This is a genomic window from Halorubrum sp. BV1, from assembly GCF_000746205.1.
In the GTDB taxonomy this organism is placed as follows: domain Archaea; phylum Halobacteriota; class Halobacteria; order Halobacteriales; family Haloferacaceae; genus Halorubrum.
Window position 1 is genome coordinate 50,814 of record NZ_JQKV01000001.1, and the last position, 223,643, is coordinate 274,456.

Annotated in this window: 232 protein-coding genes, 7 tRNA genes and 3 pseudogenes (1 of these 242 only partly in view); 138 read left to right on the plus strand and 104 right to left on the minus strand. The window is 64.7% G+C overall.

What is annotated here, in order from left to right:
* Window positions 1–153 precede the first annotated feature (153 nt).
* Together EP28_RS00210 and EP28_RS00215 are read right to left on the minus strand one after the other, a co-directional pair.
* Entirely contained in the window at window positions 154–1,299 is a 1,146-nt protein-coding gene (locus EP28_RS00210) for a tyrosine-type recombinase/integrase (protein ID WP_049982016.1), read from the minus strand.
* A complete protein-coding gene (locus tag EP28_RS00215; RefSeq protein ID WP_049982017.1) occupies window positions 1,296–1,616 on the minus strand; it encodes a hypothetical protein in 321 nt (106 codons plus the stop codon). Before EP28_RS00215 ends, EP28_RS00210 begins: the two co-directional genes overlap by 4 nt.
* Window positions 1,617–1,672: 56 nt before the next feature.
* Between EP28_RS00215 and EP28_RS00220 the strand changes: the two genes are divergently transcribed.
* The gene (locus tag EP28_RS00220) at window positions 1,673–1,981 is read left to right on the plus strand and encodes a hypothetical protein (RefSeq protein WP_049982018.1); all 309 of its coding nucleotides are present in this window, start codon (window positions 1,673–1,675) and stop codon (window positions 1,979–1,981) included.
* A 1-nt stretch (window position 1,982) separates the two neighbouring features.
* Here the strand turns inward: EP28_RS00220 and EP28_RS00225 are convergent, their stop codons facing one another.
* The 4 genes from EP28_RS00225 to EP28_RS00240 are packed head-to-tail and all read right to left on the minus strand — an operon-like array spanning window position 1,983 to window position 3,464.
* Window positions 1,983–2,477, minus strand: a complete 495-nt coding sequence (locus EP28_RS00225; protein WP_049982019.1) for a hypothetical protein — start codon at window positions 2,475–2,477, stop codon at window positions 1,983–1,985.
* Window positions 2,477–2,893, minus strand: a complete 417-nt coding sequence (locus tag EP28_RS00230) for a hypothetical protein (RefSeq protein ID WP_049982020.1) — start codon at window positions 2,891–2,893, stop codon at window positions 2,477–2,479. Before EP28_RS00230 ends, EP28_RS00225 begins: the two co-directional genes overlap by 1 nt.
* Entirely contained in the window at window positions 2,893–3,234 is a 342-nt protein-coding gene (locus EP28_RS00235) for a helix-turn-helix transcriptional regulator (protein WP_049982021.1), read from the minus strand. Before EP28_RS00235 ends, EP28_RS00230 begins: the two co-directional genes overlap by 1 nt.
* Window positions 3,231–3,464, minus strand: a complete 234-nt coding sequence (locus EP28_RS00240; protein WP_049982022.1) for a hypothetical protein — start codon at window positions 3,462–3,464, stop codon at window positions 3,231–3,233. Before EP28_RS00240 ends, EP28_RS00235 begins: the two co-directional genes overlap by 4 nt.
* A 241-nt stretch (window positions 3,465–3,705) precedes the next feature.
* On the opposite strand from EP28_RS00240, the gene EP28_RS00245 reads away from it, so the two are divergent.
* From EP28_RS00245 to EP28_RS00255, 3 genes are read left to right on the plus strand one after another with little or no spacing between them, the layout of a single operon-like run.
* Window positions 3,706–3,948, plus strand: coding sequence for a winged helix-turn-helix domain-containing protein (locus EP28_RS00245; RefSeq protein ID WP_049982782.1), 243 nt, complete (start codon window positions 3,706–3,708; stop codon window positions 3,946–3,948).
* A gap of 40 nt (window positions 3,949–3,988) precedes the next feature.
* Window positions 3,989–4,258, plus strand: coding sequence for a type II toxin-antitoxin system HicB family antitoxin (locus EP28_RS00250; RefSeq protein ID WP_049982023.1), 270 nt, complete (start codon window positions 3,989–3,991; stop codon window positions 4,256–4,258).
* A 2-nt stretch (window positions 4,259–4,260) separates the two neighbouring features.
* The gene (locus EP28_RS00255) at window positions 4,261–4,506 is read left to right on the plus strand and encodes a type II toxin-antitoxin system HicA family toxin (protein ID WP_049982024.1); all 246 of its coding nucleotides are present in this window, start codon (window positions 4,261–4,263) and stop codon (window positions 4,504–4,506) included.
* 5 nt (window positions 4,507–4,511) lie between these two features.
* Here EP28_RS00255 and EP28_RS00260 read toward each other — a convergent pair whose 3' ends face one another.
* On the minus strand, window positions 4,512–4,781 hold the full coding sequence (locus tag EP28_RS00260) for a hypothetical protein (RefSeq protein WP_049982025.1): 270 nt from the start codon (window positions 4,779–4,781) through the stop codon (window positions 4,512–4,514).
* 496 nt (window positions 4,782–5,277) lie between these two features.
* On the opposite strand from EP28_RS00260, the gene EP28_RS13560 reads away from it, so the two are divergent.
* Window positions 5,278–8,367 carry an HD domain-containing protein gene (locus tag EP28_RS13560; protein WP_080506053.1) on the plus strand — a complete coding sequence of 1,030 codons (3,090 nt, stop codon included), beginning with the start codon at window positions 5,278–5,280 and terminating at the stop codon, window positions 8,365–8,367.
* A 204-nt stretch (window positions 8,368–8,571) separates the two neighbouring features.
* Here EP28_RS13560 and EP28_RS00270 read toward each other — a convergent pair whose 3' ends face one another.
* The gene (locus EP28_RS00270) at window positions 8,572–9,636 is read right to left on the minus strand and encodes a Cdc6/Cdc18 family protein (RefSeq protein ID WP_230455238.1); all 1,065 of its coding nucleotides are present in this window, start codon (window positions 9,634–9,636) and stop codon (window positions 8,572–8,574) included.
* 144 nt (window positions 9,637–9,780) lie between these two features.
* Window positions 9,781–10,446, minus strand: coding sequence for a hypothetical protein (locus tag EP28_RS13895; RefSeq protein ID WP_155118379.1), 666 nt, complete (start codon window positions 10,444–10,446; stop codon window positions 9,781–9,783).
* A 69-nt stretch (window positions 10,447–10,515) separates the two neighbouring features.
* On the opposite strand from EP28_RS13895, the gene EP28_RS13900 reads away from it, so the two are divergent.
* The 3 genes from EP28_RS13900 to EP28_RS00280 all read left to right on the plus strand — a co-directional run bounded on the left by EP28_RS13900 (window position 10,516) and on the right by EP28_RS00280 (window position 12,127).
* On the plus strand, window positions 10,516–10,968 hold the full coding sequence (locus EP28_RS13900; protein WP_155118380.1) for a hypothetical protein: 453 nt from the start codon (window positions 10,516–10,518) through the stop codon (window positions 10,966–10,968).
* Window positions 10,965–11,675 carry a hypothetical protein gene (locus tag EP28_RS13905; RefSeq protein ID WP_155118381.1) on the plus strand — a complete coding sequence of 237 codons (711 nt, stop codon included), beginning with the start codon at window positions 10,965–10,967 and terminating at the stop codon, window positions 11,673–11,675. The genes EP28_RS13900 and EP28_RS13905 overlap by 4 nt, the downstream gene beginning before the upstream one ends.
* Window positions 11,676–11,776: 101 nt before the next feature.
* The gene (locus EP28_RS00280; protein WP_049982028.1) at window positions 11,777–12,127 is read left to right on the plus strand and encodes a hypothetical protein; all 351 of its coding nucleotides are present in this window, start codon (window positions 11,777–11,779) and stop codon (window positions 12,125–12,127) included.
* A gap of 53 nt (window positions 12,128–12,180) precedes the next feature.
* Here EP28_RS00280 and EP28_RS13910 read toward each other — a convergent pair whose 3' ends face one another.
* Window positions 12,181–12,606, minus strand: a complete 426-nt coding sequence (locus EP28_RS13910; RefSeq protein WP_155118383.1) for a hypothetical protein — start codon at window positions 12,604–12,606, stop codon at window positions 12,181–12,183.
* A gap of 368 nt (window positions 12,607–12,974) precedes the next feature.
* On the opposite strand from EP28_RS13910, the gene EP28_RS13565 reads away from it, so the two are divergent.
* From EP28_RS13565 to EP28_RS00295, 4 genes are all read left to right on the plus strand, one after another.
* Entirely contained in the window at window positions 12,975–13,661 is a 687-nt protein-coding gene (locus EP28_RS13565) for a CAP domain-containing protein (RefSeq protein ID WP_230455252.1), read from the plus strand.
* Window positions 13,662–13,794: 133 nt separating this feature from the next.
* The gene (locus tag EP28_RS00285; protein ID WP_049982029.1) at window positions 13,795–14,811 is read left to right on the plus strand and encodes a hypothetical protein; all 1,017 of its coding nucleotides are present in this window, start codon (window positions 13,795–13,797) and stop codon (window positions 14,809–14,811) included.
* A gap of 143 nt (window positions 14,812–14,954) precedes the next feature.
* Window positions 14,955–15,542, plus strand: a complete 588-nt coding sequence (locus tag EP28_RS00290) for a site-specific integrase (protein ID WP_049982030.1) — start codon at window positions 14,955–14,957, stop codon at window positions 15,540–15,542.
* Between the two features lie 65 nt (window positions 15,543–15,607).
* Window positions 15,608–15,946 (plus strand): hypothetical protein, encoded by a 339-nt coding sequence (locus EP28_RS00295; RefSeq protein WP_049982031.1) that lies wholly within the window; start codon window positions 15,608–15,610, stop codon window positions 15,944–15,946.
* Window positions 15,947–16,321: 375 nt separating this feature from the next.
* Here EP28_RS00295 and EP28_RS00300 read toward each other — a convergent pair whose 3' ends face one another.
* The 3 genes from EP28_RS00300 to EP28_RS00310 form a co-directional block, all read right to left on the minus strand.
* Window positions 16,322–17,059, minus strand: a complete 738-nt coding sequence (locus tag EP28_RS00300; RefSeq protein ID WP_049982032.1) for a hypothetical protein — start codon at window positions 17,057–17,059, stop codon at window positions 16,322–16,324.
* 139 nt (window positions 17,060–17,198) lie between these two features.
* Window positions 17,199–17,339 (minus strand): hypothetical protein, encoded by a 141-nt coding sequence (locus EP28_RS13915; protein ID WP_155118385.1) that lies wholly within the window; start codon window positions 17,337–17,339, stop codon window positions 17,199–17,201.
* Between the two features lie 282 nt (window positions 17,340–17,621).
* Window positions 17,622–17,888: a DUF8053 family protein gene (locus EP28_RS00310; RefSeq protein WP_049982034.1), complete on the minus strand. Its 267-nt coding sequence runs from the start codon at window positions 17,886–17,888 to the stop codon at window positions 17,622–17,624.
* Window positions 17,889–18,065: 177 nt separating this feature from the next.
* Between EP28_RS00310 and EP28_RS13920 the strand changes: the two genes are divergently transcribed.
* The 17 genes from EP28_RS13920 (at window position 18,066) to EP28_RS00390 (ending at window position 30,438) form a co-directional block, all read left to right on the plus strand.
* Complete coding sequence (locus tag EP28_RS13920) at window positions 18,066–18,251, plus strand: hypothetical protein (RefSeq protein WP_155118387.1); 186 nt, start codon at window positions 18,066–18,068, stop codon at window positions 18,249–18,251.
* Entirely contained in the window at window positions 18,248–19,747 is a 1,500-nt protein-coding gene (locus EP28_RS00315) for a hypothetical protein (RefSeq protein WP_049982035.1), read from the plus strand. Before EP28_RS13920 ends, EP28_RS00315 begins: the two co-directional genes overlap by 4 nt.
* 40 nt (window positions 19,748–19,787) lie before the next feature.
* The gene (locus EP28_RS00320; protein WP_155118388.1) at window positions 19,788–20,177 is read left to right on the plus strand and encodes a hypothetical protein; all 390 of its coding nucleotides are present in this window, start codon (window positions 19,788–19,790) and stop codon (window positions 20,175–20,177) included.
* A gap of 3 nt (window positions 20,178–20,180) precedes the next feature.
* Window positions 20,181–20,543, plus strand: a complete 363-nt coding sequence (locus tag EP28_RS00325; RefSeq protein WP_049982037.1) for a hypothetical protein — start codon at window positions 20,181–20,183, stop codon at window positions 20,541–20,543.
* Window positions 20,536–21,018: a hypothetical protein gene (locus tag EP28_RS00330; protein WP_049982038.1), complete on the plus strand. Its 483-nt coding sequence runs from the start codon at window positions 20,536–20,538 to the stop codon at window positions 21,016–21,018. The genes EP28_RS00325 and EP28_RS00330 overlap by 8 nt, the downstream gene beginning before the upstream one ends.
* A 6-nt stretch (window positions 21,019–21,024) precedes the next feature.
* Window positions 21,025–21,324: a hypothetical protein gene (locus tag EP28_RS00335; RefSeq protein WP_049982039.1), complete on the plus strand. Its 300-nt coding sequence runs from the start codon at window positions 21,025–21,027 to the stop codon at window positions 21,322–21,324.
* A gap of 36 nt (window positions 21,325–21,360) precedes the next feature.
* Window positions 21,361–21,753 (plus strand): hypothetical protein, encoded by a 393-nt coding sequence (locus EP28_RS00340; protein ID WP_049982040.1) that lies wholly within the window; start codon window positions 21,361–21,363, stop codon window positions 21,751–21,753.
* Window positions 21,754–22,086: a hypothetical protein gene (locus tag EP28_RS00345; RefSeq protein ID WP_049982041.1), complete on the plus strand. Its 333-nt coding sequence runs from the start codon at window positions 21,754–21,756 to the stop codon at window positions 22,084–22,086.
* Window positions 22,083–22,310, plus strand: a complete 228-nt coding sequence (locus tag EP28_RS00350) for a hypothetical protein (protein ID WP_049982042.1) — start codon at window positions 22,083–22,085, stop codon at window positions 22,308–22,310. Before EP28_RS00345 ends, EP28_RS00350 begins: the two co-directional genes overlap by 4 nt.
* Complete coding sequence (locus EP28_RS00355) at window positions 22,307–22,669, plus strand: hypothetical protein (RefSeq protein WP_049982043.1); 363 nt, start codon at window positions 22,307–22,309, stop codon at window positions 22,667–22,669. The genes EP28_RS00350 and EP28_RS00355 overlap by 4 nt, the downstream gene beginning before the upstream one ends.
* Window positions 22,669–22,815: a hypothetical protein gene (locus EP28_RS13925; protein ID WP_155118389.1), complete on the plus strand. Its 147-nt coding sequence runs from the start codon at window positions 22,669–22,671 to the stop codon at window positions 22,813–22,815. Before EP28_RS00355 ends, EP28_RS13925 begins: the two co-directional genes overlap by 1 nt.
* On the plus strand, window positions 22,812–23,171 hold the full coding sequence (locus EP28_RS00360) for a hypothetical protein (protein WP_049982044.1): 360 nt from the start codon (window positions 22,812–22,814) through the stop codon (window positions 23,169–23,171). The genes EP28_RS13925 and EP28_RS00360 overlap by 4 nt, the downstream gene beginning before the upstream one ends.
* Window positions 23,172–24,854, plus strand: coding sequence for a hypothetical protein (locus tag EP28_RS00365; RefSeq protein ID WP_049982045.1), 1,683 nt, complete (start codon window positions 23,172–23,174; stop codon window positions 24,852–24,854).
* On the plus strand, window positions 24,844–25,635 hold the full coding sequence (locus EP28_RS00370; RefSeq protein WP_049982046.1) for a hypothetical protein: 792 nt from the start codon (window positions 24,844–24,846) through the stop codon (window positions 25,633–25,635). Before EP28_RS00365 ends, EP28_RS00370 begins: the two co-directional genes overlap by 11 nt.
* Window positions 25,636–25,637: 2 nt before the next feature.
* Window positions 25,638–26,897, plus strand: a complete 1,260-nt coding sequence (locus EP28_RS00375) for a hypothetical protein (RefSeq protein WP_049982047.1) — start codon at window positions 25,638–25,640, stop codon at window positions 26,895–26,897.
* 220 nt (window positions 26,898–27,117) lie between these two features.
* Window positions 27,118–30,165: a hypothetical protein gene (locus tag EP28_RS13930; RefSeq protein WP_155118390.1), complete on the plus strand. Its 3,048-nt coding sequence runs from the start codon at window positions 27,118–27,120 to the stop codon at window positions 30,163–30,165.
* Between the two features lie 3 nt (window positions 30,166–30,168).
* Window positions 30,169–30,438, plus strand: a complete 270-nt coding sequence (locus EP28_RS00390; protein ID WP_049982050.1) for a hypothetical protein — start codon at window positions 30,169–30,171, stop codon at window positions 30,436–30,438.
* 399 nt (window positions 30,439–30,837) lie between these two features.
* Here the strand turns inward: EP28_RS00390 and EP28_RS00395 are convergent, their stop codons facing one another.
* From EP28_RS00395 to EP28_RS00440, 11 genes and pseudogenes are all read right to left on the minus strand, one after another.
* Window positions 30,838–32,448, minus strand: a complete 1,611-nt coding sequence (locus tag EP28_RS00395; RefSeq protein WP_049982051.1) for a DUF7845 domain-containing protein — start codon at window positions 32,446–32,448, stop codon at window positions 30,838–30,840.
* A complete protein-coding gene (locus EP28_RS00400; protein ID WP_049982052.1) occupies window positions 32,448–32,822 on the minus strand; it encodes a hypothetical protein in 375 nt (124 codons plus the stop codon). The genes EP28_RS00395 and EP28_RS00400 overlap by 1 nt, the downstream gene beginning before the upstream one ends.
* On the minus strand, window positions 32,822–33,298 hold the full coding sequence (locus tag EP28_RS00405) for a PD-(D/E)XK family putative nuclease (protein ID WP_049982053.1): 477 nt from the start codon (window positions 33,296–33,298) through the stop codon (window positions 32,822–32,824). Before EP28_RS00405 ends, EP28_RS00400 begins: the two co-directional genes overlap by 1 nt.
* Complete coding sequence (locus tag EP28_RS13935) at window positions 33,295–33,465, minus strand: hypothetical protein (protein ID WP_155118391.1); 171 nt, start codon at window positions 33,463–33,465, stop codon at window positions 33,295–33,297. The genes EP28_RS00405 and EP28_RS13935 overlap by 4 nt, the downstream gene beginning before the upstream one ends.
* A 350-nt stretch (window positions 33,466–33,815) precedes the next feature.
* Window positions 33,816–34,385, minus strand: a complete 570-nt coding sequence (locus EP28_RS00410; protein WP_049982054.1) for a hypothetical protein — start codon at window positions 34,383–34,385, stop codon at window positions 33,816–33,818.
* Entirely contained in the window at window positions 34,375–34,644 is a 270-nt protein-coding gene (locus tag EP28_RS00415; RefSeq protein ID WP_049982055.1) for a DUF7563 family protein, read from the minus strand. Before EP28_RS00415 ends, EP28_RS00410 begins: the two co-directional genes overlap by 11 nt.
* 77 nt (window positions 34,645–34,721) lie before the next feature.
* Window positions 34,722–34,792, minus strand: a tRNA-Pro gene (locus tag EP28_RS00420).
* Window positions 34,793–34,882: 90 nt separating this feature from the next.
* Complete coding sequence (locus tag EP28_RS00425) at window positions 34,883–35,863, minus strand: RNA-guided pseudouridylation complex pseudouridine synthase subunit Cbf5 (protein ID WP_049982056.1); 981 nt, start codon at window positions 35,861–35,863, stop codon at window positions 34,883–34,885.
* A gap of 24 nt (window positions 35,864–35,887) precedes the next feature.
* Window positions 35,888–36,466, minus strand: coding sequence for a (d)CMP kinase (gene cmk / locus EP28_RS00430; RefSeq protein WP_049982057.1), 579 nt, complete (start codon window positions 36,464–36,466; stop codon window positions 35,888–35,890).
* 83 nt (window positions 36,467–36,549) lie between these two features.
* Window positions 36,550–36,771, minus strand: a pseudogene (locus EP28_RS00435) (hypothetical protein); the annotation flags it as partial.
* Window positions 36,772–36,793: 22 nt separating this feature from the next.
* Entirely contained in the window at window positions 36,794–37,834 is a 1,041-nt protein-coding gene (locus EP28_RS00440; protein ID WP_049982058.1) for a zinc-binding dehydrogenase, read from the minus strand.
* 236 nt (window positions 37,835–38,070) lie between these two features.
* Between EP28_RS00440 and EP28_RS00445 the strand changes: the two genes are divergently transcribed.
* From EP28_RS00445 to rpsB, 13 genes are all read left to right on the plus strand, one after another.
* Window positions 38,071–38,156 (plus strand) — tRNA-Ser (locus EP28_RS00445).
* A 57-nt stretch (window positions 38,157–38,213) separates the two neighbouring features.
* Complete coding sequence (locus tag EP28_RS00450; RefSeq protein ID WP_049982784.1) at window positions 38,214–38,735, plus strand: 30S ribosomal protein S13; 522 nt, start codon at window positions 38,214–38,216, stop codon at window positions 38,733–38,735.
* Window positions 38,732–39,259 (plus strand): 30S ribosomal protein S4, encoded by a 528-nt coding sequence (locus EP28_RS00455; protein ID WP_049982059.1) that lies wholly within the window; start codon window positions 38,732–38,734, stop codon window positions 39,257–39,259. Before EP28_RS00450 ends, EP28_RS00455 begins: the two co-directional genes overlap by 4 nt.
* A 6-nt stretch (window positions 39,260–39,265) precedes the next feature.
* Window positions 39,266–39,655 (plus strand): 30S ribosomal protein S11, encoded by a 390-nt coding sequence (locus EP28_RS00460; RefSeq protein WP_004046448.1) that lies wholly within the window; start codon window positions 39,266–39,268, stop codon window positions 39,653–39,655.
* 1 nt (window position 39,656) lies between these two features.
* The gene (locus EP28_RS00465; protein ID WP_049982060.1) at window positions 39,657–40,409 is read left to right on the plus strand and encodes a DNA-directed RNA polymerase subunit D; all 753 of its coding nucleotides are present in this window, start codon (window positions 39,657–39,659) and stop codon (window positions 40,407–40,409) included.
* A 149-nt stretch (window positions 40,410–40,558) separates the two neighbouring features.
* Window positions 40,559–40,643: transfer RNA gene (locus EP28_RS00470), tRNA-Leu, on the plus strand.
* A 35-nt stretch (window positions 40,644–40,678) separates the two neighbouring features.
* Window positions 40,679–41,032 carry a 50S ribosomal protein L18e gene (locus tag EP28_RS00475; RefSeq protein ID WP_049982061.1) on the plus strand — a complete coding sequence of 118 codons (354 nt, stop codon included), beginning with the start codon at window positions 40,679–40,681 and terminating at the stop codon, window positions 41,030–41,032.
* Entirely contained in the window at window positions 41,029–41,478 is a 450-nt protein-coding gene (locus EP28_RS00480) for a 50S ribosomal protein L13 (RefSeq protein WP_049982062.1), read from the plus strand. Before EP28_RS00475 ends, EP28_RS00480 begins: the two co-directional genes overlap by 4 nt.
* Window positions 41,472–41,870: a 30S ribosomal protein S9 gene (locus EP28_RS00485; RefSeq protein ID WP_049982063.1), complete on the plus strand. Its 399-nt coding sequence runs from the start codon at window positions 41,472–41,474 to the stop codon at window positions 41,868–41,870. Before EP28_RS00480 ends, EP28_RS00485 begins: the two co-directional genes overlap by 7 nt.
* A gap of 12 nt (window positions 41,871–41,882) precedes the next feature.
* On the plus strand, window positions 41,883–42,077 hold the full coding sequence (locus EP28_RS00490) for a DNA-directed RNA polymerase subunit N (RefSeq protein WP_049982064.1): 195 nt from the start codon (window positions 41,883–41,885) through the stop codon (window positions 42,075–42,077).
* Between the two features lies 1 nt (window position 42,078).
* Window positions 42,079–42,261 (plus strand): DNA-directed RNA polymerase subunit K, encoded by a 183-nt coding sequence (locus EP28_RS00495; protein WP_049982065.1) that lies wholly within the window; start codon window positions 42,079–42,081, stop codon window positions 42,259–42,261.
* A complete protein-coding gene (eno, locus tag EP28_RS00500) occupies window positions 42,258–43,460 on the plus strand; it encodes a phosphopyruvate hydratase (RefSeq protein WP_049982066.1) in 1,203 nt (400 codons plus the stop codon). The genes EP28_RS00495 and eno overlap by 4 nt, the downstream gene beginning before the upstream one ends.
* Window positions 43,461–43,475: 15 nt before the next feature.
* Window positions 43,476–44,297, plus strand: coding sequence for a 30S ribosomal protein S2 (rpsB, locus tag EP28_RS00505; protein ID WP_049982067.1), 822 nt, complete (start codon window positions 43,476–43,478; stop codon window positions 44,295–44,297).
* Window positions 44,298–44,394: 97 nt separating this feature from the next.
* On the opposite strand, the gene EP28_RS00510 is transcribed toward rpsB, so the two are convergent.
* Together EP28_RS00510 and EP28_RS00515 are read right to left on the minus strand one after the other, a co-directional pair.
* Complete coding sequence (locus EP28_RS00510; RefSeq protein WP_049982068.1) at window positions 44,395–44,739, minus strand: DUF4870 domain-containing protein; 345 nt, start codon at window positions 44,737–44,739, stop codon at window positions 44,395–44,397.
* A 25-nt stretch (window positions 44,740–44,764) separates the two neighbouring features.
* Window positions 44,765–45,355: a mechanosensitive ion channel domain-containing protein gene (locus tag EP28_RS00515; RefSeq protein WP_049982069.1), complete on the minus strand. Its 591-nt coding sequence runs from the start codon at window positions 45,353–45,355 to the stop codon at window positions 44,765–44,767.
* Between the two features lie 103 nt (window positions 45,356–45,458).
* Between EP28_RS00515 and mvk the strand changes: the two genes are divergently transcribed.
* The 6 genes from mvk to EP28_RS00545 all read left to right on the plus strand — a co-directional run bounded on the left by mvk (window position 45,459) and on the right by EP28_RS00545 (window position 50,822).
* Window positions 45,459–46,475, plus strand: a complete 1,017-nt coding sequence (gene mvk / locus EP28_RS00520; RefSeq protein WP_049982070.1) for a mevalonate kinase — start codon at window positions 45,459–45,461, stop codon at window positions 46,473–46,475.
* A 20-nt stretch (window positions 46,476–46,495) separates the two neighbouring features.
* Window positions 46,496–47,317: an isopentenyl phosphate kinase gene (locus tag EP28_RS00525; protein ID WP_049982785.1), complete on the plus strand. Its 822-nt coding sequence runs from the start codon at window positions 46,496–46,498 to the stop codon at window positions 47,315–47,317.
* Between the two features lie 98 nt (window positions 47,318–47,415).
* Window positions 47,416–48,111, plus strand: a complete 696-nt coding sequence (locus EP28_RS00530; protein ID WP_049982071.1) for an archaellin/type IV pilin N-terminal domain-containing protein — start codon at window positions 47,416–47,418, stop codon at window positions 48,109–48,111.
* 358 nt (window positions 48,112–48,469) lie between these two features.
* A complete protein-coding gene (locus EP28_RS00535) occupies window positions 48,470–49,513 on the plus strand; it encodes an Mrp/NBP35 family ATP-binding protein (RefSeq protein ID WP_049982072.1) in 1,044 nt (347 codons plus the stop codon).
* The gene (locus EP28_RS00540) at window positions 49,510–49,839 is read left to right on the plus strand and encodes a DUF7976 family protein (protein WP_049982073.1); all 330 of its coding nucleotides are present in this window, start codon (window positions 49,510–49,512) and stop codon (window positions 49,837–49,839) included. The genes EP28_RS00535 and EP28_RS00540 overlap by 4 nt, the downstream gene beginning before the upstream one ends.
* A gap of 479 nt (window positions 49,840–50,318) precedes the next feature.
* Window positions 50,319–50,822, plus strand: coding sequence for a DUF8162 family protein (locus EP28_RS00545; protein WP_049982074.1), 504 nt, complete (start codon window positions 50,319–50,321; stop codon window positions 50,820–50,822).
* Window positions 50,823–51,090: 268 nt separating this feature from the next.
* Here EP28_RS00545 and EP28_RS00550 read toward each other — a convergent pair.
* The 3 genes from EP28_RS00550 to nth form a co-directional block, all read right to left on the minus strand.
* Window positions 51,091–51,175, minus strand: a tRNA-Leu gene (locus EP28_RS00550).
* A 61-nt stretch (window positions 51,176–51,236) separates the two neighbouring features.
* Window positions 51,237–51,797, minus strand: coding sequence for a phosphatase PAP2 family protein (locus EP28_RS00555; RefSeq protein WP_230455239.1), 561 nt, complete (start codon window positions 51,795–51,797; stop codon window positions 51,237–51,239).
* Window positions 51,794–52,495, minus strand: a complete 702-nt coding sequence (gene nth, locus EP28_RS00560) for an endonuclease III domain-containing protein (RefSeq protein ID WP_049982076.1) — start codon at window positions 52,493–52,495, stop codon at window positions 51,794–51,796. The genes EP28_RS00555 and nth overlap by 4 nt, the downstream gene beginning before the upstream one ends.
* Before the next feature lie 78 nt (window positions 52,496–52,573).
* Between nth and EP28_RS00565 the strand changes: the two genes are divergently transcribed.
* Window positions 52,574–52,882, plus strand: a complete 309-nt coding sequence (locus tag EP28_RS00565) for a cyclin family protein (protein ID WP_049982077.1) — start codon at window positions 52,574–52,576, stop codon at window positions 52,880–52,882.
* Between the two features lies 1 nt (window position 52,883).
* Here the strand turns inward: EP28_RS00565 and EP28_RS00570 are convergent, their stop codons facing one another.
* From EP28_RS00570 to EP28_RS00605, 8 genes are all read right to left on the minus strand, one after another.
* Window positions 52,884–53,522 (minus strand): fibrillarin-like rRNA/tRNA 2'-O-methyltransferase, encoded by a 639-nt coding sequence (locus tag EP28_RS00570; RefSeq protein ID WP_049982078.1) that lies wholly within the window; start codon window positions 53,520–53,522, stop codon window positions 52,884–52,886.
* Complete coding sequence (locus EP28_RS00575) at window positions 53,519–54,424, minus strand: NOP5/NOP56 family protein (protein WP_049982079.1); 906 nt, start codon at window positions 54,422–54,424, stop codon at window positions 53,519–53,521. Before EP28_RS00575 ends, EP28_RS00570 begins: the two co-directional genes overlap by 4 nt.
* A 139-nt stretch (window positions 54,425–54,563) precedes the next feature.
* Window positions 54,564–55,157, minus strand: a complete 594-nt coding sequence (gene trpG, locus EP28_RS00580) for an anthranilate synthase component II (protein WP_049982080.1) — start codon at window positions 55,155–55,157, stop codon at window positions 54,564–54,566.
* Window positions 55,154–56,842, minus strand: a complete 1,689-nt coding sequence (gene trpE, locus EP28_RS00585; protein ID WP_049982081.1) for an anthranilate synthase component I — start codon at window positions 56,840–56,842, stop codon at window positions 55,154–55,156. The genes trpG and trpE overlap by 4 nt, the downstream gene beginning before the upstream one ends.
* Window positions 56,839–57,483 carry a phosphoribosylanthranilate isomerase gene (locus EP28_RS00590; protein ID WP_049982082.1) on the minus strand — a complete coding sequence of 215 codons (645 nt, stop codon included), beginning with the start codon at window positions 57,481–57,483 and terminating at the stop codon, window positions 56,839–56,841. Before EP28_RS00590 ends, trpE begins: the two co-directional genes overlap by 4 nt.
* On the minus strand, window positions 57,483–58,541 hold the full coding sequence (gene trpD, locus EP28_RS00595; RefSeq protein WP_049982786.1) for an anthranilate phosphoribosyltransferase: 1,059 nt from the start codon (window positions 58,539–58,541) through the stop codon (window positions 57,483–57,485). Before trpD ends, EP28_RS00590 begins: the two co-directional genes overlap by 1 nt.
* A 117-nt stretch (window positions 58,542–58,658) precedes the next feature.
* Window positions 58,659–59,372, minus strand: coding sequence for a universal stress protein (locus EP28_RS00600; RefSeq protein WP_049982083.1), 714 nt, complete (start codon window positions 59,370–59,372; stop codon window positions 58,659–58,661).
* A gap of 47 nt (window positions 59,373–59,419) precedes the next feature.
* Window positions 59,420–60,703 carry a tRNA pseudouridine(54/55) synthase Pus10 gene (locus tag EP28_RS00605; protein WP_049982084.1) on the minus strand — a complete coding sequence of 428 codons (1,284 nt, stop codon included), beginning with the start codon at window positions 60,701–60,703 and terminating at the stop codon, window positions 59,420–59,422.
* Between the two features lie 148 nt (window positions 60,704–60,851).
* On the opposite strand from EP28_RS00605, the gene EP28_RS00610 reads away from it, so the two are divergent.
* Window positions 60,852–61,244, plus strand: coding sequence for a DUF5830 family protein (locus EP28_RS00610; RefSeq protein WP_049982085.1), 393 nt, complete (start codon window positions 60,852–60,854; stop codon window positions 61,242–61,244).
* Between the two features lie 67 nt (window positions 61,245–61,311).
* Here EP28_RS00610 and EP28_RS00615 read toward each other — a convergent pair whose 3' ends face one another.
* From EP28_RS00615 to EP28_RS00630, 4 genes are all read right to left on the minus strand, one after another.
* Window positions 61,312–62,217 carry a DUF106 domain-containing protein gene (locus tag EP28_RS00615; protein ID WP_049982086.1) on the minus strand — a complete coding sequence of 302 codons (906 nt, stop codon included), beginning with the start codon at window positions 62,215–62,217 and terminating at the stop codon, window positions 61,312–61,314.
* Window positions 62,218–62,311: 94 nt separating this feature from the next.
* Window positions 62,312–62,935 carry an adenylate kinase gene (locus EP28_RS00620; protein ID WP_049982087.1) on the minus strand — a complete coding sequence of 208 codons (624 nt, stop codon included), beginning with the start codon at window positions 62,933–62,935 and terminating at the stop codon, window positions 62,312–62,314.
* 69 nt (window positions 62,936–63,004) lie between these two features.
* A complete protein-coding gene (locus tag EP28_RS00625) occupies window positions 63,005–63,547 on the minus strand; it encodes a GNAT family N-acetyltransferase (RefSeq protein WP_049982088.1) in 543 nt (180 codons plus the stop codon).
* Window positions 63,544–63,912 carry a universal stress protein gene (locus EP28_RS00630; protein WP_049982089.1) on the minus strand — a complete coding sequence of 123 codons (369 nt, stop codon included), beginning with the start codon at window positions 63,910–63,912 and terminating at the stop codon, window positions 63,544–63,546. Before EP28_RS00630 ends, EP28_RS00625 begins: the two co-directional genes overlap by 4 nt.
* 151 nt (window positions 63,913–64,063) lie before the next feature.
* On the opposite strand from EP28_RS00630, the gene EP28_RS00635 reads away from it, so the two are divergent.
* Window positions 64,064–64,828 carry a DUF5806 family protein gene (locus EP28_RS00635; RefSeq protein WP_049982090.1) on the plus strand — a complete coding sequence of 255 codons (765 nt, stop codon included), beginning with the start codon at window positions 64,064–64,066 and terminating at the stop codon, window positions 64,826–64,828.
* Window positions 64,829–64,830: 2 nt separating this feature from the next.
* Window positions 64,831–66,375: a PAS domain-containing sensor histidine kinase gene (locus EP28_RS00640; RefSeq protein ID WP_196219578.1), complete on the plus strand. Its 1,545-nt coding sequence runs from the start codon at window positions 64,831–64,833 to the stop codon at window positions 66,373–66,375.
* 85 nt (window positions 66,376–66,460) lie between these two features.
* Here the strand turns inward: EP28_RS00640 and EP28_RS00645 are convergent, their stop codons facing one another.
* The 7 genes from EP28_RS00645 to fen all read right to left on the minus strand — a co-directional run bounded on the left by EP28_RS00645 (window position 66,461) and on the right by fen (window position 74,400).
* Window positions 66,461–68,185, minus strand: a complete 1,725-nt coding sequence (locus EP28_RS00645) for an aldehyde ferredoxin oxidoreductase family protein (protein WP_049982092.1) — start codon at window positions 68,183–68,185, stop codon at window positions 66,461–66,463.
* 70 nt (window positions 68,186–68,255) lie between these two features.
* Window positions 68,256–68,768, minus strand: a complete 513-nt coding sequence (locus EP28_RS00650) for a metallophosphoesterase (protein ID WP_049982093.1) — start codon at window positions 68,766–68,768, stop codon at window positions 68,256–68,258.
* Between the two features lie 95 nt (window positions 68,769–68,863).
* Complete coding sequence (locus EP28_RS00655) at window positions 68,864–69,784, minus strand: NADP-dependent phosphogluconate dehydrogenase (RefSeq protein WP_049982094.1); 921 nt, start codon at window positions 69,782–69,784, stop codon at window positions 68,864–68,866.
* Between the two features lie 125 nt (window positions 69,785–69,909).
* Window positions 69,910–71,340, minus strand: coding sequence for an aminomethyl-transferring glycine dehydrogenase subunit GcvPB (gcvPB, locus tag EP28_RS00660; protein ID WP_049982095.1), 1,431 nt, complete (start codon window positions 71,338–71,340; stop codon window positions 69,910–69,912).
* A 1-nt stretch (window position 71,341) separates the two neighbouring features.
* Window positions 71,342–72,670 carry an aminomethyl-transferring glycine dehydrogenase subunit GcvPA gene (gene gcvPA, locus EP28_RS00665; protein WP_049982096.1) on the minus strand — a complete coding sequence of 443 codons (1,329 nt, stop codon included), beginning with the start codon at window positions 72,668–72,670 and terminating at the stop codon, window positions 71,342–71,344.
* A 117-nt stretch (window positions 72,671–72,787) separates the two neighbouring features.
* Window positions 72,788–73,165, minus strand: a complete 378-nt coding sequence (gcvH, locus tag EP28_RS00670) for a glycine cleavage system protein GcvH (RefSeq protein ID WP_049982097.1) — start codon at window positions 73,163–73,165, stop codon at window positions 72,788–72,790.
* Window positions 73,166–73,422: 257 nt separating this feature from the next.
* The gene (fen, locus tag EP28_RS00675; RefSeq protein ID WP_049982098.1) at window positions 73,423–74,400 is read right to left on the minus strand and encodes a flap endonuclease-1; all 978 of its coding nucleotides are present in this window, start codon (window positions 74,398–74,400) and stop codon (window positions 73,423–73,425) included.
* A 93-nt stretch (window positions 74,401–74,493) separates the two neighbouring features.
* Here fen and fer point away from each other — a divergent pair, with 93 nt between their 5' ends.
* Window positions 74,494–75,159 (plus strand): ferredoxin Fer, encoded by a 666-nt coding sequence (fer, locus tag EP28_RS00680; RefSeq protein ID WP_049982099.1) that lies wholly within the window; start codon window positions 74,494–74,496, stop codon window positions 75,157–75,159.
* A 51-nt stretch (window positions 75,160–75,210) separates the two neighbouring features.
* Here the strand turns inward: fer and EP28_RS00685 are convergent, their stop codons facing one another.
* Window positions 75,211–77,364: a DHH family phosphoesterase gene (locus EP28_RS00685; protein ID WP_049982100.1), complete on the minus strand. Its 2,154-nt coding sequence runs from the start codon at window positions 77,362–77,364 to the stop codon at window positions 75,211–75,213.
* A gap of 134 nt (window positions 77,365–77,498) precedes the next feature.
* Complete coding sequence (locus EP28_RS00690) at window positions 77,499–78,113, minus strand: YIP1 family protein (RefSeq protein WP_049982101.1); 615 nt, start codon at window positions 78,111–78,113, stop codon at window positions 77,499–77,501.
* 106 nt (window positions 78,114–78,219) lie between these two features.
* Here EP28_RS00690 and EP28_RS00695 point away from each other — a divergent pair, with 106 nt between their 5' ends.
* A complete protein-coding gene (locus tag EP28_RS00695) occupies window positions 78,220–78,687 on the plus strand; it encodes a type IV pilin domain-containing protein (RefSeq protein WP_049982102.1) in 468 nt (155 codons plus the stop codon).
* 41 nt (window positions 78,688–78,728) lie between these two features.
* Here the strand turns inward: EP28_RS00695 and EP28_RS00700 are convergent, their stop codons facing one another.
* Window positions 78,729–79,862, minus strand: coding sequence for a Gfo/Idh/MocA family protein (locus EP28_RS00700; protein WP_049982103.1), 1,134 nt, complete (start codon window positions 79,860–79,862; stop codon window positions 78,729–78,731).
* A 315-nt stretch (window positions 79,863–80,177) separates the two neighbouring features.
* On the opposite strand from EP28_RS00700, the gene EP28_RS00705 reads away from it, so the two are divergent.
* Entirely contained in the window at window positions 80,178–81,065 is an 888-nt protein-coding gene (locus tag EP28_RS00705) for a PspA/IM30 family protein (protein WP_049982104.1), read from the plus strand.
* A 21-nt stretch (window positions 81,066–81,086) separates the two neighbouring features.
* On the opposite strand, the gene EP28_RS00710 is transcribed toward EP28_RS00705, so the two are convergent.
* Together EP28_RS00710 and EP28_RS00715 are read right to left on the minus strand one after the other, a co-directional pair.
* On the minus strand, window positions 81,087–82,136 hold the full coding sequence (locus tag EP28_RS00710; protein WP_049982105.1) for a dipeptide epimerase: 1,050 nt from the start codon (window positions 82,134–82,136) through the stop codon (window positions 81,087–81,089).
* A complete protein-coding gene (locus EP28_RS00715; RefSeq protein ID WP_049982106.1) occupies window positions 82,133–83,191 on the minus strand; it encodes an N-acetyltransferase DgcN family protein in 1,059 nt (352 codons plus the stop codon). The genes EP28_RS00710 and EP28_RS00715 overlap by 4 nt, the downstream gene beginning before the upstream one ends.
* 168 nt (window positions 83,192–83,359) lie before the next feature.
* On the opposite strand from EP28_RS00715, the gene EP28_RS00720 reads away from it, so the two are divergent.
* Window positions 83,360–84,685 (plus strand): divalent metal cation transporter, encoded by a 1,326-nt coding sequence (locus tag EP28_RS00720; protein ID WP_049982107.1) that lies wholly within the window; start codon window positions 83,360–83,362, stop codon window positions 84,683–84,685.
* 48 nt (window positions 84,686–84,733) lie between these two features.
* Here EP28_RS00720 and EP28_RS00725 read toward each other — a convergent pair whose 3' ends face one another.
* Together EP28_RS00725 and EP28_RS00730 are read right to left on the minus strand one after the other, a co-directional pair.
* On the minus strand, window positions 84,734–85,051 hold the full coding sequence (locus EP28_RS00725; RefSeq protein WP_049982108.1) for a DUF5785 family protein: 318 nt from the start codon (window positions 85,049–85,051) through the stop codon (window positions 84,734–84,736).
* A gap of 133 nt (window positions 85,052–85,184) precedes the next feature.
* Window positions 85,185–85,259, minus strand: a tRNA-Val gene (locus tag EP28_RS00730).
* Window positions 85,260–85,432: 173 nt separating this feature from the next.
* On the opposite strand from EP28_RS00730, the gene EP28_RS00735 reads away from it, so the two are divergent.
* Window positions 85,433–86,533, plus strand: a complete 1,101-nt coding sequence (locus tag EP28_RS00735; RefSeq protein WP_049982109.1) for a M24 family metallopeptidase — start codon at window positions 85,433–85,435, stop codon at window positions 86,531–86,533.
* A 46-nt stretch (window positions 86,534–86,579) separates the two neighbouring features.
* Here the strand turns inward: EP28_RS00735 and EP28_RS00740 are convergent, their stop codons facing one another.
* The gene (locus EP28_RS00740; protein ID WP_049982110.1) at window positions 86,580–87,977 is read right to left on the minus strand and encodes an NAD(P)/FAD-dependent oxidoreductase; all 1,398 of its coding nucleotides are present in this window, start codon (window positions 87,975–87,977) and stop codon (window positions 86,580–86,582) included.
* A 135-nt stretch (window positions 87,978–88,112) separates the two neighbouring features.
* Between EP28_RS00740 and EP28_RS00745 the strand changes: the two genes are divergently transcribed.
* Window positions 88,113–89,468: a sodium-dependent transporter gene (locus EP28_RS00745; protein ID WP_049982111.1), complete on the plus strand. Its 1,356-nt coding sequence runs from the start codon at window positions 88,113–88,115 to the stop codon at window positions 89,466–89,468.
* Between the two features lie 48 nt (window positions 89,469–89,516).
* On the opposite strand, the gene EP28_RS00750 is transcribed toward EP28_RS00745, so the two are convergent.
* The 6 genes from EP28_RS00750 to EP28_RS00770 all read right to left on the minus strand — a co-directional run bounded on the left by EP28_RS00750 (window position 89,517) and on the right by EP28_RS00770 (window position 93,339).
* Window positions 89,517–90,386: a glycerophosphodiester phosphodiesterase gene (locus tag EP28_RS00750; RefSeq protein WP_049982112.1), complete on the minus strand. Its 870-nt coding sequence runs from the start codon at window positions 90,384–90,386 to the stop codon at window positions 89,517–89,519.
* Window positions 90,383–90,538 (minus strand): hypothetical protein, encoded by a 156-nt coding sequence (locus EP28_RS13940; RefSeq protein WP_155118392.1) that lies wholly within the window; start codon window positions 90,536–90,538, stop codon window positions 90,383–90,385. The genes EP28_RS00750 and EP28_RS13940 overlap by 4 nt, the downstream gene beginning before the upstream one ends.
* Before the next feature lie 12 nt (window positions 90,539–90,550).
* On the minus strand, window positions 90,551–91,207 hold the full coding sequence (locus EP28_RS00755) for an AIM24 family protein (protein WP_049982113.1): 657 nt from the start codon (window positions 91,205–91,207) through the stop codon (window positions 90,551–90,553).
* A 152-nt stretch (window positions 91,208–91,359) separates the two neighbouring features.
* Window positions 91,360–92,025, minus strand: a complete 666-nt coding sequence (locus EP28_RS00760; protein WP_049982114.1) for a cytochrome c biogenesis protein CcdA — start codon at window positions 92,023–92,025, stop codon at window positions 91,360–91,362.
* A 16-nt stretch (window positions 92,026–92,041) separates the two neighbouring features.
* Window positions 92,042–92,650, minus strand: a complete 609-nt coding sequence (locus EP28_RS00765) for a TlpA family protein disulfide reductase (RefSeq protein ID WP_049982115.1) — start codon at window positions 92,648–92,650, stop codon at window positions 92,042–92,044.
* Entirely contained in the window at window positions 92,647–93,339 is a 693-nt protein-coding gene (locus EP28_RS00770; protein WP_049982116.1) for an SCO family protein, read from the minus strand. The genes EP28_RS00765 and EP28_RS00770 overlap by 4 nt, the downstream gene beginning before the upstream one ends.
* 198 nt (window positions 93,340–93,537) lie before the next feature.
* Between EP28_RS00770 and EP28_RS00775 the strand changes: the two genes are divergently transcribed.
* From EP28_RS00775 to EP28_RS00785, 3 genes are all read left to right on the plus strand, one after another.
* The gene (locus tag EP28_RS00775) at window positions 93,538–93,744 is read left to right on the plus strand and encodes a cold-shock protein (RefSeq protein ID WP_004595330.1); all 207 of its coding nucleotides are present in this window, start codon (window positions 93,538–93,540) and stop codon (window positions 93,742–93,744) included.
* A 207-nt stretch (window positions 93,745–93,951) separates the two neighbouring features.
* Window positions 93,952–94,659 (plus strand): DNA repair and recombination protein RadB, encoded by a 708-nt coding sequence (gene radB, locus EP28_RS00780; protein WP_049982117.1) that lies wholly within the window; start codon window positions 93,952–93,954, stop codon window positions 94,657–94,659.
* An 84-nt stretch (window positions 94,660–94,743) separates the two neighbouring features.
* Window positions 94,744–98,373: a S8 family serine peptidase gene (locus EP28_RS00785; protein ID WP_049982118.1), complete on the plus strand. Its 3,630-nt coding sequence runs from the start codon at window positions 94,744–94,746 to the stop codon at window positions 98,371–98,373.
* A gap of 56 nt (window positions 98,374–98,429) precedes the next feature.
* On the opposite strand, the gene EP28_RS00790 is transcribed toward EP28_RS00785, so the two are convergent.
* The gene (locus EP28_RS00790; RefSeq protein ID WP_049982119.1) at window positions 98,430–99,569 is read right to left on the minus strand and encodes a CBS domain-containing protein; all 1,140 of its coding nucleotides are present in this window, start codon (window positions 99,567–99,569) and stop codon (window positions 98,430–98,432) included.
* Between the two features lie 162 nt (window positions 99,570–99,731).
* On the opposite strand from EP28_RS00790, the gene EP28_RS00795 reads away from it, so the two are divergent.
* Both EP28_RS00795 and EP28_RS00800 read left to right on the plus strand, forming a co-directional pair.
* The gene (locus EP28_RS00795; protein ID WP_049982120.1) at window positions 99,732–100,415 is read left to right on the plus strand and encodes an HAD family hydrolase; all 684 of its coding nucleotides are present in this window, start codon (window positions 99,732–99,734) and stop codon (window positions 100,413–100,415) included.
* Window positions 100,416–100,583: 168 nt separating this feature from the next.
* A complete protein-coding gene (locus EP28_RS00800) occupies window positions 100,584–101,348 on the plus strand; it encodes an SDR family NAD(P)-dependent oxidoreductase (protein WP_155118393.1) in 765 nt (254 codons plus the stop codon).
* A gap of 547 nt (window positions 101,349–101,895) precedes the next feature.
* Here the strand turns inward: EP28_RS00800 and EP28_RS14725 are convergent.
* The 8 genes and pseudogenes from EP28_RS14725 to EP28_RS00840 form a co-directional block, all read right to left on the minus strand.
* Entirely contained in the window at window positions 101,896–102,258 is a 363-nt protein-coding gene (locus EP28_RS14725) for a HalX domain-containing protein (protein WP_049982122.1), read from the minus strand.
* Window positions 102,179–102,454, minus strand: a pseudogene (locus tag EP28_RS13570) (response regulator transcription factor); the annotation flags it as partial. The gene EP28_RS14725 and the pseudogene EP28_RS13570, both read right to left, overlap by 80 nt.
* 94 nt (window positions 102,455–102,548) lie before the next feature.
* Window positions 102,549–106,019 (minus strand): PAS domain S-box protein, encoded by a 3,471-nt coding sequence (locus tag EP28_RS00810; RefSeq protein ID WP_080506011.1) that lies wholly within the window; start codon window positions 106,017–106,019, stop codon window positions 102,549–102,551.
* Between the two features lie 27 nt (window positions 106,020–106,046).
* Window positions 106,047–107,807 carry a sensor histidine kinase gene (locus EP28_RS00820; protein ID WP_049982125.1) on the minus strand — a complete coding sequence of 587 codons (1,761 nt, stop codon included), beginning with the start codon at window positions 107,805–107,807 and terminating at the stop codon, window positions 106,047–106,049.
* Entirely contained in the window at window positions 107,800–108,837 is a 1,038-nt protein-coding gene (locus tag EP28_RS00825) for an ATP-binding protein (protein ID WP_049982126.1), read from the minus strand. Before EP28_RS00825 ends, EP28_RS00820 begins: the two co-directional genes overlap by 8 nt.
* A 19-nt stretch (window positions 108,838–108,856) precedes the next feature.
* On the minus strand, window positions 108,857–109,261 hold the full coding sequence (locus EP28_RS00830) for an anti-sigma regulatory factor (RefSeq protein WP_049982127.1): 405 nt from the start codon (window positions 109,259–109,261) through the stop codon (window positions 108,857–108,859).
* Complete coding sequence (locus EP28_RS00835) at window positions 109,258–109,626, minus strand: STAS domain-containing protein (protein ID WP_049982128.1); 369 nt, start codon at window positions 109,624–109,626, stop codon at window positions 109,258–109,260. Before EP28_RS00835 ends, EP28_RS00830 begins: the two co-directional genes overlap by 4 nt.
* The gene (locus tag EP28_RS00840; RefSeq protein WP_049982129.1) at window positions 109,626–110,405 is read right to left on the minus strand and encodes an STAS domain-containing protein; all 780 of its coding nucleotides are present in this window, start codon (window positions 110,403–110,405) and stop codon (window positions 109,626–109,628) included. Before EP28_RS00840 ends, EP28_RS00835 begins: the two co-directional genes overlap by 1 nt.
* 103 nt (window positions 110,406–110,508) lie before the next feature.
* Here EP28_RS00840 and EP28_RS13575 point away from each other — a divergent pair, with 103 nt between their 5' ends.
* Both EP28_RS13575 and EP28_RS00855 read left to right on the plus strand, forming a co-directional pair.
* Entirely contained in the window at window positions 110,509–112,146 is a 1,638-nt protein-coding gene (locus EP28_RS13575) for a bacterio-opsin activator domain-containing protein (protein ID WP_080506014.1), read from the plus strand.
* 176 nt (window positions 112,147–112,322) lie between these two features.
* The gene (locus EP28_RS00855) at window positions 112,323–113,942 is read left to right on the plus strand and encodes a transposase (protein WP_155118394.1); all 1,620 of its coding nucleotides are present in this window, start codon (window positions 112,323–112,325) and stop codon (window positions 113,940–113,942) included.
* 306 nt (window positions 113,943–114,248) lie between these two features.
* On the opposite strand, the gene EP28_RS00860 is transcribed toward EP28_RS00855, so the two are convergent.
* From EP28_RS00860 to EP28_RS00870, 3 genes and pseudogenes are all read right to left on the minus strand, one after another.
* Complete coding sequence (locus EP28_RS00860) at window positions 114,249–115,283, minus strand: tyrosine-type recombinase/integrase (RefSeq protein ID WP_049982132.1); 1,035 nt, start codon at window positions 115,281–115,283, stop codon at window positions 114,249–114,251.
* Window positions 115,276–115,653: a DUF5805 domain-containing protein gene (locus EP28_RS00865; protein WP_049982133.1), complete on the minus strand. Its 378-nt coding sequence runs from the start codon at window positions 115,651–115,653 to the stop codon at window positions 115,276–115,278. The genes EP28_RS00860 and EP28_RS00865 overlap by 8 nt, the downstream gene beginning before the upstream one ends.
* A gap of 1,018 nt (window positions 115,654–116,671) precedes the next feature.
* A pseudogene (locus EP28_RS00870) lies at window positions 116,672–116,878 on the minus strand (hypothetical protein); the annotation flags it as partial.
* A gap of 68 nt (window positions 116,879–116,946) precedes the next feature.
* Between EP28_RS00870 and EP28_RS00875 the strand changes: the two are divergent.
* Entirely contained in the window at window positions 116,947–117,993 is a 1,047-nt protein-coding gene (locus EP28_RS00875; RefSeq protein ID WP_049982134.1) for a sensor histidine kinase, read from the plus strand.
* A 34-nt stretch (window positions 117,994–118,027) separates the two neighbouring features.
* On the opposite strand, the gene EP28_RS00880 is transcribed toward EP28_RS00875, so the two are convergent.
* A complete protein-coding gene (locus tag EP28_RS00880) occupies window positions 118,028–118,441 on the minus strand; it encodes a CopG family ribbon-helix-helix protein (protein ID WP_049982135.1) in 414 nt (137 codons plus the stop codon).
* Between the two features lie 176 nt (window positions 118,442–118,617).
* On the opposite strand from EP28_RS00880, the gene EP28_RS00885 reads away from it, so the two are divergent.
* From EP28_RS00885 to EP28_RS00900, 4 genes are read left to right on the plus strand one after another with little or no spacing between them, the layout of a single operon-like run.
* A complete protein-coding gene (locus tag EP28_RS00885) occupies window positions 118,618–119,274 on the plus strand; it encodes an energy-coupling factor ABC transporter permease (RefSeq protein WP_049982136.1) in 657 nt (218 codons plus the stop codon).
* Entirely contained in the window at window positions 119,271–119,567 is a 297-nt protein-coding gene (locus EP28_RS00890) for a PDGLE domain-containing protein (RefSeq protein WP_049982137.1), read from the plus strand. Before EP28_RS00885 ends, EP28_RS00890 begins: the two co-directional genes overlap by 4 nt.
* Window positions 119,564–120,373 (plus strand): cobalt ECF transporter T component CbiQ, encoded by an 810-nt coding sequence (cbiQ, locus tag EP28_RS00895; RefSeq protein WP_049982138.1) that lies wholly within the window; start codon window positions 119,564–119,566, stop codon window positions 120,371–120,373. The genes EP28_RS00890 and cbiQ overlap by 4 nt, the downstream gene beginning before the upstream one ends.
* Window positions 120,361–121,161 carry an energy-coupling factor ABC transporter ATP-binding protein gene (locus tag EP28_RS00900; RefSeq protein WP_049982139.1) on the plus strand — a complete coding sequence of 267 codons (801 nt, stop codon included), beginning with the start codon at window positions 120,361–120,363 and terminating at the stop codon, window positions 121,159–121,161. The genes cbiQ and EP28_RS00900 overlap by 13 nt, the downstream gene beginning before the upstream one ends.
* Window positions 121,162–121,199: 38 nt before the next feature.
* Here the strand turns inward: EP28_RS00900 and EP28_RS00905 are convergent, their stop codons facing one another.
* The 3 genes from EP28_RS00905 to EP28_RS00915 form a co-directional block, all read right to left on the minus strand.
* Entirely contained in the window at window positions 121,200–122,105 is a 906-nt protein-coding gene (locus EP28_RS00905) for a phosphoribosyltransferase HisG-related protein (protein WP_049982140.1), read from the minus strand.
* Window positions 122,106–122,207: 102 nt separating this feature from the next.
* Window positions 122,208–123,899: a hypothetical protein gene (locus EP28_RS00910; RefSeq protein ID WP_049982141.1), complete on the minus strand. Its 1,692-nt coding sequence runs from the start codon at window positions 123,897–123,899 to the stop codon at window positions 122,208–122,210.
* A 104-nt stretch (window positions 123,900–124,003) separates the two neighbouring features.
* Entirely contained in the window at window positions 124,004–124,837 is an 834-nt protein-coding gene (locus tag EP28_RS00915) for an MBL fold metallo-hydrolase (RefSeq protein ID WP_049982142.1), read from the minus strand.
* Between the two features lie 212 nt (window positions 124,838–125,049).
* Here EP28_RS00915 and rqcH point away from each other — a divergent pair, with 212 nt between their 5' ends.
* The 4 genes from rqcH to EP28_RS00935 all read left to right on the plus strand — a co-directional run bounded on the left by rqcH (window position 125,050) and on the right by EP28_RS00935 (window position 130,236).
* Entirely contained in the window at window positions 125,050–127,221 is a 2,172-nt protein-coding gene (gene rqcH / locus EP28_RS00920; protein ID WP_049982143.1) for a ribosome rescue protein RqcH, read from the plus strand.
* A 66-nt stretch (window positions 127,222–127,287) separates the two neighbouring features.
* On the plus strand, window positions 127,288–127,671 hold the full coding sequence (locus EP28_RS00925; protein ID WP_049982144.1) for a DUF5820 family protein: 384 nt from the start codon (window positions 127,288–127,290) through the stop codon (window positions 127,669–127,671).
* Between the two features lie 204 nt (window positions 127,672–127,875).
* Window positions 127,876–129,375: an amidophosphoribosyltransferase gene (gene purF / locus EP28_RS00930; RefSeq protein ID WP_049982145.1), complete on the plus strand. Its 1,500-nt coding sequence runs from the start codon at window positions 127,876–127,878 to the stop codon at window positions 129,373–129,375.
* A 171-nt stretch (window positions 129,376–129,546) separates the two neighbouring features.
* On the plus strand, window positions 129,547–130,236 hold the full coding sequence (locus tag EP28_RS00935; protein WP_049982146.1) for a halocyanin domain-containing protein: 690 nt from the start codon (window positions 129,547–129,549) through the stop codon (window positions 130,234–130,236).
* 134 nt (window positions 130,237–130,370) lie between these two features.
* Here EP28_RS00935 and EP28_RS00940 read toward each other — a convergent pair whose 3' ends face one another.
* Entirely contained in the window at window positions 130,371–130,931 is a 561-nt protein-coding gene (locus tag EP28_RS00940) for a DUF420 domain-containing protein (protein WP_049982147.1), read from the minus strand.
* A gap of 161 nt (window positions 130,932–131,092) precedes the next feature.
* On the opposite strand from EP28_RS00940, the gene EP28_RS00945 reads away from it, so the two are divergent.
* A tRNA-Leu gene (locus tag EP28_RS00945) sits at window positions 131,093–131,177 on the plus strand.
* Between the two features lie 172 nt (window positions 131,178–131,349).
* Window positions 131,350–133,233, plus strand: coding sequence for a Glu-tRNA(Gln) amidotransferase subunit GatE (gene gatE / locus EP28_RS00950; protein ID WP_049982148.1), 1,884 nt, complete (start codon window positions 131,350–131,352; stop codon window positions 133,231–133,233).
* Between the two features lie 37 nt (window positions 133,234–133,270).
* Here the strand turns inward: gatE and EP28_RS00955 are convergent, their stop codons facing one another.
* Both EP28_RS00955 and EP28_RS00960 read right to left on the minus strand, forming a co-directional pair.
* Entirely contained in the window at window positions 133,271–134,923 is a 1,653-nt protein-coding gene (locus EP28_RS00955; RefSeq protein WP_049982149.1) for a DUF2070 family protein, read from the minus strand.
* Window positions 134,924–135,952, minus strand: coding sequence for a glycosyltransferase (locus tag EP28_RS00960; protein WP_049982150.1), 1,029 nt, complete (start codon window positions 135,950–135,952; stop codon window positions 134,924–134,926).
* 300 nt (window positions 135,953–136,252) lie between these two features.
* On the opposite strand from EP28_RS00960, the gene EP28_RS00965 reads away from it, so the two are divergent.
* From EP28_RS00965 to EP28_RS01020, 12 genes are all read left to right on the plus strand, one after another.
* Window positions 136,253–137,746, plus strand: coding sequence for a bifunctional ADP-dependent NAD(P)H-hydrate dehydratase/NAD(P)H-hydrate epimerase (locus EP28_RS00965; RefSeq protein ID WP_049982151.1), 1,494 nt, complete (start codon window positions 136,253–136,255; stop codon window positions 137,744–137,746).
* Entirely contained in the window at window positions 137,739–138,272 is a 534-nt protein-coding gene (gene moaC, locus EP28_RS00970) for a cyclic pyranopterin monophosphate synthase MoaC (protein ID WP_049982152.1), read from the plus strand. The genes EP28_RS00965 and moaC overlap by 8 nt, the downstream gene beginning before the upstream one ends.
* A 220-nt stretch (window positions 138,273–138,492) precedes the next feature.
* Entirely contained in the window at window positions 138,493–138,849 is a 357-nt protein-coding gene (locus EP28_RS00975) for a DUF2209 family protein (protein WP_080506015.1), read from the plus strand.
* The gene (gene hflX, locus EP28_RS00980; protein WP_049982153.1) at window positions 138,846–140,207 is read left to right on the plus strand and encodes a GTPase HflX; all 1,362 of its coding nucleotides are present in this window, start codon (window positions 138,846–138,848) and stop codon (window positions 140,205–140,207) included. Before EP28_RS00975 ends, hflX begins: the two co-directional genes overlap by 4 nt.
* Before the next feature lie 99 nt (window positions 140,208–140,306).
* On the plus strand, window positions 140,307–142,277 hold the full coding sequence (acs, locus tag EP28_RS00985; protein ID WP_049982154.1) for an acetate--CoA ligase: 1,971 nt from the start codon (window positions 140,307–140,309) through the stop codon (window positions 142,275–142,277).
* 257 nt (window positions 142,278–142,534) lie between these two features.
* The gene (locus EP28_RS00990) at window positions 142,535–144,331 is read left to right on the plus strand and encodes a bacterio-opsin activator domain-containing protein (protein WP_049982155.1); all 1,797 of its coding nucleotides are present in this window, start codon (window positions 142,535–142,537) and stop codon (window positions 144,329–144,331) included.
* Between the two features lie 96 nt (window positions 144,332–144,427).
* A complete protein-coding gene (acs, locus tag EP28_RS00995) occupies window positions 144,428–146,419 on the plus strand; it encodes an acetate--CoA ligase (protein WP_049982156.1) in 1,992 nt (663 codons plus the stop codon).
* Window positions 146,420–146,529: 110 nt separating this feature from the next.
* Window positions 146,530–146,991: a DUF4212 domain-containing protein gene (locus tag EP28_RS01000; protein WP_049982157.1), complete on the plus strand. Its 462-nt coding sequence runs from the start codon at window positions 146,530–146,532 to the stop codon at window positions 146,989–146,991.
* Window positions 146,988–148,769, plus strand: coding sequence for a sodium:solute symporter family transporter (locus EP28_RS01005; protein WP_049982158.1), 1,782 nt, complete (start codon window positions 146,988–146,990; stop codon window positions 148,767–148,769). Before EP28_RS01000 ends, EP28_RS01005 begins: the two co-directional genes overlap by 4 nt.
* A gap of 3 nt (window positions 148,770–148,772) precedes the next feature.
* A complete protein-coding gene (locus tag EP28_RS01010; RefSeq protein WP_049982159.1) occupies window positions 148,773–149,234 on the plus strand; it encodes a universal stress protein in 462 nt (153 codons plus the stop codon).
* Window positions 149,235–149,338: 104 nt separating this feature from the next.
* Complete coding sequence (locus tag EP28_RS01015; protein ID WP_049982160.1) at window positions 149,339–149,599, plus strand: DUF8119 family protein; 261 nt, start codon at window positions 149,339–149,341, stop codon at window positions 149,597–149,599.
* A 78-nt stretch (window positions 149,600–149,677) separates the two neighbouring features.
* Window positions 149,678–149,872: a cold-shock protein gene (locus EP28_RS01020; RefSeq protein ID WP_049982161.1), complete on the plus strand. Its 195-nt coding sequence runs from the start codon at window positions 149,678–149,680 to the stop codon at window positions 149,870–149,872.
* A 244-nt stretch (window positions 149,873–150,116) separates the two neighbouring features.
* Here EP28_RS01020 and EP28_RS01025 read toward each other — a convergent pair whose 3' ends face one another.
* The 3 genes from EP28_RS01025 to EP28_RS01035 all read right to left on the minus strand — a co-directional run bounded on the left by EP28_RS01025 (window position 150,117) and on the right by EP28_RS01035 (window position 153,197).
* On the minus strand, window positions 150,117–151,115 hold the full coding sequence (locus EP28_RS01025; RefSeq protein WP_049982162.1) for an SDR family NAD(P)-dependent oxidoreductase: 999 nt from the start codon (window positions 151,113–151,115) through the stop codon (window positions 150,117–150,119).
* A 96-nt stretch (window positions 151,116–151,211) separates the two neighbouring features.
* Window positions 151,212–151,955 carry a fumarylacetoacetate hydrolase family protein gene (locus EP28_RS01030; RefSeq protein WP_049982163.1) on the minus strand — a complete coding sequence of 248 codons (744 nt, stop codon included), beginning with the start codon at window positions 151,953–151,955 and terminating at the stop codon, window positions 151,212–151,214.
* A 60-nt stretch (window positions 151,956–152,015) separates the two neighbouring features.
* Window positions 152,016–153,197: a sensor histidine kinase gene (locus EP28_RS01035; protein ID WP_080506016.1), complete on the minus strand. Its 1,182-nt coding sequence runs from the start codon at window positions 153,195–153,197 to the stop codon at window positions 152,016–152,018.
* 216 nt (window positions 153,198–153,413) lie between these two features.
* Between EP28_RS01035 and EP28_RS01040 the strand changes: the two genes are divergently transcribed.
* Window positions 153,414–154,136, plus strand: coding sequence for a metal-dependent hydrolase (locus EP28_RS01040; protein WP_049982164.1), 723 nt, complete (start codon window positions 153,414–153,416; stop codon window positions 154,134–154,136).
* A gap of 33 nt (window positions 154,137–154,169) precedes the next feature.
* On the opposite strand, the gene EP28_RS01045 is transcribed toward EP28_RS01040, so the two are convergent.
* Window positions 154,170–154,826, minus strand: coding sequence for a DUF1405 domain-containing protein (locus tag EP28_RS01045; RefSeq protein ID WP_230455256.1), 657 nt, complete (start codon window positions 154,824–154,826; stop codon window positions 154,170–154,172).
* A gap of 228 nt (window positions 154,827–155,054) precedes the next feature.
* Here EP28_RS01045 and EP28_RS01050 point away from each other — a divergent pair, with 228 nt between their 5' ends.
* The 23 genes from EP28_RS01050 to EP28_RS01160 all read left to right on the plus strand — a co-directional run bounded on the left by EP28_RS01050 (window position 155,055) and on the right by EP28_RS01160 (window position 179,255).
* Window positions 155,055–157,988, plus strand: coding sequence for an ATPase, T2SS/T4P/T4SS family (locus EP28_RS01050; RefSeq protein ID WP_230455240.1), 2,934 nt, complete (start codon window positions 155,055–155,057; stop codon window positions 157,986–157,988).
* A 27-nt stretch (window positions 157,989–158,015) separates the two neighbouring features.
* On the plus strand, window positions 158,016–160,046 hold the full coding sequence (locus EP28_RS01055; protein ID WP_049982165.1) for a type II secretion system F family protein: 2,031 nt from the start codon (window positions 158,016–158,018) through the stop codon (window positions 160,044–160,046).
* Window positions 160,036–160,569 carry a DUF7287 family protein gene (locus EP28_RS01060; protein WP_049982166.1) on the plus strand — a complete coding sequence of 178 codons (534 nt, stop codon included), beginning with the start codon at window positions 160,036–160,038 and terminating at the stop codon, window positions 160,567–160,569. The genes EP28_RS01055 and EP28_RS01060 overlap by 11 nt, the downstream gene beginning before the upstream one ends.
* Before the next feature lie 2 nt (window positions 160,570–160,571).
* Complete coding sequence (locus EP28_RS01065) at window positions 160,572–161,216, plus strand: DUF7288 family protein (RefSeq protein WP_049982167.1); 645 nt, start codon at window positions 160,572–160,574, stop codon at window positions 161,214–161,216.
* On the plus strand, window positions 161,204–162,223 hold the full coding sequence (locus EP28_RS01070) for a DUF7261 family protein (protein ID WP_196219580.1): 1,020 nt from the start codon (window positions 161,204–161,206) through the stop codon (window positions 162,221–162,223). The genes EP28_RS01065 and EP28_RS01070 overlap by 13 nt, the downstream gene beginning before the upstream one ends.
* Window positions 162,216–162,764: a DUF7266 family protein gene (locus tag EP28_RS01075; protein ID WP_230455241.1), complete on the plus strand. Its 549-nt coding sequence runs from the start codon at window positions 162,216–162,218 to the stop codon at window positions 162,762–162,764. Before EP28_RS01070 ends, EP28_RS01075 begins: the two co-directional genes overlap by 8 nt.
* On the plus strand, window positions 162,761–163,591 hold the full coding sequence (locus EP28_RS01080) for a DUF7289 family protein (RefSeq protein ID WP_049982168.1): 831 nt from the start codon (window positions 162,761–162,763) through the stop codon (window positions 163,589–163,591). Before EP28_RS01075 ends, EP28_RS01080 begins: the two co-directional genes overlap by 4 nt.
* 86 nt (window positions 163,592–163,677) lie before the next feature.
* Window positions 163,678–163,998, plus strand: a complete 321-nt coding sequence (locus tag EP28_RS01085) for a transcription factor S (protein ID WP_049982169.1) — start codon at window positions 163,678–163,680, stop codon at window positions 163,996–163,998.
* Window positions 163,999–164,104: 106 nt separating this feature from the next.
* Window positions 164,105–164,680: a DUF6517 family protein gene (locus EP28_RS01090; RefSeq protein ID WP_049982170.1), complete on the plus strand. Its 576-nt coding sequence runs from the start codon at window positions 164,105–164,107 to the stop codon at window positions 164,678–164,680.
* Between the two features lie 62 nt (window positions 164,681–164,742).
* Complete coding sequence (locus EP28_RS01095) at window positions 164,743–165,894, plus strand: DUF63 family protein (RefSeq protein ID WP_049982791.1); 1,152 nt, start codon at window positions 164,743–164,745, stop codon at window positions 165,892–165,894.
* Between the two features lie 222 nt (window positions 165,895–166,116).
* A complete protein-coding gene (locus tag EP28_RS01100; RefSeq protein WP_049982792.1) occupies window positions 166,117–166,713 on the plus strand; it encodes a beta-class carbonic anhydrase in 597 nt (198 codons plus the stop codon).
* A gap of 52 nt (window positions 166,714–166,765) precedes the next feature.
* Complete coding sequence (locus EP28_RS01105) at window positions 166,766–167,302, plus strand: hypothetical protein (protein WP_196219581.1); 537 nt, start codon at window positions 166,766–166,768, stop codon at window positions 167,300–167,302.
* A 115-nt stretch (window positions 167,303–167,417) separates the two neighbouring features.
* The gene (coaBC, locus tag EP28_RS01110) at window positions 167,418–168,587 is read left to right on the plus strand and encodes a bifunctional phosphopantothenoylcysteine decarboxylase/phosphopantothenate--cysteine ligase CoaBC (RefSeq protein ID WP_049982793.1); all 1,170 of its coding nucleotides are present in this window, start codon (window positions 167,418–167,420) and stop codon (window positions 168,585–168,587) included.
* A 254-nt stretch (window positions 168,588–168,841) separates the two neighbouring features.
* A complete protein-coding gene (locus tag EP28_RS01115) occupies window positions 168,842–170,155 on the plus strand; it encodes a monovalent cation/H+ antiporter subunit E (protein WP_155118395.1) in 1,314 nt (437 codons plus the stop codon).
* The gene (locus EP28_RS01120) at window positions 170,152–170,457 is read left to right on the plus strand and encodes a cation:proton antiporter (protein ID WP_049982172.1); all 306 of its coding nucleotides are present in this window, start codon (window positions 170,152–170,154) and stop codon (window positions 170,455–170,457) included. The genes EP28_RS01115 and EP28_RS01120 overlap by 4 nt, the downstream gene beginning before the upstream one ends.
* Entirely contained in the window at window positions 170,457–170,783 is a 327-nt protein-coding gene (gene mnhG, locus EP28_RS01125) for a monovalent cation/H(+) antiporter subunit G (protein WP_049982794.1), read from the plus strand. The genes EP28_RS01120 and mnhG overlap by 1 nt, the downstream gene beginning before the upstream one ends.
* The gene (locus EP28_RS01130) at window positions 170,780–171,358 is read left to right on the plus strand and encodes a DUF4040 domain-containing protein (protein ID WP_049982173.1); all 579 of its coding nucleotides are present in this window, start codon (window positions 170,780–170,782) and stop codon (window positions 171,356–171,358) included. The genes mnhG and EP28_RS01130 overlap by 4 nt, the downstream gene beginning before the upstream one ends.
* A complete protein-coding gene (locus EP28_RS01135) occupies window positions 171,355–172,074 on the plus strand; it encodes an MnhB domain-containing protein (protein WP_049982174.1) in 720 nt (239 codons plus the stop codon). Before EP28_RS01130 ends, EP28_RS01135 begins: the two co-directional genes overlap by 4 nt.
* The gene (locus EP28_RS01140) at window positions 172,071–172,571 is read left to right on the plus strand and encodes a cation:proton antiporter subunit C (RefSeq protein WP_049982175.1); all 501 of its coding nucleotides are present in this window, start codon (window positions 172,071–172,073) and stop codon (window positions 172,569–172,571) included. The genes EP28_RS01135 and EP28_RS01140 overlap by 4 nt, the downstream gene beginning before the upstream one ends.
* The gene (locus EP28_RS01145) at window positions 172,564–174,177 is read left to right on the plus strand and encodes a proton-conducting transporter transmembrane domain-containing protein (protein WP_049982176.1); all 1,614 of its coding nucleotides are present in this window, start codon (window positions 172,564–172,566) and stop codon (window positions 174,175–174,177) included. Before EP28_RS01140 ends, EP28_RS01145 begins: the two co-directional genes overlap by 8 nt.
* On the plus strand, window positions 174,174–176,393 hold the full coding sequence (locus EP28_RS01150; protein ID WP_049982177.1) for a cation:proton antiporter: 2,220 nt from the start codon (window positions 174,174–174,176) through the stop codon (window positions 176,391–176,393). Before EP28_RS01145 ends, EP28_RS01150 begins: the two co-directional genes overlap by 4 nt.
* Complete coding sequence (locus EP28_RS01155) at window positions 176,390–178,165, plus strand: Na(+)/H(+) antiporter subunit D (RefSeq protein WP_049982178.1); 1,776 nt, start codon at window positions 176,390–176,392, stop codon at window positions 178,163–178,165. Before EP28_RS01150 ends, EP28_RS01155 begins: the two co-directional genes overlap by 4 nt.
* Window positions 178,166–178,370: 205 nt before the next feature.
* Entirely contained in the window at window positions 178,371–179,255 is an 885-nt protein-coding gene (locus EP28_RS01160) for a tyrosine-type recombinase/integrase (protein WP_321163578.1), read from the plus strand.
* Window positions 179,256–180,138: 883 nt separating this feature from the next.
* Here EP28_RS01160 and EP28_RS13945 read toward each other — a convergent pair.
* The 3 genes from EP28_RS13945 to EP28_RS13580 form a co-directional block, all read right to left on the minus strand.
* Window positions 180,139–180,714 carry a hypothetical protein gene (locus EP28_RS13945; protein ID WP_155118396.1) on the minus strand — a complete coding sequence of 192 codons (576 nt, stop codon included), beginning with the start codon at window positions 180,712–180,714 and terminating at the stop codon, window positions 180,139–180,141.
* 168 nt (window positions 180,715–180,882) lie between these two features.
* On the minus strand, window positions 180,883–181,260 hold the full coding sequence (locus EP28_RS13950; protein WP_155118397.1) for a hypothetical protein: 378 nt from the start codon (window positions 181,258–181,260) through the stop codon (window positions 180,883–180,885).
* An 884-nt stretch (window positions 181,261–182,144) separates the two neighbouring features.
* On the minus strand, window positions 182,145–182,933 hold the full coding sequence (locus EP28_RS13580) for an FkbM family methyltransferase (RefSeq protein WP_196219582.1): 789 nt from the start codon (window positions 182,931–182,933) through the stop codon (window positions 182,145–182,147).
* A gap of 580 nt (window positions 182,934–183,513) precedes the next feature.
* Here EP28_RS13580 and EP28_RS01165 point away from each other — a divergent pair.
* The 5 genes from EP28_RS01165 to EP28_RS01185 all read left to right on the plus strand — a co-directional run bounded on the left by EP28_RS01165 (window position 183,514) and on the right by EP28_RS01185 (window position 187,874).
* Window positions 183,514–184,536, plus strand: coding sequence for an HFX_2341 family transcriptional regulator (locus tag EP28_RS01165; RefSeq protein WP_049982179.1), 1,023 nt, complete (start codon window positions 183,514–183,516; stop codon window positions 184,534–184,536).
* A 126-nt stretch (window positions 184,537–184,662) separates the two neighbouring features.
* The gene (gene cofH, locus EP28_RS01170; RefSeq protein ID WP_049982180.1) at window positions 184,663–186,105 is read left to right on the plus strand and encodes a 7,8-didemethyl-8-hydroxy-5-deazariboflavin synthase subunit CofH; all 1,443 of its coding nucleotides are present in this window, start codon (window positions 184,663–184,665) and stop codon (window positions 186,103–186,105) included.
* A gap of 117 nt (window positions 186,106–186,222) precedes the next feature.
* On the plus strand, window positions 186,223–186,792 hold the full coding sequence (gene hpt / locus EP28_RS01175; protein WP_049982181.1) for a hypoxanthine/guanine phosphoribosyltransferase: 570 nt from the start codon (window positions 186,223–186,225) through the stop codon (window positions 186,790–186,792).
* A gap of 154 nt (window positions 186,793–186,946) precedes the next feature.
* Window positions 186,947–187,354: a DUF7475 family protein gene (locus EP28_RS01180; protein WP_049982182.1), complete on the plus strand. Its 408-nt coding sequence runs from the start codon at window positions 186,947–186,949 to the stop codon at window positions 187,352–187,354.
* Window positions 187,355–187,493: 139 nt separating this feature from the next.
* Window positions 187,494–187,874: a truncated hemoglobin gene (locus tag EP28_RS01185; protein WP_049982183.1), complete on the plus strand. Its 381-nt coding sequence runs from the start codon at window positions 187,494–187,496 to the stop codon at window positions 187,872–187,874.
* Window positions 187,875–187,937: 63 nt separating this feature from the next.
* Here the strand turns inward: EP28_RS01185 and EP28_RS01190 are convergent, their stop codons facing one another.
* Complete coding sequence (locus tag EP28_RS01190; RefSeq protein WP_049982184.1) at window positions 187,938–188,978, minus strand: AI-2E family transporter; 1,041 nt, start codon at window positions 188,976–188,978, stop codon at window positions 187,938–187,940.
* A 61-nt stretch (window positions 188,979–189,039) separates the two neighbouring features.
* The gene (locus tag EP28_RS01195) at window positions 189,040–189,636 is read right to left on the minus strand and encodes a DUF6149 family protein (RefSeq protein WP_049982185.1); all 597 of its coding nucleotides are present in this window, start codon (window positions 189,634–189,636) and stop codon (window positions 189,040–189,042) included.
* Window positions 189,637–189,774: 138 nt separating this feature from the next.
* On the opposite strand from EP28_RS01195, the gene EP28_RS01200 reads away from it, so the two are divergent.
* From EP28_RS01200 to EP28_RS01225, 6 genes are all read left to right on the plus strand, one after another.
* The gene (locus tag EP28_RS01200) at window positions 189,775–190,371 is read left to right on the plus strand and encodes a DUF1684 domain-containing protein (protein WP_049982186.1); all 597 of its coding nucleotides are present in this window, start codon (window positions 189,775–189,777) and stop codon (window positions 190,369–190,371) included.
* A gap of 96 nt (window positions 190,372–190,467) precedes the next feature.
* Window positions 190,468–191,706 carry an NAD(P)/FAD-dependent oxidoreductase gene (locus EP28_RS01205; protein ID WP_049982187.1) on the plus strand — a complete coding sequence of 413 codons (1,239 nt, stop codon included), beginning with the start codon at window positions 190,468–190,470 and terminating at the stop codon, window positions 191,704–191,706.
* Between the two features lie 54 nt (window positions 191,707–191,760).
* Window positions 191,761–193,935 (plus strand): PAS domain S-box protein, encoded by a 2,175-nt coding sequence (locus EP28_RS01210; RefSeq protein WP_049982188.1) that lies wholly within the window; start codon window positions 191,761–191,763, stop codon window positions 193,933–193,935.
* Window positions 193,936–194,002: 67 nt separating this feature from the next.
* Window positions 194,003–194,212: a DUF7979 domain-containing protein gene (locus EP28_RS01215; protein WP_230455242.1), complete on the plus strand. Its 210-nt coding sequence runs from the start codon at window positions 194,003–194,005 to the stop codon at window positions 194,210–194,212.
* A gap of 45 nt (window positions 194,213–194,257) precedes the next feature.
* Entirely contained in the window at window positions 194,258–194,674 is a 417-nt protein-coding gene (locus tag EP28_RS01220; protein WP_049982189.1) for a DUF7124 domain-containing protein, read from the plus strand.
* Window positions 194,675–194,747: 73 nt separating this feature from the next.
* Complete coding sequence (locus EP28_RS01225; RefSeq protein WP_049982190.1) at window positions 194,748–195,428, plus strand: MogA/MoaB family molybdenum cofactor biosynthesis protein; 681 nt, start codon at window positions 194,748–194,750, stop codon at window positions 195,426–195,428.
* Window positions 195,429–195,531: 103 nt separating this feature from the next.
* Here EP28_RS01225 and EP28_RS01230 read toward each other — a convergent pair whose 3' ends face one another.
* The 3 genes from EP28_RS01230 to lonB all read right to left on the minus strand — a co-directional run bounded on the left by EP28_RS01230 (window position 195,532) and on the right by lonB (window position 198,963).
* On the minus strand, window positions 195,532–195,777 hold the full coding sequence (locus tag EP28_RS01230) for a hypothetical protein (protein ID WP_049982191.1): 246 nt from the start codon (window positions 195,775–195,777) through the stop codon (window positions 195,532–195,534).
* A gap of 94 nt (window positions 195,778–195,871) precedes the next feature.
* Complete coding sequence (locus EP28_RS01235) at window positions 195,872–196,654, minus strand: CBS domain-containing protein (protein WP_049982192.1); 783 nt, start codon at window positions 196,652–196,654, stop codon at window positions 195,872–195,874.
* A 53-nt stretch (window positions 196,655–196,707) separates the two neighbouring features.
* Complete coding sequence (gene lonB / locus EP28_RS01240; protein ID WP_049982193.1) at window positions 196,708–198,963, minus strand: ATP-dependent protease LonB; 2,256 nt, start codon at window positions 198,961–198,963, stop codon at window positions 196,708–196,710.
* Between the two features lie 170 nt (window positions 198,964–199,133).
* Here lonB and EP28_RS01245 point away from each other — a divergent pair, with 170 nt between their 5' ends.
* Entirely contained in the window at window positions 199,134–199,664 is a 531-nt protein-coding gene (locus EP28_RS01245; protein WP_049982194.1) for a nicotinamide-nucleotide adenylyltransferase, read from the plus strand.
* A gap of 159 nt (window positions 199,665–199,823) precedes the next feature.
* The gene (locus EP28_RS01250; protein WP_049982195.1) at window positions 199,824–200,663 is read left to right on the plus strand and encodes an SAM hydrolase/SAM-dependent halogenase family protein; all 840 of its coding nucleotides are present in this window, start codon (window positions 199,824–199,826) and stop codon (window positions 200,661–200,663) included.
* 32 nt (window positions 200,664–200,695) lie between these two features.
* On the opposite strand, the gene EP28_RS01255 is transcribed toward EP28_RS01250, so the two are convergent.
* Window positions 200,696–201,151: a DUF5793 family protein gene (locus EP28_RS01255; RefSeq protein WP_049982196.1), complete on the minus strand. Its 456-nt coding sequence runs from the start codon at window positions 201,149–201,151 to the stop codon at window positions 200,696–200,698.
* 137 nt (window positions 201,152–201,288) lie between these two features.
* Between EP28_RS01255 and EP28_RS01260 the strand changes: the two genes are divergently transcribed.
* The 4 genes from EP28_RS01260 to EP28_RS01275 all read left to right on the plus strand — a co-directional run bounded on the left by EP28_RS01260 (window position 201,289) and on the right by EP28_RS01275 (window position 208,375).
* On the plus strand, window positions 201,289–202,980 hold the full coding sequence (locus EP28_RS01260) for a type II/IV secretion system ATPase subunit (protein WP_049982197.1): 1,692 nt from the start codon (window positions 201,289–201,291) through the stop codon (window positions 202,978–202,980).
* Complete coding sequence (locus EP28_RS01265; protein ID WP_049982198.1) at window positions 202,977–205,139, plus strand: type II secretion system F family protein; 2,163 nt, start codon at window positions 202,977–202,979, stop codon at window positions 205,137–205,139. Before EP28_RS01260 ends, EP28_RS01265 begins: the two co-directional genes overlap by 4 nt.
* Before the next feature lie 95 nt (window positions 205,140–205,234).
* Window positions 205,235–205,867, plus strand: a complete 633-nt coding sequence (locus EP28_RS01270) for a class I SAM-dependent methyltransferase (RefSeq protein ID WP_049982199.1) — start codon at window positions 205,235–205,237, stop codon at window positions 205,865–205,867.
* Between the two features lie 60 nt (window positions 205,868–205,927).
* Window positions 205,928–208,375: a methyl-accepting chemotaxis protein gene (locus tag EP28_RS01275; protein ID WP_049982200.1), complete on the plus strand. Its 2,448-nt coding sequence runs from the start codon at window positions 205,928–205,930 to the stop codon at window positions 208,373–208,375.
* Between the two features lie 37 nt (window positions 208,376–208,412).
* Here the strand turns inward: EP28_RS01275 and EP28_RS01280 are convergent, their stop codons facing one another.
* Window positions 208,413–208,703, minus strand: coding sequence for a hypothetical protein (locus EP28_RS01280; protein ID WP_049982201.1), 291 nt, complete (start codon window positions 208,701–208,703; stop codon window positions 208,413–208,415).
* A 13-nt stretch (window positions 208,704–208,716) separates the two neighbouring features.
* The gene (locus tag EP28_RS01285) at window positions 208,717–209,241 is read right to left on the minus strand and encodes a DoxX family protein (RefSeq protein WP_049982796.1); all 525 of its coding nucleotides are present in this window, start codon (window positions 209,239–209,241) and stop codon (window positions 208,717–208,719) included.
* A gap of 200 nt (window positions 209,242–209,441) precedes the next feature.
* Here EP28_RS01285 and EP28_RS01290 point away from each other — a divergent pair.
* Window positions 209,442–209,512 (plus strand) — tRNA-Gly (locus tag EP28_RS01290).
* A 119-nt stretch (window positions 209,513–209,631) separates the two neighbouring features.
* On the opposite strand, the gene EP28_RS01295 is transcribed toward EP28_RS01290, so the two are convergent.
* Window positions 209,632–210,225 carry a GNAT family N-acetyltransferase gene (locus EP28_RS01295; protein ID WP_049982202.1) on the minus strand — a complete coding sequence of 198 codons (594 nt, stop codon included), beginning with the start codon at window positions 210,223–210,225 and terminating at the stop codon, window positions 209,632–209,634.
* Window positions 210,226–210,396: 171 nt separating this feature from the next.
* Between EP28_RS01295 and EP28_RS01300 the strand changes: the two genes are divergently transcribed.
* Window positions 210,397–210,978, plus strand: coding sequence for a class I SAM-dependent methyltransferase (locus EP28_RS01300; protein ID WP_049982203.1), 582 nt, complete (start codon window positions 210,397–210,399; stop codon window positions 210,976–210,978).
* A gap of 129 nt (window positions 210,979–211,107) precedes the next feature.
* Here EP28_RS01300 and EP28_RS01305 read toward each other — a convergent pair whose 3' ends face one another.
* A complete protein-coding gene (locus tag EP28_RS01305) occupies window positions 211,108–212,535 on the minus strand; it encodes an ATP-binding protein (protein WP_049982204.1) in 1,428 nt (475 codons plus the stop codon).
* Between the two features lie 125 nt (window positions 212,536–212,660).
* Here EP28_RS01305 and idi point away from each other — a divergent pair, with 125 nt between their 5' ends.
* From idi to EP28_RS01320, 3 genes are all read left to right on the plus strand, one after another.
* Entirely contained in the window at window positions 212,661–213,302 is a 642-nt protein-coding gene (idi, locus tag EP28_RS01310) for an isopentenyl-diphosphate Delta-isomerase (RefSeq protein ID WP_049982205.1), read from the plus strand.
* 113 nt (window positions 213,303–213,415) lie between these two features.
* Window positions 213,416–214,171, plus strand: coding sequence for a DUF2064 domain-containing protein (locus tag EP28_RS01315; RefSeq protein ID WP_049982206.1), 756 nt, complete (start codon window positions 213,416–213,418; stop codon window positions 214,169–214,171).
* Between the two features lie 125 nt (window positions 214,172–214,296).
* Window positions 214,297–216,093: a rhomboid family intramembrane serine protease gene (locus tag EP28_RS01320; RefSeq protein ID WP_049982207.1), complete on the plus strand. Its 1,797-nt coding sequence runs from the start codon at window positions 214,297–214,299 to the stop codon at window positions 216,091–216,093.
* A 32-nt stretch (window positions 216,094–216,125) separates the two neighbouring features.
* On the opposite strand, the gene EP28_RS01325 is transcribed toward EP28_RS01320, so the two are convergent.
* Both EP28_RS01325 and EP28_RS13955 read right to left on the minus strand, forming a co-directional pair.
* Entirely contained in the window at window positions 216,126–216,749 is a 624-nt protein-coding gene (locus tag EP28_RS01325; protein ID WP_049982208.1) for an METTL5 family protein, read from the minus strand.
* A complete protein-coding gene (locus tag EP28_RS13955) occupies window positions 216,746–216,886 on the minus strand; it encodes a hypothetical protein (protein ID WP_155118398.1) in 141 nt (46 codons plus the stop codon). Before EP28_RS13955 ends, EP28_RS01325 begins: the two co-directional genes overlap by 4 nt.
* A 352-nt stretch (window positions 216,887–217,238) precedes the next feature.
* On the opposite strand from EP28_RS13955, the gene EP28_RS01330 reads away from it, so the two are divergent.
* The 4 genes from EP28_RS01330 (at window position 217,239) to EP28_RS01345 (ending at window position 221,935) form a co-directional block, all read left to right on the plus strand.
* Window positions 217,239–218,192 carry a transcription initiation factor IIB gene (locus EP28_RS01330; protein ID WP_049982209.1) on the plus strand — a complete coding sequence of 318 codons (954 nt, stop codon included), beginning with the start codon at window positions 217,239–217,241 and terminating at the stop codon, window positions 218,190–218,192.
* A 158-nt stretch (window positions 218,193–218,350) separates the two neighbouring features.
* Window positions 218,351–218,785 carry a universal stress protein gene (locus EP28_RS01335; protein WP_049982210.1) on the plus strand — a complete coding sequence of 145 codons (435 nt, stop codon included), beginning with the start codon at window positions 218,351–218,353 and terminating at the stop codon, window positions 218,783–218,785.
* Between the two features lie 87 nt (window positions 218,786–218,872).
* Window positions 218,873–220,876 carry an AMP-binding protein gene (locus tag EP28_RS01340; protein ID WP_049982211.1) on the plus strand — a complete coding sequence of 668 codons (2,004 nt, stop codon included), beginning with the start codon at window positions 218,873–218,875 and terminating at the stop codon, window positions 220,874–220,876.
* A 147-nt stretch (window positions 220,877–221,023) separates the two neighbouring features.
* Window positions 221,024–221,935: a bifunctional methylenetetrahydrofolate dehydrogenase/methenyltetrahydrofolate cyclohydrolase gene (locus EP28_RS01345; RefSeq protein ID WP_049982212.1), complete on the plus strand. Its 912-nt coding sequence runs from the start codon at window positions 221,024–221,026 to the stop codon at window positions 221,933–221,935.
* 54 nt (window positions 221,936–221,989) lie between these two features.
* Here EP28_RS01345 and EP28_RS01350 read toward each other — a convergent pair whose 3' ends face one another.
* Entirely contained in the window at window positions 221,990–222,706 is a 717-nt protein-coding gene (locus EP28_RS01350; RefSeq protein WP_049982213.1) for a fumarylacetoacetate hydrolase family protein, read from the minus strand.
* A gap of 98 nt (window positions 222,707–222,804) precedes the next feature.
* A complete protein-coding gene (locus EP28_RS01355; RefSeq protein ID WP_394297585.1) occupies window positions 222,805–223,263 on the minus strand; it encodes a DUF8048 family protein in 459 nt (152 codons plus the stop codon).
* Window positions 223,263–223,643, minus strand: a complete 381-nt coding sequence (locus EP28_RS01360) for a MoaD-like domain-containing protein (protein ID WP_049982214.1) — start codon at window positions 223,641–223,643, stop codon at window positions 223,263–223,265. The genes EP28_RS01355 and EP28_RS01360 overlap by 1 nt, the downstream gene beginning before the upstream one ends.
* Window positions 223,640–223,643 carry the end of a ubiquitin-like small modifier protein 1 gene (locus EP28_RS01365; RefSeq protein WP_049982215.1) on the minus strand. It continues 278 nt past the right edge of the window, so only the last 4 of its 282 coding nucleotides appear in the window; the start codon falls outside the window, past its right edge; the stop codon is at window positions 223,640–223,642. Before EP28_RS01365 ends, EP28_RS01360 begins: the two co-directional genes overlap by 4 nt.

The following is a 223,643-nucleotide window of genomic DNA, read 5'->3' on the forward strand; positions in this document are numbered from 1 at the left end:
ATCATAGCGACCCCCCGGATGCGGTTTTGGGGCGCGAGAGGGTGCTCTCGCTGTTATTTATCGGATGCTTTACAAAACAGGATGGGACCGCTGAGGACACAAACTGAATCTGTGTTGCGACCCATCCGACGCTCGACGTGAGGTTGTGATGTATCATTTGTACAGAGTATCGAGATGCTGCCGGCGGTTCGACATCCGCTTCAGCTTCTCAGGTTGGTCGTAGACGCTGTTCACCAGCTCCACAGAGGTCGCCATCTTCACCGCGATCTCCTCCGACGGCCACCCTCGATCGCGATGCCACGTCACCGAACCCGTCCGCCACTTGTGCGGCGACCGGACCGACGGGCAGCGTGACTGATACCCGTGTTCACGGGCCTCACAATCAGCCGGATCGCGATCGTGAGGACACTCCTTCCCGACTTGGCACGGCTGAGTCAAGATGTAGGCACGGACGCGTAGCCCGGAGACAGTGATCCGGCCCGGCGCTTTCTCCGAGGTGAGCAGGGGCTCACGTTCGTGCTCGTCACTTCCGTCCTTCCGGCGGTGCCGAATATACGCGCGCAGGACCTCGCCGAGTTCGTCCGAGACGTTCACCGGACGCTCGCCGCTGTGTCCCTTCTTCAGGGGCGTGTCGGTCTCCGGCCGGTGTCGGAAGTAAACGAACGGAAGCTCGACGCCGCCGAGGATCTCTTCCAGGACGGACTCGCCGACGTCGAGGTCCTCCTGATACCGCAGCCGATCGAGATCGTCCTCCTCCAGGTAGACGTCCTCCAGATCGAGCGCGCGGAGCGACCCGGCGCGCGCACCCGTCTCCCACATCAAGAACGCGAGGACGTGGTCACGGCTCGCGTACTCGAAGCGGTCCAGGTACGCGAGGATATCCTTCGCGCGCTGTGTCGGAAGCTTCTCGCGGTTGATCCGCTCGTCCTTCGAGACGTGCGGGATATCGACCTGACTGGCGACCGCGGGCTCGACCGCGTTCGCCCTGATACCGAACTCCAGGAACTGCCGGATCGTCCCGAGTTGGTTGTTCAGCGTGTTCTTCTGGACATCGCCGCTGGAGCGGCGCATCGAGTCGAACCTGAGGAGGTGACGCCCGTTCAGGTTGTTCAGGTTCTCGATGCCCTCTTCGTTCTCAAGGAACTCGACGAACGGCTCAACACGGTAGTGGTAGCTCCGGACCGTGCTCTCCGCCTTGTCCATCTCTTGGCGTTCGAGCCAGATGTCGAGCGCCTCGCGCGGTGCCATCGGGACCAGTTCGTCGCTGGCCGCCGGCGCTTCGTACTCGTCGTCTCTCACTGTTGACCTCCGAGTGCGCGAATCGCGTCCTTCAGCATCTCCTCGTCCGCACCGTTCGCGAGTTCGACGAGCCGCTTCACCAGCAGGTCAGCCTCACTCGGTGTCGGCGAGTCCGGCCACGGCGTCCCGCGGACCTCCGTCCAGAGGAGGTACATCGCCTCCTCGTCGAACTCGACTTCGAGCGGGCCCTCCGCCGTGATCAGCGTGAGGACGTAGCCGTCGGCGTCGACCGCAGGCCCGTACGTTACCCCCGTAAGTGGGCGCTCCGCGTCGACGACACGGCGCTCGATGCCAGCGGGCCAGTCGAGTCCGCTCACGCCGCGACACCCCCCGAAGACTGATGATTCTGACAAGAGACATCGGAAGCAGAACGATGGCGGACGCTATCCCTGACGACTGCGCGTACTGCGGCGAGTCTCTCAACGGCGAGTGGACAACATTCGGTCTCCCCGCGAAGTGGAGGTTGTACCTCCAGAGAGAGCGGGACATGAAAGCCTTCGAGATGGCTCCACATGTCGTCTGTTGCGCCGAGTGTCGGATGGAACTCGGTACGCTGAAGGACGCCGAATCGAAGCTGAGTGCCTCCGGTTCCGAGTCCGGCAGCGAGGAGTTCCAGGCGGAGTTGAGAGGCGAGCTCGATAAGATCGACCTCGACGGCATCGTCGACGAGCAGCACATCTAGATCAAGCAGCAAAGCGACTCACCTCCGGGCAGACGATCTGGAGTCTAAGCCCATCGCGAGGGCTGAGGTACGAGTGCGAGATGATGAGGTCGTGGTCGCGGAGCACGGGACTCACATCCAGGGAACTCGGACGGGAACCTCCGATTTCAACGAACAGCGAGGCAACAGCCCCCGTTTTCGGGTTCGACAGAGACGGTTCGACCTCGACGACAGCCTCTTTCTCACGAAGATCTTCGAGGATGGCGTCGAGGTCACGGTGAACTCGCAGGTCCGGCCAGTGGGGTTCAGGATCGTCCGAGATGTCATCTGGCCGGTCTGACTCTCCCGTCTCACAGTCCAGGTAGTCGAGCGTGAGGATCGAGTTCGTGTGAACCCCACAGTCGACGCACTCGTACTTCGCGAGGACCGAGGTTCCCGTGTCCACTGCGACCTGACGGCACGTGTGCCCGGCGACTTCGACCGTTCTCTCCGCATCGCGTTGAACGACCTCCGGCATCACGCATCACCTCTCTCGTCGTCGTCCCGCGGGATCATCGCCCACTGCGCGCGCTGGTCCATCGCGATCGCGACGCCGCCGAGCCTGTCCACGTCCGGGTAGAAGTCCGCGCTCGCGACCTGCGGCGCGTCCTCCGGCTCACGACACCACTCCGGCGTCAGGTTCTCCTCCGCGTTCTGGAGCAGGACCTCCGGGAAGCGGTTGAACAGCCGGCGCTCGATCTCCTCCATGTCGATCTCGGGCGAGACCTCCTCGACCGTCTCCTCGCCGAGCGCCTCCTCATCGATCCACGCGTGCAGACCCTGCTTGTTCCGGTGCAGCGTGATCGGCACCTCGACGACCCGCGGCTCGTCGCCGTCGGCCGCCGCCTTCGCGAGCTGGTGCGCGACCGCCCCGGCGTGCGTGTTGTCCGCCATCACGCACCTCCGTCGACGGCGACATCCAGGTGATCACGGCGCTCCGCGAGCAGCCGGAACCCTGTCTCGGTGACGCGGTAGGAGTTCGTTCGCTTGTCGATCGTCCCCTTCTCGATGAGCCCGCTCTCCGCGAGATCGTCGAGGTTCGGGTAGAGCCGACCGTGGTTGACCGCCTCGCCGTGGAGGTCTTCGAGGTTGTCCTTGATCGCCAGCCCCTTCACGTCCGTGAGCGAGGCTTCGAGCCGCGCGGTCACGGTCAGGAGGTCGATCTGGAACGTGGTCAGGTCCGTGTGGTGTGGCGTGCTGTGCGTCTCGGTCGTGCCGCTAGTCGTGGAACTCATTGGATTAGGTACTGCGAGGTGGTTCGGCCGAGCGCGTCGACGATGTCGCCCGCGGGGACACCGCTGACGTCGAGGCCGCACGGGGACAGCATGGCGCGGCGACCGCCGTCGAGCGCGTGGCTCGCGAGCGGTCGACCGCAGCCCGGACAAGCGTCGCTGTCGCCGTTGAGAACGATACCGCCAACCGCCGTGCCGGGAGTTTGATATGGTCCCGACGGGTTTGCTGACATGGCTTTCGTGCCCTAGACACGGAAGCCCACGCGGACCCGCTGTACCAGCAGCGGGGTCCGCAACTTTCTGAGGGGACCCACCGACAAGCGACAGGTCCGCGAGAGTGCTTCCGTAGCTACACGTTGAGAAGGGCGGGTATTTAGTTTCTTTGTATGAACCAATCCAGTATTCTGAATTAGTCCATATATTTGAACTATTTTTCCCATGAAAATATAATGTAGGGTGAGAGTGGACACCAGTATGGCCGGTAGAAAGGAGACAGTGAGCGATGAAGAGATCCTGCGGATCCTGCTCAGATCCTCCGACCCATTCCTTTCTACCACTGAGGTCGCTGAAGAACTCGGATTTAGTAATAGTGGAGTGCTGAAGCGGCTGAAACCACTCGCAGATGATGGATATCTCAATTCTAAGTCTGTCGGTCGAGGGGACGCATGGTGGCTGACAGACGATGGCCGCGATTTTCTCTCTGACGAGGACGAATAGCGACAGAACGCTTATTTCGCGGTCACTACTACCACCAGCCATGAGCACAGGCCGCGAGATCCGCCTGATCGAGGAGGACGACGGCGGCTGGTCGGCGATCGACGAGGATCTCGGTGTCGCCTCGTGCGGCGATACTCGGCAGGAGGCGCTGGAGATGCTTGACGAGGCGGTCGCTCTCCACACTGGGGAAGCCGGCGAGCCCGTCACCGACGAGGACCTGGAGGATCTCGGCCTCGACCCGGACGAGGTGTCGGATGAGGTTGGCGTGCCCGACGCGCCTTGGTTCGACAGCGCTGACGAGACGGCATAACCGTGGTCCGACAGCGATTCACCGGTCGGGAAATCGTCTCGGTACTGACGAGCATGAACTACACACCCGTCGACCGAACCGGGAGTCATCTCAAACTGCGATACGTTCACCCGAAGACGGGTGAGACACGGAACGTTACGGTCCCGATCGGACACGAGATCAGCGGTGACACCCTCCGAAACATCGCTGATCAGTGCGGTGCCGACGATTTCCACGCGTGGTGTGAGTGGATCGACGAGCATCGCTGACGCGCTCACGCGTCCACCTGTCCGGTTCGAACTGCCCGAATCCCGATCCGCGAGAGGGTGGGTTCGATCCACTCGGGTAGCTCCCCGATCTCCCACCGGGAGTACGCGATCTCGTCGTTGATCGCGAACTCCCACGTGTCGTCGTTGCCGTCGACGACGATGCGGCTGTCTGGGTCGTCGAAGATGATCACGCTGACCGCATCGACATCGTCGTCCTCGGGGTCGATCCGGATCTGATCACTCGCCTCGCTCGACTTCAGTGGTGCTCGACTCATACAGCGAAGTCGACACGAGATTCGGTAAAAGCGGAACCGGGGAGCATATCGGAAGACGACTCCAAACGTCGATTTTCAGCGTGTAGACACCCGAGGGCGCTCTCAACGGCGAAATATCGAATATATCGAAAGCGACGCAGTCTAGCGATAGTGGAAATATCGAAAGGCACGCCCTGTTGAAATTCTCAACGAGTTATTGGTTTCAGTGGCCATCCTGCACACCGGGACGCACTTACCGCTTGCTTAGCTCGCGGTTCGTGCGTTTTGAAAAAGTTTAGCTACTGTCGATTGCACTCTGCTCCGCACGAGTGGTTGGAGGGTCAAAAGAAACGGGAAGGATATTATGAGACCAACTCCCGGATATCTCGGAATCACAATTCAACTAATTAATAATGAACGTAGTGCAGGAAATTCTCGCACTCGATTCAGCACTGCTATTAGAAATCTGTATCGATAGAATACGTCAAAAAATCTCTACCAAGATCGCTAATTCGACATGGGATTTATTACATTTGATGACAGCCACACAACAATGCCGGTGGAGCTAAACACGACGGCTGAACAGAGGGCAAAAGAGGCAGAAGATATTGATGAATTCAGTTCCCTAAATCTCAAAGGACTAAAATTAGAAGTCGAGAAGTTGCTTGATCTCATTGGTTCTAATGGAGTATTTGACGAATATACTAAACATGATATAGACCATATTAATGGAATGTTAGAGAACCTAGAGTGGATCATTCCAGAAGAAACTCAAGAGAAAATGACTGCAACTGATTGGCTTATGACTGTTTTATCAATATACTTTCATGACCTCGGCTTACTAGTTACTAGAGAAGAATTTGAAGACCGAGGAGAGTCAAATTTTGAATCGTTCAAAGAGAAAACGCTGTATGAAGGAGATGAGGGTGAGGATTACAGAAAACGCATAGAAGGAATCGGTTCGGACCAGCAGGAGCGGTTCCTCTATCAAGAGTTTGTACGATCCAACCATGCTCAACGAATCCGTGATTGGATAAATGGTGAGATTGATGATGATATGGGTGGATCTGAGCAAGTTGTTGAAGAAATTGAACAACTTTTGTATGATCTCCCCAAACCATTTCGGAGAGACTTGGCTAAAGTTTGTGAAAGCCATCATCTGAATGACTTGGACGATTTGGAAAAGTACCAAGTATCTTGCCCTTACGGTCAGTCCGATGAAGCTGCTGCTAATTTACAATACTGTGCAATCCTTCTCAGGTCATCTGATCTATTACATATAACGTCAGATAGAGCGCCTTCAATCATGTTCAGGGTGATCAATCCAGATGATCCGAAAGGTCAGGAAGAATGGGCAAAACAAGAGGCAGTAACAAGCATACGGCCGAAACCTCAGTCATTAATAGATGAAGATTCCAATGACGAAGACCACCCATCTGTTATCGAAGTCCGTGCGTACTTCGAAAATGAACGGGGGTTTTTTGCTCTCGTCGATTATCTCGATTATGCTGAAGAACAGCTCAAGCAGTGTAACGAATGGGTTCAAGAGGCAAAGAGTAGATACCCCAGAGAGTTTGATTTCTATTGGAAGAGTATTGACGATACCAATATTGAAACTGAAGGGTTTGAGAGAGAAACATTCGAATTTGATATTGATCAGCGAAATATCCTAAACCTTCTAACAGGACATACATTATATAATGATACAGATGTAGCTATACGAGAAATTGTACAAAACAGTATTGACGCTATAAGGGTTAAAAAAGAAAAGTCAGGAACTGACTACGATGGAAAAGTGGAAATCCACTGGAATCAAAACGACGGAAGACTGAGAATTGAGGATAATGGTACTGGGATGACTCAGGAGATTATTGAGGAGCACCTTTTAACAGTCGGCTCATCCCGCTATCAAACACAACGCTTCAAGGATGATTTTCCTGATTTTCATCCAATCAGTGAATTCGGCATCGGCATCCTATCGGCGTTCATGATTGCAAATGAAGTGAACATATACACTGGTCATGAGGCAGATGAACCTCCGCGACAAATATCATTCCGCTCTGTACACGGCCGATACCTAATTAGACACCTGAGTGAAGATGACCCGGAATACGAGAGTGTCACTCCGCATGGAACTATTGTTGATCTTAGGATGAGACCTTCCGCAGATGTCCAAGATATAAAAGAGATTTGTGATAAGTGGTTCCTCTGTCCACCCTGTTCGATTAAATTATATAATAATGATGATGAATGGAAGATAGGATATGATTCTCTAAAACAAGCTATGCAAAACTACATCGACGATAATATGGAAGCATTACCGCTTACGTCCAAATCTGATGAAATAAAAGTAAAAGAAATCAATTACAATGACATGACTGTTTGCTACGCTGTTAAAAAATCAGACCATTTTCGAGATTGGAAATTTGTTAAGGGACCAGATGCAGGGGGGATCAGACGAAGAACGCGGAGTGGAAGTAATGAAGATCTTGATATAGACCCACTTGGAACCGCCATCGAAGGAATTCGAGTTACTGCCGAGACACCTGGATATCAAGGTAAACCATTTCTATCGATGGCTAATCTAACCGGCTCGCACCGACCACGAACCAACGTAGCGAGGACAGATTTAGAATCTGGGGAAAATTATGAAGAAACACTATCTGACATCTATCAGTCCTACCTTGATCATGTTGAGGAGGAGGTGGAAGCTCTTTATAAAGAACGTTCTTTCTCAATAGCTTGGGCAGTAGAGGCTGCTCAATTTATAATCCGTCCTCTTCGAAAAAGAACAATAAATAATTCAGAAATATTAGATAAAGAGATGAAGAATGTCCCGATAATACTAGTCGAAAGAGAAAACGAACGAATCCCAATGACTCTCTCAGATTTAGAATCTTCTGGTAAATTTTGGACTGTTGATTCACCACTACTCCGTCGAGCTGATCGGTTATTTAGAGATATGCCAACTAGCAAATCTTATCAGGATTTGGTGGACAGACTGGAACTTCCTCTTACAGACATTCCTGACGGGATGGTTGTTTGTAATATAAATTCTCCGAGATTCCCGGATCAGGTCTGGGAGGGTAGAGAGCCAGAATCGATAGAGGTAATTAAAGAAGAGAAAAGGATCGACATCAATTGGTGCAAGATTGATAAAAATCCAAGCTGGATTAAGTTTCCCAAATCCTCACAACGTCCGTCTCAAGCTGGCACTAACGTTAGATTGCTTGTTCAACGCGACGAAATTGAAGTTGACGGCTTAGATGACGAGGCTGGATTGATTACAGCGGATAAGTTACTCGTTTTCAGCTATTCTGATCTCTGTGGCGTATTGGTTGACATTCACAGAAAAGCAGACACAGAGAAGGACAGTCATGTTAAATTATTACGTATTATTGACCATATAGTGAAACAAACTCTTACAAATGAAAGTGAAATTGTGGATACTGCTGATCTAAGGAGACGTATTGAAGAGGATCTATCATATGAAGAGCAAAAGCTGATAGATATGATTGACTTGGATGTTCTGAGTCGAACCCTACAATCAAGTCAAGCAGCTTTCGATCCTAGTGTTTGGTTCAGTCATTTTGAGGAAGAGAACTAATTCAGGTACAATGGGACTTGTTTAGGCACTCAACAACGTGAGTTAGTGGCTGTGTCGGCTGAGCAGAATTAGTCTATGAGTGACTCTCTGTCCAATTTTGTTCCTAGCTCATATTTTGTCCGACCTATGTCGTGTCCCAGCAAGGCCCACTGCCCGTATTCAGCAAATATTTCTTATCAGTTTCTATTTAAATAGAGCCGCGATTCAAGGTTCGCTGTATCGATACCGCCGATCACGAGTCGAGCCGACCGCCTCGATCAGCTCGTAGTGCTCCAGCGACTGGAGGTACTTCCGCCGCGTGCTCTTTGCGCGGGGGTCGGCGACCCGCTGTTCGTACCGCCGGTGAAGCTCCGAGGCGCGTATCTCTCCCGCCTCCTTGATGATCTGGTAGAGGTGTCGCTGGTGCGTCCCGAGCGTGTCGACGTGGCGCTCGTGGATCTCCTCGCGAGCCTCCTCGCGGACCGGCTGCACGTTCTCGACGGTGAGCGTCTCGTCGCCGTGCTTGACGGCGTCGCGGACCGACCGCCGGAGCAGCGTGATCGCGTGGCGGGCGTCGCCGGCGGCGATGTCCGCGATCGTCTCGACGGCCTCCTCCTCGACGACGCCCGTCGCGAGGGCGGCGTCGATCCGACTCCAGAGGATGTCCACGAGTTCGTCGTGGTGGTATCGCTCTAGGACGACTTTCGTCGCGCCCCGAATTCGAGAGGCGACGCGCGAGTCTAGGTCGGCGAAGAAGTCGTCCTCGTCGACGCAGATGAGAACGAGGGTCACGTTCGGGATCTCCCAGAGCGCCTGAATGGTCTGTTCGTCGTCGAGGACGTCGACCTCGTCGACGATCCCGACGAAGTGCTCGTCCAAGTCGCGGAGTCGGTCGAACATCGTCGAGGTCGGCGTACCCTTCTTCCGGAGGTCGTTCGCGCGGCCGGCGTCGCGAACGAGCGAGTATATCATCGCGGACATCGACGTTTCGGAGATGCAGTTGACATAGCCCCAGCGAATACCGAGGACCTCCTGGTCCAGTTGGCGGACGATGTAGTTCGCGATTGTTGTCTTTCCGGTGCCACTGGAGCCGGTGATCATCACGGTCTCCGCGCCGAGGCCGTGCGCGAGGGGCTTCAACTGAGCAGAGAGATGCTGGAGGTGTCCCTCTCGGTGGTGGAGTTCCTGCGGGACCCAATCTTCCTTAAGAACACGGGCGTTTTGGATCACGACTCGGCGTTCTCGATTCGGTGACTTGTAAGCGAGCCGTCCGGGGTGAAAGTAGTACATATTTAATAAATAAACCGACAAAAAGTCTGAATGCTTACCCTCGAAGAGAATCGGTGATATAATTGAAGAACTTCGAGAGTTGCCAGTGACGACGAACAAGATCGCTAAATATGGGTACGGTATCCCTGACAACTCACAAGGAAATCATCTATTTTCCATTTGTTCTTGATAATATCTATCTACGAGTTCGTCTCTCATTTCATTCATGACCCAATTCGTACTCCGCTGCCTGACTTCATCTACTGCTGACTCAATATCCTCAATAGGAATTACTTCGAAATCTACCCCCGTCGCTTGGGTTAGACCGGTAACCACAGAACCCATTTCTTCATAGATCTCTTCCTCAAATAGTAGTAGCGTTCTCTCGTTATCTAGATCTTCGTGAGTGAGCCAATAAACCAACTCGCCAACGACGGAAGAATTGATCTCCTTAGGGTCATCATCACCACTATCATAGGCCTGTTCTCGTGCACGTGATGGAAGCGACTCTCTCTCAAAAATATAGTCGAGAAATACAAAGACAGACACATCAGACTCTTCAAGAAATTCTTCGCTCTCTTCATACCAGAATTCCCTCTTTTCTTCTTTTGTTGCATCTGACGGTGGTTTATTACCTCTGTCATCGCAGATAGCCGTTTTAAAAAATCCGCGCTCCTGCATTTGAACTTTCAATTCGGTTAGATACGCATAACAATCATCTTGGTAGGGTCCAAAGATATGGAGTTTGAGGTAGGGATATAGGGCCTTCTCCGATTGCTGATGGGCATCACGAACAAGATCTTCAAAATTGCGTTGTATGTCCCGCTCCATGTCTCGTGTTCAAGACTAGACCTCTCGCCAAAGCGTTTAATACTCCGGGTCAGAAACTCTTGACCCGAAATGACTACCACCGCTATTCAACGCTATTCAGAGAAATTCCCTGAAGAAATCAGCAAAGCGATTGATGGTCTGGGTGGGGATACAGAGCGAGCTGTGGTTATCGTACTGTTTAACCAAGGTGACTTGGCGTTTACCGAATTACGCGAAGAACTCGGAGATGATGAGCCACTCCACCCAGAGACATTATCAAATGCTCTGTCTAACTTGAAATCTGGTGGATTAATTAGAAAGCGAGCCTTGGAAAATGGCGAAGAGGATCCATTCAGTTCATACTACACACTAAGCGAATACGGTGAGCGCTTTATTTATTCACTCTTTGACTCACTTGGATCTCTTCAGGGACCAGCTGGCAGACGCCAAGCTGGCGTCTCTGCTCCGCTGTTAGAAGACAGTCTTCTTGAATCTGGAGAGGACCTTGCTCGCAATTTACAGAAACAGTTGGTGCAAAGATGACCGATGGTGAGACATCCTCCGGAATTGAAAACATCAAAAAGTACGTTGTAGACATCGGTGACGAAGTAGTCTCTGAAGAAACTATTGAGGCTGATAATGGTCAAGTACCAATACTGATCTGCGGTCACGGAGATACCCCTTATACAATTCTAGATGTCCATGACAAGCCGTTTTTTGTAATCAGGTATAGATACAGCCTAATAGAAAAGATTGCAACCAGTTTAAGCGATGAAATAATTGAGGAGAGAACCGGTATGTCGCCTGAAGATGGAGAATTCCGATCACTTGCCTCTGCTTCAGAAGAAGAACTGGGGGGAGACGCTGTTGATGCAACTGACGAACCTGAAAGTGAACTGGTTACTGCGCAAGAAGATGATGAATTTCCACCTGCAGTTATCGCAGCTATAGATATTCTTGAATCGATGGATGAGGAAGTGCTACAACGGTTTGGACTCAATCTATTTCAAGAACTGTCTCATCCAGAAGTTGCTACACAGCTAACGTACACACCTAATGATTATTTCCAAGGGTTTCAGATCAATCGAAAAATCTTCCCAGAAGATTCCGGATTCTCTCTCACAGATTTTAACAGGTCCGTTCAAGCAGTAATTAGTCTAGGTGCCTTCGGGAATAACTGGATCAGTCATTTACTCGAATCTGAATTGGATGATTTGGAAGATCTGGATATGAGCCAAGAAGAACAATAATCAGAGGAGGTCTATGAACTGTCCGCTTTCTGGTGGAAAGTCAGACGCGATCCGTAACGGTTGGTCATCCTTTTTTACCGATTCAATGTGATCGGCCAATTATGGTCGATGACGAGAGACAACCCGTTTTTCGGGAAAAGCACGATTCATTCGAGAGCGCCTTCCCAGACATTGAAGATGTTGAAATCGAGATCGAGGAAACAGATCTGGTAGAAACACAGAAAAAACGCAATTATACTATTGAAAATGTACCGGGTAGAGAGCCGTGTACTAACTCAAAATGTACGAACAGGGGTATTGAGATCGACCGTCTAGTCAGCACGATGAAGGCCAATGATGAGACACACAGGGAGTTCTCTGAACCGTGTACCGGTGAGGAGAAGGTCGGCCGAGGTGACTCCCGAACGTGCCCTCATAGATTCGACATTGAGATCGACATCACGTACAAATGAGATCCAAAGGGGGGCTAAAATCGGTATATCGAAAAGTACCATCTTTTAGCCGGCTATGCATTATCCGTTTTCGCAACGACAGCTATCGTATTCACAAGAACAACGATAGCGATACCCCACCAGACAATCCCTAAACCGACCAGTACGATATCTTGTTCAGTAAAATGTCGATACAACCCTAGTACAGCGTAAATTGTGGCACTAGCATAAATCAAAGAAAGAACAACCAGCGGCATTAATCTTAGATATGAATAATTCTCTTCAAACCAGTTCCTAGGTGATTTCAGGCCTTGCTTAGAGCTGAAGTCAAAATTAATAAAAAGCCTGAACCACTGAGCACCGCCGATGGCAGCGACGGCGATTACAAATTGAGCCGTATTCCCTGTAATCGTAAAGAGGTACGCAAGAGTTACCGAGGGGAGCCATAATATGCGTTCATTATCTTCCTCGAACGTTGCGATTGCTGTATCAATCGCCATATTGGCTGTTGATTGTTTGATACCAAATATGTTAATGTGGGTTCAAGCCCGTAGCCAAACCGTGGCGAGAAGCAGGTCCATCCCGCCAGACTGGCGAATAGCCGCCTTTCTAAACTATCTAGAACTGGAACCGCCAGTAAGCCTAACTAATCGGCCATCTTTGTGACAGTATGAAGTGCGATGAGTGCGGTGAGGATATCTCTGGTCTTGCCCATTCCTGCAATGAATGTGGAAAGAAGCATTGCAGTACCCATCGATTACCTGAAGCACACAGTTGTAGTGGAATGAAACGATTTGAGATAGGAAGTAGTAAATCAAGTACCCAGCCACAGAAGTCGGGGGCGAATCAGAATCGCTCGACTCCGGTGATGTGGCTGTCTGATGGGTTTTGGTTTATCGTTTCAATTCCGATGTGGATACTTGCGAACATAATCGGCTTCCTGAAGTTCACATACCACTATCCCGCATCTGGGTTGTGGAAATTGACAAAAATTGGGTTCGTGGTTGTTTCGCTGACTGTCGTTGCGGGATTTGCTGGCATCGGCCCTATCGATTCGCCGAATGAGCAACTGGTCTCACCGGCGGAGAGTGCCGCATCTAATTTAACGGAGTCGAGTGAAATTGACGAGACGGAAACTGAGGAACTGGTTCGAAACGGAATCAACGATGCCCGAGCTGAACGGAATCTAGTAGCTCTCGCGACAAAGAGTTCCCTATCCAGACAGTCCAGTTCTCACAGCGAGCATATGGCCGAGCGTGGAGAACTCGCTCACGATCTCCCGGGATCGACATCTGGCGAGCGGCTGAATGATGCGGGGTGTGTTTCTGGTGGGGAGAATGTCGCACAAACCTGGGTGTATGAAAACATAGCCACGGAAGATGGGAGCAAATATTTGAACAGTGAGGAAGAGCTTGCAGATTCGTTAGTTGAACAGTGGATGAACTCACCGGGACATCGAGACAATATTCTCAGCAATGATTGGACAATCACGGGTGTTGGGATCGAGATAACAGAGGAGAACAAAGTATACGCAACGCAGATGTTCTGTGTATGAACCACCCGTTTCGTGATAAATACTCACTCGGCGTCCGGGAACTGGGAGAGAAGCGGAGAGTCAATGAATCACTGTTCCCAAAGAAATGTAACTAAGCCCTCAATTATATACACCTTCACGATAGCGAAGGTGTATGGCTAAAGGGAAACAGCGTCTGAACTTCGGTCGCCAAGATTTGAGAAAATCAACTAAATTTGTGGAGGGCGACTACTCCGGGATCAATCCGCGACAGTTTTACAGAAAGCTCAAGCGGAGCATCGAAGAAATTCAAGAAGAATCCGATTTTAAGTACACGACACACGGCTCCCAAGACACGGATTTGGAAATTCAGAGCGAAGAAGTCGGTAAAAAGACAGGAACTGTCGAAGGCCGATTACAAGCCGAGGCCGACTGGGCCAAGATCGGTGAATCCGAGCTCGAATACCGCCCATACGGACCTCATGGCGCACTCGGCATCGCCGTTGGTGGTCTGTTATTTATTCTTGGATTGGGTGGAGGGATCGAGATAGCATTGCTGGGTATGTTGCTACTGGGGGCAGGTGTATACGGATACTGGCAGACTGAGATGGGTACGTACCCCGTGATCAGAGAGGATATCATCCGAGTTCTCATCACTGGTGAAGTGAGTGAGCGGACTGTCAACGCCGATGGAACGACTAAGACCGATATGTTCGCCAATATGAGCGTGATCTTCTCCGGTGATGCGTTCGTCGCAGTTGGAACTGATGAGATCGATCGGCTTGATTGGCCGCTACGGCTTGAACTCGTGACTCAGGTGGCAAAGTGGCGAAATCAGTGTATCGACGATAGGTCGAATGAGGTGGAGGTTCCGGAAGGATTCATGTACATGTTGAAGGGCTGGACAAAGCGGAGTCCAAGTGAGATAAGAAGCGAAATCAATCGGATTCAGAAGCCGATGCTGGATGCGAACTTCGATCTTCGTGAAAGGTACGGAGATCTTCTGCGTGATCAACTTCACGGAGCACTGGAAACCGAACTCGATCAGCACGAAGCGGATCTCCGCAGCGAACTAGAATCTCTCGCACAGAACCTGAACATCTACGTCGAGCGCGAAGGGATGCAGCACACGGACAACGTGGAGAGAAATCAGACGGATGCGGCGGGCGAGCTTGAAACAGACGATATCTGAGTCTTAGCCTCAAGCCTGCCGTATTTTTCTGTCCGACTATACGGAGAGAGTCGGACGCGATCGTACTCGAACCCGCTCCGATCACGCCGGGAACCCACCTCGACCCGCACCTTTATGTCCGGTTGACGCGCCAGCCGGACGCGATGAACCTACGACCTCACGACGAGCAGGACGGGAAGAAGGTGTGGCTCTCCGAGAGCGAGGTCTCGAAACTCGAAGCCATCGCGAGCGACACCGAGCAGACGATCGCGTTCGGCCTCGGCGCGCGCTCCGGCTTGCGCTCGAAGGAGATCCTCGACGTCGCCCCGCAGGATGTCGTCGAGACGGACGCCGGCTGGGTGGTCCGGGTCTGGGAGGGGAAGGGCGACAAGTTCCGCGAGACGCCGATCCCGAGCGATCTCGCGATGCGGATCGAAACGATCGGCGACATGCGCGACGCCGCAGGTGACGAGCCGGTGCTCTCAATCGAGTCGACGCGCTCACTCCGTCGGTGGCTCCAGGACGCCCGCGAGCAGCTCGCCGACCAGGAGGACGAGCGCGGGTGGGAGTTCCTCAGTACGCACGACCTCCGGCGAACGTGGGCGAGTTCGCTCGCGGATGCGGAGGTGGACCCGCTGCTCGTCCTCGACTGGGGCGGTTGGGAAGACCTAGAGACGTTCCTCGATCACTACAACGGGACGTACTCGCCGGCGGCACAGCGCCGAGCGCGGCAGAAGGTGGAGTGGCTCTAGAAATTGCAGTTCACATACACTCCGGTCTACCAATCATTTTCCCAGTTACCGGCTAACAGCAGCATATGGACGAGGAAGCAGTAGAAATCAAGATCATAACTGATGACAAACGGGCGATGAGCGAGCTTATTGATGCCAGCACGTACCGATCTGGTGAAACAAGCAAACAGTTCGAAGACGGCTCAGAACTCGTCTACCAAGGCACAAAAATACAGAAAGATGTCACCACTCCAGAGGTCATCGAGTTTGGCCTGTATCTTGGTAAACTGGCTGCTGAGGGTATTGTTTCCACCTATATCGTTGACCGACTGAGAGATTTTGACGTTCGTGTTATCATAGATGGTGAGGAGATCGAACCAGATGAAGAGACGATCCAAGCGAAGCTGGAGGAGTTCAAAGAATAGATTTGAGAGACGGACTGTTCGTACTTGTGTAGAAATATGAAAATCGAATAGAAGGCAAACCGGCCTACTACTCAGAAAAGTCGGATTGTGGGTAGCAATCATATTCATGTTCGATAAAATAATGTGTCTCCTTTGAATGTCTGGAGATAATGAGTTCGGAAGGATCGCCTGACTTTATCAAATTGACCCAGGAGGGGGCGAAGGCGATCTTGATTGGAGTGACTGTAGCAACTCTGTCTTGTATAGTACTTGGTGTAATTGGCTGGCTACTACAACTGGATACAGCAACAATCTATCCAGTTCTCGTCCCTGCGTGGTTGACAATAACAGGAGCTATATCCGCGTTTTATTGGAAGCTCTATTTTCAGCCAAAACTCATCCAAGGCGACGCCGATTAAGTAGGCTCCCGAGTGTATCAAGAGTTGAGCGCTCTCTGTAGGGGTACTGGAGGATCGCAGTAAATGGTGCTACAACGATCTCCCAAGCTTTGAACATCGCATCCGGTGTTCTCCGGATACTATAGACAACTAGCGCTGTAAAGAAGATAGGGAAGATCAGCGGAAGTAGCGTCAGGTACGCTATCACGAACATCGGACCTTGCCTACCTGATTTTACAAGGGCAACTTCCACTGCTGGGACAAATACCACTGGCAATACAGCGAGCCCGGTTGGAATATTACCGGCCGATAGAATAGCAAAGGCAGCTCCGGAACCACAAGCTACCCCCTTATATAGGTCGTTCATGACCATGAACATGGCTCCGCGATAGATCTTCCCGAATTTTTTCGATGTGCCGAATTTCCCTATAATATCATTCAAGTCTTCTTGGTCATCTGATTGGGCACTATCCGACTCCTCTATTGTCTCGACCATAATCCGCCAGATAAACACGCTAATGAGTACAAAGTAGAAAAATTCGGGATTAGCAACTAGATCAACGAATAGAGCGCTGATCTCCACCCTGACAAATGACTCAACAAAATCTATACCCACGTATAGAAAGCACACTCCGAATAGGGCGTCGACGAACGTTTTGACCGTCCCTATTGCCAAGTCTCTGGAAAGACCGAGACTATGACGGATAGGGTGTTGTTCGATTTCGGAGTGGGACATCGATAATTGACAATTGGAACACTGACTGTCTAAGTTCTTTGGTCGGGCATCTACAGATACAAGCCAAATCGTTTAATAGTATACTGATGGTAATTGCAACTGCCTAGGGGTGGAGACGCCGGCTAAGTGGCGTACTCCACTACTTCAACATCTCAACGAGCTTCGCGGCTGTCCTGATCGCATCCAGCGTCAGCTTCAGCTCACGAATCCGATCGAGACGGCTTGGTTCGTTCTCGTCGCTGTCGGAATTTGCATCCGACTGGTCAGTGTCGTCACTCATCGAACGGGCTTGCATCGAAAAGCCGGCCAAACCCTGCCTAGGGGTGGAGATGCCGACTTTTCGCGTTTCGAACGTGGTTGGCATCTCCTAAAAAGGCAGCCAATCGGAGCGGCAATGCCTTAATACACCGTCTAAACCACAGTATTCCGAGTTCTGGATGCTGAATTCGTGTTTTTGATGAAATACTACCAATAGGTCGGATTTGAGGGTGTTGAGCAACTCGTCTAATTCGGCCTCTCCTCTGCGCGCTCGTATCAAAAGGTAATGTCGACACGTGAGAACTCAATCCGCCTGCGGCACGAACCGCCTCGCATCGAGATCGAGGGCGCGCTGCGCGGCCAGCCGCTCGACGAAGTCGCACTGGGTCAGCTCGGGAAGCGTGCCGTCATCTTCGGGGATACGGACCACGTAGGTCCGGCGACCCATCCGCTCGACATCGAGGTGCTGTTCGTCCGGGATGTCGCCGTCGTCGAGGACGTCGTCTTTCTGGAGTTCGTCGCGCGGGAGGGTGACCACACCCGATCCACCGTGGTCTTGGAGCTTCTGCATGGGCTGGCCGACCTGTCTGGGTCACTTAAAGCTATGCCTGACATGACTCCGAGATTACTCTGTTCCATTTCAGCGGTGGGTTAAACACGGGTGGACAGGTCGCGCGTCTATCGGCCGGAGCGGCCGATAGACAGAGATGATCGACCGAAACGAGAGAATCCGAGGTGGTCGGTAGCCGTGAGCGACGAGCCTCGCGGTCTGGCTGTTAGTGATCGGTTCGCCGAGTACCTCGAACGGTTTCGAGAGCGCCACCCGCTGGATGCGGATCTGGCGGAGAAGTACGGTCTGCCCACCGGAAACGGGCATTTTCGCAGACTGATGGCTCAAACACAGACGAGCGACGGCTACGGTGGTACAGCATGAGGTTCAAGACGATTTTCACGGCGCTGCTCGCGACGTTGCTGGTAACGTCGCTGGCCGCGCCGGCGGCGATGGCTGCACCAGACTTCAACGAGAACGCGAGCGCGGCGCAGAACCCGTACATCGAGGCGGACGTGACGGTCGAGAACTTCGACCGCGAGACGATGTCGCCGGGTCAGTACGAGGACGACTCCGGCGAGATCGCGACGCTCCCCGCGACCGTTAACCAGAGCCAAGACGTCGACGACATCGCCACTGGAACGGTCAACCCGTACGGCTTCGTTGCGACTGACGTTCACTTCGAGGACGGTGCTGCGTTCCCGCACGCTGACGAGAACGTCAGCGCGGTCCACAACGAGAGCCGATGGACCGTCGACGAATCGGGCACCGCGGGCTCGATGACGGTCGCCGACTCTTCGACCGCGCCGGGCGTCGAGGCGCTCGAAGTCTCGACGAGCTCACAGACGAGCGGCGACACGGCGACCGCGAGCTTCTCAGACGTGTCGATCACCTCGGATGCGCAGAAGCGGTACCTGCAGGCGATGCTCGACGTGAACACGCTCGACTCTGGTGCGACCGTCGAGATCCGCGCCGTCGACGCTGACGGCGATTACGTGACCACGATGGTTAACGCGAGCGCGTCGGCGAGCGACGACGACGTGATCGCGACCGGCACCGGCGAAGGCTACGTTATCCAAGAGCAGGTCGGGGCACTGACCACGCAGGGCAGCGGCGACGGCACGATGGCGGAGATCCAGTCGATCGATGTCGTCGTCACGGATGGAAACGCGACGGTGCAGCTGTCGGCGCTGAACGCGGACAAGACCTCGGAGTGGTCGCTCGGTGACAAGCGGGTCGACACCGACGATGACGACGACTTCGAGACCGAGACGATCCGCGACGTGAGCGAGCCGGGTGCGGTGCAGGTCTACGACATGGACACGCTCGGTTCGGCCTTCGCGAACGCGGAGATCGCAGGTCTCGAAATGCCGATGCACTTCCGCGCGTCGGACCTCGAAAGCGACGAGCAGGAAGTCAACGTGAGCTTCGCGGCCGCAGAGTCGTACCCGAGCTTCGAGCACCGGATGGAGGCGTACTACCGGCTCGAACTGCCGTCGGCCTACGACGTGAGTTACGCGAACGCAGCGCTCAAACAGGACGTGACCGTTCCGAACTCGCGGTACCAGACCGTCGAGGTCTCGGAGGGTGCATCTGACACCGAGTTCAGCGAGATCAGCGGTTGGACCAGCGTCCTCGGCTCGATAGCCTCGCAGGGCGATACGGTGACGCTCGACGATACGATCCAGCCGGGACAGGAAATCGGCTACCACGCGACCGTGCTCGTCACGGGCGACGAGAAGAGTGCTGTCGAGCAGCTCGGTGGCGTCGGACAGTTTGAGTCGTCTGGCGGCGGGATCTGGGACATGATCATCTCGCCGTTCGGAGCGGCCGCTGGTGTCGTCAGCGCACTACTGGCTCGCGTGAAGGGGCTGATCTAGGATGGCCCAAGGCACCGACTGGGTTGGACGGCTGAACGATGTGAGTCAAGTCGAGAATATCGACGGGGCGCTCACACGGCTGCTGTTCCTCCCGATAGCGGCGTTCTTCATCCAAGCCGCGAACGCGGTCGAGGCCATCAGCAACGTCTTCATCAGCCCACTCGGAGCGTTCGCCGACAACTTGGCGGCGATCGTCACGGCGCTTCTCGGTGACGGTGCCGCTGGAATAATCGAAGCCGGTGCCGAGGCGTCACAGGCCGACGTATCGGTCTTCGGGATCGGTGGTTTTCCAGTGGCGCTGGGGGTCGCCCTCTCCGGCGCGTTCATCCTCTCGTGGTACCTCTCGCGGCAGGACACGAGCGACACGATCCCGTTCAGCTTCACTGACATCCCGTTCATCGGCGTCGAAGAAGACCCAGAGGAGGGGTAACCGATGTCAGCCCGTGACGACTTCTGGGAAAGCGGGCTCCCGTTCATTAGTAACGCAGACGGCAGGCGGGTCGACTGGACCGACGTCGGGTTGTGGTCGTTCACCGTCGTGTTGACATCGTTCTTCAGCAAGGTGGCAGACACCGTCGCGACGCTGTGGAACGTGCTCGTAATCGACCGGGCACGAGACATCTCGGCGGCGTACACCGGCTTCGTCGACAGTGTCTTCTCGCAGGGACTCGCCGCGCAGTCGTTTAGCTCGGCGACAGGGCTTGCGTCTGACACGGGTCTCATCGGCGCGGTAGTGATCGTCGCGGCCGGCGGGTACCTGATCGCGTTGCTCGTCGGGGTGATCCGCGATGAGTGACGACGGCGGGCTCAGCCGCAGTGTCATCGAGGACATCGTGAGAGGCATCGTGACGAGCATCTTCGGCGGGCGGGCGCGTATCAACACGCTCGTTGCATTCGCGACCAGCCCGCTGCGGTTTCTCCGAGCCCGGGTGATTCCGGTGGTCCTCGGCGCGATCTTCGGGTTCGCGTTTGACCTCGCGAACATCATCGCGCGGCCGTTCGACTCGGTGATCGGCTCGCTTGGACTGTTGAGCGGGTCGCTGTCGACGGCGACACAGGCGATCACGAATCCACTCGGCGATGTGCTAGCGCTCGGATCCGGTCTGCTGTTGTCGGCGACGGCACCGCTCGGACCGCTGCAGCCGTTCGCAGTAGCGGTGCTGACGATCGCGATAGCGTACGGCGTGTTGATAGCCGGGAGTCGGGTCCTGCGAGCAATCGCCGACTCGGTCCCCGTGCTGTCGGGGGTCGAGACCTTCCTCTTCGGGTGATTACGAATGGAACTTAGAGACCTACTGACGCAACCGACGGCGGTCGCGACGGCGACCGGTGGAGCCTTACTGCAGTTGCTGGGGGTAACATGGCTCGACCCGGTCGCGAGCGTCGTGGTCGCGAACATCGGAACGGTGTTCACGGCACTATCGATCAGCGGCTTCACGATCGCGCCGGAAGTGGCGTGGCTCCCTGAAGAGATGCTGACGAAGCTGACGCTGCTCGCTGCGGCCGTCTACGTGGTGACGCTGCTGGATCGGCTTTCAGACCAACTCAAACAGAAACTCAACAATGACGACAGCTAACGCGGACAGACAGACGTATCGCACGGGAGGTGAACGATGAACCTCCTCGGCACGGTCACGCTGTGGGGATTCGGCGTCGTGGTCGGGGTCATCGGCGTGATGGCGCTGATCTACTGGGTCCTCGATGAGTGGCGCGACGCGGACGACATCAACGAGCTCGTCGAGGGCGTCGGTAACCGCTCGGGCTCGGCAATCGTCGTGACGATGGGCGTCCTGCTGACCATCGGTGACCAGATCATCCAGCTGGTCGCAGACCTCGTCGGGATGATCGATGCGCCGGTCGTAGTCGGTCACGTCGTCGGCGGGATCCTCGGATGGCTCGGTCTCCAAGGCCTGATCACGAACGGTCAGTTCTTGGCTCTCTTCGGGATCGTGACTGTGATCGCGCTCATCTGGCGGGCGTCGAAGACCCGCGGGAGGGGGATCTAGATGGCGCTCCCGATCGACGCGCTCCCGATCGCAGCCGCGCGCTCGATCGCTGGTGCGCTGGTGCTCATCGTCCTGCTCTACTGGACGTACGAGCGGCTGGTCGGCGAGGGTGCCGACCCGGTACTCCGCTCGTCGATGTCGAGCGACACGGGGTCGGCGTCGATCCTGCTGTCCGGGTCGAAGGCCGTGATGGCGCTAGCGCTCGTCTCCGGAGCGCTCCTGCTCGCGCCGATCGCCGGCGGGCCCGTCGTCGACGCGACGCGTCCCGTGCTGCTCGGCCTCGGTGGGCTCGTCGTCGCACACTGGATCGTGGAGAAGGAGGAACGCGAATGACTGGACCCTACCGGCTTCGCGACGCGTTCGGGGACAAAGAGGCGACATGGCAACTCGCCATGACAGTAGCATCGGCTATCGGGCTCGGATTGGCACCTGCAGTCGCGGCTGATCTGTCGTTCGGACCAGCCCTGACGGTTCTGTACTTCGCGTTCTGGACAGGTATGCTCCTCAAGGAGATGAACACGACCGACAGCCGACTCCGGGAGGTGAGTTCAGCGTGATCGGGACCGTGATAGACGCAATCATGGACAGAGTCGACCCGCTTCCATCGGAGCGGTCGTGGACAGACGTGGATACAAGCTCCACAGTATGCATGGAGTGCGGGAACGACTCGAATATCAGGTCCGAACGGCTGCTCACCCGCCACGTTACGTGCTCGAACCCTACTTGTGACAACACCGACGGCTACGTGTTCCGCCCGCTGAAGCTCCCAGTTGTGTCCGCGGTCATGGGCGTACTCGGTGCGGCAACAGCCTTTGTCGCCGGATATCCTGACCTCTGGATACTGGGTGTCGGCGGTGGGATGTTGCTCTCACTGTACCGCGGGACAGCGACACTCGCTCATTGGGGTGGTCTCTGATGGCGACATTCGTCCAAATCGACGAGAAGGCGGGGGCGCTCATCCTCGCAGCGGTGGTTCTCGGCGTGTGGTTCTACATCGCGCCGGACCACGCCGCGTCGACGTTCGTCGGGTTCAAGGAGGCCATCATGGGGGCACTACCATGATCGCGACGATCATCGGCTTCGGCGTGGTTTACATCGCGATCGTGGTCAGTGGTGCCTTTGTCGGCTCGTTCGCGGAGTACGTCTCCGTGGAGCGAAAAATGCCGACACTTCACGCTGGCGCGGTTTTCGTGTCAGCTGCCGCGGGGGCGGTTCTTGCTGTCCCGGGCCAGTGGATCATGATCCATCTTCTGGGCGGTGACGGTTCGACGACAGTAGTCAGTGTTGCGGTGTATGCTCTCGCCGCAGCCGCCGCCCAGCGGACGTGGTTCACAACCAGCTACGCGTACAGCCGTGAACTCAAGATGGAGTACGGCGACGGGTGGACAGACCACATCGGCGAGGAGGTGGCCCCGTAGATGCGCCGCCGGATACTCCTCGCCGCGCTCGCGGCGCTACTGCTCGTCGCGCCCGCCATGGCGGTCGCACCAGCCACGGCTCAAGACACGCCCGCACCGTCGAACACGACGGTCGAGCAGAGCAACGCGGACTACTCGCTCGAAGATCTCCGCGGCGGCGGGACCACCCAAGAGGGCGCGCCACCGTCGATGCGTTTCCTCGGTAGCTACGGGAGCGCGACGCTCCGTCACGAACCGGTCGGCTTCGGTTCGTCAGACTGGGAGTACGTCGCTCAGGACACCCGCGTGCAGCAGAACGCGGTGACGCTGCGGACGATCCGCCTCGGCGACCCGAACGAGCAGCTGACGATCAACGTCGTCGGTTGGCAGCGCGGGACGCGCACGCTCCAGACGCAGAACGGGACGACGTCGGAGCCGGTCGCGGAGAACGTGACGGCAACGACGGTCTCCACGCAGCTGGGGCGCGGCTACGACAACGCCGAGGTGCCACTGCCGTCGAGCTTCGGCGAAAACCAGCGGATCACCATGTGGGTCGAGGAGTATCCAGACGCGAGATGGACGTTCAACCACCGGACGATCGCGACGGCACGCAGCATCGACATCAACTCGTGGGGCGATTTCCTCTCGACGTTGTTCTGGGAGATCGGCGTGTTCGCGCTGCCGGCGATGCTGATCGGCGGCTCGCTCGGACGCCGGCACCACGAGAAGGCGATCGTCGGTCCGCAGTGGGGTCTCGTGAAGTGGGGCCTCGCTATCATGGTCCCAGTCGCACTGTTGGCGAGCTTCTTCGCCTTCCAGGGCGCGGTGCTCGCGACGCGGCTGCCCGCGGGGATGGCGCTCGTGTTCGGCGTGCTATCGTACGCTCTCGTGTTGGAGGGGTCTGGCCCGTCGAACCTGCAGAAGTTCCTGTTCAGACGCCAAGACCTCGAAAACGCGAAATCGCCGCGCGGCGAGGACACCCACGATTCGCGATACGTCGACCACGTCGTGAAGACGGGACTGCGGCGTGAGGCGGATCAGGAACTCGTGCTGATCCGGAAGGGGCTGCCAGCGTACATCGCCCGGCTGCGTGGTTCGCTGGCGACGCTCGACGTCTCGGACATCCAGACGCACAAGAAGGGCAAAGAGTCGCCGTACGAACTAGAGATCGAACTGGATCCTGAGTGGGACCTGCACGACGCGCTCGTGCACGCGCCGCCGAAACTTGTCCGGCTGCCGCTCTCGCGAGAGATCGACGTTCCGGGGATCGGGCTGACGACTCTCCCGAACCCGGGCGTCGTTCTGCCGCTTGGCGGCGGCGCGGCGGCTGGCTGGTTCATCTCAGATGCGATGCTCGGGATTCCGGGATTCGGCGCTGTCGTCGGCGCGATCGTCGGGCTACCGTTCATCTACAGAACCGAGAACGGCGGTGCAGAGAGCGAGCCCGCTCCGTACCACTTCACGCAGGCGGAGGCGTCGCTCGCGTTCGAGGCTGGTGAGTACGCGGACGCGAAGCTCCTCGACCAGTACCGCGACATCGCGTGGCGCGAGCGGATGAAGACGCCGCTCGACGCCCGCGACATCGAGCAGAAGTTCGACTCGTCCGTGACGCGTGAGCTGACGAACGCGGAGCTCGGTATCGACGACGACCTCGACGTCGATCCCGAGACGACCGAGCGCAAGGGGGTGGCCGATGACGACTAATCAGACGCGGCCGGCGCTCCCGACGCTGCAGCACGACCAGCGGGCGCTACTCGCACCGAAGCCCGACGACGATCTCGACCACGGCCTTCGAGACGGCTTCCCGGACCGGCGGACTGCTATCGAGTGGTACCAAGCGGCGATCGTGCGGACGCTTGGTCACATCACGGAGCGTTGGGACCCCGTCGGCCTCCTCCGCGATCGGACGCTGCTGACGGCGCTCGTGGTCGGTCCTGAACGCGAGCGGTTCGCGGATGACCCGCTTTCGCTGGAGACGGCGCGGCAGTATCGCCAGCGGCTCGAACGCGTGCTCGTGTTGCCCGCGTTCAACCTCGCGTACAACGCGCTCCGGAAGTCCGCCGGGGAGTATCCTGAGGACGTCCGCAACGACGAGCACGACCCGGAGGGGCAGGAATTCGTCGCGATGCGACCGGCCTTCCAGGTGGCAGACCGACAGCAGCGGGCAGCGATCCAGCGACTATGGGGCGGGTTCGGTTCTGTCGAGGAGCTGCAGTCGTGGCTCCACGACCTCTCCGAGCCGACGAACGGCTCGCTCGACGAGTCGCTCCCGTCGCGTGTCGGACGTGACCCGGTCGCTCGCGAGCACTTCCTCGGACGTGTTGACGCCGACACCGCGCTCGAAGCGGAGCGGCTGGCTCGGAAGTATCGCGAGCGGTTCGCGGTCGCGAAACTGCTCCCCGCGTTCGCAGCCGGTATCAAGCGGCTGGAAGCGGGCGAACTGGCGACACACACCTCTGACGGGCTGACGCCCGGGCAGGGATAATCATGAGTAAGACAGAATCTCAGACGACGAGCGGAGAGACGAAGACGACGAACAGCGACGCAGAGTGGACGCCAGAGCGGTGGGGCTACGGCTGGGGCGAAGGCACCCAGCAGGGTCGCAACGGTAGCGACGAGCCCGCACCGGAGTGGTGGACCGACGCCTACGAGATGCGGATGCGCTTCGGGATTCCGGAGTTCGACCCGGACGCGTTCGAGTACGATGTTTACCCGGATGTGCTGATCCACGAGAAGCCAGCCGAGCGAACATCGAGCGCGGGCGGCACGGACTGGCTCAAGGTCGGCGAGCGCGGGTGCGGGAAGTCGACGGACAACCTGCACTGGTCGTGCCGGCTGATGGACGAAAACGACGAGAAGGTCATCTGGCGCGGTTCACCGAACAGGTCGGAGTGGACACCGTTCGCGGACTGGGCGACCGTGTGGCTGCCGCGTCACTCAGGCGTCGACGCGCGCTGGGTGTTCGAGGACGACACGCGCGAGCCGGAGTCGATCGGCTCCCTCGACGACATCGCACGGTCGGTGCGCTACTACGACGACGTGCTCGATCTCGTCGACCAACTCGGCGACCACCCGGCGGGGACGTTCAACGTGGTCTACCCTGACGCGAGCTTTAGCGGCTGTTCGGAGATCTCGCGGAAGAGCAGCCGGGTGTCTGGAACGCTGCCGTTCACGCCCGAGTGGATTGCTGGAGAGGATGACGAACCGACGCCGCTGACCCACTGGTGGTTCGCGTTCATGCTGGCGCGGATCGAGTTCGCGAACTCGAACGGCTGGTGGTCGTGGATGTTCGACGAGGCGGCGGATCTCGTCCCGCCGAGCGTTGAGCAGGACGAACACAAGACGCACTCGAAGCTGATGCTGTTCCGGAACCTGATGCAGGACTCGCGACGGTCGCGCTTCAGCGTCTACCTGACGATCCACCGGGAGAGCCAGATCAACTGGCGCGTTCGCGAAGAGCACATGTGGCGCGTCGATATGCCGGACAGCACGCCGAACCCGCGCCGAAAGTCGAAGCGGTCGATTCCTCACGGGTTCTCAACCGTGCCGATGATCTCTGACATCATGTCCGACCGGCAGATCGGACAGGCGCTGATGTTCAACGAGCGGAACTTCTCGCTCTACCAGTGGAGCGACATCAAAGCGGACGACGACGGGGAGGGGGTGTTGAAGCTCGGACTCGGTGAGCCGACGTCCACTCCGAGCATCGACGAAGCACAGCGAGATCTCAGCGAGGTGAGCGAGTGATGCAGCTGACATCGAGAGACGGCACGGGTTCGAGGCTCGCGACCGCGATCGCGGCGGCGCGCCGCCGGCCGGCGCTCCTCATACGCGCGCGTATCCGGAATCCGATGCGTGCGTGCCCCCGGGGTATCCGCGATAACCCCACCGGCGTGGCCGCCCGCGCAAACTGCGCCGGCCTGCCCGTGCGTGGGGTTCGCGCGCAGTCGAGCGGAGGTGAGCGCACGTGAAACGCGCGCTTGTGGCGGCACTCGCGGTCATGCTCGTGCTCGCGCCTGTCGTTCCGTTCGCTGCGGTCGGACCAGCCGCAGCCGCGCCGGCAGGGATGGCAACGATCCCGGACGCGAACGTCGCCGAGGACGTTCCTGACGGCGAAACGCTCGCGCTCTCGGCGAGTGAACTCAAAGGCGGCGTGCTCGCGAGTGACCATGCCGACTCCCTAGAGGTCATCCTGACGACCGCGGACCACGCACCGACGGTGATGGACGGTGACACCGCCTCGGTCACAGGCGACGGGATGGCGGTCGTGCTTCGGGACGATACCGAATCGGCCGGTCGTGAAGTCGCTCTCGACGCCGGGAAGCTGCAGGAAGCACTCGGCTACCGGCCGCAGGCGATCCACGGGACGCACGAGGATGGCAGCGAGTGGACGGCGAGCGCGGAGTACGTTGACGGCTACCTCGTGTTCGACGTGCCGCACTTCTCGGACAACACGGTCACGTTCAGTGGTCGCGTCGACGTGTCGCTGGATTCGGCGACCTCGGGAACGACCGCGACGTGGGAGCTGTCGGACTACGATGCTGCCTCTAATGTGACGATCAATACGACGGGCGTCACTAACTCAGAGACGCAGTCGGTAACGGGGACAGGAGGGTCGTCTGGTCACTCGGATAGCTTGTCTGTGTCTGGGACGCAAGATCCAACAGGCCCTGATGGATCCGGGGCTCCGGTGATTAGTCTGGATGTCACAGGAGGAGGTCCGACAGTCGACACCGCATATGCCTCGGGGAGCAACTCTGCCCCGCTGTATGGAGCAAAAAACGGCAATCCAATTGAGTCGTCATTTTTGCACTCAAACCCACCAGATGCGATTAGTGGAGTCAGCGTGAGTGGCGGCCGGTTTAACGGCGTGCCAACCGGCACAATTGACATTTACGTTGATACTGGACCGATTGATGGCACGAAGACCGATGGGATACTCGTTGCGTCGGGTGTCGAGATGCAAGACTCACCAGCAACCTACAATTTCGATCAGGTTGTTGACGCGAGTAATGCTGATCAGGTCCACGTCTCGTTTGTCACAAAACAGGTCGATCAGTCAGATCACTATGTGTACGCTTTCGCGGATACTGGATCGGCCTCAGAGACAGCCTTCACAGCGACGACCGGGGACAGTTATAATGGCTACATCCAAGGGGGACTAGAGGCAGCGACGGCGGACAATGTAGTCGTCTCAACGGATGACGGTGCGAGTGCAGATTTCGGGACGATAACCGGATCTGGACACTCTCAGGCAATTGATTTCGGTTTAGACACCTCCTCGATCTCAGTCGAGTCGACAAACAATGCGACGATCGATTACCAAGTCAGCTACGACGTATTCGTTGACACACAGGATCCCGTCGTGGAATTGAACGGTAACTCGACGACGGTCCACTCGGGAACGCTGGCCGACGGCGAGACCGCCACGGCGACCATCCCGAAAGAGCAGCTGCAAGAGGGCACGAACACGCTGAACCTCTCGCTCGGTGACGGCTCGCTGTCGGCCGACGCACCGGAGATGCGCGCGAACCTCGAAGCGAGCCACGAGGCCTCGGACAAGATCTCGGTCGGCTACTCCGCGACGACGTTCGAGGAGAGCTACAACGTCAGCCACACGTACGCGGCCGAAACTTCGGACGCGCAGGTCACGATCCCGTTCGAATCCTCACGCGTGGTCGGTGTGAAAAACGTCGAGTACCAGATCGACGGCGGCGGCTGGCAGCGCGTCGGGGCGGATAACTACCGCTTCGACGGCACGACCGTCGACATCTACGTCAGCGATGCGGTCGGCGGCGCGGTGCCCGCCGGCTCCACCGTCGACGTGAGAGCGACCGGCCGGAAGATGTCGGTTGGGAACGGCGCGGTCACGATCACCGACCCGACAGCGCCACACGAGGAACTCGACACACAGCTGCGCATCGACGAGCGGAGCGAAGGCTTCCATGTGAACGTCGGCCCGACTGACGACGGCGACCGCGTGCACTACTCGTACTCGGATGTCTTCCCGACCGAGGACTACGTCGTCATCGACGCGACCGGCGCGCAGAAGATGTACCTCCCGAACTCGAAGACGGGAGATACCTTCCGCGTGAAGCACTTGGAGACGCGAGTCGTCGCCGAGCAGGGTGACGTGCGGATCGACGTGGTCGAGCCGGGAGAGAATCCCGAGCTCGACGTGTCACCCGGTCCGGGTGGCGATGGCGATCCGGTGACTGTCGAATACTACAACACCGAGTCCGGTGTGACGTACCTGCTGAATAGTCTCGCTCGGTCGATCGTCGTCGACAGCGACGTGGCGAACTCGCCGGCGATCTTCGAGGACGACGACTCGGAGGACACGTGGCAGATCCTCCGTGACTCCGGGACCAGCGACTCGGACTCTGGAGGCGTCGTCGGTCAGTTCCGAGAGCGAGCCGGTGCGACGGTCGGGAGCATCTCGACCCCGTCCGGAGTCGGCGGCGGCCAGCTACTCCTACTCGGCCTGCTCGGAATCGGCGGGATCGTCGCGTTCCGCCGCTTGGAGCCGTTCGGCGGCCGTGGCGTCGCTGCCGGGGAGCGTGCCGCACAGAGAGCAGGGAGTGGGACGCTCTCCGGGCTACAGGGACTGCTCGGCTACATGGGCAAAGTGGTGAGCGTCGTCGCCTCGAACCGTCGCGCATCGGTCGCGACCGGTGTCGTCGCGGCGATCGTGGCGGCACGCGTCGGGCTGTTCCAGCTCCCGGACGGCGTTGGTATCCTGATCGTCGTCTCGGGCGTCCCGATCGCGTCGTACCTCGTGCTGCGTCGGTCGGACGCGGTCAGCCAGCGCGTGTGGCTCGCGTCGACGATCGTCGCAGTCGTGCTCGGACTGGAGTTCGTCGCGCCGGGCACCATCCAGACCGCCATCGAGCAGCTGACGAGTGAGCAGGTCGCGCCGCTGCTGATACTCGTCGGCGCTGGCGGGCTCTACCTCTGGTACCGTGCCCGACAGTCTGACCGACCGGTCTTCAACGTCGTCACACGGAGGGACTGACTGATGCTTCCCGGACCCTTCGCAGGTGGCGTTGACGCGGTGATCAGTCTCGCGACCGGCAACGGGATTCAGGCCGGCATGTTCGCGACGGCGCTGCTGCTCATCTGGCGCGGCCATCGAGTGCTCGCGATTCTGCAGTCGGTGCTGGAGACAATTCGAATCGGCTTCATCGCGGCTGCCGGCGTCGCACTGCTAGTCTTGGTCGCGATCGGCGCGGGCTGGATCTCTGTGGCGTCCCTTCCGGCTGTACCGTCGCTGCCGCTTCCGCTGTGAGTACCGGCTAAGACTTGCGGGCTGTTTCTCGCGCCGTGCTGGCGCGCTGAGAGCGTTCGGGGAGGAACGAGGGGTAGACTACTAATTGACGACTGCAGATAGGTGGTCGATGATTTCCTGCTGGCTCATACCTATCCCGGACGCGAGGGCAACGTTTCGAGTGCGGTGTGGGGGGTGCTGTGCTGAAGGCTGTGGTCTTTTTTCTGGATGTCCCTTTTAGGGACACTCGCTAAGGGGATCTTCCGATCCAGTAAGAAGGAAGATCGCCGCCGGTGGCGGTTGCACGGTTGAGACCCACGAAACGAACGGACGACGGACTCCACCAGAAACAGGGGTTACGCGGACGGGTATTTAAAGAAACGACCTACGGAGTAGTGTTGCCACTCACGAGTCACCGCGCTACCAGCCGATGATCGACCCCACGCGACGACCCTTGATGTCGGTCCCACCGCGGACATCGGCCTCGACGCGGAACTCTTTGAACGTCAGCGCGTCCCGCCCGGTCGACGTCCACGCGCCGAGCCCGGCTTCGAGGACACGCTCGACGTACGGTTCCTGGAGCGAGCGCAACTCCGAGAGGACGGCGTCGAAGCGGAGCGTCTGCGCCTCGCGGCCCTCGTAAACGTTCACGAGCCGCGAGCCGTACTTCGCCATCCACTTCTCCAGCGCGCTGTCCGCACGCGACCGGAGGTCGATGTTCGCGAGTTCGGCGACGCGGTCTACGGTCGACTCCTTCAGCTCGTCGAGGCGCTCCACCATCCCGACGATCTCCTGGCGGATCTTCTCCGAGGTGAACTTCACCATCCCGCGGTCGCTCTTCACGACCTCGTTCATCTCGTCGAGGACGCGGTAGATGGTCGAGACAGAGCTGTCGGTGGCGTCGGCGAGATCTCGGTAGTGCTTCCGACCGCCGTCGGTCGCGACCTCTTCGAGGACGTCCTTCCCCGTCGGCGTGAGGTCGTCGAGGACGTGGAGCAGCATCGACTCCTGCTGAGCTTCGAGCGCCGGCGTCGGGTCGGACCGGCGCGCGACCTCGACGTCGGACGCGGCCACCGCAAAGTGCGAGTCGGAGACGTAGGTCATCGGCTCCGGCTCGGTGGGGACGTCGGCCCACTCCAGCGTGTTCACGAGGACATCTTCGAGCTGGCGGCGGAGCTCGTCACGCTCGCTCCACGGTCGGGATTCACCGTCGATCGACCGGTGGAACGCGACACCGTACTTCGGCGACGACAGCGGGTCGTCTTCAGTTTCCTCGCTGCGGACGTGCTTCGGGTGGTACGTCTTCAGCCGGCAGCCGGCGGAGAGGTCAGGTCCGAGCTTCGCGAGCGCCGACGGCGGGAGATCGAACGCGTGGCGGTAGCCGACGATCTCGGTGTTGTCGGCCTTGTAGATCCACTCGATCCCCTGCTCGTCGGCGAGCAGATGCATCAACCGGTACATGATCCCGTCCGAGCGAACGAGCTTCTGCGCGTACTGGCGCCGAAGGCGGACGTAGTACTCGACGGTCGTGATGTTGCTCGACGGGAGCGGCTGGCGGAGGTACGACGCGTTGATGTCGACACCAGCGGCGTCAGCCAACGAGTCGATCGCCTGCCGGAGCAGCCACGGAACGCGGTCGAGGGAGACGTTGCTGCTCTGTGCGAAGACATCGAGTCCCTCACCGCCGGGCCACGGGATCGACTTGCTGTCGCCGTCGGGGCCGCGCATGTCGTCGTACCGGGCGCGGATCTGGAAGTGTGCCTTCGCCTTGCCGGGTCCCTCCAAGTGGAGCTCCCAGTCGCGGAGGACGTCCCGCTGGATGGAGTCCGATGGACGCGGCGCGATCGCGGAGTCGGAGTAGCCGATCTCGACGTGCCACGGCTCGCCGTCGATCTCGGTCGTGACCTCACCGTGGCCGTCGAGTTCGTGGATGACGAGGTTCCGGAGCGTCCAGTAGGGCGAGAGGTCGTTCTCCCCGAAGTGGAGGTAGGCCTTCGACTCGTGGACGTGCGGGCGGATGTGCTCACGCATCAGAGCTCGACCTCCTTCCGGGGGACGACGACAGCGTCGCGCTCGCCGGCGGTGAAGACGGCGACGAGCGGTACCCACGGATCGGTGACCTCAAGCGTAGGATCACCCGGCTCGCGCTCCGATGGATCGAACACATCGACAGAGGCGTGTTCCGGCGCGATCGCGAGGACGTAGCGGCCGTCTTTCCAGCCACGAACCGGGATGGCATCGGACTGAACGTCGTTGATGTGCTTGCCGGCGATACGCCGACGCGGGATGAGTGCGGTCCCTAGCGGCTCACTGACGGCGTCCTTAGTGAATGGGTTCGCCGGGACACGATCGCCGTCAACCCACCGGATGATCGGCCGGCAGAGGCGGACCTGATCGAGACGCATCACTCCACCTCCGCGGGGTCGAAGACGTTGCTCCAGGTGAGCTGGGCCTTCTTACCTCTCCCGTCGAGTTCGTCACGCCAGCTCGCGTTCGCGTCGACGAGCCCGCCGGCGCTGCGAGCGGGAACGACCTTCATCGCGATGGGCGTCCGCTCCGGGTACGGCTCGCAGACAACGAAGAGGTAGACACCGCTCCTCTCGACCAGCGTTTCGTGCTGTTGATTCCGGAGCTTGAACCGGCCGCGGCGCTGGTCGGCGGTCTGCACGACCATCGTGCTCTTGATTTCGACGGGGAGGCCGGCCTCGACGACGCAGAGTCCGTGGAAGGGCAACTCGGCAGAGGGCCAGACGGCGGTCTCGGCGATCGCGTCCCAGTGCTCCTCGCCGGAGGTGGGTTCGAGGGCGTCGACAGCGTCGAGAACGTGGTGCTCGGCGTTGTGACCGGCACGCTTCGCGGCAGCGAGCGTCTCGCTGCTCATCCTTCTAACCTCCCGGGCATCCGAAGCTCCCAGGTGGTCGTCCAGACTTTGACGTTCACGTCACCACCAGCGTAGGCCCACACGGTCGCGCCGAGAAGATGCTCGCGACCGATCGCCTTCCGGCGTCGATCAGTGCCGTCTCCGTATTCCGCACCACCCTCAGTCATCGTTGAGGGCCTCCTGTAGGGCAGGGTACCAACGCTCCATCCGCTTCCGACAGGTGTCGCAAGTGATCTTTTGCTCAACGTCACCCGATACTGGGGGCTCCTGCGCCTGCTGCGTGACGTACGAGCCCGGATCGCAAAGATAGGTATCTGCGCCGCGGGATAACCGTCCGTCGCTAAACGGTTCTTTAACGTGGAGGTGGATTACCGTGTCTGCTGCGCGTCCATCGCCCCAACTCCCGCGCGAAAGGCCGGATCTACGTACTTTGATCGCAGTCCCAAACTCGAATGGGATTTCGTATTTTGACCAGAAATCCTTAGCTTCGCGCAGTTGTCGATCTCCGTCGGACTGATCAGACATCAGCCGAGTCACCCCCGTGTAGAGCGGACCGCGCGTCAGCGTCCAACTCGTGAACTCCCTCGTGTGACCGGTACCACGAGACGAACGCGCCGGCCGACGAGCGGTGTATCTCGATGGAGTCGCGAGGTTCGAGGTTGCGATCGACGGTCACGAAGCGGACCGTGCCGTCGTCGTCGTCGGGCTCCGCGCTGTCGAAGAGCGCATGCCCGTCGACACCGAGACCGACCCGGCACATCTTCTCGCCGTCGACGGCGATCTCCCCGGGGACCTCGTCGACAGTGAGGAATCGGTCGCCGACGACCGCGTACACGTCGGGGTCTTCGACGCCCTCCAGGTCGCGCACGCGCTCCCAGATGTCCGGGTTGAGCTTCCGGTACCGGGTGAGATGGTAGTCGCAGAGCGCCACGTCGCCGCCGATGTGGGGCCACGGGACGCGGTACTGCTGCTCGCGATCGCAGTGGTCCGACTGCTCACAGGTCTCGTCGGTGTCAACGACGCCGACATCGGGACGGAGGTTCGAGAGCGTCCGGCGCTCGAACGCTTCTCGTCCGTCAGTCGCCATCGAACTCACCTCCGTCTGTGCGGAGGGCTGCCCCGACGCGCTGGCCGCGGTTCCGGTTCGGTTGCTCGGCCGGATCTGGGAGGTCGACGCTGACGCCAGCGGCGCTCCCGCGGCTCACGCGGCGGAAGCAGTCACAGCCGAGACAGCGGTGGACAGTATCGTCCTGATCGCCGTGGACGCGGGCGAACGTATCGGTGACGTGACACCCGCAGAAGTGACATTCGCGTTCGTCGGTAGATCCGCGCTGTAGGCGGATCATAGCGACCCCCCGGATGCGGTTTTGGGGCGCGAGAGGGTGCTCTCGCTGTTATTTATCGGATGCTTTACAAAACAGGATGGGACCGCTGAGAGTCGAACTCAGGTCCTACGGACCCCATCCGCAGAGGATACCACTACCCCACGGTCCCGTTCTGCACTCGGAAAGATGGGTGTCCGGTAATTAAGAACTTCGTTTCACGCGTCCATTCCGGCCGCGGGCGTCCGTTGTCGTCCCGTGTTCAGACGAGCACGCGCTCTATCGAGACGACGGTCCCGGACTCGGCGTCGGGGTCGCCGACGATCCGGCCGAGACACACCGCGGCTCCGTCGGGCGTGAAGCAGGCGACGAGAGGGCTCTCGTCGGCGTGACCGTCCGTTTCTTGGCTTTCAACGACTGCTTTTTCCGCGGCGTCGTCGACGTCGATCACGCCCGGAGCGTAGACGGGGGCACCGGTCGCAACGTTTCGAGCCGCCGACGGCGCGATGGTGACCGCGGGGAGGTGAACCAGCGCGTCCTCGGCCGGCCGGACGACCTCGCGGAGGGGTGTCTCGTCGCCCCCTTCGGCCCACGCGAGCGCGTCGACGAGATCCTGCAGGGTGCAGAGATCGCGATCGTCGAACGGATCGGTCGCGGTCCGGCGGAGGTGACCCATGTGTGCGCCTACGCCCGTCGCGAGCCCGATGTCGTGACACAGCTTTCGGACGTACGTGCCGGACTCACACCGGATCCGGAGCAGCGCTTGTCGACCGTCGATCGCTAACACGTCGAGGTCGTCGATGGTCCGCGTCCGGAGGCGACGCGTCACCGCGCTCTTTCGCGGCGGCTTCTGATAGATTTCCGCTTCGAACTCGGCGACGGCGTCGCGGAAGCCGTCGGGCGCGGGGGCGTGCAGCTCCAGCACCGCGACGTACTCCTTTCGCCCTTCGAGAAAGACTTGCGCCGCCCGGGTCGCGGTGCCGGTGAGCGCGGGGAGGCATCCGGTGACCTTGGGATCGAGGGTACCCGCGTGTGCGACGCCGTCGATCGGCTCGCCCTCGGGATCGAGTGTGGACAGCGTGTCGTTGATCGCGTCTCGCATCCACGCGGAGACTTGGTGTGAGGAGGGTCCGGCGGGCTTGTCGAGATTGAGAACGCCGAACCGGAGCAGCTCCGGGATTCGTCGCTCCTCGGGCGGGGAGCGAAGCGGCGTGCGGTCCGTGTCGGCTGGGTCACTAGGCATGGTTCGATATTGGTTCGAGCGGTCTCAAAAATCGTAGTTGACACCGTCGATCGGTGCCTTCCCTTCGTCGTCGTCCGGGTCGTACGCGTCGACCGTCGCGACGAGTACGTCGATGAACCGGTCGGGCCCCCAACGGGCGGTGTTGTACGCGGCGTCGTAGATGGAGAGGTCGTCGATGTCGATGTCGTAGTACTCCGAGTACCGCTTCCGCTCGGAAGCCTCACGGCGCTCAGTCTCGGCTTTGGCCCGCTCGACCGGCTTGTCCTCCCGGTCGGCGATCCGCTCGGCGCGGACGGCGACGGGCGCGTCGAACCAGAAGCGGAAATCGGCCGCGTCGGCGGAGAGCCACCCGGCCAGCCGCGATTCGAGGACCACGTCGTCGCGGGTGGTGGCGATCTCGTGGAGCCGCCGATCGAGGTCGCGGTCTATCTGCGGATCCTCCTCGGCGAACTCGTTGAATTCCACAGGGGTCATCTCGCGTTCAGCCGCCATCTCGCGGAAGATGTCGCCGCCGGAGACGTGACCGAGGCCGAGTCGGTCGGCGAGCGCCGTGGCATTCGTGCTCTTCCCGCTTCCCGGCGGGCCGGAGACGGTGATCAACATATCGCTACTCCGCGGGTATCGTTCAAAACGGTTGTCGTTCGGCGCTCGCGACGAGCGCAGCCACCGGCACGAACACCCGCCGGCTACTGGTCTCGCGTCGCCGCCGTCATCGACCACACGGCGACGAACCCGAGGAGGACCGCGGGAACGAGCGGGAGCGCGAGGTACGTCGCAAAGAACGTGAATCCGAGCGCGCCGGCGGCGTACGGGTACACGTAGATGATCCCGGGGATGACGAGAACGCAGGTGAAAAGCACCGCTGTCAGCGCCCATCCCTTTCGTCCGAACCCGTCCGCGTCGGGCTCGCTGATGGCGTCGGCGTCGGGATCAGATCTCACTGTCGGGTTTTACCACCACTTTGCCAAAGCCCTCACGGTTCTCGATCAGTTCGTGCGCGCGGGCGGCCTCGCTCATCGGGAGCACCTCGCGCACGCGCGGCTCGAAGGTACCGTCCCAGACGAGTTCCAGGACGTCGTCGACCTCGCCCGGGGTCGCCATCGTCGACCCGATCACAGACAGCTGGTTCCAGAAGATCCGATTGAGCCCCGCGCCCGGGTTCGGGCCGGTCGTCGCGCCACACGTGACGAGTCGCCCTCCCTTCGCCATCGACTTCAGCGAGTCTGGGTACGTCGCCTCGCCGATGTGGTCGACCACGACGTCGACTCCGCGTTTCCCGGTCAGCTCGGCGATCTCCTCTGCGAAGTCGTTCGTCTCGTAGTCGATGACGTGGTCGGCCCCACAGTCTTCGGCGTGCGAGAGCTTCTCCTCCGTGGATGCGGTCGCGAACACCTCACAGCCCGCGTGGTCCGCGATCTGCACCGCGGCGTGGCCGACCCCGCCGGACGCGCCGAGCACGAGCACCTTCTCGCCCGCCTCGAGTTCGGCCCGCGTGTGGAGCATCCGCCACGCGGTCTGGAAGACGAGCGACGCGGACCCGGCGACCGCCCAGTCGACGCTCGACGGGACCGGAACGAGGTTCTCCGCCGGCACCGCCGCCATCTCGGCGTGCACGCCCCGCACATGCTCGCCGATGATGTGGAACGACGCGCAAAGAGACTCCTCGCCGCTCCGACAGAACTCGCACTCCCCGCAGGAGACGCCGGCGCTCACGGCCACATGGTCCCCCGGCTCGAAGCGCGTCACGCCGTCGCCGACGGCCTCGACGACGCCCGCCGCGTCGCTGCCGGGTATGTGTGGCATCTCTAAGTCGACGCCCGGGAGCCCGCGTCGCGTCCAGATATCGAGGTGGTTCAGCGCGCCGGCTTTGACGTCGACGAGGACCTCGCCGCGGTCGGGTTCCGGGTCCGGGAACTCGCCGTACTCGATCACGTCGCGGTCGCCGTGGGAGTCGAACTGAACTGCTTGCATACCGTCTCCCACCCGTGGCACCCACTAAACAGTACGCCAACCGGCTGTGATTTCGCCGCACGGCACACGTTATCTCACGGCACACGTTATCGCACGTCACACCGTCTCACCCGTGCGATCTGGGGACATTCACCCGCGGCTTTCGTGATGTTTAAGTACCGAAGGCGGGACCGTACGGATGCACGAACTGCAGGGGTGTCGGATCCCGAGTCCGAGAGGGCGATGATACGACGCGAGTTGCGGTAGCCAAGCCTGGCCCAAGGCGCAGGGTTGCTAACTCTGTGGCGTCACTGCCTCCGGGGTTCGAATCCCCGCCGCAACGCTCGAACGGACCGAGTACCGCCGGAATCGCGCCGGCAGGGCTCACCACAACCAACACATGAGCACGGAAGAATCACAGGACGACTCGCCGGAGGAGGAAGAAGACCTCCAGTACTTCGTCCGGATCGGGGGAGCGGACCTCGACGGGACGAAGACGGTCGAGCGAAGCCTGTCCGAACTCGACGGCATCGGCACGCGCACGGCGCGGCTGGTCGCCGAGAAGGCCGACGTGGACCGCAAGGCCACGTTCGGTCTCCTCGACGAGGGTGACATCGACGCGGTGGTCGACATCGCAGAGAACCTCGAAGACCACGTCCCGTCGTGGATGACGAACAGACAGAACGACTTCTACTCCGGGGAGACGACACACCTCGTTGGCACCGACGTCAGCGAGAAGCGTCGTCACGACATCAACCGGATGAAGCTCATCGAATCGTACAAAGGCGTTCGCCACAAGCGCGGCCAGAAGGTACGCGGTCAGCGCACGAAGTCCACGGGCCGCTCCGAGGGCACAATCGGCGTCAACGTCGAGGAGATCCGCGAGGAGATGGCGGAAGACGAAGCGGGTGACGAAGAATGAGCACCGGCAAGAACACCAAAGGCTACGAGACGCCGAACCATCCGTACCAGGGCGAGCGGATCGCCGAGGAGTCGGACCTCCTCTCTCGGTACGGCCTGAAGAACAAAGAGGAACTCTGGCGCGCTCAGTCCGAGCTGCGCAACATGCGTCGCGAGGCGCGACGACTGCTCGGCGACGCACAGGGCGACGTCGACGCTGCTCAGGACGCCGGCTCGGAGTTCGTCGCACGACTCCGCCGCATCGGAATTCTCGGCGACAACGACGATATCTCGACGGTCCTGTCGCTCGACGTGACCGACCTGCTCGAACGCCGCCTCCAGACGGTCGTTTACCGGCAGGGGCTCGCGTCCTCGACACAGCAGGCGCGACAGTTCCTCGTCCACGGGCACGTCACCGTCGACGGGGCCCGCGTGACGCGTCCCTCGGTGAAGGTCGACGTGGCCGACGAGGGAGCCATCGATTTCGACGAGAACAGCCCGCTCGCGGACGATCTTCACCCCGAGCGCGCGGAGTCACAGGAGTAACTAACCATGAGTGAATCCGAGGACGGAAAGTGGGGAATCGCCCACGTGTACGCATCGTTCAACAACACGCTCATCACGGTCACCGACGAGACGGGTGCCGAGACGATCGCCAAGTCGTCCGGCGGTACCGTGGTGAAACAGAACCGCGACGAGGCGTCGCCGTACGCCGCCATGCAGATGGCGGAAGTCGTCGCCGAGCGCGTCAAAGACGCCGGCTTGGAGGGCGTGCACGTCCGCGTGCGCGGCCCCGGCGGCAACCTCAACAAGTCCACCGGTCCCGGTGCGCAGGCGACGATCCGCGCGCTTTCGCGCGCCGGCGTCGAGATCGGCCGGATCGAGGACGTCACGCCCATCCCGCACGACGGGACGAAGGCACCGAAGAACAAGCGAGTCTGACATGAGTGACGCAGATTTCGACGTTGAGTACGTCGAACGGGACGAACGCAGCGCGCGGGTGTTGATCCGCGGGCTCACTCCGGCGTTCGCGAACGGCATCCGCCGCGCGATGATCGCCGACGTCCCGACGTTCTCGATCGACACCGTTCGGTTCGTCGAGAACTCCTCCGTCATGTTCGACGAGATGATCGGCCTGCGGCTGGGCCTCATCCCCCTCACGACCCCGCTCGACGACTTCGAGGTCGGCGACGAGGTCACGCTCGCACTCGACGTCGAGGGACCGGATACGGCGTATTCCGGCGATATCGAGAGTGCGGACCCGCTGGTCGAAGTCGCAGACGACAACGTCCCGATCATCGAGCTGAAGGAGGGACAGCGGCTGGAGTTCGAGGCCGACGCGGTGTTAGACACCGGAAAGGAGCACGCCAAACATCAGGGCGGCGTCTCTGTCGGCTACCGACACCTCCAGCGTGTCACCGTCGAGGGCGACCGCGGCGAGTTCGACGAGGACGAACCGCAGATCCTTCGCGGCGTCGTCGAGACGCCCGAGGGCGATATCGTGCTCACGGACGAGTTCGACAACGACCTCTCGAACCGGTACCCCGGCAAAGAGGTCACGATCGAGGACGTCCCCGGCGCGTTCGTCTTCCATATCGAGACGGACGGGTCGTTCAGCGTCGAAGAACTGCTGCTCCGCGCGATCGACTCCATCGAGGAGCGCGCGGACGAACTACAGACGAAAGTCACGGTCTAACGTAATGACGGACCTTCGAACCACCCGGTCGGCGTTCGCCCCTGTACGCAGTCGCGACGCCGACGCTCGCGCCGACGAACGGCCGCGTGGTCCCGGCGACACCGGGACCGAAAGTGGTTTGAAGGGAGCCGGATTACGCAGGAGTGCACGCAGGGATAGCCAAGTCAGGCCAACGGCGCAGCGTTCAGGGCGCTGTCCTGTAGAGGTCCGCAGGTTCAAATCCTGCTCCCTGCACTCCGTTTTTCAGAACCTCTCTTTAGGAGGGAGCTATGAGTAGCAAGACGAATCCGAAACTACAGAACCTCATCGCCGATCTGAAGTCGGTCTCGCGCGACTCCGGTGCCAACGTGTGGCAGGATATCGCGGACCGACTGGAGAAGCCACGGCGCACGCACGCTGAGGTCAACCTGGGCCGTATCGAACGATACGCGCAGGAAGACGAGACGGTCGTCGTCCCCGGCAAGGTGCTGGGCAGCGGTGTGCTCGAAAAGAACGTCACCGTCGCCGCCGTCGATTTCTCGGGAACCGCCCGCACGAAGATCGATCAGGCCGGCGAAGCGGTGTCGCTTGAACAGTTCGTCGAACAAAACCCAGAAGGCAGCAACGTCCGGGTGATTCGATGAGTCTCGCGAAGATCGATGCGGACGTCGTCGTCGACGCCCGAGACTGCATTCTCGGTCGCGTCTCCTCGGAGGTCGCCCAGCGCGCCCTCGCCGGGGAGTCCGTCGCCGTCGTCAACGCCGAACGCGCGGTCATCACCGGCAACGAAGAGGCGACGATGGAGACGTACCACAAGCGCGCCGAACTCGGGTCTGACAGCGGTCCGTACTACCCGAAACGGCCGGACCGGATCTTCAAGCGTGCCATCCGCGGCATGCTGCCCTACAAGACGGAAGACGGCCGCGAGGCCCTTTCGAACGTTCGCGTCTACGTGGGGAACCCCTACGAGCGCGACGAGGACGCCGAGAGCGTCGTCTTGGAGGGCACCTCGCTGGACCGACTCTCGAACATCAAATTCACCACGCTCGGTGACATCTCCGAGTCTCTGGGAGCCAACGTCACATGGTAACGAACACCTCAGGCAAGAAGAAGACGGCCGTCGCCCGCGCAACGGTGCGTGACGGCGAGGGTCGCGTTCGCATCAACTCCCAGCCCGTCGAGCTGGTCGAACCGGAACAGGCGCGGCTCAAGATGCTCGAGCCGTTCCGCATCGCCGGCGAGGAACTCCGTGACGACGTCGACATCGACGTCACCGTCGAAGGCGGCGGATTCAGCGGTCAGGCCGACGCCACTCGCACGGCCATCGCCCGCGGCATCGTTCAGCACCTCGGCGACGCCGAGCTGCGCGACGCCTACATGAACTTCGACCGGACGCTCCTGGTCAACGACGTCCGCCAGTCCGAACCCAAGAAGTGGGGCGGACCGGGCGCGCGCGCTCGCTACCAGAAGTCCTACCGCTGAGGTGATCCAGTCATGATGATCCCCGTTCGGTGTTTCACATGCGGTAACGTCGTGGGTGAACACTGGGAAGAATTCAAGGAGCGAGCCCGCGAGGGCGACGAGGACCCCGGCGCGGTCCTCGACGACCTCGGGGTCGACCGGCACTGCTGTCGTCGGATGATGGTCAGCCATCGGGACCTCGTCGACGTCGTCTCGCCGTACCAGTAACATGTCTGCACAACGATACAACCGATACGAGAAGGCACGCATCCTCGGCGCGCGAGCGCTGCAGGTATCGTACGGAGCGCCCGTGCTGATCGACTCGGACCAGACGGAGCCGATCCTCGTCGCCGCGGAGGAGTACGACGCGGGTGTGCTCCCCTTCACCGTCCGCCGGGAGGGTGAGAAATGACCCGAATCACGAGCGTCTCGCTGCGGCGCGTCCTCGACTCGCGCGGGAACCCGACCGTCGAGGCCGACGTGCTCACTGAATCCGGCGGCTTCGGCCGCGGGGCGGCCCCAAGCGGGGCCTCTACCGGTGAGTACGAGGCGATCGAACTGCCGGCGAGCGAGGCGATCGCGAAGGCCAGAGAGCACGCCGTTCCGCGGCTCGAAGGCCTCTACGCCGGTGACCAGCGGGCCGTCGACAATGCCTTGCGCGCTGCAGACGGCACCGACGACTTCTCCGCGATCGGCGCGAACAGCGCGGTCGCGATCTCGATGGCGGCAGCGAAGGCCGCCGCGGATGTGCTCGGTGCGCCGCTGTACCAGCACCTCGGCGGCGCGTTCCGCGGCGACAACTTCCCGATCCCGCTCGGAAACGTCGTCGGCGGCGGCGAACACGCCAAAGAGGCCACCCACATTCAGGAGTTCCTCGCTGCACCGGTCGGCGCGCCGAGCGTCTCGGAGGCCGTCTTCGCGAACGCCGCGGTCCACGCGGCGGTCGCGGACGTGCTCGACGAACGCGGCGTCCCGGCGGCGAAAGGCGACGAGGGCGCGTGGGCACCGCCGATTTCGGATGCAGAGGCGTTCGAGGTCGTCGAGGAGGCGGTCGACCGTGTTGAGAGCGAGGTGGGCTTCGAAGTCCGCTTCGGCCTCGACATGGCGGCCGCAGAGCTGTACGACGAGGAGGCTGAGGCGTACGTGTACGGTGACGAGACGAAGTCGACGGACGAGCAGGTCGAGTACGTCGCCGAACTCGTCGACGAGTACGACCTCGCGTACGTCGAGGATCCGCTCGACGAGAACGATTACGAGGCGTTCGCGGAGCTGACCGACCGGGTCGGCGACCGGACGCTGATCTGCGGTGACGACCTGTTCGTCACCAACGTCGAACGGCTCCAAGCGGGGATCGACGTCGGCGCGGCAAACAGCATCCTGATCAAGCCGAACCAGATCGGGACGCTGTCGGACGCGTTCGACGCGGTCGAACTCGCTGCCCGAAACGGATACGAGACGGTCATCTCACACCGCTCGGGCGAAACCGAAGACACGACCATCGCACACCTCGCCGTGGCGACCGACGCCGGATACATCAAGACCGGCACGGTCGGCGGCGAGCGCACCGCCAAGCTGAACGAACTGGTCCGCATCGCGGACGGCGCGGTATGACGGACACCCACACGCATGAGTGAAGACAACGACGCGGTCGAACTCGACGACGCGGAGACCGAGGCGGTCGACGCGGCGGTCGAGGAGGAGGCCGACACGACCGAGGAACCGACCGCCGACGCGGCCGCCGAGGGGGCGTCCGCCGACGCCGAAACTGAGGCCGCCGACGCCGAGAGCGAGGCCGCCGACGCGACGGCAGACGACGCCGAGGAAGAGGAGGTCTCCCCGTTCGACGACGACGTCATGCCCGACGACGACGTCGACCTGCTGATCCCCGTCGAGGACTACCTCTCCGCGGGTGTCCACATCGGGACCCAACAGAAGACCGCGGACATGGAGCGGTTCATCCACCGCGTCCGCGACGACGGGCTCTACGTGCTCGACGTGAGCACGACCGACCAGCGCATCCGCACCGCCGCGGACTTCCTCGCGAACTACAACCCCGAGCAGATCCTCGTCACGTCCTCGCGGCAGTACGGCCGGTTCCCGGCCGAGAAGTTCGCGGACGCCATCGGCGCTCGCGCCCGCACCGGACGGTTCATCCCGGGCACGCTGACGAACCCCGATTACGCCGGCTACATCGAGCCGGACGTCGTCGTGGTGACCGACCCGATCGGCGACGCGCAGGCCGTCAAGGAGGCCATCACCGTCGGCATCCCGGTCATCGCGATGTGTGACTCCAACAACCAGCTCTCGAACGTCGATCTGGTCATCCCGACCAACAACAAGGGTCGACGCGCGCTGTCGGTCGTCTACTGGCTGCTCGCCAACGAGACGCTCGACCGCCGCGGTGCCGACACCGTGTTCGCCCTCGACGACTTCGAGGACGAACTCTAAGTCGGTCGGTCAGCTTCGAGTTCGACTTTTCTGCGGGTAGAGCCACCGAACAGCCACGATTCACCGGAGAGCCGAAAGCGGATTCGAGCCTCCCGATCTACAACACGCCGATCGTGAGTGGGTAGCTCCACGCCTCCCCGTCAGAGGCTTTCACCGCAGCGATCACGATGAACACGGTGTCGACGATGCCGAGAACGGGCAGCGCCAGGAGTCCGATACCGACGAGCACCAACACGAGCGCGATGAGCGAGTAGACGGTGAACCAGATCTGCCAGTTGATGGCGTTTCGCGCGTTCTCCTTGACGAACGCGTCGTCGGTGACGACGTAGACCACGAGTGGTCCGACGAGCCATGTGAACAGGGCGAGGACGTGCGTCAGCGCTGCCATGGTGGTGTTGTCTCCGGTTCCGCCGGTATCGACGCCGGCCGCTGTTGATCCCATGGATGCGATGTCCGCGGCTTGGTATTTATGTGTTGGCGGTGTCCACCCCACTTTGATCTCCCGCTCCCTCGTCCGCCGGCGCGGACGTGTCGTACGTCCAGCGCGGTTCGATCTCGCGGTTCGCGACGACGACCCGGTCGCCGGCGTCCGTGTCGATCCGGGTCTTCCTGAGCTCGATGGCGGCGACGGTTCCGGTCACCCCCTTTGCCTCGACTCGATAGCCCGGATTGAAATCCGGGTCTCGAAGGAGGTACACGCCGGCGACCGTGTCTTCGATCATCTCTGAGAGCGCGTAGGAGACGCCGAGCGCGATGAACCCGATGGCGGTGCCGAGACTCGCCGCGATGTCGCCCATGCCGACGACTTTCAGGAAAGTGAGCGCGACGCCGAACCAGAGGAACACGGAGACGAGCGTGACGATGAGATCGCCGACCAGCTCGCGGTCGCCGACGTACACGCGCTCGATCGACGAGCGAACAACGGCGAGGGCGATCCGGACCGTCACGTACGCGAGCGACAGGAAGACCAGCCCCGAGAGCAGCCTCGGTATCGCGACTGTCAGGCCGTCGAGGAAGTCGCGAAACGCCCCCGCGAGAAGCGACGGTATCGGTGACATGGAACACGACACGGCGGCCGCGGTGAAAAGGTACGGGACTGATTTGTCCGGCGGCGCACACGCAAGCGCAACGCCTGTAAGCACGCGGAGAGAGGAGGTTCGTATGACCGTCTGTGACGCGCCGGGGAAGGTGTACCTCTTCGGCGAACACGCCGTGGTGTACGGCGAGCCGGCCGTCCCCGCGGCGATCGAGCGCCGGGCGACCGTGTCGGCCGAGCCCCGCGACGACGACCACGTTCGCGTCGAGGCCGAGGACATCTCTCTCGACGGGTTCACCGTGGAGTACGCCGGCGGGACCGACGACCGGCCGGACGTCGACGTACCGACCCCGCTCGTCGAGGCCGCGATGGGCTACGTCGACGCCGCGGTCCGACAGGCCCGCGACGCGGCGAACGCACCCGACGCCGGATTCGACATCACCGTGGAAAGCGACATCCCGCTCGGGGCCGGACTGGGTTCCTCCGCGGCCGTGGTCGTCGCCGGCATCGACGCGGCGACCCGCGCGCTCGGCGAGCCGCTCGAACCGCGGGAGCTGGCCGACAGAGCCTATCGCGCCGAACACGAGGTGCAAGACGGGCAGGCCTCCCGGGCCGACACGTTCTGCTCGACGATGGGCGGTGCGGTACGAGTGGAGGGCGACGACTGCGACCCGATAGACGCACCTAACCTCCCGTTCGTCGTCGGTTTCGACGGCGGGGCGGGCGACACGGGAGAGCTTGTGGCCGGCGTGGGCCAGCTCAGGGACGAGTACGCGTTCGCCGCCGACACGATCACGGCGATCGGCGACGTGGTCAGAGCCGGCGAAGACCTGCTCGCCGACGCCGATCCGGGTGACGCTCCCTCGGCAGCGTTGCTCTCCGAACTCGGCGAATTGATGGATTTTAACCACGGCCTGTTAGCCGCTCTCGGTGTCTCCGCGCGCTCGCTCGACACGATGGTGTGGGCCGCTCGGGACGCGGGCGCACACGGCGCGAAGCTCACCGGCGCTGGCGGCGGCGGCTGTATCGTCGCGCTCGACCCGAGCGACGAGACGGAGACCGCGCTCTCGTTCACGCAGGGCTGTGAGGAGACGTTTCGGGCAGCGCTTGCGACGGAAGGAGTCCGGGTGGTGGAGCCGTGACGGGTGCGAGAGACGTCTCGATCGGCGACGCCGTCGCGCCCGATGGCGGCGACGCGGCCGGCGCGTCGCCACCGCCCGTCGTGCTCAAGCTCGGCGGGAGTCTGATCACGGAAAAGGGCCGCCCGGAAACCCTCGATACGGCGGCGCTCGACGCGGCCTGCGACGCGATCGCCGCGGCCCGCGACGCCGGATCGGTATCTCGTCTCGTGGTCGTTCACGGCGGCGGGAGCTTCGGCCACCACCACGCGAGCGAGCACGGCGTCTCGACGACCGCCGGCACGAGCGACGTCACGGCGGTGATGGACGTCCACGGCGCGATGACGACGTTGAACCGACACGTCCTCTCTCGACTTCACGACCGGGACGTGCCGGCCGTTCCGGTCCACCCGCTTTCGGTCTCTGCCCGCCCGGACGGCGCGAGCGGGGATCTGGACCTGCCGATCGGCTCGACGGCGACACTGCTCGATGAGGGGTTCGTTCCCGTCCTTCACGGCGACGGCGTCGCGACCGCCGGCGCGGGCGTGACCGTCGTCTCAGGCGACGAGCTGGTCGTCGAACTGGCATCTGCGCTCGGGGCTGAGCGGGTCGGCGTCTGTTCGACGGTACCGGGGGTCCTCGACGCCGACGGCGACGTGATCGACGTGATCGACGCGTTCGATCCGGTCGCGGACGCGCTCGGCGCGAGCGACGAGACGGATGTCTCCGGCGGGATGGCGGCGAAAGTCCGAGAACTGCTTGCTCTCGACGCGCCGGCACAGGTGTTCGGTGCCGACGGACTCGCGGCGTTCCTGCGGGGCGACGACGCCGGCACGCGAATCGACGGCGGGACGGAGCGGCCGTAGCTCTCCCGGTATCGTGACTGATATCTGAGGGGAACAGTATATCTCACGCGACCGCGAACCGCCTGACAGCGTAGTGCGTGCTCTGCGTGACCGCCTCAATGACCGATCCCACGAACCGCGGACAGTCCTCGATCGTCGGGTCCATTCTGCTTCTCGGACTCGCAGTCGTTGGCACGACGCTCGTCGGTGGGTACGGGTTATACACGCTCACGCAGACCGATGACTCGTCCGAGCACTTCGTCGACTGCGAGATCGAGTACGTTGACGACGCGGTCGTGGTGACCCAGACCGGCGGCGACCCCGTCGACGAAGCGGGTCTCGACGTGGTGTTCCGGAACGCCTCGGGCGAATCGCGTATCGAGTTCGCGATCGACGATGGCGACGGCGATACCGCCTTCGAGACGGGCGAGTCCGCGAGACTCGGGTCGGTTGAGTCCCAGACCACGGTGCTGGTCGTCACCGAGCAGTCGGTGATCTGTCGCGCGACCCTGACACCGTCTGACGGCACGGACGGTGACGACGGTAGCGACGAACGTGACGACGAGAGCGACGACTGGGACGATGGTACCGGCGACAGCGACAACGACGAGGGCGACAACGACGAGGGCGACAACGACGAGGGCGATGATACTGATGATTCCGACGACGATTCGTGGTTGTGGGAATGGTTGACGGGTGGTGGCGACGACGGTGATAGCGGTGACAATTCTGACTTCGCGGAAGATGACGCCGGGGAAAATGACGGCGACGACGGAGACGGGGGGAGGGGCTGGTGGGGATGGTGGCCGTGGTAGCGTTACGTCGGCCACCGAGCGTCACGTCGACTACCGCCGCGACTCGGTGACCCTTTTGTATTTTGAGTGAGCCATACATGGCCGGTGGCGGCCGACAGCGTTTCGGATTCGATTGACAGGCACCTCGTACTGGTCCGTACCGACTCGTGGTCGAACCCCGGACCGAGGCGATCGAGATACGACGCGGTGAGGCCTGCGTACGCGGTGTCGTCTTCGACGTGGCGAACCCATATCGCTTCGTCAGATCTCACTCGCTTCAGCATGTATGAACCGGTACCGAACCGGGCAGTACACGCTCGTCCCGGAGTTCTGTCTCCCGTACCGAACCCTTATTCGACCCACTACCCTCCGTTCGGACATGAACGAAGCGGACGTGCGAGAGCAACTTGCGACCGTGCAGGACCCCGATCTCGGCGACGATATCGTCTCTCTCAGCCTGGTGAACGACATCGACGTCGACGCGGAGGCGGCCGTCGTCCGCGTGTCGCTGGCGCTCGGTGCGCCCTTCTCGCCACACGAATCCGAGATCGCCGGCGACGTGCGAGACGCGCTCGCCGACTCACCCTTCGAGGTCGAACTCTCCGCGTCCATTCCCGACGACCTCTCGGCGGACGAGCAGGTCCTCCCGGGCGTCCAGAACGTGATCGCGGTCGCCTCTGGAAAGGGCGGCGTCGGGAAGTCGACGATGGCGGTCAACATCGCTGCGGGGCTCTCGGAACTCGGCGCGCGCGTCGGACTCTTCGACGCCGACGTGTACGGACCGAACGTCCCGCGGATGGTCTCGGCGGAGGAGCGCCCGCAGACGGACGGTGAGACGATCGTCCCGCCCGAGAAGTTCGGCGTGAAACTAATGAGCATGGACTTTCTCACCGGCGAGGACGACCCCGTTATCTGGCGCGGTCCGATGGTCCACAAGATCATCACGCAACTCGTCGAAGACGTCGAGTGGGGCGAACTGGACTACCTCGTCATGGACTTGCCTCCGGGCACCGGCGACACGCAACTCACCATCCTCCAGACGCTCCCGCTGACGGGTGCCGTGATCGTCACGACGCCGCAGGAGGTCGCGCTCGACGACGCGGTGAAGGGACTTCGGATGTTCGGCAAACACGACACGAACGTGCTCGGCGTCGCCGAGAACATGGCCGGGTTCAGGTGTCCCGACTGCGGCGGCTTCCACGAGATATTCGGCTCCGGCGGCGGGAAGGCGCTCGCGACCGAACACGACCTCCCGTTCCTCGGCGGCGTCCCCCTTGATCCCGCGGTCCGCACCGGCGGCGACGACGGCGATCCGGTCGTGCTCGACGACGGCGAGACCGCCGACGCGTTCAAACTGATAGTCGAGAACGTCGCGAACAACGCCGGGGTTGTTCGCCGCCGAGAGGCGTCCGAGAAGCGATGACCGGGGCGGACGAGGTCGACGGAGACGGACGGACCGACGAGCCCGAAGGGCCGCACGACGCCGCCGGCGTCGACCCGGTCGTTCCCGAGGCCGCGGGGACGGATGCGGTGGCCGACGAGTTCGCCGATGACGCCGAGGTTCGAGCGTTCCTCCGCGAAATCGCCGGGGACGTTCGCGGAGACAGCTCCGAGAGCAAACAGCTCTCGGCGATCCTCTACCGCGTGTCGGACCTGTACGACCCCGACGAGCAGACCTCGCCGGAAGAAATCTACCTCAACGTCCGCCACATCATGCAGATCAAACCGCAGGGCGGCATCGAGCGGTAATCGAGTCGTTCCGTTCGCTTCACTCGACTCTGTGATATCCCATTCCTCAGACATATAACTGTTTGAAACAGCTGTTCGCTAAAGACTGCAAACTGACCACCAAGATAGTACGTACCGCTGTCATTCGGAGGGTTTCATTGTCAACCCAACGGAACGATACGCCCGATACAGACGAAGTATCCAGAACCACGCGATACTGGACAGGATCAAGAGAACCAGTATTTGGACAGTGGACTCGGTTACTGTGTTCGTCAGTAATTGAACGATGAGGATCGCTGGATAGAGGGCGAAAAACAAAGCGAGAACCAACCCAACTCCTTTCAGACAGGTGACTGGATATTGTTCCACTGTTTTAGATGTTTCAATCTCAACTAAGTATCTTCGGTCGATGGTCGTGTACTCTGTATCTCTCAGGTGAGATCGTCGGTTTCGTGTGGATACCACAAGAGACATACCAACTGTTTGAAAATATACTAGAAATGTTCGATAATCTTTTTTCAGTATTGTTCACCGCTGCGCATTTCGCCCTCCTCATCGGAATATACGGCTTGTTTATTGGAGTGTGTTGGTCACCGTTCCTGACTGCGGGGCGCTTGAGAGATCTCTTCGCGGTGCTGCCGCCCAGCGGGTGGCGAGTGAACTATGTTCTGTGGATTCTCCTGCCGGCGCTCGTCTGGGGGTTTCTCTTCGGAGGCACGCTCTCAGTGAGTCTCGACGTGCGACCGCCAACGCAAGCCTCGGAGATCTACGTCGCCGGAATCGATGGGATCGTCGTGGCGACGCTGATCTCTCTCCTCCTATGGCCATTCCTACTTCTGTACGTACTCCCGAGGAGTGGACTTGATTGGGACCCTAACGAGTACGCACCCAAGACAATCGTTCTTGTCGTCGGCAGCCTCATCTGGTACCTTGCGTTTCTGGCCGGACCAGCATACATACTGTCTATCTTCGCTGGATTCGGCGATGTTATGGCTGGTCCCTGAATAATTGAGTCGATACACTATATCGGACCTTGTTTAGACGCAGATCAACAGCTTGTTTTTTGATAATGATGTTGTTCATCTACCCCTCAATATGCACACTGTACTGACCATGCGGGCTCAAAATGTGTCGACTGTTGAGGATTTCAACAGAGCCCTTCACGCAGAAATCGTTGCATGCGCGGGACCGGATTTGAACCGCGAGGACTCGCTTCGCTCGTCCTCTGGGCTACAAATCCGCTCCTGCTCTTCGCTCACGTACGTTCGCTCATGCGCGGGACCGGATTTGAACCGGCGGACCCCTACGGGATAGCGTCCTAAGCGCTACGCCTTTGGCCTGGCTCGGCAACCCGCGCGCGAGCTATCGTACCCGGGTGGCGCAAAAATAGCTGTCGCTCCGGGGACAGGGGTCGCCAATCAGCGGTCCGCGTCGAACGGCAGCCGCGCGACCAGCGCGTCGGCGTCGATCCGATCGAGGATCCGCTCGGCGACGAGCACCGCCGCGATCCCGAGTCCGATCCCGAAGACGGTGTCAGAGAGGTAGTGCGTGCCGAGGTAGACCCGTGAGAACGCGATCAGCGCGGCGAGCGCGGTCGTCGTCGCGAACGGAAGCTCCTCCGAGGTTCGAGCCACCATCGCGTACGCGGTGACGGCGGCCGCGTGACCCGACGGGAACGAACTCGTCGTGCCGGACGTCCCCTCGGTCACACAGACCGGATTCGACGGAAACGGCCGCTCGACGACCGACATCAACGCCCAGACCACGACGCCGAGCATCGACAGCGCCACCACGCTCGTTCGGAACTCCTCGCGCCACCCCGCGAGGTGGAACAGCCCGACGAGCACGACGCCGGCCGTGACCGATCCGAGCCCGGTCATCGACGTCATCGCCTCCGTGAGCGCCGGCGTCCGTATCGAGGCGACGAACTCGGCGGCGCGCAAGTCGATCCACCGAACGGTGCCCAACAAATAGTTCACGGACAGAACTCACAGTCGCAGTACGTCTCACACACCGTGTTCGCGCAGTCGGCGTCGCGGGCCGAACAGCGTTCTCGCCCGTGACGGATCAACAGCACATGAAGCGGGTAGATCAGCTCGTCGGGAACCATCTCGTCGAGCCGGTCGTGGGCGGCCGCGTTCGAGGCCGATTCGGGGACTAGCCCGAACCGCTTCGAGACGCGCTCGACGTGGGTGTCGACCGCCATCGTCGGCTTGCCGAAGTGGAAGTTCAACACGACGCTCGCGGTCTTCGGTCCGACCCCCTTAATCTCCGTCAGCCACGCCTTCGCCTCCCCGGTCGCCATGGCGTCGAGAAACGCGAGCGAGTACGCACCGCCCGTCTCCTCGCGGATCGCGGCCAGCGCGCGCTGGATCCGAGCGGCCTTCTGGTCGGCGAGTCCGGCGACGCGGATCGTTTCTGCCAGCTCGTCGTGATCGGCGGCCTCGATCGCGGCGAAGTCCGCGTAGCGGTCGAAAAGCGCCGCAGACGCGCGGGTCGTGTTCTCGTCTGCGACGTTCTGTGAGAGGATCGTCGTCACCAGCTGTCTGACTCCTTCGCCGGGATCCGCGGTCGGGTCCGCGCCGTGTTCGGCCTCTCGATCGACGGGCTCGTACTGGTCCACGAGGTCGTCGTGGAGCGCGCGCACCCGCGACTCCGTCCACGCTTGCGTCGACATACCCGTCGTACGAACGGGGTCGACTTGAGCGCGGCGGCCACGCGGACACTTATGTACCTCTCGGGGCGTACTCCGGGTATGTACCGTGCGAGCGAGCGCGTCGACAACGCGGCGTGGATCGACAGGCTTGAGCAGGCCTGCGCGACGCTTGAACTCGACGAGGAGGCGCTCTCGACCGCGACCGACCTCTTCCTCTCGCGAGCACCCGAGGAGGAGCGAGGAAAACGCGTCACCGCCGCCGGTAGTCTCTACGCCGCCGCGCTGATCCGCGGTCAAGAGCGGTCACAGTCCGCCGTCGCCGACGCGATGGGCGTCTCGCGGCTCTCCGTTCAGAAGCGTTGGAAACCCATTTTAGCGGACGCCGGATTCACGCCGCCGACGTGGTGAGCTACTTCGGCGTCGCGACGACGCCGAGGTGGTCCTCGTGGAACCGATCGAGTCGTCGCGTCTCCAGTACCTCGTAGGCGTCACGGAGCCGATCCACGGCCTCGTCGAAAACGTCGTCGGGCGCGGCGGTCACGTCCTCGCTGCGCGCTTTGATCGCGAGCAGCAACCGTCCGTCGTCCGCGAGGAACTGCGCGTTGCGAACGGCGACAGTCGCCTGCCCGCGAGTCGCGACGTCCTGTACGATCACGTCCACGTCGGCCTCCACGACGTGTGCGTACGTCCGTGGCTTCCGCGCGTCCTTGAGGAGCGGGAACAGCCGATCGCGGGACTCGGCGGCGTCGAGCAGATCGCGCACCGGCCGCGGCGCGAACTCGACGCCGTAGGTCGGTCCCGCGAAGTCCGCGACGTGGCTGACCGTCGTCCCGCTCGCGGCACCGAGATAGAGGACGGTCTCACCGCCCGCGAGCCCGGTGTCGAATCCGAGTTCGAGCATGCCGCCGAGCTTCGACCGTCGGGGATCCCAAGCGCGCCAGCCGTCCGCGGTCGGCTCGCCGTACACCGGCTCGCCGCGAGTCGCGAGCCCCGTCTCGCCGTCGATCGCGCGGCGCTCGACGCCGGCCGGGAGCGTCGGTTCGCTCATCGGCTCTCCTCCGGGGCGTCGCCGTCGGTCGCCCCTTCGGAACCGTTCCCCCCGTTCGGACCGTCGGCGCGCCCGCGGATCGTCGCCATCCGCTCGCGAAGGTCGTCGTGGAGCGTCTCGCGGCGCTCACCTGCGTAGTGGTCCGCCCGAGCCGCGAGCGTCAGCTTGCCCGCGAGCGCCCGCGCGGCCGACCCGCGGTCTTCGGGTCGCGTGCCGCGGACGTACTCGTGGGTGTAGATGATGCCGTGTTTCGGGGACGGGGCGCGCCCGGAGAGGTGCGCGAACAGCGCGTCCTCGGCACCGAGCACCTGCACCGTGCCCGACGGCTTTTTCGCCAGCGACTCCAGTCCCCCCGCGAGCGCGATCAGCCGCGCCGCGAGCTCCGGACCGGCCATCTCCGCGAGGTTCGGCGCGACCGCCGGCGCGACCCGCTCGATCGTCGCCGCGATCGCGTCGCGCTCGTCGGCCACGTCGGCCGCGCGTCTCGCGAGCGAGACCGCTCGCTCCTCGATCTCGTCGGTCGGCTCGCGCTCGGTGACCTCGCGTGCGCCCTCGATCCCGGGCGCTACGTCGTCGAACAGACTGCCAGCCCACTCCGTCGCTCTCTCCGCCAGCTCGTTCGCGGTGCGCTCGCAGTCGTCCATCGCCCGAACGCCGTGTATCAACTGCTGATCGTCCGCGCGCTCGCGTTCTTCGACGGCCGCCCGCGTGGCACGGAGGGTGGCATCGTGAAGGGCGTCGTAGTACGCCGACTCGTCTTCTGCGAAGCCGGTGTCGACGGCGCGGGCGGGCCAGTCTTCCGGCCGGTCTGCGCCGCCGCTATCGATAGCGTTCCGCGCCGCGTCGCGGTCGTCGGGCGGTCCCGCCTCGAACCAGCCCGCCCCCGCCGTATCGTTGCACATACTCCGAACCCTGCGGCCGAAATCGTATATGCGTCCCGGTGTGGCGGCCGGAGCGCGTTCGCTGCCCGGATAGCCGTGGGTGTCAGGTGCCCGTCGACTCGCCTTCGAGACGACACACCCGGCAGTAGGCACAACCGCCTCAGACCGACGCGAGGAAGTTCCCGATGAGGTCGTGCCCGGCCGGCGTCAACACGCTCTCCGGGTGAAACTGCACCGCCTCGATCGGGTGTTCGCGGTGTCGGACGCCCATCACGATGGACTCTCCGTCGTGGTCGGTCGTCGCGGTCACCTCGAAGACGTCAGGTACCTCGACGGCGGCGAGCGAGTGGTACCGCCCGGCGCGGAATCCCTGATCGAGTCCGGTGAAGACGCCGTCGCCGTCGTGCTCGACGGGGAACGCCTTCCCGTGGATCGGCTCCGGCGCGTGCCCCACCGTGCCACCGTACTCGTAGACGGCGGCTTCGAGGCCGAGACAGACGCCGAGCGTGGGCACCGTGGGCGACAGCTCTCGCAGCACGTCCGCGGTGACGCCCACGTCGCGCTCGTTCTTCGGGTGGCCGGGGCCGGGACTGATGAGGATCGCGTCGGGTTCCGCCCGCTCGATGTCGGCGAGCGACGCGGTGTTTTTGAACACCTCGATCTCTATCGGCTCGTCGTCGTCGGGCTGGTCGGAGACGTACTCGACGAGGTTGTATGTGAACGAGTCGAAGTTGTCGATCACGACGACCTTCATTCGTCGACCTCCGTGCCGGGGGCGAGCGGGTCTCCTCCGGGCGTGTCGCCCTCTCGAATGCGGTCGATAGCGGCCAACACGCCGTCCATCTTCTGTTCGGTCTCCTCGTACTCGGCGGTGGGATCGGAGTCGGCCACGAGCCCCGCGCCGGCCCGGACGGTGACGACCGACTCGTCGTCCGCGTCCTCCAGCGTCGCCGTCCGAATCACGATCGCGAAGTCGGCGTCGCCGCTCCACGCGTAGTAGCCGACGCCGCCGCCATACGCCTCGCGGGGGGTCGTCTCAAGCTTCTCGATTATCTCCATCGCGCGAACCTTCGGCGCGCCCGTGAGCGTCCCGGCCGGGAAGGTCGCGCGCGTCGCGTCGAAGGCGTCCGCGTCGTCGGCGAGCGTGCCCGTCACCGTCGACTCGATGTGCTGAACGTGGCTGTACTTCAGCACGTTCATGAACTCCTCGACGCGGACCGACCCGGGCGCCGAGACGCGTCGCACGTCGTTGCGCGCGAGGTCGACCAACATCGTGTGTTCCGCGCGCTCCTTGGCATCCGCGAGCATCTCGCCCGCGAGTCGGCGGTCCTCGACCGGGCTCGTCCCGCGCAGACAGGTGCCGGCGATAGGGTTCGAGACGACGCGGTCCCCCCGGACCGATACCAGCGTCTCGGGGCTCGCACCCACGATGCTGCGGTCGTCGTGACGCAGCACGTACATGTACGGCGAGGGGTTCACTTCGCGGAGCGCGGCGTACAGTCCGAGCGAGTCGACTTCGCCGCGTAGCTCGCGGCTCCGCGAGATGACGCCCTGATAGATGTCACCGTCGAGGACGTGCTGTTTCGCCGTCCGGACGGCCGCCTCGTAGTCGGCCTGTGCGCCGGCCGACTCGGCGTCGATACGAACGCCGTCGGGGTCGGGTGACGACGCCGCGCGCAGTTCGTCGGCGACGCGCTCGGCCTCGGCGACGAGGTCGTCGTACACCGCGCCCGGGTCGTCGTCGCCGCCGATCACGGGCGTGAACACGAGTTCGACCGTACCCTCCACCTCGTCGAAGACGACCGTGCGGGTCGTGAGCGCGAACTCGGCGTCCGGAAACTCGGTCTCGGGGCGGTCCACGCCGACCTCGTCCAACCAGAGGTCGTAGACGGCCTCGTACGCGAGGAAGCCGACGAACCCCCCGGAGAGGATCTGGCGGTCGGTGTCGGGAAACCCGCGCCGGCGCACGTCGGGAAACGCCGCCCGGACGCGGTCGATCGCGTCGCCCTCGGCGGGTCCGAGGCCGCTCGCCTCGTCCGCGACCGCCTCACTGCCCTCCGCTTCGTCGGCGACCGCCTCGCCGTCGACCCCCCCGACGAACGACGCGGCCGGTCCGAGTTCGGTGACGTCGGTGCGGTCGGGATGGACGGAGACGATCGCCTCCGGGTCGTAGCCGACGAACGAGTAGCGGGCGTGTTTGTCCGCCTTCCCGCCAGCGGTGAACGCGCCGTCCGGATCGCTGGACGCAACCTTCTCGCCGGATTCGAGCAGGAACCCGTACGGACTGTCGCCGACCAGCGTCGCGTACGCCGCGAGCGGCGTGACGTCGGCGTCGAGCGACGCGGCGACGCGAACGACGACCGGTCCCTCGGGGTCGCCGGCGTCGCTCGCGAGATCGGCGAACGTCTCCCTGTCGGTGTCAAGCAGCGAGTCGTTCATGCGAGTTCCATCTCCCGGCCCGCGTTCGCGACGAACCGGGCGACCGCGTTGTGGTCTTTCCGCCCACCGTCCAGTTCGACGCCGGAGGCGACGTCGACCGCGAACGGGTCGGCCGCCCGGATCGCCTCCGCGACCGTATCCGGCGTGAGCCCGCCCGCGAGGACGACGGGCGATGTGAGTCGGTCAGCGAGTTCGCCGGCGCGCGTCCAGTCGTGCGTCTCGCCGGTCCCGCCCGCGCCCGACTCGTCCGTCGAGTCGAGCACGAGCGCGTCGGCGACCGCGTCGAGTTCCTCCGCGCGCCCCGGCTCTGTGGCGTCGACGGCGAGGAGCACCTTTCTCTGGGTCTCAGCGCGGATGTATCGGATCTCATCGGGCGTCCACCCGCCGTGGATCTGGACCGCGTCGGGACCGATCGTCCGGACGAGTTCGACGACGCGTTCCGCGGAGTCGGGCATCGTGACGAGCGTCGCCGTCACGAACGGCGGGACGTCAGCGAGGAGGTCGGCCGCCGTGGCGGGTTCCACCTCGCGGGGGGAGTCGACGGGAACCTCGGTGATGACGCCGACCGCGTCGGCCCCGGCGTCGACCGCCGCCCGGAGGTCGGCGTCGCGGGCGAGCCCACAGACCTTCACGCGAGCCATCAGTCGTCCTCCGAGGTCGGAGACGGCGTATCCTCACTGGCCGCGCCCGTCGCCGAATCGTCGCCGCAGAGCGCCGCGAACTTCGTTGCGGCCCCGCCAGAGTCGATCGCCTCGGCAGCGCGCTCGACCCCGGCTTCGAGCGAGTCGGCTTCGCCCGCGACGTAGACGGCCGCGCCGGCGTTCGCGAGCACGAGGTCCCGCTTCGGCCCCGTCACAGTCCCCTCGACGATCCCGCGGAGGTCGGCCGCGTTCTCCTCGGGCGTCCCGCCCGCGACCGCCTCGATCGGGGCGCGTTCGAGTCCGAGGTCGGCGGGATCGATCGTGAACTCACGCACGTCCTCGCCGTCGACCTCGGCTGCGACCGTCTCGCCGTGGATGCCGATCTCGTCCATGCCGTCGCCGTGGACCACCAGGGCGCGCTCGACTGGCATGTGCGCGAGCGATCGGGCGATCGTCCCGACCAGATCGGGATCGTAGACGCCGAGCACCTGCGCTTCGGCACCCGCGGGGTTCGTCAGCGGGCCGAGAACGTTGAATATCGTTCGCATGCCGAGTTCCTTCCGCGGGCCGATGACGGCCTTCATCGCCGGGTGGAACACGGGCGCGAGCATGAAGCCGATCCCATCCCGCTCGATGGCGTCCTCGACGGCCGACGGCTCGGCCTCGATGTCGGCCCCCGCGACCTCCAGCACGTCGGCGCTCCCGGAGGACGACGACACCGAGTAGTTGCCGTGCTTGGCGATCGGGACGCCCGCGCCGGCGGCGACGATAGCGGCCGTCGTCGAGACGTTGATCGTGTTGTAGTCGTCGCCGCCGGTCCCGCAAGTGTCGACGAGCGGTGCTCGGTCGGGATCGATCGTCCGCGCGGCGTCGCGCATCCCCTGTGCGAAGCCGGCGATCTCGGCTTCCGTTTCACCCTTCGCTCGAAGCGCAGCCAGAAGCGCACCGATCTGCGCCTCCGTCGCCTCCTCGAAGACGAGGCTCGCGGCCTCGCGCGCCTGTTCGACCGTCAGGTCCTCCCCGTCCGTCACGCGTTCGACCGTCTCGTTGATATCCATCGTGTTCACCAATGTAGTATTCCGCGTTGTGATGTACAAGTATGTACACTGATTTAACGCTGTCGCCGGCGCTATCCGTGCGTCGATGTCGCAAGCACAGCCGCCGGGGCCGACCGGTCAGTCGCCGACGATCGGCGTCGGTCCGTCCGCCTCGACGACGACCACCGGGACCGCGGCCTCCTCGACCACGGTCTCGGTTGTCGAGCCGAAGACGAATCGCCCAACCGTCCCCGTCGTCGTCTCGCCGACGACGACGAGGTCGTAATACGGCGACTGCTCGATTATCGCGTCCGCCGCCCGCTGGTCTTCGACGAGCCACCGGTCCGCGCGCTCGAAGCCGTCGAGGCGGTCGCACGCGGCCGAGAGCAGGTCGTCACCGGTCGTCGGGCTCGACGCGGCCGCCGCTCCGTCGGCACTCGTTGCCGCTCCGTCGTCACTCGTCGCGGTGCCGGCCGTCGCTTCGCCGGCGCTGTCGGCCGGGGCGTCCCCGCCCCGAGAGCCGGAGCCATCGCTCTCGGGTGTCGGTTCGTCCTCGGGGACGACGTGGAACAGATCGAGCCACGCGTCGGTCGTCTCGGCGACCGCCCGGGCGAGGTCGACCGTCGCGCCCGAGTGCGGTCCGGGACCGACCGCAACGAGGATCGAGGCGACTCGGTCCCCCCGGCTCACCCGGTCCGTGCCCTCGATCCGAGCGTGCGCCGCAGTCGCGGTCGCAGCGATCGCCTCCCCGACGGGCCGTTCGACGATCGGTTCGCCGGGGTCCGGTGCCGTCCCGGCCGTTTCGACGGCCGCGTCGTCCGCGGTTCCGCCGTCGGCGTCGCGCCCGTTCATGAGCGAAATGTCTGACGCACGTCGCATAAATCCCGGCGGTCCGCTCGTTACTCGCGGAAGAACGCCTCGTCCTCGAACGACTCTGTCTCGCCTTCGACGGCCACGACGTCGAGCGCGGTGACTTCGGCACCGACGCCCAAGAGTCCCGCGAGACTCGGCTCCGTCCGTCCCTCGTCCCCCGAGATCAGCTCCTTGATGTAGAGTCCGCCCGCGCCGTGGATCTCGACGGTTGCGTGGCGAGCGTCGTCCAGTTCCGCGCTCGCCTCGTACACGTCGCGCTCCCGAGTGAGTCCCGCCCGCCGGTGGTCGACCCGGTTCGGCGTGTACTGCTCGACCGTCGTTCCCTCCAGACTCTCGACCGCGTCGGCGAGGGCGTCGGCGTCGACGTCGGCATCGAAGGTCACGTCGGCCCGGTAGCGCTTCGAGGCGTCGTGTTCTTTCACGCGCTCGACCATGTCGTACGTCGCGAGCGTGAGTCCCTCGACCTCGACGGCCCCGTCGGCAAACGCGTTGATGTCCGACTGGAGCCGATCGGTGTCGACGCGCCGGCGACGCGGCTCCGCCACCTCGATCACGAACGGCCGACCGGTCCCGAGCATGAGCGCGTCGACGTCCTCGCGGCCCGCGCCGTGAAAGGTCGCCTCCGTCCCGTCCATCACGTCCTCGACGACCGGTGCCGTGTACTCCTCCACGCTGTCGTCGTAGAGGTATCCCGAACCGCCGCAGTGGTCACAGGGGTCTGCGCCCTGCCGGCCGGAACCGTTGCACTCTCGACACGGCCACTCGGTCTGCGGAATGTCGCGCTCCAGCTTCCGGTACCGACCGTAGACGAACGTGGAGTTCACCTTCGCGTCGACCGCGTCCTCGGCCAGATCGATCGTGAACTGCACGTCGGGGCGGTCGAAGGAGACCTCCGTGTCGGTGAGACGACCTACGCGCTTGCCGACCTCGCGGTTGAACTCCGACTTGAACGGCTCGCCCGCGTCGGCGTCGACTCCGGCCTCCTCGCGGAGCAGCGCCTCGTTCTCCTCGATCAGCGGCGGCGTCCGCGTCCCGACGTTGTACGTCTCGAACTCGGCGTCGCCGACCGCGTCGACCGCGCGTTCGGCCCACGCGTCGAATTCCGCACACCGACCTTCACAGACCCAGCAGTCGACCGTCTCGACCGGCTCGTAGTCCTCGTCGTCGCGCAGCGCCAGCGCGGTGCGCAGCGCCGACCCCCGCTCGGCGTTCGACAGCCCGAAGCTCCGCTCAGCGACGAGCCGGCCCAGGCAGGCGTCACAGACCGGACCGGTCTCGGCCGCTCGCGCCGCGACGTCGAGTACGTCCATACGAACTCCAGCGCCCCGCCCGATAACTGTCTTACGGGCTTCTATCGACCGACGGTTCGGACGGTGTGCCCGCGACCGCACGACTCTCGTCGCGACGACCGCGACCGACAGTGTGGAAGTTAAGAGGGTCGCCGTCGTGATGGCGGCTGTGACCGCGCCGTCAACGCGCACCGATACGGTCGAACTCGGCGTGGAGCTTCTTGCACACCTCGAACGCGAGGAGCTGTCGCTCCCGGAGGCGATCGATCGAATCGAGACGGTGACCACGAGCCCCACGCTCACCCGAGAGATCCTCGACACCGCCGAGAAACGCGGCGTCATCGATCGCGACGGCGCGCGCCTCCGCGTCGAGCGCGGCGGCACTCATGTGAACTACGAGACGCAGGTGGTGACGCGGGAGGGCTCCTTCGAGTGTCGCCGCTGCGGCTCCGGGCTCACCACCGGCCACTTCGTGCGATTAGACGCCGGCGAACTCGGCCCGTTCGGCTCCTCGTGTATCCGGAAGGTGACGGGACGTGCGGAGTCGGCCGACGGGCAGTGACGTACCGACGGCTCCGAGAATAGCGGGTTCGGAGGTCACACGCCGTCGAACGCGTTGTTCCTCTCGGCTACGACGGCGACATCTGGATGTTGAGGCTCTTCTGGACGAGCTGTGTGAACGCCATCGAACACAGGAAATACCAGAGGATCCACATCTGTATCGGGCCGACGACTCCCGTGTCCCAGGTGACGGTGCCGGCGAGCGGGACGATCATCTCCTGTGCGGCGACCGCCGGATACGCGGGGTCCGAGCCGCGGTAGCCGATCACCCAGAACATCCAGAGGAACGCCGGGATCGTGAGGAACATGATCCACACCATCGGACGGAACTGCTCTTTGAACATACCGAGTTGATCGCCCATCGCGTCCATCTGCTCTTCTTGGATGGCGTCGAGTTCGGCCTGGTCGTCGCGCTCTTTCGCGTCCTTGCGCCGCTCTTGGATCTCTTTCATCCGGTCTTGGTACGCGCTCATCTTCTCCATGTCCATGAGCCCCGCGCGCAACAGCGTGGAGTACAGGCCGGTCGCGAGCGCGATCACCATCACCACGACGTAGAACGGAACGATGTTCAGAAGGGGACCGAGCACGACGTCGATCGCGCCGGCGATCGCGTTCCGAACCGGATTGACCGCGTAGCCGACGAAGGCACCGATCGTCGCGACGCCCGCGACCTTGTCCCACTTCGTCCACGACGTCGTCTCCGGCGTCTCGGCGTCGCCGCCTCCGCCGTCGCCGCCGTCGTCTTCGAGTCCCGATTCGATGGCGTCCGGGTCGGCCAGCGCGAACCCGGTCTCGCCGTCGACGAGGACCTCCTTTTCGATGAGTCGACCCCACTGTCCGCTCGTGATCTCGTCGCGGACGTCGATCCACTGGACCTCGCCGTCGGTGGCGCGGTCAAGAACGACTTCGATCGCGTCTCGCATCTCGCTGTCCCCGCGGACGAGCGAGCGGACTCTCCGTTCGACCTTGCTCATTATCGGCCGGTTAGCGGCCGACTGTTAAGAACCTTGTAGGATCGGCGGCGACAGTCGCGACAGTCGCGGTCGCGAAAGCCGCGGTCGCTCGGAGTTACTCGTCGAGCACGTCGCGGATTCGGTCGAAGACCTCATCCGGAGCCGCCTCGCCGTCCACCTCGACGAGGTCCCCTGCGTCGCGGAAGTGCTCGATGACGGGCTCGGTGTTCTCATAGAAGACGCCGAGTCGCTCTCGGGCGGTCTCCTCGGTGTCGTCGTCGCGCTGGATCAGGTCGCCGCCGCACTCGTCGCAGACACCGGGCTCTTCTGGCGGCTGGAAGTCGACGTGGAAGTTCGCGCCGCAGTCGTCACAGACCCGGCGACCGGTGAGCCGATCGACGAGCACCTCGTCGTCGACGTCGAGGAGGATGACGGCGTCAAGATCCGTGATCTCGGAGAGGTATTCGGCCTGATCGAGGTTGCGCGGGTAGCCGTCGAGGACGAACCCGTCGGCGTCGGCGAGCGCGGCCTCGACGATCTCGTTGACCACCGGATCGGGCACGAGTTCGCCCGATTCCATGAAGGAGCGCGGCGTGCCGTACTCCGTCTCCATGTCCTTGTTCTCGCGGAGCGCGTCGCCCGTCGTGACGTGCTCGACGCCGTACTCGTCGGCGAGCTTCGCGCTCTGCGTCCCTTTTCCGGCACCCGGTGCACCCAGCAGAAGGATTCGGTGACTCATACCGAGGCGCTCTCTCGCCTGACGTAAAAGCGTTGAAGATCCCGCCTCGGTCCCGCTGGCGACGAGCGGTCACTCCGCGTCGTCGGTCAGCCGAAGCCCCATCTCGAGTTCGAAGCTCTCGGCGTTCGAGGTCTCAAAGCCGATCTTCTTGTACAGCGAAACGGCGGCGCGGTTCCACCGCTCGACGGTGAGCCACACCTTCTCGACGCCGGCCGCCTGCCCGTGGCCGAGCAGGCCGCGGATGAGGTCGGTACCGATCCCCGCGCGCTGGTACGCCTGGTGGACGAAGATCGCGAGTTCGTAGGCGTCATCGTCGGGAACGAGCGTCGCGTGGCCGGCCACCTCGTCGTCACACCACGCGATGACGTTGTAGCAGTCGTCGCCGAGGATCGCGTCGAGCCACTCGCGGATGCGGGACTCGCCGCTCGGGGGGATCCCTTGCGCTCGGTCGGCGGGATCGAACGAGTCGTACATCTCGACGAGCGCCTCGTCCTCTTCGTCCGTTCCCTCGTACGGGCGGATCTCGATAGTCCGTCCCTCCCGATCGGTGAACGAACTCGGGGGGGCGGGAAAGTCGTCTGCCACCGCGTCCGGATACGTTCGATCGGTCATCGGACCAGCGTGACTGACGTCTTGGCGTTCAACAAGACGAACTCGGCGATCGACCCGAGCGTGATCTTCCCCATCGGACTGGTGTGGCCGCCGCCGAGTACGATCTCGTCGAATCCTTCGGTTTCGGCGAGTTCGACGAGGCGACTTCCCGGGTCACCCTCGACACGTCGGACCTCGGCGTCGATGTCTGCCTCGGAGATAGCGTTTTCGGCCCGCGTGCGGACCTCTTCTACCGTCGGCTCGGCGTCTTCGTTGTCGACCACGACGACGGTGAGATCGTCGCCTGCGACCGCCGCGCGATCGACGGTCCGATCGAGCGCACGGAACGAGTCGTCGCTGCCACCGATCCCGCAGAGCACCTTCATAGGTCCACGTCCACTCCCCGATACAAAAATCGTTCTCCGGGCGGCGAGCGCGACCGCCGGATCGGCGCGCGGAGAGAGACCGTCGGGCGACGAGGCATAGCGCGGTAAATCCACCGACAACCCTTTTGTTCGGGGTAGAGTGTTTATGACCATGAACGACTCGACCGATCCGTCGCCGGCGACTCCCGGCGACGGATCGGACTCCTCCGAGACGCCGAACACGGATTCCCCGGCGGACGCGCAGACGGATGGGCCGAACGGCGAAGCCGACATGAGCGAATCCGGCGGCGACGATCTGGCTCCTGACGCAGACGGCGACGCAGACGCGGACGCAGACGGCGACGCAGACGCGGACGCAGACGGCGACGCAAACGCAGACGCGGATGTTCCCCCGGACGTCAGAAAGTACGAGCGGTTCAAGAAGATGGACGGAGCCCGGTACGAGCGCGTCAACGAGTTCCTCCGCGACCGGACGTACATCACGGCCCGCGAGTGGGCGATCGCTCGGCTGTGTGCCGACTTCCGGACCGAGACCGGCGTCGAGATGACGAAAATCGGCGAGAACCTCCCCGAACTCGTTCCGTTCATGACGGACACCTACACGCCGCAGGCGGTCAATCAGGCGCGGTACTCCTTCGAACAGAAGGTGACGAAGGCGGGTGCAACGTTCCTCTACGGCGCGATGTCGGGGTTCTTCACTGCGGAGGACGTAGACGAGATGATGTACGAGGTTACGGAGGTCGCGAAGTTCCTCCTCGAAGTCGAGGACGTGGACCTCGCGGTCGCAGACGAACTTGACGCCGAAGACCGGATCAGCGAGGTGATGCGCGAGGTACGGGCCTCCTCCGCCGACCTCCGCGGCGAGGAAGTCCGCTGTCCCGAGTGCGGGCACGTCCACGAACCGAGCGAGGAGTGACTATGGACCGATTTCCGGAGGCGCTTGACGGACTTCCAGACCCGGTCGTCATCGTCGACACCGACGGAACGATCCAAGCCGGAAACGACCGGATAACCGACGTTCTCGGGTACCGGCCCGATGAACTCGAAGGAACCGCGATCGACTCGCTGATCTTCGATCCCGACGAGGGGTCGGCCGGGGACACGCTCGACCGGTACGTCACGGACCCCGAGCCGCGGTCGATGTCGGCCAGCCTCGACCTCTGTGCTCGGCGCGCCGACGACACCGTCATTCCCGTGACGCTCAGCCTCGGCCCCTTCGAGCAGGACGGCCTGACGTTCCTCGTTGTCACCATCGTCGACGTGAGAGCGGAGAAGGCGGAGCGAGCGGCGCTCAACCGTCGGACCGAGACGCTCGAAGCGCTCCACACGGCGACACAGGACCTTCTGAAGACGACCGACAGGGAGGTTGCGGCCCAGGCCGCCATCACGTACGTCGAGGAGACGCTGGGGCACTCGATCGCCGGACTCTGGCTCTACGACGAGCCGCAAAACGTCCTCGAACCGATCGTCTGGACCGATCCCGCGGACGAGCTCCTCGGCGACCATCCCACGTTCGACGCCGACGAGCGGAGCATCACATGGGAAGCGTTCGAGTCCGGCGATCCGATCTACGTCTCCGACACTCACGCCGAACCCGAGCGATACAACCTGAGTTCCCCGATCCGAAGCGAGCTCGTGCTCCCGCTTGGACGATACGGCGTCATCAACATCGGCGCGACGGAGGCCGACGCGTTCGACGAGTCGGCGCTCGCGGTCGCCCGCCTCTGGGCGGCGACCGTGACAATGGTGTTCGTTCGCATCGAACGGGAACAGCAGCTTCGCGAGCGCGAGGCCGAAGTCGCTCGCGAGCGCGACCGGCTGGAGGAGTTCGCCAGTCTGGTGTCACACGACCTCCGAAACCCGCTCAACGTCGCCCGCGGTAACCTCGCGTTGATCACCGACCGACTCGACTCGGAGCACACGGACCAGCCCGAACTCGACGCTGTCATCCGGTCGCTCGACCGAATGGAGGCGCTCGTCGAGGACATGCTGACGCTTGCCCGACAGGGCGCTGCGATCGACGACCGCGAATGGGTCTCTCTCGAATCGGTTGCCGCGGAGGCGTGGGGCGGCGTCGACACCGCGGACGCCGACCTCACGGTCGCGAGCGACTGTCGCCTGCGCGCCGATCGGAGCCGGCTCAGACAGGCCTTAGAGAACCTGTTCGCGAACGCGATCGAGCACGCCGGCGAGTCGGTCCGGGTCACCGTCGGCCCCCTCGACGACCGCGGCGGATTCTACGTCGCCGACGACGGCCTGGGCATTCCCGCGGACCGCCGCGAGGAGGTGTTCGAAGCCGGCGTGTCGACGGACCCTGACGGCACGGGATTCGGCCTGAAGATCGTCGACGAGGTGACGCAGGCCCACGGCTGGACCGTGACGATCGCGACCGGCGAAGACGGCGGAACCAGATTCGAGTTTCGCGACGTCGATACCGCCGACGCCGTCGCGGCCGACCGCTGACTCGGCCGACCCGTCGATCGACCACCGTCTCGCCGCGCGGTCACGCAACCGATGACCTGACAGACGCGCACACGCCGCGCGGCGATCAGTCGTCGGCGCTCGCCTCTCCGCCGGTCGCGCCGCGGTCCGCGTCGCGGTCCGACACCGTTCCGTCGTCGTTCCAGCCGCGGAGGGCGTAGTACTCCGAGAGGGCGGCCTCGAATCCCGCGATGTCATCCGCGTACGGGAGCGTGTCGTCATCGCGATCGAAGCCGCGAGCGTTGTTGAACGCGCGCTCTCGCTCGACGATGCGCGCGCCGAGCGCCAGGAGGTCTCCGTAGTCGGCGTCGAGAAGCGCTGCGAGGTCGTCGTCCGTGACGATCCCGCGCGAGAACTTACAGACGATCGCCGAGTCGAGCACGGCGTTTCGGTTCTCCTTTTCCACGAGCATCGGCGGTTTCCCCTCCAGTCCCGTCGGATCGAGCGCCTCGTCGGGGTCGACGAGCGGATACTCGTACGGGTAGAACTCGCCGTACATGTGGTCTGCGCCGCGGTTCGAGGTCGCGAACGCGAGTCCCTGCCCGTTGAGATGTCTCCCGTCGTGTCCGGAGAAGGGGAGGCCTTTGACCGTCCAGTCGTCGGCTCCGAACTCCTCGTGGGCGCGGTGGACGCCCTCGGCGAGCTTGTCACCGACCCCCTCCCGATAGGCGATCTGCTCGACTATCGACTGGACCAACTCGGCGTTGCCGAACTCGTCTTCGCTCTCCAAGAACATCGAGACGACGTCGCCACAGGAGATGGTGTCCATTCCGAGTTCGTCACAGCGTTCGTTCGCGCGCATCACGTCGACGATGTCATCGACGCCGGCGTTCGAGCCGAATGCCATCACCGTCTCGAACTCGGGTCCCTCCGTCTCGACGCCTGTCTCTTCGTCGCGGGTCGGGAGCTTGCAGGCGAACGCACACTGCGAGCACGTTCCCTTCTTATATTTTTTCTCTTCGACGCGGTCGCCGGAGATCCCCTCTGCGCCGTCGAAATCGGTTTCAGAGAAGTAGTACGACGGGAGCGCGCCGACCTCGTTCGCGAGTTCCGTCACGCTCGCCGTGCCCTGCCGCTTCATGATCGAATCGGACGTGGCGGCCTCGCGGTGGACCGTCGCGGCTTCGTCGGGCCAGTCGAGGTCGATCGCGTGTTCGGTATCTCCGTCGAAGGTGATCGCCTTCACGCCCTTCGCGCCGAGGACGGCCCCGAGCCCGCCGCGGCCGAACGCGCGGGTGTCAGAGGTCATGATCGACGCGAACCGGACGCCGTTCTCGCCCGCCGGGCCGATGCAGGCGACGTGCTCGGCCGAGAGGCCGTGGCTCTCCGTGAATCGGTCCGAGACGGACGACACCTCCGCCTGTTCGAGGTCGGGCACCAGCTCGAACGTCACGTCGGGCTCGCCGTCGTCGCCGATCTCGCGCACATGCACCGCGAGCAGCTCGTCGCTCTCGCCGACGATCTCGACGGCGGCGTAGCCGGCACCGGTGACGTTCCGCGAGAGGAATCCGCCTGCGTTCGACGAACAGAGGCCGTTCGTGAGCGGCGAGAGCGCCGTGGCGGCCATCCGCCCGGTAAAGGAGGTGGTGGAGTACTGCATCGGTCCCGTCGAGAGGTACAGTCGGTTCTCGGGACCGAGCGGGTCGGCGTCGAACGGAATCCGGTCGTACGCGAGCGCCGTGTTGAGCCCGCGGCCGCCGACGAACTCGGCGACGCGCTCGTCGATCGGGGTCGTCGTGGCCGACCGCTCGGACAGATCGATCGTGAGGAGTGGCCCCTGTGCGTGTCTCATGGACGTTCCTGAGCGTCTCCGGGGATAAAACTCCGGGTGGCGGGCTGGTCGGCGCTGCGATTCCGACGCGTCAGCGCTCTATCTCGTGGTGTGTCACCGCGTCGTTCCCGACCGGTGCGCCGGCGTCGAGCGTCGCCACTCTGAACCGGTCGTCCGCGCCGTCGACCGGGATCGGGAGTCCGCCGGGGTTCACCCGGACCGTCCCGTCCCGCTCTTCGACGCCGTGTGCGTGGGTGTGACCGTGAAAGACGTAGTCGTAGTCGCCACAGTCGACGAGAGCGTCCACCACGACGCCGCTCGTGCCGTGGGTGACCGCGACGTCGACGGTCCCGAACGAGATCACTCCGGCCTCGCCGAGGTACGTGCCGAACGACTCGACGGTGGACTGGACCGCCCACTCGCCGTCGTTGTTCCCCCGAACGGCGTAGAAGTCGAACCCGGCGTCGAACGGCGTCACCGAAAACGGCGCGACGAAGTCGCCGCAGTGGACGACGGCGTCGACGTCAAGCCGGTCGAACAGCGAGACGGCCGCCTCCACGGCGGCGAGGTCGTCGTGGGTATCAGAGACGATACCAATACGCATGGATAGACCGTCGCGCGCCCGGCTGATAAAAGCCTCGCGCCGGTCAGACCGTCGGTCCCGCAACGCGCTCGACAGACCGTGGACCGGTCCCGCAGTCAGCGCCGCGCGACCTCGTGGCGACCGAACCCGTACCGGAGTCGGTTCGCGAGCCGCCGAGAGAACCGGCCCTCGTTCCGGGAGTCGAACCGCTCTGCGAGCGCCTGATAGATGAGCGGCACCGGAACCTCCTGTTCGAGCGCCTCCTCGACGGTCCACGTCCCCGTCGAGCCGCCGGCGACGTGGTCGGCGACGTCGCCGAGGTCGGACCCCTCCTCGCGGAACGCCTCCTCGCAGAGTTCGAGAAGCCACGACCGGATCACCGCGCCGTTGTTCCACGTCCGCGCGACGGACTCCATGTCGAGGTCGTACCGGCCCTCTGTGAGAAGTTCGAATCCCTCGCCGTACGCCTGCATCAGCGCGTACTCGACGCCGTTGTGCACCATCTTCACGTAGTGACCCGACCCGGCCGCGCCCATCCGGTCGTGGCCGTCTCGCCCCGTCGCCACCGCGTCGAAGACGGGGACCATCGCCTCGTAAGCCCACGCCGGGCCGCCGACCATGAGCGAGAACCCCTCCTCCGCGCTGGCCGGCCCGCCCGACGTGCCGCAGTCGAGGTACGCGGCGTCCGTCTCCTCGGCGCGGCGGACCGACTCGTGGAACCGCGAGTTCCCGCCGTCGACGACCACGTCGTCGCCGTCGAGGTGCGGTTCAAGGTCGGCGAGCGTGGCGTCGACCGCGTCGCCGGCGGGCACCATGAGCCAGATCCGCTTGCCGCCGTCGTCGTCGCGCTCACCGCCCTCCCCGGTGAGCCGGTCACAGAGGTCGGCAACCGAGTCCGCCGGCTCCGCGCCGTTCTCCGCCGCCGTCGCGGTCGCCTCCGCCGAGAGGTCGAACGCGACCACGTCGTGGCCCGCGTCCATCGAGCGGTTCACGACGATCTGTCCCATCCGTCCGAGTCCGATGACGCCGAGTTCCATGTGCGCGGGGTCGGTACCCCCGGCCGTAGTGGTTCCGATCCGACCGCCGACCCCGGCGGGCGGCGGCCGCCCGATCGACGCTCGCCCGACCTGTATGCGCGCCTGCTCTCTCGCCCTGCGCTCTGCTACTCTTCTTCGAGCGCCTGCCACGAGAGCCGCGGACTCCGCGCGGCACCGACCTGGTCGATCCGGCCCGCTGCGGTGCGGTTCGGCGACGTGGAGAGTGCCTCGTCGGTGTCGGCGTACGCTAAGTTGAACGCCTCTGCGAGGTCATCGAGCGACGATTTCCCCTCGATCTCGGTCGGCTCCGTCAGCATGGCCTCCGGAACCATCTCCGGCCACTTCGTCGTCGGCGGGTGGACGCCGAAGTCTAACATTCGCTTCGCCACGTCGGCGGCGTCGCGGTCGCCCGCGGTCGCTGCGAACTCGTGATGGAACGGGCCGTACGGCACGTCCAAGTCGATCCGCTCCGCGAGGTAGTTCGCGTTGAGCACGGCCTTCGCGGCCGCGTCCGCGAGCCCCTCGTCACCGAGGCGGGCGATGTACGCGTACGCCTTGATCAAGACGAGCCAGTTGCCCGCGAACCCGTGGACCTTCCCGATCGTGTTTTCGGGCTCGAACCGCTCGTAACCGCCGTTCCCCTCGGTCTTCCGGACGCGGGGCGTGGGGAGGAACTCCGCCAGCTCGTCGACGACGCCGACGGGACCCGCACCCGGGCCGCCCCCGCCGTGCGGCGTCGCGAACGTCTTGTGGACGTTGTAGTGCATCACGTCGAATCCCATGTCGCCGGGGCGGCCGCGGCCGAGCAGCGCGTTGAGGTTCGCGCCGTCGTAGTATAAGAGTCCGCCGGCGTCGTGGACGATGTCCGCGATCTCCGTGATGTCGCGCTCGAAGAGTCCGACCGTGTTCGGGTTCGTGAGCATGAGCGCGGCGGTGTCGTCGCCCACGGCCGCTTCGAGCGCCTCGACGTCGACGCGACCGTCCTCGCCGGAGGGTAACTCGACGACGTCGTAGCCCGCAGTGGCGGCCGTCGCGAAGTTCGTCCCGTGTGCCGACGCCGGGATGACAACCTCCGAGCGGTCGTTACCGTGGTGCTCGTGGTACGCCTTCGCGACGAGGATTCCCGTCAGCTCGCCGGCCGCCCCCGCCGGCGGCTGGAGCGTGACCGCGTCCATACCCCCGATGTCGCCGAGGAACTCCTGTAACCGATACTGGAGTTCGAGGATGCCCTGAACCGACCGCCCGGAGCGGTCTGGATGGACTGCCGCGTTCGGGTCCGCCGCGACGTCCTCGGTGAACTTCGGGTTGTACTTCATCGTGCAGCTTCCGAGCGGATACGGCCCCGAGTCGATCGCCCAGTTCATCTGCGAGAGCCGGGTGTAATGACGGGCGACTTCCGGCTCGGACGGCGCGGGCAGCGTGAGCGATTCGCGCGTCAGATCGTCGGGCAGCGGCGAGGCGTCGCTCACGTCGACGGTCTCCTCCGTTTTCTCCGAGAGCAGCGGCTCGTGAACGGCCTCGTCCTCGCGCGTGTACCGCGCCTGATCGTGGATCAACTCAGATCACCTCCTCGATCGCGGCGACGAGGTCGTCCGCCCGCTCCGCGTTCAGATCGGTCACGCACACCTGCAGCAGGTGCTCGCCTATCATGTGGACCGCGAACCCCTCGGCCTCTAGGTCCGCTGCGACGGCCGCCGCGGGCTGGTCGACGCGAACCGCGAACTCGCGGACGTGATGGCGGTCGTGAACCGGCGCGGTCGCGCCGACGACGTCGTCGATGCGCTCGGCGAGGTCGGCCGCCTCGCGCACGCAGTCGTTCGCGAGATCGACGAGCCCGTCCGGCCCGAGCGTCGCCGCGTGGATCGCCGCGCGCAGCGCGACCCACGCCTGATTCGTGCAGATGTTCGAGGTCGCGCGCTCCTTGCGGATGTGCTGTTCGCGGGTCTGGAGCGTGAGCGTGAACGCGCGATCGCCGCGGGCGTCTTCGCTCGCGCCCACGAGCCGCCCGGGGACCTGCCGGATGAAGTCGTCGCTACACGCGAAGATCCCGAGCCCCATGCCGTAGGCGGTTGGGAGTCCCAGCGCGCCGGCCTCGCCGACGACCACGTCGGCACCGACGCTCGCCGGCTCCTGCAGCACCGCGAGCGAGACGACGTCCGAGCCGAGCGTGAACAGTGCGTCGGCGTCGTCGGCCACCTCGCCGATCGCCGCGAGCCGCTCCTCGATACAGCCGCGGACCGTCGGATTCTCGGCGTACACCATCACCACGTCCGCGTCCGCCCGTTCCGCGAGCGCGTCCACGTCGGCGTTTCCGTCGTCCATCGGATACGACTCGACCGTCAGGCCCGCTCCCGCACAGTAGTTCTCCAGTACCGCCCGCTTGCCCTCGCGCAGCTGCTCCGGGACGAGCACGACGTCGCCCGAGGTCGACCGGACGCGGTCCGCGAGCGTCGCCGCCTCGCCGAGCGCGGTCGCGGCGTCGTACATCGAGCAGTTCGCCACGTCGAGGCCGGTGAGTTCGACGAGGATCGACTGGTACTCGAAGAGCGCCTGCAAGAACCCCTGTGAGATCTCCGGCTGGTACTGCGTGTAGCTCGTGAGGAACTCGGCGCGATCCGAGAGGTGGTCGACGACGCTCGGCACGTAGTGGCCGTAGTGGCCGCGGCCGAGGAACTCCGTGAGGTCGTCGTTGCGGCCGAACAGCCGCGAACACTCGGTGCGGATATCGCGTTCGCTGCGCGCGTCGATCCCGAACTCCTCGTCGAACGCGATCGCGTCGGGGATGTCGAACAGCGCCTCCTCGTCGGCGACGCCGACGGCGTCGAGCATCGCCGCGGTCTCGGCGTCGGTGTGAGGCGCGTACGGGCTTCCGTCGGCTCCGCTCATCGGCTCGCCTCGCTCGCGCCCGTCCGGGCGTCGGTCACGCGCTCGGCGTCGGGCCGTCCGACCCCGCGTCGTCCGGTCTCGGTTCGTCCGTCTGGAGAGTGCGTTGTCATCGTTGTGTCAGGCTATCTGGTCGCGGTAGTCGTCCGCATCGAGGAGTTCGTCGGACGCCGAGTCGCGGTCGACTTCGAGCAGCCAGCCGTCCCCGTACGGGTCGTCGTTGACGAGTTCGGGGCGGTCGAACAAATCCTCGTTGACCGCGACGACCTCGCCGGAGACGGGGGCGTACAGGTCCGAGACGGCCTTGATCGACTCGACCACGCCGAACGCCTCGCCGGCGGCTATCTCGTCGCCGACGTCCGGAAGCTCGACGAAGACGACGTCGCCGAGTTCGTCCTGTGCGAAGTCGGAGACGCCGATCCGTACGGTGTCGCCGTCCGTCGTGGTCCACTCGTGCGATTCCAGGTACCGTAACTCGTCGAGAACTTCGAAGCTCATTGGTAAGGGGGGTCGTCGCGGCGCGCTCTGGCCGTGGCGGTCGGACGCGTTTCCGAGCCGCGACCGTGGCGGCTCGCTCGGCCGTCAACTGGCGGGTCTCGCCGTCGAGCGCTGATCCACGACACGTGTGGGTTACCGTTCTGACGACGAGGAAATAAAAGGTATGTTCCGACTCCCGGTCGGACTGCGTCGTTTTGCGGCCCGTACGCCGTTCGCGAGAGTCGCCTCCGACCTCGCGAGTCGGTTCTCCGCAGCCGTCACGTCCATCGGTCGAGCCCGGTCTGGACCTGCGACTCGGCGATCCGCTCGAACCCCCGTTCCACCTCGTCGGCCGCGATCCCCCACTCGTCGACGACGTACGCCCGGGCCGCCTCGACGTCGGGGTTCACCGACGTGTCGACATCGACGTCGACGGCCGGCGGGTCCATGAACAGGTTGCGGATCGCCTCGGCGTTCGGAATCTCGGCGTCGCGGTCCGCGAGAACGCCCCACAGGTCGCCGTGCTCTTTCACCGCCGTCACCGCCGTCTTCGGGCCGATCCCGTGAACCCCCTCGTTGAAGTCGGTCCCGCACAGCATGGCGGCGTCAATCAGCCCCTGCCGGTCGAGTTCGAGTTCGTCGAGGGTCGCCGCGAGATCCATCAGCTCCGGATCGCCCTTGCTCGTCAGCTGTCGGAGCGTCGTGGGCGCGCCAAAGAGCAGGGTGTCGTAGTCCTCGCTGCCGGCGTGGTCGACTGCGCCCGTCGCGGCCATGCGCGCGCACTGCGCCTCTCCCTCAGCGGGGGCTTCGACAACCGGGACGTCGAGCAGCCGGAGCAGCTCGCGGCTCGTCTGGTGGATCGCGTCCGTGAGCCGTTGAGTACGCGCCTCGAGGCGGGCGGCCTCGACGGCGTCGCCGCGCTCCGCCGCGGCCGCTCTGCGTTCCTCGGCCGCCTCGCGTTTCGCCCGGCGGTCAGCCACCTCGTCCGCCTTGAGTTCCGTCACGTCGCCGTCGAACACCATCACGGGGATCAGGTCGTGTTCGAAGAACTTCGGCAGCCCCTGCACGATCCCGATCAGGTTCGCGACCTCGGTGCCGTCTGCGGTCGTGTACGCCTCGTCGGCCGTCCACTTCACGGTCGTCGTGAGGTAGCGGTACAGCCAGTTGTGCGCGTCCACGGCGACGACGCTCCCGTCGATATCCGCGAAGGAGACGTCGTGAACGGCGGCGAGATCGCGCAGGTCCGCGTTTCCCATGCCCGGTACTCGTGGCGGTCGGTGAAATATCGACCGCTCCGCCTGCCGATTGTGAGGCGTTTATGTGCGTCTGTCGACTAGGACGGGTACCGAATGGTCTCGCCGTTCGACGTGTTGGAAGTCGACGAGGACGCCGACGAGGCGACGATCGAACGGGCCTACCGCGAGCGAATCAAGCAGGCGCACCCAGACCAAGGAGGTACCCTCGAAGAGTTCCAGCTCGTTCGGCGCGCGTATCGAGAACTCGACGACAGGGACGAAAACGGCGACGCGAGCGCGGCCGGCGCGGACGACACCGACGTCGCAGACATCGACCTGACCGACGAGGACGGCGACGCCGAGGTCGAGCCGGTCCGCGTGGAGTTCCTCGATTACGAAGTGCTCGACGACTATGGCTGGTCGCTCGACGACGACGATCTGTTTCGGAAGGCCGCACACGCCGACCTCGACGAGACCGAGCACGGCCGGCTGCTCGTCCAGCCGGACGAGAGCCTGCTCGAAGGGGCCGAAAACCGCGGGTTCGGGTGGCCGTTCTCGTGTCGGGGCGGGGCCTGCGCGAACTGCGCAGTCTACCTCGTCGAAGGCGACATCTCACAGCCCGCCAATCACATCATGCCCGACGACCTCGCGGAGCGGGGGTTTCGGCTCTCCTGTAACGGCTATCCGGTGAGCGACGAGCTACAGGTCGTGTTCAACGTGAAACACCTCGCCGAACTCGACGACCTCATTCTCCCGCCGGGACCGTTCACGCGGCGGTGAGCCTGACACCGGGGCCGCTTTGCGGCCCCTCCAGCACTTCGGTTCGACCGCTCAGAACGCGTCGGCGACCGCGGCGACGATCGCGTCTTCGACGGCGTCGCGCTCGCCGGAGAGGAATTCGATTTTGCCCTCGCGGAGGCCGGCGGTGGTGACGTCTGCGGCGGGCGCGAGCTCAGACGCGTGCGCGGCCACGTCGCGGACCGACACGTCAGCCGTCGTACGCAGATACAGTTCGTCAGTACCGATGCCGACGGTCGCGTACGCCTCGCCGTTCGCGTTACGGCGGTGGAGGTCATCGAGGAGAAGCGGCGTCGGCGGGAAGTCGTAGCGGTGAGTGTAGCCGTCGGTGTCGAGCAGCGCGAACTCGACGCCGTCGACGGCTTCGGTGACGACGTTCTCGCTCGCGGTTCCCACTTCCGTCTCGAGCTTCTCGCGGAACTGCTCTGAGACGTGTGCGGCGAGGTTCCCACCGTCCTCGAACAGCAGATCGGTGACGAGTTCGCGCTTGTCCTGATACGACTGGTAGTACGCCTCTAAGGCGATCGCCTCGCGAAGCTCCGCCACGCGCTCGCTGTCGTATCCGGCGTCGCGCGCGAGGTCGACGTAGCGGTCGGGCGTCTCCTCCCAGTAGCTCACGGCTGGGAGGTGCCGGAGGTCGGCGCGGACCTCGTCGTTGACCGCAGAGGCCAGCGACGCGACGAGCGCGCCGGTCGAGAGGTCGGCGTCGACGCCGTCGATCTCGGGCGAGACGAGCGTGTCGACGGTCGCTCGCGTCTCGGCGTCGGCGACCTCCGCGTCGACGACGACCGCGTCGACGCCGTAGACGGACAGCAGCTCGATCCCGTCCGCGGACTCGACCGTCGACCCCGTGCCGACGAGCAAGAACAGCGGGAGCTTCTCGTCGTGTCGGTCGCGGTCCTGTAACATTCGGGTCGCGTCGTTGGTCGCCGCGTCCATGTCGTACACCGGGTCCTCCAGCGGCCGGCGGGTGAAGTAGTGGTACTCGGCGTCACTTTTCGCGTGCTCCTCGCGGATCAGCGGGAGGACAGCGCGCTCGACGGCCGCGCCGGCGACGTAGCCGTCGGCGGTTGCCGGGTGACGCACGACGATCGGTCGAGATTCGAGGACGGCGCGACGGAGCGCCTCCGCGGCGTCGAGCAGCCCATCGGCGAGTTCGGCGACCGCCTCGTCGCCCGCTAGCGGCTGGAGCCCGTCGGGACGCGCCTCATCCGTGAGCGCCTCGGCGAGCCGACGGCGGACCGCCTCGGCTTCGTCGCCCTCGAGAAGGACGAGCGCTTCCGACTCGACCTGCACGTCGCCGCGGTGGCTCTCGACGTCGCCGTCGATCCGCACCGCGTCGCCGACCTCGACGTTCGGGTGCGCCCGCACGCCCGGCTCGACGAACGCGGCCACGTCGACGACGCCCGTCTCGTCGCCGACCTCGAACACCGTCGGGCCGCCCGTCTGGCGGACGCCGACGACCTCCCCGTCGATCCGGATCGACTCGCCGATCGCGTCGGAGAGCGTTCCGATCTCGACTCGCTCGCGCTCGTCGTCGAGTTCGTCGTCTGCCGTCTCGGCGTCGGAATCAGACTCGTCGTCTGCCGTCTCGGCGTCGGAATCAGACTCATCGGCTTCGACGGCGGATACGCCGTCGTCGGTATCGCCGCTCACGGCGTCGGACTCTGGGGCAGCCGCGGCGGGGTCGGCAGTCTCGCTTGTCTCGTCGCGAGCGTCAGCCGACTCGCTCGCCGCGTCATCCGCGTCTGCGTCGGCGGGTTCCGACTCACTCGGTTCTGCCTCGTCCTCGCCGTCGACCTCTTCGGGAAGGTGCTCGGTGTCGCCGTCCTGCACGAGAACGCCGCGGAACTCGCGGTCGGCCTGTCGGATCGACCACGCCAGGTCGATGTTTCCGTTGTCGCGGACGCCCTTCACTTGGACGAACACGTCGTCGCCCGGCTCCCAGTCGAGGCTGTCGAGCCGGCGATCGAGCTCGGAGCGGTGGAGGAGTCCGGTCACGCCGGGTGCGAGGTCGATGAACACGCCGAACTCGGCGTACCCGTCGACGACGCCGCGGTAGAATCGGCTCGGAACCAGCTGGTCGGGGGAGTTCCCTCGGAAGTCGAAGGCGACGTCCTCTTGGTGTGATTCGCAGATACGACCGCCACCGTCGACGTCGACGCCACAGATGATACAGGATCCCATTTGAGTACACCGAGAGTCTCGGGCCTAAAACGGTTGTCGAAACCCGTGTGAGAGCACGCGGCGGAAAACCGCGTTGCGGCACCGACGCCGACCGTGACAGATCGCGTGTCACAGGGAGTCCGGTCGCATCGCCGTCACCCGAGCACGGTTCGAACCGACGCGATGACCCGGTAGCCGACGCCGTATCCGAGCGCGGCCGGCGGGACTCCGGCCACGATCGCCCGGGGAAGCGTGGTTCGGTGGACGGTGCGGATTCCGACCACGAAAAGCGTCGCCGCGTACGCGCCGCAGGCGACGCGGAGCGCCGGGATCGGCGGCCCGGCGAGCGCCATCGGGGAACTCGCGTACGCGACCACCTGCACGGTCTCGCTCACGCCGGCCCGGTCGCGGAGACTCCATCCGCCGTCGTACGCGACACTGGCCAAAAGGACCGACAGCGTCGCGACGGCTGCCGTCAGGTGGAGTCCGACCGGTGCTGCGAGCGCGACGACGAGGAGCAGTACCACGATCGCGGAGACCGCGACGGATCCGACCACACCGGGGACGGCCGTCGGCTCCGCGAGGATCCATCCCAGCGTGTACGCGGCGGCGACGGTGACCGCGAACGTCAGTGCGGGGGCCTGATCCCCGGGACTCACGCCGTTCACGAACAGCCGCCGCGGGCTGACCAGCGCCGCGACCCACGCGCGAGCTATCCCGCGCGCGCCGCGAGCGCGCCCGCCGGTCGGATCGTCGATCCACGAAGTCACGCCGACACGTTCGGTCGGACGGAATAACCCCGTTGCGATCCCGGCGTATCGAACATGATAACTGGCGGGTAAACGATTATACGGAGCACGTCGGAGGTACGGTCGAATGCGCGCGCTCAGAGACGACAATCGAGGGTTCACGCCGCTCGCCGGGTCGGGGTTGCTCGTCGGCATCGTCGTGGTTCTCTTGGCGCTCGTTGGTGCCGCGATGGTCGGCCTCATCGACGGCGTCGCCCCGCCGGACGCCGATTTCGAGGCCGAACGGGACGGCGGCGATCTCGTGATCGTCGCCAACGGTCCCGACCCGGTTCCCGCACAGGAGCTGTACGTCCGCGGCGAGGACCCCGACGGAAACGTGCAGTTCGGGCGGTGGCCCGGCGACGGCGTCGTCCAGCCGGGCGATCGGGTGACCGTCCCGAACGCGACCGGCAACGAGCAGTTCGATATCGTCTGGGAGCCGGTGGCGTTCGACACCCGCGAGACGCTGGGGAAGTACAACGGAGAGGAGTCCAACATCGAGTCGTGGAGCGAGGAGGGCTCCGGACGCGACCCGCTCGGCGCGACCGGAGTCTGAGGCCGGCCTTTCTGATACCCGGGTGAGGTCGCCGAGCAGACCTACTCCAGAGACACCCACGCGCCGCGGTCGTCTGCCTTTCCGATCGCGTCGAGGACGCGCTGGACCGCGTACCCCTCCGCGAACGACGGCGAGAACTCATCGCCCTCAGCGACCGCCGAGAGGAACTCGTAGCTCTCGTGGACGAAGGTGTGCTCCCAGCCGAGCACATGACCGGGCGGCCACCAGCGGTCGACGTAGGGATCGGTCTCCTCCGTGACGAGCACCGTTTGGTACCCTCGATCCCCCTCTCGGAGCACCTTCAGCTCGTTGAGCCGCTCCAGAGAGAACGTCAGGCTCCCCTTCGTTCCGTGCACTGCGATCGTGTGGTCGTTCTTGTGACCCGCGGCGACGCGGCTGGCCTCGAAGCTCCCCGTCGCGCCCGACTCGTACGCCACTTGTGCAGTGTACGCGTCGTCGACGGACACGTCCCGGTACTCCGCGACCTCGCCCGCGTCGTCGTACACCGGGCGCTCGTCGACGAACGTGGTCAGCTGGCCGGACACTCGATCTACCGCGCCGACGCGGTCACCGACGAGGTAGCTCGCGAGGTCGATCGTGTGCGCTCCCAAATCACCGAGCGCGCCCGAGCCGGCGAGGTCGGCGTCCATTCGCCACGTCCAGGCTGCCTCCGGATCGACGAGCCAGTCTTGCAGGTACCGGCCGCGGACCTGCCGTATCTCGCCGAGTTCACCGGCCTCGATGCTCGCTCGCGCGCGCCGAAGCGCGGGGACGAAGCGATAGTTGAACGCGGTCCCCGCCGGAACGTCCGCCGCCGCCGCGGCGTCACGCATGGCGGCGGCCTCCTCCAGCGTCGGCGCAAGCGGCTTCTCACAGAGGACCGGAACGCCGGCGTCGAGGGCCGCGATCGACGGCTCCGCGTGTACGTGGTTCGGTCCGAGGTTGTAGAACACGTCCACCTCGTCGAGCGCGTCCGCCCAGTCGGTCGCGACGTTCGCGAAACCGAATCGGTCGGCCGCGGCCGCGAGGGCCTCCTCGTCGCGCCCGACGAGCGTGTGACGCTCGACCACGGGGGCGTCAGGGAAGAACATCGGAAGCCGCGCCAGCGCGTTCGCGTGCGCCTTGCCCATGAATCGATACCCCAGTACGCCGATCCGCAGTGAGTCCCGTGTCATGATCGCCTCTCACTCGGTCGGCCGGGCAGTGCTTGCGCGGGCCCCGAAGCGGGCGCAGTGGCGTTTGAACTCGCGTCGCCCGGAGAGCCGTCCGTGCGGCGACACACATCGCTATCCATGCCAGCTACTGGCATCCTGCGTCGAATAAGTCTTCAGGATACGTCTGCAGTCACCGCTCTCGGGACCCGAGCAGACGACGGCCCGATGACGGTCCGACGACGGAGATTCCCTCTCGGAACGGCTGACGTCCTGATTCTCCCGCGCTCGCGGATCCGACCACATGAGGTTTTAACGGATGGAGCGTGTATGCCGAATATGGGAATCCTCTCTCGCGCCTCCTACGTCATCCGCTCGAAGGTGAACGCCCTCCTCAACCGAGCGGAGGATCCGACGGAGTCGCTCGACTACTCGTACGAACAGATGCGCGACGAGCTCCAAGACGTCAAACAGGGGATCGCGGACCTGACGACCCAGAAGAAGCGCTTGGAGATTCAACAGCGCAAGCTGGAAGAGAACGTCGAGAAGCACAACCGACAGGCGCGCGAGGCGGTCCAGCAGGACCGCGACGACCTCGCCCGCAAGGCCCTCGAAAAAAAGAAGTCGAAGATGAGCCAGATCGAGGAGCTGGAAGGACAGATCGCGGACTTGAACGACACCCAAGAGCAGCTCGTCGAAAAGAAAAACAAGCTCCAGAACCGGATCGAAGAGTTCCGCACCAAAAAGGAGACGATGAAGGCCCGCTACGAGGCCGCCGAGGCGTCCTCGCGCGTCTCCGAGGCGATGACGGGCGTCGGCGACGAAATGGAGGACGTGAGCCGGTCTATCGAGCGCGCCGAAGAGCGCACCGAGGAGATGGAGGCGCGCGCGGAGGCGATGGACGAACTCGAAGATTCCGGGGCCTTCGAGGACGCGCTCTCGGATAAAGACAGCATCGACCGGGAGCTGGAGAGCCTCTCGACGAACAGCGAGGTCGACGCCGAACTGGAGACGCTCAAGGGCGAACTCGGGAAGAGCGACGGGGCGGCGACCGGCGCATCCGAGAGCACCGACGAGGAGATCGACGCCGAACTCTCGGACATCGAGAGCGACATCGACGCGGACGACCTCGAAGCCGACCTCGACGGCGACGCGAGCGCCGACGACGCGGAGATCGACGTCGAACTGGAGGAGTCCGAGGCCGACGCAGACGAGCCGCGAAACTGACGCCGTATCGCCCAGAGCGGCTTACTCTTTCGGCCGTCGCCGGGCACCGGTCCCCGCCCTACGCCGGTCTCCGAGCCGGATCTCGCCGTCGTCCACGTCGATCCCGTCGTACGGGTCCTCGGCGAGCAGCAGCGATCCGTCCAGGTCGGCGTAGTCGATGAGCGGCGCGAGCTGCGCGGCCGCCGCGATCGACGCGTTCGACTCGATCATACACCCGCACATCACCTCCAGTCCGTGTGCGCGCGCCGCGGCGATCAGCCGCCTCGCCTCCAGCAGCCCGCCGGTCTTCATCAGCTTCAGGTTCGCGATGTCACACCGGTCGGCGATCGCGGGGATATCGGAGAGCGTCACGCACGCCTCGTCGGCGGCGATCGGGAGTGCAGACCGCTCGTAGACGAACCGGAGCCCCTCCTCGTTCTCGGCGGGTACCGGCTGCTCGACGAACTCCACATCGCGGTCGGCGAGCCACTCGCTCTTCTCGACGGCCTCCCGCGGCGTCCACGCCTCGTTGGCGTCGACGCGAAGCCTGACGTCCGGTGCGGCGTCGCGAACCGCGTCGACGAGTTCGCGGTCGCGGTCGGTACCGAGCTTGAGCTTGAGCACGGGATAGCCGGCCGCGGCCGCGTCGGCGGCCTTCTCTCTGACGCGTTCGGTCTCATCGAGGCCGACGGTAAAGGACGTGACGGGCGCGGCCGCGGGGTCGAGCCCCCACAGCCGATACAGCGGGACGCCGAGCCGCTTGGCCGACAGATCGTGGACGGCGATCGACACCGCACAGCGCGCGGCCGGATTGTCGGTGACGACGCCCGCCATCCGCGATTCGATCTCGTGGAGCGCATGCGGGTCGCCGATCGACTCGACGGCTGCGAGCAGATCGGGCAGCACGGCCTCGACCGTGGCGGCAGTCTCGCCGTAGTGTGCCGACGGGGCCGCGCCACCGACGCCCGTCGTGCCCCCCTCGTCCGTGACACGGACGATCACGTTCTCCGCTTCGGTCTGGGTCCCCCGCGAGATGGTGAACGGGTCAGAGAGCGGCAGCGACACCCGCTCGAACTCGGTGTCGAGGCTCATTCGCCGCCGAGTCCGGCGTCGACGATACCGTCGACGATCGCCGCTGCGCCGTCGCGGACCGGGTCGGCGGCCGGCGCGCCCACGTCGTCCGCGAACGAGGCGACGGCATCGGCCGCCGCCTCGTCGTCGTCGACGTCTTTCGTGTTGAGCGCCCCGGCGACGACCGCCGTCTCGTTGATCGGGTCGGCGAGCCCCTCGTACAGGTCGACGTACTCGGGGACGGACCGGAGGTCGAACGACTCGTATCCGTGGATCGCCTCGCGGCCGGCCGCGTGACAGAGGACGAGCCCGTCGGCCATCGACCCGTGGAGGATCCCGCAGGTGACCGCCGAGTAGGCGGGGTGAATAATGCTGCCCTGCCCCTCGACGACGAGCAGGTCGTGGTCGTCGCCCACCTCGACGAGCATGTCTTCGACTGCCCCGGGGGTGAAGTCGGAGACGACCCGGTCGATCGGATTCCCCCAGCCGGCGATCATGATGCCGGTCTGGCCGGTCGGGACGAACGCCGCGTCTATCCCTCGCTCGCGGGCGGCAGCGACGATTTCCAGCGACGTCGTCATCTTCCCGACCGAGCAGTCGGTTCCCACCGTCAGTACCACGTCGGCGTCGACGTCGCCCGAGGCTCCGGTCGCGACCGTGAGATCGTCGTCGGGCTCGCGGACGTCGACGAGGTCGACGCCGTGTTCGTCGGCCAATGCGGCCAGTTCGTCGTCCTCGTTGAGGAAGTAATGGAGGCCGCTCACCACGTCGCAGCCGGCCTCGATCGCGGCCTCGACGTCGTCGCGCCACGACTCGTCGAAGCGCCCTCCGATAGGTGAGATTCCGATATATAAGGCGTCGAGGTCGCCGTCGGCGGCCGCGTGCGCGTCAGCAAACGATTCGACTATCGGCGCGTCCGCGATGTCGGGGACGTGCTCGCTCACGCGGTCGCCGTCGCGGTCGCGGTCGAGGACCGCGCGAACGTCCTGGTCGCCGTACCGCATGACGCCGAGAGCGGTCTTCGCGCGGTCGGGGAACTTCTCGTGTGCGAGGATGGCGATCCGTTCGTCGCTCATGGTCGGCACCTCGCCCCGGGAACGTTTAAAAGAGTCGAGGTGGCGACGTCGTCGCGACCGAGACGAGGCGCGTGAGTACCCTCACCCGAATCCGTGACCCATGCAAACATTCAACATGCCGGCGGCGAGAAGGGCAAACGTATTATTCTGCGGTGTTACCACTGGAGTATGTCAGAGACAGTCTCGGGTGTGACCGCGCCGTGGGGAGACCGCATTCGCGAGTATCTCGCCGGTATGGGACCGTCGTGGATCGCCGGTGCCATCGCCGCCGGTCCGGCGTCGATGGCGAGTCTGATAACGGCCGGTGCGCGCTTCGACTACGCCTTGCTCTGGGTTGTCGTCCTGTCGGCCGTGGCGGGCACGCTCGCGCAGTACCTCGCGATGCGGCTGGGGCTCTTGTCCGAGCGCGGTATCGTCGAAGTCGTCGAGCGCCACCTCGGCGAGTGGTGGGCGTGGATCCTCGTCGCCGACGTGGTCATCGCCGCCGGCGTCGCACAGTTGGTGATAATGAAAACCGTGGCGACCGTTTCGGCGACCATCACGGGCGTCGACGCGCGGATCTGCGGCGCTGTGTGGGCGCTCGTCCTCGTGGGGGGGCTCGCGGGCAAAGGGTACAGATTCGTCGAGTTCGTCGCCAAGGCGCTCGTCACCGCCGTCGTCGTCGCGTTCGTCGCGTCGCTTTTCGTCGTCCCGATCAGCCCCACACGAGCACTGTCCGGACTCGTTCCGACGCTCCCCACCGGAAGCGGCGTCGTAGCCGCGGGCATCCTCGGCGGCGCGGTCCACATCACGCTCATCACCATGCACTCGTATACGATGCGCGCGCGCCGGTGGACCAGCAGTGAGTACGGTCTCGCGACGGTCGACGTGGTCGCCTCCATGCTCGTCGCGTTCGGGGTCTACAGCGTGGCGACGTTCCTGGTCACCGCGAGCGTCCTCACCGACCCGTCCCTCTCGACGGTGGGCGCGGCACAGGCGCTCGGTCCCCTGGCCGGTTCGGCCGCTCAGTGGCTGTTCCTGCTCGGACTCGGCGGCGCGGCCGTCTCGACGCTCGGCGGCAACACGCTCGTTCCCCCCTTCCTCGTCGCGGACAAGCTCGGTTGGGACACGACGGTCGAGGACCCGCGGTACCGCGGGCTACTCGTGGCGGTCGCGCTGCTCTCCGCTCCAGGGGCGTTCATCGGCGGCGAGGTCCTCGGCCAGCTCGTGCTCGTCCTCGCGCTGGGCACCGTGGGCACCCCCTTCGCCATCGCCGTCGTGTTGTATCTCCTGAACTCCGACGCCGTGCCCGAGGGCACGTCGACGCTCGCGAACCTCGGCGGCGTCGCGCTGTTCGTGGTCTCCGGCGGGCTGGCCGTCAACTTCGTCGTCGAACAGGTGGGCGGCGGGGTCGACCTCCTCACGGGACTCGTCGTCGCCTTCGCGGCGGCGCTCGGGCTCGCGACGGTCGGTCTGCTCGCTAAGCTCCTCGGAGAGACGTATGTCGGGGCCTGACCCGAGCAGCAGGACAGCGACTCACCGCGAAACGCGGGTCAACTCGCCTCAGGCGTCGCCGCTAACGAACTGCTCTGCGCCCTCGTAAAACCAGTAGCCGTTCTCGCGCATCGCTCGTCCGAGTTCTTGGTGGAACTCCACGAAATCCGCGAACTCCGCTTTCTCGACGCTGTCGAATATCTCTTCGACGGAAACGACGGTCTCGAAGTCGATCCGGACGGGGTGATCCCCGTACTGCTCGACGTACTCCGTCGCCGTCAGCGGGAAGTCCTCTTCCTCGTCGATCTTCTTCGCGAGGACGGCGTGGCCGTACTTCCGTCCTCCCTCGCTCCCCTGTTCTCCGTCGGGGTCGTGTGGCCAGTCCATGCGGGCTGATTTGTCGGTCCCGTGCATAGTCATTTCGGAACCCGTGACCCAACACGGACCAGTGAGCAATCGCGATACCGACGGTGACCCGCGGACCGCTCGCGGTCGCTCACGGTTGCGGTGTCGACAGAAATGGGTTGGGGCGGATTTGAACCGCCGGCCTCCTCCATGTCAAGGAGGTGTCATAACCGGACTAGACTACCAACCCGCGGGGCGTTCAATCGCATCTCGTGGTATCCGGGGGATATAATTGAACCTTTCGTTTCGCCCTCCCGCGGTGGGTCGCGGTCACTCGATCCGAGCGCCGCTGTCTGCCCATACGTGGTCCCCATCGACGCGCTTTCGACCGCCTTTTTGTGATCGACGGTCGTGTGAGTTCGCATGGTCGATCTCTCCGCTCGCACCGACAGGCTCGACGAGTACCTCGATCGTCGCGGACTCGAGGCGATCTGGTTCGCCAAGCCGAACGGCTTCGCGTGGCTCACCGGCGGCGACAACGTCGTCGACGGCGATGCCGATATCGGTATCGCCGCGGCCGGCTACGACGGCGAACTCCGCGTGATCACAGACAACATTGAAGCCGACAGGCTCGCCGACGAAGAACTGCCAGACCGGTTCGACGTCGAATCGTTCCCGTGGCACGGCGCGTCGCTCGCCGATGCGATCGCCGACCGGTCGCCCGCTCCCGCGGCCGCCGATTTCGACGTTCCCGGATTCGACCGCGTCGACGGCGGTCGCCTCCGACAGCCGCTCACCGACGACGACGTCGAACGCTACCGCGAGCTGGGTCGTGAGGCGGCCGCCGCCCTCGAAACCGTCTGCCGGAATCTCGAACCGGACGACCCGGAGTACGAGGTCGCCGCCGGCATCGACATCTCGCTTTCGTCCCGAGACGTGAACACCCCGGTCGTGCTCGTCGGCGGCGGCGAGCGGGCGCAGGCGTACCGACACTTCACGCCGACAGACGCGACGCTCGGCGACTACGCGCTGGTCTCTATCACCGCCGAGCGCGCGGGGTTGTACGCCTCGCTCACGCGCACCGTCGCCTTCGACGCGCCGGAGTGGCTGGAAGAGCGACATCGGGCGGCCGCCCGCGTCGAGGCGACCGCGCTCGCCGCAACGGAGGCGGCCGCTGCGGGCGACGGCACCGCCGCGGACGTCTTCGCGGCGATCCGCGAGGCGTACGACGCCGTGGGACATCCGGGCGAGTGGCGCAAACACCATCAGGGCGGCGCAGCGGGCTTCGCGGGCCGCGAGTGGATCGCGACGCCCGAGAGCGACGAACCGGTCACCCGTCCGATGGGCTACGCGTGGAACCCCACGGTGCAGGGCGCGAAAAGCGAGAACACCCACCTCGTCGCGGCCGATCGGACCGAGACGCTCACGAAGACGGGTCAGTGGCCGACACACGAGGTCGATCCCGTCGCGGTCGACGGGATCTCGACCGAGCCGCGGGAGCTGACCGCGCCGGTGATCCGGTGACGCAGCGACGAACGGGGAGAGGAAGCCGACGGCTCCGGCTGCTCGGTCAGTAGACGTACTCGCTCTCGTCGATGCCGACGTAGTTCTTCGCCACGCGGCGCTTGTTCCACTTGTACGACAAAAGCAGCTTCACAGACTCCCAGCCGGAGCGGTACGGCTGTGAGAGCAGGTCATCTCCTCTCTCTGCCGCGAGCATCGCGTCGGCCGCGCCGATGATCCGGTTCCAGTCGTCCGGATCGTACTCGGCGACCATGTCCGCCATCGTCACGTTCCGGACGATCTCGTCGCCGATGGCCTCTTTCCATCGTCGGTTGTACGACCCGAGATCGCCGGCGGCGGCCAGTTCGCCCGCGATCGCGCCGGTGCGGACCGCGACGTGGTCGCCCCCTTCGTGGAAGGCGGAGGTCGTTCCCATCGCGCCGCCGGCGACGGCGATCCCGGCGTCCGTCGGAGAATCGATTGGACGCGTCGAGGATATCGGGTACGTCTCCGTACCGTCGCGCTTGCCGGCGTCTTCGACGATCGGAAACGCCTCATCGATGTCGTACTCGTCGCCGTACTGCCACTCCAGCAATCGCCGGATGTACTCGCCGCCCTGCGGGATCGAGTCGTCGTCGGAGTCGAGCAGCGCGTACGCGTCGCGGTCGAACTCGTCGATGTCCAAGCCGATCGGCATCGTGAGTCCGATCCGACAGACGTGGTCCGCGTTCGGGAAGATCCACGGGTACGCGGTCTCGCCGGGCATGACGCCCCACCAGAAGACGATGGCGTCGTTCACCTCCTCGTACACCGCTTCGGGAACCCGGCGGTACTCCTGATACGCGATGTGGTTCGCCGTCCGCGAGGCGAGCCGCTCTGAGGCGGGCGCGTCGTCGGGCAGGTACTCGTTGAGCACGCGGTTCGTGACCGTGCGCTGGGGACCGTCGGCGAGGACGACGAAGTCGGCTCCGATCGACTCACCGGAGGCGAGTTCGACGACGTGGCGGGGATGATCGGCGTCGGCAGCGCCGCGATCGACCGACAGATCGGTGTCGACGCCGCGGACGGACACCCCGGCGCGGTACTCGGCTCCGGCGTCTTCCGCCCGGTCGCGGAGCCAGTCGTCGAACCGCGCGCGGTGGAAGGTGTAGCCGAACCGGTCGTACGAGGAGTCGATTCCGGTCGACGTGAGCGTCGCGGCCTCGTCGGGACCGCGGAACTCGGCGCGGTTCAGCTCTCGCTGGAGGACGCCGTCGTCGAACTCGTCGGGGTGGATACCCATGATATCGACCCAGTAATCCAAGATCCCGGCGGCGTCTGTCGAGTCGGGACCGAGTCGGTCCCGATCGTCCCGCGGTACCCCCTTCTCCAAGACGAGGGCATCCGCGTCGCCGGTCGCGGCGGCGTGCGCTGCGGCGGAGCCTGCCGGCCCGCCCCCCACGATAGCGACGTCTACGCGTTCCATACTCCGTGAGGTTCCCGTCCGAGTATTAAATTCACGGTCCCGACGCCTCGGACCGATCGTTCATCGTCGTTCGTTACTGGTTAGAGCGCCGGAGAGACACGTTTTAGACGGTCCGGGGTCGCCGATACGACACACATGGCACGCGAGACATGGGCGACACGGGCGGGATTCATCCTCGCCGCGGTCGGCAGCGCGGTCGGGCTCGGGAACATCTGGCGGTTCCCCTTCATCACCGGACAGGAAGGCGGCGGGGCGTTTCTCCTCGTCTACCTGCTGTTCGTCGCGCTGATCGGCCTCCCGGCGATCCTCGTCGAGTTCGTGATCGGACGACGCACTGAGCTGAATCCCGTCGGCGCGATCCGCGCCCTCGGCAGCGGCGCGTGGAACCATCTCGGCTGGCTGTTCGTGGCCATCGGCTTCGTCATCTTATCGTACTACAGCGTCGTCGCCGGCTGGTTCCTGCGCTACACGCTCATCGGCGTTCTCGACGGCTACGCGATCGCCGATACCGGCGAGGCGCAGGCGCTTTTCGGCACCGTCGCCACCGGGATCGACACCCTGCTCTTCCACGCCGTGTTCATGGCGCTCGTCATCGGCATCATTGCCGCCGGCGTCCGCCGCGGCATCGAGATCGGCGTGAAGATCATGGTGCCGGCGATCCTCGTGCTTCTCGTCGGCCTCGCCGCCTACGGCTTCACCCTCGACGCGTCGGCGGCGGCGTACAGCTACTACCTCTCGCCGGATTTCGGGTACCTCATCGCCAACTGGACGAGCATCCTCCCGGCCGCGGCCGGGCAGGCCTTCTTCACCCTCTCGCTCGGGATGGGCGTGATGATCACCTACGCCTCGTACCTCGGTGAGGACCGAAACCTCGTCGCTGACGCGGGCGTGATCGCGAGCCTCGACACCTTGGTCGCGGTGCTCGTCGGATTCGTCGTCTTCCCATTCCTCTTTGCGGCCGGTCTCGAACCCGGCTCGGGCGGACCGGGGGGAATCTTCGTGAGCCTCACGACGGCGTTCGCCGGGATCCCCGGCGGCCGCGTCCTCGGCGTCGTCTTCTTCGGAATGGTCGGAATCGCGGCGCTCTCCTCTGCGATCAGCATCCTCGAAGTGCTCGTCTCCTATTTGATCGACGAGCTCGGCGTCTCGCGGGTCCCGGCGTCGGCCGCGCTCGGCGTCGCCGTCTTCCTCCTCGGCGTGCCGGTGACCATCGACCTGATCTTCCTCGACCTCTTCGATCTGCTCGCCGACGGCGTGCTCCTCGTGTTGGGGTCGCTGCTCCTCGCGCTGTTCGTCGGCTGGGTGGTCCCCGACATCGCTCGCGAGGAACTCTCGCAGGGGATCGGCGACCTCGGACCCTTCGGCAACGCGTGGATCTGGATCGTCCGCGTCCCGATCGTCGTCGTCGTCGCCGTCTCGCTATACCTCGGGGTCGTCGACTACGTCGAATTCCTCACGGGCGGGTTCGCCGAGTGGCTGGCGGCGCAGTGAGCGACTCGGGACCGGCTGCGAGCGTCTGTGGTCGCGACCATCGCAGACTCAGCGGGGACGCACCGTCGAGTAATCGGCGATGATCCCGTCGACGCCGACCGACGCGAGCCGAGTGGCCTGATACCAGGTCTCGACGGTCCAGACGTTCACCGCGCGGTCGTCCGCGTGCGCGACGGAGACGAGGTCGTCGGCGTGACCGAACCGCGCGGCGTCGAAAAACGGCGTCCCCCGAACCGCGTCGATCGGCGGGTGAACCGCCTCCGCGTCGCACGCGCGAGCGATCGCGATCCCGTCGCCGATCGACCCCGACAAAAGCGGCGCGACCGGAACCGAAGACAGCTTTCTGACCGCCGCGAGCGCGCCCTCACAGAACGACGAGAACAGGACGTCGTGTCCGTAGTCGTCGACGACGTCGAGCACGCGCTCGACGAACGGCCGCCAGACTGCCGTCCGCTCCGCGAGCGCCTCTCTCTCCAGCTTTTCGCCCGGCCGGAGGTCGCGTCGTCCCGGGTTCTTGAGTTCGACGTTCACGCCGATGTCCGGAGGGGCGGCGTCGAACACGTCCGCGAGAAGCGGGACGGTCTCGCTGCTCTCCAACACCGTCGCGCTCGTGACCGTCTCTGTGTCGGTCTCCCAGACGACGCCCGTCGCGTCAGTGAGACCGTCCACCCCGCGGTCACTCCCCGACAGCTCCACGTCGTGAAGGGCGACCACGTCACCGTCGGCCGTGGGGACGGCGTCGACCTCGATCCAGTCGGCTCGACGGCGGTTCGTTCCGCTCGCCGCGGCCTCGTCCGCCGTCCCGGTCGGTGTAGTCGCGGTCGCCGCTTCGACGGCCGCGACGGTGTTCTCCGGATTCTCGCCCGCGAACCCGCGGTGGGCGACGAGCGCCGGCGTCCCGTCGTCGGACCCTCTCATAGGACGTCGATCACGGCGTCGACGACGACGCCGGCCGCCTCCGTGACGACCGTCTTGGATCGCGTGAGAACGCCGGACGAGTCGTCGTCTGACTCTTGTTTCGGGCCTTCATCGGCGGTGGAGTCGGGGCCGTTCTCGGCGGCTTTGTCCATCGTCGCCCGCGTTCAGACGTGTTCTTCGTACGGTTGGACGACGACGATCCCGTCGGAGTCGTCGAACCGCATCTGGTACCGCTCGCCGGACTCCTGGCCGACCATGTCAGAGAGGCTACGGTTTACCTCGACGCTCGGCGAGGTACCGCTCCACGCGACGGTCGCGCTCGGATCCGTCGCGACCGGGGGTTCCAAGACGATCGGGTCGCCGTGGGTCGTCACCGCGACGTAGCCGGGACCTTGGAGGTAGACGTTGCTGAAGCCGCCGGCGAACGAGCCGGCGAGGCTGTCTATCGTGCTGATCTCGTACGACAGCGACTCCTCGAACGCGAGCACATCCTCGCCGTTGACCGTGATCGACTCGTCTGCGTCCAGTTCGAGGACCTGTACCTTCTTGCCGCCGTCGGCGAAGTAGACGTGACCCGCTCCCTCGACCGCCATGATCGGCGTTCCCTCGCCGGTGGCGGCCTGCTTGAGGAAGCCGGTAATTCCTCCCTCGGCGGAGGCCTTTCCGGTGAACGACACGTCTCCCGTGTACGCTATCATCGATCCGGCCTTCGCCATCACGGTGCCGTCGACGTCGACGTCGAGGGTGTAGCTGTTCTCGCGCTGGAAGGGGTCTGCGCTGTCCGTCGGTGCGTTCGCGGCGGTGAACTGATCGAGATTCATGTGCGGGGACCGACCCGTCTGTGCCGGCTGTGTGCCGTCGGGTTCGGCTGCGTGGTGATTCTCCCGTATCGTATTTCAATGCTGGGCACGGTGTGGCGACGGTCTCGATGTCTCCGCAGCGCGCGCAGTTCGTCTGTCGAGCACGTCGCCCGTCAGTAGACGACGAGCGCGAGGTACAGCTGTCCGATCCCCGCAAGCACCATCACCGCGCCCGCGACGCGTTTTAGCAGGCCGGCGTGTGCCATCACTCGGGTGGTGTTGCTCACGAGTCCCACTCCCGTCGCGACCGTGGTCGCGGCCATCAGGACGGCGACGGTGCCGGCGTAGACGCCGACGACGAGCACCGCGGTCTCCGTCGGAAGCGCGATCGCGCGGGCGACGACGCCGAGGAACACCGGTGCGACGCAGCCGGCACCGGCGAGGGCGTACCCCACGCCGAACACGCCGAATCCGAGCACGCCGGCGCGGCGCTTCGGGAGCGGAACGGAGAGCGACGGGGCCCGATCGGCGGCCACGAGCAGCCCGAAGACGACGAGAAGCACACCGACGAGCGTCTCGAAGACGGTGATGTTCGAGAGCGTCGAGTACCCGACGCGGACGGTGGCACCCGCGAGCAGCGCGAACGTCGCGAGCACACCGGTCGCGGCCGCGATCCCGCGGACCCCCGCTCCGAACACTGACGCGTTCTCGGCGTCGACGGAGTTCACGTAGAAGCCGACGTATCCCGGCAACAGCGGGTACGCACACGGGGAAAAGAACGTCGCCACGCCGGCCGCCAGCGCGAACGGAACGTTGGTCGCGATGGAGACGTCCGTCATCGGTCGATCCGTCGGTTCATCCGTCGAGCGCCCTTTCGATCCCTTTGACGAACTCCTCCGTCGTATGCGTCCCGGAAGTCGCCCAGCGCACGCGACCCGTCGCGTCAATGGCGCGGGCGCTCGGGTAGCCGTTGATCGAGAGTCTCGCTGCGAGCTCAGCGCTCGTGTCGGCCGCAACGAGCCAGTCGCCGTCGTGCTCGCGCCACCAGTCGGCGATCGTCTCCTCACTGACTACTTCGCCGACGTTTTCGGTCGTCACCGAAACGAACAGTACTTCGTTGCCGATCCGATCGTGGGCCTCGGCGAGCGCCGGCATCTGCTCGGCGCAAGGTGGACACCACGTTCCGAAGAAGTCAACGAACGTCGGTGTATCGGGCGCGGGGAGCGTTACCTCTCCGTCGCGGCTACCGGGTGCCTCGATAGTGTCGATCGTCACCGGCTCGATCGGCTCTTGTGCATTGTCGTCGGTCTCGCTGCCGTCAGAATCGTTTTCGCCGAGGGTATCGGACTCCCCGCTTGAGGCTCCGCCGCCGAGCGAGTTGGGGACCCCGCCGGTCGCGACTGCACCCGCGCCGCCGAGCACCCCGACGCTCGCGAGTCCGGCCAACAGGTCTCGTCGCCTCACGCGGTGACCACCCGCTCGACGTCGTCGACGAGCGCCTCGATGTCCGTCTGCGGACCCCTCGGGTACGCGCGTTCGACGATCCCCTGCTTGTTCGCGAGGAGGATCAGCCCGTAGTGGGGGAACTGGTACTCCAAGCCCTCGTACTGCGAGTCGATCTTCTCGATCACGAGTCCGAACTTCTCTTTTAGAAGCGTTTGGCCCGCCTCGTAGCTCTCGGGTCGGAGGAAGTGCCAGTTTTCGGCGTCGGCGTCGACGCCCTGCTGGCCGGCGTACTCGCGGAGCACGTCGGGCGTGTCGCGCTCGGGGTCGAACGTGAGCGCGAGAAGCGCGAGTTCGTCTCCGTACCCGCCCTCGGCGGCGGCCGCCTGCGCTCTGCGGAGTCGGAGGATGAGCGCCGGGCAGACGCCGTCGGGACAATTGGTGTAAAAGGAGGTCCACAGCACTGCGCGCTCGCCCTCGTAGTCCGCGACGGTGACGTCCTCGCCGGTGATCGGGTCGGGGACGGTGACGTTCGGCATCTCGTCTCCGTAACTCGGGTGGGAGGCCTCGCTCAGGTCTTGCTCGGGAGGGCCGAGCACCGTTCCCTCGGCTCCGGAGGACCCGAGCGCTCCGAGACAGCCGGCGGTCGCAGCGCTTGCGGCGACGCCGGCCGCACCGGCGACCGATCGAATGTAACTGCGGCGATCCATTGGGTACGTACAGGTTCGTGGACGCTCGTAAATGAACCTCGCGGCTGATCGCACGCGGTGAGCACGACCGATTTCGGCGGTCCACGCCTCTCGGTCGTGTCAAACAACGCGTATCGAACGTGACGATCGGCCGCCACAGTCCGTGGTACCGTGACCCTCGCAAGGGTTATCCCCGAACGGGCAGTACGTTTGTTTGCAATGGCAAACGGTAAGGTTGATTTCTTCAACGACACTGGCGGCTACGGTTTCATCTCGACTGACGACGGCGACCTCGACGACGACGAAGACGTGTTCTTCCACATGGAAGACGTCGGCGGCCCGGACCTCGAAGAGGGCCAGGAAGTGGAGTTCGACATCGAGTCCTCGCCCAAGGGACCCCGAGCGACGAACCTCGTCCGTAACTAACTACCGGATCCCGGCGTCGCTCGACGCGATCGGCGACCGATTCCGATTTCTCACGTACTCTCCACACGACGAGTGACTTCTGTCGGCTCGCGGCCGCGACGACGCATTCTGTTTCGTCCCCGACAGCATGTGATCGTGTTCCGTCCTCGCCAGCATGCGGCCCGCCGCGATCGACCGTTTAAGTACGAGCGCGGTTGAGACTCCGACGTGACCGATCCGATCCCGACCGGCTGCGGCCCGGTCGACGACCTGTTGGACGGCGGGTTCGAGCGCGGCGTCGTCACGCAGGTGTACGGACCGCCCGCTGCGGGGAAGACCAACCTCGCGCTCGCGGCCGCGGTCGAGGTCGCGGCCGGCGGCGACCGCGCGCTCTACGTCGACACCGAGGGGCTCTCGATCGACCGGTTTGAGCAGGTGGCCTCGGGCCGGCTGGACCGTTCGGACACCGACGAGACGGTCGAGGAGATCGCTTCGCGGGTGATCATCACGGAGGCGTACGACTTCGACGACCAGCGCGAGGCGGTCCGCGACGCGGCGGAGCTCGCACCGGAGGTCGACTTGATCGTCGTCGACTCCGCTACCGGCTTCTACCGTCTCGAACGCGCCGACGACGTCGAGACGGGAGACTCGCTCCGAGCGGTGGCGAAACAGGTGACACACCTCCTCTCTCTGGCCCGCAGACACGACTTGGCCGTCGTGATCACGAATCAGGTGTTCAGCGATCCGGACAGCGACCGGGACCGCGCGCTCGGCGGCAACACGCTCAACCACTGGACAGGTGCGATCGTCCGCGTCGACCGCTTCAGAGGGGGGAACCGCCGGGCGACGCTGGAGAAACACCGGTCGAAGCCCGCCGGCGAGTCGGCGGCGTTCCAGATCGTGGCCGACGGCCTCGCCGAGGGGACCGACGCCTGATCGGCGATTCATACAACTCTGTTGTCATTTTTGTGTTTTCGTTCGGACGTGAAATTTAACCTCGCCGCGACCGGCTACTGATCAATGAGCGATCGGAGGGACCGCGCACTGACCGTGGCTGTGGGTCTCGTCGTCGCGTGCGTCCTCGCCGCGGCCGTCACGCCGGCGGCGGTCGCGGCCGGCCTCGAACCGATCGGCGGCACGGATGTCGCCGCCGATGGGAACGGTATCGGGGCGGGAGCGGACGACTCGATCGGCGACGAGACGACCGCACCGTCCGTCTCACACCCGGCCGCCGTCGACGGGGGCTCGCGCACCGACCGGAACGCGATCGGACCTGGACTCCGGTCGGCGAACGGGACGGTGGAGGTCGTCGTGCGGTTCGAGGATACCGCACAGATCGAACGGAGCCGGGCGAACGGAGGGGCCGGCGTCTCGACGGCCGACCTCAAAACGAACGCCGATGGGGCGCAGGCCGAGTTCGACCGGTTCGCGGCTGGTAACGGTGCGATCTCGGTAGACCGGGACTTCTGGCTCGCGAACGCGAAGCTGGTCACGGTCGACACCGACCGCGTGCCGATCGACCGGCTCCTCGACGTTCCCGGCGTCGAGCGCGTCCACGAGAACTTCCGCGTCGAACTCGACACCGCGGCGGCGAGCGCGGGGGATGGCGGGTCCGGACCCACGGCCGGATCGCTCGACTCGCCGACGCCGACCGCCCAGACCGTCTCCACCGCGTCGGTCGACGCGACCTACGGCGTCGAGATGGTTCGCGCGCCCGAGGTGTGGGCGGAGTTCGACACTCGGGGTGGGGGCACGACGGTCGCCGTACTCGACACGGGTGTCGACCCCGACCATCCGGACCTGACGGTGAGCGGGTGGGCGGAGATCGACGAGAACGGGAACGTGATCGAGAACGACGACGGCCCGTATGACCTGAACGGCCACGGGACGCACGTCGCAGGGACGGTCGCCGGTGGCAACGCGAGCGGGACCGCGATCGGCGTCGCTCCCAACGCGTCGGTTCACGCCATCAAGGTGTTTCCTGACGACGATCGATCGACGACGTTCACGCGCATTCTCGGCGGCATGGAACATGCGACGCAAGATTCGGAGGTGGACGTGCTCCAAATGAGTCTCGGAGCCGACGGATACTACTCGGAGTTCATCGATCCGGTCAGGAACGCTCGGAGTACCGGAAAGGTCGTCGTTGCGTCGTCGGGGAACACCGACACCGAACCGTCGAGTACCCCCGGAAACGTATACGACTCTCTCGCTGTCGGAGCCGTCGATTCGAACCGCGACGTCGCCTCCTTTTCTGGCGGCGAACGGATCAATACGAGCGACACATGGGGGAGCGACGCTCCCGCAGAGTGGCCCGACGAGTACGTCGTACCGGACGTGACGGGACCCGGCGTCGGCGTGGACTCGGCCGAACCCGGCGGCACCTACGGAACGAAATCAGGCACTTCGATGGCTGCGCCACACGTCTCCGGCGCCGTCGCTCTGATGATCTCGGCGAGCACGCGAGACGTCGGTGACGACGAGCTGTACGACACCCTCCGGGACACGGCCGACCACCCCTCGGACGCCACGGACCCGGACGCGGACTACGGGACCGGGATCGTCGACGCGTACGCCGCGGTGTCGGCGATCACGGAACCGGATTCGAACTTGACGGTCACGAGCTTCGAGGCACCCGCGGAGACCGCGCCGGGAGCGACGATCGAGGCGACCGCGACAATCAACAACACCGGCCTCGATCCGGGGGCTGGGACCGTCGACTACCGGTTCAACGGCACCGCTGGCGACAATCGAACCGTCTCTCTCGACTCCGGCGAGGAGACAACGGTGTCGTTCGAGTACGTCGTCCCCACCGACACGCCGACGAACGCGACGTACGAGCACGGCGTGTACACCGACGACTCGAACGCGACCGCCGCCGTCGACGTCGTCGACACGGCGTTTTACGAGGTGACGAACGTCTCCGCGCCCGCGATAGTCGAGCGGAACGCGACGCTCGAAGCGACGGCGAACGCGACGAACTGGGGCGTGATCGCCGGCGACAACCGAACCGTCTCGCTCCGACTGACGGACCCCGAAAACGAGAGCGACACGCGAACGCTCGACGACGCAAACGTCTCGCTCAACTCGGGCGACGCCGCGAGCGTGACGCTGAACGGGACCGTCCCGGACGCGTTCGGCACCGGCGTGACGACGCTGTCGATCGCCTCGCCGGACGACGAGACGGCGGCCGGGATCCGCGTCGCCGCGGCCGTCGGCACGGTGAACGGCACGGTCACCGACGAAGCGACGGACGCGACGCTCGCGGACGTCGACGTCGTCGTCCGGAATGGGACCGAGGTCGTCGGCGAGGCGAGCACCGACGCGGGCGGAACGTACGCGGTCAACGTGCCGGCAGCGGAGCTGAACGTCACGGCGAGCAACGCGACGTACGCACCGGCGACCGCGACCGTCAATCTGAGCGGCTCCGGGGACACCGCGACAGCGAACCTTTCTCTCTCGCTCCGGAACGGCACGCTCGCGGGCGTCGTCGGTGCGACCGACGGGCTGTCGGGGCCGACGGACGCGATCGTAACGGTCCAAAATGAGACGAACGCGACTGTGTCGACGGCGACGGCGACCGACGACGGGGCGTACGAGACGACCCTCAGACCAGGGACGTATAGCCTCTCTGCGAACGCGACGGACTTCGCCTCGGCGAACGAGACGGACGTGGTGATCGAGCCGAACCGTACGACCTCCCAGCCGATCGAACTCGATCCGCTGCCCGCCACGCTCTCCGGCACGGTAACCGCGGCGGATGGGGGCGAGCCGATCGCGGGCGCGACGGTGACTGCCGGGACGGCGTCCAACACGACCGATTCCGGTGGGTCGTACTCGCTTGAAACGGATCGCGGCGAGTACCGCGTGACCGCGTCGGCCGACGGGTACGCGGACGAGCGGCGAACGATCTCGTTGCCGGCGAACCGCTCTGTGAGCGCGAACTTCGCGCTCTCGCTCCCGCCGGAGTTTGCCATTACCGAGTTCACCGGGCCGAGTGAGATCGAACGGGGCTCCAGCGGCGACTTCGCGGTCACGATCGAGAACGCCGGCGGATCGCGCGGGGACGTGACCGTCTCGCTCGCTGTCTCTCCGAGCGGAAGCTCACAGTCACGCACGTTCTCCGGCGTGCCAGCGGGCGAGAACCGGACGACGACGTTCTCGATCTCGGTTGCGGACGACGCCTCGACCGGCCAGTACGACGCGACCGCGTCGACGCCCCACGACACGCGGACCCGTTCGTTCTCGGTCGTGAGCGGAGACGACGAGACGACGGCCGGTGGCGGCGGTGGCGGCGGTGGAGGCGGAGGCGGAGGCGGCGGAATCGCTCCCCCCACCACCGAAGAACCGGACGAGCCGGAGAACACCACCGCGAACGGGACGGCGGCCCCGGACGACCCCGGTCGAGACGCGTCCGAGAACACGCCGGCAGACGCCACCGACGGAGCGGACGGGACGGACGACTCGGCCGGGGGCGCAAGCGACAGCGACGGCGGAGCCGAAACCGAGAGCGGATCTGGTGACGTGGACGGTGGGGGCGGGTCGGGTGGCGGAACGCCGACGACCGACGGGAGTGTCCCCGGGTTCGGTGGCGCGGTCGGCGTTACCGCACTGCTCGCGGCTGCGGTGCTCGCGAGGCGGGACGCGTGATCGGTGCGAGCGCCGACAGACGTCGTCTCAAGCGCGACAAAACGGAGGGGTCCCGGCTACAACTCGCCGAGTTTGCGGAGGAGCTGCCCGCGGTACTCTTCGTCCGCGTTCACGCCTTTGATCTCTAAGACGTTCCGCTCCAGTTTGTCGAGCGCGACGTGGAACGCGTGTTCCGCGCCGTATCCCTCACCGGAGCCGCCGACCTGGCCCTCGTTCGTCCGAAGCCGGATCTGACACTGGATGAGCGGCGTGCCACGGAGCTTCTCCTTGTGCGCGTGAAAGCGGACGTGCGCGTGGATGACCTGCATCGCGGCGTACTTGTCTGCGACCTGCTCGATGGACTCGACGATGTGTTCTCGGTTGGTCGTATCGAGCAACTCGACGTTGGTGATCTGCACGTCCATCGAGTCCTGCTCGGTGAACGTGAGCGCGCGCAGCACGTCGGTTTTGGTCACCATTCCGGCGACGGTGTCGGCGTCGTCCGGCGTGACGACCAGCCCGGAGATGTCGTTGTCGAACATCCGCTCGACGACAGCCTGTGCGGTCTCGTCAGCGGTCGCCGTGACGACTGGGCTCGACATGATGTCGTAGACGGGGATGTCGAGCATCCGGTCGATGTCGCCGGCGCGGTCGCCGCTGCCCTGTCGCTCCTGATCGCGGACGACGAACTCGACGATGTCGTTCGTGGTGACGACGCCCGCGAGCCGTCCGTCCTCGTCGAGCGTCGGCAGCCGCGAGATCCCGTTCTCGCGGAGGCGGTTGATCGCGCTCCCGACGCTGTCTTTCTCGCTGATCCCGATCACGTCCTCGGTCGCGATCTGGGCGACGGTGATCGCATCGAGGCTGTCGATGACCGCCTCCAGGATCTGGTCGACCGTGATGATCCCGTACAGCTTCTCGCCCTCGTACACGGGTGCGATCTTCACGTCTCCCTCGACGAGGAGTCGCGCCGTCTCGCGGACGTCCTCGTGTCGATCGACAGACGGGGCTGGCTTCATCACGGCCGACACCTTCGTGTCGTCTTCCATCCGCGAGCGCATGAGCTGTTTCTCGCCGACGACGCCCGCGTACTCGCCGTCTTCTACGACGACGATCCCTTTCGGATTCTCCCGCTCAAAGATAGAACGGACCTTTGCGAGCCGCTCATCGACCTCCACTTCGACGTATTCCGGCGCTGCAATATCAACGATATCCATGGTCCAGTTCGAAAGTTCGACCGGCCGGGTATTGAAAGTGCGGGAGTCGTCGCGTCGAGTGAGATACTCCCTCACGGGGCGATATTTCACCTCAGGCGGCCTCGAGCTGCGCGTACTCTCAATAGTGAAAGGTTTTTGCCCGTTACCGACGGACACGAGCGTGTGTACGACGCCGTCGTCCTCGACAAGGACGGAGTGCTCGTCGGACGAACCTCGTTCGACACGCTCCGGGAGGCCGCGTGGGACGCGTTCGTAAGCGCCGGCGTCGAAGACCCGGATCTGGCTCACGTCGACGACGTCGCCGTTGGCGTCGACCCCGGGACGCTATCGACGATCTGTGAGCGGTACGGCCTCGATCCGACCGAATTCTGGCGTATCCGCGACGAGGTCGCGGCGGCGGCACAGATCGCCGCCGCGCGCAGCGGACAGAAGACCCCATACGAGGACGTCGACGCGCTTCGCTACCTCGACGCCTCGCTCGGCGTCGTCTCCTCGAACCAGCAGGAGACGGTTGACGCCGTTCTCGACCACTTCGGACTGTCCGGCCGGTTCGAGGTCGCCTACGGTCGGGAACCGTCGATAGCGAGCCTCTCACGAAAGAAGCCGTCGCCGTACTATCTCGAACGTGCGCTCGACGCGCTCGACGCCGAGACGGCGATATTCGTCGGCGACAACGAGTCCGACATCCGCGCGGCCGACAACGCCGGCATCGACTCCGCGTTCATCCGTCGACCTCACCGGCGATCGACGGAACTCACCTGTCACCCGACCTACGAGATCGACGACCTCCACGACCTCGTGAGCATCTGCGGACGGGCACCCGTGGATAACAGCCGCGAGGCGTAGGGTCGACCGTATCGGCATTGCTCGTCCACCGAGCCGCCTCGCGACACCGAATCGTCGCGCTCAGGCCGAACGGCCGCATTCCACGGTCTCGCGGGATACGTGTGTCGGTAGCCCTGCTCGGTACTGCTAGCAGTACGGTTATTTCCGCCTGCCCCGTGGCGAATGGTGATGTCAACGGATCCCAGTTCTGACCTCGACGAACAGGTAGCGATCGTGACCGGCGCGTCGTCCGGGATTGGCGAGGCCACGGCCGAAGCTCTGGCTTCCCGGGGCGCGAGCGTTGTCCTCGCTGCTCGTCGCGAGAACGAACTCGACGCGCTCGCCGACAACATCGAGGCGGACGGAGGGACTGCGCTGTCCGTCCCGACCGATGTCACAGCGGAAGATGACATCGACGCACTCGTCGAATCGACGCTCGACGCGTTCGGATCGATTGATATCCTCGTGAACAACGCGGGCGTGATGCTCTTGGAACCCGTCGAGCGCGCCGACCGCGAGAACTTCCGGCAGATGGTCGAAGTGAACTTGCTGGGGTTGATGAACCTCACCCACGCCGCCCTTCCGGTGATGCAAGAACAGGGCGCTGGTCACATCGTCAACATTTCGTCGACGGCCGGTCGGAACGCGAACGCGAACAGTTCCGGATACAACGCGACGAAGTTCGGGGTCAACGCGTTCACCGAAGCCCTTCGTCAGGAGGTTACCACCGAAGGCGTCCGAACGACGATCATCGAACCGGGCGCGGTCGACACCGAACTCCCGGATCACATTCCGGACGACGAGATCAAAGAACAGCTCGAAGCGGGCCTGCTCGACTCGATGACGCCGCTCCAGAGCGAGGATATCGCACGCGCGATCACGTACGCCGTGACCCAACCGCAGCACGTCAGCGTCAACGAGATGCTCGTCCGGCCGACAGACCAGCAACGTTGATATCGCTGAAGCGCGCGAGGCTTTCTCTTCGGGTCTCCTAACACCATCTGCGGGTCGTTCCGCTCCGAGACGTCGTACTGTTTCTGTCCGCCCCTCCCGCCGTTGCTTGAGCGCTCGGTACGCTGTCCTAGGACGACTGTCGAGCGGTGTTTCCGTGTCTTCTCTTCGTTCGGCCTCGGCACGAACGGTTTCGACTTGGTCTGGTGACCATGCCTGATGGAACCCTTGCCACCCGACTCATCGCCGGCGGAATCGGTGTCTTTCAGTCGTTCTTGTCGACGTGACTGTCGGACCGAGCGTCGTCGAACCCGTCGTCGCCGCGTCTAGTTTCCGGGTCGCTTTCGGACTGCTCGCGGTCCACTGCCGGCGCGGCGGCACTCTGAATAACCGAACCCTCAGTGGCCGCCGGTATCAACAAAAGTTGAGACCGCGGATCTCAATGCATAGGTAGTCAGTCCAATCCTGTCTCTTTTGGCAGGTGATTTATGAATGAGATTCTGTAGAGTACTTGGAGAACGAAACGCCCGAGAACTCAAGCGGAATATACTCACTCCCAGGGTTTGGAGCGGGGCTTTGACGTGACAGATTCGTCGTCAAGCGCGCGAGTGGGGGCTATAGAGGCGTCCGAGAGTAACTCACAGGTCACGGAATGCCGCGTCAAAATCATCGTCTTCGAACCCGGTAGAGTCAACATCTGCCTGTTCTTGGAGTCATCAATTTGTTCCACGAGTCGCCGGTATTCGTCATTCGGCTGGAGGTCTGACTCCGCTATCTCATTTTCAAGGACCGCCTTCGTCTGAAGCAACCGGTAGAGGTCGTCTACCGTTTCATCATACCGTTCCCGGGTTTGGCATTCGCTCGACCACGTCACGGATCTCGGCTTCCCCAACCGGTTTGGTGATGTAGTCATCGAATCCCACCCCGATAACGTCGAAATCAGGTGTCACCGCCGAGACCATCACGACACGCGTTCCCATCTCTTGCTCACGGATGCGCTTGAGCACCTCGTCACCAGACAGTCCAGGCATCCGCCGGTCCAAGAGGACAACATCGATCGTAGAATCAAAGATCTCGAGTGCCTCCTCTTCATTATATGCGACCTCGACAAGATACTCATCCCGGAGCTATACAGCCATCAGATCGGCGAGGCCCTGATTATCGTCGACAATCAATACCCCTCCTGCGTTGCTCGATGTATCGTCACTTATCGGATTCCTCCGGGTCTGCATCCTGCGTGTCGTCGGCTGTCCTCGACGAGGAATGAGGTTCGTCAGTGAACTCGACACCTGTGAATTCGAATCGCGCCCCGCCCGTACTACCGGAAGAGACAGTTACTTGCCAACCGTGAGCATCGGCGATCTGTTTCACGATATTCAGACCGAGACCCGTGCCCTGATCAGTCGTGTATCCCGGCTCGAAAAGCTGACCTCGGTCGCCTTCGGGGATGCCAGGGCCGTCGTCTTCGACGTAGAAGCCACGGTCTGAGTCAAGGTCTCCGATGGTGACAGCCACGTCCTCACCACCATGTTCGACCGCGTTTCGGAAGAGATTTTCTAGCAACTGTTTGAGCCGGGATCGGTCTGCCTGAAGTACGCTATCAGTCGTTGTGTGGATCTCGCTGTCGGTTGTTTCCACGTTCTGCCAACACTCATCGCTGAGAGCTTCGAGAGTGACTGCTTCGAAGTCCCCGATGGCTTGTCCCGTCCGAAAGAGCGTTAATAAATCCTCGATGAGTGTCTCCATCCGCTCGTGCGCATGCTCGATCGCGTCGAGATGCTCGCTCTCACACTCTTTTTGAGCCTGCTGTCGCTCCCCTCGTGCAACGTTCAGCGGGTTCTGAAGGTCGTGTGACACGATGCTGGCAAAGTCGAACCGCTCGTTCCGGTGTTTGAGTTCCCGCACGTACTGTTTGCGTTCGGAAATATCGGGGCTGATTCCGATCATTCCGATAATCTCCCCATCCTCGTCACGGTACGGGTATTTGTTATCGAGGAAGACGTGCTCCTCGCCATCGATGAACCGGACCGTCTCCGCGGACATCTCCTCGCCAGACTCCATAACCTGCTTATCATCGGCACGAATGTCGGCTGCGCTTTCAGCGTCGAACAGGTCCTCGTCGTGTTTGCCGATAATCTCTTCGGGCGTATAACCGAACAGCTCAGCGCCGCTTTCATTAATGAACTGATAGTAGCCCTCTCTATCTTTGATATAGATCGCTTCAGACGTGTTCTGCACGATCGCCTCTAGTTGCCGGGTTTTCTCTGCTAATTTTTCTTCACGTTCGATGCGTTCGGAGATGTCCCGGAAGATGCCGTACGTGACTGGACCGTCCGGAAGCGGGACCGTCTCGACACTGATCTCGACTGGGACGTGGTCCCCGTTGTCGGTAACTATATCGATGGGTGATCCATCGGGAAGTCGTCGCCTGGTTCCCCCCGTTTGAACGTGTTCCTCGAAGAGCTGCTGATAGAGGTCAGCCTGCTCGGAGGGATGGAGCTCTGATTGATGCGAGCCGGTGATTTTGTCACTCGCCATCCCGAGCAAGGTTTCGGCAGCGTCGTTGACCTCGATAACTTCGCCCGTCTCGCCATCGGCAACGAACACTGGATCCGGAGCCGCCCCAAGCAACGTTTCATACCGCTCTTTCAACTTTGAGAGTTCCTGTTCGCGCTCTTTGTGCTCGGAGATATCCCGACAGACAATAAGATGCAAACCTGGGACGATATCATGTGTCACCGTCCACTCGACGATTCGTTCTGAACCATCCGGCCGAACCAACGTTGCAGTCTCGCGTTGCAGTCCGGAATCTCGATCATCTCTCGGAATATCACGGAACTCAAAACAATCAGTGGTAAATTCGTCGAACGATCGACCTACTACCTTTTCTTTTGGAAGACCAAAGAGGTTGGCGGTACTTTCATTCGCCCGGAGGGTCTGCCCCTCGTCGTCGACAATCATCAGCGTATCGGCTGTTTCCTCGAAGATACGCTGGAAGAGGTCTCCAGACTGCTGTCTGATCGGCACTATCTCGTTGGTATCGTCGCTCTCCGTCCCCTCTATGGACTGCGGGAGCGTTATTGTGATCGTCGTACCTTCGTCGGAAACAGACGTTTCGATGTCTCCGCCGTGGCCCGTGACGACCCAATAGACCATCCAGAGACCGAGGCCTTCGCCGTGGATCAGCGGCTCTTCAGTTCCAGTTTCGAGTACCCGATATTCCTGTTCGGGGAGCCCTGGGCCATCGTCGGATATCTCTAATGTGATCGTTCCATGGTCGACTTCAGCGGAGACGGTCACCCTGGGGGCGTCTGGGTGCTTGCACGCGTTTTCGATCAACTCGTGGAGCGCCGCTTTGAGGTTCTGATATCCCGATATTGGCACCTCATCTGGTCCAGTGACTTCTATCGAGGCTGCAGGATACTCGCCTTCGATATCCGCACTCACCTGACGGATCAACGTCATTACGTCGAACGATTGGCGTTCGACATTTTCCCCCAGGAAGACATCGAGTTCCGTCGCTTTCTCGGCGAGGGATACAATTCTGTCCATGGCGGAGATGACCTCACTTCCATCGATCGAATCGTCGTCGAGTTGGTCGACTATCATGTCCGTGTAGCCACGGATAACGTTGAACTCGTTGCGAATATTGTGTCGGAAGACTCTCAGCAGGACGGTGTTGAGCTGCTGTTGACGGACGAGATTCTGTTCTCGTTTCTTTTGGTCGGTAATGTCGATGACGCCACCTCTGTAGCCCTTGATGGCTCCCTCGTCATCGGTGAGGGCGGTCACGCTGTCGGACACCCATCGAATCTCTCCATCAGCAGTTCGGACGCGATATTCGAACTGATCGAGTTCGCCGACCGACGTGAGGGTTTCAGAATACGTCGCATACGTGTCTGGATCCACAAATACCTCGTCTTCGATACTGTCTACCGCCGCGCACAGCTCCTCGCCACTCTCGTAGCCGAGCAGATCTGCAAACGCCGGATTCGCCATGGCATACTCGTCGAGTGTGGCAGTCGTCGTGTAGATGCCTTCGATTGCATTTTCAAAGAGCTGCTGATACTGTTCTTCCAGTTCCGAGGCGAGTTCCAGCGTGCCCCGGGTGGTTTTTTCCAGTTCTTCTTGCAGGGCTTCCTTTTCCTCAGTCCGTTGTTCCAATTGCATGGCTTCGATTTCGCGGCCGAGGAGGCGTGCAACCAGTTCGATGAACAGCTTCTCCTCGGTAGTAAATCCCTCCTCCCGAGGCGTTCGTTGGATAAAACAGACAGTCCCGTAGACCTCTCCACGCACGAACATCGTGGTTCCGAGATAACAATCGATGTCGTGTTCCTTGTAGGCCGGATCGTTTTGCCATCCCTGCTCTGGGGCATTCGAAATCGCAACGGGCGAGGGCTCCTGAACCGTATGGCGACAGTAGGTTTTGTCGCGGTCGAGCCTGGTTCCTTCCGGGAGCAGATCGGAATCATTGCCGACGCTGACAAGTATCTCGTCAGTTGTACTATCGTTGGGATGGCGCTGGATGTGGCCATTTGTGACTCCGAGATACTCTCTGCCTATTGCGAGGACGTGCCGTTGTTTCTCCTCTAACGCCAATTCGTCATCATCCATCACCTCGTAGATCCGCTGGGTTGGTGGCGTTTTGTCCGCCGAGCCATTCTTAGTAGTCATCGGTTCAGGTCTCCCAGTATGGTTTCGTCACCCATTATCCTCAGTGATAAGCAGGGGTGTGCCCCCACTGCCCGTGATTTCGAACCGTGCTCCACCGTCAGCTCCGTCCGTCACGTCAATCTCCCACTGATGGGCTTCGACGATCCGCTTGACGATCGCCAGTCCGAATCCTGTTCCGCTCGAATTCGTTGTATATCCCTGCTCAAAGATGTCGTTCCGCGCCTCCGGCGGGATACCCGGTCCAGTGTCTTCGACGTAAAAGCCATCGTCCAACCGACCGACCGTGACGGTAACCGACTCACCACTGTGTTCGATGGCGTTCCGGAACAGATTTTCAAAGACTTCGACCAGCCGGCTTCGATCCGCTTCGAGGTGCCCGAGTGATTCAGTCCGGAGGGTGGCATTGGCTCTTGAAATTGAGTTCCACGCGTCGCGAGCGGTCTCTTCGAGGCGAATTGATTCGGTTTCCCCGACTGCCTTCCCTTGCCGTGAGAGTTCGAGAACATCCTCGATGATGGCTTCGATCCTATCAAGGGCTGTTTTTGCCGGGTCGAGATTGGTACTGTCACATTCCGCCTCTGCGAGGGCCACGCGTCCGTTTGCCACGTTCAGTGGATTCCGTATGTCATGAGAGATAATACTCGCAAACTCATCAAGACGGTCGCGTTCCCGGCGGAGCGTCGTTTCAGCCCGAATTTGGTAGAGGGCAGACGTCACATGGTTGGCAAGCAAGTTGAGGAGTTCCTCATCATGGTCGTCGAATGCGTCTGGTTCGGTCGCAAACACCTGAATCAGACCTACGTCGTCAAGTGAGACGCCTAACAGTGCACGAAGATCCTTGCGTGCGTCCTCCCTCAGTCCCGGGGTTGCAGTTTTGGGGGAGTTGGATGAGTTATCTACGTTTACATCTAGTGGTGCCGTTCCTCGCATCTCGGTTACGTCATCCACGCGAAGAACCTCGTCAGATCGATAGGTTCGCCCGGCAAATCCAGTGTCAACTGGGACCGGATTGTACTGCTCCAGCGATTCATCACGCGAACTAGCGGTCGGGACAAGGTGATCGACTTCCGCAACGGCAAGATACACACTGGCACCGGGAAAGAGGGCGGCAGCACCGTCGACTGCACGCTGGTAAATTGCTGCTTCTGTGTCGGCATCAGCGATGTCAGTTGCAATCTCGTGAAGCTGAGTGACCTTGGACATGTGCTCCCGCAGTCGGTCTATCGCCTCTTTCCGCTCCGTGATGTCGATGACTCCACCTCTGAACCCGCTCATATCCTCCTGACTATCGGAGAGGGCGGTCACGTTATCCGAGACCCACCGTATCTCGCCATCAACTGTTTTAACTCGATATTCGAACCGCTCAATCTCGCCCATAGACGATAGTAGCTCTGAACACGTTTCGTATCGGTCGGCGTCCACAAAGACGTCCTCCGCAATACTATCCACTGCCTCACAGAGTTTTTCACCGCTCTCGTAGCCGAGCAGGTCTGCAAACGCGGGGTTCGCCATGACATACTCGTCAAGTGTGTCGGTGGTCGTGTAGATACCCTCTGCCGCCGTCTCGAAGAGCTGTTGGTACTGCTCTTCAAGCTCTGAGGCGAGTTGCAGCGTGCCTTGCGTCGTTTTCTCCAGTTCCGTGTGCAAGACCTCGTTTTCCTCGCGTAATCGTTCGTTTTCTGTCTGGAGTTCCCGCACTCGGTGGTTGATCGACTCCAGTGTGGGTTCTACCTCTGGGTCGGCACATGCTTTCGCGTTCTCCAAGAGTTGCTCGATCTGGTCAGTCATTGGTATCGGTGACGACGAGTGCAGTAGCGTCATCCTCCGATTTGCCGTACTGTTTGAGCAACCGGTTCGCTATCGCGCCAGCTGGGTCGTCCCCTCCATCTCGTATGTCGTCCCAGTCCCATCTCGTCGAAATACCATCAGAATACAACACCATCGTGAATCCTGGATCCCACTCTCGGGTGACGACAGATGCTCCTGGATTATTGCCCCCCACGACGCCCCGTCGGACGATCAGCCCCGTCCATTCCGGGCCAGACAACTTCACATTGATATTTCCTATGTTGGCAAAGGTGAGCGTATGCTCCCTCCAGTCGAACTTCGCGAGTGCCATCACGACGCCGCGTGTCCCCTTGCACGCGCGGTCAGCTCCGCGAAAGATTGACGCAAGCGGCCGCTCGACGTGTGACTCGACGTAGCTACGAGCTGTGGTCGCTGCTTTGTGCGCCCGGGATCCATGCCCGAGGCCGTCGATAACGCCCACCAGCGTCTTGTCATTCCACGTCTTGGCGATGAAGGCGTCACCGTTGACCTGCTCGGTGGAGATGGCCCGTGATGCAGCCCCAATTGAGGCGGGATTCGGCTTCGTTGTCTCATATTCCGGGATTAGCCACCGATCTGCGACCAGTCGCGTTCCAGCCTCGGGGCCTTCCGGGGTCGTGACCTCGAGTTCGTCCATCGTTTGATTCACGATGGAGAGGCCGAGCCCGAGCGAGCCAGCGGTCGAAGATCCCGTCGTGAATGCCGCTTCAATATCTTGGATCCCGGGGCCGGAATCTTCTGATTCAAGCCGAATTCCCGTCTGTGAATCTGCCGCAATTGTTTTGATCGAAAGTGTTCCGCCCCCGGCGTGTTTATCTAGGTTCGTCGCCAGTTCCGTCGCAACGAGTCCGAGTTCAGAGCTGATATCGTCCTCAAACCCTATCTCGGCTGCCGTCTGTTCTACCGTATGTTGTGCCCTGGTGGCATCAGCTGACTCGGAAATATCGATGTCGGTTTCAGTAGTAACAACGAGGTCGTCCGGTCTGCTCATCGTGATCGGCTCCGTCCTGTCATGAGTGCCACTTTGTGATCGTGATTGTCGTGCCCTCTCCTTGTTCCGTGTCGATCTCCATGTCGTCCATGAGCGTCTGTGTTCCGGACAGCCCACGGCCCAACCCATCCGACGTCGAAAATTCCCCCTCAAGCGCTGCGTCGGGATCGTCGATGCCTGGCCCCTGATCCTCGAAGATGACCGTGAGACCGGTTCGATCGTCGTCGGTGATATGCTTCCATTCCATCGTTCCCTCACCGGCGTAAAGGTGGATGTTCCGGGCGAGTTCCGAGACAGCCGTGACGATCCGCGTGATATCCGTGGTGTCAAACCCGACTTGCTCAGCGGCGTCTCGGGCTTGTTGACGGGTCTGGAGCACGTCAGTTTCGGACTGGATCTCTACTCGACCGGAGCCCTCGCTCATGAGGGATCCCAACTTACTCCCAACATTTCGAGTGCATGATCGGTCGACCGGGCAGTCTCAACTGCATCCAACCGGTATCCGAGTTCTGCAGCGGTCACAGCGACTTCCGGGCGGATCCCGGCAATCACTGTCGTCCCGCCCATGAGTTCGATCATCTGAGCCGTCTCCGAGATATGCCGGGCGAAAAACGAATCCATCAGTTGCACGTTGGACACGTCGAGGATGACGCCCTCAGGCTGGCTGGTTTCCATTTCTGCCAAGATCGCCTCTTGTAACTCGTCGACCACCGGGTCAGTCGGGTTGTTGGGAAACGTCCCCAACAGGATATCGTAGATTCGAACGACATTCGCGCTACCAGCCGACATCAGTCGAACGATACCCCCGCAATATCGAGCGCGGTTTTGAGGCCTTCCTGAAGCGACGATTGTGTTTCCACGTCGAATCCAATTCCGAGCTGCACGAGTGTCTGGGAGATCTCTGGATTGAGTCCCGTGATGATTGTCTGACCGCCCATCAGTTTGACGGCGTGGATCGTATCGATAAGATGTTGGGCGGTCTGGGTGTCAACCGCCTCCGCACCGGTAATATCGATGATCGCGACAGTGGCTTCCGTTTCTGAAATCCGTTCCAGGAGCTTCTCAGTGAAATCTTGGGCCTGTGCCGAGTCGAGTTTCCCGATGATCGTCGAGAGCAAAATCCCGTCCCAGACCTCGACGATTGGCACTGATCGCTTGGCGAGTTCATCGGCCAACGACTCTTGAATCTCTCGTTGCCGATTGCGCTCGGTGATGTTCCGACCGATACTGGCGATCGCTTTGAGACTTTCATCCTCGTCTTCAACGGGAGTCCACTGGAACTCGTACGGGAGCCGCTCTCCCGTCTTCGTTTCGAGAACAGTCCCAAGCGTGACGGCCGTCCGATCATTGGTGATAGTCTTTATAGCCGTGCGCACGTCCCCGCGCTCTCCCTCGGGGACGAGATCGGCGGGGTTGAGGTCCCCAATCTCGTTGTTGTCGTATCCTGTGACGCTTGTGAATCGAGCGTTCCACTCCACGTACTCGCCGCCGGGAGTGAATACGTAGAACAGGTCATCAAGCGAATTGACAGCGTCTGCGAGTAACCCAGGATCCGAAGAATTGATCATGGATACCAATTTATCCCCCTGGTTGATATAACCTCACGCTACTTATTTGGTATTAATTTAATCCATCACTAAATACATAACCTTCCGTTGAGAGCGATTATCTATGGCCGATACTGATCCCGGGGATAGGACAGAGCACAAATCCCTGTATAAAACTGCGGTAGAGCAGTCACCCGATGGGATATTTGCCTTGACGAACGATTTGGAACTGGCGTTAGTGAATAGACGGATTGAATCATTAGCCGGTGTTGAACGAGAGGAGTTGGTCGGGAGCCACGCGTCGGTTTTCCGCGAAATTGGGCTCGTAGATGGAGCCAATTACGACCGGGCAATTGCCGCATGTAGAACGGTACTGGATGGTGACGCTGATTCGGAGCAATTTGAAATTCAACTCACGCCACAATCCGAACCGATCACCGCTGAGTATCGGGTTGAACGAGTGTCCCGCGAGGAGGAAAACGCGCTCTTGATTGGAGTGCTCCGGGACATCACCCCCCGGATCGAGCAACAAAAACAGATCAAACGCCAACGAAACGAGCTCAAAACGGTTAGTCAGATCCAGTCATTACTCCACAATATAATGAAATCACTCCCGTCAAGCACGACGAGAGCGGAAATTAATCAAGTTGTGTGTAATCAGCTCATTCAATCAAGCTTCTATGATGCTGCATGGATGGGATACAAAGGGCCTCAAGAAGAAGGAGTCAGAGGCATCTATACCGCAGGGGTGGAGCCTGGTCTCCAAGAGTTCATCACGACTCGTGAGATGGGCCGGGACGGAGCGTCAATTCTGAGCGAGGCGTTCGATACTGAACACATCCAAGTGATCAGTAGTCCGGCGACGGATCCGAGACTTCCCGATCAATTTCGAGATCAGCTTGTCCGCTATGGATATGAATCAGCGATTCTCGTCCCGCTCACAATCGATCATATGTCGTTTGGAGTATTAATGGCCGCAACCCATCGAAAGAATGCGTTCATCAGTCGGGAACGGATGGCGTTCGAAGCGTTAGGAGGTGTCGTTGAATTTGCGGTGAATGCCGTCGAGAACGTCCAATTACTGCAGGGGGCGAAAATGGTCGAACTCAGATTCCAGATACAGACGGGTGCGATCGCTGCAGACATCTCTGATACGTTCGATTGTGAGTGCTATCTTAATGGCATCTCACCCGCCCCTAACGACAACCTACGATGTTTTGTCTCCGTTGAGGATGCACCCACGGATGAGGTAGCTGTCTTTGCGGAACAACAAGCGGCGGTTCGAAGCGTCGAGGTGATCGACGAGTGGGAGTCGGGTGGGACGTTCGAGATCGTCTTGGGAACGTCCCCGTTGCAACCGCTCATTGACTCCGGGGTTTACATCGAGGGAGCTTCAGCGTCAGACGGAACCGCACACATATCAGTTCGTATCGGTGCAGATAGAGATCCGGTTGAGATCCTCGACAGGGTAGAATCGGTCTATCCGGAAATCGAACTCGTGAGCAAACAATTGGTAGAGGATACACGTCACCCCGTCTTTGAACTCAGTGGATGGGTAGGCGAACATCTCACGAGCAAACAACGTCAGGCGTTGGAGGAGGCGTACTTTCGGGGCTATTTCGAGTGGCCCCGCGAGAACACTGCAGAGGAGATCGCTGAAGCCCTAGGCGTCTCGTCCGCTACGTTTCACGCCCATCATCGCAAGGCGACTCAGAAACTCCTCTCAGCGGTGTTTGAAAAGAGCACAGAGCGGGAGATGTAGGTTATCGACAGGGCGAAGACGGGAACCTGTCCGGATGCCCCCGACGGGCGATCTATTGGAAAACGCCCCATACGGGGTGACAGAGCCAGCAGATCCCGGATGTTCTTGAGGCAAACACAATTTCACTACCACTGGTGCCACCGACACAGGCTTCACGATGAGCCGTCTTCCGGACAATTGCGACAACCACCTATAGCGATTGCCCTGTCTACGACTCGACGCCGTTGTACGATCGGAGTTCACTCGCTGGCCTCGAAGAAGACATCCGAACCGTTGCGGCCACCTGGTTTGACCACGAGGCCCACGACTCTGTCACCGAATTCGTCGCTCACTACCCGTTGACGTATGTCGAATTTCGCCCCGACGACCGGTATTCGAGAGCAACGCGATACGAGATGGCGCAGCTGCTCCGCGCGTTCCTGCTCAAAGAAATTCACGGCTGGACCCACGAGACGGCACTCGCCACGTACCTCACCCAACGCCCAAAACTCCGTGAGCAACTGTGTCTGGAGATGGTCCCAGACCAATCGACGCTCTGGCGCAGCTGGCACGAGCGGTTCACCACTGACCTCCGGAAGTCAGTCGAGACGGTGGCTCGAATGATCCTCATCAAAGCTCAGGATGCGGGTGTCGCGGTTCCGCGTGAACCGGCACGAAAGCTCCAGCATCACGATGGCAAGTCTGGTGAGTCAGAATCAGACGATCAAACCACGTTGGAGCAGGCAGCGAAGCTCACCGACCACGTCAGCCGTATCGTCTTCCCGGCGTTTTCGCTGGATCGTGGGGACGGCTGTGAGATACATGAGAACGCCTACTGGGGATTACAGACGTATCTCGGACTTCGCGAGCAGCTGGCTGCGAACGAAGGAGCTCGCAGTTTCGTCTACGAATCGACTCGGGATCGGACACCGCTGGGGCACGCCCATCGCGACCACATCCGCGACCTCTCTATCGAGCAGATTCGCGAGATGTACCGACAGGCGATCCGGCACCTCATCGGCGAGGTCGCAGAGACAGAGCAGTTCTTCCAGGCGGGTATTGTCGCCATCGACATCACTGAGGCCGATCCCTTCACCGGCAATAGAACGGGCTACGAGGACGAGATCATCGGGACGAAAGAACAGACCGACGAGTACGCGTACCAGTGGGCGACAGTCCAGCTGGTCGGCAACGCCGTCCCGCTCGTCCTTGATGCCCGCCCGGTACGGAAAGGCGAGAGTCGGAAGGACATCGTTGAGGACTTGCTGGATTCGGCTGAAGAGCTCGTCCACGTCGATAACGTGCTGATGGACCGGGAGTTCGATAGCCAGCACGTCCTAGAGATGATCAGCCAGCGCGGGCTTTCCTACGTCGTTCCGAAGCGGATGCAGACCAGCGAAAAAGCTCAGGCAAAGCGGTTGCTCCAGCGCGATCAAGACCGATACGAGACCGACCGTAAACTCCATCTGGGGAAGAACGAGTGGCACGAGACGACGCTGATCTACCGCCGGAAAGAAGACTCTGAGCACGACGACCATCGACAGTACTCGGTGTTCATGTCAAACCGAGGTGGTAGCTTCCTCACTGAGTATAGGTATCGGTGGGAGATTGAGAGCGGCTATAGGTCGATCAAGCGGTTCATGGCCGCGACGACGTCTACGGATTTCGGACTGCGATTCTTCTACTTCGCGTTCGCGTGCCTCTTATACTCAATCTGGCGAGCGATCGATCTACTCGTGCAGGCCGAGTTGACTGGAGAATACGAACGGTCACCGATGCTGACTGCAGATAATACACTCACGCTGTTGAAGAAATAGGCAGGAATCGGGTAGTAGACTGCTCTATCCGTGATAGAGCGTCGTCTAAGTGGCAACGCTACCGAAAGTTTCGAAAAAACCGCCCACATAGTAGGAAATCCAACAAGAATGGCCGTTTGGAGAGCGATCTGAAGCAGATTCCACTCATCAATTCAGTCGGAACCACGCATCATAGCCCCGCTAAACCCGCTATAGTCTCAACTTCCAAGTATCAAAAGTTAATATCGCGAAATACGGTTTATTTGATCCGGGCTGACCAGAATTCTGACCACCCAGCCAGTCGAAATTCGTCGGTACGTCCCGAGTTCACTCGAGTAGCGAATACATATTTCTCTCGTACGTCTCGCGAACTTGGTTCCCCCAATCGTGCGTGTACGTGTCGATTATGTCGTCGGCGACGTCACCGCGGAGGTACTTGACCACTCCCCGGTCGCCGGTTCGGTCCCGGAGGTGCGTGGTGAAGAAGTGTCGAAAGTAGTGTGGAGTGACGTTTTCAGTGGCCCCGCCGCCGGTTCGATACCACCCGGCATCTCGGGCGTATCGTTCGACGATGTGCCGCACCGCCTGGGGGTCGAGTCGCGACCCCCATCCCTCTGCGGTGCCGACAAAGAGCGGATCGGCCGACGAGGGGCAGTCCGGTCGGATCGCGAGCCACGCTTTGAGAACTCGCGCCAACTCGTCGTCAACGGGGATCACGGTACTGCGCTTACGCTTGTTCGATGCCGAGCGGACCTCGTCGTTCAACGTTTCGCCAACGGTCGCATCAGGCGTCACGTACACCGAATTCGGCCGACCGGCGAGTACCGGTCTGGTTCCGAGATCGTACGCCTCGTTCAGCTCGTCGTCGTCGATCGCGACGTCGCGGAGATCGAGGTTACAGCACTCACCGACCCGCATCCCGGTCTTCAAGAGCGTCACGACGAGAGCGCGGTGAAGCGGATGGGTGATGCCGGAGACGAACGTTCGCATCGCGGGAATCGAAATGTCCCGGCGGGCCGGGTCCGTGTCGATCGTTTCGTCCATCTCTTCGACGACAAGCGTCATCGGATTGCCGTCGAACGCGCCGACCTCGGTCATATACCCGTAGAATCGGTGCAGATACGCCGCGTACGTCGCTACCGTGCTGTCGGCGAGTTCACCTCGGAGCGAGTGAATGAACGCCATACAGTCGCGGTGCGTGGCCGTCTCGGGGGTGGACGTCTCGTCGAGAAACGCCTCGAACTGCCGGAGCACGCGCTCGTACGACTCGCGCGTCCTCGACGTCTTCCCGTGATAGGTCAGATCTTCGATGAAATACTCAACCGGATCGTCGATATCGGCGGGGGCACGCGTGCTACTCATCGACGAGCGCGTATCCCCCTCGCCGGCCGTTGTATTTGATGCGGTTCCGATCCTGCAACTCGTCGAGTGCGTCCTCTAAGCGATCTTCGAAGTCGCCGCGCAGCGCGTCGACGAGTTCGTCCCACGACTGCGGTCCGTCAGCAAGAACCCGTTCCACCTCTGTTTCGAGGTCGTGACTCCCGGGGGTTTCGTCCGTGGAAGCGGTCTCCTCGGTGCTCGACGGTTCCGAGAGAGAAAATCCACGTCTCCCGGCCTGTACCATCGTTCTGACGAACTCGCTTTGCGACATGTCCAGCTCGTTCGCGTGAGTCTGCCACCGATCTTTCTGCTCGGCGGGCACGTACGTTTTCACTGAACGGCGATCACTCATCTCGATGTACCGTTTTGCGGCCGGTACCTTCAATTTACCCCATAATTCAGGATAAGTGACTTTATCTGTGGTTGTAGTACCTTCTAGATGACGGGGATAACTAGTTATATTGAATTATAGAACTATAAGCGCAGCAAACTGTTCCTAGATTATAGGATATATTACTGCTGCAAAATACTATGTCATATGTTTGTATGTTTGTCAGCCGGAGCCAGCGTGACCGGAGATGGTCGCCGGACGGCGTGTCTCCACAGACAGCCCGATCGCTGGCGCGAATGAATCGTGCGTCGCACTGGAAAGTACGACAACTCGCTTGTGGGACTCAAGATGCGCTCGATCGATGTGAGCGTCGCGCATCGCTGTCTCTCTCCGTCTTCAAAATAATCTGAATGATCCGACATATTATTGGTTAATAGATATGTGTTCTGCAACCTCGACGTACTCATCTGAGCGTGCTGTGTAGGGTGGCTGTCCGGGAAACGGGCGGTAGAAGGACAACGAGAAACGCTCTCGCTGGTGTCTGTCTCACTACCCGTATCGTTCTATTTCTGACCGTATACGCCGTTGTTCGGCTTATTTCGATGGCGACAGATACACGCACGATCAGTCAGCGTGGCGGATCTTCTAAGTGATTCTACTCGCCTAGACTGTCGGTTCGTCTCGTGATCAGAGCCAATTCATCCGACGAATTGGAAACCAGAACAATATCTGAAAACGAGAGGTCGGAGATTGAGTGACGAGTGAAGATCTACTAACCGCGATACAAGGCGACCGTTCGGGTGTGTCCAGATCGCGTTGGGCCTGTTCGCGTCTGGGTCTTTTTTACACCGCTGTTTCGGTCGCTGCTCACACAGCACTATTTGTGGCACACACGCCAAGTATATTGTATAGTGCTATACAAACGAACCTGGCCTTGATGAATCGTTCGAGCCGCTTTCGACCGTCTCGCGGAGATCTCGCATGAAGCGCTCGTTTCAGCTGCGCCACAGTCTCGATTGATCGGGCACCGTCCCCAACTCTAAGCGCTTACAGAGTGTGGAGTGGCTACCGAGGTACTCGAGAAGTGCTGTTTCGTGTTCCCGCCCGTGGATTCCTCGTCCTCTGTACCGAGTCGCTGGTTGAACAGGGCGGTCGCTCGTTCGTACCCGCTGTATCCGTCGAACCGCTCTGTGTCGTCGGTCATCGCCCAGTACGTCGCTTTGTGTTCGACGGGATCTCGGTCTCTTCAAGTCAATTTACCACGAAGAGAGAACGTACCGATAGTATATTTCCGCTATGTGGCGTAGTATCAGTATGGAATCTTCTCCGCTCAGCCAGCGTCGCGACTTCCGAACGCTGTTCGACGAACTCGACGGCGTTGCGCTCTGGGCGGCGACGGAGCCCGGCGAGTTCGACTACATCAGCGACGGATTCGAGGACATCTGGGGGATTCCCCCCGAGAAAGTCATAGACGACGTGAACGAACTGTACGAGACGATCCACCCCGACGACCGGGACCGCGTTCGCGCGAACATCGAGGAATCAACCCATGATCTCCGTGATGTCACGTACGAGGGGCGGGTCGTCCGTCTCGACGGATCAGTGCGGTGGACACTCAACCGGCAGGTCATCCTGCGAGACGACGAGGGAGCGGTCAGTGAAGTCGCCGGGATATCGACCGATATCACCGACCAGAAGAACCGTGAGCAGGAGCTCGAACTGCTCAATCGGATCGTCCGTCACGACATTCGCAACGATATGGCGGTCATGCTCGGGTGGGCGGAGATGCTCGAAAAACACGTCGACGACGAGGGCAGCGAGTACCTACGGAAGATCTCAAGCAGCGGTGAGCACGTCGTCGAACTGACGGAAAATGTGCGTGACTACGTACAGACGGTCGTCTCGGAAGACGAGATTCAGACCGAGCCCGTTCGGATCTGTTCGGTGCTCGAAACAGAGGTGTCGCTCCGCGAAGAGTCGTTTCCGGAAGCCGAGTTCACGATAGCGAGCACACCGAGTGACGTCGAGGTACTGGCGGACAGTATGCTCAACTCGGTCTTTCAGAATCTCCTCAACAACGCCGTCCAACACAACGACGCGGACACGCCGCGTGTCGACGTTTCGTGTGCGGTCTCTGAGGAGACGGTCACGGTCCGGATCGCCGACAACGGTCCCGGTATCCCCGACAAGCACAAAGAGGTCATCTTCGGGAAGGGCGAACGAGGGCTCGGAAGCGAGGGAACGGGGATCGGACTCTACCTCGTGTATACGCTCGTCACGCAGTACGGTGGCGAGGTCTGGGTGGAGGACAACGAACCCACTGGTACGGTCTTCGTCGTCGAACTCCCCCGGTCCGACTGACTCCGCTAGGTGGGTCCGGACGGTGTGGAGATCTTCAGTCGGCGTCGACCACGGTGAGCGCGACTCGATGAACGCCCTTCAGCGGGCGGATTCTGGACAGAAGTTCCTCGATTCGCTCGCCTGTTCCGTCGACCGCGATAGACTCAAGACATAGGTCGCCGCTGAGGTGGACGTGGTGCACCGCGATGATCGTCTCCGTGAACTCGTGTTGGAGATCGGTCATCGCGTCCGTCACGCCGCCGTGGTGGTGATCGTAGAGTACGACCACCGTTCCGCGGCGGCTCCCGGCGAGGTTCCGGTGCCGATTGAACTCCGTGATAAATGCTCGCAGTGCGTCTCTCGTCGCTTCCGATCGGCTGTCGTACTCGCCGGTGTCGACGACGTCGTCGAGTTCCCCAAGGAGGCTCGGCGGCAGTGTGACGCTCATCCGGTCGACGTCTTCGCCCATGATGGCGTTGTGTTCCGGCAGTCTAATAGTAACCCGGTGCCGGCGCTCGTAGTCTCGTTCTCAACGAATCGATCATTCGTCGAAATGGTCGGCTGCGTCTCGTCTGGACATCCTGATACAGTATTACGATTGAGAGGAAAAGTATTATCACCGGTTGGAGATGGGTAGACGTACGCATGCACATCCCGGATGGCTTCCTCGATCCGCTGGTCGCGGGTCTCTTCTGGGTCGGCTCCGGCATCGCCATCGGCATCGCCGTGAGGCGTGCCCGCCGCGAACTCGGCGACGAGCGGACACCGCTTCTCGGCGTCGTCGCCGCGGGACTGTTCGCCGCACAGATGTTGAACTGGCCGATTCCGGGTGGTACGAGCGCTCACTTCGTCGGTGGTGCGTTCGCCGGTATCCTCCTCGGTCCCGCTCTCGGCATCCTTGCGATGACCGCCGTTGTGACGATCCAGGCCCTCGTGTTCGGCGACGGGGGACTCATCGCGCTCGGCGCGAACCTCTTCGCGCTGGCCGTCGTCGACGTTCTCGTCGGTTACGCGGTCTTCCGCGGGCTCAAGGGCGTCCACGAGACGGGTGCCGCCTTCGTCGCTGGCTGGGTTGCGGTTACGGCGAGCGCGCTCGCGGTCGGGGCGGGGGTCGGGGCTTCTTCGGCGTTCGCGTACGAACTCGGCGTGACCGTGCCGATCATGGCGGGCGGACACGCGCTGTTGGGAATCATTGAAGGCGCGATCACGGCCACCGTGTACGGCTACGTCGCGGATGCTCGACCGGACCTCGTCCTCGGACGGACCGCCGACGAGAGGGTCTCGCCAGAGGTGGGCCTTTGAACGCGCCAAGCGGCTCGTGGCGGAGGCCTGGGCTCGCCGTCCTCGTCGTCCTCGTCGTTCTTTCGCCCGTGTTCGGGTGGGCGTCGGGCGTCGTCGGATACGCTGAACCGCTCGAACACGCCGCGGAGGTCACCGGCGCGGCCGACGAAGCGAACTCCGCCGCCTCCGGGCTGTTCCCGAATTACTCAGTACCGGGTCTCGGTGCACCGGCGGGAACGCTCGTGTCGGCACTCGTCGGGACGGTGCTTACGCTCGTGCTCGCGCTCTGTACCGGGACGCTGCTAGAACGGTGACCGGCGTCTTTGGTCGCTCGCTCGCGTCGATCACGGGGGCGCTCCGGGCGGTCTTCGCGGCCGAACGGGTCGCCGCGAGCGACGGGTTTCTCCAGCGGCGCGACCCGCGAGTGTCGCTGTGTTCGCTTGCCGGCCTCGCGCTCGCGGTACTGATCACGCGAACGGTCGCGGTGACGTTCGCGTTCGGCGTCGTGACGGTCGTGCTGGCGAAGATATCTGCCGTTCCGATCCGTCGTCTCCTCGCTCGATCCGCCGTCGTCCCGCTCGTGTCCGCGTTCGCCGTTCTGCCGCAGGCGGCGTTGATTCCCGGAAACGCGCTCGTGCAGGCGGTCGGCGTCACGATCACAGACGCCGGCGTCGCGTATGTCGTCGCCTTCACGCTCCGCGTCGGCGTCGGCGTCGCACTCTTATCTCTCGTCGTGTTGACGACGCCGTTTTCGTCCGTTATCGCCGCCATGCGCCGACTCCGCGTCCCCGTCGCGCTCGTGTGGGTTATCGCCATCACCTACCGGTACCTGTTCTTGTTCTTCGACGAACTACAGCGGTTGGTCCTCGCGCGGAACAGTCGAACGACCGGGAGAGGGCTCTCCGGCGGCTGGCGCGACGCGAGCCGGATCGCTGGGACGTTCCTGTTGCGAACGCTCGACCGCGGCGAGTGCGTCGGCCGCGGAATGCGAGCCCGCGGCGGTGCTCGTCCCCCGTCGCCGTACGGCCGCCGGCAGGCCGTCGATTGGTATGGTTACGCGCTCGTTCTCTGTTCGGCCGCCGCGGTCGTCGCCGCCGGGGTGATCCGATGGGGTCCGTGATCGACGCGCGCGCGGTGACACACGAGTACCCGGACGGAACGACGGCGCTCCGAGACGTGACGCTCTCGATCGACTCCGGCGAACGGGTCGCGGTCGTCGGCGCGAACGGGTCGGGAAAGAGCACGCTACAGCTCGCGCTCGGCGGACTCGTCGATCCGTCAGCGGGGGCGGTTCGGTACTTCGGTCAGACGACGGACGCCGAACGCGTCAGGGACAGACTCGGCGTGTTGTTACAAGATCCCGACGACTACCTGTTCAACGCGACCGTTCGCGAAGACCTCGAATACGGGCCGGCACAGCTCGGAATGTCGCGGCAGGCGGCAGACGAGCGGATCGCTCGGCTTGCGGCCGACCTGGGACTGACCGACCTGCTTGACCGGCCGCCGTTTCGGCTCTCGGGAGGCGAAAAACAGCGCGCTGCGATGGCGAGCGTCCTCGCCTTCGACCCGGACGTGCTCCTCCTCGACGAGCCGTTCGGGGCCGTCGACGCTCACTACCGCGAGCGCGTCCGCGAACTGATGGAAGACCACGAGGGGACCGTGGTGGTGTTCACGCCGTCGCTGGATCTCGCAGCCGAGTTCGCCGATCGCGTGATCGTCGTGGGACAGGCGGGATCGATAGCCGCGGACGCGTCCGCGAGAGCGATCTTGACGGATAGTGACCGATTGCGGGAGAACGGCCTCCGACCGCCCGCGACCGTGCGACTGTTCGAGGGGCTTCTCGACGCGGACGAGATACCGTTGACCACCGCGGCTGCGCGGCGACGCCTCGTCGACGAACAGGAGTAGGGGCTGTCTCCCCTCCGCCAAGCCGCTGATCGACGCTCTCAGACTCGAATGTCCGACGCCGCCTCGTCGACGGCGACGACATCTGCCGCGCGGTCGACGCTGGCGTCGCTCTCGGCGGTGTTCCGCATTAGCACTGTTTCGCTGGGGAAGAGGTGCTCGCCGACGACGAGCCCGTGGTCGCGGGCGGTAGAGCCCGTCACCGTGAGGTACACGCCGAGTCCCGTCCGCGCGACGGCGGCTTCTTCCTCTTCGTCGGGGTCCGGATACACGAACTCGACTCCGTCCAGTGCGTCGGTCCCCAACACCGCCGTGACCAGCCGCTCGTACCGCGGCGAGATGCAGAGCGGCCCGGTGTAAGACGTGAGGAACTTGCGGTCGAGGTCGGTTCCGAGATCGAGTTCCGACGGGTGTCCCATGAGGGTGTGATACACCGTATCGCCGAGACCGTTGACGACGCGGACGTCGGTGTCCACTGGGTCGATCCGCTGGTTGACGTCAGCGATGGTTCCCAGTCCGTCGGATTCGATCCCGACGACCTCCTCTAACACGAGGTCAGCCGAGTCGAATCCCAACGCGAACTCGTGCGTCCGGAGGGCACGGAACGGCTCCTCGCGGCCGACCAGCTTCATGCGGGTGTCGCCGAGGTCGACCGTCGCTGCGTCGAAGACGATCCGGCGCGGCTTTCCGTCGCGGTCGTCGCGCATCAGCGTGAACTCGGGGCTATTCGGCTCGCCGGGATGCGAGTAGTCCGCCAGCCGCTCGTACGGGCCGTCGTCGGCGGCGGTTCGCCCCTTCGTGATCGACTTCTCGTATCGGAGCGTGTTGCTGACACGGTCCGCGAGGCGGTCGAGCCGATCGTCGTCACCGACGTGGGCGATCCGTTCGAGGACCGCTTCGAGCGGTCGCCCCTTTCGAGGAACCGCGACCGGAACCGGGTCGCTCATTGCCGGAGGTGCGTCGCCGCGGGTAAAACGGATTGCGTTTTGGTTCCGACGGTCGCGAGCGAGTCGATCCGTCGGCGTATGGTCCGTCCGTCTCCGCCCCGCTTACGGACCGAACGCCTCGTTGAGACGCTTTCTGAACGCTTCGAGCTCTTCGAGGTGGTCGTCTATCGCGTCGAGCTCGGCCTCGATGTCGTCGAGATCGTCGCCGAGTCGGTCTTCGACCTCGGTCAGTCGGGTGTCGACCTCCGCGAGATCGTCCCAGAGGTCGTCGAACTCCTCGTCGAACCGGCCGAGCCGTGATTCCACGTCGTCGACGCGGTCGTCCGTGGCGTCCACGTCGGATTCGACGGCGTCGAGCCCGGCGGACACCGCCTCCACGTCGTCAGTGAGGCCCGCAACGTCGTCGGCGATCCCGTCCGTCTCCTCGTCGATCCGAGCGATGTCCGTCGTCGCGGCCTCGACCGACGCTTCGACGGATTCGACGGACGCCTCGACGGACTCGACGGACGATTCGATCCCGTCGACGCGTCCGTCGACCGCGGAGACGTCGTCCGCCACGTCGTCGACCGTGTCGTCGACGCGAGAGAGGTCGTCTCGCAGTTCGGTCCGGGCCGTCTCGGCGTCGTCCGCCCGGTCGTCGAGCGTCGACACCGTCGACTCCACCGCGTCGATCTGGTCGTTCAGGTCTTCGAGTATCTCGCGCGCGGTCCCCTCGCCGTCGATGAACTCCGCGAGCGCGTCGGCGTACGCCTCGATGTCGGCGACGCTCGACTGCAGCCGGCCGATCCGAACGTCGACGCTGCGCGGTACGCCGTCGTCGAACTCGGACTCTATCGTCCGAATGTCCTCGGGATCGGCCTCGCCCGACCGGATCTCAGCGGCGAGTGCGGCGGCGACACCGCCCTCGACGTCCACGCTTGGCCGGTGTTCGTCCGCCGTCGCCGCTCCGTTATCCGGTTCGGACCCGTGGTCGAGGTCAGGCACCTCGTCCGACGTCGTCGCTCCGTCGTCCGGTTCGGGTTCGTCTTCGAGGTCGGGCACCGCGGGTTCGTGCTCCGCGTCCGTCGGTGTCGTCTCCTCCGGCTCGTCCGGAGCCTCGCTCGCGTCGTCGCGGGGCGTGACCGCGGCCGTGCGGCCGTCTCCGACCGTCCGCGGCACGGGTGAGTCGCTTTCCGCGGATTCTTCGGACCCGTGGTCGGTCACGTCGAGTTCGGCCTCCGCGAGTGCCGCGTCTGTGGCATCTGTGGCGTCTGTGGTGTCGGTGTCGATCGGCTCCACCGTGTCGCCCTCGCCAGTCGGTCCCACGTCGCCGGTGTCGTCCGTCTCCGGGTCGCTCTCGGTCGCCTCTTCCATCCCGGGTAACGTCGTCCGGTCGCCGGCCAGAACCTCTCTCACGGCGTCGGTGTCGCCCGCGCCGAGCACGTCCTCGATCTCCTCGCCGACGGGAACGTGTTCGATCACCGGCGTCTCAAGGAACCCGTCGAGGTCGGGGTCATCGTCGCGGATTCCGAACACCGTCTCGACCGCGTCTCCCGGCTCTAACACGCGCTCGAACTCGACGCGGTGGTCTTTGTACGCGGTCCAGTTGTCGCTCTCGTAATCGGGGTGGAACCCGATCCGGTCCATCGGAAACGACTCCGGTATCTGGTCGACGATACGCACCCGTACGGCGTCCTCGCGGTCGGAGGAGAGGTCGTACCTCACCGCCGGCACGGGGAACGCGTCTTCGGTGAAAGACTTCTCGACGCGGACGCCGTCCTCGTCGACGGTACGCCCGCTGTCGGGTTCGCTCATACGACTCCGTCCCGGAGCAGGGGCTTAAATTCCACGGGCTGGGTGTCGGTCGTGATAACACCGAGGCCGAGCGCCGGCGGGCCTCGGACGATCGACCGGTCGCCTCACAGATCGATCCTGTCGCCGATCTCGACTATCTCAAGCTGGTTTGGGTGCTCGAAGCTCCGGACGTGTTCGTGAAGCGCCGTGGGATCGGCGGTGAGCCCTTTCCACATGTCCCAGTGCGTCGGGACGAGTCGGTCGAGTTCGAGGTCGTTCGCGGCCTGCGCGATCTGGTTCTCGTCGCTGTACCACTTCGTCCGAACAGGTTCGCCGGTCTCTTTGTCCGGAACGGTCCCCACAGACCCGAACGCGAGGATACCGAGGTCGATGTCGAACCGGTTCGAGAGGTCGGAAAAGGAGTCGGACGGCTTGCTGTCGCCGGCGTGGAACAGGGTGCCGGCGTCGTGTTCGATCACGTAGCCGACGGGATGCGTCGCGTCCGCGTCCTGCGTTTCGACGACGTGGACGGTGAACTCGCCAATCTTCGCTTCGTCGCCTTCTGTGACTTCGGTGAATGCGTCCTCGTCGACGTCCCACTCGTCCGTCCAGCACTCCTCTTCACGGGCGACCGCGATCGAGTCGTCGGGCGCGATGAGATCCGCGTCCGTGGTCGAGAGGATCGGCGCTTGCGACGGCCCGTGGACGTGGTCTGTGTGCTCGTGAGTCGCCAGCACCGCGTCCGCGACGTCGACGTCGGCGGGATCGAACGGCACCGGGATCATCCGCACGGTTCGCGGCGGATCCCCGGTTCCGACGTACGGGTCGATCCAGAGGACGGTCCCGTCACGCCCCTTGATCGCGAACCCATTACAGCCCAGATACCACAGTGCTACGGTGTCGGGGTCGGCGTCTGCCACCGCTCGCGGCAGCCAGTCGCCCCAGTCGGAATCGGTCATGGCCGATCGTGCGGGTGCGCGTGTGGTAACCGTTGCGGAGTTCGCGACAAATCTGTCTGTCGAGAGACGACATAATACTGATCGCGACCGCACAGATATATCTCATATCGCAATATAGAATCGACCACTGCACCCGTCGGACGGTGCGTTCCGAACCGCCGAGCGCGTCCCGACAACGACACGCCTTTTTCCGGTCCGCCTGTTCGACGTGTATGGACCCGAAGCGGGAGCTGTCGAGCATCGACCTCCGCGCGCTCGTCACCGAACTCAACCGGTACGAGGGCGCGAAGGTCGATAAGGCGTACCGCTACGACGAGGACCTCGTTCGCTTGAAGCTCCGCGATTTCGACCGCGGTCGGGTCGAACTCATGATCGAGGTGGGCGACGTGAAGCGCGCGCACGTCGCGGACGCCGACCACGTCGCGGACGCCCCCGGTCGCCCGCCGAACTTCGCGAAGATGCTCCGAAACCGGCTGTCGGGGGCCGACTTCGTCGGCGTCGAGCAGTACGAGTTCGACCGCATCCTCACCTTCGAGTTCGAGCGCGACGACGAGAACACGACGCTCGTCGCCGAGCTGTTCGGTCAGGGCAACGTCGCCGCGCTCGACGAGACCGGCGCGGTCGTCGGGGCGCTGGAGACGGTCCGGCTCAAGTCCCGAACGGTCGCGCCCGGAACCCAGTACGAGTACCCCGCCTCGCGGTTGAACCCGCTCGACGTGAGCTTCGGCGGGTTCGAACGGCACATGCGCGAGTCCGACAGCGACGTGGTGCGGACGCTGGCGACGCAGCTCAACCTCGGCGGCCTGTACGCCGAGGAGGTGTGCACCCGCGCCGGTATTGACAAGGAAACGCCGATCGCCGAGGTGACGGACGACCAGCTCCGCGCGCTCCACGACGCGCTCGCGGACCTCGCAGACCGACTCCGCTCCGGAGACGTCGACCCGCGTATGTACGAGGAGGTGGTCGACGGCGGATCGGGCGACGAGGGCGAGCCCGAAACCCGCGTGGTCGACGTCACGCCGTTCCCGCTCGCGGAACACGAGGGACTCCCGAGCGTCGGCTTCGACTCGTTTAACGCCGCGGTCGACGAGTACTTTTACCGGCTCGAACGGCAGGACGAGACCGGCGACGACGCCGCCCCCGCGGACGCGAGCCCGTCGCGCCCGGACTTCGAAGAAGAGATCGCGAAACAGGAGCGGATCATCGAACAGCAGGAGGGGGCGATCGAGGGGTTCGAAGAACAGGCCGAACGCGAGCGCGAGCGCGCCGAACTCCTCTACGCCAACTACGACCTCGTCGACGAGGTTCTCTCGACCGTTCGGGACGCGCGCGCGGACGACGTGCCGTGGGACGAGATCGCGGATACCCTCGCCGCCGCCGCAGAGCGCGGGATTCCCGCCGCGGAGGCCGTCGTCGGCGTCGACGGGAGCGAGGGGACCGTGACGGTCGAACTCGACGGCGAGGACGGAACGGCGACCGAGATCGAACTCGACGCGGACGCGGGTGTCGAGGTCAACGCCGATCAGCTGTATCGGGAGGCGAAGCGGATAGAGGGGAAAAAGGAGGGCGCGATGGCGGCTATCGAGTCGACCCGGGAGGAACTGGAGGCCGTCAAGCGGCGCAAGGCGGAGTGGGAGGAAAGCGAGCCGGCCGACGACAGCGACGCAGACGACGAGGACGGAGAGGAGTACGAGACGGACTGGCTCTCGCGGTCGTCGATCCCGATCCGGAGTCCCGACGACTGGTACGAGCGGTTCCGCTGGTTCCACACCTCGACGGGATACCTCGTCATCGGCGGGCGCAACGCTGACCAGAACGAGGAGCTGGTGAAAAAGTACATGGGAAACCACGACCGCTTCTTCCACACGCAGGCGCACGGGGGGCCCGTGACGCTGCTGAAGGCGGCCGGACCCTCGGAATCCGCGGATCCGGTCGACTTCTCCGAGGAGACCCTGCGGGAGGCCGCGCAGTTCGCGGTGTCGTACTCCTCGGACTGGAAGGACGGCCGCGGCGCGGGCGACGCCTACATGGTCAAGCCCGATCAGGTGTCGAAGACCCCAGAGAGCGGCGAATACATCGAGAAGGGGAGCTTCGTGATCCGCGGCGACCGAACGTACTTCGAGGACGTGCCCTGCCGGGTCGCCGTCGGCGTCCAGTGCGAGCCGGTCACCCGCGCCATCGGCGGGCCGCCGTCGGCGATCACCGAGCGGGCGGCGTCGCACGTCACGCTGGAGCCGGGGATGTACGCCCAAAACGATGCGGCTATGATGGTCTACCGTCGGCTGAAAGACCGGTTCGCGGATCAGTCGTTCGTGCGGAAGGTGGCGAGCGCGGACCAGTTACAGGAGTTCCTGCCGCCGGGCGGGTCCGACATCGTGGAGTAAGCAGCTGGCGGTTTCAGCATCACGCGCGAGCGCGACTCTTTCAAGGCTCCGAGCCCGAACACGGGCATGAGCTTCGCGGCGCTGCCCGACGGCTGGCGGGTGTGGAACGAGGAGCCGAGCGGCCGGGCCATCCTCGTCTACCGTCCCGACGTGTTCGATGGCGACGACCTCCCGGCCGAGTGCCTCCCGACGATCTACCTGACGAACGGCGCGCGGACCGCCCGTCCCGGGTCTGGGCAGTACGCGACCGACGAGTGGCACGTCGTGCTCTTCGCCGAACCCGAGATCGAACTGGCGTCCGAGACGCGCGAGACGCGCGAGACGGGAGCGGACGCCGCGGTCGAGATCGCGGCCCGGTTCGCCGCCGGCGACGTGGACTACCGGGACGCCTACCAGGTACCGCGAGAGGCGTACTTCGATCGGCTTGACGACCTCGTCGGCGGCGACTGACTCAGACCGCGAGAGCCGACGGCGTCGACACCCGGTCGAGCGAGCGCGGTGTCGCGACGGAGCGTCCGAGCCTCGTCGACCGCGCCGGCGATCCGCCGCCGTCGCGGAATCGATCCATGAAGTTGGATATCGACGCCCGAAAAGCGGGCCACGAACGCCACGAACACGAGGGTTTTTATCGACTCCCGACCCACGAGTGCCTGTATGAACGCCGGTGGGGACTACACCTCCGACGAGCCGCGAGAGAAGTGCGGCGTCGTCGGCGTCTCGCTCGCGGACCGAGAGGCCGCGCGGCCGCTGTACTACGCGCTGTACGCGCTCCAGCACCGCGGACAGGAGTCCGCGGGCATCGTCACGCACGACGGGTTCCAACAGCACAGTCACGTCGAGCGGGGACTCGTCGGCGACGCGTTCGACGAGGGGGATCTGGCGTCGCTCTCCGGCGGGACCGGCATCGGTCACGTACGCTACCCGACTGCCGGTAGCCTCGACAAGAGCTGTGCACAGCCTTTTTCGGTCTCGTTCAAGTCCGGGTCGCTCGGGCTCTCGCACAACGGGAACCTGGTGAACGCCGACGAGGTCCGCGAGGAGTTAGCGGCCGCCGGCCACGCGTTCACCTCCGACGGCGACACGGAGGTGATAGCTCACGACCTCGCGCGCAACCTCTTAGAAGAGGATCTCGTGCGCGCGGTCAAACACACGATGAACCGGATCCACGGCTCGTACTCGCTCACAATCACTCACGACGACACCGTTCTCGGCGTGCGCGATCCCCTCGGGAACCGACCGCTCTGTATCGGCGAGGTCGACGACGGCTACGTGCTCGCGAGCGAATCAGCCGCCATCGACACTCTCGACGGCGAGCTGATCCGGGACGTTCGTCCCGGTGAACTCGTCGTGTTAGAGCCCGACGGAAGCGGGTACGACACGTATCAGCTCGTCGAGCGCGACTCGACCGCACACTGCTTTTTCGAACACGTCTACTTCGCGCGTCCCGACTCGGTGATAGACGAGAACCTCGTGTACGAGGTCCGCCGGAAGTTGGGGCGGAAGCTCTGGGAGGAGTCGGGCGTCGAATCCGACGTGGTGATGCCGGTGCCCGACTCCGGGCGCGCGTTCGCCTCCGGCTACGCCGACGCCGCGGGCGAGACCACGGCCGACGGCGATCCCCGGCCCGAGGGAGACGGCGGCATCGAGTTTGCGGAGGGGCTGATGAAGAACCGCTACGTCGGCCGGACGTTCATCATGCCGACGCAAGACGAGCGCGAGCGCGCGGTGCGGTTGAAGCTCAATCCGATCAAATCGACCGTCGAGGGGAAATCGGTCACCATCATCGACGATTCGATCGTTCGCGGGACGACATCGACGCAGCTCGTCGACCTCGTCCGCGAGGCGGGAGCCGAGGAGGTCCATCTGCGGATCGGCGCGCCGGCGATCGTCGCGCCCTGCTACTTCGGGATCGACATGGCGACGCGCGACGAACTGATCGCCGCCGACGCCTCCACCGAAGAGATCCGCGACGCGGTCGGAGCCGACTCGCTGTCGTACCTCTCCGTGGACGCCGTCTCCGAGGCGCTCGGCGAGAGCCGGGCCGACCTCTGTCTCGGCTGTGTCACCGGCGAGTATCCGTACGACGTCGAGGGTGAAGCGACCGATCGACCGATCGGAGACGTCACGTCCGACCTGACGCCGGCCGACGACTGATATCGGAAGCCGACCGGCCTCACGCGTCGACCGACGAACGAGGGACCGTCTCACCTCTCTCGCTCCGGGTGATCCGATCGCTCCCGGTGACCCGATCGCTCCCGGTGACTCGGGTCCGGCCCCATGGGACGTATCGGGAAGTTACATACGTACACGACTGGATGTGAGTGTATGAACGCTATCGACGACGACACGACGATGAGCCGCCGCGGTCTGTTTCGAACCGGCGCGGCCGGTGCCGCCGTCGCGGTCGGCGTCACAGCCGGCTCCGGGACCGTGGCGGCCCAGTACGACGGCTGGCTGGACGACGTTCCGAACTACGACGGGACACACGACTACAGGGGGCAAGACGAGGTGACCGTGACGGTTGGCGCGGGCAACGGCCTCGTGTTCGGTCCGGCCGCCATCCTCATCGATCCCGGAACGACCGTCGTTTGGGAGTGGTCCGGTCAGGGCGGCGCACACAACGTCGTCGCGGACGACGAGACGTTCGACAGCGGGGAGCCGGTCAACGAGGAGGGGTACACGTTCGAGCACACCTTCGAGGACGTCTCGGAGGGGGACACGTTCAACTACCTCTGTGTCCCCCACGAGGCGGTCGGGATGAAGGGCGCAGTCGCGGTCGGGTCCGTCGACGACGATCTCGTGACTCCCGGCGAGGGGAGCGACGGCGGTGACGGGTCCGCCGGTGGCAGTAACGAAGACGGCGGCGAGGAGGACGAAAGCGGTGACGGATCCGACGGCGGCCGCGACCTCACCGCGAGTGACATCGGCGCGCTCGCGCTCGGGCTCGGGTTCGCTGGGGCGCTTCTCGTACCGCTGTTCTACGCGGCCCACAAAATGGCGACCGACGAAGAGTAGGCGGCCTAACGGCGGATCATCGGGCGTGGTCTCGGCCGTGCGTACGATCGGCGGTTCGGCTCAAGTGATCGTCACGCGGACGGTGCGGACGGTGCGGGCGGTGGGGCGACACGTCGGAACCGGCACCGAGCGCCTCAAAAGGCGTGATACAGCATCAGGTACACGCCGATCCCCATCGCGAAGGAGACGAGCCAGAGGACGGCGGCGACGAACCCCGCTTGGGCGTGACGCGTGTGATACAGCTCTTCGTACGGTCTGGTCGCGGCCAGAAGCAGCGCGTAGAACACGAACGGGACGCAGACGATTGCGAGCAGGATGTGAATGGCGAGAAACGGGAGGTAGACGTACGTGTAGACAGGTTCGGGTCCGGGAAAGGAGGCGGTGCCAACGTGGATCAGTCGGTAGAGGTACGCGGCGAGGAACGTCGCGAACAGCGCGAGCGAGGTCAGCATGAGCGCCCGGTGGCGGGCGACGTTCCCGCGGGAGATGGCCCGCCACCCGAGCGCGATGGTGCCGATCGCGGTCGCGGAGATCGCGGCGTTGACGTGCGGGATCGCGGCGAGTACGGGGTCGCTCGCGCGCGGGAGAAGCGAACTCGGGATCGCGCCGCCCACGGCCCCGAACACGAGCGCGAGCGCGACGGTCGATAAGAGGGCGGTCAGGGTCGGAACGTTCTCGCGGGCCCACTCGGACATAGTCACTGGCACGGACGCGACGCAAAAACGCGTGCCGGTTCGAGCGCGGATCGCGGTGTCTTGGTCCGCGCCGGGCTCTGCGACTCCCCGGCACGGCACTGCCGAATGGAAGGGCTTTTAATCGGGGGAAGGGTACGGGGAAACGCGACAGAACAACGCGAGCGTGGGTAGCCAAGCCAGGCCAACGGCGCAGCGTTGAGGGCGCTGTCCTGTAGAGGTCCGCCGGTTCAAATCCGGTCCCACGCATCGCTCGGCGGCACACCCGCCACACCGATGCACGGTGTTGTCTCTACGACAGCACCCACGCACAATTCCTTTCGACCGCTGCCCGACGAGCGGCGGCGACGCCTGATCCCGATCCGTCGCCGCTCGCGCGAACTGCCACCCTTTTAGTCGCGCGCCGTCGGATGAACGCGTAATGAGCGAGGACGCGACCCCCGCGTACGACTACGAGGAACTGGGGCTCGTCGCCGGCTTGGAGATCCACCAGCAGCTCGACACGGCGACCAAGCTGTTCTGTGACTCCCCGACGACCGAGCGCGACCCGGCGGAGTCGGGCCGGGAGATCACCCGGCGACTCCACCCGACGAAGAGCGAGCTGGGCGAACTCGACGACGCCGCAGTAGAGGAGAGCCGCGTCGACAGGGAGTTCACCTACCTCGCGTACGACACCACTTGTCTCGTCGAGGAGGACGACGAACCGCCCCGCCGCGTCGATAGCGAGGCCCTCTCCGTGGCGCTGCAGATCGCCGACCTCCTCGACGTGAGCGTCGTCGATCAGGCCCACGTGATGCGAAAGCTCGTCATCGACGGGTCGAACACGTCCGGCTTCCAGCGGTCGATCCTGCTCGGACAGCACGGCGAGATCGAGACGAGCGAAGGAACAGTCTCCATCGCCGACCTCATGTTGGAAGAGGAATCCGCAAAGCGGGTCGAAGAGACCGACGACGGTGTCGTCTACTCGCTGGATCGCTTGGGCGTTCCCCTCGTCGAGATCGGGACGGGACCGGATATCCGGAGCCCCGAGGGTGCCCGCGAGGCCGCGGCGCGCATCGGGATGCTCCTCCGATCCACGGGAGCGGTCAAGCGCGGCCTCGGAACGATCCGGCAGGACGTCAACGTCTCCATCGCCGAGGGCGCGCGCGTCGAGGTGAAAGGCGTTCAGGATCTGGCCGGGATCGAAGACATCGTCCGCGGCGAAGTGGGCCGACAGGCCGAGCTGCTCGCGATTCGCGACGAACTCCGCGAGCGCGACGCGAGTGTCGGCGACGTCCGCGACGTGACCGACGTCTTCGCCGACACGGAGTCGGGCGTGATCCGCGGCGCGCTCGATTCCGGTGGGAAGGTGACCGCGGTCCCCCTGTTCGGATTCGACGGGCTCGTCGGGCGCGAGATTCAGGACGACCGGCGGCTCGGGACCGAACTGTCGGACCACGCGAAGCGCCACGGTGCCGGCGGGATCTTCCACACCGACGAGCTTCCGGCCTACGGCGTGACCGAGACGGAGGTCGAAGCGCTGCGGGAGGCGATGGGCGCGGGGGAGACGGACGCGGTCGCCATCGTCGCGGCCGACCCCGAGACCGCCGACCTCGCGATCGAGGCGGCGGCCGACCGCGCCGCGACCGCCATCGAGGACGTGCCGGAGGAAACCCGCGGCGCGAACGAAGACGGGACGACGCGGTACCTCAGACCGCTTCCCGGGGCCGCGCGGATGTATCCGGAGACGGACGTCCCGCCGGTCGAACCCGACCCGACCGTGGTCGACCGTCCGGAACTCCTCGACGAGAAGGCGGACCGGTACACGGAGGAGTTCGGCCTCGACGCGGGGCTCGCAGAGCAGGTCGCGTTCGGACAACGCTTCCCGCTTTTCGAGACGGCGGTCGAGCGCGGTGTCGACCCCACCTTCGCCGCGTCGACGCTGGAGTCGACGACGACGGAGATACGACGCGACGGCGCGCCGGTCGAGAATCTCACCGACGAGCACTTCCTCGCGGTCTTCGAACTCGTCGAGGACGGCGATCTCGCGAAGGAGGGCGTTCCCGAGGTGCTCGCGACGCTCGCGGAGAGTCCCGAACTGTCGGCCGCAGAAGCCGTCGAGGAGGCCGGCCTCTCCGGCGTGAGCGAGGCGGAGGTGCGAGAGGCGGTCGTCGAGGTCGTCGATCGTAACGCCGATCAGATCGACGAGGAGGGGATGGCCGCGTTCTCCGGACTAATGGGCGAGGCGATGGGTGCGCTGCGCGGCAAGGCGGACGGCGAAGTGGTCTCTGACGTGCTCCGCGAGGAGATCGGCAAGCGGTCGTAACGCGCTCCGCGAGGGGACTGTGACGGTTCCTGCCTCGTCAGAAGAACAGCCACAACACGAGCGCCACGTAGAGGATGAACAGCGCGATTATCGTCAGCCGAATGAGGATGTTGACGCTGAACACCAGTCCGTTGTAGTCGGTCTTGAGAAGCTTGAGCGGGCGAGTCCGCTGGCTGGCGAGCCCGACCGTCGCGGGAGCCACGTCCGCGGTCGCGCGCTCGATCGCTCCTTCAAGCGCCTCGACGTCCGACCGGGTCATGTTCGCGAGTTCGTGGATGGAGGCGTGCGTGTCGGTCGAGAAGACGAGCACAGCGTCGAACTCCGCCTCGTACTCGGCCGCCAACGCCCGCACGTCCGGGGTGATCCCGTTGGTGTCTATCCCCATGAGCAGGACCGACTCGCCGTCGACGCGCTCGACTATCGCCACCACGTCTTGGGCCGACCGGACGACCTCGAAGCCGGCGGCGTACTTGTGGACTGGCTCTTCGGAGAGCCGGGAGCGGAAGTCGTCGAAGTGCGTCTTCAGGCGGTCGGCCTCCGCGGATCCGTACAACACCTCCTTTTCGGGGCCGTCTTGGAGGTCGTGTTTGTGCAGGTCTACGAGGAGCACCTCCTCGGTGTCGACGTCCCGCATGAAGACGCCGGTGTCGTAGTCGTCTATCCCCTCACCGTGGAGGTATATCACCTGTTTGTCACCGATGCGGCGACCGTGGAACTCGATCTCGCCGTAGTCCTCGTGGACGAGCCGAGACGCCCGCGCGACGCCCGTCGGCTCGCGGACGGCGTCTAAGATCTTCGCCGCGTCCTCCGGGTTCGAGAGGTCCTCTTTGTGCGTACACGGGACGTGCACGAAGAAGCCGCTCTCGTCGTCCTCGTTCAGCGCGTCGATCACATTACTGCTGAGCTGGCCGCCTCCGAAGCCGCCGAGCGGCCCCGGATGCACCCACGGCGCGACCAGCCTGAGTCGGTCGCCGTTATCGATGACGAGCGTCTCGACGTCGGGCCGGGCCTCGACGCCGAGATCGAGCGAGGAACGGTCGTTCCGTAAGATTCCGGAGGTGAGTTCGAACGCCGACACGTCGGTGTTGCTCCGGATCAGGTAGTCGACGACGAGCAGCACGAACACTAAGAAGACCGCCGCGATGAGTAGCGACGCGAACGCGAATACGTGTCGGTACGTCGAAAAACCGAGGTCTCCGCCCCCACCGATCGCGTAGAAGGCGGCAATGAGTGCGGCGGGCTCGGCGAGCGAGACGAGGAGGATCCGCTTGTAGCGGTCGATGCCCGTCGAGATCACGAGCACCAAGATGTTGAGCAGGTACAGCGTGATGAAACACAGCCAGATGATACTCCACGCGTTCCCGATGTCGTTCGCCCCGGAGAGCACCAAGGCATAGACGAACATGACGAACTGGCTCGTGAGCGCCAGAAAATAGCTCCACGTCCGCGGGTACTGCGATAACACCCGGGGGAACAGCTCGGCGGCGAACGCGAACGGAAGCAAAAACAGCAGGACTGCGACCGGAAGCACGCCGGCGGGCGCGGGATCGAGCGGAGTGAACGCCGAGACGGCGGCGAAGGCGATCGCGCCGTACACGAGGCTGAGTCCCGCGAGCGCCGGGATCTGCACCGACAGGGAGGGGACGCTGAACACCAACCGCTGGAAGATGTCGACGTTGTCTGCGCCCATCTACGTCACCCCGTAGATCGCTTCGAGATCGTCTATCGTCCGCTCGATGGAGAACCGCTCGACGGCGTCGCGCGTCGGACGGTCGCGGTCGAGACAGTCGTCCACCGCTCGCTCCATGTCGTCGAGGTCGCCGTGGGCGAACCGCGCGCCGTTGTCGCGGCCGATCGTCTCGTCGAACGGCGACACGTCCGCGGCCGCGACCGGGGTGCCGCAGGCGTTGGCTTCGAGCGTCGAGAGACCGAGCGTGTCGCAGGTCGAAGCCGTGACGAAGACATCGAGTGCGGCGTAAAACGCCGGGAGATCCTCTCGCGGCAGAAAATCTCGGACCCGCACGTTCTGCGGGGCCGCGCGTTCGAGCGACTCCCGGACCGGCCCCTCTCCGACGAGTTCAAATCGGAGGTCGGACCGCCGCTCCGCGAGGCGGAGGATCTCGTCGACGTGTTTCTTTCGCGTGAGCCGACCGCTGTAGCCGACCACGGGGTCGTCGGACTCGAACAGCGGATCGGTCGGGCGGAACGTGTCCATCTCGATGCCCACCGGGAGCTTCCGGGGGGTCACGTCGCGGCGTATCCGGTCGGTGGAGGCGGTCACGCAGTCGAACGACCGGAGTAGTCGGTTCTCGTATGCGACGTACAGCCGCCCGGCGGCGTGCGCGAGCCGCTCCGATCTGAGCCCTTGGACGAAGTAGTCCTCGACCGGGGTGTGGTGCGTGTAGACCGACTTCACGCCGCGTCGCTTGGCGTACCAGGCCCCCATCAGTCCCGTCGCCGCGGGGCCGTGGCAGTGGACCACGTCGAAGTCGGGCAGCGTGGAGAGTCGCCGGTAGGTCGGCACACGATACTGCTCGTAAAACGGGTTCGGCAGCGAGTGGACGGGGAACTCCTGATCATCGGGCTCGTGGCTGCTCTCGGGATAGACGACGGACACCTCGTGTCCGCGGTCCCGGAGCCGATCGCGCCACGCGCTGATCGTGTAGGTGACGCCGTCGATGCCGGGGAAGTAGCTGTCGGTGAAGAATCCGATATTCATGCGAAGATCCGTCTGCGAACGTCGGTCCGCTGGAGGTGTCTCTCGGCGGCCGCCGAGGCGGCCACACGCACCGCTCGGCGGAGAGCGCTACCGCTCCGCGGCGGAACGGATCGGAACCGGGGCGGGATGGCGGGGCGTGTGTCGGAAGGCACGGCTTCTCGATGGGCGCTTCCCCTCCGATCCGCATCAAGATTTTCATTCAGAGACGACGTGCCCAAGGTCGATGTGTCGTCCGGTAACGTACTGCGTTCGGCTCCCGCGGTGCCCCATCCTTATCACTCGTCGCGCGAATTCCGACGCATGATCACGACCGACCGGATGGCGGCAGTCGACGCCAACGCGGCCGCACTCGGCGTCCCCCGGAAGCAACTCATGGAGTCGTCGGGAAACGCGGTCGCGCGAGAGGTGCGAGCCGTCGCAGACCCCGGCGCAACCGTCGTGCTGTGCTGCGGACGCGGCAACAACGGCGGCGACGCGTTCGTCGCCGCGCGGTTCCTCTCGGCGTACGACGTCACGGTCGCCCTGCTCGGTCGGCCGGAGTCGATCCGGACCGACATCGCCCGGGAGAACTGGGCGGCGCTCGCCGAGTGCGAGATCCCGGCCGAGACGGTGACCGACTCGACCGACCTCGCGCTCGGCGACCCCGACGTGGTCGTCGACGCGATGCTCGGATCGGGGGTGACGGGAGCGCTCCGCGAACCGGAGCGAAGCGCGGCGCGCTCGATCAACGCGAGCGACGCGACCGTCGTCGCCGTCGACGTCCCGTCCGGCATCGACGCCGACACGGGTGACCCGACCGGCGCGGCCGACACGGGCGATCCGGCCGGGACCGGCGCTGGCGGCCCGACCGAGGCCGACGACGCCGTCGCGGTCGAGGCCGACCGCGTCGTCACCTTCCACGACAGAAAGCCCGGACTCGACGCGGTCGACGCCGCGGTGACCGTCGCGGACATCGGGATACCCGCGGCCGCGGAGCGGTTCACCGGCCCCGGCGACCTGTTCGGGATCGGCCGCGATCCGGCCTCACACAAGGGCGACAACGGCGAGGTGCTCGTCGTCGGCGGCGGTCCGTACACCGGCGCGCCGTCGCTCACCGCTCGGGCGGCGCTCCGAGCCGGTGCCGACCTCGTCCGCGTCGCCTGTCCCGAGACCGTCGCGCGCGAGATACAGGGGTTCTCGGCCGACCTGATCGTTCGCGACCTGCCGGGCGACCGGATCGGGCCGAACCACCTCGACCGCGTTCGAGATATGGCCGCCGAAAACGACGTCGTCGTGCTCGGCCCGGGCCTGGGGGACGGCGACGGAACCGCCGACTTTGTCCGCGGGTTCCTCGACGAGTACGACGGCCGGGCGGTCGTCGACGCCGACGCGCTCCGCGTGGTCCCGGAGGTCGACACGGACGCCGACCTGATCTGTACGCCCCATCAGGGCGAGTTGGTCGGAATGGGCGGCGAGACCGCCGACGACCCCGACGAACGGGGCGACCTCGCGCGGTCGTTCGCGACCGAGATCGGTCACACGTTGCTCGTGAAGGGCGCGTACGACGTGATAACCGACGGCGACGACGTGCGACTGAACCGGACCGGCAACCCCGGGATGACCGTCGGCGGGACCGGCGACGTGCTCGCCGGGGCGGTGGGCGCGCTCGCCGCGCAGACCGACGCGTTCGATGCGGCGGCCGCCGGGGCGTACGTCACCGGGACCGCCGGCGACCTCGTCGCCGACGAGGTCGGATACGGGCTCGTGGCGACGGACTTACTCGACCGGCTCCCCGAGGCGATGCGTGATGCCTGAAGACACCGAGGCACCCGGCGAGGAAACGGGCGAGGGGACACCGGCCGCCGCCGAGCTGACGCACACGACCGACTCCGGCGAGGTCCGGATGGTCGACGTGGGCGCGAAGCCGGACACGAGCCGGCGAGCAGTCGCACGCGGCGAGATACGGCTGACGCCCTCGACCGTCGCGGCCGTCAAGGCTGACGAGGTCGGAAAAGGCGACGTGTTAGCGACCGCCCGAATCGGCGCGGTGCAGGCGGTCAAACACACATGGGAGACGATCCCGATGTGTCACCAGATCCCGATCACGAACGTCGACACCGACTTCGCCGTCGGCGACGACCGGATCGAGTTGACCGTCGCCGTCGAGACGACGGGGAAGACGGGCTGCGAGATGGAGGCGTTAGAGGGAGTCACGACCGGACTCAACGTCGTCTGGGACATGGTGAAGGCGGCGGAGAAAGACGCCGACGGCCAGTACCCCGACACCCGTATCTCGGGCGTAGAAGTGCTCGACAAAGCGAAGCGGCGGCTCGACGAGTGAGCCGAACGCGGTCGAGTGCAGGAGGCGAGCCGGGTATCGGAGACGCCGGAGACGCCGCGGAGGCCGGAAATGTCGGACGGCAGATCGACGGAAACGTTCAATTCGGCGGCCGACCAACGCCGCGGTATGGGCATGCCTCCCGACCACACTGACGTTCGCGGCTCCGCGTCGCGCGCCACGGGAACCGAGGTGACGGCCGCCCCTCCCTGAGGTCGTCGGCGTGGACATCAGCGGTCGTCACGAGGAGGGCGGCGAGTACCTGATGGTGGCGGCCGCGGTCCACGCGCGGATCGATTCGGCTCGGATCCGCTCCGTCGAAGGGATGGGATTCGCGGCCGCCCGGGAGGGACCGACGCTCGAGGCGACGGTCGCGCTCACGGCCGAGGCCGTCGGCGACCTGCCGGAACCGCCGGACGGACCCGTGGTCGCGGAGGGCGGCGAGTTCTACGAGGAGCCAGCCGAACGGATCGGCCTGAGCTTTCGACCCGAGTTTAAATACGTCGAGAGCATAGGCGAACGCGAAACCGTGCAGGCAGCACACCACGCCGCGTACGCCGCTCGCGACCTCCTGTTATGACAGGGAGAGCCGAGGGGAACGCCGGGGGAGAACGCGTCGAGGGGGATAACGCCACGAACGAGCGCCGCGCGGTCGTCGCGAAGCGCGTCGACGCCGGCGACGCCGACCTGACGGAGATCAGCCAGCTCGCCGCCGCGGCCGGCTACGAGGTCGTCGACGAGCTGTCACAGACCCGCACTGAGGACGCCGCCTTCATGTTCGGCGAGGGGAAGGTCGCGGAGCTGCGCGACCGGGTTCTCCGTACCGACGCCGACGCGGTCATACTCGACAACGACGTGGGTCCGTACCAGACGTTCAACATCGGCGGGGAGCTTCCGGAGGGCGTCGAGGTGATAGATCGGTTCACCCTCATCCTCGAGATCTTCGGCCAGCGCGCCAACACGCGGAAGGCCCAGCTACAGGTCGAACTCGCGCAGTTGCGGTACGAGCTGCCGCGCGCGGAGGCGAAAGCGAGCCTCGCGAAACGCGACGAGCGGCCGGGGTTCATGGGGCTCGGCGAGTACGACGAGAGCGTCGAACGCGATATCAAACGCCAGATATCGGAGATCCGCGACGAGTTAGACTCCATCGCGGAAAAAGAGCAGGCGCGCCGCGAGCAGCGACGCGACTCCGGGTTCGATCTGGTCGCGCTCGCCGGCTACACCAACGCCGGCAAGTCCACGCTGATGCGGCGGCTCGCGGCCGAGATCGACGTGGACGAGAACGCTGACCGCCACCCCGACCTCGACACGACGGCGGAGTCACAGGACATGCTCTTCACTACGCTCGGCACCACGACGCGCCGCGCCGAGATGGAGAAGCGTGACGTCCTCCTCACCGACACGGTGGGGTTTATCGCCGATCTCCCGCACTGGCTCGTCGAGTCGTTCGAGTCGACCCTCGACTCCGTGTACCGCGCAGACCTCGTCCTCTTGGTCGTGGATGCCAGCGAGTCCGTGGAGGCGATGCGCGAGAAGCTCGTCACCAGCCACGACACGCTGTACGAGCGCAACGAGGCGCCGATCGTCACCGTGTTCAACAAGGTCGACCGGCTCGCGCCCGGCGAGTTGGCGGACAAGCGGGCCGCGCTCTCCGGCGTGGCACCGGATCCGGTCGCCGTCTCGGCGAAGACGGGAGCCGGCGTCGCGGAGCTGCGCGACCGCGTCGAAGCGGAGCTCCCGGAGTGGGAACGCGAACGGCTCGTCCTCCCCGTCTCGGACGACGCGATGAGCCTCGTCTCGTGGATCCACGACCACGGTCACGTCGAAGACGAGACGTACGCCAGCGATCAGGTCACGGTGGACTTCGAAGCGAAACCGTCGATCGTGGCGCGAGCGCGGTCGAAGGCCGCCGGGCTCGCCTCGGCCGAATCGGCGTGACCGCGTCGGAGCCGAAGGAACCGCGAGAGGGGTCCGACCGCGTTCGATCGATCCGGGGTTCGGACAAAGTATACATGGCTCCGATTGCGAATAAATACCATGGATGACGCCGGAGTGGACGGCCGGCGCTCAATCGGGAACGACAGCGCGGTCGTGAACGGCGGCGACGCGATCGATCCGCCGGAGTCGTTCCGCGATGGGGCGGTCGCGAGCAACGCCGAGGTGTACGAGTCGTTCGAGCGGGAGGGTCCCGAGGCGTGGCGCAGGGCGGCCGACCTGCTCGACTGGGAGCGACCGTACGAGACCGTCCTCGACGATGACGACCCGCCCTTTTACGAGTGGTTCCCGGAGGGACGGCTCAACGCCGCGGCGAACTGCGTCGATCGTCACCTCGACGGTCGGCGGAACCAGCTCGCGATCCGGTGGTTCGGCAAGCGCGGCGAGCGTCGGTCGTATACCTATCTCGATTTACATCGGGAGGTGAACGCGCTCGCGGCCGGGCTCCGCGACCTCGGCGTCGGCGAGGACGACGTGGTGACGCTGTACCTCCCTATGGTTCCGGAGCTACCGATCGCGATGCTCGCGTGTGCCCGCATCGGCGCGCCGCACAACGTCGTCTTCGCGGGGCTCTCGGCGGAGGCGTTGGCGACGCGGATCGACGCCGCAGACTCGGAGTACCTGATCACCTGCGACGGCTACTATCGCCGCGAGGACGCGTTCAACCAGAAGTCGAAGGCCGACAACGCCCGACTCCGGATCGACGGAGACCTGCGGGAGGCGGTCGTCGTCGACCGTCTCGGCGACGCCCTCGACGTGTCGCTCGGCGACGACGAACACGCCTACGAGAGCCTCGTCGACGCGCACGACGGCGAGACGGTAGAGCCCGTCGCCCGCGACGCGACGGACCTCCTGTTCGTGATGTACACGTCAGGGACGACCGGCCGACCGAAGGGTGTCGAGCACGCCACGGGCGGGTACCTCTCGCAGGTCGCGTGGACCACGCGCAACGTCCTTGACGTCCGCCCGGACGACACCTACTGGTGTGCCGCGGATATCGGCTGGATCACGGGCCACTCGTACGGCGTGTACGGACCGCTCGCGCTCGGAACGACGACGGTGCTCTACGAGGGGTCGCCCGACTACCCCGACCGCGACCGCGTCTGGGACCTGATCGAGCGCAACGCGGTGAGCGTCTTCTACACCTCGCCGACCGCGATCCGGTCGTTCATGAAATGGGGATCGGAGTACCCGGACGCTCACGACCTCTCGTCGATCCGCCTTCTCGGGACCGTCGGCGAGTCGATCACGCCGAAGGCGTGGCGGTGGTACCGCGAACACGTCGGCGGCGGCGACGTCCCCGTCGTCGACACGTGGTGGCAGACCGAGACGGGGGCGATCGCGCTCGCGACGCTCCCCGGTATCTCACCGATGAAGCCCGGGACGGTGGGACCGCCGCTCCCCGGGATCGACGCGCGCGTAGTCGACGAGGACGGCGAGCCGGTCGAGCCCGGCGAGCCCGGATACCTCACGATCGCCGCGCCGTGGCCCGGCATGCTGCGCGGGCTCCGTGAGGGCGACGAGCGCTACCGCCGCGAGTACTGGTTGGAGGGCGAGGACGGCTGGCGGTACCGAACCGGCGACGGCGCGACCGTCGACGAGGACGGGTACATCACGATCCTCGGCCGCGTCGACGACGTGATCAACGTCCGCGCACACCGGTTCAACACCGCCGAACTGGAGTCGGCCATCGTGGAGACGGACGGCGTGACGGAGGCGGCGGTGGTCGGCGACAACGACGGTCAGATCGTGGCGTACGTCACAACCCAAAGCGGGGTCGACACCGACGACCCGCTCCGCGAGGCGATAGGCGAGCGGCTCGCCCGGTCCGTCGGCGACGTCGCCCGCCCGGACCGGACCGTCTTCACGCCGGAGCTGCCGAAGACTCGCTCCGGAAAGATCATGCGCCGGCTGCTGGAAGACATCGCCCGCGGCGAGGAGTTCGGCGACGTCAGCGCGCTTCGAAACCCCGAGGTCGTCGGCGAGATCGAGTCGACCGTTCGCGAGGAGTGACCCCGACGTCGGACGCGTCCAACGACCGCCGCGATCCGGTCCGCGTGGCACCGTCATCGATAGCCGCTGGCGATTTAGTTTCGCATTACATATCGCTCGCGAAACGCTTCGTCGCAGACGCCGCCGAAACGGCACCATATTGCCGATCTCGCGTGGACATGACGGGAACAGCAGCGGCGACTCACCTCGATACGGGCCAGCGTGGCGACGTGCCGACCGATCGTTTTATTTCGTCTTGGCAGTAGAATCCGAAACATATGCCCGACGCGCTCGACACGGAGGCGTACGACGCGCTCGTGACCGCCGCGGAGACGTACCGCGCGGCGCTGACGGTTCGGCTCGCCGGCGAGGCCGGACTCCGAGCCGACGAGATCGGACGCGTCACACCCGGTCACCTCCGTGAGGTGGGCGTCGCGTCCGGACACGTCCTGCTCGCCGTCCCGTCCACAGACGAGACCGCGGAGCCGGAAACGGCGGACGAGTTCCCGAATTACGGGAGTCCGATCGACCGCGAGACCGTGGTTCCGGCGTCGCTCGCGGCCGAAATCCGGCGATACGCAGACAGCGAGACGATCGGCGAGACCGACCCGTTCGTGAGCGTGTCTGCGCGGCGAATCCAGATGATCGTGCGCGAGACGGCGACACGCGCGGCCGAGCAGACCGACGGAGCCGTCAACCCGGACGTGACCGTGAACGACCTCAGACACACCTTCGCGCGTCGCCTCCTCGCCGATCGCGACGTCGACCCGCACGCCGTTCGCGACGCCGGGGGCTGGGAGACGACCGCGCCCCTCGATCCGTACCTCGACCGCCTCGACGGGCGAGCGCTCGCCGAGGCCGTCGCTTACCCATCGTCCGGCCCAGACGACTCCACCGCCTCGAACGACGCGGGCGAGACGTCGGATCCGGACCGGGCTGCACCGGCCGGACTCGGCGGGTTCGAGGCGATCGCGACCGGAGACGACGACGGCGACGTCCGTCCGATCTCCGCGGTGCCACAGCGGCTCGCGGCGGACGACCGGTGGGCCGAGGCGTGGGTGGTCCGCGAGCCCACGGACGGCGGTCGCGTCGACGTCGCGGGTACTGCGGGCGTCGAACCGGACGCGCTCCACGGCCGCGAACTTGCCGACGGGGGGCCGTGGCAGGACGCGCTGAGAGGCACTGCGGCGACCACAGACGGTCATCCGACGACTGCGGGGCGGCCCGCGGTGGCGGTCCCGATCAGCTACGAGAACGTGACGCACGGCTCGCTGTGTGTGGTCGCCGCCGACGGTCGGCCGGTCGACGCGGCCGAGCGTCGAACGATCGAGGTGCTCGGACGGTCGCTGGGGTGGGCCGTGACGGCGAGACGCTGGCGGAAGCTACTCCACTCGGACGCGGTGACCGAGGTGGAGTTCCAGACGACCGACGACGCCGCGTTCCTCGCGCGGGCGAGCGCGGCTCTCGACTGTCAGATCGACCTCTCCTCGACGGTCACCGTCTCCGACGACACGTCCCGGTTGTATCTGTCGGTGACCGGTGCCAGACCGCAGGGGATCGCGGACGTCGTCGACGGGCTTCCCGGTGTCTCCGACCTCCGTCTGATCGAGACCGACGAGGAGGGCTGTTCGGTGTCGGTCCAAGTGACGGAGGGGTCGGCCGTCCAGACGCTCACCGACTACGGGGCCACGGTCCGGGACGCGACGGCCGCGGACGGCCGGGTGCGCGTCATCGCCGATCTGCCCGAAGGGACGGATGTGCGTCCGGTCGCAGACGGGTTTCGCCGCGCGTTCGACGAGGCGCGACTCGCGAGCAAGGAGTCGGTCGCACGGTCCCCTCGGACCGAATCGTCGCTCCGAGAGGGGGTCAAAGACCGGTTCACAGACCGGCAGTGGACCGCGCTCTCGGCCGCGTACCACGGCGGGTACTTCGACTGGCCGCGAGGGAGCACCGCCGAGGAGGTCGCCGACGCGATGGACGTCTCGTCCCCGACGTTTCACAACCACCTCCGGAAGGCCCAGCGCGCGCTCTTGGACGGACTCTTCGAGGACGAGCGCCGACTGCGCCGCTCGTGACTCGTGCGGGGGCGGTGGGTCCCGCGGGGAGTATCACGATTTTTCGTATTTAGCGTGAGCGTTTATATGGTGAGATCGGTTGGGTAAGACCGTACCATGACAGAGGGTGACGGTCAACTGGAAGCGAGGTTGGCAGAGCAGGCGGTGTTTGAGCCGTCGGAGTCGTTCGTCGAACAGGCGAACGTCTCCGATCCCGAGATCTACGACGAGTTCGAGGAGAACTGGCCGGAGTGCTGGGAGACGGCGGCCGACCTTCTCGACTGGGAAACCGGGTACGACCAGGTGCTCGACGATAGTAACCCGCCCTTCTACGAGTGGTTCACGGGCGGTGAACTGAACGCGTCGGCGAATTGTCTCGACCGGCACCTCGACGAGCGGGGCGACGAGGCCGCGATCGAGTGGGTCGGCGAGCCCGTCGACGAGGACGATCGCACGTACACGTACGAAGAACTCCACCGCGAGGTAAACGAGTTCGCGGCCGCGCTCCGCGAACAGGGCGTAGAAGAGGACGACGTGGTGACGATGTACATGCCGATGATCCCCGAGCTGCCGATCGCGATGCTGGCGTGCGCTCGGATCGGTGCGCCACACAGCGTCGTCTTCGCCGGGTTCTCGGCCGACGCGCTCGCGACGCGGATGAACTCCGCGGACTCCGAGTACCTCGTCACCTGCGACGGCTACTACCGACGCGGCGACCCCCTCGATCACCTCGCGAAGGCCAACGAGGGGCTCGAAGACGTGGAGCACGACACCACGACGGTCGTCGTCGACCGGCTCGGTCCGAACGGCGACGACTTCGGCCACGAACTCGGCGACGACCAGATCGACTACGACGACCTCGTCGCGGCCCACGAGGGCGCGGAGGTCGAGCCGGTCACCCGCGACGCGGAGGACATGCTGTTCCTCATGTACACGTCGGGGACCACGGGCAAGCCGAAGGGCGTGAAACACACCACCGGCGGGTATCTGTCATGGGTTTCCTGGACGTCTCAGGCCGTCCTCGACATCAAGCCGGAAGACACGTACTTCTGTTCGGCCGACATCGGCTGGATCACGGGCCATTCGTACATCGTCTACGGACCGCTGGCACTGGGGACGACGACGATGATGTACGAGGGGACGCCGGACCACCCGGAGCGCGACCGGCTCTGGGAGATAGTGGAGGATCACGACGCGACCCAGCTGTACACCGCGCCGACCGCTATCCGCGCGTTCATGAAGTGGGGCGAGGAGTACCCCGACCGTCACGACCTATCCAGCCTGCGGCTGCTCGGGACCGTCGGCGAGCCGATCAACCCGCGCGCCTGGAAGTGGTACTACAAGCATATCGGCGACGAAGAGTGCCCCGTCGTCGACACATGGTGGCAGACCGAGACGGGCGGGATGATGGTAACGACGCTCCCGGGCGTCAAAGACATGAAGCCGGGAGCGGCCGGACCGCCGCTGCCGGGACTCGACGTCCAGATACTCGACACGCTCGGCGACAAAGTGGAACCCGGCAAGGCCGGGTACCTCACGGTACAAAAGCCGTGGCCGGGGATGCTCCGGACGCTGTACAAAAACGACGAGCGGTACATCGAGGAGTATTGGGCAGAGTACTCCGACACGGACAGCGACGACCCCGACGACTGGGTGTACTTCCCCGAAGACGGGGCCAAGATCGACGATGACGGCTACATCACCGTGCTCGGTCGGGTCGACGACGTGCTCAACGTCTCCGGTCACCGGCTCGGCACGATGGAGATCGAATCCGCAATCGTCGGCGTCGAGGGCGTCGCCGAGGCGGCCGTCGTCGGCGGGGACCACGACATCAAAGGCGAGGCCGTCTACGCGTACGTGACGACGGAAGACGGCTACGAGGGCAACGACGAGCTTCGCGAGGCGATCGTCGCCGCCGTCGAGGACGCCATCGGGCCGATCGCTCGCCCCGAACAGGTCGTGTTCACGCCCGACCTGCCGAAGACGCGCTCCGGGAAGATCATGCGCCGTCTGCTGGAGAATATCGCCGACGGCAAGGAGTTGGGTAACACCAGCACGCTCCGGAATCCCGAGATCGTCGAAGAGATCCAGCAGAAGGCGAGCGAGTAGCGACCGCGGCACCGTTTTCCAACTCCAAATCAAACCGACACGACCGCACCGCACGCAAATCATCACGAAAAACGAACATAGATCGACCACGGCACACCATACCACGACACATGACAGATAATAGCTCACACGAGACGGACGACGCGGTCACCAGTGGGGGACGCGTAGCAGACGACGCGGCCACCGACGGGGGGCGCGTATCAGACAACGCGGCCACCGACGGGGGAGTCGCCACTGGTGCGGCACAACAACACAATCAGACGGACTATCTCAGCGCGGAGGTGAACCTGCTGAACCCGAGTACGGCGTACATGCGCGAACATCTCCGGATCGTCTGGACCGGGTTCATCATCTGGGCGGTCATCGTCTTCGGACCGGTGACGGCAACCTACCTCGCGCCCGGCACGATGACGTCGTCGATGCCGGTCATCGGCTTCCCGCTCCACTACTTCCTCATTGCCATCGGCGCGCCGGGCGGTGCGCTGATTCTGTCGGCATGGTACGCGAAGCGGCGCGACGAACTCGACGACAAGTACGGGATCGAACACGAGGTCTCGGGTGATGGCGCATGACTGCGCTCGCCTCGACGCTCCTTCAGAGCAGTCTCCTCCCGGAGGGGCTCGACATCTCGTTCAAGACGCTTCCCGCGGTGCTGGTCGTCGGGATGCTCCTCATCTTCCTCGCCATCGGATTCGTCTTCCGCGTGGCCGACACTGAGGACATGTGGGTCGCCGGTCGTTCCATCGGCAACCTCGAGAACGGGATGGCGATCGGCGCGAACTGGATGTCTGCGGCGTCGTACCTCGGAATGGCGGCGCTCATCGCGACTGCAGGCATCTACGGGCTCGCGTTCGTCGTCGGCTGGACGACGGGATACTTCATCCTGCTCATCTTCCTCGCCGCGCAGCTGCGCCGGTTCGGGAAGTACACCGCACCCGACTTCGTCGGCGACCGATTTAATTCCGACACCGCCCGCGCGATCGGCGCGGTCACGACGTTCCTCATCGGGTTCGTCTACGCCATCGGACAGGCCCGCGGGATGGCGCTCGTCGGCCTGTACATCTTCGGCGACCTCGGCTTCCTCGGACTGAGCGGCTACCAAGCGATGGTCATCATCATGATGACGATCACCGTTGGGTACCTGACGCTGTCCGGCATGCTGGGCGCGACGAAGAACATGGCCGTCCAGTACGTCATCCTCATCGTGGCGTTCGTCGCCGGGCTGTACGCGGTCGGACTCGCGAACGGCTACTCGACGGTGCTCCCGCAGATCGAGTACGGGATGCTCATCAGTTCGCTCAGTTCCGAGTTCTCGGAGCCGTTCGTGAACGCCAGCTACTACCTGTGGATCGCGACGGCGTTCTCGCTCATCGTGGGAACCTGTGGACTCCCGCACGTGCTGGTGCGCTTCTACACCGTGGAAAACGAGCGGACCGCCCGCTGGTCGACCGTGTGGGGTCTCGGATTCATCTGTATCCTCTACTTCAGCGCGCCGGCGTTCGCGGCGTTCGGGACCGACCTGTACGCGCAGAACATCGGTGCTGTGTACGGTGACCCCGGTATGACGTCTTCCGCAGCCGACGTGATCGTCGTGCTGGCCGCGCAGCTCTCGAACCTGCCACAGTGGTTCGTCGGGCTGGTCGCGGCAGGCGGTATCGCCGCGGCGATCGCGACGACGGCCGGACTGTTCATCGCCGGTTCCTCGGCGATCTCACACGACATCTACACCACGATCATCAACCCCGACGCGACCCAGCGCCAGCAGGTGCTCGTCGGCCGACTCAGCATCGTCGCGCTCGGCGTCATCACGACGCTGGCCGCGCTCGATCCCGCGGCACCCATCGCCGCGCTCGTCTCGTACGCGTTCTCGCTCGCGGGAGCCGTGCTGTTCCCGATGTTCTTCCTCGGCATGTGGTGGGAGAACACGAACCGCGAAGGTGCGCTCGCCGGCATGACCACGGGGCTGACGATCTGGTTTATTCCGATGATCAACGAGGTCGTCCCGACGTACATCGGCGGCCTCGAAGCGCCGCTCAACGCGACGCTCGCGACGTGGATGCCGGCGATCGGCTCCGCGCTCATCGCGGTACCGATCGTCTTCGCCGTTACCATCGTCGTCTCGATGGTGACCGACGAGCCACCGATAGAGACGAAACGGATCGTCCGACAGTGTCACAGTCCGGAGCCAATGAGCCAGCAGCAGACCGCAGAGGACGTCGTCGCTGCCGACGGCGGCGAGGATGTCGCCACTGACGGCGGCGAAGAGTTGGCGACCGACGGCGGCCGCGCCGCGGACGGTGCAGACACAGACGGCGACGGTGCCGGAAATGACGCGGTCACGGAGGAGTAATCCATGTACGAACGCATTCTGATCCCGACGGACGGAAGCGACGTCGCCGAAGCTGCGGTCGACCACGCGCTCGACCTCGCCGAGAAGTACGACGCCGAGGTTCACGCGCTGTACGTGGTCGACATCGACTCGGTCCACCTCAGCCTCGGCACCGAACAGGTCGACCGGCTGCGGCAGGGTCGGTTCGGCGAGATGGAGGAGCTGAAAGAGCAGGCCGACGAGGCCACCGGCTCCGTCGCCGATCGTGGTGAGGAGCGCGGCATCGAGGTGGTCGAACACATCTCGGGTGGCCGCCCGCACAAGCTGATCGGCGAGTACGCCGAGGACCACGGCATGGACCTCATCGTAATGGGGAGCCACGGCCGTGCGGGCGTCCGACGCGCGCTTCTCGGGAGCGTCACCGAGCGCACGCTGCGCTCGACTCACGTCCCCATCCTCGTCGTCGACTACCTCGACGAGGACTGAACCGCCACGCACGGACCGGAACCCGCAACTCGTTTCGCTCCCGGCATCGTTCGTTCTCGATTCGGTTCCACAACACCGACGTACCTCTATCCCCACCAATACGCATGACCGACACGAACTCGCCTGACGACGGACAGACGGACCAGAGCGTCGCCGACCGCCTGAAATCGCAGGTCCGCGAGAACCGGACCGGGATGGTCGGCGATCTGGTGTTCGCCGTCGTGTGGGTGACGTTCGCGTCGCTTCTGTACGACTTCGTGTTCCCGACGGCACCGCGGTGGGTCCTGTACATGTTCATGCTCGCGGGGATCCCGGCGTACTTCGGCTTCTTCATCTCGGTCGAGATGGCGAAACAGAGTCAGTGAGGCCGGCAGGGCGCGCCGCCGCCGTCATTCTGTGGGTACACAACACTTATCATGCAGTCGGGTGTCTCTCGACGTGCGATGGCGACAGGTAAGGTCGACTTCTTCAACGACACCGGCGGCTACGGATTCATCGAGACTGACGACGCTGACGAGGACGTGTTCTTCCATATGGAAGACGTCGGCGGCCCGGACCTCGAGGAGGGACAGGAAGTAGAATTCGATATAGAGGAGGCCGATAAGGGGCCGAGAGCGACGAACCTCACTCGGCTGTAGCTCGTCTCGTCCGGTCGCGGCGGGTCGGATATCTCACCGACTGCGACACCGGAGACCGTCACGCACAGTACGCAAACCGCGTCCCGCGTATATCACCGCCGCGAGCGACGGCCACGCGGTCGCGGCGGCGGCCGGCGGCACTCACCTCTCACCTCTCGGTTCTCACCCCTCACCTCTCGGTTCACAACTCTGAGCACTCAGCTCACAACCCTGGGCACTCAACTCACAACTCTGGGCACTCAGCTCAAAGTGACAGGTCCACGCCGGTCGCCTCCGCGGAATACTCCCAGAGGCGTCGGGCGTCGTCGAGGTCGTAGGACGCGTCGTTCGAGCGGCCGACGGTCGGCGATCCGCGCATGTTCAGCACGCCGCCGGGCTCGACGTACGCGCCGCCGTCGACGTCGGCGGTCGCGGCGTACAACAACGGGAGCGCGCCGGTCGCGGCGTCCTGACCGAACGCGGCGTTCGCGAGGCGCATCACGGCGGTCGCGAGTGGCGTCCCGCTCTCTTTTGCGGTCCGTAGCTGGAGGTTCGTGGCGGCGTATCCGGGGTGGCAGGCGACGCTGCGGACGCCGACGTCGTCGGCGGCCGCGTCGATCCGTCGCTGCAGTTCGTAGGCAAAAAGCAGGTTCGCGAGCTTGCTCCGGCCGTACGCGCCCCACTTCTCGTACGACTCCTCCCAGTTGAGGTCTGTGAAATCCATCTCGCCGCGCTCGTGTGCGCCCGACGACTGGGTGACGACGCGGGCGTCGCCGGATCCCGAGAGATCGGCAGCCGGGCTTCCCGACTCCTCCGCGCCGCGTCCGACGCCGTTGCCGGCCGCGAGCAGCGGGAACAGCCGACAGGTGAGCGCGAAGTGGCCGAGGTGGTTGACGCCGAGTTGGGTCTCGAAGCCGTCGTCGGTCTCGCACCGCGGGATCGCCATCACGCCCGCGTTGTTACACAGCACGTCGACGGCGTCGTAGTCGTCGGCGACGCCCTCGGCGAACGTCGCCACCGACTCCAGCGAGGCGAGGTCGCACTCGCGCACCTCCAGCGTACCGTCCGCGTCGCCGCGGGTGTCCGCGCGGATCTCGACGGCGGCGTCCGTCCCGCGCTCGACGCTGCGACACGCCATCACGACCGTTGCACCCTTCGCGGCGAACGCCCGCGTCGCCTCGAATCCAAGCCCGCTGTTCGCACCGGTGACGACGACCGTCTTCCCGTCCAACCGCGGCATCTCGTCGGCCGTCCATCCTGTCATACGCCGAAAGAGGCGCGTCATCACAAGAAACCTGTCGGCCGCGGCGTCACGCGAGTGCGCCCGGTGGACGACCGGTCGGGGAGTCCGTTCGGCTCCTCAGGGGATCCGCACGTCGTGTTCGAGGACGCCGACGCCCTCGACGTCGACCTCGACCGTGTCGCCGTCGGAGAGCGGACCGACGCCCTCGGGCGTACCGGTCGCGATCACGTCGCCGGCTTCGAGCGTCATGTACGTCGTGATCTCCTCGATCAGCGTCGGCACGTCGAATATCTGGTGGGCACGGTCGCTCGACTGCTTCGTCTCGCCGTTCACGCGCAGTTCGACGCTCGCGTCGTCCGGCACCTCGTCCGGGGTTGCGAGGACCGGACCGAGCGGCGCGGCGTTGTCGAACGCCTTCCCCCGGACCCAGTTCTGCTCTCTGTTCTGGTCATCGCGGTTCGAGATGTCGTCCATGCAGGTGAACCCCGCCACCACGTCCATCGCGTTCTCGGCGTCGACGTCCTTGCACTGCTCGCCGATCACGACCGCGATCTCGGCCTCCCAGTCGATCCGATCTTTTCCCGCCGGGACGGTGACGGTGTCGCCGTGGCTCGCGAGCGCGTTCGGGGGCTTCAAAAACAGCAGCGGCCGGTCGGGCACGTCGTTGCCCAGTTCCGCGGCGTGCTCGGCGTAGTTGCGGCCGATACACACGATCTTCGAGGGGTCGGTCGGCGGGAGCACGTCGATCGCGGGCGAGTCGAGCGCGTACTCCTCGCCCGCGAACGCGACGGTGTCGCTCGCGGGGTCGTACGTACCTTCGCGGATCGATCCGGCCGGGTCGCGGAACCGTACGCGGTGCATGGTCGGCGTGTGCGAGGCCGCGGCACAAAGCGTTCCCGGTTCGGCCGGCGTGCGACCGCCTCAGTGCCGCCGGAGGCGGATCGAGACGTCGTTGCCGCCCATGTCGCTTCTGCCGAACGCGAGGTCTCCACCGAACGTCTCGACGGTGAGTTCCGTCAGCCAGAGCCCGAGTCCGCTGCCGTGGTGCGTCGGCGTGATCTCAGCGCTGTCGAGGATCACCTCTCGCTCGTCGGGCGGTATTCGCGGGCCGTCGTCTTCGACGCGGAGGACGACCCACTCGTCGTCTGTGCCGCTCGTCGCGGTCGCATCCTCGACGCTGACGCGGACTCGCGGCGTCGGGCTCGGGTTGTGCTCTATCGCGTTGTCCACGAGGCTGTCGACGGCGTACCGCAGGCGACTGTCCCCGAGTACGGACGCCGACTCCGGAACCGAGAGGGAGATGTCGGCGGCCGGCGACCGCTCGCGGTGGTCCTCGACCACCGACCGGACGAGCGGGACCGGATCGATCTCGTTGCCCTCCTCGGTCGGTCGACGGAGCACGCGACGGATGTTCCCCGCCTCGTCAGCGAGCCGCTCCAGTTCGTGGGCCGCCCGCTCGATCGTCGCCGCCACGTCGACCGCCTCGGCGTCTCGTGGGTCCATCTCGGCGAGTAGGCGCGTCGTGTGGCCCGCGACGACGTTCGCGTTGTTGCGGATGTTGTGCCGCAGGATGCGGTTCAACACTTTCAGTCGGCGTTCGTTCCGAGAGATCTCCGTGAGGTCGGTGTACACGGCGAACCCGCCGTCTCTCGCTGCCTCGTCAGCTTCCGCGTACGGCACGCCTCGGTACAGGAACTCTCGGAGTCCGGTCGCCGTCTCGCGTTTGACCTGTTGATAGTTGATCTCGCCGGCGGCGGAGCGCTCGTCGAGCCGGCGCGCCTCCTCGCGTTTCCACTCGGGGACGATCCAGCCGTTGAGCGATTCGCCGCATATCTCGTCGGCGTCGTAGCCGAAGACGTCGACGAACGCCCGGTTCACCGACCGAACGATCGGTTCTCCGTCCACGAAGTCGAACTCGACGACCGCGTCTTGGACGTGTTCGATGAGATGCCGGTAGCGACCCGAGTCGCCCCCGCGGCCGTCACCGGTCACGTGGTCGGCGGCGGCGACGTGCGTCTTCTCATCGCCGCGGTCGCCCCCGGCGTGCCCGGCCTTCGCGTCATCGCTCGCATCGCTCTTTCGACCCGATCGGTCATGCACCATGCTGTGGCTCCGAAGTCATTCGGTTCCGATACGATAATGAAACTGTTAAGCGTGTATTCGAGGGTCGATATTGCGATGAAGGTGTGGAAAAGTGATCGTATGCCATCCGCTATCGGATCTCGGGGGTGGAACGAATGTTACCCGTCACGAGTCTCCGGCCGGACCCTCCGCGGTGTCGGATTTTATTAGCGTTCGCCGAGATGGTTTGAGCGGACTATGGAACTCACTTGGCACGGCCACTCGACGTGGCACGTCGTGGTCGATGACACCGAACTGCTCATCGACCCGCACTTCGACAACCCGAAGACCGACGTCGATCCGGAGGAACTCGACCCCGACTATCTCCTCTTGACGCACGGACACACCGACCACATCTCTGACGCGGACCAGTACGAGGACGCGACGGTCGTCGCCACCCCAGAGCTGACGGGGTACGTACAGGACACCTTCGGCCACGAGAACGCCGTCGGCGGGATGGGGATGAACATCGGCGGCACCGTCGAGTGCGGCGACGCGTGGGTGACGATGGTACGTGCCGACCACTCGAACGGGATCGACACCGGCTACGGCACCTCCGCGGGGATGCCCGCCGGCTTCGTCGTCGGCGACAAGAAGCCGACACAGGAGTCCGACCCCGACTGCACGACGTTCTACCACGCCGGCGACACGGGCCTGATGTCGGAGATGGTCGACGTGATCGCACCGTACCTCGAACCCGACGCCGCCGCGCTCCCGGTCGGCGACCACTTCACGATGGGACCGGCCGGCGCGGGGATCGCCGCCGACTGGGTGGGGGCCGACGTCGTCTTCCCGATGCACTACGACACGTTCCCGCCGATCGAGATCGACACGCGCGAGTTCGAAAGCGAGGTGAAGGCCGCGGGAGCCGCCGCGGAGCCGGTTATCCTCGACGGCGACGAGACCTACGTCCTGGAGTGACGGTGCGGTGGGCCGGGGTGCCGGAGAGCCGGATCACAGCCGCCGGAACGACCGGTTCGCGAGCGTGACCGCACCGACCGCGATAGCAAGGGTCGCGCCCGCGAGCCCCGCCCCGGGCTCGTACAGAAGCGGCGGGTGGTAGCCGAACCCGTAGTCGACGACGGCGTTGATACCGACGAGCGCGAGCGCCGTCGCGAGCGCGCCGCGCGTCGTCCGCCCGAATGCCGGAAACAGCAGCGCGAGACCGACGAAACAGAGGTGCGTCCCGATAACGCCCCAGTAGTAGATCAGCGCGTCGGGCGCGGCGAGGTACGCGCCGACCGCGAGGTTCAGCGAGACGAGCGGCCAGAGTCCGAACTGGACGAGCCAGACGAACGCGACGGTGTGGAGGTACGCCAGCGGGCGCGACGTCGGCGCGTCGACGACGCGCTCGCCTCTTCGAATCGTCGGGACGACGCTCGCGAGGACGACACCGCCGAGGGCGACGGCGACGGCCGAGTCCGCGTATAGCGGCCACAGCCAGACGGGAACGTCGCCGGCCGTCGGCGCGTAGTACCCGACGCCCACGGCGAACATGAACGCGGTGAAGCCGAGGATGACCGCGAGGCTCCGCGGCGTCCCGAGAAGCTCCGCCGCGAGTGCCGCACGGACGCGGCCGCGGACCGCCGGGTCGCGGAGCCGCCCCAGCAGCGTTCGGGCCGTCGTCAGTCGGTCGGCGAGTGGCACACCGAGCGATCGGTGCCCCCGACCTAAAACCGCTCCTCTCGAACGAGACCGAGAGCGCGACGTCCCCACCGCCCCGCGACCGCGGACCGGACCGAGCGTACCGTTCATGTGTTTGTCGGCTGACGCGTGGTGATTATCACTTACGGAGTTTTGCGAGACACCTTTTTTAGTGCTCGTGAACAGTTCGAAGTTATGACCACAGGGGACGCCGAGCGCTCGCCTCCGTCACAGGACGGCACGGCGGAGCCGCCGGCATTCGAGCCGGACGCCGTTCCCGATCGGTTGGCCGCGGGTGCGACCGCCGCCCGCCGCCTCAGCGACCGCGTCGATATGGGCGAGGAACCCGGAGACTCGACGGCGGTGAAGGGGGAGTACACGTGGGACGACTACACGGAGGAGTTCTTTCTCGACGCGGACGGAACTCCCCCGGTCGACGAGGAGGGAGAGCCCCGCGAGTTCACGCGCGCCGACAAAACCGAGGCGCTCGGGTTCGACCCCGACCGGACCGAACCCCTCCTCGGAGCCGGCGAGCGCGCGGCCGCCGACCTCGCGGAGCTGGTCGACGAACGCACGGTGAACGTGAACCCCGACGTCGACGAGGACGCGTTCTTTTCGACTGACGACGGACACGCGACCCTCGCGAACCGCTACGACTTGGAGAAAGCGGTTCCGATCCCGAAGAAGACGCACTTCCGCGAGATAGAGCGGTACTGGGTGAACAAGCCGTACGCGTTCGTGATGATCTTCCGGTCTACGAAGGAAAACGAGGTGAAGTACTACGCGGTACAGCCGTACCGGACCGAGATCGAGACCGACCTCGTCGAGTTCCTCACCGGGAAGCTCCGCACGTCGATCAAGTACGCGGACGAGGCGATCGCCGGCGGCGACGAGACGTTCCGCGAGGGCGTCATCGTCGACGAGACGCTGACGCTTCTCGATCGATACGGCCTCTACGACCGCGCCGACGGCGGGCGGGGAGCCGTCGACGACCTGATCGACGGCCTCTCCGATCGCTTCGGCCTCGACGTCACGGCCGGTATCGCCGGGCGGATCACGGAGTCGCTCGGCTACGAGCCCCCGATGGAGGGCAGCGACGCCGCGACCGCGGTGCGCGCGCGGCCCGAGCCCGCGGTGCTCGCCGAGGACCCGGAGACGCTCACCGACCACCAGGTCGAGAAACTGCTCTACTACCTCAAGCGCGATTTTATCGGCTACGAGCGCATCGATCCGATAAAATACGACATCAACGTCGAGGACATCTCCTGTGACGGCTACGACTCGCCCGTCTTCGTCTACCACTCCGACTACGAGCAGATCATCACCAACGTCTACCACGGCACCGACGAGCTGGACGACTTCGTCGTGAAGCTCGCCCAGCGCTCCGGCAAGGGGATCTCGAAGCGCCGCCCGCAGGTCGACGCCACGCTCCCCGACGGCTCCCGCGCGCAGCTCACGCTCGGTCGGGAGGTCTCGGACCACGGCACGAACTACACGATCCGGCAGTTCAACGACGTGCCCTTCACCCCGATCGACCTGATCAACTGGAAGACGTTCTCGCTCGACGAGATGGCCTTCCTGTGGCTCGCAATCGAGAACCACAAGAGCCTGATCTTCGCGGGCGGCACCGCCTCCGGGAAGACGACGAGCCTGAACGCGGTCTCGCTTTTCATCCCCTCGAACGCGAAGATCGTTTCGATCGAGGACACCCGCGAGGTCGAGCTTCCACAGCGCAACTGGATCGCCTCCGTCACCCGCCCCTCCTTCTCGGACGACGACAAAGGCGATATCGACGAGTTCGACTTACTGGAGGCCGCGCTCCGCCAGCGCCCGGACTACATCGTGATGGGCGAGATCCGCGGTGAGGAGGGTCGGACCGCCTTCCAGGTCATGTCGACCGGCCACACCACCTACACCACCTTCCACGCCGACACTGTCGGCGAAGTGCTCAAGCGGTTCACCACCGACCCGATCAACGTCTCGAAGACGATGTTCACCGCCCTCGATCTGGTCTCCGTGCAGACGTCGACGCGGGTGCAGGGTCGGAAGGTGCGGCGCAACAAGTCGCTCACCGAGATCAACCACTACGACGCCGAAAACGACGAAATCAACGTCCAAGACGTGTTCCAGTGGCAGGCGGAAACCGACGAGTTCCTCCAGATGGGCGACTCGAACACGCTCGACGACATCATGTTCGATCGCGGGTGGAGTCGCGAGACGCTCGACGAGGAACTCCGGAAGCGGCGGATCGTGTTGGCGTACCTCATTGACCGTGGACTCAACAGCTACGCACAGGTGGCGGCGACGTTCCAGGCGTTCATCAACGACCCGGAGACGGTGCTCGCGCTGATGGCCAACGAGGAGCTGGAGCGCTCGCTCGAAGACCTCCGCGAGATGGAATCCGTCCTCATCAATGTCGACCGCGACAAAGAGGAGATGGTCCCGCGGCCGGAGCCCGACGAGGCGGGCCGCGAGGAGGTCGAAGCCATCCTCGCGGAGGCCGAGGACCTGTTCGCGGAGTACCGCGGTCGGCTGCCAGACTCCGTCGCGGACGCGCTGCTCGACGTCGCGCCCGCTCGCGACGTGGAGGCCGATCCGGACGCGGACCACGAGACGCTCGCGTCGACCGCGCGGGAGGCGGCGACGCTCGACGCCGAGGCGGTCGCGGCGGTCGGCGTCGAGTCCGACGCGCTTGACGCCGACCGCGTCGCCGGCGCAGATTCCGCCGGCGCAGATTCCGCTGGAGTCGACCCCACGGCCGAGGCGAGTCCCGGATCGCCCCCGGCGTCCGACGTCGACGGGTCCTCGACGACGTCGGCGAGAGCACCGACCGCGCCGGACCACGATGCGTTCGAGGGGGTGGCCGACGCGACGCCCCCGTCGGAGAACGGACGCGACGACGAGGCCGTTGACGGGATCGACTTCGACGAACCCTTCGAGGAGGGAATCGACGTGTTGGGCCAGTCGCCGGGGGGCGGGACCGAGGCGCAGGGTGACGAACCGGACGGGGACGAAGCCCACGATCAGAGTGTCGACTCGGACGCGGGCGGCGATGGGGAGGCCGAAAGCGACGACGAGCCGGACCGCGACTGGGGGTTCGGCACCGTCGATCCCCCGGAGGAGGACTGATCCGATGCACGCTGGGGGGCGAGTGCGATGAGCGTGGACACGGGCGTCGGCGACGGCTCCGTCGACGGCGACCTTCTCGCGGAGCTGTTTTACCCGGCGTTCGAGTTGCTGTTCGACCCCGACGGCGACTTCGTCGGCGACGTCGAGCGAACGCTTGCAGAGGCGCGCATGCCGGATCAGGTCGAGATGTACGTGTCGCGCGCACTCGGCGCGGGCGTCATCGTGGGCGGCGTCCTGTGGCTGGTCGGCACCCTCGTCGGGTACGGGATCTTCTCGCTCGGACTGCTCGATCCGACCGCGCTCTCGCTCGGCATCCCGGCACCCAACCCGGCGGTACGAGAGCTGTTGCGGTCGCTCGTCGTACCGACCGCGATCGTTCTCAGCGGACTCGTCTTCGGGTCGCTCGGCTTCGCCACGGGGTTCGGCGGGCTCGTCGCCGTCCCGTACTCGCGGGCCTCGGCCCGCGAACGCGAGATCAACCTCCTTCTCGCCGACTCCGTCTCGTTCATGTACGCGCTGTCCGTCGGCGGGCTCAACCAACTGGAGATCCTTCAGTCGATGGCGACGGCAGAGGATACCTACGGCGAGGTCTCCCGCGAGTTCCAGAGTATCGTCAACGAGACGGAGTACTTCGGCACGGACTACCGGAACGCGATCCGCCAGCAGTCGATGGAGACGCCCTCCGACGAACTCTCGCAGTTCCTCGCGGACATGCTCTCCATCGTCAACTCCGGCGGCGACATGGAGAGCTTCCTGAAGGACAAAAAGGAGAAACACCTTCGCACCTCGAAACAGGAGCGCGAGATGACTCTGGAGACGCTGGAGCTGTTCGGCGAGATGTACATGACGCTCTCGCTTTTCCCGCTGCTTCTCATCATCATCCTCGTCATCATGGGGATGATGGGCGAGGCGGACGACCGGCTCCTGTACGCGACGGTGTACGCGCTCATTCCGCTGACGGGCGTGGGGTTCCTGGTGCTCGTCTCCACCGTGAAACAGGACGAGCCGGGGGACGGCTACCTCCGCCCGGACGGCGGCAGCGAGCGGCTCCGACAGACCAGCAAGGAGGGGCTGTTCCACTTCGGGCTCGTCGAGGCGTTCGTCGGACGGTTCGGCGTCTTCGACCGGATCCGGAACAGAGAGGGAACGTACAAGACGAAACAGATCCTCGCTTCGCCCCATCTGTTCTTGCGGGACAACCCGCTTTACACCCTCGCGTTGACGGTGCCGACCGCGCTCGTCATCGTCGTCGTCGCGGCGGTCAGCGGGAGCGCGCCGACGACGTTCGACGGATGGGTCGCCCGACCCGTGTGGGCGACGTTCGTCTGGGTGTACGTCCCGACGTACCTCGTGTTGGTCCCGCTCGCCGTGTTCCACGAGTGGAGCCAGCGGTCGAAGCGGGCGATCACGGGGAAGCTTTCGGAGAGCCTCCGGAAGCTCTCCTCTGCGAACGACACCGGACAGACCCTGCTCGAATCGGTCGAGACCGTCGCGGACACGTCGAGCGGGACGCTCGCCGAGGAGTTCGAGGTGATCCACGCCAAGGTGAACTACGGGATGAGCCTCCGGGACGCCCTCGTCGAGTTCAACAACTCGTATGCGGTCCCGCGGCTCGCCCGCACGGTGAAGCTCATCTCGGAGGCGCAGGAGGCCTCCTCGCAGATCACGGACGTGTTGACGACGGCGGCGCAGGCCTCGGAGAATCAGGACGACATCGAGCGCGAACGCCGCTCTCGCACCCGGATGCAGGTCGCGATCATCGTGATGACGTACGTGACGCTGCTCGGCGTGATGGCGATCCTTCAGACGCAGTTCATCGACGTGATGGGCGGGCTCTCCTCACAGGCCGAGGGCGGTTCGGCGGGCGCGGGCTTCGGCGGCGGTGGCGGCGTCGACCCCGACGTCCTCTCGCTGCTCTTTTTCCACGCGGTGACGCTGCAGGCGATCCTGTCGGGGTTCATCAGCGGGTACATCCGCAACGCCGACATCGTCTCCGGCGTCAAGTTCGCCGTCGTCCTGTTGACGCTCGCGTTGGGGGTGTGGATCTATGTCGGCTGACCACCGCGCGCAGACGCCGATCGACTTCGCGGTCGGCGCGAGCGTGTTCCTGTTGACGCTCGCGTTCGTGGTCGCGTTCGTCCCCACGCTGTTCGACCCGTTCGCCGCGGCCGACACGGCCGCGCCGCTCGCAAGCGATCGAGTCGCCGCGGGACTCGCAGACGACGTCCTGGCGGCGTCGCCCGCGGAGCCGGGCGTGCTCTCGCCCGCCTGTACCGTCGCCTTCTTCGAGGCGAACGACACGCTCGCGGGCGACGCGGACTGTGCGGCCGACGTCACGACGAGCGCGGACGCGCAGTTCGGCCTCGACCGGGACGCGCAGGTCGTGATCCACCAGCTGAACGAATCGGCACCCAGCGATAACCCGGCAACAGTCACGATCCCGACAAGGTACGGCACGTTCGAGGATGTCGTGCTCTCCCGACCCGAGTCGCCCGGCGACGCCGCCGGCGACGTCACCGTCTCACAGCGGCTCGTCTCGCTCCACGGCGAGCAGTACCGACTCACGGTGCGGGTGTGGTGACGATGCGGGAGTTCTTCGACCGACTCGGCGGCGGACGACGCGACCGCGCGCAGGCGCACACGCTCGAAGCGTTCGCGGCGGCCATCCTGCTCGTCGCGGGGATGACGTTCGCGCTGCAAGCGACCGCCGTAACGCCGCTTTCGGCAAGCACGTCGAACCAGCACATCGAGAACCAGCAGCGCGCGGTCGCGGGCGACCTGCTCGCGACGAGCGCAGACAACGGCGACCTCGAAGCGGCGCTGCTCTACTGGGACCCCGAGGCTGACTCCGGAGACGGCGCGTTCGTCGGGACGGGCGAGGACGACAGCTACACCGAGGGCGGCCCGCCGAACGACTTCGGCGAGGCGCTGAATCGGACGTTTCTCACCCGATCGATCGCGTTCAACGTGGAGATACGCCACGGCGACCGCAACGAGAACCGAACGCAGGTAGTCGACATGGGGTCGCCGAGCGACAACGCGGTGACCGCGACGCGGTCGGTCGCGCTCCCCGACGACGCGAACTTGACGGCTCCCGGATACGAGGACACGACGCTCCGTCGGCTGGAGGACGGCATCGACCCCGGCGCGTTCTACGTCGAAGACGACGTCGTCGCCGGCGACGTGTACGACTACGTGGAGGTGCGAATCGTCGTATGGCGGATGTAAACGCGCCAGCCGCGACCGACGGCGACGACGCGGGCGGCGAAAATTCCCTCCGTGACGGCGGGAGTCGGCTCCGTGACGGAGAGGGGTTCCGCGACGCCGACCGCGGGCAGCTCCTACTGGTCGCCGGACTGGTCATGGCCGTCTCGCTCGTGGCGCTCGTAGTCCTGTTGAACGCGAGCATCTACAGCGAGAACCTCGCGACCCGCGGAGTCGAAGCCGCCGACGGCGAGCCGCTCGAACTCAGGGCGGCCGCCGTCGACGGAACCGGGACACTGATCGACGCGACGAACCGTGATCGCCCCGGAAGCTACGCCGACGCCGCGAACGCGGTTGAAGCGGGGATCGACGACCTCGACGGCCGCCTCGCCCGGACCGCGGCCGAACGCGGCGGGATCTCTCACCTGAACCTGACCGGGGACGGGGTCCGACAGGGACGGTACGTCGCGGGACCGGTCGACGACTCGGGAGTCGTTCGCGACGCGGAGCGGACGCGGGCGTTCGTACTCGATATGGACGCGTCGTCGCTCCCGCCGGCGAACGCGTCGACCGCTCCCGGGACGGCCGTCACCGTCGTCTTCAACCGCACCGGATCGAACACGACCCACGAGGCGTACGTGTACGAGCCGACGGACGGCTCCGCCGATGCCGCGATAGCGACCGCGACGAACGGAACGGACGCGACGGAGACGTGTCGACTCGACGCGGTCGGCGGCAGCCGGGTACCGGTCGGGCTCACCGCCGGGACGATCGACGGCGAGCCGTGTCCCGGTATCTGGCCGACGGAGCTGCGGGGGGACGCCGATCCGTACGACATCGAGTTCGCGAACACCGGCGGCGTCGACGCCGAGATGACCGCGACCGCGCTCACGTCGACGGATCCGGACGGTCCGCTGGCGGACGGCTCCGATCCGGCGGTGTACGACGCCACTCTCCGGTTCCGCTACCGAACCGCAGACGTGCGGGTCGAGACGACCGTTCGGGTCGCCCCGGGTGAACCGAATGCGTGACTCCGACGCCGGGGCTGCTGACCGCTCGCTCGCGGACGATCCGGTGACCGGTGACCGCCGGTCGCTCGCCGCCGACGAGCGGGCCGTGAGCGTCACCGTCGGCTACGTGCTCACGCTCGCGATCGGTGCGCTGCTTCTCTCCGGGGTCGTCATCGCCGTCGGCGGCGTGATAGACGGACAGACACAGCGGACCGTAGAGAGCGAACTCTCCGTCGCCGGGCAGACGGCCGTCGCCAACCTAGAGGCCGCGGATCGGCTCGCTCGGGCCGCGGAGGCCGATCGCCCGGGAAGCGAGGGAGCGGTGACCGTCACGGTCGAGGCCGACCTCCCGTCGCGGATCGCGGGGCGAACGTATCGGATCGCGGTCGATTCGGACGCGGTCGCGGTCCGAACCGATAGCCCCGACGTCCGGATCGAGGTTCCGCACGCCGCGACCCGAGACGTGTCGCCGACGACGGTTCGCGGTGGGCCGATCCGGATCAGCTACACCGTTGCCGACGGGGCCTCCGGACCGGGGACACTGGAGGTGACGGAGCGATGAGCGGTGAAGCGCGGTGCCGCGGGCGAGGCGACGGGGACCCCCGCGGAGCCCCGACGATCACGGTCGCCGACGGCGGGTTCGCGGGGCTCGCGGCCGACGATCGCGGCGTGAGCAACGTCGTGGGGTACGTCCTCGTGTTCTCGCTCGTCACCGTCACGATCGGGACGGTGTTCACGGTCGGGCTCGCCGGGGTGGAAGACAGACAGGACGCGGCGCGTCTCGCGAACGTCGAGCGCGCCTTCGAGGTGCTCGACGACAACGTTCGGGACATCCAGCGGTACGACGACCCCAGCCGGTCGACGGAGATCAGGATGAACGGGGGACGCCTCGCCGTCGCCGAACCGACGACGGTGTGGATCGAAAACGGGAGCGGAGGCTCGATAACGGGGCCGATAACGACCCGTCCGATCGAGTACACGAGCGGAGACACGACGATCGCCTACGAGGCGGGCGCGCTGTTCCGGAGCGATTCGGGCGGGACGGCGGTGTTGTCCGACCCCCCGTTCGTCGCCGCGGCGGGTGAGACCGTCCTTCCCGTCGTCCGACTGTTCCGGGTGCCCGGTGCTGCGACCGCCGGCGGGGACGGGACCGTCCAGATCGAGGCGAGCACACCGAACGACGGTGGACTCGCCCGACTCGACGCCACGGACGACCCCCGCGAGATTCGAGTCGCGTCGCCGCGAGCGCCCGCGTGGGGACGGTACTTCGAGCGTACCGCCGGCTTCGAGGATGTCTCCGCGAACGAGACCGTCGCGAGCGCGACGATCACGGAGAATCAGACCGTGTACGTCCGCCGGATAGCCATCGACGTCGCGCTCCGGGTGTGACTCGTCGAGGGGTACGGCCCGGCCCGGCGTGGCGCGCTCGCGGCCGCAATCCCGCCGCTTATATACGATCCGCGGTTGCTTCCGACATGAAGTTCTGCGACGAGTGCGGCTCGATGATGAAGTCGGGCGAGGGCGAAGACCACTGGGTGTGTGACTCCTGCGGCTACGAGATCGGGCGCGAGGCCGACGACGACGAGTGGACCACGGAGTCGCAGGTCGAATCGGAGGTCGTAGACGTGAGCGACGCAGAGGACAAGGGCCTCCCGAAGACCACCGCGCACTGTCCCGAGTGCGGCAACGACCGCGCGTACTGGTACATGCAACAGATCCGCTCCGCCGACGAGTCCGAGACTCGATTTTTCGTCTGTACCGAGTGCGAACACAAGTGGCGCGAAGACGACCACTGAGGATTCTCGTCCGGCGGCGGGACAGCCGCGCGCCGGCGACGACCGCTCGTCACCCTCGGCGGAGCCGACACCTCGTTTCTAAGTGTGCGCGCCACGACGAGTGCGTATGCGCCCGCCGTCGCTGCCGCGCGCACACCTCGACGGGTGGCGACGCGTCTCCGAGACGATCGAGAGACCGTTCGCCGCCGGGCCCGTCTCGGTCGAGGCGCACACGGTTCGATACGAGCGAACCGGACCGAGGCCGCGCCCCTTCGTCTTCGCGAGCCGTCTCCATATCCGGCCGAAGACGGCTCCGAACGCCGCCCTCACGCGGCTCGTGGAACGGCAGGCGAAGTCGGGATTCCGCGATCGTCTCGCCGCGCGCGACATCGACGCCGTCGAGCACCGCAGCGATCGTGCGATCGCGATCGACGATCCGGACGCCTCACAGGCGACGCTCTCGACGTTTCGCGGACGGCGTGTAACCGCCGACGGAGCGGGCGAGTCGACCGACGGTGATCGGGAGGCACCGGTCGCCGTCGAGGCGCTTCTCGCGGTGTGGGTCGCCGACGGATACCTCCTCGCGGGTGGTGCCTATCCGCTTCCCGACGACGCGTATCCGGCGGGCCGAGACGCGTCGGCCGCCCGTCGGGACCTGCTCCGAATCGTCCGCGGAGTGACCGCTCGGACGCCTCCGGAGTGAGGTCGCCCGGCTTGCGGTACCGGACCGGAACGCTCAACTCGGCGACGCTCCCATCGGGGAGCATGACAACGGACGGAGCGCGCGTCGGGCTGTCGCCGGAGCGGGCGTGGGCGACAGCGGTCGGTGTCGTCGCCGCGGTCCTCGCGGTCGGATCGGCTGCGTTCCCGCGAATCGTCTACGACCGATTCCTCTGGCGGTACTTCTGGGGGCCGGTCGCGGCCGACGGACAGGGGGCACAGTGCGCCGTGCGAGACGCCGACGGAACCACCCTTCTCGACAGTACCGCCGCCTGCGCGGAGGCAGTCGACGCCGGTGCGGTCGTCGCCTTCCCGGGATACACCACGGTGTCGACCGTGAGCTACGTCGTGATACTGCTGGGGATGCTGGTCGGCGTCGTGTTCCTGCTCCAGCGGTTCGACATCGGCAACGAGCTGCGCTTTTTCTACGCGCTGTTCCCGTTCATGCTTCTCGGCGGAACGCTCCGGACGGTCGAGGACGCGGGCGTCGCGGCGATGGACGCGGGCGTCGAGCCGCTCATCCCGTTCCCGGCGAGCGCACTCTTGATCAGTCCGTTCATCTACTTCACCGTCTTCGGCGTGACGCTCGGGTGCGTGGTCGCCGCCTACGGGCTCGCCGGGCGCGGGATCGTCGACGACTACGCGCGACCGCTGTTCGCGATGGGCGTCGGCGCGCTCGCGCTCGCGCTCGGTTACCTCTCGTACCTCGCCGCCGCCACTGACTACGTCGACTTTTATCCGATCATCCTCGTCTCGACGCTCGGCATCGCGACGCTTGCGACGCTCGTGACGTGGACGCTCGCGACGCGGTACGAGCCGTCTGTCAGACAGGGTACAGGATTCGCGGGGATCCTCATCATTTGGGGGCATGCGGTCGACGGCGTCGCCAACGTCATCGGCCTCAACTGGATGCCGGCGCTCACGGGAACGCCGAATCTCGTACCGAAACACGTCATAAACTCGCTTATCGTCGACTGGACCGGCCGGCTGCTTCCCGACTCCGTCGTCGCCGTCACCGGCGACGCGTGGCCGTTCCTGCTCGTGAAGCTCGCGGCGGCGACGTTCGTCGTCTGGGTGTTCAACGGCGAGATGTTCGAGGAGTCGCCGCGATACACGCTGATGCTTCTCATCACCGTGCTGGCGGTTGGACTCGGTCCCGGAAGCCGAGACATGCTGCGCGCGACGTTCGGGATCTGACCGCCGCGCGAGCGGATGCGTCACAGAGGCTCCACATCGCGGTACCCCACGTACCGTCGGGTTTCGACGACGCCGATTGGGCGTGATTCCCAGACGCACACACAGGAAACTGCTCCGTTAGCGACTGAGGCGCCGGATCGATTCGGTCGCACGCCGTCACGGATATCGGCGGAGTCGTACCCTATCCGAACCGTCGTGTCGGCGCGGCCGGTAGGGGTGGTGATGACAGACACGAACGATCATCACCACGACCGTGTCGACGAGGCGGTGGCCGAGCGCGCCGACTGGGCTCGCCGCCGCCGCGAAGACATCCCGACGGACGAGAGCCTTCTCGTCGTCGCCTGCATGGACGAACGGATACCGGTGGCGGAGGTCCTCGGACTCGAATTAGGCGACGCACAGATATACCGGAACGCCGGCGGGAAAGTCACCGACGACGTCATCCGATCGGCGGCGCTGACGACGAACTTCTTCGATACGGACGAGATAATCGTGATCAACCACACCGACTGCGGGATGATGAGCGCCCCGGACGCGGCCGTCCGAGACGGGCTCGAAGCGCAGGCGGGCGACCTGCGCGACGTCGACCTCGACCCGTCGCTTCCCGCGTTGAACATCGGCGACGCCGACGTCATCGACTGGGTGAAGATGACCGACGACATCGACGAGGCCTGCGCGGCACAGGTCGAGTACCTGCGACAGTCCGAACTCATTCCCGACTCCGTCACCGTCTCGGGGTACGTGTACGAGGTGGAGTCCGGCGAACTCCGCGAGCCCGGTGACCGGATCGCAGCCGAGATCAGCGAACGACGGCCGTAGGACGCCTCGTTCGGGACGGAAGCGACAAGTGTACCGGACCGCGAGCGGAGTCATGGTCGAGACTCCACGACGACGCGTGTTGGCCGCCGCGGCGACCGGATCGGCGCTCTCGCTCGCCGGCTGTAGCTCGCTCGAATCCGACGACGGGCCGACGCAGACCGGGGACTCTGACGGCGACGGCGGGACCGCGGACGACGCGAGCGCGACCGTCGCCCTCGACATTCAGGCGGACCTCCAGGCCGCACAGGCCGACATCCAACAGCGGTTCCAAGACGGGAACCTCACCCGCACGGAGGCGCAAGCCGAGATTCGCGAGACGCAACTCGACCTCCTCACCGAGGCCGTTTCGACGGTCGAGTCGTACGCGAGCGACACCGACGAACTGACCGTCACGCAGACGAACGCGCAGGCGGGCGCGGTGCTCGTCTCCGGCGATCCCGGGGCGGTCCTGCGCGTGTTGGACGCCGAGTCTGTGAGCGCGCTGCTCGCGGCCGAAGAGTTCCCCGAGCCGCAGCAGGCGGAGACCGAGGAGCCGGCGAACAACTCGACGGACGACTCGACGAGCGGGTCGACCGACGACTCCGCCTGACTCGGCCGTCGGCACGCGGTTCGATTAGGCCTCCGTGTCCGGATCGTCGGCGCAACGCCACCTTATAAGCCACCGCGGGCGAAACCAACGGGCAATGTCCGAGGGGTCTCCGTCGATGCTCGCGGGCGTCAACGTCGCGCTCGGCGTCTCGGGGAGCATCGCGGCCGTGAAAGTCGTCGAACTCGCACACGAACTCCGCCGGCAGGGCGCGAGCGTCCGCGCGGTCATGTCGCCGGCGGCGACGAACATCGTCCATCCGTGGGCGGTCGACTTCGCGACGGACGAACCCGTCGTCACCGAGATCACAGGCGACGTGGAACACGTCGAACTCTGCGGTCGCGACGGCTGGGCCGACGTGCTGCTTCTCGCGCCGACGACCGCGAACACCGCGGGGAAGGTCGCGGCCGCGATCGACGACACGCCCGTGACCACCTGTGCGACGACCGCTCTCGGCGCGGACATGCCAGTCGTGTTGGCCCCGGCGATGCACGAGCCGATGTACGACCATCCCGGCGTGCTCGACGCGCTCGACCGGCTGGAGTCGTGGGGAGTCTCTCTCGTCGACCCGCGGATAGAGGAGGGGAAAGCGAAGATCGCCGCCGAGTCGGCGATCGTCACCGCGGTCGCTCGCGCGACGACGACGCAGACGCTCGCCGGCACGCACGTCGTCGTCACCGCGGGCGCGACCAAAGAGCGCATCGACCCGATCCGGATCCTGACGAACCGGGCCTCGGGGAAGACCGGTCGCGCGGTCGCTCGCGCGCTGTCCGTCCGCGGCGCTCGCGTGACGCTGGTTCAGGACGGCCCGGACGTGCCGTACGCAGACGTGGTCCGCGTCGAGACCGCAGACGAGATGATGCGAGCGTGCCGACAGACCGCGGCGACCGCGGACGCCCTTATCTCCGCGGCCGCCATCTCCGATTTCACCGCCGACGCGGTCGACGAGAAGATCCGATCTGGGTCGCCGCTGTCGGTCGATTTAGAGCCGACGCCGAAGCTGATCGACTCGGTTCGAGAGGCGTACCCGGACCTCCCAATCGTCGGGTTCAAAGCCGAGACGTCCGGCGACGACGCGGCGATGATAGCGGAGGCGGAGCGGATCCGCGACCGCGTCGGACTGGCGTTCGTCGTCGCCAATGACGCGAGCGTGATGGGCGACGACGAGACGCGTGTCCTTCTCGTCGCCGAGGGCGGAGCGGACCCGGAGGAAGTCACGGGATCGAAAGACGCTGTCGCGGGGCGGATCGCGGACCGACTCGCAGCACATCTCGATCGGCGGGACTGACCACCGCCGGAACTGACCGTCGACAGTCGACGGGACTGGGGCGGGGCCAGAACTATCGTGTCAGAACCGCCCGGGATCGAATCCGAGAGCGACAGGAATCACGTCGCTCGGGAGTCACAGCGCGGCCGTGTCGTTTCAGGGGTGTGCATATCCGCTGGGATACAAACTGTTTTGAGGCGGTAGGAAAAGTACCCGAGTAGAGATACCGATGCACACAGAGACCGTCATCCCCCGATCCGGCGGAGGTGTGGTGGGTGACTGACGCCAGTGACGAGTCGGACGCGGCCGCTCCCGACGCAGCGGCGGGGGATCCCGCTGGGACCGGGTCCGGCCCGTCACGCGAGGGCGGTCGACGGAGGACGGTCGTCGTGCCCGTCGAACGGACTCCGACCCTTCGCGCGACGGTCGCACACGTGATCGAGTGCGCCGCAGCCGGTGAGTTCTCCGCGGTGCACTTCGTCGAGATCGCCTCGTGGCGCGACGGCGACCCGGAGAGCGAGGAGCGGACGGCCGAGGCCGAACGGATCCTCGAACGCGTGTTGGCGTGGGCGGAGGCCGACCTCGCGGACTCGGACGCCGCCGAGACGGACGTCACCATCGCGGTCGATATCATCGGCGCCGAAGACTACCTCTTCGGACCGGACGACTACGTTCGCGTGTTAGCCGAGTACGCCGAGGAGAACGGCGGCGACACCGTCATGTTAGACCCCGAATACACGCCCGTCGGCAACACGACGCTGCTCCAGCCGCTCGAGTTCGCGCTGTCGAACACGGAGCTGGCAGTCGAGACCGCTCCGGTGACCCGGCCGACGCGACGCGAGCGGCTCAGAAGCGAGGCGACGGGCGTTCGATTCGCCGCGATGTTCGGACTCTCGCTGGCGTTTTATTTCGTGCTCGGTGACCCACTGTACTGGTTCGACTGGGTGACGGGCGTCGCGAGCGCGGCGATCGTCTCGATCACCCTGTCGCGGATCAGCTTCGACGCGGACCCCGCGCTGCCGCGAACGCCGCTGCGGCTGGTCCGCGGCGCGATCTACGTTCCCGTCCTTCTGTACGAGATCGTCATGGCGAACCTCGTCGTCGCGCGGGTGATACTGGATCCCCGACTCCCGATCGAGCCGACGATGAACCGGATGCGCGTGATAGTCGGGAGCGGGCTCCCGCTGATGACGCTCGCGAACTCGATCACGCTGACGCCGGGGACCCTTACCGTCCGCGCTCGCGACAGCGACCTGTACGTCCACTCGCTCATCCCGTGGGCACGGGAGGGCCTCTTCGACGGCTCGCTGGAGCGCTGGACCCGGTTTGTCTACTACGGCCGGTCGTCCGCCCGCCTCCCGACGCCCCGAGAGCGCGAGGACTGCGCAATCTTGCAGGGTCCGGACGCGACCGAGTCCCTCCCGATCGCCGCGACCGACGGCGGCGAGACGGCGAGTGACACGTCGGCGACGACGGTCGACGAGTCGGTGGCGACGGAAGACGAACTCACACCGACCGTCGACGACCCGACATCGACGGGAGACGACCCGACGTCTGAGACGGACGGCGCGGAGGTGTCCGACCGATGACGCTCGTCGACGCGACGATCGTCGCCGGTTACACCGTCGGCGACGTGCTCTTGTACGCGGCGGCCGGCTTCGCCGTACTCGCGATCGGGATGCTCTACCGGGCAGTCAAGGGACCGACGATGCAGGACCGCGTGCTGGCGGTGAACGTCCTCGGGACGAACACGGTCGTGATCCTCGGCCTGTTGGCCGCGGCGCTGGACGAGCCAACGTTCCTCGACGTCGCCTTGGTGTACGCGCTGTTGAACTTCCTGATGGCGATCGCCATCTCGAAGTTCACGGTCGAGCGGGGTGGTGTCCTGTGATCGACGCGATAGAGACCGTCCGCGTGGGGCTGATCGTCGTCTTCCTCCTGATCGGGCTGTTTTTCACCTTCGTCTCGATGACGGGCGTGCTCCGCCTGCCGGACGTGTACTCGCGGGCGCACACCGCCTCGCAGGCCGACACCCTCGGCGCGGGGTTCGGGCTCGCGGCCGTCGCGCTCACGGTCGGCTGGGAGGGCGCGGGGTTCAAGAGCGTGCTCCTGTTGTTCTTCATCTTTGTGACGAACCCGACGGCGGCCCACGGGATCGCCCGAGCCGCCTTCGAGGAGGGGATCGTGCCGTGGACCGAGGGGGACGAGCGCCGATGACGGGCGCACTCAGCAGTGTGGCTCCCGTCGTCGCGCAGGTCACGGCCATCGAGGCGAGCCTTCTCGCGTTCGTCGTTCTCACGGCGCTGGCGACCGCGTTCGCGCGCGACGTGCTCGCCGCCGTCATCATCTTCGGCGCGTACAGCCTCGGTATGGCGGCGCTATACGTGTTCTATCGCGCCCCGGACGTGGCGCTGACGGAGGCCGCGATCTCCGCCGGCGTGACGACCGTGCTGTTGTTGCTGACGCTCGCGAAGACGACGCGGATCGACCACGAGGCGGCCTTCGAGTCGATGAACTACCCCGCAGCCGGCGCGGCCGCGTTCCTGTTCGCCGGGCTGTTGCTCACGATGGACGCGATTCCGGCGATCGGCTCGCCGGACGCGCCCGTGTGGTCGAACCCGGACGTGACCCAGTGGTACCTCGCAGAGACGTACGCGCAGGTCCACGTCGAGAACACGGTGATGGGCGTGCTGGCGGCGTTCCGTGGGTTCGACACCTTCGGCGAGGCGATCGTCGTCTTCGCCGGCGGGATCGCTGCACTGATCGTCCTCCGCCGAGAGGTGTTCGCATGAGCGACGTCGACTGTGGCGACGACGCCGACGGAGGCGACGCGGGCCGGACCGACGGGACCGACGCGGATCGGCACGATGATACAGACACCCGCGACGACGATCTCCCGCCGCACCGCGCCGTCGACCGGTCCGGCCGGCTCGACTCGGACCAGCGACAGGGAACGCCGTACACGGAGAGTCAGGTCATCATGCCGACGGTGAAGGTCGTCGCCCCGTTCGCGTTCACCTACGGGCTGTTCGTCACCTTCCACGGCGGCGGCTCGCCGGGCGGCGGGTTCCAGGGCGGGGCGATCATGGCCGCGGTCGTGTTCATGATCGCCTTCGCGTTCGGCATCGAATCGACCCGGGCGTGGCTCGCGAACACCGTCGTCGTCGCGCTCGCGGTCGGCGGCGCGCTCGCGTTCGCCGGCATCGGCCTCGTTCCCGTCGCGCTCGGCGGCGCGTTCCTCCAGTACGACCTGCTTCCGATCCCGACCAAGTACGGGTTAGAGGCCGTCGAGATAGTTGGGATCGCTCCGCTCGTCGCCGGCGTGTTGATGGGGCTGTTCTTCCTGCTCGCCAACGGCTTCGCTCTCGGAGGCGACGGGTTCGAGCCGGACGACCCCGCCGAATCGGACGCCCCGGATAGCGGGTCCGGCGACGGCGACGCTGGCGGAGACTCCGCGTCGCCGGCGGCGGTCGCAGACGGCGGACGCGAACACGGAGGTGACGCATGACGACCGTCGGACTCGCTTCGGTCGCCCCCGCCGCCGCGGCGGCGACCGGACCGGTCGAGATACTGACGACCAGACACGCGTACGTCGCGTTCGCGCTACTCCTGTGTATCGGACTCTACATGATGATAGCGAACCCAAATCTCGTGAAGAAGATCGTCGGACTGAACCTGTTCCAGACCGCCATCTTCCTGCTTTTCATCACCTCGGGGTACGTCGACGGCGGCGCGATTCCCATTGTCCCGTCCGGAGGCGCGGAGACGGGCACGTACGTCAGTCCGCTCCCGCATGTGCTCGTGTTGACCGCCATCGTCGTCGGCGTGAGCCTCACCGCGGTCGGGCTCGCGCTCTGTATTCGGATCTACGACGAGTACGGAACGCTCCGTACCGACGTCCTCCGCGAACTGCTCCGCGACGAGGGGTCCATCCCCGAGAGAGCGGACCTCGGAGAGGGGCGGTCGGACGTACCGAACGGACTCGGAGGTGAGTCGGATGACTGACGTGCTCCTTCCCGTCGCCATCGCGGTGCCGCTCGTGGCGGCGACCCTGCCTATCGCTCTCGGGCTCCGGTACGACGACGCCGGCTGGCCGGTCGCTGCGGCCGCGACGACGGCACTCGCGGGAATCGCCGCCGCGATCGTCGCGGGCGTCGCTCGGGGCGACCGGCTGTCACACGCGCTCGGGGGCTACTCGCCACCGATCGGCATCGAACTGGTCGCCGACCCGCTGTCGGCCGCGGTGCTCGCGCTGGTCGCCGCCGTCTCGCTCGCGACGCTCGCGTTCGTGCGGGTCGTCGGCCCCCGCGGGAACTCATTTTACAGCGGGTATCTGCTTCTCGTCGGCGGGCTGACGGGGATGACGCTCACGGGCGACCTGTTCAACCTGTTCGTCTTCCTTGAGATCGTCGGGATCTCGACGTACGCGCTCATCGCGGCCGACCGCTCGGGCGCGAGCGCGTACGCCTCGCTCAAGTACCTCGTCGTCGGGACCGTCGGTGCCTCGTTGTACTTACTCGGCGTCGGCTACGCGTTCCTCGCGACGGGGACGCTGAACATGCTCGACATGCAGGCGCAGCTCGCACAGGTCGGGTACGGCGATCCGCTCGTCCGCGCGAGCTACGCGCTCATCGTCGCCGGCCTCGGGCTGAAGATCGCGGTGTTCCCGATCCACGCGTGGCAGCCGGACGCCTACCAGCGCGCGCCGGACGCGGTCACGACGATCGTGGCGGCGCTCGTCTCGACGGCGAGCGCGTACGCGCTGCTCCGCGTGAGCTACACCGTCTTCACCGTCGAGTTCCTCGCGGCGAGCGACGCGATCACGGCGACGATGCTTGTCGTGTCAGGCGCGTCGATCCTCGCCGGGTCGGTGCTGGCGGCGATGCAGTCCGACCTCAAGCGGATGTTCGCGTACTCGTCGGTGGCGCAGTTCGGCATGATCGTGGCCGCGATCGCGCTCGCCAACGAGACCGCGCTGCTCGGCGCGGCCGTCCACCTCGTCGGGCACGGCCTGCTCAAGTTCGGGCTGTTCCTCGGCGTCGGCCTGCTCGCGTACGGCTACGGGGCTCGCCGACTGGAGGAGCTGGCGAGCGTCGCTCGGGCGGCACCCTTTACCGCCGGGTCGATCGCGGTTCTCGCGCTCGCGCTCGTCGGGATCCCGCCGTCGGTGGGGTTCCTCGGCAAGTGGTACATCAGCGTCGGCGCGGTCGAGTCGAGTCTCGCCGGCGGCGGCGCGGCCGGAATTGGCATCGCGGCCGTGATTTTCGTCAGCACGCTGTTCACGCTGTCGTACGTCGCACGGCTGTTAGAGCGGTTCTACTTCGCCGGTGTCGGGCTGCCCGGCGACCACGGCGAACCGGTCGTCGCCGACGGCGGGACCAGCGGTGACGAGACCGCAGCTAGCGGTGACGACGACGCACACGACCGCGCGGGGCCGCGGCGAGTCTCGCCGGTCGACGGCGCGCCGACGGTGCCGGGCGTGCCCGATCGAGTGCCACCCGCGTCGCTCGCGGCGCTCGTCGTCGCGGCGCTCGTGGCGGTCGCGCTCGGCTTCGCCGGGTTCGGCCTCGCGGAGTGGTTCGACCCGTTCCTCACGGAGGTGTTCGCATGACTGACGTCCCAATTGGGGATCTACGACCCCTACTGGCTGTCCTCGTCTCGTTCGTCGCGGCGTTCTTCATCGTCGCGTCGTACCGCTCGCCGAACGTCCGCGAGGGGTGGACGATCGCGGCCGCGCTCGCGAAGTTCGGCATCGTCGCCTCGATGCTGCCGGCCGTCCTCGACGGCGCGGTCTTCGAGTGGTCGCTCGGGGCCTTCTTACCCGGTGGAATCGAGTTCGTCTTACGCGCCGACGCGCTCGGAATGTTGTTCGCGTTCCTCGCCAGCGGGCTGTGGATCATCACCTCGTTTTACAGCATCGGCTACATGCGCGGCAACGACGAGACGAACCAGACGCGATACTTCGCCGCGTTCGCCGTGTCGCTGTCGGCGACGATGGGGATCGCGTTTGCGGGCAACCTCGTGACGATCTTCGTGTTCTACGAGCTGTTGTCTATCGCGACGTACCCGCTCGTCGCGCACGACGAGACCGCCGAGGCCCGCTCGGCTGGCCGGAAGTACCTCGCGTACACGATGTTCGGCGGCGGCGTGTTCGTGCTCGCCGGCACCGCTCTGGTCTACCTGATCGCCGGTAACGTCACCTTCACCGCCGGCGGCATCGAGGAGCTCGCGACAGCCGACCCCGGGTTGGCGATGCTCGCCTTCTTCCTCCTCGCCATCGGATTCGGCGTGAAGGCCGGCATCATGCCGCTCCACCAGTGGCTGCCCGAGGCGATGGTCGCGCCGACGCCAGTCTCCGGACTTCTCCACGCGGTCGCGGTCGTCAAGTCCGGGGCGTTCGGCGTCTCGCGCGTCGTCCTCGACGTGTTCGGCCCCGAGCTCGTCTTCGACCTCTCTCTCCCGCTCGGCTTCTCCGCGGGGCTCGTGCTCTCGACCATCGGTGCGATCACGCTGACCGCGGCCAGTTTCATCGCCCTGCGCAAGGACCACCTCAAACAGCGGCTCGCGTACTCGACGGTGAGTCAGCTGAGCTACATCATCCTCGGGCTCGGCCTGTTCGGGTGGTACGGGCTCGTCGGCGCGCTGCTGCACATCCCGGCGCACGCGTTCATGAAGCTCACCCTGTTCTTCTGTGCGGGAAACATCCACGTGTCGACGCACACGGACTACATCTCGGAGATGGCGGGGATAGGCAAGCGGATGCCTCTGACGATGGGGGCGTTTACCGTCGCCTCGCTCGGGATGGCGGGGATCCCGCTTCTCGCCGGGTTCGTCAGCAAGTACTACATGTTGATCGGGGGAATCCGGATGGGGATGGAGCTGACGCCGATCGCCTACTACCTCGTCGGGGCGCTTCTGCTCTCCGGCGTGTTGAACATCGCCTACTTCTGGCCGGTGATCTACACCGCCTTCTTCGAGGCCGAGGACGCCCACGATGCGAAGCCGCTGGTCGACTTCCGGATGGGCGGAGAGTCGCGGTCGACGCTTCCGGCCACCGATGGTGGTCGCGCAGCGGACGACGCGGCCACCGATGGCGGCACCCCGGAAGACGAGGACGCGGACGACCCCGACGGCGGTGACGACGCCGGCGACGGTGCCGGCGCTGACGAGGTTGACGAGGTCGTCGAGCGCGCGGGAAGCGACGACGAGGCGTCAGAAGGCGACCACGACGCCGGCGTTCCCGACGACTCCGACATCCCCGACGCAGAGATGGACGACCTCCCGACAGATGAGGAGGGCGTCGTCCGGCCGGACTTCGACACGAGTGAACGCGACTTCTCCGAACCCGCCGAGCGCGTCGACACGGGCGATTACGCGGTCGACTCACGCCCCTCGGACGTCGACGTGCCGTTCGGCGTGGGACGGAGTGGAGACGCCGAGTCGGCCGAGGGCTCCGTCGACGAGTCCGACGACGGTCACGACGACTACGAAACTGACCACGGCCACGACGACCACGAAAGCGGCCACGACGACCACGAAAGCGGTCACGACGACCACGAAAGCGGTCACGACGACCACGAAAGCGGCCACGACGACCACGAAACAGACCACGGCCACCACGGCGGGCCGCCGCCGGGCGGTTGGGAGCGCATCGACGGCGTCGCGGCCCTCCTCGGCCGCGAGTCGACGTGGTTCATGCTCGGACCCATACTCACGGCGATGTGTCTCGCGGTCCTGCTCGGCGTGATCCCCTACGAGATGGGCTTTCTGGATCTGATCGAACTCATCGTTGACACGCGGCTTCCCGAGGAGGTGATGCGGCCATGACCGCCGCTGGCGGACTCCTCACTTCGATTCCGCCGTACGTCGTGCTCGCGGTCGCGGCGCTCGCGGTGCTCGCGCTCCCGCGTCGCGCGGGCCACGCCGCGGCCGCGCTGGCGACGGCGTTCACGTTCGGGCAGGCCGTGTTGCTCGGCGACGGCGGCACCGGCGCGCACCTCGCGACGCAGCTGTTCGGTTTCGACGTGGTCTTTTTCAACGTCGACCAGTTCTCGCTGCTGATGGGCGTCGTCGTCGGCTTTCTCGCGACGGCGGCGGTGCTGTACGCGTACGGCACGGAGGCACCGACGTGGGTGACCGCGTTCGCGCTGATCTACGTCTCCTCGACCGTGGGGACGATCTACGCCGGCGACTGGCTCACTCTCATCTTCTTCTGGGAGCTGATGGCCGTCACCTCGACGCTCTTGGTGTGGCAGTACGGCGGCGCGGCGGTGCGCGCGGGCTACCGCTACGCGCTGTTCCACGGCATCGGCGGGACGTTCCTGCTCGGCGCGGTCGTCGTTCACTTCGCCAACGCGGGGACGTTCCTGTTCTCTGCGACGACCGGGATCCACCCGGCCGCGACCCTGCTCGCGGCGATCGGCATCGGGATCAACTGCGGGTTCGTCTTCTTGCACACCTGGCTGCCGGACACCTACCCGCGACCGCATGTGGCCGCGTCGGTGTTCCTCTCCGTGTTCACGACGAAGACCGCGGCGTACGTGATGTACCGCGCGTTCCCCGAGGGCGGGATGTGGCTCGCGTACCTCGGCGGGATCATGGCGGTGTACGGAGCGTTCTTCGCGCTGCTTCAGTACGATCCGCGTCGCCTGCTGTCGTATCACATACAGGCCCAGCTCGGCTACATGCTCGCCGGCTTCGGGCTCGCGACGTACGTCGGCGAGTTCGCCGTCACCGGCGGGTTCGCGCACCTGTTCAACAACGTCCTCTACAAGAGCCTGCTGTTCATGGCCGTCGGCGTCGTGATCTACCGGACGGGCGTCGAGGACATCCGCGACATGGGCGGACTCTGGCGCGAGATGCCGGTCACGTTCCTCGTGTACCTCGTCGGTGCGGCCTCGATTACGGCCGTGCCCGGGTTCAACGGCTTCATCTCGAAGGGGATGGTGATCGACTCGGCGCACGAGGTGCACAACGTCGAACTGCTGTTCGGCGAGGGGCTGCTCTGGTGGCTTCTCATCCTCGGCGGCGTGGGGACGTTCATGTCGTTCATCAAACTCGGCTACTACGTGTTCTTCCACGGCTCGGCGACGCTGAAGCCGAAGGACGCGACGCCGTTCCAGACCGCGGGAATGGTCCTTGCCGGCGGCGCGTGTATCTTCTTCGGCACGCCGCTTACCTACGGCTTCCTCGTCGAGCTGATGCCGTTCACGGCCGAGGTTGCGCCGGAACTCCACCCCTATAGCACGAGCCACCTCACCGAGAGCGCGGCGCTTCTCGTCGCCGGCTTCGTCGGCTTCTTCGCGCTGAAGCGGCCGCTCGGCTGGCTCGCACACCGCATGCCCGACGTCGACGCGGTGACGTACCCGGCGATGTTCTACCTCGGGCGCGCGTCGATCTGGGGCGTCACGGAGCTGTGGGCCGCCGTCGACCGCGCGGTGATGGGGGCTGTCGGCGTGATCGAATGGACCGCGATGCACCCGCGAGAGGCGCTCGGGCGGGCCGGCGTCGACGCCGAGATCCGTACCGGAATCGGCCGGAGCGTCCTCTTCTTGACCGTCGCGGCCGGTGTCGTGCTGTTCGTGTTCGTGTTGAGCTGAGCGGGACGGTACGTCGCCCCCGACGGCGGGTCGACGGCGCGTTCCCACTGTCGTTATGCGAATGCCGGAAACAGGTCTTTATTCAACCGCGGTCCCTCCCCTCGTGTATGCAGACCCACATCGTGCCGGTCGGCTTCGATTACGACCGGCTCATCGCGCCTCGGGTCGCTCGCGCCCTCTCTCGGGCTTCTGGATACATTCACCAATGCCCGAAACTACGCTCGAATCCATTGCGCCGGACGAGGCGATTCGCCTCTACCTTCGTGACCGACAGAACGAGTTAGCCGACGCGACTATCGACTCCTACCGATACAAACTCGAAAAGTTCGTAGAGTGGTGCGAGAGCGAAGACGTAGAGAACCTGAACCGGCTTTCAGGACGCGACCTTCTCCGGTTCAAGCAGTACCGCGCCCAAGACCTGAACAGCGTTTCGCTCAAGGGCCAACTTGACGCTTTGAGAGCGTTCGTGAAATGGTGCGAGTCTATCGACGGCGTTGAACAAGACCTTCATAATAAGGTTCTCTCGCCCTCGCTGAACGAAGGCGACCGAGAGCGTGACATATTGCTTGACCCTGACGCCGCGACGGACATACTCGACCACCTCGCGCGGTTCCAGTATGCGTCCCTTCAGCACGCGCTCTTGACTCTACTGTGGCGTTGCGGGGCGCGTTCGGGGACTGTCAGGTCATTTGATCTACGCGACTACGACCGAGAGAACCAGTGGCTCCGAGCGAAGCACAGACCCGAGACCCCGCTGAAAAACAAACAGAAGGGTGAGAGGCTAATTGCCCTGAACTCGGACGTTTGTCAAGTCCTGAACGACTACATAGACCACAGCCGCGACGATGTGACCGATGAAAGAGGGCGGAAACCACTACTCACCACCCAATTCGGGCGTGTCTCGAAATCGACTATTCGGGAAACCTGCTATCGGTGGACGCACCCTTGCCAGTACAACGGTGGTCATTGCCCGCACGGTCGAGACATGGATACCTGTCAGGCATTGAATCCACCAGAAAAACCCCGTCAGTCTGCCCATCCTCTCGGAGTCCCCACGCATGGCGACGTGGTGCGATTACTCACCACTTGACCGAGGATGTGCCAGTAGACGTGGTGTCTGACAGAATGAACGTGTCCCGCGAAGTGCTTGAGGCCCACTATGACCGCCGTGACGAGGAATTGAAAGTCGAACAACGTCGTGGATACTTGGAAGAGGTGTAAAACCAGCCGCCGAAATGGATTCCCTCTTTGCGCACTCACTATGCCACTTTGAGAGAAGAGAACCCGGACGTGAAAATCCCCGAAGACGAGCAAGAGAGGAATTTAGCAATCGCACAGGCGAAACTCATAGGAGATTTGTGACCAGCAAAGACGCTCACAGAGAGACTCTACTGATTTGACCTTTACTTAAAAATACTTATACACGGGGCGAATGATTCTGGCTAATTCTACCCCGAAAATCGGACATTCAGAGAGAGGCCGAGAGGGGTGAGGGGGGTTCGCGGTTACAGACAAGTTCATTGAACCCCCGACCCCCCCACTTGGCGACCCTTGGGATACTCCCAATCCTACCCCCGTCTCTGGCCCAGCTCTCCCCGACGACCGTCCCCTGATCCCCAGTCTCCCACCCCCTACCCCCTTAGAGGAAGGCGCGAAAGCGCTCTCTCACCTGTAGCGACGACGTGGGTCTGTAGGGGTACTGGGACTGGGCCAGTCTCCCCGTCCAAAATCCTGTAGAGGGACTCTAAAGGCTTCTCTCTGTGTTTTAGACGGCGTCAGAGCGGTTTAGCAATCGGTTTTCTCCTGCTCGACGGGTGGGTTTCGAGACGAGGATACCGTGAAAGCCAATCGGTTGATTTTGAACAAATCGACCTACCCGCCTCGTCTCCCTACCGGGGCGAAGGGAGATCGTCGTATTTCTCCGCGACACTCCGAAGGAATTTGTGGGTAGTCGCTTGGCTGTACCGTTCCCCCTACTGTTCCTGAAACCATTCGTCCGCACCGTCCCACCCGCGAGTTCGGAGTAGTCTGTTCGCCACGTCCAGCCGTTCATGGTGGCCCAAGGCTTCCACGTCGTTTCGTTCGGCCCGTTGCTGTAGTCGATATGCGCCGCTTGGTTCAGGGTGTGGATTGTTCGTACTGTACTCTCGTCTTGGGCCGTTCTTCCCCGCTGAACCAACTTCATAGCCGTAGTGCCGAAGCCAATCGAGTGCTTCCTTTCGCCCGTCTATTCCTTCGTTGAACCACTTGGAATCGCTCAGCAGAGAACCGACAATTACCTCGCGTTCAGTTGGGCTGTCGAGTTCGATAATCCGCGAACTGGTGCTTTGACCGCCAAGGAGAACGAGGGTATCTCCCTGTTCATAGTTCCACTTCTCGTAGTCCTGCTTCGACAGTTGTACCGGCGCTTTCTCTCGCCATACAGTGTACTCGCCGTCAGCACTGACCGCTCCGTAAATGTGCGTCGAGATATAGGTACGCCACTCTTCTCTACCGTTGACGGTTGTCTTCCGACAGAACGGTGTACCCTTCACCTGTGCGACCGCCACGCTTCGACGCTGGCTTCCCGCGTTCGCGTAAGGACAGAATGGGTGTCGGTTGTACCGCTTCCACAATTCGAGGTTCCCTTTGCCGAAGGGCTTGCCCTGTTGTTCAATGAGTGGTGTCGGAATTTCTTTTATAAATCCTAATTTTTCAGAGAGGCTGTATCGGACTATCTAGGGGGTTCCCACATAATAACTGATTTCCCCTCTCTCTTTAGAGCCAACACCACCAACCAATTTCGCGATTCGCTTCTGTAGTCCTTCGTCGGATGAAGTGGAAGAGATACTGGTTTTCCTGATACCCGTATCATGATGTTCGGCTCCGGGTAGTCGGACAAGACTCTTCTTCTGGAAGTTCGAGGGATCAACTGTCACCGTGGCGTTCTCGTTATACTGCTTCGTCTCACGTCGCAACCGTGTGAGAGCGTCTTCATTATCTACGTAATAGGGAAGATAGACGTGAAGCGAAGTTCCACCTGTGAAGAACCACTTGCCCTTGTTCGGGTCTATCTCAAGCACTTCGCGGATATACTGTTTGAGTCCGGCCCGCATTTCGTAGTGGTCTACCTCGGCGTCTGATTCGACAAGGAGCGGATACCGAACGCAACTGTCGTCTTCGCACTCGGTCTGAATCTTCGTGGCTATGCTGTTGTAGTCCCGAACACCGAATCGGTGCCTTCGGTGAGCAGATCGTCATGTTTCTTGACTTGTTTGTCAGTCAGCAGGTAGACTGGTGAAACGAAATCAGCGTCCGCTGGGACTCGCTCATTCAGAGCATGAAGCCTATGGATTTGGTCAGGGTTTCCGTTTTCGTCTGTCTCGGCGTAGCGAACAAACGGGGTTAGCCCGCCCAGAATTTGAACGCTATGTCGAGATTGGTTATCTTCACTATGCGCTGGAGTTATTACGGTCGAATCGGTATATTTTGTTGTCGTCATTTACTGATTTATCTTCGGTAGTTGAGCCGGTTGGGATTGGACACTCCCCGGCAAAATTCTGCCTTCCTCACGAGAAACACCGATTAGCGGGTAGCCTCGTCAGGGTCGTACTGGTCGGCCATTTGTCGCATGAGTGACTCGTAATCCTGTCCGCCTCGTTTCAGTGAGCGAATCAGGTCACGCGTTTCAGGGCGAACGGGTATACTGGCATATTCTGTTGCCATATCAATAATCAGAGTTGGTACACTAATAAGGGCCAGCCCCTCGCGTACCAAATATTGGCTTCAGGAGCGCTCACAGTAGGTATAATAGCACTTCAGCAGTTCACAGTAGGGCTACTGTCAGAGCGAACGGCCAGTCGTGTTAGAACACGCGTAGGTATCTTCGACACTTTACGGCCGGTAGCATCATTAGTCAATTGGGCCCTCAAAGTATATTACGAGAGCCGATACTTCGCTCCCACCGGAGACGTGTAGACTGGCCTCACATCGGTCTAAATCAGAAATCATTCGGTTCGTAGAAATCATTATTGACAAATATGGCATCACCAGCTGTAAGTTGGCCATCTTCCCTAGTCCATAACTCATACAAGTTAAACAATCTGAAATTTTTTCCTCGGAGAAATTTGACAATATCCGTAAAAAGTGGTTGTTCTTTGTAAAGCTCAAGGAACTCTACTTCAGTCAAAATTAATTTTGTATTTGGTAAATGACCGCTTGCTCCTTTTAACGCTTCCAATTCATATCCCTGTAAATCAAGTTTTATTATATCCGGCGCATTTTCAATATACTTATCAATACGAACTTGTTCAACATTAACCTCTTCTTCTGTTTCTACTCCTTCGCCCTGATGAGAAAAATTAATTTCTGAACTCTCTAGAACTGACGACGTGGCATCATTTTTATTGATATTAAATTTAACTGATGTATTTTCAGAACCTAATGCGCGGTTATATATATTTATACCAGTATCATTTGCCATATTATTTGTGAGTTTTTGCGATAGGTACGGGTTTGCTTCGAAGGCATGAATGGTTGGGTCTGAAAATACGTCACCAAACTGATTGATTGTTGAGCCCTTATGAGCACCACCATCGACAATCACTGGATTCTCTTTGTCGATTAGCATTTTAACATCTTCAAATCTATCTCTTATAGCGTCCCGACCGGTCTTATTTATCAACTGATTCTGTATAACATCTTTTAAAACCGAGTAAAATTCACGGCATAAAACATGAGGGCCTTCTGTATACAGAATATTAAGTGCCGTCCGTAATTTCCCGTACATACAGTCCCTCTGATTATATATCATTATATCATTTCTGGTTTCAAGAGTCGCATAACGAACTGTGAGTAACCTCTCGTCACAAAGTGGTATATCCCCTCTCGGAAGCGAGTTCTAACTCCCGGGTTCGGATTCAACGCGACGACGTGTTTCTGTGGAATGAACAAAACGATTGGCAAGGAGACGACTGGCGAGTAGACGTCGTTCAGAACCGCGAGACGGCTCCGAGAGATTCCTATGCTAACATAGGGTGGATATATGACCGCTCTCGGAGCCGCTCAAGCCGTTAGATAGCATTCTACAGAAGGTGGCCCAATGTCTCGGTAAATCAACGAGCGCTTCCACGCGGGCCGCACGCAACTCTCGTGCTTGTTGTGGTGAATGCTTCCCTCAATGCCCGAAATCAGTGCGCTTGAGGTATCATACTCACTGATTCTTCTCGAAATAGGGGAAGGACTGAAAGGGCCACAGCCCCTACGTTTTCATGGAACCCCACGAGGGCGCGGCGACAAATATCCACGATGTGCGTATCAACGGTAGCGAAACTAGTGCTTTATTTAAACACCGTCCCGTTGTCCCGGGTATGCAAACCCACATCGTGCCGGTCGGCTTCGATTACGACCGCATGATCGCCCCGCTCATCCGGGACCAGTTCGACGTCGACCGGGTGATCCTCTTGGAGGGGACGGTCGGCAGCGAGGCCAACGTGGAGTACTCGCGGAACATTGCCCGGAAGCTCGAACAGGATTTCACGAACTTACTCGGCGCGGAGACCGTCCGCGAGCGGCTGACCGACGTGTACGACTACGACGCCGCCTTCGAACGCGCCTTCGACCTGATCAACGCGGAGCTTGACGGCGGCGCGAACGGCGACGTGAGCGCGGACGACGCCACCGATAACGGCGAGGTGACCACAGACGCCGCGAGCGGCGACGACCGAGAGGTGTGGGTGAACCTCTGTTCGATGCCGCGTCCGGTCTCGTTCGCGTTCGCGACCGCCGCCCACTCGATCATGGTCGAGCGGCAGGACGACCGCGACCGGATCCACACCTACTACACCGCCCCCGAGAAGTACCTCGAAACGGAACTCGCGGAGGAGCTGCGAGCCAACCGGGACCTGCTCGAAGAACTGCTTGCGGAGCGCAACGGCGAGGACGGCACGGCCGAAACCGGGAACGAGACCTCCGGCGTCGACACCGGTCGAATCGCGGACCGGCTCGCGACGACGACGGAGTTACTCTCCGAGTTCGACGAGCGGGGAACGACCATCGGCGCGAAGCGCATCGGCGACACCCACGTCATCGAGCTGCCCGTCGCCTCTTTCCAGAACGTCAAGCCCTTCGAGGAACTCGTCTTGTTCACCCTCGGCGAGCACGGCGAGTTCGCCTCCGTCTCCGAACTGGCCGAGACGCTCGCGGCCGACCTCAACGAGGAGTACACGGACTCGTTCCGCTCGAAGGTGATCTACAACGTCGACCGCCTCGGTCCCGGCGGAAAAGGCTACATCGAGCGCGAGGAGCGCGGGAAGTCCTACCGGACGACGCTCTCGCGGATCGGCGAGCTGTGGGTCCGCGCCCACGCCGACGACGACCGCGATCTGGCGTGAACCGGTGATATCCGACGACACAGGCGCGCCGGACACACCGGCCGGGGTCTGAGACGGGCGTTCTCTCGGCGATCCGGAGTGCCGTGACCGCCCGCTTTTTACCCGTGGGACGGGGACAGTTACGGGATGACTTCGGCCGGCGACTCCGATGCGACTCCGGGCGACTCCGACGGCGGAGCCGCCGCCATCGATGCGGATGAGTTCGACTTCGCCGACCCCTCGACCGACCAGTCGTTTGAGAACGCGCTCGCGAAGGCCCGCGGCGGAACGCGGCTCACCGTCGACGACGCGGTCGAACTGCTCGCGACGGGGACGGACCGAGACGGGATCGATCCGGTCCGCAAGGAGGCCGTGTTGGAGGCCGCAGACCGGCGACGACGCGAGGCGGTCGGCGACGAGGTGACGTTCGTCGCCAACATCAACAACAACGTCACCACGGCCTGTAACACCGGCTGTCTGTTCTGTAACTTCAAGGACTCCGCTCACGCCTTCGAGGCCGACAGCGACGTCGACCACGCGGGGTTCACCAAGACCCCCGCGGAGTCGAAGGCGGTAGTCGAGGACGCGCTCGACATGGGCGTCTACGAGGTGTGTTCGGTCTCCGGGCTTCACCCCGCGCTGGCGCTCGACGCGGAACACCACGAGATCCTCGCCGCCTACGACGACCCGGCGAGCGAGGTGAACTACACGCCGCCGGACAGCTACGCCACCGATCCGGGCACCTACGTCGAACAGATCGAGGCGATGTCGGTCGGCGGGATCCACGTCCACTCGATGACGCCGGAAGAGGCGTACCACGCCAAACGCGGCACCGACTGGACGTACGAGGACGTGTACCGCGATCTCTCCGCGGCGGGGCTCGACTCCGCGCCGGGAACCGCCGCGGAGATCCTCGTCGATGAGGTCCGCGATGTGATCTGTCCGGGGAAGATCGGCACCGACGACTGGGTGGCGGCGATGGAGGGCGCGGTGGCGGCCGGCCTCGACGTGACCTCCACGATGATGTACGGCCACGTCGAGACGGTCGAACACCGTGCCGAGCACCTCGGCGTGATCCGCGACCTGCAGGACCGCACCGGCGGGATCACGGAGTTCGTCCCCCTCTCGTTCATTCACCAGAACACGCCGCTGTACCGACACGGCGTCGTGGACGGCGGCGCGTCGCGCGCCGAAGACGAACTGGTCGTCGCGGTCGCCCGCCTCTTTTTGGACAACGTCGACCACGTGCAGGCCTCGTGGGTCAAATCGGGCGACGCACACGGCCTCAAGCTCCTCAACTGCGGTGCCGACGACTTCATGGGAACCATCCTCTCCGAGGAGATCACGAAGCGGGCCGGCGGCGAGTACGGCGAGTACCGCTCGTTCGACGACTACGTCGAGATGATCACGGCGATCGGTCGGACGCCGGTCGAACGCTCGACCGACTACCGCACGCGTCGGCGTCTCGACCCCGACGACGGTCCGCACGGCCCGAAGCTCGGTCCGCGGGCCGACGGCACGCCACTCCTGTCTGACGGCTCGTCTGCGGGCGGCGAATCGAGTGCCAAATCCGCCGAGGCGGACGACTGAGGCGGACCGACGCATGCCCGCGTCCGCGTTTCCGAACCGCGATGTCGGGACCTGCTATCGCCTCCCACGAGGACAACCAATCGCCACGCTTTATTAACCGCCCCGAGTACCGGCGACATGGACCAGTTGCGGCAGTCGCTCCTCGACGCGCCGATCATCGAGAAAGGCGAGTATCAGTACTTCGTCCACCCGATAAGCGACGGCGTCCCGATGCTCGAACCGGAGCTGCTCCGGGAGATCGTCATCCGGATCATCCGGAAGGCGGAACTCGAGAACGTCGACAAGATCGTCACGCCCGCCGCGATGGGGATCCACATCTCCACCGCGCTCTCTCTCATGACCGACATCCCGCTCGTCGTCATCCGCAAGCGGCAGTACGGCCTCGACGGCGAGGTGCCGCTGTTCCAGGAGACGGGGTACTCCGAGTCTGAGATGTACATCAACGACGTCGAGGAGGGCGACCGCGTGCTCGTGTTAGACGACGTGCTCTCGACCGGCGGCACGATGAAGGCGATCTTAGACGCGCTCACCGACGAGGTCGGCGCGGACGTCGTCGACGTCGTGGCCGTGATCAAGAAGGCGGGCGAAAACGAGCTCGACGACACCGACTACAACGTGAAGACGCTGATCAACGTCACCGTCGAGGACGGCGAGGTCGTGATCGTCGACGCCCAAGGCGACGAGTAGCCCCAGTTCGAAACCCGGCGCGCGCTCTCGAACGGACCTCTCGCGGTGCAGCGCTCTGTTTGTGCCGACGGTTGACGCCGGGAACGACACCGACGGCTCGAAGAGTCGACACGTGAATCGAATGTATTTTACGCCGCGACAGAGTATTGTGTATATGAGTAAAAACAACGCAATACAACCGGACGGCGCGATACAGTGGCCCGACAATCTCGCCGGCTACGTTGCGATACTGATGGCTCTCGTCACCGGTCTCATCCACCTCGCGGCGACGACGAGAGCGATCGAAATGAGCGTCGTGCTGGCCGTCTTGTTCGTGCTCAACGGGTTGGGATTTCTAGGTGGGGCCGCGCTGTATCTCACCCGGTTCTGGCGGCGACAGCTGTTTCTCGTCGCTGCGGTGTACTCGGTCGTGACGATTCTCGCGCTGTTTCCGTTCCGCGGCTGGGGCATCGAGGCGTTCTACATGAACGGGGCGATCAACCCGATAGTCGTCATCACGAAAGCCGCCGAGGCGGTGTTAGCTGTCGTTTCGGTCCAGCTGTATCGCAGCGTCGACAAGTAGTCGACCGCGTTGACGACGGCGGGAGCAGCCCGACGGGCCATCCGCCAATTCGGCATCACAAACGGGGTCCGTACGGACCCCAACGACGCCACTACGAGAAGACACAACATACATGAGAATCAGTTCGCTTTTATGACCCATGTCTGAACAAACGCTGTACGAACGTCTGGGAGGTCACGAGGGAATTCGCGCCGTGGTCGATGATTTCTACGACAGGTTGCTGGCAGACGATGCGTTGGGACCGTTTTTTGAGACCGCGGACATGGAGAAACTCCGTCGAACGCAGACGGAGTACCTGTGCGAGGCGGCGGGCGGCCCGGAGACGTACGACGCCGAACCCATCCGTGAGGCCCACTTACACGTTCCGTTTACCCCGGAGCACATCCAGCGAGCGGTCGAGTTGTTACACGAGAGTTTGGACGCCTTCGATGTGCCTGCCGAAGACGCGGACGCCGTCGTTCAGGCGGTTGCCAGGTACGAAGAAGCGTTGCTGGCACGACCGGGCGACGAAACGGAGTGAGCGCGGAGAGCGCTCGATTCTCCACGAGGCGGATACGCCGTTGTCGCTGCGTGCCGAGCGGATCTAGATAGTGTCGTAATCTTCGCGGAACGTTTCGAGCGTCGCGGCGAGCACGCCGATGACGATCGGGCCGACGAACAGCCCGGTGAAGCCGACGGAGTAGATCCCGCCGAACACTCCGAGCAGAATGACCGCCGGGTTAAGGTGTGCCTGCTGGTCGATGACGAACGGTCGGGCGTAGTTGTCGACCATGGCGATCACGAGCACCCCGTAGACGGCGAGGAAGACGCCCGCAGTCACCTGATCGACGGCGACGAGGTACGCCGCGGCCGGTCCCCAGACGAAGAACGCTCCGACGAGCGGGACGAGCGCGAGCACGGCCATGACGAACGTCCAGAACACGACGTCCGGAATCCCGGCGGCCCAGAGGCCGATCCCGGCGACGGCCGCCTGCAACAGCGCCACGACGATGTGTCCGATCACGACCCCGCGGGTCATCGCGTCGACCCGGTCCACGAGATCGGACGTGACGTGCTGGGGCAGCGGACTCGTCGAGCGGAGCCAGCGAACGAACGCCGGACCGTCGATGAGCGTGTAGTAGACGAGAAACAGCGCCAGCGAGAGCCCGACCGACGCGCGGAGCCCCGTCGTGACGATCCCGCTTACCCCGCCGAAAAGCGAGTCGACGAGGAGCTGTCCGCCCATCGCGAGCAGCTCGCCGACGTCGACCTCCTGTCCGGTGAGAGCACCGATCTCGGCTTCGATCGCGGCCACGTCGATGTCGGTATTTCCGCGCGCGATGTCGGCCAAGTCGCGGGCGAACACCCACGAGATGTACGCGACAGGCAGGATAACAGAGACGACGGCGGTGAGAATGAGCCCCAACGCGGAGAGCATGCTGCCGACCCGCTGTGCGAGCGACTGTCGAAGCCGGCGGGCGAGAAGCGATCGAAGCCGCCGAGAGAGGCGAACGTGGAACGGAAAGAGGACGTACGCGAGGATGGCAGACGCGATGACGTACTCGACGAACGGGAGGATGACGAAGATAGTCAGGAGAGCGACGGACCCGATGAGCAACAGGAGAAACGACTGACCGCGGTTCATGTCTGTGTCCTCTCGCTGTCGCAATATAAACGTGGTCGGCGACAGGGAGCGCGGACGTGTCTCAGACGCTGGCTTCGTCTTCGTCGAGTCCGGGAGCGGCGCTCGGGTCGACCTCGTCTGGCGCTTCGGTCTCACCGCCGACGACGGTCTCGCCCTCGTCGGTCTCGACGTACACGTCGTCGGCGAATCCCGCGAGCGCGTTCTCGTACGCTGCGGTCTCAAGTCGGTCCGGCGTCTCCGGTGCCTCGGGGACCCCGTCGGCCGGCCGAAACGCGCCGAGCGGATCGTCGATGGTGATCGCGTGGTCGGTAAAGAACTCCTCGTAGCGGCGGTAGTGTGTCTCCAACTCGTCGCCGGGTATCTCCATCATCTCCGTCCAGCCGTGGTTGAAGAAGTCGAAATTGGCCTGGACGTGCGTGATCTCGCGGGCCTCGGCTTCGGTGAACCCTCGCTCTAAGGCGGCGACGTACGCGTCCATCGTCGCGTCGAAGAAACCGTCGAGGTGGTCGCGTCGCTCTTTACGACGCTCTTCGTCGGCCTTGTTGAGGAAGATGCTCGTGTGGAGGTCGACGAGCTTGTCGTTCGCCACGTCGCCCACGACCGGCGTCGTAAGCGCCTTCTTCGCGGCCCAGTGACGGATGTTCTGGCGGATTTTCATATCCGTGATTGGACCGCGATACCCTTGAATCTGTGGCGTCCGCAGTCGAGTTGCCGCACGACACGGGCGCTTCGAGCGACGGCTGTCGACCCGCGGCCGCGACGAAAGCATTATTGTGCACAGAAAACAATACCGCGTATGGGCAAGGCGACCGACAGCGACGACGACGACTGGGTTCGGCAGATTACGCACGAGCGGCGGGCGAAGGTGGAACACTTCCGCGATTCGGCGCGGTCGCCGCTGCCGGAGTCGATGCGCGGCGACGAGTTCCCCGGGCTAGCGTACTTCGAACCGGACCGAACGTACCGGTTCGTGCTCCCGCTTCACGAACACGACGAGCAGGAGACCGTGACCGTCGAGACGACCGCTGACGGCGAGCAGACGTACCGCCGGTGGGGCGAGTTCAGCTTCGAGATCGACGGCGAGCGGTCAGTCCTGCAGGCGTACCGACCGACCGACGGCTCCGACCGGTTCTGGGTTCCCTTCCGAGACGAGACCAACGGCGAAGAAACGTACGGCGCGGGCCGGTACCTCGACCTCGAACCGGAGCGCGACCGCGTCGACGGCGAGTGGATACTCGATTTCAACCACGCGTACAACCCGACATGCGCGTACAACCACGCGTACGAGTGTCCGCTGATCCCGATGGAAAACTGGCTCGACGTTCGGATCGAGGCCGGTGAGAAAGACTTTCCCGCCGATCCCGCTGGGTCCCACTCTCCGGAGTCGAACTGACCGATCGTTTCCTCGACCCCCCGCGTGAGCGACGGTGTGTCACGGCTACAGACGCGGATGACAACCCACATTAACCATGAATCCGAACGCCCGCGTATGAGTGATTCGTACGTGATCGTCGGTGACGGTATCGCGGGTGCGTCCGCGGCCGAGACGCTCCGTGAGGAAGCGCCGGACGCCGAGATCACGGTTCTCACCGACGAGGGAGAGTCCCTCTACAACCGGATCCTGATAAAGGAGTACGCGAAGGGGAAGCTCCCCGAAGCGCCGATCTCGATCCACCAGGAGTCGTGGTACGACGACCACGACGTCGACCTCCGGCTCAACACGGTCGTCGTCGACATCGACGTCGAAAACGACGCCGTCCACACCCACGAGGGCGAGACGTTCGAGTACGACTCGCTCCTCCTCGCCGTCGGCGGGACCCCCCAACAGCTCCCCGTCGAGAACGCCGACGCCGACGGGATCCACCACTTCTGGACGTTCCAAGACGCCCGAAACATCAAAGAGAGCGTCGAGGACGCAGAGCGGGCCGTCATCGTCGGTGCGGGGCTTCTCGGCATCGACTTCGCCGCCATCTGCGGCGCGCAGGACGTGGAGGCGAAGTACCTCATGCGCGGCGACGCGTGGTGGCGCTACGCGCTTTCGAAGGAGGGCGCAGAGATCATGCACGACGCGATGCGGGAACGTGGCGTCGAGCCGGTCTTCGACTCCGGCGTCGACCACTTCGAGGTAGACGACGAGGGCCACGTCGAAGCGGCCATCGACCCGAACGGTGAGCGCTACGAGTGCGACTTCGCGGGCGTCGCGATCGGACTCAACTTCAACACAGAACTCATCGAACCGACACCGATCGAGACCGAAAACGGCATCGTCGTCGACGAGTACATGCGGACCAACATCGACAACGTGTTCGCGGCGGGTGACATCACCACGTTCAACGACCTCGTGCTCGGCGAGCAGGGGAAAAACGGCTCGTGGGGATCGGCCAAAGAGCAGGGGACCGTCGCCGCACGCAACATGGTTGAGTACGGTGCCGACGCGTTCGAGTGGGTCTCCTCGTACTCGATCACTCACTTCGACTTCCCGTTCCTCTCGTTCGGCCACCCGACGCTCGGCGACGAGTCGGTCGAAGCGACGACCGACGAGGGCGAGTGGCGGCGCGTGGCACTCAAAGACGGCAAGGTCGTCGGCGGCGTCCTCATCGGCGACCTCTCGCCGCAGTCGGCGTTCAAACAGCTCATGCGCGACGGCCGCGACGTGAGCGGCCAGACGGACCTGCTCATGGAGCCCGGCTTCGCGGTCGACGACCTCGCAGCGACGACCGAACAGTAGCGTCCGCGGCGGTCAGTACCTTTTCCCGGTTTGACGCCGTAGACATTTTTATCGATGTTTCACGGCGCGCACGACGGACAGTCGGGTCCGCCTGATGACGAGTTCTACGTCTCGTTTATCGAGGAGAGCACGGATCCGGTCGTGTCCGTCGATGCGACGGGTGTCGTGGCGTACGCGAACCCGGCCGCAGAGCGGACCCTAGGGTACGACGCCGGAGCGCTTGTCGGTCGACGTCTCGGATCGCTGATCCCAGAGCGCATCGCCGACCGCCGAGCCCGGTCTCTCCGCGAACGGCTCTCGACACCCGAGCGTCTCGTCGACGGCGGAAACGTCACGGTTCCGCTCGCGGACACCGACGGGACGTCCCGAACGTTTTCCGTGAGGTTCCACAAACACGACCCCGGAGACGGTCAGGTGTACACCGGCATCTTCCGCGAACGAACCGAAGGTGCTCGAGGTCGCGACCTCCGGACGTATCGAAACCTGATCGAACACGCCGGACACGCGATATACGTCACAGACACCGACGGCACGATCGAGTACGTCAATCCGGCATTCACGGAACACACCGGCTACGAACCGGAGGAGGCCGTGGGCGAGACGCCGGCGATCCTCAACTCCGGGGAGATGTCGTCCGAATACTTCGACTCGCTGTGGGAGACGCTCCGTTCGGGCGGGGTGTGGGAAGAGGAGATAACCGACCGGAGAAAAGACGGCACGCTGTATCACGCCCATCAGACGATCGCGCCGGTGTTCGACGAGGCGGGGACGGTCTCCCGGTTCGTCGCCATCCAGACGGACATCACGAATCGGAAGCAGGCGGAGGGACGGCTGAAGCAGTACCGCGACATCGTCGAACGCCTCGACGACCCGATCTTATTGCAGAACCGCGACGGTGGGTTCGAACTCCTCAACGAGGCTGTGAGCGAGTTCGCCGGCGTGCCTCGCGAGCGGTTGTATGGAACGGACGAGACCGCCTTCATGGACGACGCGAGCGCCGCCGAAATCGACGAACACCGGCAGCGGGTCCTGGAGACGGAGGAGCCGACGTCGTACGAAATCTCTCCGACGTTTCCGGAAAGCGACCGGGACGCGACGTTCAGCACTCGTCGGTACCCCTACTACGACGGCGACGGCGAACTGGCGGGGACGTTCGCGATCTGCCACGACGTCACCGAACTCAAGCGCCAGCAAGCCGAACTAGAACGGTACGAGCGCGCCGTCGAGGGCGCGACCGACCTCATTGCCGCCGTCGACCGCGACGAACGGTTCCTGTTCGCGAACAAGCAGTACCGGGTGTACCACGGGATAGACGAGGGGGCAGACATCCGCGGCCGCACCCTCGCAGACGTCGTCGACGACGAACAGTACTCCGAGGTAACTCGACGAGTGAGTCGCGCGCTCAACGGGAATACGGTCGAATATCGAACGAGTCGAACCCACCCGGACCGCGGCACGCGGCGGTTCGACGTCCGGTACTACCCGTTCAAACCCACCGGAGACGGGGCTGCTGCGGCCGGCGGCGTCGTCGGGGTCCTGCGCGACGTAACGGACAGCGAGAACCGCGCCCACCAGCTTCGGGTCGTCGACCGGGTTCTGCAACACAACCTCCGCAACGCGATGACGGTCGTTCGCGGGCGGGCGGAACAGATCGCCGAGTCGGACGACCCGGCGGCCACCGACGCGGCCGCCGACGTGATCGCACGCGCCGAGGCGCTGCTGTCGACGAGCGAGAAGGTCCACCACATCACTGAGGTGTTGAGCGACCCCCCAGAGACGGAGTCGGTCGACGTCTCTCGAGCCGTCGAGCGGATCGCAGCGGCGGTCGCAGACGAGTTCCCGGAGGCGTCGGTGTCAGTGTCGACCGCGGAGTCGGCGACCGCGTCGGCGACGACGTGGCTCAGCCGCGCCATCGACGAACTGTTACGGAACGCGATCGTCCACCACGACGGGGACGAACCGGCCGTGGAGGCCGCGGTGGAACTGACCGACGACGGGGTGACGATCCGGATCACCGACGACGGTCCGGGACTGTCGGAAATGAATCGAGAGGTGTTAGAGACGGGCGAGGCCGTCGACGCCCTGTTTCACGGGAGCGGGCTCGGTCTCTGGCTCGTCTACTGGGTCGTCCAGCAGTCCGGCGGGTCCGCGAGCGTCGACGACGCGGACCCCCGAGGAACCCGTATCACGGTCACTCTTCCGCGGCCGGCCGTGCGACGCGACGCGTGACCGCTGCCGCACTCGTCGTGCCGCCGGAATATTTATCACCATCTATGGTGTATGTTAGCCCATAACAATGCGCGAGACAGACAGACGGATTCGGGTCCGGAGAGTCGGCCTCATCCCGGACGACGCGCGGGTTCGCCACTTCGACGAACTCGACGAGGACGCACAGACCGCGGTCAGCGAACTGGCCGGCCGTCCACGGACCGGGCGGGAAACGAGTGATCTCGACGACGGCGACGTGGTGAAGTTCACGGACTACTACCAGATTCGCGCGCGCTGACCGCCGAAGCGAAGTTGTTTTCGCCCGCGAAACGAAACCGGATCCATGGACAGTGGCGGATCTACAGACATGACGCTGGCGTTCGAGCTGGAGGCGCTGAAGACGCTCGCCGACCCGAACGCCGTGTTCAACAACGCCCGGCAGTGGACGGAGTACGTCGGTGTCGTCAGCGAAAAGCCCACCTACGTCGTCACGAACTTCACGCGCAAACACCGCGTGCGTCAGGATTTCTTCTCGGGACCGCGCGGCGTCGAGGAGAGCCTGGAGAACATCGCACAGCAGTTCGACACTGACCGACATGTGTTCGTCGGTGTCGACGACGAAGACGAGACGCTTGCTGACGCGACGGGCTGGGAGTTCCTCCACGTCGAGGACGCCGCGGACGCCGCCGGGTGGACGCTCACGACCGACGAACCGGACGAGGAACCGACGGAGTCGGCCTCTCGCGACGACTGGCCGTAGTGAGAGAGCCGCGCCGATCGAATCGTCGTCGATACGCGGGGGTGTTTTGGGCGTCCGCAGCGAACGACGGGACATGAGCGACAGCCACGCCCACGGTAGCGACGATAGCCGGTCGACCGACGACGGCCATCACGACCACGAAGCGCACACTCACGGCGACCACGACGGACACAGTCAGGGCGACCATCACGACCACGACGCCGACACCGTCGCGGTCGCCGTGGTGACCGTCTCCTCCTCCCGCTCGCTCGATTCGGGCGACAGGTCTGGCGAGTACGTCGCGACGGCGTTCGAGGAGGCCGGACACGAGGTCTCAGTTCGCGAGCTCGTCCCCGACGAGTACGACAGCGTCCAAGGGACCGTCGACCGGCTCGCCCGCCGCAAGGACACCGACGTGGTCGTCACCACCGGCGGGACCGGCGTCACCCCCGACGACGTGACGCCGGAAGCGGTCCGGCCGCTGTTCGCGAAGACGCTCGCCGGGTTCGGGGAACTGTTTCGCCGGCTCTCCTACGAGGAGATCGGTACGCGGACGATCGGGTCGCGGGCGACCGCGGGTATCGCCGCGGGGACGCCGGTGTTCTGTCTCCCAGGCTCCGAGAACGCGGTCAGGCTCGGCGTCGACGAGATACTCCTCCCGGAAGTCGGCCACCTCGTCGGGCTCGCCGGTCGCGACCGCGAGGACGATGCGGATGAGGATAGCGGCGGATCAGACGACGAGAACGGCGACGAACCGCGGAAATCAGAGAAATAAACAAACGCTGAGCTCGCTCACGGTCGCGTCTACTGAGGAAAAACGCCGTGACGTCGAACGGTCCGCGGACCGACGGACTGCGGGCCGGCGGATGGCGACCGACCTACTCCGCCGCCGCGTCGGCGTCTCCGTCGGCGTCGAGATCGGTCGACTCGTCGGACCGGAGCGCGGCAAACAGTCCGTCGGGATCGGATCGAACGTCCGCAAGCGTCGCGCCCGCGAGCCCGCCGAGCGCACCGCCGGTGCTCGCGGCGTTTCGGCTCACTACGCCGCCCACCGCGGCTCCGACGGCCGCACCGATCGCCGCACACTTGGCTCTCGACACCGCGTTCTTGATTCGGGTTTTCATACGATACCGTTCTCTCCGAGACGACAAAAACCTGCCGTCGGATATCGCGACCGCTACGGGAGTGCTCTGTCGCACCGATCGCGCGGTGTCGCCGTCACTGCAGGCGCTTCGTCGTCTCCACGAGCGGGTGACGAGCGTAGTCGACGATCTCGATGTCGGTGATGTCGTCGAGTCCCTCTTTTTCTGCCGTCTTGGCCATTCCGAGGTCGATCCGCACGTCCGGAACGATGACGTACGCGTCCATCGTCTCGATGCCGCTCTCGTGAGCGGCCATCACTCTGTGGTGCCCATCCGCGAGGTGGAGCGTCCCGTCGTTGTCGATGACGACGAGCGGCTCTGCCAGCCCGCGTTCGAGCTCGTATTTCCGGCCTTCGAGTTCGTCGGCGTACACCCGCGCCTGCGTGGGCGTGAGGTTCGTGAGCCGGACTTCGCGACGCTCTTCGGTGAGCGGGACGCCGTGGATCTGTTCGAGCGTCCGCATCAGCTTCCCGACCTTGCTCGGCGTCGCCCGCTCGATCTGCGAGCGCACGACATCGGTGTTCGAGATAATACCAACGAGATTGTCGGCGTCGTCGACTACGGGGAGCCGCTGGATCCCGGACCGCAGGATGACGCGAGCGGCGTCGGTCACCTTCATCTTCGGATGCGCCACGATGAGGTCGTCCGACATCACCGTGAACACCGGCGCGTCGTCGTCGGCCAAGAGGAGGTCGGCGGCCGAGATGAACCCCTCGACGGTCCGGCCCTGGGTGACCGGGAATCCGTTGTGTCCGTCGCTCTCGGCCATGCGGCGGGCGACCGTCCCGGCGGTCTCGTCGGGACTCACCGTCTCGACGTCGCGGGTCATGTACTCGTCGACGGTCGGTTTGCCGCTCATCGACGGGAACAACGCCCTCGTATGGTAAAAAGGGAGGCGCTACCGATCGGTCGTCACTGCGGGCTCGGACTGGACGGGCTCGACACGTTCCCCTCCTTGAGCGCAGACCCGGTGATCGATTTGAGCCGGGAGACGAGCGAGTCCTTCTCGGCTTCGCCTTCGAGGGCGATGTCGAGGACCTCGCTGATGTGGCTCACCGGAATGACCTCGATCATGTCCTCGTACTCGTCTTCGATCATCACGTCCTGCTCGTTGGCGGCGGGGATGATGACCCGCGTGCAGCCGGCCTTCGCGGCCGCCTCGATCTTGTGGGTCACGCCGCCGACGGGCAACACGTCGCCCCGCACCGACAGCGAGCCGGTCATCGCGAGGCTCTGGTCGACGCCGACGTCCTCCAGCGCGCTTATCACGGCCGTCGCGACCGTAATCGACGCGGAGTCCCCGTCGACGCCCTGCTGGCCAGCCTGGACGAACTGGATGTGGATGTCCATCTCCGAGATGTTCTCGTCGGAGAACTTTTTAATGATGGCGGAGACGTTCGACACCGACTCCTGTGCCATCTCCTTCAGTTGACCGGTGGCGATGACTTCGCCGGGTCCCTGCGAGGGTGCGACCTCGGCCATCACCGGGAGCATGATACCGGAGTCTTCGCCCATCACGGCGAGGCCGTTGACGCGACCGACGACGTAGCCGTCGGAGACCTGCAGCTCGTAGTCCTTCCGGCGCTCGATGAAGTCGTCCGCGAGCTGCTGTTCGATAGAGCGGGAGCGCCCTTTCGCCTGTAACACATGGTCGCGCGTGGTCAACTCAGCGTCCTCGCCGCGGGCGATATCGCCGGCAACGCGGACGAGTCCACCGAGGTTCCGGAACAGGAGGGTGAGGTGACCCTTCCGGCCGGAGCGGCGCTTGGCTTCGAGGATGACCTCCTCGACGGCCTCGGCCGTGAACTCCGGCAGGCGGCCGTCCTTTGCGACCTCCTGTGCGATGAAGCGGACGTACTTCCGGCGCATCTCCGGAGTGTCCTCGATGGTGTCCTCCATGTACACCTCGTAGCCGTACCCCTTTATCCGCGAGCGCAGCGCCGGGTGCATGTTCTCCATCGCGTCGAGGTTCCCGGCCGCGATCATGACGAAGTCAGTCGGGACGGGCTCGGTCTGAACCATCGCGCCCGAGGAGCGCTCGGACTGGCCCGTAATGGAGAACTCGCCCTCCTGAATCGCCGTCATGAGATGCTGTTGGCTCCGGATGTCGAGCGTGTTGATCTCGTCGATGAACAGCACGCCCTTGTTCGCCTTGTGGATGGCCCCGGCCTCGACGCGGTCGTGGCTCGGCGTCTCCATCCCGCCGGACTGGAACGGGTCGTGTCGGACGTCGCCGAGCAGCGCGCCGGCGTGTGCGCCCGTCGCGTCGCGGAACGGCGCGGTCTGCGTGTCGCCGTTGTTGACGAGCAGGTTCGGGATCATCGCGTCGGAGCCGCGGTTCAGGTAGCGGAAGACGAGGTAGACGACTCCGGCGGCGATGATGCCGACGAGGATCTGGCCGACGATGATGAGCGCGTAGCCCAACACGACGGCGATGATGATCCACATGAGAAGCGACCGCATCTGGTTGCGCTTTCGCGCCTCCTCGCGGTGTGCCTCCACGATCTGATCGCCTTTACCGGCCGGCACCGTCCGGATTTTCGGCTTGTTCCCGTCTTCGGGGTTGTGGTAGACCAAGACGTCCTGTAGCTCCTCTTTCGGGAGCAGCTCGGACATCGCCTTCGCGAGCATCGACTTCCCCGTCCCGGGCGAGCCGATCATCATCACGTGGCGGCGCTGTTTGGCCGCCTTGATGATCACGTCGCGGGCGTGCTCCTGCCCGATCACCTGATCGACGAGGCGGTCTGGTATCTCGAGTTCCGCCGTCGTGTCGATCTTGAGCCCGCCCAGCAGGTCGTCTTCGTCGGGATCGTCGTCGATCTCTGCCCCCTCGACCTCGACCGTGCTGCCGAGTTCATCGATCCCGCCCTCGGTCGGTTCGGCGTCGTCGCTGGTGGCCCCGTGTGATTCCTCTCGTCCCGCCCCGACGCCGTCGGTGCTCGGATCGTCTTCGATGACGACCGTGTCGTCCCAGACCTCCTCCGAGTCTTCACCGCCGGAGTCGTCGCTCGCCGACTCGGCGGAGCCGTCGGGCGCTGACCCGGAGTCACCGGGGTTCCGCGGGGCGTCGTCTCCGTTCCCCGCCGGCTCGGAGGGCGCGGAATCGACGTCGTCCCGCCCCTCGTCGGTCCCGGTTGCCGGGTCGTTCGTGTCCTTTTCGTTGCTCATAGAATCGGGTGTCGCTACGAAAATGGAAGGGTCGGCAACTGATATACTTTCTCCCCGGCGGTCGGTCGGATCGAATCGACAGATCGCCACGTAGGTGCGTTTTAGGCCCCGAAAACGCGCGTGGCGAGGTCTCACGAGGTTTATAAATGAGGCCCGCGGTATGTCGATCCATGCGCGGGTTCTACATCGGGCGGTACCAGCCGTTTCACGACGGTCACCACCACATGGTCGAGGAGATCGCGGCGGAGGTCGACGAGCTCGTCTTAGGGATCGGATCCGCCGGCGACTCTCACACCACCAGGAACCCGTTCACCGCCGGCGAGCGCGTGATGATGGTGACGAAGGCCGTCGAGGACCTCCCCGTCACGACCTACGTCGTCCCCATCGAGGACCTCGATCGCAACTCCGTGTGGGTGAGCCACGTCCAGAGCATGACCCCGCGGTTCGACGTGGCCTACTCGAACAACCCGCTCGTCGTCCGGCTGTTCGAGGAGGCCGGCGTCGAGGTGCGCCAGTCGCCGATGTTCCGTCGCGACGTGCTGGAGGGGACCGAACTCCGCGAACGCATGATCCACGGGCGCGACTGGGAGAGGCTCGTCCCCCAGTCCGTCGTCAGCGTCATCGAAGAGATCGGCGGGGTCCAGCGGATTCGTCGGATCGCAGAGACGGACTCGAACGGCGCGGACCCATCAGACGAGTGACGAGCCGCCCGAGAGTCCTCGCCGACGCGGCACAGACGGCTCTTCGACGCGTCGCGGACGACCTCCTCGACGCGCACAGACGGCTCTTCGACGCGTCGCGGACGTCCGACCGGCCGCCGCTCCCGCCTGTTTTATAGTTTGCCGACCACCGGATCGGGTATGATCACGCTCACCTCTGATTTCGGCTCGCCGTACCCCGCCGCGATGAAAGGAGTGATCCGCCGGCACACGGACGCCGAACTGATCGACGTCGGCCACGACCTGCCCCGCGGTGATCCGCGTGCGGCCGCCTTCTGGCTCCGCTTCGTCCTCCCGGAGTTCCCGCCCGCGGTTCACTGCGCCGTGATCGATCCCGGCGTGGGGACGGGCCGCGACGCGCTCGTTATCAGGGCCGGCTCACACGTCGTCGTCGCTCCCGACAACGGGCTCGCGATGCCGCCCGCGCGGGCGCTGGCGACCGACGAGACGGACGTCGACGTCTGGGCGATCGACGCCGCCGACCCGGCGAGTGCGACGTTCCACGGGCGCGACGTGTTCGCTCCGACCGCGGCGCGCGTCCACGAGGCGGTCGCCGGCGAGTCCGGGGTGCGTCTCGACGAGGCGAGCCCCTCCGATGTCGCCGACGCGCTCGCGGAGATGGACGACCTCTCGCCGGCGTCTGACCCGGTCGATCTCGTCTTCCCCGATCCGACCGTCGAGCGCGACGACAGCGGCGGCGTGGCCGCGGTCGACGGTGAGGTACTCGCGATCGACCGATTCGGGAACGTGATAACCAACGTTCCGGGCGAACTACTCGACGACCGCGACTGGGTCCGCGTCGACGGCGACCTCACGCCGGTCGTCGAGACGTTCGGCGCGGTCGATCCGGGCGAGCGACTCGTCACGGTCGGGAGCCACGGTCACGTCGAGTGCGACGTGAACGACGGCCGCGGTGACGGGGCGTTCGACATGCGGCCCGGGGACTCGGTGCGGTTCGTCGCCGACAACGTCAGTCTGTGAGCGCCGGGGGAACGGACGGCGTGGCCGGTGAGTCAGAGTTCGACGCCGGAGGGGATCAGGCTCTCGTTCCGCAGGAGGTTCCCCTCGTGGTCGTACACGAGGAAGGTGTCTTTGTCGTACGCGACGAGTCGGTCGCCCTCGACGTCGATCTCGACGCGGTAGTGTGCGTCCTCGTCGCCTGCGGAGTCGCGCGCGGCGTGGATGAAGGGGAGGACGTCTGTCGCCGTCTCGTTGAGTTCCAGGACGAAGTCCCCGGTGTATCGGTTCGTCACGGCGACGACGCCGTCGGGGTCGTCGGCCGCGGCGAGCGGCTCGCGGAGGCGATACGCCACGTCGATGTCGCTCGCGGCGAGCAGTTCGCCCTCGCTGTCCGAGAGGCGGTCGCGCAACAGCCCCTCGGGTCCGCGGAAGTCGATGCGGACCAGAGGGGTCGCCCGAGCGTCGTCGCCGACGCCCTCGACGGTCAACTCGAAGTAGTCACGCCGCATTGCCTGTCCCTCCTTTTGCGGCCGTCCCGTATCAACTTGACGGGCGGTGTGCCGCTCGCGCGGTTGCGGCCCGTTCTCACCCGCGATGTCCGCCGAGGGGATTTTAAATCACCTCGGTGCATACGGCCGATAACAGAATGGCGAGTGATACCGGAGCGGCCGATCTCGGAGGAAGCGTCGAGGACCTCCGGCGACGCCTCGCGCGTGTGTGGGAGACGCTGCGCGGCGTTGACATCGACGTTCGCCCGTTCCGACCCGGGCGAGACGGCCCGCTCGCCACGTTCGACGTCCCCGAGGGTGAACGCGAGGTCGACCGGTACTGGGTGAACGCTCCGTACGCGTACGTCGTCGTCACCTACGACGACGCGGACAGCGAGCACCGGTACTACGCGGTCGAACCAGACTTGGACCGGTTCGAGGGCGACCTCCTCGACCGCGTCGTCGACGACATCCGGGACCCGCTCCTCTACCGTGAGGGGACCGGCAAGACCGACGCGGCGACGCTCCGGGGGGAACTGGAGTCGCTACTCGAGAGCTACGGCGTCGACGCCGGGATGGACACCTTCCACGCGCTCACCTACTACCTCTACCGCGACTTCCGCGGCTACGGCCGGGTCGACCCCCTCCTCAACGACCGCCACATCGAGGACGTCTCGTGTGACGGCTACGACCTGCCGATCTTCGTCTACCACGACGAGTACACGGACATCGAGACGAACGTCTCGTTCGGGAAACAGGAGCTCGACAACTACGTGATCCGGCTCGCCCAGCAGTCCGGGCGGCATGTCTCCGTCGGCGACCCGATAGTAGAGACGACGCTGCCGGACGGGTCGCGCGCGGAGCTCGCGCTCGGCGAAGAGGTGACGCCGCGCGGCTCCGCGTTCACGATCCGCCAGTACGCGGAGGACCCGTTCACGCCGATCGACCTCGTGGAGTACGGCACCTTCTCGATCGAGCAGATGGCGTACTTCTGGCTCTGTATCGAGCACAACAAGAGCCTCATCTTCGCGGGCGGCACCGCCTCCGGGAAGACCACCTCGATGAACGCGGTGTCGATGTTCGTCCCGCCGCGCGCGAAAGTGATCACCATCGAGGACACGCGCGAGCTCTCCTTGTACCACGACAACTGGCTCTCGTCTGTCACTCGCGAGCGCCGCTACGAGGGCACCGACATCGACATGTACGACCTCCTTCGGTCCGCGCTGCGTCACCGCCCCGAGTACATCATCGTCGGCGAGGTTCGCGGTGACGAAGCTATCACCCTGTTTCAGGCGATGAACACGGGTCACACGACGTTCTCGACGATGCACGCCGACTCGATCGAGACGGTCATCAACCGGCTGGAGAACGAGCCGATCAACGTGCCGCGCGCGATGGTCCAGTCGCTCGACATGCTCTCGATCCAGACGCTCACCCGTTCGGGCGACAAGCGGGTCCGGCGCGCGAAGACGATCGGCGAGATAGGCGGAATAGACCAGCGGACCGGCGAACTCGACTACTCGTCGGCGTTCGACTGGGACGCCGAGACGGACGAGTTCAGCCGCAACGATTCGTCGCTGATGGACGAGATCGCCACCGAACGCGGGTGGTCGCGGTCGGAGCTGCTCCGCGAGATCGACCGTCGCGAGCGGTTCCTCGAACTGCTTCGCGCGCTCGATGTCACCGACTACCGCACGTTCACGGCCCTCGTCAACGAGTACTACGCCGACCCAGTGCGCGTGATGGACCGGCTCGAATCGCGCGCCGACGGTGCGGAGACGGGCGACGGCAATCGAGGGGGTGACGTCACCGCCGGTGGCGACCGCGCCGCAGACGCCGACCGGCGATGATCGCGTACCTCCCGCTCGTCGTCGCGCTCGCGTTCTGTGTCGCCGTACTCCTCCCGGCTATCAGCCGTCGTGCCGACCGGTTCGCCACGCGGCTCGGGCTGCTGGTGTTCGGAGACGCGGTCGTCAGCGACCCCGAGCGACGCCGACAGCAACGCGACCGGCTCCGCGCGGCCCACATCGCTGGAACGCACCGAGAATACGCCTCGAAGACCCTCCTGTACGCCGGCGTTCTCGGCGTCGCGGGCAGCGTCGTCGGCGTGTACGCCGTCGGTGGACTCCTCTCGATGCTCGCGGTCGGGGAGGCGACCCTGCGCGGGCTGCTCCCCGAACCCCTCTCGTTTCTCGCCGGGATCGCACGACTTACCCAACTGGGGCTGCCGCAGTTGTTCCTCCTCCTCGCGTTCACGTCGGCGACGGTCGGATCCGCACTCGCGGCGGGAGCGTACTACGGCCGCTGGGAGCTGTTGCGCCAGCGCGCTCACACGCGATCCACGGAGATCGACGCCACCCTTCCGCGGACCGTCGCGTTCATGTACGCGCTCTCGCGGTCGGGGATGGCTTTCCCACGGGTGATGGACACGGTCGCGGAGAACGAGGGCGTGTACGGCGAGGCCGCGACGGAGCTGTCGATCGCGGTGCGCGACATGAACGCGTTCGGGACCGACGCGCTGACCGCGCTCCAGCGAACCTCGCGCCGGACGCCGAGCGAGGACCTCGCCGACTTCGCGGAGAACCTCGCGTCGGTGCTCGGCACCGGCCAGCCGGTCTCGGCGTTCTTGAGCGACCAGTACGACCGGTATCAGGAGGAGGCCGAAACGAAACAGGAGCAGTACCTCGAACTGCTCTCGACGTTCGCGGAGGCGTACGTCACGGCGCTCGTCGCCGGCCCGCTGTTTTTCATCACGATCCTCGTCGTCATCGGACTCGTGTTACAGGACACGCTCCCGCTCCTCCGCGTGGTCGTGTACGTCGGCTTACCCCTCGCCACGTTCGGATTCGTGGTCTACGTCGACAGCGTGGCACAGGGCGTCGGCGGTACCGAGACAGTCACGACCTCCGACGCGACCGGAGAGGCGGCAGCCGACGGCGACGGAGGGCTCGGACGGACGACCACGGCGCAGGCCGACGGTGGAGCGGCCATCCGAGGTCCGGACGCGGCCGGCGGCGAGCGCGCCGCCGACGAACCGACCGATCCGTGGACCGCGAGCCGGGAGCGGCTCAGCGTGTACGACCGCCTCCGAGGAGTCAGAGACTGGGTCGCGTCGCCGCTTTCGAGTGTCCTCGCCGAACCGCACACGGTGTTTTTCGTTTCCGTTCCGCTCGCCGCCATCGGTCTCATTGCGGCGGTGCTCCCGGTGGCGAGCGGGACGCCCGTCGAGGTGGTCGATCAGTTCGACGCGCCGCTCGTCGTCGCGGTGGTCATCGCACTCGGGTCGTACGCGGCGGTCTACGAGGTCAGAAAACGGCGCGTTCGGCGGCGAGAGGCGGCGGTCCCCGACTTCCTCGACCGGCTCGCCAGCGTCAACGAGGCCGGAACCTCCGTCGTCGGCGGAATTCGCCGCGTGGCCGATTCGAATCTGGAGGCGCTGACGGCGGACGTACAGCGGACGCGACGCGACATCGACTGGGGAGCGGACGTCGCCACTGCGCTGCGGCGACTGAAACGGCGCGTGCGGTCGCCGATGGTCTCGCGTGCGGTCACGCTCGTTTCGAACGCGATGTACGCGAGCGGTGATATCGGACCCGTCCTCCGGATCGCCGCGGACGAGGCGCGCGCGACGTGGTCGCTTCGGCGTGAGCGCCGACAGGTCATGCTCACGTACCTCGTCGTGATCTACATCTCTTTTTTCGTCTTTCTCGGGATCATCGCCGCGCTCTCCGTATCCTTTATCCCCGCGGTCGAGTCTGCGGTCCCGAGTAGCGGGACGCCTACGAGCGGCGGCCTTCCGGGCGGCCAGTCCGGTATCGTGGACGGACTCGGCGACATCGATGCGTTCGCCTACGAGCAGCTGTTCTTCCACGCGGCGGCGGTGCAGGCGCTCTGCTCGGGCCTCGTCGCCGGCCAACTCGGAGAGGGATCGGTCCGCGACGGCGTAAAACACGTCGTCGTGCTGCTCGTGGTGACGCTCGTCGCGTTCGCCGTGATCGGGTTCGTCTGACCCCGCCCGACCCGAACCCCTCCGCCGGTGTCCGTGACCGGTCCGCCCGCGCCCGCGGCCACCGGACCTATATCGCGGGCCGTCGAACCCTCGGTATGGACCCGCAGGCGACGTACGACCGCATTGCCGCTCACTTCTCGAAGACCCGAGAGCACCCGTGGCCGGAGGTCGAGTCGTTCCTCGCTGACCGCTCGGCGACTACGGCGCTCGACGTCGGATGCGGTAACGGGCGGCACACGGAATCGCTCGCCGACCGCGCACGGTCCGTCGTCGGCGTGGATCTCAGCCGCGAACTCCTCCGGGAAGCGGTCGAGCGAGCGCGCGACAGCGACTTCGACGACGTCGCATCGTTCGTCCACGGCGACGCCGCCGCACTGCCGGTCGCCGACGACGCGGTCGGGCTCGCGGTGTACGTCGCGACGCTCCATCACCTACCTACGCGAGACGCCCGCGTCCGCAGCCTCGACGAACTGGCCCGCGTGCTCGAACCGGAGGGGACCGCGCTGGTGAGCGCGTGGAGCACGGCTCACGACCGTTTCGACCGGGAAGACGGGTTCGACACCACCGTCGACTGGACGCTACCGGGCGGCGAGACGGTCCCACGGTATTATCACATCTACGCGCCGCGGGAGTTCGACGCCGACCTCGCCGAGAGCCGGCTGTCGGTCGTCGAATCGACGGTCTCAAGCGGGAACTGCTATGCCGTCGTGACCGACGCCGAGGGGTGATTATCAGTTTAGAGATGTAGGTGTGAGCATTAATTACGCCGTGCGGTCCCCGTCGTGACAATGAGTTCGAATCCTCTCGACCGTCTCCTCCGTCGGGTGAGTCCCGACGTGATAACCCGGAGCTATCTCGCGAAGTTCGCCGTCGTCGTGCTCCTCATCGTCGTCGCCATCGGCGGGGTCGGTGCGGTCACCTACGCTGAGACGACCGACCGCCTCGAAGACAGCGCCCAGCAGGACTACACCGCGGTCGCGGAGCTGAGCGGTACGGAACTCGACGTGTGGACGAGCGAGCATCGAACGACCGCCCGCGAACTCGCCGGAAGCGAGGCGCTCGGAGCCACGAGATCGCCCGAGCAAGCGGAGAGTTACCTCACGTCGCACCTCTCGTGGCAGGCGGACGACGTCGTAGCGCTCCACTTCGTCGAGCGAACCGAGGGTGAACTGGTCGCCTCGACCGACGGGGAGCGAGGTTCCACGATCGTCGGTCAGGGCTGGATGGCCGACAACCTCCTTGTGGGAACGGACACCTACACGTCGCCGACCTACGAGATCGACGGAGAGCGGTACGTCTCGTACGTCGCACACACGCCGGGACGCAACTACCTCGTCATGGAAGTGTCGCTCGCATCCGTCGTCGCGGACCTCAGACAGCCGACGGAGGGGTCGTTCACCGCGCTCGTCGAGCCCGACGGGACGATCGGCGCGAGCGACCGCGACGGCGTCGCGGGCGAACGGTACGCTGGCGAGGTCGGGAACGCTGTCCTCGGTGAATCCGCGATCGGCCATGTGTCGTCGGCGACGTTCGAGTTCGCCGGGGACGCGCAGTACTTTGTCGCGTACGCGCCGGTCTCCTCGGAGGACTGGCGCGTCGCGGTCCACGTTCCGCTCTCCGAGGCGTACGCCCTTTCCGGGATGATCGGTCGGAACCTGCTCTTGATCGTCGGCGTCGCCGTGGTCGGGCTGGGGCTTCTCGGAGCGACGCTCGGTCGCGGGACCGTCATCGAACTGAATCGGCTCACCGGGAGAGCGCGTTCGCTGGAGTCCGGCGACCTCGACGTGTCGTTCGACACCGACCGACGCGACGAGTTCGGCGACCTGTACGGTGCGTTCTCGACCATGCGAGACTCGTTGCGCGAGCAGATCCGGTCGGCCGAGACGCAGCGACAGCGGGCCGAGACGGCAAAAGCCGAAAGCGAGGCGTTCGCCGAGCGGCTCGAAGCGCGCGCCGCGGCGTTCGGCGAAACGATGGACGACTGCGCGGACGGTGACCTCACGGCCCGTCTCGACGCCGACCCCGACGATCCGGAGGCGCTCCGTGAGATCGCGGACGGATTCAACGACGCGATGGACGAACTGGAGACGGCGATAGCGGAGGTCGACGCCTTCGCCACGACGGTCGCGGCGGAGAGCGAGGCGGTCTCCGACGGCGCGGACGAGGTCGCGGCGGCGGGCAGAGAGACGAGCGACGCGGTCGACGAGATCTCCGCGGGTGCAGAGCGTCAGAGTCGTCGCCTGTCCGATGTCGCCGGCGAGATGGAGGACATGTCGGCGACCGTCGAGGAGGTCGCGTCGTCCTCGGAAGAAGTCGCACACACCTCACAGCGCGCGAGCGAGGCCGCGGAGGAGGGTCGCGAGGCAACCGTCACGGCGACCGGGGAACTCCACGACATCGAGGACCGCTCCGAGACCGCCGCCGAGACGATCTCGCGGCTAGAGGCCGAGATGGAAGAGGTCGACGCGATAGTCGAGACGATCTCCGAGATCGCAGACCAGACCAATCTGCTGGCGTTGAACGCGAGCATCGAGGCCGCTCGGGCGGGCGAGGCCGGTTCCGGGTTCGCCGTCGTCGCCGAGGAGGTGAAGTCGCTCGCAGAGGAGACACAGGCGTCGGCGGCCGAGGTCGAGGCGTTGATCGACGAACTCCGCGACCGCACCGACGCGACCGTCGCCGAGATGACCGCGATCCGCGAGGGAATAGACGACGGCGTCGAGACCGTCGAGCGGGCCGAGAACGCGCTCGACGAGGTGACGGAGCGGGTGGCGGCGGCCGACGACGGGATCCAGGAGATATCCGGTGCGATGGACGCACAGGCGTCGTCGGTCAGCGAGGTGACCGGCGCGGTCGACGATCTGGCGGGCGTGAGCCAGCAGACGACCGCCGAGGCGACGACGGTCGCGTCGACCGCGGAGGAGCAGGCCGCGACGCTCGGCGATGTCTCCGCTCAGGCGCGCGACCTGACCGAGCGCGCACGCGACCTACAGCGGATGACACAGGGGTTCGAGGTCGCGGCCGACGCCGAAATCGAGGGTGACGACTCCGGGTTCACCTTCGACGCGACCGACGTCGAGTCCCCCGGAGCGGGCGTCGTCGCCTCGGACGTCGAGGAGGGCGATGCGACGGGCGAAGCGGTGAGCGCCGACGGCGGCGTCACGCACGAATCGACGGCGGACGGCGCTGTCGACGTCCCGACCGGTACCGATACGGGAGGCTCCGAGAGCGGGAACTGAACGCTCGGAACGGGAGCACAGAAGAGTAGCGACGGGCTCAGTCCGCGATGGTCTCGTGGCCGGCCCGCCCGTCTTCGGGCATCGGGGCCACGATCTTGTAGAGCGCATACAGCCCGAGCACCGCGATCCCGGCCAGCACGACGCCGGTCCGGAGCTGCGGGGAGATGAGGGGCATCGCCACGACCTCGCCCGCCTCGTTAGTCATCGGGACCGGGCTGTACGGCTGGCCGGCGAGGATCTCGACTATCCCCATGCCGACGATGCCGAGCAGCATGAGTCCCGCACTCAGCGCCATCGCCGCTTTGTCGATTATGGTTGTGTTTGTCATTGGTGATCACCGCTCAGCCGAGCAGGTATCGGAGCTTGGGATGCTGTTCGACGACGTCGAGCCGCTCGATGACCGCGTCGAGCCCGTAGTACCGACCGGCCGCGAGCGCGATCATCGTTATGAACAACAGCAGACCCATGAGGTCGCTGTTGACGAGCCCGTGCCCGAACTCGGCGTTGCCGAGCCAGAACAGGACCATGAAGATCACCCCGCCGAAGGCGGCCAGGCGGGTGAACGCGCCGAAGATTAGCGCGAGTCCGATCAGGGTCTCGAACAGGGGCACGCCCGGTTCGATGAGCCACGCGAGGTTGTTGCCCATCCAGACCGGGATCCCGCCGAGCGCCGTGCCCGACATCTCCTGCATATACGCGGTCCCGTAGGTGTACGAGAGCCCGTCCTCGAGCACCTTCGTGATCCCGGAGTGGAAGAACCACCAGCCGGTGACGACGCGCAGGAACGCGATCCAGTACGTCGCCCATGGACCGTCCAGGGCGAACTCGACATCTCCGACCAAGGGATTGCTTGTTTGATATGACATCGTCGTCACCTCACAGGTGCACGTTGGATGCGTACACCTATAGATACCCAGAACGGTTCTACGCGTCTGAAAACCGTTCTAAGCGCGTTGGAACGGCCCGCGATACTGTGGTGCTTTATGTTTGATTGCGGGCGACGAGTGGAAGACGGCGTCGAGAACACGGAACGTTTATCAGAACAGTTCTGCCTACGTGTAGACGCGCGCCGGTGGTCTAGTGGTAGGACCTGAGCCTTCCAAGCTCATGGCCCGGGTTCAAATCCCGGCCGGCGCACTCCCTTCGGTCGCGCGCCGCCCGTACTCCCACTCACTGCGTTCACGGGAGTCCCGGCCGGCGCATTTCTCTCACTTCGTTCGAGAAATCACCGAGATGAGCCGAGAGAACCGCTCTCGTTACCCGCCCTCCAGCCGGTCCGCGATGAACTCCTCTTCGACCGGGTCGAGGTCGCGGTCGCCCTCGCGGAACACCCGGAGTCCCGCGCGGTACCGGTCGGGATCGTCGCTGGCCGGTGCGTCGACCGGGCGGGCCAACTCCAGCTCCGCGATCCCGGTCTGCTCGCCCGTGTACGCGAAGCCGCACTTGTGAAGCGCCGCGTACGCGAACGGGTTGTTGACCGCGATCATCACCCGGTCGAACCCCTCGCTCGCGAGCCGGTCGACGGTCCGGTCTATCAGCCGCGGCCCGAGCCCCTCGCCGCGCCGCGCGACGTGGACGGTGACGTACCGGAGCCGACAGCACTTCGGATCGGTGCGGTCCGGCGAAAACGAGACGGCGGCGACCACGTCGGCGTCGAACGCGCTCTCGTCGACCGCCGGGGACAGCGGCTCGTCCGCCTCCCACTCCGGAACCGCCGGCGAGCCGTCTGCGGTCCGCAACACCGCCTTCCCCGGGTCGCCGAGGACGAACTTCCCGGCGTACGCGAACGCCCGGTAGTCGAGCCGGAGCGTGACACCAGACCCGGGTGCGCCGACGAGCGCGAACTCCATGCCGGCCGGTACGCCGCGACCCTATATATGCGGCGGGGGAGCCGCGGGGCGAGTGTCGGGCGAGTGCGAGGTGAGTGTCGGGCGAGTGCGAGGTGAGTGTCGGGCGAGTGCGAGGTGAGTGTCGGACGGACGCGGGGGAGACGGTTTAGGGACGGAACCCCGAACCGAGGCATGCACGGACTCGGCGACGTTCGGTTCTTCGATCGATTGGCTCCGCTGTACGACCTCGCGATGCCGCCGGCGGACGGCGAGGCGCTGGCGGACGGGCTCGACCACGCGACGCGACCGATAGAGCGCCTGCTCGACGTCGGCGGCGGTTCCGGCCGTGCCGCGGCCGCGCTGTCCGGTCCCGACGTCTGCGTCGTCGACGCCTCTCGCGAGATGCTCGCACGCGCTCGCGGCCGGCGCGGACTGTCGACTGCGGTCGGTGACGCCGGACGGCTCCCGGTCCGCGACGCGATCGTCGACGCGGTCACGATCGTCGACGCCGTTCACCACTTGCCAGACCACGACGCGGCGCTTCGCGAAGCGGCTCGCGTCCTCGCGCCGGGCGGCGTAATCGTGATCCGCGAGTTCGACCCGACGCACCCGCTCGGCCGGGGGCTCGCCGCCGCCGAACACGCGGTCGGGATGGCGTCGCGGTTCCGCGCTCCGGGTGATCTCGCCGACGACCTCGCGGATGCGGGGCTCGACCCACGGGTCGTCGACCGGGGATTCGGCTACACCGTCGCGGGCGTCAAGCGGGAGGCGTGACCGTTCCGAGCCGCAAGACTGTCCGATGCCAGCGACGGGGACGCAGGTTCCGTCACGCGCAGTGAGACGGGTCTTCAGTCGGGTATTGGCAGCCTTCAACTATCAGAGGCAGCGGCGCGCCGTCGCGGCTCAGTCCTGCGAGGGTCCGTGCGCGGCGTGATCGTGATCGTGGTCGTGATTATGCGCGCCGTCCTCGCTCGGCTCGTCGTGGCCGTCCGAGTCGCTCTCGTTGGATCCCGTCTCGCCGAGCACCTCCGCGCCCTCGCCGTCGATCATGTCCATGTTCTTCAGGTTATCGCGCTCCTCGAAGTCCTCGACGGCCGCCATCACGTCCTCCTGAGTGATCGTCATCCGGTCTTCGGTGAGTGCGCCGAGGACGGCCTCGCGAAGCACCATCCGAAGGTCCGAGCCGGTGAGCCCGCCGGTCCGGTCGGCGACCTCCTCGGGGTCGAAGTCGGCGATCTGCATCTCTTTGGTCACCACGCGGAGGATGTCGGCGCGCATGTCGCGATCGGGTTTGGGGAAATTGACGATCTCGTCGAACCGCCGCCACGCCGCGGCGTCGAGCTGATCCGGGTGGTTCGTCGCCCCGATCAACAGGACCTCGTCGCGGATCAGAGACACCTCGTCGATCGACTTGAGCAGGGTGTTGACGGCGCGTTTCAGGGCGGCGTGCTCGTCCGAGCGGCGGGTCTTCGCGACCGAGTCGAACTCGTCGATGAAGAGGATACACGGCGAGAGCCGCTTTGCGACCTCGAAGGTTTTCTCGACGTTTTTCGCCGTCTCGCCGAGGTACTGGCTCGTTATCATCGAGAGCTTGACCTCGACGAACGGGAGCCCGAGCTCGTGTGCGAGCGCGCGAGAGATCGTCGTTTTCCCGGTTCCGGGAGGACCGACGAAAAGCAGCTTGCCGATCTCGCGGAGCCCGATGCTCGCGAGGTACTCGCGGTGTTCGATCGCTTTCACGATCTTCTGGATCTCGCCCTCCTGGTCGCCGGTGAGCACGAGGTCGTCGAGCGTCGTCTCGATCTCCTCTGGCGCGCGGACGTTGACCAGGTCGAGCATCTCGGCGTCCTCCTCCTCGTCGAAGTACTCGTCGAGTAAGGCGTCGATCCAGACGCGGTCGGCCTGCACCGGGCGCACGTTGTCCCGGGACTCCTCGTGGGACACGGGCGCGTCGAGGTCGTCCGCGTCGTCGAGTGCGGCGACGATCGTCGGGTTGGCTCCGATGCGGTCCTCGTCCGCGTGGTCGATGTACCACTCCAGCGCCATCTCCGGCTGGGTCAGGGATATCTCCCCGGAGAAGTCGGTCCGCTGGGTGAAAAGCAGTTCAGAGACGGCCTCCCACGGGTGGTCGACCCCGGTGGCGGTGCGCGTCACCCCGTCGGTCGCCTTTATTGGTCGCTCGACGCCGCCCGGTGCGTCCTCGGCCGCGTCGTCGGACCAGAACACTTGACGGAACCTGGGTGGCAGGTCGTTTTCGTCGAGATCGCGGTTCTCGGTGTAGAGGTGCGTCGTCAACACGAACTCGACGACGTCGAGCGCCGGATCACTCATCCGCGCGAAGTAGCCTCGGGACGCGGTTAAGCGCGTCGAACTGCGCTCGCCCGTTCGGGAACTCCTTCGCCGCCACCACCCGCCGTATCGAACGCTTATTATCCCTGGTGAGAGACCGGTGTAGCATGAGCTCCGAGGACGCGGGCGACGCCGAGAACGTCGGTGGAGCCGCACTAGACGACGGCGGTGACACCGCCGGAGACGACCCCGACGCGGCAGACGCCGCACCGGCCCACGAGAACGCGAACCAGGACGTGATCGCCGTCGACCCCGACGACGTCGAACAGGGAACCGTGAATCGGCTCGACGCCCACACCGGCGACGGGATACGACACCGCGCGTTCACCTGCCTCGTGTTCGACACCGACGGGCGCATCCTGCTCGCCCAGCGCGCGCCGACGAAGCGGCTCTGGGACGGCCACTGGGATGGCACCGTCGCCTCCCATCCCGTCGAGGGACAGTCTCAGGAGGACGCGACCGCACAGCGGCTCGAAGAGGAACTGGGCATCACGCCGGATCAGTACGACGACCTCCGAATGACTGATAAGTTCGAGTACAAGCGGTACTACCCCCACGAGGGCGTCGAGTGGGAGGTCTGTGCGGTGTTGAAGGTCACGCTTTCGGACACCGATCTCGACCCCGACGACGAGGAGATCGGCGGGATGCTGTGGGTCGATTACGAACACCTCCACGAGAACCCGGCGCTGTACCGCCAGCTGCGGCTGTGCCCGTGGTTCGAGATCGCGATGCGGCGCGACTTCGCCTGAGTCGGGTCGTTCCCGTCCGCGATGATCCGCGGTCGTTCCCGTCCGCGTTCGGATCGGGTGACTCCGCGACCGAAACGGCGAGTTGAAGGCGCGCGAGCGATTTCTTTCGAGACATGACCGTCGTCGTCGTGCTGGCGAATCCGCCCCGCGAGGGGCTCGTCGCGACCGGGCTCGCGGAGTCGACTCCGCTGTCGACCGCCGAGGCCGCAGAACTGTACGAGGCGTTGTTCCGCGACGCCGTGCTCGCGGTCGACCGCTCCGGCGGCGACCTCCTCGTCAACTACCCGGACGATGACGACCTGTCGGCCGAGCACCGCACCGACACGACTCCCGAGGCCGAACTCCGAACGCTTGTCGCCGACACGCTCGGCGGCACCGGCGACGTCCGCTTCGAGCGACAGGTCGGCTCGTCGTTCGGCGCGCGCGCCGGAAACACCGTCACGCACCTTCTGCGCGAGGAGAACGCCGACTCCGTCGCGGTCGTCACGCCGCAAGCGCCGCTGCTGTCGCGCACCCTCGTCGACTCGGCCGCGATGAAGCTCCGGACGAACGAGGTCGTGCTCGGTCCCTCGACCCGCGGTCGGACCTACTACGCGGGGTTCACCGAGCCGATCGACTTCGAGGGGGCGTTCGACGCGCCCAGTCTCCCGACGCTCGCGGCCCGTGGACGCGACGCCGGCCTCGACGTCGAGTTCGTCGAGCCCTCGCCGTCGATGGTCGACGGCGACGACCTGCTCGACGCGCTACCCGTGTTGCGCGCGCGGTTCACCGCCCAGCGGGTCGTGCCCGACTACACCGCCGCGTTCGTCCACGAGCACGGGCTCGACGTGGTCGTCGGGGACGGTGAGGCGCGCGTCGTACGCGAGTAAGCGAGCGTGAACGAGCGAGCGGGCCGTGCGCGGCGACGGCCGGGCGGCGGGTCAGACGCTCTCGCGGTGGGTCGACGTCCGGCCCACCCGCGGATTGATATGCCGACGCCCGTTCGCTACACGACATGGTGACTGGGGTGGCGTTCTCGGACGCCGCGCACCTCGGCGTCGGGCTCACGCTCGTCGCTGTCGCGGTGCTTGCCGTGTACGCGGTCGATCGGCCCGATGGCGCGTGGACGCGCGCGCTGCGAACGCGGTTCCTCTACGGCGTCCCGTGGGGCACGCTCGTCTCGATCGCGGTCGTCGTCGGAGTCTACCTGTTCGTCCAGGACGGGATCTCAAACCCCTATCGTCCAGTCACGATCCCGTTCCGGTCGTGGTCGTACTTTTACGCCGAGGGGCTCTTCTGGGCCGGGCTCGCACACTCCGGACTGGGACACCTCACCGGCAACCTATTTTCTGCGCTCGTCGCGGGAAGCATCGCCGAGTACGCGTATGGTCACGCGCCGGGCGGTCGGGACCGCCGCCGCACCGCCTCCATCGCGGACAACCTCCTCGACGCGTCCGCGCGCGACGGGCCGCTCGTCTCGAACCCGTACGTTCGCGCGTTCGTCGTCGTTCCGGGCGCGATACTCGGGTTCGCGGTGCTCTCGTCGCTTTTCGCGCTCGGTCCGGTGATCGGCTTCTCGACGGCCGTCTTCGCGCTCTGGGGGTTCGCGCTGGTCCACTACCCGGTCCGCTCGCTGGCGGCGCTGACCGGACCGACGCTCGCGAGCGTCGCCTACTGGACGCTCCGCAGTCCGGTGGCGGTCGGCGAGGCGACCGGCTCGTACGGCCCGCCGGGGTGGGCGAACGTCGCCGTGCAGGGCCACGCACTCGGGCTGATCGTCGGGGCACTCGCCGCGGTGTGGCTCGTCCGCCGGCGACGCGAGCACGGTTCTGCCCCGGTCTCCGGTCGGGACACCGGCTCCCGCGTCCCCACCGACGCCGATCGGTCCGGGGTCGCCGCGCTCGCCGCGTTCGGCGGCGTTCTGCTGTTCGGCGCATCGCGCCGGCTCTGGGCTGTGTACTGGTACCTCGGGAACGAGCGGTTCGAGCTGTACCGCGCGCTCGGCCTCGGGTTACTCGCCGTGCTCGCGGGCGTCGTCGCGGTCGCGGCCGCCGGACGCGACGAGCCGATATGGCCGGGTCGTGCCGTCTCTCACCCCGAGACGGTTCGAGACGCCGTCCGGTCAGCGACGCCGGCCGCGGTCGGCCTGCTCTGTCTCCTCGCCGCGCTCGCCGCCGTCGCCGGGCCGGCCGTTCTCCCGAACCTCGTGGCCGTCGACGGCGGCGACGACCTGCCGGGCGATCCGATCGAGGTCGACGGGTACCAGATCACCTACGCTGAAACCGTCGAGAATCGGCTCGTGAGCGCCGTCGACGTCAAGGCGTTCGGGCGGTCGACGTCGGTGAACACTTCGGGGGTGATCGTCGCGAACCCCGACCGAGAGATATGGACCACAGCTGTCTCACGGGGGAATCTGGCGTTCTGGGGCTACCGCGCCGTCGACGTAGGCGGGACAGGCTGGCGCGAGACCGTCTGGGTCCAGCGGACCGGGTGGGTCGCGGCCGGCGGGGGACCGACGTACCGGGTCGACGCGGTTCGGAACGAGACACGCTCGACCCTGTTTGTCGGCGCTCCGGCCCGTGTGGAGGGGCACCTCGACGGACGTCAGATCCTCGTAGCGGCGGTCGACGGCGGGTTCGAACTCCGGGTTGGTCACGACGGATGGACGGAGACCGCACCGCTGCCCGCGAGAAACGAGTCGGTCAGGGTCCGGGGGATCTCGTTCGTGCGGGAGGAGACTCGCGTGTACGCCGAACGGGGCGAGACGCGGATACTCGTCGCCCGACAGGAGCGGTACGAAGGCCGGCAGTAGAGGGGCGAACGCACCGCGGACGAACAGTCTCGTCAGCGCCACTCGATCCGGTACACCTCGGCGTCGATCTCGCGGGAGGTCTCGGTGTGGTGGTCGAACTGGGCGTCGATCGCGAAGTCGGCCGCGAACGCGTGCGTCACCTCGCCGCCCTCGTCGGCCGCGAACGCCTCGACGAACTCTCGGCTCCCGGCGTTGTGAACCGAGTAGGAGACGTCCGCGATGCGGCTCGCGGTCGAAAGGAAGCCGCGGTCGGCGTTTCGGTTTCCGTCCTGTGCGCCGAACGGCGGGTTCATCACGACGGTGACGGGATCGGGTACCGTGAGCGGGAGCCGAGTCGCGTCGGCCTGAATCCAGTGGACGGGAGCGCTCGCCGCGACGCGACGGTCGTTCTCTGTCGCGGTCGTCAGCGCTTCTCGGTCGAGTTCGACGCCGATCACGCGGGCGGGACCGCGGAGGGCCGCAGCGAGCGCGAACATCCCCGTTCCGGTGCCGAGATCGAGGACGGTCCGCCCGTCGATGTCGTCGTGGAGGTCTGCGAGGTGAACGACGTGGGCGGCCAGCTCCGGTGGCGTCGGATACTGTTCGAGGGCCGCTTGAGGGTTCTCGAATCCCGTGACGACGCCTAGCTTGGCTGCGAGCGAGCGTTTCGACGTCATCTGTCGGGCGTCGTCCGCACCGCCGACACGGCGGCGGCTGGCCCCTCTGGTCGCCCCGAACCGCGTCCCTCCGCGGCCGGCAACGGATGCCGGATATCGCCGCCATCGTCGACGTCGTCGGTTCCAGTCGCGTACATACTGCGACGCACGAGAGAGTAATATAAAACAGTTCGTGAATGTTCAAAAGTAATACACTCGGCCGTAAGCCGGTCGTCGACGCCGCGATGCATTGTGCACGTCGACGCGAACAGAGGTCGGAGGGACGGACGACGACGGCAGATTCCGTCCGCGACCGACGGTCACGTTTCGTGTTCGGCGTGCGGCGCTCGCGGGGCATCACGGAACTGGGACACTGCGCTGTCGGTGCCCGAAACGGCCATCGTGGCGTCGCAGTCGCGTGATCGGTCGGGATAACAGACGGCGTGACGACGAGGCGAGCTCGCTCGTTCGGACAAAGACTTAAATGCGGCAATAACCAGAAACCTTATAATGGAACGTCCGAGCCGTCAGCGCCAACAGGAGCGGGACACGGAGCGAGAGTCGGACGAGGAGACCCTCTCGTGTCCGGAGTGTGACTCGACGGAGATCGTCACCGACGCCGACCAAGAGCTCGTCTGTGAGGACTGCGGGCTGGTGCTCGACGAACAGAACATCGACCGCGGCCCGGAGTGGCGGGCGTTCAACCACTCGGAGCGGCAGTCGAAGTCGCGCGTCGGCGCGCCGATCACGGAGACGATGCACGACAAGGGGCTGACGACGACGATAGACTGGAAGGACAAAGACGCGTACGGGCGGTCGCTCTCCTCGGAGAAGCGGTCGCAGATGCACCGGCTGCGCAAGTGGCAAGAGCGGATCCGAACGAAGGACGCGGGCGAGCGGAACCTCCAGTTTGCGCTCTCTGAGATCGACCGGATGGCGAGCGCGCTCGGCGTGCCGCGTTCCGTGCGCGAGGTGGCCTCGGTGATCTACCGCCGCGCGTTGAACGAGGACCTGATCCGCGGCCGCTCCATCGAAGGCGTCTCGACCGCCGCCCTCTACGCCGCCTGTCGTCAGGAGGGGATCCCCCGCTCGCTCGACGAGGTCGCAGACGTCTCTCGCGTCCCGCAAAAGGAGATCGGCCGGACGTACCGGTACATCTCACAGGAGCTCGGCTTGGAACTGAAACCCGTCGACCCCAAGCAGTTCGTCCCCCGGTTCGCCTCCGCGCTCCAGCTCTCCGAGGAGGTCCAGTCGAAGGCGACGGAGATCATCGACGTCTCCGCAGAACAGGGACTGCTCTCGGGGAAATCCCCGACCGGATTCGCCGCCGCGGCGATCTACGCCGCGTCGCTTCTGTGCAACGAGAAGAAGACCCAACGCGAGGTCGCAGACGTCGCGCAAGTGACGGAAGTCACCATCCGAAACCGGTATCAAGAGCAGATCGAAGCGATGGGATTCAGGTAGGCGGCCGGCACCGATGCGGTTGCCCCGTCTTGCCCCTCGGTGCGGTCGCCCTGTCTGGCTCCCGGTGCGGTCGCCGCGTCACGAATCCCGGCGAGGTCACCTCGTCGCGGCCCCCGGTGATCGGGTTTTTAATCACTTCGGCCGTACCGTCGATTGAAATGTATTCGCAGATCCTCGTTCCGACCGACGGCAGTCCAGCGTCCGACGCGGCGATCGAACACGCGCTCGATCTCGCTGCGCAGTACGACGCGCGAGTTCACGCGCTCTACGTGGTCGACGGGAGCGCGTACTCCTCGCTCGAAGCCGGCGCGGAACTCGTCGTCGAGGCGCTCGAAGAGGAGGGCACGGAGGCGACGGACCGCGTCGCCGACGCCGCGGCGGAAGCCGACGTCGACTGCGAGACGACCGTCGCTACGGGAACCGCCTACCAGTCTATCCGCGACTACGTGGACTCAAACGATATCGACATGATCGTCATGGGTACCCACGGTCGGAAGGGACTCGACCGATACCTCCTCGGCAGCGTCACGGAGCGGGTCGTTCGGACCGCGGATGTCCCCGTACTGACCGTTCGACAGCCAGCGGATGAGTAGCTTCCCAACGCGATCGGCGGCGAGTCTCGCTCGCCGCGAGTCTACCGGACGATCGGGCTCGGTCCGTCACAGAACGCGGTGATCCCCATGCGGGACTGGCTGTCTCACCGCGTCGTCTCCTCGCCAGACGAGACGGCACTCGTTCGGGCCGAAGACGGCGAGTCGTGGACGTACACCGATCTCGACCGCTTGGTCTCCGAGACGGCGGGCCGGCTCGTCGCGCGTGGCATCGCCGAGGGCGACCGGGTCGGAGTGCTCACGCCGCCGTACGTCGGAACGGTCGGGCTCGTCCACGCGGCGATGCGAATCGGCGCGACGTTCGTCCCGCTCGGGCCGGACCTCACCGGACACGAGTTGCGCGAGCGCGTCGAGCAGACCGACCTGTCGGCCGTCGTCTGTGCGGAGCCGACGGAGGACGCCGCGTGTGCCGCGGTCGACGACGTCCCGGATACGCCGGTGTACTCGGTTGATGAACCCACGAACGACGCCGTCGAGGCCGTTCACGCCGTCGAACCGGAGCCGGTCGACCCGGTCGAGTGGGGGATCTCCGATCACCTCTGTCTGCTTTTCACCTCCGGCACGACGGGTGAGCCGAAGGGCGTGCCGCTCACTGCCGGAAACGTGTACAGCTCTGCCGTCGCGTCCGCGTTTAGGCTCGGCATGGAACCAGACGACCGGTGGCTCGTCTCTCTGTCGTTACACCACATGGGCGGGCTCGCACCGGTGTACCGCTCGGTGCTGTACGGGACGACACTCGTGCTTCGCGAGCGGTTCCGGCCCGGCGAGACAGCGGACGACATCGACGCCTACGACGTGACCGGCGTGTCGCTCGTCCCGACGATGCTCACGCAGATGCTCGACAGGCGCGGGACGCTCTCGGACTCGCTCCGCGCCGTGCTTCTCGGCGGCGCGCCCGCCCCTGACGACCTGCTCGAACGGTGTCGCGACTACTCGGTGCCGGCGTACCCGACGTACGGGATGACCGAGTCCGCGTCGCAGATCGCCACCGCGACGCCGACGCAGACGGCGGGTCGGCTCGGGACCGTGGGTCGCCCTCTGTTCGGCACCAGCGTGACGATCGTCGACGAGGACGGAACGCCGGTCGACTCGGGAGAGACGGGCGAAATCGTCGTCGACGGGCCGACGATCACCCCGGGATACGTCGCTCCCGACGATCCGACGCGGCTTGATCGTTCGGCGTTCGGCGACTACGGGTTACACACCGGAGACGTCGGCCGCATCGACGACGACGGGTTCCTGTACGTGCTCAACCGTCTCGACGATCGGATCATCACGGGCGGCGAGAACGTCGAACCCGGCGAGGTGCTCGACGCGCTCCACGCCGTTCCGGGGATCGACGAGGCGGCCGTCGTCGGCCTCGACGACGACGTGTGGGGCGAACGCGTCGCCGCGCTGCTCGTCGCCGAGCCCGAGGTCGTCAGCGCCCCAACCGACGATGTCGCTTCCGAGAGTGACGACGGCGACACTGTCGGAGACGCTTCGACCGACGAGGACGACCACGACGCCGAGCGCGCGCCGGCAGCCGGCGCGGGCGGACCGGCGACCGTGGACGACGAGCGGCTCCTCTCGGTCCTTCGGACGCGACTCGCCGGATTCAAGATCCCGAAGACGATCGCGTACGCCGAGGAGCTCCCGCGGACGGTTTCGGGGACCGTCGACAGGGCGGCGGTCAGAGAGACGCTCCGGGAGCGCGGCTACGACCCGCGGGACGGACCGGAAGCCGAACTAGAGACCGCGGGATTCGAACCGGCTGACCCGGCAGAGCCCCCGGAGTCAGGGAGCGACGCCGGACGCCGGCCGGAAGCGAGCGCGACCGACGCGGAGGGCGATGACCGCGCCGGCGGGTCGGCCGACGACCGTGAGACGGACGGAGGCGGATCGGAGAGCACCCGGGGCGACGAGGACGGAGACGGAGATGGAGACGGAGCCGATAGCGCGGGCGACACCGAGCGAGCGAGCGACGGCGGCGGTGTCACGGACGCGTCCGGAGACGACGGTGACTCCGCAGACGGGGTCGACGACGGTGACTCCGCAGACGAGGCCGACGACGGCGGGGCCGACGGACGCTGAACATTCCCGCAGCCACGCCGGCACATCCGGTCCAACCGGGTCGTATCACTACGTTCCGATCCACGTTCTCGAACATATCGATGACGTGAAAATGGCATATACGCACGATCCCGCGTAGTTTTTATATCACCTCGGCGTCGGTTCGGTATGACCGAGTCCATCGACGAAGCCGAGATCATCGACGGAAACGCCGTCGCTTCCGACGTGCGCGAGGCGGTCGCGGGCCACGTCGAGACGCTCGACGCAGCCGGCGTGACACCGGGGCTCGCCACCGTGCTGATGAGCGACGATCCCGCGAGCGAGACGTACGTGTCGATGAAACAGCGCGACTGCGAGGAGGTCGGGATCGAGGGGATACACGTCGAGATCGACGCCGACGCTCCCGCCGACGAGCTGTACGACACCATCGACGAGTTGAACCGGAGAGAGGACGTCCACGGCATCCTCGTTCAGCTTCCCGTCCCGGACCACGTCGACAAGCGGAGCGTGCTGCGCCAGATCAACCCCGAGAAGGATGTTGACGGGTTCCATCCTGAGAACGTCGGGCGGCTCGTCGCCGGCGACGCCCGGTTCAAGCCCTGCACCCCGCACGGGGTGCAGAAGCTGCTCGACGCGTACGACGTGGAGACCGAGGGGGCCGACGCGGTCGTCGTCGGTCGCTCGGACATCGTCGGGAAGCCGATGGCGAACCTCCTGATACAGAAGTCGCCGGTCGGCAACGCCACCACGACCGTCTGTCACTCGCGCACCGAGGACTTGGAGGGGAAGCTGGCCGACGCAGATCTGGTGATCGCGGCCGCGGGGATCCCGGAGTTCGTCGACGGCTCGATGATCAAGCCCGGCGCGACCGTGATCGACGTCGGTATCAACCGCGTCGACGCGGACACGGAGAAGGGGTACGCGCTCGTCGGCGACGTCGACTACGACTCCGCGAGCGAGGTCGCGGGCGCGATAACGCCGGTTCCCGGCGGCGTCGGTCCGATGACGCGCGCGATGCTGTTGTACAACACGGTGAAGGCGGCCGGGTTACAACACGGCGTCGACCTCGACCTCGACTGAGCCGGTTTCGGCTGAGCCGGTTCAGCCGAGCCGGCTTCGGACGTCGTATCCGAGCTACGGCTCGACGACGCGGTTCGACAGCGTTCCCACGCCCTCATACGTTATCTCGACCGTCTCGCCAGGCTCGACTAAGCCGGGGTTCGCCGGGCTCCCGAACGCGACGCAGTCGCCGGGTTCGAACGTGAACCGCTCCGAGAGGTACGCGACGATCTCGTGGGGGCCGAACAACATCAGTTCGGTGTTGGCGTCCTGCCGCAGTTCGCCGCCGACCGTGGTCGAGATGTCGAGGTTCGTCGGGTCCACGTCGGTCTCGATCCACGGACCGAGCGGTCCCGATCCGTCGAACGCCTTGCGCGCGGTCCGTCCCTGCTGGTCGAGCGCGTCGACGTCGTTCATGATCGTGTATCCGCGGACGACGTCCGGCACGTCCTCGGGGTCGAGGTCACGACACCGCTCGTCTATCACGGCGACGAGCTCGCCGGCGTAGGTCAGTTCGTCCGTCCAGTCGGGGTAGCGGATCGCCTCGCCGTGCGCGAGCAGGCTCGTCGGCGGCTTGATGAAGAAGTCCGGCTCCTCGGGGCGCTCGTACTCCATCTGATCAAGCGTCTCGACGTAGTTCCGACCGACGCAGTAGAGCGCGCTCGGGTCACACGGCGGGAGCAGGCGGCCGTCGCGACCGACCTCGTAGCGGCCCTCTTCGGCGACGATCGTCCCGTCCTCGTAGCGTCCGGACACCGGTCCGTCGGGCGTGAGCAGGCGTGCGAGTCGCATGCCCGCACGTCGCTCCGGGGGCGTGAAAAGGCGTCGGTGACGGCCGCGTTCGCGTCCCCGGACTGACGCTCCACCCGTCGGCCCCGACGCTTCCCTCGTCACTCGTCTCCCGCCCGCGCGTCCTCTCCGGCCCCGATAACGACGCCGGAGCGGATCTCCAGCGCGGTCTCGAACTCCTCGCGAGTCCGACCGTCTCCGCCGACACGGACGACGGCGGCCTCGTGCGCCCGAACGACGGCGTCGCGCTCGCGGTCGTCGAGGCCCAACCGCTCGGCGATCGACTCCCAGTGATCCGGCTCGACGAGGAACGCCTCGCGGTCCGCGTCGGCGGCGATCCGCTCGTACCGCCGCCGGTACGCGTCGATCCGCGGACCGAGGTCGGCCTGCACGCGCGCGAGTAGTTCGGGGAGCCGCGACGCGGGAACGCTCGCCAGCGCGGCCGACGTGACGAGCGCCGCCCCCTCGATTGGGTAGGAGTCCGCCGACGCGCCGCCGTCTCTTCGTCCGTCCATCCCGCCCCCCTCGCCCGGTCGCTCCGCCCCCTCGTCGCCGGACATCACCCGCCGGCCCGCATCGCCTTCTTGCGGTACGCGGGAAGCAGTTCGGCGAGGGCGTCCGGGTCGCCGGCGAACTCGGCGGTCACCTCGGTGAGCGCGATCGAGCCGGCGGCGGTGACGCGGTCTGCACGAAGCGTCGCGCGCCAGCCGTCGCCGTCGACTCGGGTCGCCTCGGCGGGGTCGTCAGTTCCGACGAGTTCGCCGCCGAGATTGACGAGGTAATGGGCGGCGAGCCGCCGCGAGATACCGCGGTACGCGACCGTCTCGCGCTCCCATCCCGGCTCCGCGGTCGGGGCGGCTTCGTCGGCGTCGTCCGCGTCGTCGGTGTCGTCGGCGTCGAGCCCGTCCGTCTCGCCCGTCCCTCCGGCCGAGCCGGTCAT

Excerpts from the sequence above, each read along its gene's own strand:
- rpsB (WP_049982067.1), top strand. The coding sequence starts at position 43,476 with ATGAGTGAAGACAACGACGCGGTCGAACTCGACGACGCGGAGACCGAG.
- EP28_RS00715 (WP_049982106.1), bottom strand. The coding sequence starts at position 83,191 with ATGAGCGACGAACGGATCGCCATCCTCGCACACGAGAAGTTCCCCGAC.
- EP28_RS01250 (WP_049982195.1), top strand. The coding sequence starts at position 199,824 with ATGATCACGCTCACCTCTGATTTCGGCTCGCCGTACCCCGCCGCGATG.
- EP28_RS00590 (WP_049982082.1), bottom strand. The coding sequence starts at position 57,483 with ATGGCTCGCGTGAAGGTCTGTGGGCTCGCCCGCGACGCCGACCTCCGG.
- EP28_RS00865 (WP_049982133.1), bottom strand. The coding sequence starts at position 115,653 with ATGAGTGATCGCCGTTCAGTGAAAACGTACGTGCCCGCCGAGCAGAAA.
- EP28_RS00960 (WP_049982150.1), bottom strand. The coding sequence starts at position 135,952 with ATGAATATCGGATTCTTCACCGACAGCTACTTCCCCGGCATCGACGGC.
- gcvH (WP_049982097.1), bottom strand. The coding sequence starts at position 73,165 with ATGAGCTTCGAAGTTCTCGACGAGTTACGGTACCTGGAATCGCACGAG.
- EP28_RS01010 (WP_049982159.1), top strand. The coding sequence starts at position 148,773 with ATGTACGAACGCATTCTGATCCCGACGGACGGAAGCGACGTCGCCGAA.
- EP28_RS00390 (WP_049982050.1), top strand. The coding sequence starts at position 30,169 with ATGCTTCCCGGACCCTTCGCAGGTGGCGTTGACGCGGTGATCAGTCTC.
- EP28_RS01070 (WP_196219580.1), top strand. The coding sequence starts at position 161,204 with ATGGCGGATGTAAACGCGCCAGCCGCGACCGACGGCGACGACGCGGGC.
- EP28_RS00325 (WP_049982037.1), top strand. The coding sequence starts at position 20,181 with ATGTCAGCCCGTGACGACTTCTGGGAAAGCGGGCTCCCGTTCATTAGT.
- EP28_RS00540 (WP_049982073.1), top strand. The coding sequence starts at position 49,510 with ATGACCGGGGCGGACGAGGTCGACGGAGACGGACGGACCGACGAGCCC.
- EP28_RS13900 (WP_155118380.1), top strand. The coding sequence starts at position 10,516 with ATGACTACCACCGCTATTCAACGCTATTCAGAGAAATTCCCTGAAGAA.
- EP28_RS00700 (WP_049982103.1), bottom strand. The coding sequence starts at position 79,862 with ATGACACGGGACTCACTGCGGATCGGCGTACTGGGGTATCGATTCATG.
- EP28_RS00285 (WP_049982029.1), top strand. The coding sequence starts at position 13,795 with ATGGCTAAAGGGAAACAGCGTCTGAACTTCGGTCGCCAAGATTTGAGA.
- EP28_RS01220 (WP_049982189.1), top strand. The coding sequence starts at position 194,258 with ATGGACAGTGGCGGATCTACAGACATGACGCTGGCGTTCGAGCTGGAG.
- EP28_RS00825 (WP_049982126.1), bottom strand. The coding sequence starts at position 108,837 with ATGAGCAGACCGGACGACCTCGTTGTTACTACTGAAACCGACATCGAT.
- EP28_RS01330 (WP_049982209.1), top strand. The coding sequence starts at position 217,239 with ATGGAACGTCCGAGCCGTCAGCGCCAACAGGAGCGGGACACGGAGCGA.
- gatE (WP_049982148.1), top strand. The coding sequence starts at position 131,350 with ATGAGCGAGGACGCGACCCCCGCGTACGACTACGAGGAACTGGGGCTC.
- EP28_RS01025 (WP_049982162.1), bottom strand. The coding sequence starts at position 151,115 with ATGACAGGATGGACGGCCGACGAGATGCCGCGGTTGGACGGGAAGACG.
- EP28_RS01015 (WP_049982160.1), top strand. The coding sequence starts at position 149,339 with ATGACCGACACGAACTCGCCTGACGACGGACAGACGGACCAGAGCGTC.
- EP28_RS01325 (WP_049982208.1), bottom strand. The coding sequence starts at position 216,749 with ATGACGTCGAAACGCTCGCTCGCAGCCAAGCTAGGCGTCGTCACGGGA.
- EP28_RS00935 (WP_049982146.1), top strand. The coding sequence starts at position 129,547 with ATGAACGCTATCGACGACGACACGACGATGAGCCGCCGCGGTCTGTTT.
- EP28_RS01130 (WP_049982173.1), top strand. The coding sequence starts at position 170,780 with ATGACGGGCGCACTCAGCAGTGTGGCTCCCGTCGTCGCGCAGGTCACG.
- EP28_RS01280 (WP_049982201.1), bottom strand. The coding sequence starts at position 208,703 with ATGACAAACACAACCATAATCGACAAAGCGGCGATGGCGCTGAGTGCG.
- EP28_RS00750 (WP_049982112.1), bottom strand. The coding sequence starts at position 90,386 with ATGAGAGGGTCCGACGACGGGACGCCGGCGCTCGTCGCCCACCGCGGG.
- EP28_RS00915 (WP_049982142.1), bottom strand. The coding sequence starts at position 124,837 with ATGACCGATTCCGACTGGGGCGACTGGCTGCCGCGAGCGGTGGCAGAC.
- EP28_RS00220 (WP_049982018.1), top strand. The coding sequence starts at position 1,673 with ATGGCGGACGCTATCCCTGACGACTGCGCGTACTGCGGCGAGTCTCTC.
- EP28_RS00460 (WP_004046448.1), top strand. The coding sequence starts at position 39,266 with ATGAGTGAATCCGAGGACGGAAAGTGGGGAATCGCCCACGTGTACGCA.
- EP28_RS01005 (WP_049982158.1), top strand. The coding sequence starts at position 146,988 with ATGACTGCGCTCGCCTCGACGCTCCTTCAGAGCAGTCTCCTCCCGGAG.
- idi (WP_049982205.1), top strand. The coding sequence starts at position 212,661 with ATGAGCTCCGAGGACGCGGGCGACGCCGAGAACGTCGGTGGAGCCGCA.
- EP28_RS00645 (WP_049982092.1), bottom strand. The coding sequence starts at position 68,185 with ATGAGACACGCACAGGGGCCACTCCTCACGATCGATCTGTCCGAGCGG.
- EP28_RS01035 (WP_080506016.1), bottom strand. The coding sequence starts at position 153,197 with ATGGTGCATGACCGATCGGGTCGAAAGAGCGATGCGAGCGATGACGCG.
- EP28_RS00515 (WP_049982069.1), bottom strand. The coding sequence starts at position 45,355 with ATGTCACCGATACCGTCGCTTCTCGCGGGGGCGTTTCGCGACTTCCTC.
- rqcH (WP_049982143.1), top strand. The coding sequence starts at position 125,050 with ATGGACCCGAAGCGGGAGCTGTCGAGCATCGACCTCCGCGCGCTCGTC.
- EP28_RS00625 (WP_049982088.1), bottom strand. The coding sequence starts at position 63,547 with ATGACCGATCGAACGTATCCGGACGCGGTGGCAGACGACTTTCCCGCC.
- EP28_RS00685 (WP_049982100.1), bottom strand. The coding sequence starts at position 77,364 with ATGGGATCCTGTATCATCTGTGGCGTCGACGTCGACGGTGGCGGTCGT.
- EP28_RS01135 (WP_049982174.1), top strand. The coding sequence starts at position 171,355 with ATGAGCGACGTCGACTGTGGCGACGACGCCGACGGAGGCGACGCGGGC.
- EP28_RS00830 (WP_049982127.1), bottom strand. The coding sequence starts at position 109,261 with ATGAGCGAGGGCTCCGGTCGAGTAGAGATCCAGTCCGAAACTGACGTG.
- EP28_RS00725 (WP_049982108.1), bottom strand. The coding sequence starts at position 85,051 with ATGGACTGGCCACACGACCCCGACGGAGAACAGGGGAGCGAGGGAGGA.
- EP28_RS01340 (WP_049982211.1), top strand. The coding sequence starts at position 218,873 with ATGCGGGACTGGCTGTCTCACCGCGTCGTCTCCTCGCCAGACGAGACG.
- EP28_RS00245 (WP_049982782.1), top strand. The coding sequence starts at position 3,706 with ATGGCCGGTAGAAAGGAGACAGTGAGCGATGAAGAGATCCTGCGGATC.
- EP28_RS01320 (WP_049982207.1), top strand. The coding sequence starts at position 214,297 with ATGGTGACTGGGGTGGCGTTCTCGGACGCCGCGCACCTCGGCGTCGGG.
- EP28_RS00875 (WP_049982134.1), top strand. The coding sequence starts at position 116,947 with ATGGAATCTTCTCCGCTCAGCCAGCGTCGCGACTTCCGAACGCTGTTC.
- EP28_RS00820 (WP_049982125.1), bottom strand. The coding sequence starts at position 107,807 with ATGACTGACCAGATCGAGCAACTCTTGGAGAACGCGAAAGCATGTGCC.
- EP28_RS00735 (WP_049982109.1), top strand. The coding sequence starts at position 85,433 with ATGGTCGATCTCTCCGCTCGCACCGACAGGCTCGACGAGTACCTCGAT.
- gcvPA (WP_049982096.1), bottom strand. The coding sequence starts at position 72,670 with ATGAGCGGAGCCGACGGAAGCCCGTACGCGCCTCACACCGACGCCGAG.
- EP28_RS00565 (WP_049982077.1), top strand. The coding sequence starts at position 52,574 with ATGTACCGTGCGAGCGAGCGCGTCGACAACGCGGCGTGGATCGACAGG.
- EP28_RS01050 (WP_230455240.1), top strand. The coding sequence starts at position 155,055 with ATGACCACAGGGGACGCCGAGCGCTCGCCTCCGTCACAGGACGGCACG.
- EP28_RS00775 (WP_004595330.1), top strand. The coding sequence starts at position 93,538 with ATGGCAAACGGTAAGGTTGATTTCTTCAACGACACTGGCGGCTACGGT.
- EP28_RS00790 (WP_049982119.1), bottom strand. The coding sequence starts at position 99,569 with ATGGATATCGTTGATATTGCAGCGCCGGAATACGTCGAAGTGGAGGTC.
- EP28_RS00395 (WP_049982051.1), bottom strand. The coding sequence starts at position 32,448 with ATGCGTGAGCACATCCGCCCGCACGTCCACGAGTCGAAGGCCTACCTC.
- EP28_RS00465 (WP_049982060.1), top strand. The coding sequence starts at position 39,657 with ATGAGTGACGCAGATTTCGACGTTGAGTACGTCGAACGGGACGAACGC.
- EP28_RS00310 (WP_049982034.1), bottom strand. The coding sequence starts at position 17,888 with ATGCAGAAGCTCCAAGACCACGGTGGATCGGGTGTGGTCACCCTCCCG.
- EP28_RS13560 (WP_080506053.1), top strand. The coding sequence starts at position 5,278 with ATGGGATTTATTACATTTGATGACAGCCACACAACAATGCCGGTGGAG.
- EP28_RS00925 (WP_049982144.1), top strand. The coding sequence starts at position 127,288 with ATGAGCTTCGCGGCGCTGCCCGACGGCTGGCGGGTGTGGAACGAGGAG.
- EP28_RS01205 (WP_049982187.1), top strand. The coding sequence starts at position 190,468 with ATGAGTGATTCGTACGTGATCGTCGGTGACGGTATCGCGGGTGCGTCC.
- EP28_RS00705 (WP_049982104.1), top strand. The coding sequence starts at position 80,178 with ATGGGAATCCTCTCTCGCGCCTCCTACGTCATCCGCTCGAAGGTGAAC.
- EP28_RS13915 (WP_155118385.1), bottom strand. The coding sequence starts at position 17,339 with ATGAGTGACGACACTGACCAGTCGGATGCAAATTCCGACAGCGACGAG.
- EP28_RS00655 (WP_049982094.1), bottom strand. The coding sequence starts at position 69,784 with ATGGAACTCGGCGTCATCGGACTCGGACGGATGGGACAGATCGTCGTG.
- EP28_RS00490 (WP_049982064.1), top strand. The coding sequence starts at position 41,883 with ATGATGATCCCCGTTCGGTGTTTCACATGCGGTAACGTCGTGGGTGAA.
- EP28_RS00495 (WP_049982065.1), top strand. The coding sequence starts at position 42,079 with ATGTCTGCACAACGATACAACCGATACGAGAAGGCACGCATCCTCGGC.
- EP28_RS00365 (WP_049982045.1), top strand. The coding sequence starts at position 23,172 with ATGCGCCGCCGGATACTCCTCGCCGCGCTCGCGGCGCTACTGCTCGTC.
- EP28_RS00840 (WP_049982129.1), bottom strand. The coding sequence starts at position 110,405 with ATGATCAATTCTTCGGATCCTGGGTTACTCGCAGACGCTGTCAATTCG.
- EP28_RS00570 (WP_049982078.1), bottom strand. The coding sequence starts at position 53,522 with ATGAGCGAACCGACGCTCCCGGCCGGCGTCGAGCGCCGCGCGATCGAC.
- EP28_RS00300 (WP_049982032.1), bottom strand. The coding sequence starts at position 17,059 with ATGTCCCACTCCGAAATCGAACAACACCCTATCCGTCATAGTCTCGGT.
- EP28_RS00615 (WP_049982086.1), bottom strand. The coding sequence starts at position 62,217 with ATGAGCAAGGTCGAACGGAGAGTCCGCTCGCTCGTCCGCGGGGACAGC.
- EP28_RS00225 (WP_049982019.1), bottom strand. The coding sequence starts at position 2,477 with ATGCCGGAGGTCGTTCAACGCGATGCGGAGAGAACGGTCGAAGTCGCC.
- EP28_RS01195 (WP_049982185.1), bottom strand. The coding sequence starts at position 189,636 with ATGAAAATCCGCCAGAACATCCGTCACTGGGCCGCGAAGAAGGCGCTT.
- EP28_RS01285 (WP_049982796.1), bottom strand. The coding sequence starts at position 209,241 with ATGTCATATCAAACAAGCAATCCCTTGGTCGGAGATGTCGAGTTCGCC.
- EP28_RS00745 (WP_049982111.1), top strand. The coding sequence starts at position 88,113 with ATGGCACGCGAGACATGGGCGACACGGGCGGGATTCATCCTCGCCGCG.
- EP28_RS00710 (WP_049982105.1), bottom strand. The coding sequence starts at position 82,136 with ATGAGCCTCGACACCGAGTTCGAGCGGGTGTCGCTGCCGCTCTCTGAC.
- EP28_RS00450 (WP_049982784.1), top strand. The coding sequence starts at position 38,214 with ATGAGCACGGAAGAATCACAGGACGACTCGCCGGAGGAGGAAGAAGAC.
- acs (WP_049982156.1), top strand. The coding sequence starts at position 144,428 with ATGACAGAGGGTGACGGTCAACTGGAAGCGAGGTTGGCAGAGCAGGCG.
- EP28_RS00835 (WP_049982128.1), bottom strand. The coding sequence starts at position 109,626 with ATGTCGGCTGGTAGCGCGAATGTCGTTCGAATCTACGATATCCTGTTG.
- EP28_RS00785 (WP_049982118.1), top strand. The coding sequence starts at position 94,744 with ATGAGCGATCGGAGGGACCGCGCACTGACCGTGGCTGTGGGTCTCGTC.
- trpG (WP_049982080.1), bottom strand. The coding sequence starts at position 55,157 with ATGAAGGTCGTCGTGATCGACAACTTCGACTCGTTCACATACAACCTC.
- EP28_RS01345 (WP_049982212.1), top strand. The coding sequence starts at position 221,024 with ATGACCGAGTCCATCGACGAAGCCGAGATCATCGACGGAAACGCCGTC.
- EP28_RS00480 (WP_049982062.1), top strand. The coding sequence starts at position 41,029 with ATGAGTCTCGCGAAGATCGATGCGGACGTCGTCGTCGACGCCCGAGAC.
- EP28_RS00990 (WP_049982155.1), top strand. The coding sequence starts at position 142,535 with ATGCCCGACGCGCTCGACACGGAGGCGTACGACGCGCTCGTGACCGCC.
- EP28_RS01315 (WP_049982206.1), top strand. The coding sequence starts at position 213,416 with ATGACCGTCGTCGTCGTGCTGGCGAATCCGCCCCGCGAGGGGCTCGTC.
- hpt (WP_049982181.1), top strand. The coding sequence starts at position 186,223 with ATGGACCAGTTGCGGCAGTCGCTCCTCGACGCGCCGATCATCGAGAAA.
- EP28_RS00415 (WP_049982055.1), bottom strand. The coding sequence starts at position 34,644 with ATGATCCGCCTACAGCGCGGATCTACCGACGAACGCGAATGTCACTTC.
- EP28_RS00260 (WP_049982025.1), bottom strand. The coding sequence starts at position 4,781 with ATGAGTCGAGCACCACTGAAGTCGAGCGAGGCGAGTGATCAGATCCGG.
- eno (WP_049982066.1), top strand. The coding sequence starts at position 42,258 with ATGACCCGAATCACGAGCGTCTCGCTGCGGCGCGTCCTCGACTCGCGC.
- purF (WP_049982145.1), top strand. The coding sequence starts at position 127,876 with ATGAACGCCGGTGGGGACTACACCTCCGACGAGCCGCGAGAGAAGTGC.
- EP28_RS00240 (WP_049982022.1), bottom strand. The coding sequence starts at position 3,464 with ATGTCAGCAAACCCGTCGGGACCATATCAAACTCCCGGCACGGCGGTT.
- EP28_RS01095 (WP_049982791.1), top strand. The coding sequence starts at position 164,743 with ATGACAACGGACGGAGCGCGCGTCGGGCTGTCGCCGGAGCGGGCGTGG.
- EP28_RS00880 (WP_049982135.1), bottom strand. The coding sequence starts at position 118,441 with ATGGGCGAAGACGTCGACCGGATGAGCGTCACACTGCCGCCGAGCCTC.
- EP28_RS00900 (WP_049982139.1), top strand. The coding sequence starts at position 120,361 with ATGGGGTCCGTGATCGACGCGCGCGCGGTGACACACGAGTACCCGGAC.
- cmk (WP_049982057.1), bottom strand. The coding sequence starts at position 36,466 with ATGTTGATCACCGTCTCCGGCCCGCCGGGAAGCGGGAAGAGCACGAAT.
- EP28_RS01000 (WP_049982157.1), top strand. The coding sequence starts at position 146,530 with ATGACAGATAATAGCTCACACGAGACGGACGACGCGGTCACCAGTGGG.
- mvk (WP_049982070.1), top strand. The coding sequence starts at position 45,459 with ATGACCGTCTGTGACGCGCCGGGGAAGGTGTACCTCTTCGGCGAACAC.
- EP28_RS13580 (WP_196219582.1), bottom strand. The coding sequence starts at position 182,933 with ATGTACGGGAAATTACGGACGGCACTTAATATTCTGTATACAGAAGGC.
- EP28_RS01060 (WP_049982166.1), top strand. The coding sequence starts at position 160,036 with ATGTCGGCTGACCACCGCGCGCAGACGCCGATCGACTTCGCGGTCGGC.
- EP28_RS00605 (WP_049982084.1), bottom strand. The coding sequence starts at position 60,703 with ATGGACGTACTCGACGTCGCGGCGCGAGCGGCCGAGACCGGTCCGGTC.
- moaC (WP_049982152.1), top strand. The coding sequence starts at position 137,739 with ATGCCTGAAGACACCGAGGCACCCGGCGAGGAAACGGGCGAGGGGACA.
- EP28_RS01225 (WP_049982190.1), top strand. The coding sequence starts at position 194,748 with ATGAGCGACAGCCACGCCCACGGTAGCGACGATAGCCGGTCGACCGAC.
- EP28_RS00940 (WP_049982147.1), bottom strand. The coding sequence starts at position 130,931 with ATGTCCGAGTGGGCCCGCGAGAACGTTCCGACCCTGACCGCCCTCTTA.
- EP28_RS00800 (WP_155118393.1), top strand. The coding sequence starts at position 100,584 with ATGTCAACGGATCCCAGTTCTGACCTCGACGAACAGGTAGCGATCGTG.
- EP28_RS01080 (WP_049982168.1), top strand. The coding sequence starts at position 162,761 with ATGAGCGGTGAAGCGCGGTGCCGCGGGCGAGGCGACGGGGACCCCCGC.
- EP28_RS13925 (WP_155118389.1), top strand. The coding sequence starts at position 22,669 with ATGGCGACATTCGTCCAAATCGACGAGAAGGCGGGGGCGCTCATCCTC.
- EP28_RS00600 (WP_049982083.1), bottom strand. The coding sequence starts at position 59,372 with ATGAACGGGCGCGACGCCGACGGCGGAACCGCGGACGACGCGGCCGTC.
- EP28_RS01190 (WP_049982184.1), bottom strand. The coding sequence starts at position 188,978 with ATGAACCGCGGTCAGTCGTTTCTCCTGTTGCTCATCGGGTCCGTCGCT.
- EP28_RS00620 (WP_049982087.1), bottom strand. The coding sequence starts at position 62,935 with ATGAGTCACCGAATCCTTCTGCTGGGTGCACCGGGTGCCGGAAAAGGG.
- cofH (WP_049982180.1), top strand. The coding sequence starts at position 184,663 with ATGACTTCGGCCGGCGACTCCGATGCGACTCCGGGCGACTCCGACGGC.
- EP28_RS00910 (WP_049982141.1), bottom strand. The coding sequence starts at position 123,899 with ATGAGCGAACCCGACAGCGGGCGTACCGTCGACGAGGACGGCGTCCGC.
- EP28_RS13910 (WP_155118383.1), bottom strand. The coding sequence starts at position 12,606 with ATGGCGATTGATACAGCAATCGCAACGTTCGAGGAAGATAATGAACGC.
- EP28_RS01295 (WP_049982202.1), bottom strand. The coding sequence starts at position 210,225 with ATGGAGTTCGCGCTCGTCGGCGCACCCGGGTCTGGTGTCACGCTCCGG.
- EP28_RS01165 (WP_049982179.1), top strand. The coding sequence starts at position 183,514 with ATGCAAACCCACATCGTGCCGGTCGGCTTCGATTACGACCGCATGATC.
- EP28_RS01350 (WP_049982213.1), bottom strand. The coding sequence starts at position 222,706 with ATGCGACTCGCACGCCTGCTCACGCCCGACGGACCGGTGTCCGGACGC.
- EP28_RS00575 (WP_049982079.1), bottom strand. The coding sequence starts at position 54,424 with ATGTGCAACGATACGGCGGGGGCGGGCTGGTTCGAGGCGGGACCGCCC.
- EP28_RS13905 (WP_155118381.1), top strand. The coding sequence starts at position 10,965 with ATGACCGATGGTGAGACATCCTCCGGAATTGAAAACATCAAAAAGTAC.
- EP28_RS01030 (WP_049982163.1), bottom strand. The coding sequence starts at position 151,955 with ATGCACCGCGTACGGTTCCGCGACCCGGCCGGATCGATCCGCGAAGGT.
- EP28_RS00860 (WP_049982132.1), bottom strand. The coding sequence starts at position 115,283 with ATGAGTAGCACGCGTGCCCCCGCCGATATCGACGATCCGGTTGAGTAT.
- EP28_RS01300 (WP_049982203.1), top strand. The coding sequence starts at position 210,397 with ATGCACGGACTCGGCGACGTTCGGTTCTTCGATCGATTGGCTCCGCTG.
- EP28_RS00545 (WP_049982074.1), top strand. The coding sequence starts at position 50,319 with ATGTTCGATAATCTTTTTTCAGTATTGTTCACCGCTGCGCATTTCGCC.
- EP28_RS00640 (WP_196219578.1), top strand. The coding sequence starts at position 64,831 with ATGGACCGATTTCCGGAGGCGCTTGACGGACTTCCAGACCCGGTCGTC.
- EP28_RS13950 (WP_155118397.1), bottom strand. The coding sequence starts at position 181,260 with ATGCGGGCCGGACTCAAACAGTATATCCGCGAAGTGCTTGAGATAGAC.
- EP28_RS00810 (WP_080506011.1), bottom strand. The coding sequence starts at position 106,019 with ATGACTACTAAGAATGGCTCGGCGGACAAAACGCCACCAACCCAGCGG.
- EP28_RS00350 (WP_049982042.1), top strand. The coding sequence starts at position 22,083 with ATGACTGGACCCTACCGGCTTCGCGACGCGTTCGGGGACAAAGAGGCG.
- trpE (WP_049982081.1), bottom strand. The coding sequence starts at position 56,842 with ATGAACGACTCGCTGCTTGACACCGACAGGGAGACGTTCGCCGATCTC.
- EP28_RS00905 (WP_049982140.1), bottom strand. The coding sequence starts at position 122,105 with ATGAGCGACCCGGTTCCGGTCGCGGTTCCTCGAAAGGGGCGACCGCTC.
- EP28_RS00965 (WP_049982151.1), top strand. The coding sequence starts at position 136,253 with ATGATCACGACCGACCGGATGGCGGCAGTCGACGCCAACGCGGCCGCA.
- EP28_RS14725 (WP_049982122.1), bottom strand. The coding sequence starts at position 102,258 with ATGACTACATCACCAAACCGGTTGGGGAAGCCGAGATCCGTGACGTGG.
- EP28_RS00755 (WP_049982113.1), bottom strand. The coding sequence starts at position 91,207 with ATGAATCTCGATCAGTTCACCGCCGCGAACGCACCGACGGACAGCGCA.
- EP28_RS01260 (WP_049982197.1), top strand. The coding sequence starts at position 201,289 with ATGGCGAGTGATACCGGAGCGGCCGATCTCGGAGGAAGCGTCGAGGAC.
- EP28_RS00510 (WP_049982068.1), bottom strand. The coding sequence starts at position 44,739 with ATGGGATCAACAGCGGCCGGCGTCGATACCGGCGGAACCGGAGACAAC.
- EP28_RS00485 (WP_049982063.1), top strand. The coding sequence starts at position 41,472 with ATGGTAACGAACACCTCAGGCAAGAAGAAGACGGCCGTCGCCCGCGCA.
- EP28_RS01065 (WP_049982167.1), top strand. The coding sequence starts at position 160,572 with ATGCGGGAGTTCTTCGACCGACTCGGCGGCGGACGACGCGACCGCGCG.
- EP28_RS01055 (WP_049982165.1), top strand. The coding sequence starts at position 158,016 with ATGAGCGTGGACACGGGCGTCGGCGACGGCTCCGTCGACGGCGACCTT.
- EP28_RS01020 (WP_049982161.1), top strand. The coding sequence starts at position 149,678 with ATGGCGACAGGTAAGGTCGACTTCTTCAACGACACCGGCGGCTACGGA.
- EP28_RS00955 (WP_049982149.1), bottom strand. The coding sequence starts at position 134,923 with ATGGGCGCAGACAACGTCGACATCTTCCAGCGGTTGGTGTTCAGCGTC.
- EP28_RS00535 (WP_049982072.1), top strand. The coding sequence starts at position 48,470 with ATGAACGAAGCGGACGTGCGAGAGCAACTTGCGACCGTGCAGGACCCC.
- EP28_RS00695 (WP_049982102.1), top strand. The coding sequence starts at position 78,220 with ATGCGCGCGCTCAGAGACGACAATCGAGGGTTCACGCCGCTCGCCGGG.
- EP28_RS00235 (WP_049982021.1), bottom strand. The coding sequence starts at position 3,234 with ATGAGTTCCACGACTAGCGGCACGACCGAGACGCACAGCACGCCACAC.
- EP28_RS00330 (WP_049982038.1), top strand. The coding sequence starts at position 20,536 with ATGAGTGACGACGGCGGGCTCAGCCGCAGTGTCATCGAGGACATCGTG.
- fen (WP_049982098.1), bottom strand. The coding sequence starts at position 74,400 with ATGGGAAACGCGGACCTGCGCGATCTCGCCGCCGTTCACGACGTCTCC.
- EP28_RS01255 (WP_049982196.1), bottom strand. The coding sequence starts at position 201,151 with ATGCGGCGTGACTACTTCGAGTTGACCGTCGAGGGCGTCGGCGACGAC.
- fer (WP_049982099.1), top strand. The coding sequence starts at position 74,494 with ATGGTCTCGCCGTTCGACGTGTTGGAAGTCGACGAGGACGCCGACGAG.
- EP28_RS01120 (WP_049982172.1), top strand. The coding sequence starts at position 170,152 with ATGACGCTCGTCGACGCGACGATCGTCGCCGGTTACACCGTCGGCGAC.
- EP28_RS01355 (WP_394297585.1), bottom strand. The coding sequence starts at position 223,263 with ATGTCCGGCGACGAGGGGGCGGAGCGACCGGGCGAGGGGGGCGGGATG.
- EP28_RS01245 (WP_049982194.1), top strand. The coding sequence starts at position 199,134 with ATGCGCGGGTTCTACATCGGGCGGTACCAGCCGTTTCACGACGGTCAC.
- nth (WP_049982076.1), bottom strand. The coding sequence starts at position 52,495 with ATGTCGACGCAAGCGTGGACGGAGTCGCGGGTGCGCGCGCTCCACGAC.
- EP28_RS01075 (WP_230455241.1), top strand. The coding sequence starts at position 162,216 with ATGCGTGACTCCGACGCCGGGGCTGCTGACCGCTCGCTCGCGGACGAT.
- EP28_RS01090 (WP_049982170.1), top strand. The coding sequence starts at position 164,105 with ATGCGCCCGCCGTCGCTGCCGCGCGCACACCTCGACGGGTGGCGACGC.
- EP28_RS00440 (WP_049982058.1), bottom strand. The coding sequence starts at position 37,834 with ATGCAAGCAGTTCAGTTCGACTCCCACGGCGACCGCGACGTGATCGAG.
- EP28_RS01265 (WP_049982198.1), top strand. The coding sequence starts at position 202,977 with ATGATCGCGTACCTCCCGCTCGTCGTCGCGCTCGCGTTCTGTGTCGCC.
- EP28_RS00270 (WP_230455238.1), bottom strand. The coding sequence starts at position 9,636 with ATGTACTACTTTCACCCCGGACGGCTCGCTTACAAGTCACCGAATCGA.
- EP28_RS00360 (WP_049982044.1), top strand. The coding sequence starts at position 22,812 with ATGATCGCGACGATCATCGGCTTCGGCGTGGTTTACATCGCGATCGTG.
- trpD (WP_049982786.1), bottom strand. The coding sequence starts at position 58,541 with ATGGATATCAACGAGACGGTCGAACGCGTGACGGACGGGGAGGACCTG.
- EP28_RS00530 (WP_049982071.1), top strand. The coding sequence starts at position 47,416 with ATGACCGATCCCACGAACCGCGGACAGTCCTCGATCGTCGGGTCCATT.
- coaBC (WP_049982793.1), top strand. The coding sequence starts at position 167,418 with ATGCTCGCGGGCGTCAACGTCGCGCTCGGCGTCTCGGGGAGCATCGCG.
- EP28_RS01150 (WP_049982177.1), top strand. The coding sequence starts at position 174,174 with ATGACTGACGTCCCAATTGGGGATCTACGACCCCTACTGGCTGTCCTC.
- EP28_RS00425 (WP_049982056.1), bottom strand. The coding sequence starts at position 35,863 with ATGCCTAGTGACCCAGCCGACACGGACCGCACGCCGCTTCGCTCCCCG.
- EP28_RS00250 (WP_049982023.1), top strand. The coding sequence starts at position 3,989 with ATGAGCACAGGCCGCGAGATCCGCCTGATCGAGGAGGACGACGGCGGC.
- EP28_RS01155 (WP_049982178.1), top strand. The coding sequence starts at position 176,390 with ATGACCGCCGCTGGCGGACTCCTCACTTCGATTCCGCCGTACGTCGTG.
- EP28_RS00405 (WP_049982053.1), bottom strand. The coding sequence starts at position 33,298 with ATGAGCAGCGAGACGCTCGCTGCCGCGAAGCGTGCCGGTCACAACGCC.
- EP28_RS01105 (WP_196219581.1), top strand. The coding sequence starts at position 166,766 with ATGGTCGAGACTCCACGACGACGCGTGTTGGCCGCCGCGGCGACCGGA.
- EP28_RS01140 (WP_049982175.1), top strand. The coding sequence starts at position 172,071 with ATGACGACCGTCGGACTCGCTTCGGTCGCCCCCGCCGCCGCGGCGGCG.
- EP28_RS01040 (WP_049982164.1), top strand. The coding sequence starts at position 153,414 with ATGGAACTCACTTGGCACGGCCACTCGACGTGGCACGTCGTGGTCGAT.
- EP28_RS00630 (WP_049982089.1), bottom strand. The coding sequence starts at position 63,912 with ATGAAGGTGCTCTGCGGGATCGGTGGCAGCGACGACTCGTTCCGTGCG.
- EP28_RS00345 (WP_049982041.1), top strand. The coding sequence starts at position 21,754 with ATGGCGCTCCCGATCGACGCGCTCCCGATCGCAGCCGCGCGCTCGATC.
- EP28_RS01160 (WP_321163578.1), top strand. The coding sequence starts at position 178,371 with ATGCCCGAAACTACGCTCGAATCCATTGCGCCGGACGAGGCGATTCGC.
- lonB (WP_049982193.1), bottom strand. The coding sequence starts at position 198,963 with ATGAGCAACGAAAAGGACACGAACGACCCGGCAACCGGGACCGACGAG.
- EP28_RS01185 (WP_049982183.1), top strand. The coding sequence starts at position 187,494 with ATGTCTGAACAAACGCTGTACGAACGTCTGGGAGGTCACGAGGGAATT.
- EP28_RS00280 (WP_049982028.1), top strand. The coding sequence starts at position 11,777 with ATGGTCGATGACGAGAGACAACCCGTTTTTCGGGAAAAGCACGATTCA.
- EP28_RS00760 (WP_049982114.1), bottom strand. The coding sequence starts at position 92,025 with ATGACGGACGTCTCCATCGCGACCAACGTTCCGTTCGCGCTGGCGGCC.
- EP28_RS01215 (WP_230455242.1), top strand. The coding sequence starts at position 194,003 with ATGCGCGAGACAGACAGACGGATTCGGGTCCGGAGAGTCGGCCTCATC.
- EP28_RS00410 (WP_049982054.1), bottom strand. The coding sequence starts at position 34,385 with ATGGCGACTGACGGACGAGAAGCGTTCGAGCGCCGGACGCTCTCGAAC.
- EP28_RS01210 (WP_049982188.1), top strand. The coding sequence starts at position 191,761 with ATGTTTCACGGCGCGCACGACGGACAGTCGGGTCCGCCTGATGACGAG.
- EP28_RS13895 (WP_155118379.1), bottom strand. The coding sequence starts at position 10,446 with ATGGAGCGGGACATACAACGCAATTTTGAAGATCTTGTTCGTGATGCC.
- EP28_RS01100 (WP_049982792.1), top strand. The coding sequence starts at position 166,117 with ATGACAGACACGAACGATCATCACCACGACCGTGTCGACGAGGCGGTG.
- EP28_RS13565 (WP_230455252.1), top strand. The coding sequence starts at position 12,975 with ATGTGGCTGTCTGATGGGTTTTGGTTTATCGTTTCAATTCCGATGTGG.
- EP28_RS00230 (WP_049982020.1), bottom strand. The coding sequence starts at position 2,893 with ATGGCGGACAACACGCACGCCGGGGCGGTCGCGCACCAGCTCGCGAAG.
- EP28_RS00650 (WP_049982093.1), bottom strand. The coding sequence starts at position 68,768 with ATGCGTATTGGTATCGTCTCTGATACCCACGACGACCTCGCCGCCGTG.
- EP28_RS13955 (WP_155118398.1), bottom strand. The coding sequence starts at position 216,886 with ATGTACGCGACTGGAACCGACGACGTCGACGATGGCGGCGATATCCGG.
- EP28_RS01145 (WP_049982176.1), top strand. The coding sequence starts at position 172,564 with ATGACTGACGTGCTCCTTCCCGTCGCCATCGCGGTGCCGCTCGTGGCG.
- EP28_RS00315 (WP_049982035.1), top strand. The coding sequence starts at position 18,248 with ATGAGGTTCAAGACGATTTTCACGGCGCTGCTCGCGACGTTGCTGGTA.
- EP28_RS13935 (WP_155118391.1), bottom strand. The coding sequence starts at position 33,465 with ATGACTGAGGGTGGTGCGGAATACGGAGACGGCACTGATCGACGCCGG.
- EP28_RS01305 (WP_049982204.1), bottom strand. The coding sequence starts at position 212,535 with ATGAGTGATCCGGCGCTCGACGTCGTCGAGTTCGTGTTGACGACGCAC.
- EP28_RS00295 (WP_049982031.1), top strand. The coding sequence starts at position 15,608 with ATGGACGAGGAAGCAGTAGAAATCAAGATCATAACTGATGACAAACGG.
- EP28_RS00720 (WP_049982107.1), top strand. The coding sequence starts at position 83,360 with ATGTCAGAGACAGTCTCGGGTGTGACCGCGCCGTGGGGAGACCGCATT.
- EP28_RS01335 (WP_049982210.1), top strand. The coding sequence starts at position 218,351 with ATGTATTCGCAGATCCTCGTTCCGACCGACGGCAGTCCAGCGTCCGAC.
- EP28_RS01180 (WP_049982182.1), top strand. The coding sequence starts at position 186,947 with ATGAGTAAAAACAACGCAATACAACCGGACGGCGCGATACAGTGGCCC.
- EP28_RS01275 (WP_049982200.1), top strand. The coding sequence starts at position 205,928 with ATGAGTTCGAATCCTCTCGACCGTCTCCTCCGTCGGGTGAGTCCCGAC.
- EP28_RS13940 (WP_155118392.1), bottom strand. The coding sequence starts at position 90,538 with ATGGACAAAGCCGCCGAGAACGGCCCCGACTCCACCGCCGATGAAGGC.
- EP28_RS00455 (WP_049982059.1), top strand. The coding sequence starts at position 38,732 with ATGAGCACCGGCAAGAACACCAAAGGCTACGAGACGCCGAACCATCCG.
- EP28_RS00475 (WP_049982061.1), top strand. The coding sequence starts at position 40,679 with ATGAGTAGCAAGACGAATCCGAAACTACAGAACCTCATCGCCGATCTG.
- EP28_RS00340 (WP_049982040.1), top strand. The coding sequence starts at position 21,361 with ATGAACCTCCTCGGCACGGTCACGCTGTGGGGATTCGGCGTCGTGGTC.
- EP28_RS00400 (WP_049982052.1), bottom strand. The coding sequence starts at position 32,822 with ATGCGTCTCGATCAGGTCCGCCTCTGCCGGCCGATCATCCGGTGGGTT.
- EP28_RS01085 (WP_049982169.1), top strand. The coding sequence starts at position 163,678 with ATGAAGTTCTGCGACGAGTGCGGCTCGATGATGAAGTCGGGCGAGGGC.
- EP28_RS00375 (WP_049982047.1), top strand. The coding sequence starts at position 25,638 with ATGAGTAAGACAGAATCTCAGACGACGAGCGGAGAGACGAAGACGACG.
- EP28_RS00335 (WP_049982039.1), top strand. The coding sequence starts at position 21,025 with ATGGAACTTAGAGACCTACTGACGCAACCGACGGCGGTCGCGACGGCG.
- EP28_RS00740 (WP_049982110.1), bottom strand. The coding sequence starts at position 87,977 with ATGGAACGCGTAGACGTCGCTATCGTGGGGGGCGGGCCGGCAGGCTCC.
- EP28_RS01230 (WP_049982191.1), bottom strand. The coding sequence starts at position 195,777 with ATGAAAACCCGAATCAAGAACGCGGTGTCGAGAGCCAAGTGTGCGGCG.
- EP28_RS13575 (WP_080506014.1), top strand. The coding sequence starts at position 110,509 with ATGGCCGATACTGATCCCGGGGATAGGACAGAGCACAAATCCCTGTAT.
- EP28_RS00290 (WP_049982030.1), top strand. The coding sequence starts at position 14,955 with ATGAACCTACGACCTCACGACGAGCAGGACGGGAAGAAGGTGTGGCTC.
- EP28_RS01235 (WP_049982192.1), bottom strand. The coding sequence starts at position 196,654 with ATGAGCGGCAAACCGACCGTCGACGAGTACATGACCCGCGACGTCGAG.
- EP28_RS00370 (WP_049982046.1), top strand. The coding sequence starts at position 24,844 with ATGACGACTAATCAGACGCGGCCGGCGCTCCCGACGCTGCAGCACGAC.
- EP28_RS01360 (WP_049982214.1), bottom strand. The coding sequence starts at position 223,643 with ATGACCGGCTCGGCCGGAGGGACGGGCGAGACGGACGGGCTCGACGCC.
- EP28_RS01200 (WP_049982186.1), top strand. The coding sequence starts at position 189,775 with ATGGGCAAGGCGACCGACAGCGACGACGACGACTGGGTTCGGCAGATT.
- EP28_RS00635 (WP_049982090.1), top strand. The coding sequence starts at position 64,064 with ATGAACGACTCGACCGATCCGTCGCCGGCGACTCCCGGCGACGGATCG.
- acs (WP_049982154.1), top strand. The coding sequence starts at position 140,307 with ATGGATGACGCCGGAGTGGACGGCCGGCGCTCAATCGGGAACGACAGC.
- hflX (WP_049982153.1), top strand. The coding sequence starts at position 138,846 with ATGACAGGGAGAGCCGAGGGGAACGCCGGGGGAGAACGCGTCGAGGGG.
- EP28_RS01270 (WP_049982199.1), top strand. The coding sequence starts at position 205,235 with ATGGACCCGCAGGCGACGTACGACCGCATTGCCGCTCACTTCTCGAAG.
- EP28_RS00770 (WP_049982116.1), bottom strand. The coding sequence starts at position 93,339 with ATGGATCGCCGCAGTTACATTCGATCGGTCGCCGGTGCGGCCGGCGTC.
- EP28_RS00885 (WP_049982136.1), top strand. The coding sequence starts at position 118,618 with ATGCACATCCCGGATGGCTTCCTCGATCCGCTGGTCGCGGGTCTCTTC.